Below are 230,686 nucleotides of genomic sequence, written 5' to 3'. Positions count from 1 at the left end.
ACAAAAAAGCAGAAAGCAAGCTGCTTAGCATGATGGCCAGATCATGCTAAGAACAAGGCAGCCTGCCGGTATGCTCTCTTATCTCTTAGAAAAGAATAGAATTCCAGTATAATGGACTTCCTTTGTTTCCGCAACTGCATGAATTCTACCGATTATCGTCTGAATTTTCAGTGATTAAAAGGAGGAAACCATGAATAAAAAAATCATGCTGCTGACTGCAGCCATGTTCTTGACCATGATTTTGTCTGCTTGCGGTAATAACAGCTCATCTGAAGCAAATGGAAAGGTCACCTTGACGCTATTTTCAACGATGAGCAACAGCGGGGAAAGAAAAGCGTTTGAAGAAGTCATTCGCGAGTTTGAGAAGGAGCATCAAAAGATTCGAATCGATGCTAATTTCCCAGGCAACAGCTATGAAGATATGATCCGCGTCAAAATGGGAGCAAACGATATGCCAGACCTGTTTGATACACATGGCTGGGCCAAACTGCGCTATAGCGAGTATGTGGCTGATTTAAAAGAGATGGATTGGGTCAAACAGCTTGATCCTTCACTCGACCAGATTTTAAAAGACCAAGATGGGAAAGTGTACGCTTATCCGCTGAATCAAGCAAAAGACGGGCTTAGCTTTAATGCCAATCTATTAAAGGAATATGGCATAGAAGTGCCTAGAACACTTGATGAATTAAAATCTGCTTTGCTGACAGTGAAAGAAAAGAGCAAAGGAGATGTTGTGCCGCTCTGGATACCAGGAGGAGATAACTCAAATATTGCCCAAGTCTTTGATGAGCTGGCGACGCCTTTATTAATCACCGATCAAAAGCATCAATACGGAAAAGAACTTGAAAACGGATCATTTGATTGGTCTCTCTATACCCCGCTTGCACAATTCATGAAAGATCTGAAGGATCAAGACCTTTTAAACAAGGATGTCCTGACAGCGAAACTATCTCAAGCGCCTGAACTCATGGCGCAAAACAAAATCGCCTTCACCTTTGTCGGAGGATCCTTAGGACCTGAAGCAACAGAGCTGAATTCATCGATCAAAGTAGGCACGATGCCTGTTCCAGCCATTCATAAAGGAGATGAACAAAGCTGGATTGGCGGAGAACGTTTTACTGTTGCTGCTTGGAAAGGCTCTAAGCATCTAAAAGAAGCAAAACAATTCATCGATTTTTTAGCAAAACCTGAAAACGCAAAAAAAATCGCAGAGGGCACATCCTCTGAAACAGCTCTAAAACAAGTGAAAGCGAAAAACTATTACTCTACATTTTACGATCAATACGAACAGGTAAAGATTGAACCGTATTTCGATCGAAAATACTTACCAAGCGGAATGTGGGCGGTCATGGCAACAACCGGTCAAGAATTATTAGCAGGCTCGATCACACCAGAACAGTTATCAAAGAAAATGGAAGAGGAATATAAGCGTTTGAAAAAACAATAGCTGATGGATGCTGAAAACAGGAGTGAAGCCAATGAATGACATCACAAAAGCAAAGCAGCCAGCCGTATTCACCTCTTTACCAAAACAAAAGATGCAAAAACGCCGGAATTCCTCACTTTGGTGGATGTACATGCCAGCTGTTCTCGTCGTCAGTACCTTTATCATTTATCCTTTTTTGAACGGCATTCAGCTTTCTTTTACGAATTGGAACGGTTTCTCACAAACTTATCAATGGATTGGTCTTGAGCAATATCAAAGGCTGCTTCAGGATCAAGCGACATGGCTTGTTGTCAAAAACACGCTTCTCTATGGAATTGGGAGCACCATCTTGCAAAATATCATCGGACTTGGATATGCTCTTTTATTAAATCAAAGTTTAAAGATGAAAGCCATCACAAGAACGGTCATCTATTTACCTGTCATGATCAGCCCGATTGCGATGGGCTATATTTGGTATTTTGTGTTTGCTTACCAAGGCGGTGCCTTAAATGATGTGGTGACGCTTTTTGGATTCGATCAAATAAATGCGCTCGGCAATCCGGAATTAAACACATGGATCATTGTGCTTGTCAACACATATCAATTTGTGGGGATTGCAATGATCATTTATCTAGCAGGACTTCAAAGTATTCCTAAGGATTATTATGAAGCGGCTCAATTAGACGGCGCATCGAGCTTCCAGCAATTCAGGCGGATTACATTGCCACTGCTTATGCCGTCGATCACCATTAATGTTGTGCTGAATGTCATTGGCGGGCTCAAGCTCTTTGATGTCATTGTGGCACTCACGGGCGGCGGACCTGGAGATTCCTCGCAATCCATGTCGACCTTTATGTATGATCTGTATTTCAAACGTCAGGATGCAGGCTATGCAGCGACACAAGGGGTGTTCATGGCGGTCATCATCCTTGTCATTAGTGTCGCAGCGCTGATTTATTTCAAACGAAAGGAGACCGAGGTGTGATGGATAACGCCTATAAACGCAAGAAAAGATGGTACTCCGTCCTCGCACTATTGATCACATTGCTGCACCTCATTCCATTTTATATTTTGGTGACAACATCATTAAAGGGGATAGGAGATTTCAGTTCAAAATGGCTGTTTCCGAAAGCACTGCATCTTGAAAACTTCCGCACAGCATGGACAGAGGCTCAGCTTGGCCAGTCCTTTTTGAATACAGTGATCATTACGTTCAGTTCCGCTGTATTGCTCATTATCTTTGGATCTCTTGCAGCCTATCCGCTTGCAAGAAGGAACACAAAGCTGAATAAAGCAGTCTATGTTTTATTTATTGCCATTATGGTCATTCCACCGCTTACAGCCCTTGTCCCGCTCTATAAAATGGTCGTTCAAATCGGGATGATGAATACCTATCAAATTGCTATTTTAAATAATGTGGCTGCTTTTTTGCCGCTGACAATTTTCTTATACGCAGGCTTTATCCGGTCGACAATTCCAAAGGAGCTTGAAGAAGCTGCCCGTATTGATGGAGCAGGGACACTCAGAGTTTTTTTCACAGTCGTTTTTCCGCTTCTGAAGCCCATTACCGCTTCTGTATTAATCATTGCCTGCGTGTATATTTGGAACGACTATCAATTTGCTATCTTCTTTTTGCAAGATAAAGAGATGCATACACTCACAGTCGCCTTATCCCATTTTTTTGGTCAAAATCAGCATCAGCTTCAGCTCGTTGGGGCAGCTGCACTCATTGCGATGCTGCCAATGGTCACGATGTTTTTACTTTTGCAAAAATATTTTATCGCAGGGCTTTCACAAGGCTCTGTCAAAGGCTAGCCCAATATGGATGTAAAAAGGAGAGTCGTCTATGTCTAAAATTACATTTATCGGTGCAGGGAGTACCGTGTTTGCTAAAAATATATTAGGAGATTGTCTGTTTGTTCCCGCCCTTGCAGGGTTTGAATTCGCATTATATGATATCGACCACAACCGGCTGAAAGAATCAGAAACAATGCTGTCGCATTTAAAAGCAAATTACGATGCAAACGTGACCATCCAGTCCTATCACAACCGCAAAGAAGCCTTAAAGGATGCAAAATATGTCATCAATGCCATCCAAGTTGGAGGCTATCGGCCAAGTACTGTCATTGATTTTGAAATACCTAAAAAATACGGATTAAGACAAACGATTGCGGATACGGTAGGGATCGGCGGCATCTTCCGTTCCCTTCGGACGATTCCTGTCATGCTTGACTTTGCAAAGGATATGGAAGAGGTTTGTCCAAATGCTTTATTGTTAAATTACACGAATCCAATGGCCACACTGACTGGTACGATGCTTCGCTATACTCAGATTCAAACGGTTGGTCTCTGTCATAGTGTGCAGGTGTGTACAAAGGACCTATTTGAATCTCTTGAAATGGAACATGAAGGCATTGAGGAAAAAATCGCCGGCATTAACCATATGGCATGGTTATTAGAGGTAAAACGAGACGGAAAAGACTTGTATCCAGAAATCAAAAGACGAGCAAAAGAAAAGCAGCAATCGCGGCATCATGATATGGTTCGTTTTGAACTGATGGATAAATTCGGCTACTATGTCACAGAATCCTCAGAGCACAATGCCGAATACCATCCATATTTCATCAAATCACGGTACCCTGAACTAATCGGTCAGTTTAACATTCCGCTCGATGAATATCCGCGACGCTGCGAGGAACAAATCAACAATTGGAATACAATGAAGCATGACCTTGTGGGAAACACACAGATCACACATACCCGCTCAAAAGAATATGGTTCCCGGATCATTGAAGCGATCGAAACGAACGTTCCCTTTAAATTTGGTGGAAATGTTCTGAACACTGGCGGGCTCATTGACAACCTGCCTGAAAAAGCTTGTGTAGAAGTACCGTGTGTGGCAGATCGAAGCGGCATCATGCCATGCTATGTCGGAGAAATACCTGAACAATTGGCAGGACTCAACCGAACGAATATCAGCTCACAGCTGATGACGATTGAAGCAGCGATGAGCGGTAAAAAAGAACACATTTATCAAGCAGCTCTACTGGATCCACACACAAGCGCTGAACTATCAATTGATGACATCGTGAATCTTTGCGACGACCTTATTGAAGCGCATGGGGATAGACTGCCAGCCTACAAAGGGGCTACACAGTATAGCGCTTCATCACCGTCATCAAATTAATCATGCTAATCAATCTTTTTTAAAAAAATAGTAGTCGGTGAAAATCACAGGAAAAAGAGCCAAATGGATGAATTGAAAGTTTGTTGACGCTTTCATCTGTTTTGCAAATAAAACACACTGTCTTCATAATGAAAGAATCCGAAAAACGAAGGAGTCATTCATTATGAAAACATATGTGAAAAAGTTTATTGAAGAACTAAAAGAATCCATGAAGCATTACGGTGAATCTATCATTAAAATTAAGTCAAATCTATAATAAATGAATAAGGAACAAGACCTGATGTGCAAATGCCATCAGGTTTTTTTATACAAAAAATCACAAATAAATAGAAAAAATTCAGAAAAATAATTGACTGAAAGCGCTTTTAATATTATGATTACCTCAAAATTAACCATGAGTTACTCAATTTATCATCACTATATTGGTTAACTCGTGATAAATTTTGATGAAAATAAAGACGATGAATAAAAGGATGGTGACAAACAACGTGTCTAAAGAAGAAATTTTATGGGGCATCGCGCCTATTGGATGGAGGAACGATGACATTCCAGCACTTGGCGCCGAAAACACACTATCTCATTTATTAAGTGATATTTGTGTCGCTGGCTTTGAAGGAACTGAAGCAGGTGGTTTCTTTCCAGAAGCAGCTGTCTTGAATAAAGAACTAAAACTTCGCAATTTAAAAATAGCTGGAAAATGGTTTAGCAGTTATATGATACGAGATGGTTTAGCGGCTTCAATACAAGCATTCAAAAAGCATTGTCAGTACTTGCAAGACATTCATGCTAGTGTAGCTGTTGTCTCAGAGCAAACGTATTCCATTCAAAAAGAAAACATCAACATCTATCAGCATCAGCCATCTTTCACAGGTGAGGAATGGGCACTGCTTTTAGAAGGTCTCAATGAATTAGGTCAAATAGCAAACAGTTATCATCTCAAACTAGTCTATCATCATCATCTCGGAACAGGGGTACAAACCTTATCAGATGTCACACGTCTTTTAGCTGGAACAGACCCTCGGTATGTTCACCTTCTATATGATACTGGACATATTTACGTATCAGATGGCGATTATTTATCCTTGCTCAAGCTGCATATCGACCGTATCCAGCACGTGCATTTTAAAGATGTGAGAAAAGAAGTGATGGAAAGCTGTCGTCAAAAAGAATTGTCTTTTTCTGAATCTTTCTTAAATGGATTGTTTACAGTACCTGGGGATGGCTGTATCGATTTTAATGAAGTATACCGTTTGTTAATCAGTCATGGCTATAAAGGGTGGATCGTCATAGAAGCTGAACAGAATCCTGCGATTGCCCATCCTTTAGAATATGCATTAAAGGCTCGTCAGTATATCGATGAAAACTTGGCTATTCATTCTTAAAGAGAACAGGAGAAAAGACCATGAACAAAAGTCAACAAACCAATTTAAGATCTATTATCCTAATTTCGACCTTTGGAGGACTTCTTTTTGGTTATGACACTGGTGTATTAAATGGTGCATTACCTTACATGTCTTTACCGAATCAGTTAAATTTAACAGCAGTGATGCAAGGGATTGTAACAAGTGCATTATTATTAGGTGCAGCATTAGGTGCAGTCATATGCGGACGTTTATCAGACAGGTTCGGACGCCGTAAAACTATTTTTTACTTAGCCGCTCTATTCTTTTTTTCTACATTAGGATGTACTGTATCACCAAACGCTGAAGTAATGGTCTTATTCCGATTCTTTTTAGGGCTTGCAGTTGGAGGAGCTTCAGTCATAGTTCCAGCCTTTTTAGCTGAAATCTCTCCAGCAGAAAATCGCGGAAGAATCGTCACACAAAATGAACTGATGATCGTATCCGGTCAATTACTTGCTTTTACCTGTAATGCATTGATTGGAAATTTATTTGGAGAGAACCCGTATGTATGGCGCATCATGCTACCAATTGCGGCGATTCCAGCCATTATTTTATTCTTCGGTATGCTAAAAGTGCCAGAGAGCCCAAGATGGCTTGTAACAAAGGGGAAAAACAAAGAAGCACTTCAAGTACTTCACCGCATTCGCTCAAAAGGAGCGGCGAAAACGGAGTTGCTCGAAATAGAGAACGCTTACAGGGAAGAAGTAAATTTAGATAAAGCGACTTTAAAAGATTTATCCACGCCTTGGATTAGGCGGCTTGTGTTTATCGGCATAGGAATTGCGGTTGTACAGCAGTTCACAGGAGTTAATTCCATCATGTATTACGGAACAGAAATTTTAAAGGATGCAGGTTTCGAAACGAAGGCGGCTCTAATTGGGAATATCGGGAATGGTGTTATCTCTGTCCTTGCTACATTTGTTGGAATTTGGCTGCTTGGCAAAATAGGACGTCGCCCTATGTTAATTTCAGGCTTGATTGGAACAACCTTCACATTACTGTCTATCGGCATTTGCTCTAATTTTTTTGCAGGAACAGCCTTTCTTCCATATTTGATTTTATTTTTGACGATTACATTCCTTGCATTCCAGCAAGGCGCCATCTCTCCTGTCACTTGGCTCATGCTGTCAGAAATTTTTCCTCTTCGGCTGCGGGGGCTTGGTATGGGAGTAAGTGTATTTTGTCTATGGATGGTGAACTTTTTAATTGGTTTGACGTTCCCAATATTACTTGCTCAGATCGGCCTCTCGATGACTTTCTTCGTTTTTGTCGCTTTCGGAGTCCTGTCTATTTTGTTTGTGGTGAAGTGCTTACCGGAAACAAAAGGGCTGACACTTGAAGAACTAGAAATGAATTTCCGTAAGCACGATCAAACATCAATTGACATCACAACAGATCATCAAACACTGTCTTAAATAAAAGGGATGAAAACAAAGATGGTGTCGAACCAATTTGTGAAAATGGAGTTTCAATAGTAAGGAGTGTTCAATAGATGACCGTGATAGATTCAAAGCTCATTTCAATGAAAAGCATACTGCATGAAGCAAAACAAAAACAATATGCAGTAGGACAAATTAATATCAATGGTTTGCAATGGGTGAAAGCCATCTTACTTGCGGCAAAAGAGGAGCGATCTCCTATCATTTTAGCAGCATCTGACCGGCTCATTGATTATTTGGGCGGCTTTCACACGATTGTAGGCATGGTTGAAGGGTTAATGAGAGATTTGGAGATCAGTGTCCCAGTTTCTTTACATTTAGATCATGGCATGACTGTCTCTCGGTGCAAAGCTGCCATTGATGCAGGATTTAGCTCAGTCATGATAGACGGCTCTTCCTATCCTCTTTCACAAAATATTACCATGACAAAAGAAGTTGTTCATTATGCCTCTAAAAGAGGTGTATCTGTCGAAGCTGAAGTTGGCTCTGTTGGAGGAATGGAAGATGGCTTGATTGGAAATATCATCTATGCTGATCCATACGAATGTGTGCGCCTTGTTAGAGAAACAGGAATTGATGCCTTGGCCGCAGCACTCGGTTCAGTGCATGGCTCTTATCAAGGAGAACCGAGGCTAGGATTTGATGAGATGAAGCAAATAGCTGAACTCACAGACGTTCCGCTTGTCTTACACGGCGGTTCAGGCATTCCTGTTGATCAGATTCAAAGGGCTATCTCACTTGGTCATGCAAAAATCAATGTCAACACTGAATGCTTGGAAGCTTGGAATCAAGCTGTCCGAGCTCAACTAACTAAAAACAAAGCAACCAATGATCCACAAACAATTTTAACACCTGGTACAGAAGCCATTAAACAAGTTGTCAAGATGAAAATCCAACAATTTGGATCAAGTCAGCGTGTTTGAGCACATCTAGCAGACACTCCCATAGATAAGACGAAAAGGAAGATTAAGCATGATAAAAACGAAAAGAATCCAGCAAATAAAAGAATATGTGATCCAACATCAGTCTGTCTCGTTAGATGATCTTGTCACAACCTTTGGGGTGTCAAAAAATACGATTAGGCGAGACGTTCAAAAGCTCGTTGAAGAAGGACATATCCAAAAGGTTTATGGGGGAGTAGCAGCCAATCATGCAAGGCTTGAATCATTTCATGACAGACAAACACGAAACCAACTTCAAAAAAGATGGATTGCAAAAGATGCGGCTCGATTAGTAGATGATGGCGATGTCATTTTTATTGACTCTGGTACCACAACATTAGAAATGATTCATTTTATAAAAGAAAAGGAATTAACGGTTGTCACGAACAACTTAGACTTTATTGTACAAGCATTGCCTTACACTCAGCTTCAAGTCATTTCAACTGGCGGCCAATTAGAGCGGAAAACGAAATCATTTTCCAGCATTACTAATACAAATGATGTACTTCAATACAACTTCGATAAAGTGTTTATGGCCTCAACAGGTGTCTCTATTTCAAATGGAGTAACAAATTCATCGCCAGTAGAAACAAGCATGAAGGAAATGGTCGTCAAAAAAGGTAGAGAAGTGATTCTATTAGTCGATCATACAAAATTCAATAAATATGCGATGTTGACATATTGCCAGCTGGATGAAATCGACTACTTAATCACTGACGATTCTCTGGATACCTCCTATACAACCTTTTTCAAAAAGAATCATATCAAATGGATCGTTGCTCCTTCACAAGATGAAAGTCAGCAGACTTTAACATGAAGGAACATGTCAAAAATATTTTCAGATAAGGCAGGGGAAAAAATGGACACAATCAGATTAACGGTGAGTCAAGCATTGGTCAAATTTTTAAATGCCCAGTACGTTGAATATGACGGTGAAAAAAAGCCTTTTATCAAAGGAATCTTTACTATTTTCGGTCACGGAAATGTGTTGGGGCTCGGTCAAGCCCTTCAAGAAAACCCTGGAAGGCTCGAGGTATATCAAGGAAGAAATGAACAAGGGATGGCACATGCTGCAACGGCTTTCGCAAAACAAAAGCAACGTAAACAAGTAATGGCCTGCACCTCATCCGTTGGGCCTGGCTCTGCCAATATGATCACAGCTGCTGCAACGGCAACAGCGAATCAAATTCCACTTTTGCTTTTCCCAAGTGATGTCTTTGCCACACGACAGCCAGATCCAGCACTTCAGCAGATTGAACAAACATACGACTTGAGTTTATCGACGAATGATGCCTTTCGGGCTGTGAGTAAATACTGGGACCGGGTTTCAAGACCAGAACAGCTCATGTCCGCACTGATTAACGCCATGCGTGTTTTAACAAATCAAGCAGATACTGGTGCGGTCACAATTTCGCTTCCTCAAGATGTTCAAGGAGAAGCATGGGATTACCCGCTGTCTTTTTTTCAAGAGCGGACGCATTTTTTAGACAGATATGCACCTTCAGCAAGAAGTATTCAAGAAGCAGCGGCACTCATTCGTAAGAAAAAGAAGCCTTTCTTGATTTTAGGCGGAGGGGTGCGTTACTCAGAGGCGGCTGACGAGTTTGTCCAATTTGCTGAAACTTTTCATATACCCTTTAGTGAAACACAAGCTGGTAAAAGCTGTGTTGAAAGCAGCCACCCATTAAATGTAGGCGGACTTGGTGTCACTGGCAATAGCGCTGCCAATGAACTCGCTCAGAAGGCTGACCTTATTATTGGCGTCGGCACTAGATTTACAGACTTTACAACATCATCTAAACGGCTATACGCAGACAGTGATGTTTTAACGATCAATCTATCCGATTATCATGCATCTAAATTAGATGCAACAACAGTCATTTCTGATGCGAAGATGGCACTCCTTGCATTAAAGGATGAACTGGCAAACTATCAAACAGGTTATCAAAATGAAATCAAAGAAGCAAAGCAGCGCTGGGCACAAGAATTACACCGGCTTCGTCATATTCAATACACTGAAACAGGCTTTACACCTGAAATCAAAAGCCACTTTGCTCATGAATTAGATGAATATAAGGAAAAACTTCATACAACGCTACCACAAACGACTGTACTTGGCTGTTTAAACGAATGGATTCCATCTGACTCCATTATTACATGTGCTGCAGGCAGTCTCCCAGGAGATTTACAGAGAATGTGGGTGACAAAAGAGCGAAACACATATCACCTTGAATATGGATACTCTTGTATGGGCTACGAAATTGCTTCTGCACTTGGAGTAAAAATGGCTGAACCAACCAAAGAAGTGTATGCCTTAACAGGTGATGGCAGTTATTTAATGCTGCATAGTGAACTTGTCACAAGCATTCAAGAGGGCTATAAGATTAATATCATTCTTTTTGACAACTCCGGTTTTGGCTGTATTAATAATTTGCAAATGGGCCATGGAATGGACAGTTTTGCGACTGAATTTCGAAAAAGAAACAAGAAAACAGGACAGCTTGATGGAGAGATTATGAGAATCAATTTTGCACAATCAGCAAAAGGTTATGGAGCAAAAACATATGAAGTTCATACACTCGATGAACTGAAATCTGCGGTTGAAGATGCTAAAAAGCAGACAGTCAGTACCCTGATTGATGTGAAGGTACTTCCAAAAACTATGACAGCAGGTTACGGTGACTCATGGTGGAACGTAGGTATCTCAGAAATCTCTGATAAAGAACAGATCAAAAAAGAATATGAAGAAAAACAGCAAAAATTAAAACAAGCAAGACAATATTAAGAAAAGCTACATGAAAGGTGTGTGCATAATGGCTGATTTAATTGTACCGAAACAAAAAAGAGACAAAGAGGGAAAGGTGCTGAGCATTACACCTCAATCAGCAGGTTGGACCTATATTGGCTTTGAGGTGTACACATTGGCAAAAGGTGAAAACCTTCGTAAAAAAACAGGTGAAAATGAGGTGTGCATTGTCATTCTCTCAGGTAAACTTCATCTCCAAACGAAAGAACAGACATGGAAAGAAATTGGCGAACGAATGAATGTTTTTGAGAAAACACCTCCTTTCTCCATTTATATACCAAACGATGATCATTACGAAATTGAAGCCATAACAGATATTGAGATCGCCGTTTGTAGTGCACCTGGAAAAGGCACATATCCAGCTCGTCTCATACTTCCTGAACAAGTAGAGGTTGAACATAGAGGCGCAGGTAATATTGCAAGACAGGTTCACAACATTTTACCCGAACATGAACCAGCTGACCACCTGCTTGTTGTGGAAGTATTTACACCGGAAGGAAACTGGTCGAGCTATCCGCCGCATAAACATGATCAAGATAATTTACCGCACGAATCTTATTTAGAAGAAACGTATTATCACAAAGTAAACCCAGAACAAGGTTTTGTTTTACAAAGAGTATATACAGATGATCTTTCACTAGATGAGACAATGGCTGTAAGAGATAGTTCCGCCGTTCTTGTACCAAAAGGATATCACCCTGTGTCAGCACCACCAGGCTATGAAATCTATTATTTGAATGTCATGGCAGGTCCAGTGAGAACTTGGAAGTTTCATAACAATGCTGAACATGAATGGGTGATGAAAAACAAATTGAGTATGAAAAGGGAGGGGCGCTGATGCTAGACTTAACATTTAAACAAGATCGGCAGCTTGATGTTATTGCAATGGGTAGATTATGTATTGATTTAAATGCGAACGAACTGAATCGGCCGATGGAAGAGACGATGACTTTCACAAAATACGTCGGGGGGTCTCCAGCCAACATTGCCATTGGTTTAGCAAGGCTCGGTATGAAATCTGGATTCATTGGAAAAGTCGCTAACGATCAGATGGGACGTTTTGCAACAAGCTACTTGGAAAAGAACAACATCAATACAGACGGCATTGTCATAGATCAATCTGGTGCTGTCACGGGTCTTGCTTTTACTGAGATTAAGAGTCCCGAAGAATGCAGTATTTTAATGTACCGAGACAATGTAGCAGATTTAAAAATCGATGTCCAAGAAGTATCTGAACAATATATCAAAAAGGCGAAAGCCTTACTCATCTCAGGCACTGCACTAGCAAAAAGTCCATCAAGAGAAGCAGTATTTGTGGCACTTGATTATGCACGTAAGCATCACGTAACTGTCTTCTTTGACCTGGATTATCGTCCATACACTTGGCAAACCGAGCAAGAAACAGCGATTTATTACAATTTAGCTGCTGAAAAATCAGACGTGATCATCGGCACAAGAGAAGAGTTTGATATGATGGAAAAACTCATAGCAGATGGACCGTCAAATGATGAATCAACCGCCAAAAAATGGTTTTCACACCATGCCAAAATCGTTGTTATTAAACATGGGGGTGATGGTTCCATCGCTTATACACAGGATGGACAGTCATATCGAGGCGGCATCTTTAAAACAAAGGTCCTCAAAACATTCGGAGCGGGAGATTCATATGCTTCTGCCTTTATTTATGGACTGATGAACAACATGTCCATTGAAGAAGCTATGCGTTTTGGAAGCGCTTCTGCCTCCATCGTAATTTCTAAGCATAGTTCATCAGATGCCATGCCCACAGTTAAAGAAATCAAAGACTTTATGATCGAAACAAAAGTTGAACAATCACAACCAATTTAATCGTAGAGGAGAGAATACCATGGCTAAAACAACTGTCAAAACATTAAAAAATTATATTGGAGGAGAATGGGTAAATGCTGAAACAAGTCAAACTGAACCCGTTTATAATCCAGCAACAGGAAAAATCATTGCAGAAGTTCCCCTATCAACAAAAGGAGATGTAGAACGAGCAGTTCAAGCAGCAAAAGAAGCGTTTTCCAGCTGGTCTAAAACCCCTGTACCAAGACGTGCACGTATTCTCTTTAAATATCAGCAATTATTAGTCGAAAAATGGGAAGAATTAGCCGAACTGGTTACGCTCGAAAATGGAAAAAGCTTAACTGAAGCACGCGGAGAAGTACAGCGAGGCATTGAATGCGTCGAATTCGCAGCCGGTGCCCCAACTTTAATGATGGGAAAACAGCTGCCAGATATTGCGACTGGACTTGAATCAGGCATGTACCGCTATCCTATTGGCGTCATTGGCGGCATTACGCCATTTAACTTTCCAATGATGGTTCCTTGCTGGATGTTCCCGCTTGCCATTGCCTGCGGAAATACGTTTGTCTTAAAACCTTCAGAACGTACGCCTGTTCTTGCGGCACGGTTAGCAGAGCTGTTTGAAGAAGCGGGTCTTCCAAAAGGTGTTCTTAACATAGTCAATGGGGCTCACGATGTCGTTAACGGCCTGCTTGAACATCAAAAGGTCAAAGCTATTTCATTTGTCGGCTCTCAGCCAGTCGCAGAATATGTCTATAAAAAAGGAACAGAGCATGGCAAACGTGTCCAAGCACTTGCAGGGGCTAAAAATCACTCCATTGTCCTAAAAGACGCAGATATAGATGCAGCCGTCAAACAAATTGTTGGTGCTGCCTTTGGCTCTGCTGGAGAAAGATGTATGGCTGCAGCTGTTGTCACAGTAGAAGAAGATATCGCTGACGAGCTCATTCAAAAATTAATCGCTGAATCCAATCAGATGGTCATTGGAAATGGTATGAATGAAGATGTTTTCCTCGGCCCGGTCATTCGGGAAAGTCACAAAGAACGAACGCTTCAATATATTCAATCAGGTATTGAAGAAGGAGCGAGTCTCATTCGTGATGGCCGCAAAGATCGTGAAACAGAGGGAGAAGGATACTTTATCGGACCGACTATTTTTGATCATGTAACAAAAGAAATGAAAATTTGGCAGGACGAAATTTTCGCTCCCGTTTTATCCATTGTTCGCGTTTCATCGCTTGCTGATGCTATTGAAATTGCCAATGAGTCTAAATTTGCAAATGGTGCCTGCCTTTACACTGATAGTGCATCAAGTGTGAGGGAATTCCGCGAGAATATTGATGCAGGCATGTTAGGTATTAATGTTGGCGTTCCAGCACCAATGGCATTTTTCCCATTCTCAGGTTGGAAAGATTCATTCTATGGCGACCTGCACGCAAATGGCACGGACGGTGTTGAATTTTATACTAGAAAGAAAATGGTCACCGCTCGTTATATGTAATACAACATACTCCTATCAACTTCAAAACAGCTGTGCGAAAAAGCACAATAACAGGAGGTAACACGATGGAATTAAAGATTGGTGTTATTGGTATAGGTGCCATTGGTCAAGATCATATGAAGCGAATTACAAATACGCTGTCTAAAGGAAGAGTGGTGGCTGTTACTGATGTGAACAGACAGCAGGCAAAAGCCATCGTAGATGCATTCAGCCTTGATGCACGTATTTATGAGGATGGCCATCAACTCATTCAATCAGATGAGGTAGATGCCGTTATCGTCACATCATGGGGGCCGACACATGAAGAATATGTGTTAGCTGCTATTGAAGCTAATAAACCTGTTTTTTGTGAAAAACCACTTGCAACCACAGCAGAAGGCTGCATTCGTATAGTCGAGGCTGAAATGAAGAAAGGGAAATTACTCGTACAGGTTGGATATATGCGCCGGTACGATTCGGGATATCGCGCTTTAAAACAAGTACTGGATGAAGGACAAGTAGGTGAACCATTAATAATTCATGCTGCACATAGAAACCAAACCGTCCCTGACACATATACAGGAGATATGTCAATTGTCGATACATTCATTCATGAAATCGATGTCCACCGCTGGTTACTAAATGATGAATACGTATCCGTACAAGTCATTGCACCTAAAAAAACGCAGCAAGCTGCTGAGCACTTACAAGATCCTTTAATAGTGATCATGAAGACGCAACAAGGAACCATCATCAATGGCGAAATATTCGTTCATTGTCAGTACGGCTATGACATTCAGTGTCAAATTGTCGGTGAAAAAGGGATTGCAAGTCTGCCTGATCCTGCCAGTGTCGTTTTGCATAGTCAGGCAACACGATCTACAAATATCTTAACAGACTGGCAGCATCGATTTAAAGCAGCCTATGACGAGGAATTGCAGGATTGGATCAATTCCTCCTTAAAAGGAGAAGTAAATGGACCTACTGCTTGGGATGGATATGTAGCTGCCGTAACAGCAGATGCTTGTCTTAAAGCAAAGGCAACTGGTGAGACAACACCAATCCATCTCCAAGAACGTCCAGCCTTTTATCATCAATCATTTGTTCCTGAAAAAGTATAATCAATTCAAAAGAAGAGGCTGCTGAAAGCAGTCTCTTTTTCATTCCAAAAAAGAAAAAATGCAGCTCCATCATGGGAGACTGCATTTTTTGTTGTCTTCTAGTCAAAAAGTAAGGGTTTTCATCGTGATTCCAGCAAGGATTTGCACTAGAAATCATTCTTTCTATTCATTCTTCATCAGTATCTATCAACATATTTTGAAATTGGGCCTAAACCCCAATATTAGGAAGATGAAAACAGGAGGAAATGTAACGATGAGGACGAGGATGAAGTGCGGCGTTGGTTTATTGATTTTTGCTTTGGTACTGAGCTTTTTACCGGTATATGATGCGAGTGCGGCAAGCACAACAATTGCAAAACGTGTAGGAAATGCAAACCCGCTCATAGACCACCACTTGGGCGCTGATCCGTTTGCGCTCACCTATAACGGAAGAGTGTACATTTATATGTCAAGTGATGACTATGAATATCACAGCAACGGAACGATTAAGGATAATTCTTTTGCCAATTTGAATAGGGTCTTCGTCATCTCTTCAGCAGATATGGTGAACTGGACAGATCATGGCGCGATTCCAGTAGCCGGTGCAAATGGAGCAAATGGCGGCAAAGGGATCGCTAAATGGGCAGGTGCTTCCTGGGCTCCATCAGCAGCGGTGAAAAAAATCAATGGGAAAGATAAATTTTTCCTTTATTTCGCCAACAGCGGCGGAGGAATTGGTGTTCTGACAGCAGACTCCCCAATCGGTCCATGGACAGATCCTATCGGAAAAGCGCTCGTTACACCAAATACACCAGGAATGTCTGGGGTTGTATGGCTGTTTGATCCAGCCGTTTTTGTAGATGATGACGGCACTGGTTATCTATATGCCGGCGGAGGTGTACCAGGCGGTTCTAATCCAACGCAGGGCCAATGGGCCAATCCGAAAACAGCAAGAGTCTTAAAACTAGGGCCTGATATGACAAGTGTTGTGGGCAGCGCCTCGACCATTGATGCTCCTTTTATGTTTGAAGACTCAGGGATGCATAAGTATAACGGAACCTATTACTATTCCTATTGCATCAACTTTGGCGGCTCCCACCCAGCAGATAAACCACCTGGTGAGATCGGTTATATGACGAGCTCAAGTCCGATGGGTCCCTTTACGTATAGAGGGCACTTCCTGAAAAATCCGGGTGCATTTTTCGGTGGAGGCGGTAACAACCATCATGCTGTGTTCAATTTTAAAAACGAGTGGTATGTCGTGTATCATACCCAAACGGTCAGCTCTGCCTTATACGGGGCAGGAAAAGGTTACAGATCTCCACATATAAATAAGCTTGTGCATAATGCTGACGGCTCCCTTCGAGAGGTTGCAGCCAATTTTGAAGGGGTCAAACAGCTTTCCAACCTGAATCCTTATCAGCGGGTAGAAGCTGAAACATTCGCATGGAATGGACGCATTTTGACAGAGGCCTCTTCAGCTCCAGGCGGACCGGTCAATAACCAGCATGTCACAAACATCCAAAACGGAGATTGGGTGGCTGCCAGTAACGTCGATTTCGGATCAAACGGCGCAAGAACATTTAAAGCGAATGTAGCATCAAATGCAGGCGGAAAAATAGAAGTACGCCTCGGAAGCCCTGACGGCAGACTCGTTGGGACACTAAATGTCCCTTCTACAGGCGGAACAAACAATTGGCGAGAAGTAGAAACGACAGTAAACGGAGCAGCTGGCGTGCACAACGTATTTTTTGTCTTTACTGGAACAGGTTCAAACCTATTTCAGTTAGATTCCTGGCGGTTTACTCAATAACAAAGGATGACAAAATGATAGGAGAGTGGAAAAATTTGATGTCAATGATCAAAAAAACAATCTGTACTTTATTGATCTGCTTCACCATGTTGTCTGTCATGTTCATCGGACCTGGCGTCACTGAAGTTTCAGCAGCAGATGCCAATATTAATATCAATGCAGAAAGACAAGTGATTCGCGGCTTTGGCGGAATGAACCACCCGGCTTGGATTGGTGATTTGACCGCACCTCAAAGGGAAACCGCTTTTGGCAATGGACAGAATCAATTAGGGTTTTCCATTCTAAGAATTTTTGTAGATGAGAACAGAAATAATTGGCACAGAGAGGTCGCCACAGCTAAAAGAGCAATAGAGCATGGAGCTTTAGTGATCGCTTCACCTTGGAATCCTCCAAGCCACATGGTCGAGACTTTCAACCGTAATGGTACAACTGCAAAGCGGCTGAGATACAATCAATACGCTGCATATGCTCAGCATCTGAACGATTTTGTGACGTATATGAAAAATAATGGCGTCAATCTCTATGCGATATCAGTACAAAACGAGCCCGATTATGCACATGAATGGACATGGTGGACTCCTCAGGAAATCCTGCGTTTCATGAGAGAAAATGCCGGATCCATTAATGCCCGCGTGATTGCACCAGAATCCTTTCAATACCTTAAAAATATATCAGATCCTATCTTAAATGATCCGCAGGCGCTAGGAAATATGGACATTCTCGGAGCCCATTTGTACGGAACCCAAATCAGCCAGCTTCCGTATCCTCTGTTCAAACAAAAAGGAGGGGGGAAGGAGCTTTGGATGACAGAGGTCTACTACCCGAACAGCGATAACAATTCAGCGGACCGCTGGCCTGAGGCATTAGGGGTTTCAGAGCATATTCACCATTCGATGGTAGAAGGGGACTTTCAGGCATATGTTTGGTGGTACATCCGCAGATCCTACGGCCCTATGAAGGAAGATGGCCTGATCAGTAAACGCGGTTACAACATGGCGCATTTCTCCAAGTTTGTACGCCCGGGATACGTCAGAATTGATGCAACGAAAAGTCCTGAACCAAATGTTTTCGTATCTGCCTACAAAGGAAACAATCAGGTCGTCATTGTCGCGATTAACAAAAACAATACAGGAGTCAATCAGCACTTTGTGATGCAAAATGGAACTGCTTCGCAAGCATCAAGATGGATTACGAGCAGCAACAGCAACCTTCAGCCGGGTACAGACTTAAATATATCAGGTAATCAATTTTGGGCTCATCTCCCGGCTCAAAGTGTGACAACATTTGTAGTCAAACGCTAAAAATTAATTGAATCACCAAAAGCCAATTTTCTTATTTCAAAAGAAAATTGGCTTTTTTTATGCAAATAGGAAGTTGATTTTTTCACTATGTTCTTACATTGGGTATAATAATGGCAATGACTTCAGGAGAGTGATCAATGTATGCCAAAGCATCAAAGCAAAGTATTAATGATCGATGACGAAAAAGAAATTTTGGAATTAATCAACACAGTATTAACAAGAGAAGGCATTGATCGTGTCATAACAGCTTCAACTGCCCGTGAGGGGCTCACGAAATTTCATCAAGAACAGCCTGATCTTGTCATACTTGATATTATGCTGCCAGACGGTGAAGGCTATGATATTTGCAGACAAATCAGAGAGACCTCCCATGTTCCGATTATCTTTTTATCAGCAAAGGGAGAGGAATCAGACAAAATTGTAGGACTTGCCATTGGCGGGGATGACTACATTACAAAACCATTCAGCCCAAAGGAAGTCGCCTACCGGGTGAAAGCGCAGCTGAGACGGCTCTCATACTTGCAGTCATCTCAAGCCGATCCCGTGATCAAAAAAGGGCCGTTTGAATTAAACGAGCAGCAAGCAGAACTGACGAAAAACGGCACGGTCATTGAGCTCACGCCGAAAGAGCTTCTGCTGATGACCTACTTCTTGCAGCATCCGAACCGCATCATCAGTAAAGAAACGCTTTATCAAACTGTTTGGGGGGAAGACTTCTTCGGTTCTGACAATACGGTGATGGTTCATATCCGAAGACTTCGGGAAAAAATAGAAAATTCCCCGTCAACACCTGAGTTTCTCGTCACAGTCAAAGGGCTTGGCTATAAATTTGTTGTAAAGGATGCGTAAAGATGAAATGGCGATTAACAGGCAGATATATGGTCTCTGTCATTATCGTGACCATAATCACGGTCTTTATCAACTTATTCGTATTTATGATTTGGCTCGTACTTCAGGCAAACAGCCAGCATAACGAGGAAAATACGCCTGAAACCTTTACAAGATCATTTGAACAATACGTCTCTTTTTCTGATCAAGGGATAACCGTAAACAAAGAAGGGCAGAAAGCCTTAAAACAACAGAATGCATGGATTCAAATTTTAGACGAAAATGGACAGGACGTGTATCATGCGCAGGCACCTAAAGGATTAAAGAACAAATATACTCCGATTGAAATCGTGAACTTACATAAATATAAAGATAAGCAATTATTATCGACCATTTATGCTGGCGGAAAAAAAGTAAAGGGCAAAGAATACAGTTACTTTATCGGATTTAAAGATCCTTCCATTGGAAAATACCTATTCTCGTTTGACACGAAGGATTTAGTAACAAGATTCAATATCGGGACGATGATTTTATTATCAATTGATGCCATCATAGCGTTACTCATTGGTTACTTATTCAGCCGGCAGCTCACAAAACCGCTCGGCCGTGCCATTCATAGCATCCAGCGGCTGGCAAACGGAGATTACACGACAAATCTGCCTGCTAAAGGAATTTATAAAGATGTCTTCTATAATGTCAATCACTTATCAGAACAGCTCGCTTCAAGCAAAAAAGAAAAAGACAAACTAGAGCAAATGCGTGAAGAATGGATCAGCCATATTTCTCATGATATTAAAACGCCGCTCGCTTCTATTCAAGGCTATGCAGAAATCATGAAAGACCCAAAGTATCCTCTTTCAAAGCAAGACATCAGACATTACGCGGGCATCATTGAGAATAAATCATTGTATATCAAAGATGTTATGGAGGATCTAAATTTAACGACAAGGCTGAAAAATAACGGCGTCATGCTCAATAAAGAGCTGGTCAACATCGTGTCACTGCTGCGGGAAACGTTAATTGATATTTTAAACGATTCAAGATATGCAGATCAGACGATTGAGCTTCAAACGAATGAAGACAAGCTCATGCTGAATATTGATAAAATCCTCATGCGAAGAGCGGTTACCAATCTGATTTTAAATGCCCTCGTTCACAATGATCCTGATGTGACGATCATTGTACAGCTTGAACAAAAAGAAAAAACCCATATCACGATTAAAGACAACGGCAGAGGAATAGAAGAGGCAGAGCTGGAAAAAGTGTTTGACCGCTATTACAGGGGGACGAATACAGGAGTTTCACATGCTGGCTCTGGTCTTGGGATGGCCATTGCAAAGGATATTATCGTCAAGCACGGCGGAGACATCACGATCCGCAGCAGTGTAGGAAAAGGAACAACAATTGATATCCAACTACCAGCATAAAAATAGACAAAAAAAACGGTTCTGATCAACAACAGAACCGTTTTTTCACCTAATTATTTATTCTGAAAATACTTTGATGCCTTTCACAATGTTCCAAATGAAGAAGTAGATGGCAACAAGGAATGTCACTGCATATGTCGCAATTAAGAAAGGCCCCGCATGGCTGATATCTTTCATACCAAGTAAACCTGAACCAAGGATGCCAATACCAAAAATCAAATAAGGTATGACATGCGTCCATAATGATTTTTTCGCATGATATTTCACTTCGTCCTGACCTAAGAAATAGACGATAATTGGGAACAAAAATGGTGCGAAAAAGATACTGAAGTAACATAATGATGACAAGACTTTATTTTCTCTCAAAACGTTTCACCTCTATGATTTATTCACTACATACACATTGTACTACCTCAACCTTAATCCGTATTAATCTGAACCTTACAGCAACCTTAAAAATGTTTACCTTTTAAAATAATTTATAAACGACATACTATAATATAGGTATTTAAATCTATTTTACCGAAAAAAATAGTTGACTTTGGTTTATCCTGTGTTTACAATAAAGTCGTAACCGATGCAGGAGTGTTACTGATATCATCAGGCACCACCAAGTCAGGTAAACATGTTGTACATTTGTACGTTGTTTGCTGAGATTTTGGTGTTTTTTTATGCTTTTTTAGCAGTTTTAGGTAAGGTGGGATGAACATGTTCACCGTCGTTAAAGTTTTAAACAATAATATCGTATTAGCTCTAACAGACACTCAAAATGAAGTAGTTGTTTTTGGTACAGGAATAGGCTTTAAGAAGAAAAAGGGTGATACACTTGATGAGAGCGCTGTCAGTAAGACATTTTATTCTGATCAGACGTCTCCATTAGAATCTCAACTTGCCGCTATCCCAACTGATATCCTTTTATTAACTGAAAAAATCATTCATATGGGCGAAGAGATGTTGAATAAAAAATTAGGTTCTAGCATGCTGTTTTCGCTATCTGATCATCTTACCTTTTCTATTCAAAGGCATCAAGAAAAAATGGAATATGAAAACCCAATTGTATGGGAAATTCCACATCTATATTTTCAAGAATATCAAATTGGGAAAAAAGCACTTAAAATTATTCAAAAAATGATGGGGATTACTTTTCATGATACAGAGGCTTCACTCATTGCCCTTCATTTTGTAAACGCTCAAATAGATGGTCAGTCTATGGGAGATACGATCAAAATGACCCATCTCACGAAGGAAATCGTTAAGATTATTCAAAACATTTTCGAGATGGTGTTAGATAAATCATCAATAGATTATTCGAGGTTTATCACTCATTTGAGATATTTTATTGTCAGACAAGAAACAAATCAACCGCCGCAGCAAATGGATGATTCATTAAAAGAATTAATTCAGGATCGTTATATGAAGAGCTATGCATGCGGTTTAATTATTAAAGAAATGTTAAAGCGGGAATTCAATTGGAATGTCACGGAAGACGAACTTGTTTTTCTAGTCATTCATATTGAAAGAATTACAAAGAAACATCAACAGAATAAATGATTTCTTTTAGGCGTGTTATGAAAAAGCATTAACCTAAACAAATCTCCATTTAGAAGTCTTTCTAATGGTGGATTTTGTTTAGGTTTTTTTTTGTGAAAATGAAGGGGTGAAGACATGGGAAACAAAGAATTGGCGCAAGAAATTATTAAATTAATCGGTGGAACCGGCAATATATCTCAAAGCTGGCATTGTATTACGAGGCTGAGATTTAATATCAACGATGAAAAACAGGTGAAAGTAGATGAACTGAAAACAGTAGACGGTGTGCTGGGAGCGCAATTCCAAAGCGGACAATTCCAAGTCATTATTGGAGCAAAGGTTGCAGAAGTCTATGAGGAAATCGACCATCTGATTGGAGAGGGCAGCAATGATTCTACTCCTGCTAAAAATACGTCAAAAATGAATCCAATCGAAGTCGTATTCGATGTCATTAGCGGGATTTTCACACCGATTTTGCCGGCGATTGTTGGTAGTGGATTGATAAAAGGGATCATGGCTTTGTTCGTTAGTTTAGGCTGGATGACGGAAAAAAGCTCTACCTATGCTGTACTTCAAATCTTTTCAAATGCTGTCTTTTACTTTTTACCTTTCCTCATTGCGTATTCTGCAGCGAAGAAATTTAAAACACGAGAATCTCTTGCGATGGCACTCGCTGGGATTTTATTGTACCCAACGATGGTGGAAGGTGCAGCAAAAGGGGCAGATCCACTTAGTTTTTTAGGATTGAGTATTCCATTAAATAATTATACTTCTTCTGTCTTACCGATTATTTTAGGAGTGCTGCTCCTTAGCTTTATTGATAAGTGGATAACGAAAGTGATTCCAAAATCCTTAAGCATCGTGTTTACACCGGTACTGAGCTTAATGATCACGGCGCCTCTTACACTAGCTTTCATAGCGCCTATTGGAAACGTTTTCGGTCAGTATTTAGAGATCTTTTTCACTTCTTTATTCCATTTTGCTGGGCCGATTGCAGGTTTATTAATGGGAGGCCTCATGCCTTTAATTGTGCTAACTGGGATGCATTACGCATTCTTCCCAAGCACGTTTGCCAGCTTTGAAAAAGTTGGCTACGATATCATGCTGCTTCCGATGAACTTTATTGCCAATATGGCACAAGCAGGTGCCGTTTTAGGGGTCATCATTCGCACAAAACGAGTAGAAACAAGGTCTTTGGCGTTATCAACATTGCTTCCGAGTTTCTTTGGAATTACAGAACCGGCCATTTATGGAGTAACACTGAGATTGAAAAAACCTTTCTATGCTTCATTAATAGGCGGCGCAGTTGGCGGATGTTTTTATGGTTTATTCTCAGTCAAAACGACAGCATTTTCAATTCCAGGTATTACATCTCTGCCAACCTATATTATGAAAGGCACAAATAATTTCCAGCTGGCTTTAATTGGAATAGCGCTGAGCTTTTTGGTCTCACTGCTTGCCACTATGTTTCTTGGCTTCAATGAACCTGCCACAAAGGATGAAGGGCAGCCGGAAAAACAGGAAAAGCCATCTAAAAATCCAGTCAATCAACAAGCTGCCAGACAAGTAAATCCTTATGAAGTACAAGCACCTATAACTGGTAAAGTCGTTCCTTTATCTGACGTAAATGATGCCGTCTTTTCAAGCGAAATGATGGGCAAGGGAGTAGCGATTATACCTGATAAGGGGGTGGTACAAGCGCCGTTTGCCGGAAAAGTAGTGACCGTTACACCTACTAAACATGCAATAGGTTTGGTTTCAGATGATGGGGTTGAATTATTAATACATGTAGGGATTGATACCGTCAGCCTAAATGGTCAATTCTTTGAGGTATTGGTGGAAGAAGGAGATGAAATCAACATCGGGGATCATTTATTATCATTTGATATAGAAGGAATTCAATCAAAAGGATTAGATGTCGTGACACCAATCATCGTCACTAATTCCTCGAAGTACCTGGATGTTATCTATACAGGTGACTCTTATGTCAACGCAGTAGAAAATAAACTCTTAATGCTCATTCATTAATCAAAATAGAAGGGATGATTGAAATGAAAGAATTAAAAAAAGGATTTTCAGATAATTTTCTATGGGGTGGCGCAACCGCTGCCAATCAAATAGAGGGTGCATATTTAGAAGGCGGAAAAGGGCTGTCAACTTCAGACTTCGCTGCATATAAAGATCCTTACGCACAAGGAAAAGTGAACAACTTTACATTCGATGTGAGTTCAGCTGAACTAAACAAGTACAAGGAAAATCCTGATGCATTTGATTTCCCAAAAAGACGCGGAATAGATTTTTATCATCGTTATGAAGAAGATATTGCACTGTTTGCAGAAATGGGATTTAAAGTATTTCGTTTGTCTATCTCATGGGCAAGAATCTTTCCAACAGGCTTAGAGGACAAGCCGAATGAAGAAGGATTGGCTTTTTACGATAAAGTATTTGATGAATGTGCGAAATATGGAATTGAACCGCTAGTAACGATGTCTCATTATGAAATGCCGATTACTTTAACAGAAAAATATAATGGGTGGATGAGTAGAGAGCTTGTCCCATTGTTCGAAAAATACGCACGTGCGATTTTAGAAAGATATAAAAACAAAGTGAAATATTGGATTACGTTTAATGAAATGAATATGAACCTCAATAGCCTTTATACAGGTGCTGGAATTTTAGAGGATCTAGTAGACCATAAATTACAAGCTGCTTACCAAGCATCTCATCATCAATTTGTGGCAAGTGCCTTAACAGTGAAGGCTGCGAAGGAAATCATTCCAGATGTCCAAATTGGCTGTATGATTAACCAGATTGAAGCCTATGCAAAAACAACAAAACCAGAGGATCAGCTGCAGGCAGTCAAATCGAATCAATTGAATATGTTCTATCCTGATGTTCAAGCTAGAGGCGAATATCCAACATACATGGTGAAATACTTTGCTGATAATCAAATCAAGCTGGATATTAAAGAGCAGGATGAACAAATTTTAAAAGAAGGCACTGTTGATTTTGTTGCGATCAGCTACTATATGTCCCATGTAGCAGAAGCACGTGAAGATGCAGCTGAGCTAGCGGGTACGTTTGACAGTCCGATTAAAAATGAACACTTGGAATTATCACAATGGGATTGGCCGATCGATCCAATGGGTCTGCGCATTTCATTAATTAAACTGTATGACAGATACCAAAAGCCTTTATTTGTTTGTGAAAATGGACTTGGTGCAAGGGATACATTGACACAAGACGGAAAAATACACGATGATTATCGAATTGATTATTTGAAAAAACATATTGAACAGATGAAAGAAGCCGTAAAAGAAGGTGTTGACTTAATGGGGTACACACCTTGGGGCTGCATTGACTTAATCAGCTGCGGAACATCTCAAATGACTAAACGCTATGGTTTGATCTATGTGGATCAAGACGACCTAGGAAATGGTACACTGAATCGTTACCGCAAAGACTCATTCTTCTGGTACAAAAATGTAATCGCATCAAATGGAGAAGACCTATAAAAGCAAATTGAATGATGTAAAACACCATCTCAGGGCGCCTTAACCGGCTGCATGCGATGGTGTTTTGTTTTTTAAGAAAACGTATCTTGACCTTGAAGTATAGTTCAACCTTTATAATGTAAATATAGAAAGACAAAATCACGAAAAAGGAGTAACGACGGAGTTGATGACTAGAGGAGAACTTGCCAAACAAACAGGAATAAGCCCTGCCGCAATTCGTTACTATGAAGAACACAACATTTTACCTGTCCCGAGACGCCGTTCGAACGGTTATAGACGATACACAGAAGATTATATTGTGAAAATTCAATTGATCAAAGATGCCAAATCATTGGGTTATTCACTAAAGGAAATAAAAGAAATATTGGAAATGCTGAGTCAAGACATAGAACTTGATACTTTAAAAAGAATTGTACATCAAAAACATGAAGAAATTGAAAAGAAAATTAAAAGCCTGCGTCTTATACAAGACCTTTTATCTAACTTATTAAAGACTCCTGAGAAAGAAGTACAAGTGTACCTCAAATCATTTCGTGTGATAAATCAGGATGACGAATAAACATATCTGCTTAAAGGAGAGAAAACAAAATGAGTATCGACATTTTTAATGGAGAACGTTCTGAAGAAAGTATTCAATTTGAAACATTATTCACGTCCCAAAGTAATAAAGAGAGTTTTGCTAGTGTCGAAAAAACCAAAAATCTTCTGTCTCAAATAGAAAATATAAAGCCTTATGCAATCGGAGACGGTGTGAAATTAAAGAGTGAGATAAAGGAGCAGACTTTCGAAGGAATGCAGGTTTTCACATTGAATGACCAAATGTCGCAAAAACAAAAGGTGATTTTATATATACATGGTGGTGCCTGGGTAAACCAGCCTCTCGATTTCCATTGGTGGTACATGGATAAAATGGCTAGGTCCCTTAACGCCAAAGTCATCGCTCCTATTTACCCTAAATTACCTCATTACAGCTACCAAGATACCTATCCAAAAATTCTAAATCTATATAAAGAAATACTAAAAACGGTTGCGAGTACCGATCAATTAACGATCATGGGTGATTCAGCGGGCGGAAATATCTCTCTTGGCCTTGCGCACCTCTTAAAGATGGAAGGTCTGCCGCAGCCGAAGGATATCATTTTATTATCTGCATGTGTTGATATGAGTTTAAGCAATCCTCTTATATTTGAATATGCCGATAAAGATCCCATTCTAGCGCCAGAAGGAATAGATGTCATTACAAAAATGTGGGCAGCAGATAAAAAGGTAACTGACCCATTAATCAGTCCAATTCACGGTGACTTTAACGGTCTTGCGAAGATCACTCATTTTATTGGAACACATGATATTTTATATCCAGATGCACTAAAACTTGATGAAAAGCTAGCAGAACAAGGAATTGACATGAAAACCTTTGTTTATCCAGAAATGCTGCATGTATTTGTCGTCATGCCAATCCCTGAGGCACAAAACGCTCAGGAAAAAATCATTCAGGTGATAAATAGTTAGATTCTCTTTTCACATATCAAAATGCTCCGGCTTGAATATTTGAAAGCTTAGCGAAATGGGCTGCTTACTGAAAGCAGTCTTTTTCCATTCAACATGACATAACATTCGGAATGTCAATTCACCTCAGATTAAATATTCCTTAAATTCCAATTTTTGTTTACAATGTGCGGATTTCCTATTAATATGATACATATTCGGTTCTTCACCGGTTCATAAAGGAGAGTGACATGATGAGTGTTTTCTTTCTTCATCCCATGGCGCTGATCTTATTTACACTGCCTTTGTTATCTTTGATATGGGGGATTGTTGGCTACTGCATCTTTAAGCGAGTTTACATCGTTCTTATCATCACATTTGCAGTCTCCACTATTTTCATATTTGCCTATACTGGGTTTGACATGTCAAATATGTATTGGGTCGTGGTCATGACCTTTTTATGCATGTGTACCTCTGTCATCACAAAAATCATTCGATATATGTATGCCCGCTATAAAAGAGCATAACGAAAAAGCTGATGGTCACAAAAATCAGCTTTTTTGTATCCATTCTTCATCTAGCGGAACCGCCCATTATCTGAAGTTTGGTATAATAGATCAGTATATTCAAAACAAGCATAGAAGGGCGAAGGGAACACAATGCACACATTTGATCTTACTCCAAAAGATGTAGAGTTAATAGACGAAGCAAAAAAGAAGATTACGAGCCTTTATGAAGAGGATAAACACCATGTAGGAGCCGCTATCCGCATGAAAACAGGAGAAATGATCTCGGCTGTCCATATAGAAGCGTATATCGGAAGGGTAACGGTTTGTGCAGAAGCCATTGCAATTGGCAGTGCTTTATCGAATGGATATAAAGATTTTGATACAATTGTTGCCGTTCGACATCCATATTCAGATGAAGAGGATAGAAGATTGAGGGTCGTAAGCCCTTGCGGCATCTGCAGAGAGCTCATTTCAGATTTCGGACCAGAATGTTTTGTCATCATAGAAATAGATGGCGAACTAGTCAAAGTGAAAATTGGAGAACTCATTCCACTCAAATATACTAGAAGTTGATATACAGCCTAGACTTAGCAGCTTCAAGCGTTCTCTTTGTTACATTCCAGATAACTGAAAAATCGCTCCACAAAATCAGCCCCATGTATGTTCTCCATATGCGCAGTATTAAAAATATATTGTTCCATATGCTCAAGCTTGCGCAGGCTGCGTACCAGTACTTTGCGATCCTCGTCAGAAAGATGAGGGTCATGATTTATCTTCAGCAATGCCTGTTTGACACGCGCGGAGACCTTTTCAACATATAGATGGTTTTTGGAAGCTGGCGGAATACATTGCGACAGGTCACAGCCTGTAAAGCGAACACCGTCAAGAATACAGTTTTCAAAATTGGCAATCAGCTTTTGTTTACCATTTCCCTCAAACGTTATATCCACCAGCTTACCGGTAAAGGTACAATTTACGATATTCGCTGCTTGTAAAACGCGGTCATTAAACCTGCATTGATAAAATGTACAGTTGATAAACACAGCATTTTCCAATGTCATTCCTCTCATATCACAGGAGGAAAATTCGCAATTCGTAAAAACAGCCTCGTCTCTAGCAATTCCAACAGAACGCAAATCGGAACGAATAAACGTACAATGATCAATTGTACTACCTGCAAAGAATCTCGCATTCGTCAGAACACACGTATTAAATACAAGATGACGCAGCTGACAGCTCCAAAATATAGGTGAATGAACATTCGAGTTATTGATGGTCGTTCCGCTTATCGTTTCATGTTCATACCTGACAATATCAGAAAATATTTCGTTGTCTACTGACATTCCAGACTCAAGCCTTCTCATTGTGATCACCTATCATTTCTTCAGAATCTTTTCCAATGATGAATACCTTCCAGCAAGTTCATTTCGGTTTCACTAAGCGGTTGGCACTGACAAGTTATTATATCATAAAGCTAGAAACATAAAGAGAGTGGTCATCGTTTTGAAAAGCGCTTATATCAAAATGTGTATTTCACATTCATTTTTTGATCATTACATTCTGCAAAAGCCTGTACATGTGGAAAGTCTGTCATACGATGGCGTGGACTTGATTAAGAAAACGAGCAGAAAGTGATGACCTGATGGTCTCATGTCTATTGCATGGCTGACAGGTGCTATCATGGAGAAACTAAGAAGGATGATTTTTTATTTGTTTCTATTTCTGTTCCCCAGAATAGATATCCGCAACGATTTTTAAAAAAGCATTCAAAGCACGTGTCTTATATCGATCTTTCTTCACGACAATGCCAATTTTCCAGGGAATATATTGACTGCTAATTGGTTTTACACAAATGTCCTCTCTGTACATATCCGTTAAAGGACTTGGAAGGATCGCCACTCCAAGTTCATCACGAACTAATGTCAAAAGCAAATCCCATTGTGTTGTGCTGTAAGCGATGTTGGGAACAAAATGTTCCTTACGGCAGCTTTCTAAAATCACTTGACTCAACGCAAATGAAGAATCAAACAATATCCAGTTATCCTCTTTAAGCTGTTCGAGTGAGAGCTGTTGTTCATCTTTTAAAGCGTGATTTTTTGGTACACAAGCTACAAATGGCGCTTCAAAAATGAGTTGTTCTTCTAATTCATGACTTTGCGCAGGTATGACAACAAAGGCAACATCTACTTCGCCTTTCTCAACGAGTTTTTCTACATGCAAGCCGCCCTCTTCAATCATTTCGAGCGTCACATCTGGATGCTTTTTAGTAAAAGCCTTTGCCACTTTGGAAAAGAAAAAGGTACCAATTATTTGTGGCAGACCGATCTTTAAATGGCCGCGAATATGCGTGTCGGTATCACCCAGCTCCATTTGCAGCTCATTCATTTGCTGAAGCACCGCAATCGCTTTTTCATATACAAGCTCTCCTTCATCCGTTAACCTAAAAATTCGATTTGACCGATCGAAAAGAATGACACCCAGTTTTTTCTCTAATTTTTGAATGGTTTTAGAAAGGGAAGGCTGGGCGATAAAAAGCTTTTCACTTGCTCTTGAAAAACTTCCACAATCCGCAATCGTTTTAAATATTTCAAAGTCCCGTATGTTCATTTTATCCTCCCATTATTCCAATAAGGCATACTCATTATGATGATGATATATTGTACATGATAAACGTTTATTTTTACACTGAGAATAAGGAGGGGGTAAGATGTCAACATGTAGAGTTGCTGTTGTGCAAGCTGCTTCTGTCATTATGGATAGAGAAGCATGTACTGAAAAAGCCATTTCGTTAACACTTGAGGCTGGAGAAAAAGGAGCCAATATTGTTGTATTTCCTGAAGCTTTTATACCTGCTTATCCAAGAGGACTAGCATTTGGCGCCACTGTAGGAAGCCGTTCTCCAGAAGGAAGAAAGGACTGGCTTCGTTACTTAGAAAATTCAGTTCCAGTTCCTAGTCAAACAACAGACAGATTAGGAGAAGCAGCCCGCAAAGCTGGTGTCTACCTCGTCATCGGTGTCATTGAAAGAGATGATGAATCAAGCCGCGGGACTTTATATTGTTCCGTATTGTTTTTCGGACCAGATGGAACCTTACTTGGAAAGCACCGTAAACTAAAGCCGACAGGCTCTGAACGACTCATATGGGGAGAGGGGGATGGCAGCACACTGCCGGTTTTCGATACACCGTATGGTAAAATAGGCGCTTTAATTTGCTGGGAAAACTATATGCCATTAGCTAGAGCAGCGATGTATGCAAAAGGCGTCCAAATCTATATAGCCCCTACAGCAGATTCCAGGGAGCTATGGCAATCAACGATTCGCCATATTGCCGCAGAAGGCCGCTGCTTCGTTCTATCTTGTAATCAATATGTGAATAAAGAGATGTATCCTAAAGATTTAGCCTGCTATGATGAATTAGCATCTTCTCCTGATGAAATGTGCCGAGGGGGAAGTGCAATCGTCGGTCCGTTAGGCGAATATATAAAAGAACCTGTCTATGGTCAAGAAGAGATACTGCTGGCAGATCTTGATTTGCGTGATATTTCTTCTAGTCAATTTGACTTCGATGTCGTAGGACATTATTCAAGACCTGATGTCTTCCAGCTCGTCGTCAATGAAGAGAAAAAAGAAAATGTAAAGTGGATGAATCGATGAAATCACACGAAAAAAAGAGCAGCCATCCAGCCGCTCTTTTTTCGTGTGTCAACCTTGATGAGTTTTTAATGGACCTTTTGTGATATGAGTAAGATGAGCATTCACGTTAAAGATTTTAGCGTTGATGTCTGTTATTCCAAAGCTGGTTATTCTTTTAGAATGCATATCGAGATAGTTTTCAGCAGCTTCTTTTGTTTCGAATAAGTAGATTCCGCCAGCCTCATTCTTCTCGGGATTCTCCGTCCATATTTTCCATATGAATCCGTCTTCCTCATTTATACTTTTCGCTAAATCAGAAAACTCTTTTGCCATTTCATCACCGAAAGGGCCCTTCATCTTAAAATCCACCTGTAATAAATGTGCCATCGTCATTCTCCTTATGTCGAAGTTGTAAAATACAGTTCTCCCAGCACTTCTTTCATTTGATACTGCTGCTGCGGAAGTTCTTTCTTCATAAAAGACCGTACATCTGATTGGTCAACATCGTACATCACTTCAATTTCTTTAGAAAATAAAAGCTTTTCTTTTTCGAGCAGGATAGAAACAGCTGGGCGCTTTTTCGGTTCAAGTTCTTCAGTGTTTAAAGCTTGCTTTAATCCTTCAACATAGACTTCAAATGAGCGGCCACCCGTGATTTTGACTCCTTTATTTTCTTCGTTGACGAAGATAATCGTTGGGAAACCTCTAGCACCAAGGTCTCGAACAAGAGTAAAATCTTGATCTAATAATTCCTGGCCGCTAGGCAGCTCCGCTTCATGGACAATCACATCTCCGTTAAGTCCAAGGTCGTTGACGATATCAATTAACACCGTGATATCCGATATATTTTGATTGAAGGCAAATAGCGCTTCTCTTGCACGGCGTAAAAAAGTATAGGCTAGTGCATCATCATGATGTTTTTGAATCACTTTGAACACGCGAGAGGGCGGGTAGGAGGATTGAACAGGATTGTCAATCATTAAGGAACCATCAATTGGCATGCGAGAATGTTCTCCAACCTCTCTCCAGTGACCAGCAACATCAGCAGGCTTATAAATTCCGTTTGCAGGATCAATTGGACCACCATGCCATTTCTCTAACAGTCCACCCAACACAGTCTGGAAATGAAAATAATGTCCATATTGCTCTTTAAATCGACGCAGGACAGGTTCAATTGCCCAGCAATGCGAACAAATCGGATCTGTTACATAATAGAGCGTTATTGTTTTTTTAGGCTGTTGAAAATCAATCACCTGGATATCCTCTTCTTCACCTACACCACATACACCTGTTTCTATATCACAAAACATCTCATTGTTTTTCAATTTCATTTACCTCCTCAAATTATGCAGGAAACGCTATTCCCTATGTTTGTTTGAATCAATCATTTGCATTACAATTAGATCTTAAGACACAATGAGTAAGACCAACACCAATAATTTCTTCAATTTGTTGTTTATCCAACAGATTAATAGATGTGTTGAAAAAAGAGGAGGGATAAGATGACGCAGCCAAAGACAGACCCTCGGGTTCTGAGAACGCGTAAGTTAATCATGGAGTCTTTTATGAAACTTTCATCGAAAAAGGAATTTAAGGATATTACGATCAAAGATGTCACGGCAGAAGCCATGATCAACCGAGCGACGTTTTATTATCATTTTGAGGATAAATACGATTTGCTGGATAAAACGCTGTCAGAAGTATTATCGATTAATTTAGAAAGTATTCATTTCAATCATCGTAAACTAGATGAAGATACGATCATCAATATTTTTAAAGCATTAACGAATTTTCAACAATCTCTGCATAACCGCTGCCAAGTAGAATATGAAACTGAACTTGCTCCTATTGTGAGGGAACAGCTTGAAATTATTTTTTATCAATTGTTAATCAATCAATATACAAATGTCGAAAAGCAAATTCTGAAGGTCACAGCTGTTTTTTTAAGCTGGGGAATTCACGGAGCTTCTGTTGAGTGGAGAAAAAATAGTTCGCACATATCATCAGAGGAGTTTATCAAATCAGCAGTGCCATATATTTTGTCAGGGATTGATTTTAAACAAGCAGATAGTTGATTTGACAATTTTCAAAGGCTTCACTAATATAAATGCTATAGCATATAAATTTCATAGAGGGTGTTTTACATGGAGTTACAAGATTTAATAGGCTATCTCGTTCATCGTACCGATCTCAAAATGACAAATTATTTTACAAACAGGTTAAAGCCTTACGGGGTCACTCCTGAACAATGGAGTATTATCAGTATTCTGAGCAGTGAAAAGGGGACTACTCAAAAAGAATTAGCAGAAGGAATTGATAAAAATCAAACCACTGTCGTCAGAATGATCCAATCAATGGAACGAAAAGGGCTTGTCAAAAAAATCTATAACGAACAAGACCGGCGCTCACATCACCTGCTTTTAACAAAAAAAGGGCACGAGGTCAAAAAGGCCATTCTTCCTGTCGTCATGGATGCACACCAAACGGTAACAAAGCAATTAAGCGATGAAGAGATTCAACAATTAAAATTACTTTTGAACAAATTATTTCATTCACACTATGAATCTTGAAACGTCTAATCTGTAACAAACGATTTATATCTAATATATGCTATGACATATAATTTTCACCAGCTGAAAATTTGTCCATTTGGACTGAGTGTTTCAGTCAAATAACTTAGAAAGATGTGATCACGATTTTCATACTTATTCTGCAAATGATATTGGCTGCTTTCTTTTTTGTAACAGGATCGAAAATTATATCAGGGAAAATGGCAGAAGAGTTCAAACGATTTGGTTTACCTGCTTTTTTTAATGTTTTAACCGGAGCCTTTGAGCTCATAGGCGCTGCTGGAATGCTGATCGGCATATGGATGCCAACAATAGCAATATTATCAGGCTTACTGTTAGGAGGCACGATGCTTGCAGCTGCCTTTACTCTGATCGTATTAGCCAAAGATCCCTTTAAAAAAGCACTCCCTGCACTTGTGTTATTCGCTCTCAGTATCGGGGTCAGCTTGTACCACATTCTTTAAGTTGATATCAGAATAAAACACAAAACCTAAACAACTCTCCATTGTTCTAATGGCGGATTGTGTTTAGGTTTTTTAGCGATTGAATTGTTTTCGAAGAACTAGGCATGAGACAGCGAATACTGCGAAAGCGCCCGCTGATCCAGCAGCAAACACCAGCTCAAATTGTTCTGGTTTGGACTTGAATAACAAAGGGACAGAAAGAATGAGAGCCGCACCACTAAAGCTCAATCCTAATATGAACGTTGCCAATAATTTATTCATAGAAACACCTCTTACACTCAGAATTAGAACAATGGAAACGACTGATTCAAGAATCATTGTGATGATTCGACATCCTTTCACATTCCTAGTTGGAGTGTATCATATGGTGGCGGGCGATTGTAAAATACACAATTGTGAAATAAACTTTTTAAACGAACACTGTTCTTTACGAACGGTGTTCGTTATAATATAAATGTGATGTGGCTTTAAACGATTTCCATAAAGAAGAGGAGATGCATACGATGACGGCATTATCTAAGAAACAAAAGCAGATCGCTATTATTGGAGGAGGACCTGGGGGGCTAACACTCGCCTTAATTCTGCAAAATTACGGTATACAAACTACTATCTATGAGCGAGAGATGCATGACAAGAGTCTTGAAAGAGGGGGCTCACTGGATATTCATGAAGAAACAGGTCAAAAAGCTTTAAAAGAAGCAGGGGTTTATGAGGAATTTCAAAGGAACGCCCGCTATGAAGGAGAAGATTTCCGTTTACTTGATAAATCAGGAAGAATTTATTTAGATGAAGAAACGGAATCAGATCAAAAAGGCACCCGCCCAGAAATTGATCGTGGTCTTTTGTGCGAACTGCTGTTAGATCAAATTGATGCTGAAAACATCAAATATGGATATAAACTAGAAAGTTGCATTTCACTAGAAAGCGGCATGACGGAGCTTCATTTTGAAAACGGAGTTGTTGAGACAGTTGATCTTGTAATCGGGGCAGATGGTGCTTTTTCTCGTGTGCGTCCTCTCTTAACAGATATTGATATTGAATACGCCGGACTCACGATGCTGGAACTGAATATCCTCAACGTAGAGATGAACCACCCTGATTTAGCTGCATTTAATAAACGTGGTAAGATGTTTGCTTTAGCAGACCACAAAGGACTGATTGGTCAGTTAAACGGAGATGGACGAATCAAAGTGTATGCAAGCCTTATGGTAGAGCGTAACTGGATTGAGACTTGTGGTATTCCGTTTCATCAAGCGAAAGAAGCAAAAGAACAATTATTAGCGTTATTTAGTGATTGGGACGATCAGCTGAAAAATTATATTCGTTATGCTGAAGATGCCATCATTCCAAGACGGATTTATACGCTTCCTGTCGGTTTTAAATGGAACCGCCATAAAGGAGTAACGCTTATCGGTGATGCCGCTCATGTCATGTCGCCATTCGCAGGGGAGGGTGTAAACATGGCGATGTTTGATGCAATGGAGCTTGCACTTGCGATTGTTCGAAATCCTCATCATATTGAAAAGGCTATTGAAGAATACGAAGACAGGATGTACGAATATTCATCGGAGAAAGCTCATGAATCGGAAAAAAGTTTAAAGCTGTGTTTTTCAAAAGATGCTGCAATCAAGCTTGCTGAAATGATGAATTCTTTTCAAGAAAACGGTGATTGATGCTCAATTTACTATTTGACTTTGACATGTTATAAAGAGATTATGAACAATTCAAATCGTCGTATTATAAGTCGTCGGTCTCGGCCGGCTAAAGAGCCCTTAAGCCGTGAACTCATTGTGAAAACTGCCTATGAGCTTCTAAAGGAACAAGGGTTAGAGGGCATGAGTATGCGTAAGGTGGCTAAAGCACTCGATACGGGACCTGCATCCTTGTATGTCTACGTGAACAATTTTCAAGAACTAAGTGCTTACGTATTGGATTATGGTCTCGGCCAAATGGTTTATCCAGATTCAGTGAATGGCACATGGAAAGAACAGTTATTTGACATATTGCATACTTATTTCCTACTGTTATTCGAAAAACCTGGTCTTGCTGAAATTTCTCTTTCCACCATCCCACAAGGAACGAACTTTTTACAGTTGACCGAACATATTCTCGCTGCATTGCATGAAGGCGGGATTAAATCTACATCTGCTGCATGGGGAGTAGACCTGTTACTGTTATACGTATCTTCCGTAGCATACGAAAAGGTCTCTTGGAAGAAACATGGCTCTTCGCAGATTTCAGATACAAAAAAAGCATTTCATGATGCAGACAAAACGCGGTTTCCTTTCATCCATAGCCTAAAAGAAGAAATGTTTGCAGGTGATACCGTATCAATGGAACGGTTCAGGTGGGGAATTGAAGTCATTTTGTATGGAATCCAGCAAGAAATCAATTAGAAAGGAGCACAAGCAAAAAGCAGTCAATGGCTGCTTTTTTTTATATTTTCTTAACTTTTTCAACATATATAAAAAAATCTATATATTGTTTTTATATATAAAAAATTATATAATCTAGTGGAATAAACAAATGAGGTGCTTAGGCATGGAAAATATAAAGAATTTATTAGAGAGCTATATTCCTTTAGCAAAATCTACGGCAAAAATGTTTGGACCAAATTGTGAAGTCGTTATTCATGATTTAACGAACCCTCAAGCATCTGTCATGTTTACAGTCAATCATCATGTGACGGGAAGAAAAATCGGTCAATCATTTGATCATTTGGTAAAGACTGTTTTACAATCAGAAAATTTTAAAGAAGATTATCTTGCTGGGTATACATTTAAAACAGAAGACAACCGTACCATTCGTTCTTCGACTTCATTAATTCGTGATTCGAAGAAAAAGGTGATCGGGGCATTCTGTATCAATTTTGATGTTGAAGCATTGAATCAAATGCAGCAATTTATGGATACTTTTCTTTCTACAAAAGTTGAAGTTCAAGAGAATGAAACAACATCAAATGATGATCTTGAAAATGTGGAAGGAATCGTAGATCAATTGATTCAACAGATCATTCAAAACAGTGTTCACCCAGTTATGAAACGTCATGAAAAAATTGAATTAATAAGGTTCATGGATGAAAAGGGAATCTTTTTAATGAAAGGTTCAGTTGAGAAAGTCGCATCTATGTTAGGAATTTCTAAAGTCACCGTCTATAGCTATTTGGATGAAATCAAACATAAATCGAATGAAGGGGAAACGAAATGAAAAACATCCTTGAGGTAGGAAATCTAAAATCCAACGGACACTATGCATTCGCAACCATTCATCAAAACACGGTCTATGTTTCAGGACAATTTGCCATCAATCCCGAAACGAGAGAAAAAGAATTCGGCCCCATTGAAGAAGAGACATTACAAGCGCTTAAGAATGTGGAGATGATTGTAGAAGCAGCCGGAAGTAAAAAAGAAAAGATTTTGCGTATGACATTATACATTTCTGATATTGAACTATGGGATAAAGTAGATGCGGTTTACACTGAATTTTTCGGTGAACATCAACCAGCACGTACTGTTGTACCAACGAATGAATTACATTTTGGTTTCAAAATTGAAATTGATGCTATTTCTTATATTTAGAATATTTTTTTGCCCATGATATATAAAAAAGTATATTTTATATAAAAAATTATCTGAAGGGGTTGATGATTGATGAATCAATTGATTTGTAACCATTGCGGTAAAAAGTATGAGATGACACCAACTTTATGGAAATGTGATTGTAACGGCGTATTAAACCTGGTGAAAGATACCCCTCAAATAGATATTGCTGCTTGGAATCACTACCCAAACTCATTATGGCGTTATGTTGAAACCATGCCATTTTCAAAAGGGTCAAAGACTTGGGAATCTGTGACAATGGGTGAAGGTCAAACTCCGTTAATCGTTTTAGATCCTCATGAGCCAAACACTTATGTAAAAGTTGATTATATGATGCCTACGCTATCCTTTAAAGATCGAGGAGCTGCTGTTTTAATGACAAAGGCAAAGGAATTAGGGGTAGCAAAAGTCATTGCGGATAGCAGCGGGAATGCAGGAACGGCGATTGCCGCTTATGCAGCTCGTTGCGAGATTGCATGTGACATCTATCTAAGCGATGAAACTTCACCTAAAAAGATCGCTCAAATAAAAGCCCATGGAGCAACGGTTAAAGAAATTCGCGGTACACGAGAGGATATTGCAGCCGCGGCGCAAAAAGCAGTAGACGCCGAAAACGTTTTTTATGCAAGCCATGTGTATAATCCTTATTTTTTTGAAGGAACAAAAACATACGCCTATGAAATTTATGAACAAATAAAAGGAGCACCTGATGCATTAATCATTCCGGTTGGAAATGGTACTCTCCTCCTAGGTGCATATTACGGTTTTAAAGAGTTATTTGAAAATGGTTTAATTCATAAAATACCGAAAATCATTGCCATACAAGCGAAAAACTGTGCTCCTCTCGTGAAAGCTTATCAAAATGCGAAAGATTCAGCATCGCCTGTTACGAATACAGGAACTTTGGCAGAAGGTATAGCCATTGCTGCCCCGGCGCGCTCCAAACAAATTCTAGAAGCTGTACAAGATACCAATGGTACATTTATAGATATTGAAGAGGATGAGATATTGAATGCACGCTCTAAACTAAGTGAGAAAGGATTTTATGTGGAAGTGACATCTGCAGTCAATTTTGCTGGCTACATGAAATATAAAAAGGAAGCAAAAGAAACAATCGTCATACCTCTTTGTGGTGCAGGAATTAAATCAAAATAACCAGATATGACTAATAAACTGATCCGGAATTGGCCAAATGATGATATAGATAAAATGAACGCTCTCTATAAATAGAAGGGTATCTCAAAAGAGATGCTCTTTTTCTTGCCTAAATGTACAATCCCTTTTGCCCAAAAGTACAATTTCAATCAACTATTTCATTACGTAGAATAAAGAGGTGAATATCATGAATTCGATGAAAAAGGAGTAAGTGAATGGCTAAATTTTTATATAACTTAGGAAACTTTGCTTTTACTAAGCCTAAACGAATGTTAATCGGTTGGTTACTTATTTTAGTAGCTGTAGTTGCAGCAACAATAGGGACAGGCGTTTCATTTAATGGAGATATGTCGATTCCAGGAACAAAATCTGAAAAAGCGATGGATCTCTTGGAAAAGAAGTTCCCAGCAGGTGATGATGAGGGAACGATTCGTCTAATATTTAAAGCACCTAAAGATGAAACTTTGGAAGCAAAGAAAGTGAAACATAAAATTAATGAGACGATAAAAGAAATTAAAAAGGATAAAGCAGTTAAGCAGGTGACCGATTTATATGAGACCTTTACGATAAGTAAAGATAAGAAAATAGGATATGCGGATATTACGTATCGAGTGAAAGCGGACAAGGTAAAGGAATCCTCAAAAGAGAAAGTATTAAATAGCATAAAGATTTCAAAAGATGCGGGCATCCAAACGGAATTAGGCGGCTCCGTGACATTCTCTGAAATTGAAGTAGGTGGCATTTCTGAAATCATAGGGATTATCTTCGCCTTCTTGATTTTAGCCTTTACATTTGCTTCACTTTTGGTCGCAGGATTACCAATATTGACGGCTGTGATTGGGTTAGTAATAGGTGTGATGGTCATTTTAATCACCTCAAACTTTGTAGACATGTCTGCATTTAGTCTCACATTAGCGGTGATGATTGGTCTTGCAGTAGGAATTGATTATGCGCTGTTTATCATTTCAAGATATCGACAGCTGTTAGCAGAAGGCTACAATTTGAATGAGGCTGCTGCTAGAGCTGTGGGTACCGCAGGAAGTGCTGTATTATTTGCGGGCGTCACTGTCATTGTTGCATTATGTGGACTTGTATTAGTTGACATACCGTTTCTAGGTATCATGGGCCTTGTGGGAGCCTTTATGGTACTATCTGTTATGCTTGTTTCCCTCACGATTGTTCCAGCTATACTAGGGCTTCTTGGAGATAAGGTGAGTCCTTCTAGGAAAAATAAGTTATTTTCTAAATTACAGCCAAAAAAAGAGAAAAAAACAATGGGCTGGGGAAGATTTATTCAAAAGCATCCGGGTAAAATAATGCTAGGTGTCATTTTATTGACAGGATTGATAAGCTGGCCAGCACTTCATATGGAGCTTGGTCTTCCGGATAACGGTATGAAAGGCAAAGAAACAACTGAACGTAAAGGATACGATCTTTTAGCAGAAGGTTTTGGCAAGGGGTTTAATGGACCACTTGTTGTCATCATAGATGCCTCTCAAGCAGATAAAACGATGAAGTCCAAGTCCATCGAGAAATCATCAAAATTGTTAGAAAAAATGGATGGTATCAAACAAATCACGCCGGCGATCCCTGATCCATCGGGTGAGTACGCAATGTTAACAATCTTACCTAGAAGTGGTCCGGAGGATAAAGAAACGAAGCAATTAGTGAAAGACATTCGAAATGTATCGAGTGTGACTGACACAAAGTTTCTTGTGACTGGTTCTACTGCCGTGAATATAGATATTTCAGATAGACTCAGTGAAGCATTGCCAAAATTTGCAGGAGTCATTATTGGATTTGCTTTTGTGTTAATGATTCTTGTATTTAGATCATTCCTTGTTCCATTAAAGGCTGTACTAGGGTTTTTAATGACATTAACTGCTACATTAGGTTTTGCTGTCTTTGTTTTACAGGATGGACACCTTGCCCCATTGTTTGGAATACCTGCAGCAGGACCGTTGTTAAACTTTATGCCTGTACTAGTGACAGGAATATTATTTGGTCTTGCAATGGATTATGAAGTATTTTTAGTTAGTAGAATGAGGGAAGAATTCCTTCTATCTCATGATGCAAAGAAATCTGTTATTTCTGGATTACAGCATAGTGGCAGGGTTGTAACTGCAGCAGGCTTAATTATGATTTTCGTTTTCGCAAGCTTTATTTTTGCTCAAGACTTGATTATTAAAACAATGGGATTAACATTGGCATTTGGGGTTTTATTCGATGCATTTGTCATTAGAATGACCTTTATCCCTGCTTGTATGATGCTATTAGGGCGGGCAAATTGGTATTTACCAAAATGGCTCGCACGATTGCTTCCGCATATTGATATTGAAGGAGAGTCAATTGCCCAAAAAGAAAAGAAGATTATATAATGTATTCTTTTTAAAATGTTAAAATCCTAATACCGCCATTGCCTCTTTAAAAGGCGGGCGGTATTTTTCGTGTTATGATGGGGTTTGGAAGGTGAGAGTTTATGGTTAAGAAACGGATAGACCCATTTAATGAAATGATCTATTCCCGAATTCCCACGTTATTATGGGGCGTTCTTGTGTATGCTGCAGCGATGATTTTTCAGTTTTTAACAGCATCTTTATCGCTTTCAAGTTTGTTTTTTTCTGGCCTTATCGCGATCCATCTCATTTTGCACTGGTGGTCATTTTATTGGTTCAAGAAGAAGCCTTGGATTTATTTCTTCATACAAGGAATCGTTATTCTACTTTGTGTTTTAGCTATGCAAGCTGCCTCTCCTGTTATTTTAATTGGTCTTTTACCGTTATTAATTGCTCAAAGCATCGGTGTATACTATCATACATTAAAGATTATTTTGACAGGACTTTGTTTTTATGTGCTTTTTTTTCTAGCTCTTATTTTGGTTAATGATACAGATGATCTGACTGTCTACATTCCGATTTTATTTCTTATCCTTATTGTGGTCGTTGCATACTCTATCTTATTTTTTAGACAAGTAAAGGCTAGAATACGAACTCAAACGTTTCTAAAGGAACTCGAACTCGCACATCAGCAGGTGGAGGAGTTAACCCTTGCTAATGAGCGTCAAAGAATGGCGAGAGATTTACATGATACCCTTGCACAAGGGCTTGCAGGCATTATTATGCAATTGGAAGCTGTTCAAGCACATTTAGAGAATCAAAATACCCAGCGTGCTCAAAGCATTATCAAGGGCTCAATGAGCCAAGCGCGAAAAACATTAGGTGAGGCACGAATGGTGATTGATGATCTTCGGAAGGATCGTCATGATCAATACGATTTAACTGAAACAGTGAAAAATGAAGTAAATCGATTTACGACAGCAACGAATATTCCAATTCGTACAAAGATATCTGTACCTCAGAATATGTCACCTTTTTTTATTGAACATACTGTTTACATGATAAAAGAATGCTTAACGAATGTTTCAAAACATGCCAAAGCAAGCCATGTCGAGTTAGTGATGGTACAACAAGGTGATCACATCCATTTGAAAATAGCAGACAATGGAGTGGGATTTGATGAGAAAAAACGAGAATCCACTTTTGGACATTACGGCATCATTGGTATGTCAGAACGTGTTCGGCTGCTTGGTGGAGAGATCCATTTGAAAAGTAAAAAAAATGAAGGTACACAAGTAATAGTGAACATACCTTTGAAAAAGGAGTAAATACAGTGTCTTATCGAATTGTGATTGTTGATGATCATTATGTTGTGAGAGAAGGATTAAAATTAATTCTTGAAACAGACGAAAGATTTGAAGTAGTTGGAGAAGCAGAAGATGGAGGAAAGGGGATAGATGTCATAAAAGAAAAATCCCCAGACCTTGTATTACTTGACCTCAACATGCCTATGATGAGCGGGCTTGATATGCTTAAAGAAATGCAGACTCTTCAAATAAAAGTTCCCGTACTCATTTTGACTACTTATAATGAAGAAAAATTAATGATCCAAGGGTTACAGCTTGGTGCAAAAGGCTACCTCTTAAAGGATGCCAGCAGAGAAAACTTATTTAATACAATTGAAGCGGCCATCAGAGGAGACATTTTACTTCAATCAAATGTGGCCTCAAAGGTATTTGAATCAACCGTACACAAAGAACCTCAAGAAAAATTGAAAACAGACAACCACTTGCTTACCGAAAAAGAAATGCTCGTTTTGCAAGCAGTAGCTAGAGGGTTTCGGAGTAAGGAAATTGCATTTGATATGGGAATTTCCGAGAGAACTGTAAAAGCACATTTAACAAACATTTATCAAAAACTAAATGTGACATCAAGAGCTGAAGCCATTAAAACATCAATAGAATTAGGGATCATTCATTTTTAGATAATTGAACAAACAGGAGTCAAAGCCATTCTTACAGAAAGCACTTTTGTACAAACCTATGAGCTTGGGAAATAATAAAGAGACTACTTCAGGTAGTCTCTTTTTAAAAAGCATGGAGTTAGACTCTATAAAAGAAAGAAGGTATGTGGGCTTTGGTTGAAGAAGTCTAATAAACAATGAAGTAAGATTATAAACAAAGGAGAAACCTATGCAACATGATCTTCTCAATCAATTATTAAAGATAACAGATGAAGAGGAACTGATTCTACAAAACAGAAAAGAGATAAATAAAGACATTTATACCAATCAGTCTAATTTTATTATAGAAAGTCAAAAATTTCTCAATCAAGAGAGTATGATTACGGTTCGAAAACATACACGCTTTGTGGATTTTCCTAAACATAAACACGACTACATTGAGATTAATTATGTTTACAATGGAGAGTATAACCAAAAAGTAGGGAATCAAAGAATAAAATTGCAACAAGGGGAGCTGTTATTTTTAAACCAGCATATTGAGCATGAAACTCAAGCTTGTGCAGAAGAAGACATTATTATTAATTTTATCATTTTACCTCATTTTTTTGATTTTATCTTTTCGTTTTTAACGACTGAAAACAGAATTAGTAATTTCTTAATTAACAGTTTATATAACAGTACTCAAAATGGACAATTCCTTTACTTTAAAGTTTCAGATGTAGAAAGCATTCAAGAATTAATAAAAAAAATTATTATTGAAATTATGTCTCCTGCTTTTATGTCTGAATCCACCATTAAATTGTATATGGGGCTTTTAATGGTGGAGTTAATTAAACACGCTGATAAGGCCGAACATACAGAAGACAATCCTGTACAACATTATTTAATTGTTGAATCATTAAAGTATATTGATGAACATTTCCAGAGTGCATCACTGAATGAATTAGCCACAAAATTAAGCCAGCCCGCTTATGCTTTAAGTAAAGAGATTAAAAAGGCTACCAACTATACATTTAAAGAATTACTTCAAGAAAAACGTTTAAATAAAGCGAAAGAGTTACTGGAAAGTACAGATATGCCAATTGCCTCTGTTATAGATCAAGTTGGATATGATAATGTAAGTTATTTCTATCGGATTTTTAAAAACAAATATCATCAGACCCCAAAGCAATTCAGAGAACACTTAGCAAAAAGATAAGATGCTGCTAAATGTTCTTTTTTATTTTAAACAATTGCAAATAAGGACAATAAATAAATCATTTTAGACATTATTTTCTCCTTTTAGCTGGCTTAATATAAAGACATAAGCAAACGCTTTCATGCAAAGGGTGATTAAAATGAAGAAATGTTGTTTAGCAGTTGATATTGGTGCTTCTAGTGGAAGATTAATAGCGGGTCATCTTGAAGATGGACTTTTAAATCTAAAAGAAATCCACCGTTTCGAGAATAAAATGGTCCAAAAAAATGGCCAGTTTTGCTGGGAGCTTGATCGATTATTTGAAGAAATAAAAAAGGGAATCCATCAATGTAGTGAAATGGGATTATCTCCAGAAAGTATCGGTATTGATACATGGGCAGTAGACTTTGTTTTACTAGATGAATGGAACAAACCTTTAACAGATTTTGTTGCCTATCGCGATTCGAGAACAGACGGGATGATGGATGAGGTTTTTAAAACATTCATGAAGGAACGTCTGTATCTAGAGACAGGAATTCAATTTCAAAAATTTAATACGATTTATCAACTTTATTCAATCAAACAAAATCATCCGGAGATTTTAGAAAATGCAAAATCTTTTCTAATGGTTCCTGACTATTTTCATTATTTATTAACAGGAAAAAAGGCAAACGAATACACAAATGCCACTTCAACTCAGCTGGTTAATGCTTTCACAAAGAAATGGGATCATGAGATATTAGATCAACTAGGCATGAACAAAGAAATGTTCAAAGATATTCATCCCCCAAAAACAGTGTTGGGTACATTGACTGAAGATTTAATAGAGGAATTCGGCTTTAATATGAAGGTTATTCTCCCAGCCACTCACGATACTGGTTCAGCTGTCATTTCGGTTCCTGAGCAGGAAGAAACAATCTATATTAGTTCAGGAACGTGGTCTTTAGTTGGTGTAGAAAATCATTTTCCAATATGTATTACAAAAGCTTTAGATTACAATTTCACCAATGAGGGCGGCATTGATTATCGCTATAGATTTTTAAAGAATATTATGGGGCTTTGGATGATACAAGAAGTGAAAAGAAATTATAAAAATCAATTTTCTTTTGCAGAGTTGGTCGTCTTAGCTAATCAGGCTCAAACATTTAAATCCATCGTTAATGTAGATGATCCACGGTTTTTAAAGCCAGAAAATATGATTCAAGAGATTCAAAGTTATTGTCAAGAAACAAACCAGCCAATTCCATCTAGACCTGGAGAAGTAGCAAAATGTGTGTTTGACAGTTTAGTATGCAGCTACCAGCAAGCCATTAATCAAATTGAAGAAATTTTTGAAAGAACATTCAATCAAATTAATGTGATCGGAGGGGGTTGCCAAAATGAACTGTTAAATCAACTAATTGCTGACGCAACAAAAAAAGAAGTATACGCTGGTCCAGTTGAAGCAACCGCCATTGGAAATATTGTAGCGCAGTTAATGGCAGTTGGCGAAATTGAAGATATAAAAGAAGCAAGAACAATCATTAAGAACTCTTTTAAGGTTAAAAAATACACACCTTTAACAGTAACGACACCGTAAAAAAGAAAGGAAGAATATCACATGACAATAAGAGAAAATTATGAGATTGCGAAAAAAGAATATGAAAAATGGGGAATCAATGTTGATGAAGTATTGGAACAATTAAAACATGTACCGATTTCCATTCATTGCTGGCAGGGAGATGACATTGCTGGATTTGAAGTAAATAAAGGAGAATTGTCAGGTGGAATTGATGTAACGGGAAATTATCCTGGTAAAGCAACCACACCTCAACAACTAAGAGCAGATTTAGAGAAAGCGTTGTCTTTAATTCCTGGAAAACATCGTGTGAACTTACATGCCATTTATGCGGAAACAAATAGAGAAGTCGTTGAAAGGGATCAATTAGAGCCAAGACACTTTGAAAACTGGGTGAAATGGGCTAAAGATCAAGGTGTAGGCTTAGATTTCAATCCAACATTATTCTCACATGAAAAAGCAGCAGATGGGCTAACGTTGTCTCATCCTGATGAACATATCAGAAATTTTTGGATCAATCATTGTATCGCCAGCCGCAAAATTGGTGAGTATTTTGGTAAAGAATTAGGAACAGCATCCTTAACAAATATTTGGATTCCAGATGGTTATAAAGATATTCCAAGTGATCGACTAACGCCTCGTCAACGGTTAAAAGATTCGTTAGATAAGATTTTTGAAGAGGAGATCAATGAAAACTATAATCTTGATGCCGTTGAAAGTAAGTTATTCGGTATTGGTTCTGAATCTTATGTGGTTGGATCGCATGAATTTTATCTTGGATACGCATTAAAGAATAATAAACTATGTTTATTAGATACAGGACATTTCCATCCGACTGAAATGGTATCAAACAAAATTTCATCTATGCTGCTTTACAGTGACAAGCTTGCCCTTCATGTTTCTCGTCCTGTTCGCTGGGACAGTGATCATGTTGTGACGCTGGATGATGAGTTACGTGAAATTGGTCTCGAAATTGTTCGAAATCAAGCATTGGATAAAGTGATGATTGGCCTTGATTTCTTTGATGCAAGTATTAACCGAGTTGCAGCATGGACAATTGGAACAAGAAACATGATTAAATCGTTACTATATGCAATGTTAGTACCAAATGAACATTTAAAAGAGTTACAGGAAGATGGAAACTTTACAGAAAGATTAGCATTAATAGAGGAATTCAAAACGTATCCTTTCGGTGCAATCTGGGATTACTATTGTGAAAAAATGGGCGTGCCTGTAAAAGAAACATGGCTGGAAGAAGTGAAACAATATGAGCAAGATGTATTAACAAAAAGAAACTCTGTTTTAGCCTAAAAAATCATGAAAGGCTAACTAGTAAATTTACAAAGAGATACAGTCAGGGGAAGGGTCTAATAGATCAATTCCCTTGTTTATATTACAAGGATTCCTTTTTAGATGAATAGGTTACAACTCAATGTTTTTTCCACTCTACGCGTGCTAATTGAAGGGAATCATATTCATCTCACATGGAGAATACACAATAAAAATACTTATGAGAGAAGGGGCCTGCTTTTACTTTTCAGTCATCAGCCGACCAGGTAAATCTAAATATTCGTTAAGAGGAGGTTTTAAAATTGAAAGTGAGCTTATTTATTACATGTTTAATTGATACTTTCCAGCCGAATGTCGGTAAGGCAACAGTTGAGATACTTGAACACCTTGGTTGTGAAGTATCATTTCCTACATCACAAGTATGTTGTGGCCAGCCCGCCTATAATAGTGGCTATGTTGCCGAAGCCAAGCAAGCAGCGAAAAATATGATCCAAACCTTTGAAGATGCAGAGTATATAGTAACTCCCTCTGGTTCTTGTGCAGCAATGTTCCACGAATATCCACATATATTCAAAGGAGATTTTCAATGGGAGGAGCGAGCAAGGCGTCTTGCTGAGAAAACGTATGAACTAACTCAATTTATCGTAGAGGTGTTAAAGGTTACAGATGTAGGGGCACGTTTAAAAGGGAAAGCGACCTATCATACATCTTGTCATATGACACGTTTGCTAGGTGTGAAGGAAGCACCTTTTACGCTGCTTTCTAATGTAAAAGAATTAGAGGTTGAGCACCTTCCCAACGCCCAAAATTGCTGTGGATTTGGTGGAACTTTTTCTGTGAAAATGATGCCAATATCTGAACAAATGGTAGACGAAAAAGTGGAAAGTGTTGAACAGACAGGTGCGGACTATTTAATTAGTGCAGATTGTGGATGTTTAATGAATATTGGAGGACGAATAGAACGTTTAGGAAAATCTGCGCGGGTACTGCATATTGCAGAGGTATTAAATAGCCGTTAATTCAAGGGGGGGGAACACGACATGAGCATGAAAATTAGTGATAAAAAATTTAATGAACGTATTGATAAAGGAATCCAAGATTCTACGATGCGTGAAGCTGTGTCTACAGCTCAAGAACGCCTGTATACACGTCGTTTGGCAGCTAGTGAAGAGCTTGGGAACTGGGAAGAATGGCGTGATTTAGGGGAGCAAATCCGTCAACACACGCTGGAGAATTTAGATTATTACTTAATGCAATTAAGTGAAAATGTTACAAAACGCGGGGGACATGTCTTTTTTGCGAAAACAAAAGAAGACGCCGCTCAATACATAAAGGAAGTTGCAGAAAAAAAACAAGCCAAGAAAGTCGTGAAATCCAAATCAATGGTAACCGAAGAAATCGAAATGAATAAAACTTTAGAAGACATAGGTTGTGAAGTGGTAGAAAGTGACCTTGGCGAATACATTTTGCAAGTTGATGATCATGAACCACCTTCCCACATCGTAGCGCCGGCTCTTCATATGAAAAAAGAACAAATTCGTGATGTATTTCAAGAAAAACTAGGTTATGGAAAGTCGGAAGATCCTTACGAGATGACAAAATTTGTTCGTAAAATCCTGCGCGAAAAATTTCTTGAAGCAGAAATCGGTGTCACCGGTTGCAACTTTGCCGTTGCAAATACAGGATCAATCTGTTTAGTGACCAATGAAGGAAATGCGGATCTTGTAACTGCTATTCCAAAAACGCAAATCGCTGTAATGGGAATGGAACGTCTTGTACCAACAATGGAGGAGCTGGATGTACTCGTTGGATTGCTTTGCAGAAGTGCAGTAGGGCAAAAGCTAACGAGTTACATTACAACAGTAGGGCCTAAATATGAAGAAGAGGCAGATGGTCCAGAAGAATTTCACCTTGTTGTCGTTGATAACGGCCGTTCTGAAATCTTAGGGTCTGAGTTCCAACAAGTATTACAATGCATCCGTTGTGCAGCATGTATTAATGTATGTCCAGTATATCGTCATGTCGGAGGACATTCTTATGGCTCTATCTATCCGGGGCCAATTGGTGCAGTATTAAGTCCACTTTTAGGTGGATATGACGATTATAAAGAACTGCCATATGCATCAACTCTTTGTGCAGCATGTACTGATGCTTGTCCAGTTAAAATTCCGCTACACGAACTACTTTTAAAACATCGTCAAGTAATTGTTGAAAAAGAAGGACGTGCTCCTCTCGGTGAGAAACTAGCGATGAAAATGTTTGGAATGGGAGCATCATCTGCTGCTCTATACAAACTAGGTACAAAAATGGCACCTACAGCTATGAAGCCCATTGTATCAGGTGATCGAGTCTCCAAAGGAATTGGCCCATTAAAAAATTGGACTGAAATTCGAGAATTCCCAGCTCCAAGTAAAGAACGTTTTCGAGACTGGTTTGACAATCATAAAAAAGGTGGTGGAAAATAATGAGAGGAACAGCTCAAAATCAGGAAGTTTTTTTAAATCATGTGGCTAAACAACTGGGACGGGAAAGACGAATAAGTGGTGTTGTACGACCAGAGTGGAAGAATAACGTAAACTGGGATGTAATGAAAGGTTATACAGAAAAGGAGTTAATCGCTACGTTCACAGAGCACTGCAGCAAAATTCATACCACTGTTTTTGAAACAACAAAAGATCACTTAGCTGAAGCTTTAAAGAAAATTGTTGCTGAACATGGCGGGGGGCCCGTAATGACAGCCCAAGATTCACGTTTCAAAGAATATGGCTTAACAGATTTACTTGAAAAAGAATGGCCGGAAGAAAATATAGAGGTACATGTATGGGATTCAAAAAGAGGACGTGAAGCGAATCATTCCCTCGCCGAAAAAGCCAATATTGGTATTACATTCAGTGACTATGCACTTGCCGAGTCAGGAACAATCGTTGTAAAAACTCATGAGGGACAAGGGCGGGCACTTCACTTTTTGCCGACTGTCTATGTCACGATTATCCCGCGTGAAACGATTGTGGCACGTATTACACAGGCTGTTTCTGACCTAAACCAACGTGTGGAAAAGGGAGAAGCTGTTGCTTCTTGTATTCACTTTATTTCGGGACCAAGTAATTCTGCAGATATCGAAATGAATTTGGTCGTGGGTGTGCATGGACCTTTAAAAGCTTTTTATTTCATTGTGTAAGGTTGGTTGATATAAAAAATAGAGTTTCCATTTGGAATCTCTATTTTTTATTGTAGTAAGGAGAGCAGGGGGAGGCAGAAAAATAACCAAGCTTCTCAAAGAAAGCTTGGCTATTTTTTTAAGCGCTGTATCGTTCTTTTTCAATTTCTTTTAATGATTTTCCTCTTGTTTCTGGCGCCATGACTAATCCAATAATTGCAGCAATTACAAGAAACCCAATCATAATAGAACCTGATATTTTAAATCCTAATGTAGAAATCATCGTTGGAATCACAAGTGATATAAGGCCAACGGCTACACGCGCTGTACAAAAAAGGAATCCTTGTGCCTTTGCACGGTATTTTGTATGAAATAACTCACTTGACCAAAGACCATAAAATGCTTGAGCACCAAAACCAGCTGCAATTCCCCATAATATTACAAATATAAGCAGTTCAGTCATGCCCATTCCGCCATACGTAAGAGTAGCCCAAGCAGCAATCCCCATTGCCGCTCCTATGCCATACAATACACGTCTGTTCACTTTATCACCTAGTTTAATAAAGACAAAGTACGTTCCTAAAACGGTCAAAATCCATAAAAACGCTTGTAATAAATTTGCTTGTGATGATGAAAGCCCTCCAACGGTCTGATAAATATACGGCATGAAGTATCCCATTACACCAGCTACTAAGTTCCAAAAGCAATAGATCCCTAGTAATAAAATAATGGCATGACGGTTTGCTTTGATTGTGAATAATTCTTTGACTGGACTTTTTAATTTTTCACCATTTGCTTTTTGATTCTCTTCTTTTTGTTTTTCTTCTTCCCATATTTTTGATTCACTAATTTGTTGTTGCATAATCCAAGTAATTAAAGCGATTACAAATAATTGACCAAAAATAATTCGGCTTCCTAAAAGACCTAATGGGGCCAAGGCGACAGAGAGGAGTAACGAAATAGCTGGACCAACCGACCACGCTAACTGTCCCCATCCTACACGAGATGCACGTTCATTTTCAGGCGCTTCTTCTGCTATATACGTCCAAGCAGCTGGAATGGCAGCTCCTACGGCTACTCCAGTAATAATGTATCCAGCTAACAACATGGGGAAGTTAAAAGACAACATCGTTAATAAGACACCAAACATATAGACCAATAAATCGTATTTATAAATTAACTTTCGCCCATATTTATCAACCAGAACGCCTCCTATGAGGGCTCCTGCAGCTGAAGCAAATCCATTAGCACTCAGCGCTCCTAATAATCCCAGTTTAAAATCATTTAAATTTAAATATTCCATCCAGAGTGTCAGGCCGCCAGCAGCAGCTACGATGGATGCTGCCTCCAAATAATTTGACATTGCTACAGTAATAGTAGACTTTAATCCGCCTTTTGCATTACCAGCCATATTTAAATCCCCTCTCAAGTACCTTCAAACGATACATCCGTTTGAATGCCTGTATTTTTGCTGTCTTTGTTTTCCTAAAAAATTATGCTAAGTAAAACAATTCATTTAAATCTACAGAGCGCGGACTGTTATCTGAATTTGTCTCCATGATAGGTGCCATGTAATCCCACCATTTTTTACAAATATCACTTTTAGCCATCTGGTTCCATCTATCTTCATTTTCGATTTCCAAATAAGCAAACAATTGACCACTTTCTTTTTCTAAGAAAATAGAATAGTTATGAGCTCCATGCTGTTTTAATGCCTCAACCATTTCCGGCCATATTTCATCATGTCGACGTTTGTATTCATCAAATTGATCCTTGTGTACAAACATAATACTGGCTTTTCTTATCATCTCTCTCGCTCCTTGTACTGTAGAATAAATGAAAAAATAAAGAAAGCGTTTGCAAAAAAAGCAATTTAATCTTCACAATAAAGGGATTTTTTCCCCTGATTTCTGCAAAATCTTTATTTTTCTTTGTTTATATGGTCATATTATTATAAAAACAAAAATAAAACAACATTTTTTTATTATTGGTTTTTGTTAATGTTGATTACGAGAGGGGTTCATCATAAATAAGGCAAGATAAAATTGTGGATATAGAAAAAGACAAACCTATATAGGTTTGTCTTGAACACGTATATACACAGAAAAGGAGAGACCTTAATCTTCTATTTGGATTTGACTATGAAGGAGATTCACTCATCAAGGCTACAGAAGTAACATTAATATTTTTATCACGTAAAATGGCATGTGCATCATTGCTTAGTTTATCGTCAACAATAATGCGGCTAATATCACTTAATGAAGAGATATGAGAAAATTCACGGTATCCAAACTTACTAGAGTCGACCATTAAAATGGTCTCATGTGACCGTTCAATCATTTTTCTTTTTAAGAGAGCCTGCCACTCATTTGAATCACTTAAGCCGCTATTTAAGTCAATACCCTTACAGGATAAGAACCCTTTATTCACATGATAATTTTCCAGTGAGCGCTCTGCTAGAGGTCCTACGTAGGACAACGATTTAGGAAGGAGGAGACCTCCTGTTGAGATCACCTGAATTTTTTCTTTCTTACTTAATTCTATGGCCACCTTAATGGAGTTGGTGATAACAGTCAAAGGAATATTCGGAAGGATTTTTGACATGTACCATGCAGTGGTACTTGCGTCAAGGATAATACGGTCACCTTCTTCAACTTGCTTCACAGCTTCACGTGCAATCACTTTCTTTTCTAATACATTCGTAATTTCCCGCTCTGAAAAATCAACTTCTGATTCTTTTTCCTCAATACTAACTGCTCCGCCGTGGCTTCGCCGCAACTTATTTTCTTTCTCTAATTTTTCAAGATCCCGGCGAATCGTTTCATCTGTCACAGAAAAAATTTCGCTTAATTCTGAAACACGAATGCTGGATCGTAAATTAACTAAATCTACTATTTTTTGATGCCTTTCAGCTAATAACATGTGTAACTTCCTTTCGCTTTTAAATATGAATAAAAGAAAAACAGCATAAAATTGCCTATAAGGTTGTTGTTTTGTTTTTATTTTTGTTTGTTTTCATCATAACATACTTATAACTTCAAAAAAATGATCTTAAACAGCAGCAAGGTTTAGTATTTAACGCGAATGAAACAGCATTGTATCAATCATATAATAACCACTTATATCACAATCAAAACAAACATAAACAAAGATAAAATGTTTGTTTATGTTGACTTAATGTGTTTCTCAAAGTAATATGAGGATGTAAACGCTTTTGTATTAATTTATCAAAAGAATAATTTTTATTTAGAAAGATATATATCAATGAAAACAAGGGAGAAGATGGAGTTGAAAGACCTTATGACAAAGAAAGATATACTAAAAGCACCTTTCCTTCAAGAAATGACAAAAACGACAGCAAACCTATATCGCTTAGGTTGGGATGAACGAAATGGCGGGAATATTAGTTATTTATTAAAAGAGGACGAAGTAGCAGAGTACCTTGACGTTCATGATGTGAAACGAACGGTGCCGATGATTTTTGATGGTGCTGAGTTAGCAGGGAAATATTTTATTGTGACGGGTTCGGGGAAATATTTTAAAAATGTAATAGATGATCCAGCCGCTAACCTTGGTATTATTCGTATAACTGAAGATGGCAAATCGCTTGATATTTTATGGGGGTTAGAAGAGGGAGGCGTTCCAACAAGTGAGCTTCCATCACATTTAATGAGCCATATTGAAAGATTAAAAGCAGATCCAAACCATCGTGTGATCATGCACTGTCATGCAACAAACCTTATTGGTATGACATTCACACACAGCTTGGATGAAGTAGCATTTACAAAAACTTTATGGCAGATGTGTACCGAATGCATTGTTGTATTCCCAGAAGGAATTGGTATTATTCCATGGATGGTTCCAGGAACTGATTCAATTGGAGAAGCTACAGCTGCAAAAATGAAAGATGTTCGTTCAGTTATTTGGCCACACCACGGAATTTTTGGTGCTGGAACTACAATGGATGAGACATTTGGGTTAATTGAAACAGCTGAAAAAGCTGCGGAAGTATACACAGTTGTATGTGCACAAGGAAGCGTCAAACAAACCATTACAGATCAACAGCTTCAAGACTTGGCAGATGCTTTTGGTGTTGTGCCAAGACAAGGAGTTTTAAATCTATAAAAATAGTCTTTCCTACAATCCAATATTAGGAGGTTTCAGTAAATGAACTCACAAACCAATGTTAAACAATTTCAAATGTACATTAATGGAGAATTTGTAAATGCTAGCTCTGGCGAAGTGATACAGGTGTTAAATCCGGCAACTGAAAAAGTGATTTCAGAAGTGCCAAGTTGTTCTAAAGAAGAGGTTCAAGAAGCGATTGAGTTTGCAGAAGCTGCACAAAAAGAATGGAAAAAGAAACCGGCTGCTGAGCGTGCAAAGTATTTAACACGTTTAGCTGAAGAAATTCGAAAAAATAGAGATTTTCTTGCACGCGTCATTTCAGAAGAACAAGGAAAAGTACTTGCTCTCTCTACTACAGAAGTTGATTTTACTGCTGAGTACATTGATTATATGGCAGGTTCAGCAAGGACGTACGAAGGGGAAATTCTTCAAAGTGACAGACCAAATGAAAATATAATGATCTTTAAAGAGCCAATCGGGGTTGTAGCTGGCTTTTTACCATGGAATTTCCCATTCTTCCTTGTAGCGAGAAAGGCTGCGCCTGCATTGGTAACAGGGAATACCATTGTCATTAAACCTAGTAGTGATACGCCAAATAATGCAATAGAATTTGCAAAATTAGTAGATAAAGTGGGTATTCCAAAAGGGGTATTCAATCTTGTAACAGGGCGCGGAGATACAGTGGGAGACGAACTTGCTTCAAATGAAAAGATTGGTTTAGTCAGTTTAACAGGGAGCGTGGATGCAGGTGTAAGTGTCATGAAAGCTGCAGCTCAAAATGTAACAAAAGTCAGTCTAGAGCTTGGCGGTAAAGCACCAGCTATTGTAGCTGAAGATGCAGACATTGATTTAGCCGTGAAAGCAATTGTCGACTCACGTATCATTAATACGGGACAAGTATGTAACTGTGCTGAACGCGTGTATGTTCATGAAAGTATCGCCGATCCATTTATCAAAAAAATTGTCACATCAATGAAAAATGTGAAATATGGCAATCCTCTCGAAGATGAAGGTTTAGATATGGGACCACTTACAAATAAGCAAGCAATAGAATCAATTGAAGCGATGGTAAACCGAGCTGTTGAAGAAGGGGCCCAAGTGTTAACTGGTGGAAAACGTGCAGATGTGACACCTGGATATTACTATGAACCAACAGTCCTCGTGAATGTAAAACAAGATTCAGAAATTGTACAGGAAGAAGTATTTGGACCGGTTCTCCCGATTATGACGTTTAAAGATTTAGATGAAGCAATTGAGCTTGCGAATGATTGCCAATATGGATTAACATCATCTATCTTTACACAGAATTTAGATACAGCGATGCGTGCTGCAAATGAGTTACTATTTGGAGAAACGTACATTAACCGTGAAAACTTTGAAGCCATTCAGGGATTCCACGCAGGTCGTAAGAAATCTGGAATTGGCGGAGCAGATGGTAAACATGGTTTAGAAGAATTTTTACAAACTCATGTTGTTTATTTGCAGCATAACTCAAACAAAAAATAAGAGAAAGACAACTTAATATTCCATGAGATGTATCAATGTTCTAAGAGTATCTCAAGAGAGATGCTCTTTTTTTGACTGAATGTACACCCTTTTGCCTAAAAGTACAATTTCACTCAACGTCTAACTATTTTTTCATTTGTTCTTCACCCCAATAGCAAATCGCATCTAATACAGGGATCAATGATAATCCCTTTTCCGATAAACTATATTCTACTTTTGGAGGCACTTGAGGATATTCTTTACGATTAATTAACTGATCTGCTTCAAGTTCTTTTAGTGTATTGGTTAATGTTTTAAAAGAGATTGCCCCAAGCATTCGTTTCAACTGATTATAGCGAATAGGCGCATTGTTTGCATATAAAGCATACAGTACCGTCATCTTATATTTCCCACCAATTAATGATAAAGTGTACCCAAATCCAGTTTCTTTTAGATCAGCATGAGCTGTAAAGGATTCTTTGGTCATTTCACACTCTCCTTTAGGTTAGTATCGCACTTTAATTACCGTACTTGTAGTACGTTATAGCATACAATAAAATGAATGTACATCAAAATATGATGAAAATAACAAAAAAGGGTGAATGAATCATGAAAACAATTGTCTATGCACATCCTTGGGATGGAAGCTATAATCATGCCATTTTGACTTCCATTACAGAAAATCTAGAAACAAAGAGAGAACCATTTCAAGTGATTGATTTATATAAAGATGGGTTCAATCCCGTTTTTTCAGCTGAGGAATTGAAGTATTTTCATAAAGGAGAAACGCCTGATCAATTAGTTAAGGATTATCAAAAGAAATTAAGTCAGTCAACTGAATTAATTTTTATATTTCCTGTCTGGTGGTGGGATTTACCTGCAATTTTAAAAGGATTTATTGATAAAGTCATGTTAAGAGGTTTCGCATTCTTAGAAGATCAAAACACTGGGGCTTTAAAAGGTTTGTTGACATATATTAAAAAAACAACCGTGATCTCAACATCTACAACAGATAAGGATTATATAGAATCTGAAGGTGGGAATGCGATTCAAAGCGTTTTTATTAACCGAACTCTTGCTGACTTGGGACTTAAAAATGAAGACACCAAATGGATTCATTTTTCGAGAGTTAATTTAACAACAGATGAAAAGAGAAAAATATTTTTAAACGAAATATCCCAAAGTATTTAATTTACTGTAGCAGCCAATAAGGAAAGGCACAACCTTTACGACCGATCTAATTTATTGAGAAGGTGGTAGAGGTTGTGAAATTAAATATCGACACTCAAATATGTATTCTCATTTCTTAGTTTACATAATATATATTCTAGGAAGTTAAACAAACAATGAATTTCTCTTGTCTCAAAATTAAGTATACTCATCTTATTGAGACAAAATAGAAAAAATCAAAATCCAACGTTATTCGCCAGATTTTGATTCATCAAGATATTTAATGATTTTCGCAGGATTTCCGCCAACCACCACATTTGCTGGAACATTTTTTGTCACAACGGCACCAGACGCAATGACAGCATTATCGCCAATTGTGACACCTGGATTAATAATAGCACCGCCGCCAATCCATACATGGTTTCCAATGGTGACTGGTTTGCCGAATTCAATGCCTTTTGCACGTTCTATCGGGTCAAGCGGGTGTCCAGCCGTATAAATATGTACATTCGGACCTAATAAACAGTGATGTCCAATGGTAATTTTGCACACGTCTAATAACACTGCATCAAAATTTGCAAAAAAATGCTCACCAATCTCGATATTGTATCCGTAATCGCACTGCAGTCTTCCTTCAAAAACGACATCATTTCCGCAAGCGCCTAATAATTCCTTTAAAATGGATGTTCTTTTTTCTTGCTGATTGGTTTGCTGATATGCGTATGTCAATTGTCTCGCTCTTTCACGATCTGCGATCAGTGTTTGGTCACTAGATACATAATGTTCTCCTTGGATCATTTTTTCCTTTTCACTTTTCATGTTGATCTCCTCCTCCCTTCTATTTATACCGATGCGATATGATTACATCCTACCGCCCCCTTTATGTTTATTTTACCTTCTCATCATAAGAATTGGGAAGGAATGATTAGAATTGACCTTGTTCCTCCAGCAAGTTATTTACGAATCAGCAAGTCTCATTTATAATCGAGTAGATTTGTTCAATAACATATATATCTTTAAATGTGAGGGATTAGATGGAATTAAAGTGGTATAAAGCAATTATTGTGATCTTTACGATGTCTGGGATCTCCATTTCTACATGGTTTTCTCGGACACCAGAAGTGAGAGATTTATTACAAGCAAACACAGGAACAATGGGACTTATTTTACTCGGTTTATCCGTTGGTTCAATTGTTGGGCTTGTTCTTTCAAATGTATTCGTCCGCAAAAAAGGCGGCCGAGTGGCGATTGTGATCAGTGCTTTTTTGATGTTCCTTGGATTTACTACTCTTGCCATTGGTTCAACACTCTCTTCTATCTTTGTCGTCACTTCTGGTCTTTTTCTTTTTGGAGCAGGCTCTGGCATGTGCAATGTAGCGATGAACTTAGAAGGAACAGAGATTGAATACAGCATCAAGAAAACCATTCTGCCTATATTGCACGCTTCCTTTAGTATTGGGACTTTAATTGGAGCAGGTGCTGGTATTCTTTTTATCCATCTAGGCATCTCTGTATTGATACACCTTCTCGCTATTGCCCTTCTGCTGTTCCTCAGCATATTGATTTGTACACGGTTTATCCCGCATGGGACAGGAAAGGATCAGCATGAGAAACAGTCCGATACAGTTGAGCCTACTCAAACGGCATGGCTGAACAAACGAACGATATCTCTTGCGATGATCGCCTTATGTCTTGCGTTTGTCGAAGGCTCCGCCAATGATTGGATTCCACTTGCAATGGTGGATGGCTACCAAGTTTCACATTCCATGAGTACGGTCATCTATGCTTTGTTTTTGTGCGGCATGATTAGCGGCAGACTGATCAGCGGACGTTTGATCGATCGCTTTGGCAGAGTATTATTGCTAAGAGTTGCGATTTTATCAGCAGCTGCCGGCCTATTCTTAGTCATTTTGAAGATTTCACTTGTTGTATGTATGATATCAATCTTTTTATGGGGACTTGGCGCATCTTTAGGCTTTCCGCTAACTATTTCTGCAGCTGGCGATGATAGCCGGTACGCTGTCAAACGCGTTAGTATTGTGACCTTATCTGGTTACACAGCCTCCCTTTCCGGTCCTCCTATTTTAGGGTTGCTTGCCAATCAGGTTGGACTGCTTCATGCCTTTATCTTTGTTCTAATTGCCATATGTATTGCAGGAATCTTTACTAAAGCTGTAGCAAAACCACATTCATTACAAGCGACTAAAAGTGTCTGATCCTTGATCATGGCACTTTTTTTAAATTTAAAAAATAAAATTGAAACCTTTCATGAAGTGAAACAGTCCTATAGATGTCGTGATGTTTATCGCTTTTTTAAAGAGGGAAAGTAAAAAAATAAGACTTTTCAAATAACTGAAAACGTGGTAAGATCATGAAAATAACCAGGAAGGGGTGAGAAAAATGAAAAAAAATATGCTATTAAAATTAGGTGTTTTATGCATAGCACTTGCAAGTTTTCATTTGTTCTCAATGCCTCATTCCGTTCAGGTATACCATCATGCTAAGGTGGTTGCCGATCAAGAATCACATGAAATGAAAATCGTCCAGACAATGGGCGATGAAAAGAAACAAAAACATGTGAACGCAGTATTTGCCGCATTTACAGCACTGCTGATTATTGGCAGTATGACAGCTGGATTTGCACGCATCACTCATACTGATCGATTTGACCGGAAAAAGAAGCATTTACTTGCAGTGTTCTATCAATCTTCTTATTTCCGACAAGCTCGTGTTTAACCCAACCATCTAAATCAAAACAAAAATTGGGAGGTTTTACACGATGTTATTTTTCTTAAGAATTTTCATTCTAGGTCTTTTCTCTGTCACTTCACTTTCTCTTTTCGTCTACCAAGGAATTGAAGTAGTGCACGCCATTACAAGCATGTTTGGCAACCACGAGAGCTAAATGACCCGTATATAAAAGAACCCCCCTGCCAGTCGCAGGGGGTTTTCGTTTGCTTATTTATTGTCATCTGGTGCAGGTTCAGGTGTCAGAAGGACATGAGTCACTTCTCCCTGCTCTTCCTCATCTATAATAAATGATCCATTGCTATAGCGGTCATTTGCTCTTAAAGTAGAAATATCAAGTGGAATCGTTGTACCTTTTTCGGTATCTATCTCAAGTGTATCGTGCAGCGCTGCAGCGATCACAGCCACAATACGGTGCGGGTTTTTCTTTAATTCTCTCAGCATAAGAACTCCGCGTTTCGCTCTTGATGTTTTATCAAATTCAGAGAGGTTCATTCGCTTTACAGCCCCTCTTTGTGTCGTGAGCACAAGGACATCGTTTTTCGGATCAATGATCTGGCCAGAGACTACCTCGTCCCCTTCCTTCAAGTTGATTCCTTTGACGCCGGCCGCTCTCGGTCCAACAACACTTACTTCTTCTTCATCAAACCACAAACCGTAACCATTTTTCGTTGCAATAAACAATTCCTGCTGTCCTGTTGTGACATGAACATCGACGAGTTCATCGTCACCTTTTAGGTTCAAGGCAACAAGCGGTTTCGAATAACGCTGCGCCTTATATTGAAGAAGCTCCGTTTTCTTCACCATTCCGCCTTTCGTAAAGAATAAAAGATATGACGTTTCATCAAATTCTTTTATTGGAATGGCTTTTTGGATTGATTCCTCGCGATCAATCGAAATGATATTCGTAATATGCTGCCCCATGTCTTTCCAGCGTATATCTGGCAGCTGGTGAACAGGACAATAAATGTAGCTTCCTTTATTCGTAAACAGCAGAAGAACATCCGTTGTATTCATTTCAAACTGATGAATCAACCGGTCAGTATCCTTCATGCCAAAGTCCTTACCGTTAGAGGCAGCATAGGAGCGCTGGCTTGTCCGTTTGATGTAACCATCCTTTGTGACTGTGACGTATACATCCTCTGATGCGATCATCACTTCAAGGTTAATCTTAATTTCTTCGATTTTTTCCTCAATAACGGATCTTCTCTCATCAGCATATGTCTTTTTGAGCTTTTTCAGGCTGTTTGTAATGACCTTCAGCAGCTTTTTCTCGTTCGCTAAAATGTCTTCAAGCTCTGCTATGCGCACATCTAGCTCTCTTGCTTCGTCTCTTAATTGCGTAATATCTGTATTCGTTAAACGATATAACTGGAGTGAAACAATCGCTTCTGATTGTGCTTCTGTAAAGTCATATTTGGCCATCAAGTTGTTCTTTGCATCACGCTTATCATTAGAGGAGCGGATTGTGGCAATAACTTCATCTAAGATGGAAAGTGCCTTAATTAATCCGTCTACAATATGGTGGCGTTCCTTCGCTTTTCGAAGCTCGTACGCTGAGCGGTTCGTCACCACTTCTTTTTGATGGGCAATATATGCATCTAGTACAGTGGTGAGCGTCATTAAGGTCGGTCTTCGATTATGTATCGCTACCATATTAAAGTTATATGGGATTTGCAGATCTGAGTTTTTATATAAGAAATTCAGCACACCATTTGCATCTGCTTCTTTTTTCAGCTCTACTACGATTCGAAGCCCAGTACGGTCTGTCTCATCTCGGACCTCTGAAATGCCTTCTACTTTTCTTTCAATTCGGAACTCGTCCATCTTTTTGACAAGATTGGCTTTATTCACTTCGTAAGGAATTTCTGTGATGACGATTTGCTGGCGTCCGCCGCGGATGGTTTCAATCTCCGCTTTGCCTCGAATCATAATCTTTCCTTTTCCTGTTTCATACGCCTTCTTAATACCGTCTACACCTTGAATGATACCGCCTGTTGGGAAATCTGGCCCTTTGATGACCGTCATTAAATCCTCAACCGTACAATGCGGCTGTTCGATTCGTTTAATAACGCCATCAATGACTTCTCCCAAGTGATGCGGAGGGATATCTGTGGCATACCCGGCTGAAATTCCTGTTGATCCGTTCACGAGAAGGTTTGGGAACATCGCTGGTAATACAACGGGCTCTTTGCTTGTATCATCAAAGTTTGCGACAAATTCGACCGTTTCCTTGTCTAAGTCCTTTAAAAGCTCTGAAGCAATAGCAGACAGCCTTGCTTCCGTATAACGCATGGCAGCAGGCGGATCACCATCGATACTCCCGTTATTCCCATGCATCTCAATCAGTACATTTCGTACTTTCCACTCCTGACTCATTCTTACCATCGCTTCATAAACAGATGAGTCTCCGTGCGGGTGATAGTTACCAATCACGTTACCGACTGTTTTAGCGGCTTTACGGAAGTTTTTATCCTGCGTATTTCCTTCTGCATACATCGCATATAAAATTCTTCGTTGTACAGGTTTTAGTCCATCACGTGCATCTGGAAGCGCACGGTCTTGGATAATATATTTACTATAGCGGCCAAATCGGTCGCCGATTACTTCTTCTAATGGTAAATCATGAAATCGTTCTTGTTGTGCCATGTTTAAACCTCCTCAGCTAGCGACAAGTTTTCATTTTCAAGAATGTTGCTTTCCTCATCAAGTCCAAAGGCGACATTCTTTTCAATCCATTTACGGCGTGGTTCTACTTTGTCACCCATTAGAGTTGTGACGCGGCGTTCCACACGTGCAGCATCATCAATTTTGACCCTGACAAGTGTTCTCGATTCTGGATTCATTGTCGTTTCCCATAGCTGGTCGGCATTCATTTCACCTAACCCTTTGTAGCGCTGAATCGTGTACCCTTTTCCAACTTTCTTCAAAACGTCATCCATTTCTTCATCAGACCATGCGTACTCAATGATTTCTTTTTTCCCTGAGCCTTTGCTGACTTTATATAAAGGCGGGAGTGCAATAAACACTTTGCCATGCTCAATCAGCGGCTTCATATAGCGGTAGAAGAATGTTAAGAGAAGCACTTGAATATGCGCTCCATCCGTATCCGCATCTGTCATGATCACGATTTTGTCATAATTGATGTCTTCTACATTAAAATCGACACCGACGCCTCCACCAATTGCATGAATAATGGTGTTGATTTCTTCGTTTTTGAAAATATCAGCAAGCTTTGCTTTTTCTGTATTGATGACCTTTCCGCGCAGCGGCAGCACTGCCTGGAATTTACGGTCGCGCCCCTGTTTTGCTGACCCGCCCGCTGAGTCACCCTCTACTAGGTATAGTTCGTTTCTTGCTGGGTTTCTAGATTGGGCAGGTGTTAATTTTCCGCTCAGCGTGGCTTCAGACTTTTTCCTTTTCTTGCCGCTCCTTGCCTCTTCACGGGCTTTTCTAGCAGCCTCTCTTGCCTGCTGCGCTTTAATCGCTTTTTTCACGAGAAGAGTGGCTGTTTCCCGGTTTTCTTCAAGGAAATACGCAAGTTTTTCAGAAATAACAGCATCAACAGCTGAACGTGCCTCACTTGTCCCAAGCTTTCCTTTTGTCTGCCCTTCAAATTGAAGCAGCTCTTCAGGAATTCTGACAGAAATAATAGCAGACAGTCCTTCGCGAATATCAGTGCCTTCTAAATTTTTGTCTTTTTCTTTTAAAAGAGCGACTTTGCGAGCATATTCGTTAAAGGCTCTCGTCATGGCCGTTTTGGCACCAGACTCATGTGTTCCGCCATCTTTTGTTCTGACGTTATTAACGAAAGAAAGGATATTTTCCGAATAGCCATCATTAAATTGAAAAGCAAAATCTACTTCAATGGACTGATGCTCTCCTTCAAATGAGACGACTTCACTCAGAACATCTTTTTCTTCATTTAAATAAGCAACAAAGGCTTCAATGCCTGTCTCATAATAAAACGTTTCTTGTACATCATGCCGTTCATCGATCAGCTCTATTTTTAACCCTTTTAATAAAAAGGCAGATTCTCTTAAACGCTCTGATAATGTATCGAAATTATAGGTCGTCACACTGAACATGGTAGGGTCCGGCTTAAAATGAATCAGTGTCCCCGTTTTTTTCGATTTTCCGATTTTTTCGAGTGATGTGACAGGTTTACCGCCGTTTTCAAACCGCTGATGATAAATAAATCCGTCACGTTCAATTGTGACAGTGAGCCATTCTGACAGCGCGTTCACAACAGATGCCCCAACTCCGTGAAGTCCACCACTTGTTTTATATCCGCCTTGACCAAATTTTCCGCCAGCGTGCAGGACCGTTAAAATGATCTCAGGTGTCGGTTTTCCAAGCTTATGCATACCAGTAGGCATTCCACGCCCTTTATCTTGGACGGAAATGCTGTTATCTTTATGTATTTTGACAATGATATGATCTCCATGGCCAGCGAGCACTTCATCGACAGAGTTGTCTACAATCTCATAGACAAGGTGATGAAGACCGCGCGAATCCGTAGATCCAATATACATCCCTGGACGTTTACGGACCGCTTCAAGCCCCTCTAGCACCTGAATAGAATCATCGTTATAATCTACTTGCTGCTTTTTAACCAAATGCTTAATCCCCTTTCACTAACAAACATAACCGGCTAATCATCAAATGATCTCTCTAGATTTTAATGATGATCATGCTGCTCATTACTGTCCACTTTAATAAGCTGCATCATCATCATGCATGTGTCATTCACCAATACATGCTCTTTTGCACAGCTATGAGAATCATTCTACATTCTGCAATCAGAACTAGAAGTCCATTATAAACAAGACTGTTTCATAAGCCAAATGCAATCATATGATGGTTTTAGCAAAACAGAACAAATGTTCTATATTTATCTTATCGCTCTTTTTCTCGATATGCAAGGCCGCCGATATGTCCCTGTCGCCTTATTTTATCGCTTTCTTTCAGAATCGCAAATATATTTCTGCAACAAAAAAGCAAAAATCCTTGAAAAACCAAGGATTTTTGACGATTTAATGAGTTTTTGTCATCGCATGAGCCACCTTGATACATAAATCCATGATGGCGACCTTGCCATTTTCCTCAATCAGCCTTTTCGCTTCTTCGTGATATATGCCTTGCTGCGCCCAAAAAACAGGTGCGTCTATTTCGAGAAACTCTTCTGCCACCTCTGGTAAAAACTCTGAACGTCTAAAGACATTGACGATATCAACAGGCTCTTTTATATCTTTTAAAGAAGCGACTGCTTTCACACCGAGTGCTTCATCGATCGTTGGATTCACTGGGATCACCTCATACCCGGCATCCTGCATCGCCTTAGACACCATATAAGACGTCCGGTGCGGCTGATCTGATAATCCAACAACAGCAATTCGTTTACTGCTTTTTAATATACGGCCGATTTCTTCTTTCGTAGGATTGTTCATCAAGACACTCCTTTTCCTCCATTTTAGCGAATTTCTGCTTAAAAACAAAGCCGAATCCATCTGCTTTCGATTTTTTCAAAAAAAGTTCCCCATGTTTTTCACAAGATCATGTTAAAATGTAAGACAAGAGGGAGAATATAAAGGAGTTATGCAGATGTTAATTGCTTTGATGTTTATTTTGGCTTATCTTCTCGGCAGTATTCCATCCGGTCTCATTGTCGGGAAAGCTGCAAAGGGTATCGATATCCGTGAACATGGCAGCGGAAACCTAGGTGCGACGAATGCATTTCGTACACTTGGCGTAAAAGCAGGGTCTATTGTGATTACTGCTGATATCCTAAAAGGGACGCTTGCTTCAGCTTTACCGTTTTTCATGCAGCTGGACATCCATCCCTTATTAGCAGGAGTTGCTGCTGTTATCGGTCACAGCTTTCCTGTCTTTGCAAAATTTAAAGGGGGAAAGGCAGTCGCTACATCAGGCGGTGTGCTGCTATTTTATGCCCCATTCCTATTTATCACGATGATCGCTGCTTTTTTCTTATTTTTATACATTAGTAAATATGTTTCACTATCATCTATGCTGACCGGGATCTATACATTCATTTACAGCATATTCACCAAAGACCTATTCTTAATCATTGTTGTTGCCGTTCTTGCTGGCTTTGTGATCTACAGACACATCGCCAACCTCAAACGAATTCTCAACAAAACTGAACCGAAAATCAAATGGCTCTAGCCGTTTCATCCATTTAAATATGTGGTAAAAGTAAAGAAAAGCTGTTTTTGCATCCTGCATTTTAAAACAGCATGACTTCAAAAAGGGGCGATCACATTGAAATTAACGATAAAAGAAGATGCACTCAATTGGTACAAGGATGAATTAGATTTAGAAAAAGGTGATCAAGTTCGCTTTTTTGTGAGATATGGCGGGTGCAGTAATGTACAAAAAGGCTTTTCTCTCGGCGTCGCAAAAGATGAACCTCAAAATGCCGGCGCAACCGCTGAAATAGAAGGTATTACTTTCTTTATTGAGGAAAGTGATATTTGGTACTTTGACAACCATGATCTGCATATTGATTATAACGAGTCCGTGAAAGAACCAGAATTTCATTATGAATAAACAAAAAAAGATACCTCATCCCTCGGGTATCTTTTTTGTTTTACACTTCAATATACAGCCCATACTCCTGAATGTTCCCTAAAGATCGTTCCTTTTGCAGAATTCTTTTTTGCGGCTCACCGATCAAGTCAAAATGAGGAAACCCTTCGCGGTCATGAATCCATTCTTTTTTTAGTCCATGTCTTTCTCCCCACTCAACTAACCGCTTCATATCCTGACAGGCTGCTTTTGTGACAGTATTGGCATTTGGAAAACGGTCATCGAGCCAGTAGTGTGTTAAAAAAGCAACTTTTCCTTGCTGGACAGCTGATTTCCAAGCGTTTAAATCGCTTCGTTTAATACCAAAAGCCATAAATTAAACCTGCTTCTTCGACTGTTCATATACTTTATGCCAGGCAGGAAAGGCTTTTCTAAATTGAATAGGTCTAAAGGTGTCTTTATCCACACATATATGTGAGGTTGTCCCTGTAATCGCTGTTTGTCCATCAGGTTTTTGAATTTCATAGCCATACACCGTTTTGACACCATTATATTCTTCAATCCATGTATGAACGGTTGCTGTTTCACCGTACAGCAATGGTTTTTTATATTGAACCTGCAAGTCTATAACAGGTGCAAGAGCACCATCTGCTTCTAGCTGCGCATAGGAAAACCCTAATTCTTTAATCAATGCTGTTCTGCCGACTTCCATCCAAATTAAATAATTGGCATGATAAACGATGCCCATTTGATCTGTTTCTGCATAACGGACTTCTATTTCTTTTTTGGATACATACACGTTTTCATCGCTCTCCTATCAAAACCTAAGGTCTGTCTCTGCCATTTTACCACATTCCAAATGGTTCTTCTAAAAAGAGGCAATAAAATAAACCAGGAATCCCTGGTTTATTCGGTATAGCCATTCTTTCTTGCCGCTTCTTCGTCCTTGATCTCAGAACGCATCGCGTCAATACTCATTTTGCGGTTTTCGTTTTTTTGTTTGATCATTTGCTTTTCTGTCTCTGTCGAAACGGACATCGCTGCTTCAGATTCATCGATATTGTCAAGTGTGTTCTCGATCATATCTTGCAGCTTTTCAACATTATCAGAACGATCATCTGGATTGGATTGATATGACTCGTTATTCATGATGATTCCCCTCCTTATTCGCCCTTCGTCTGTATCACATCAGGCTGTTCATTTGATTTATTATGCATCTTTTTACCTTTATTCCGTTTGTATGCTACAGGTTTTGTCCCTAAATGGTCTGGTGTAAACTGCGCTTGTTTATCATGCTCTCTACCCATTATTCATCCCTCCCTCTTCTTTAGGATGAACGAAAACGGATAATTCATAACTTATTTCTGTCTAAATCGCTCTTCCAACTTTTCTTCAAGCTGGTTTAAAAATTCCTCATTGCTTAATAATTCTTTTTTATTTTCAAGCACAAGCTCTTCAAATGTGCGTCGTTTTCTTCTTCTCATTCCACTCACCTCCATATATGTATGATTACATTTTCGCCAAAACATTTAGAAAATAAGCAAAAGAGCTGAATCATTATAGATCCAGCTCTTTTTCAATTTCTTTTTTTGTCAGCATTTGATGCTTCACAGACATGATGCGTCCTTTTTCATCTAATATGTATGTCGTTGGGTATGAAAGCACCTGATATCTTGCTTGAATGCCTTTTTGGTCCAATAAAACAGGAAAGCTCACCTTTAATTCTTTTGTGAATGCTGCCACATGATCCACACTCTTTTCAGTGGTCGTTAAATTCACTGCTAGTACTTCAACTTGGTCATTTTCGCTCCTAATCGCGTCTAGATCCGGCATTTCCGTCCTGCACGGCTTACACCATGTCGCCCAGAAATTGACGAGCACCTTTTTCCCTCGGTAATCAGATAACGAGGCGGTTTTGCCATCAAGGGTTTTCAGTTCAAAATCAGGGGCTTGATCACCTTTTTCAAGACCGATTGCGGGCTCTTTTGGCCCAAATAAATTCCACGCAAGTAAACCAATCAACACAAGTAAAACAGCGCTTGCCATTCCTTTTTTCCACATGATTGATCCTCCACTATTTTAAAAAAGAAGAGAAAGCTGTTGGATCGCCTTCTCTTCTTTGCTGTATTAGTTGCTTGCCAATTTTTCGCGAAGTACCATTTGAAGGATACCGCCATGACGATAGTAGTCAATTTCGACTTCACTGTCAAAGCGAACCACCACTTCAAACGTTTTCTCGTTTCCATCTGTGTCAATTGCTTTCACAGTGACGAGATCACGTGGACGAACTGTTTCGTCAACATGAACTTCAAATGTTTCTGTTCCTGTTAGACCATGAGTTTCTGCACTTTCTCCATCTTTAAACTGCAGAGGAAGTACGCCCATGAAGACAAGGTTACTTCTGTGGATACGCTCAAAGCTTTCAGCTAGAACAAATTTAATTCCAAGAAGGTTTGTTCCTTTAGCAGCCCAGTCACGTGAAGAACCCATTCCGTAATCTTTACCTGCTAAGATCGCAAGACCTGTTCCATCCTCTTTATAACGCATGCATGCATCATAAATCGATGTCACTTCACCAGTTGGCCAGTAAGTTGTATAACCGCCTTCTGTTCCTGGTGCAATTTGGTTCTTAATACGGATGTTTGCAAAAGTACCTCTCATCATGACATGGTGGTTACCACGGCGAGATCCATATGAGTTAAAGTCTCTAGGCGATACGCCTCTTTCTTGCAAGTATTTGCCCGCCGGTGTGTCCTTACCAATCGCTCCAGCAGGAGAAATATGGTCAGTTGTGACAGAGTCACCGAACTTCGCAACGACGCGCAAGCCTTTAAGCGGTTCAACTTTACCAGGTTCAACTGATAGGTTTTCAAAGAATGGCGGGTTATCAATGTATGTGGAATTTTCATCCCATTTATACAATGCATCATCCGTCGTTTTAATTTCATTCCAGCGGTCATTGTTGTCAAAAACAGTTTCATACTCTGAACGGAATAGCTCAGGTGTGACAGTGCTTTTAACGACGCTGTTGATTTCATCCATTGATGGCCAAATGTCATTGAAATAAACGTTCTCGCCATTTTTATCGACACCGATAGGATCTTTTGTTAAATCAATATTCACCGTACCAGCAAGTGCGTAAGCCACAACTAATGGTGGAGATGCAAGGTAGTTCCCTTTCACAAGCGGATGAATACGACCTTCAAAGTTACGGTTACCTGATAAAACAGAAGTGATCAGCAGATCATTTTCAGAGACTGCATCTTCAATTTCTTTCTCAAGCGGTCCGGAGTTTCCGATACATGTTGTACAGCCATATCCAACAATGTTAAATCCGAGGTCTTTTAAATATGGAAGAAGTCCCGAATTCACAAGGTACCCTGTTACAACTTTAGAACCCGGCGCTAGTGACGTTTTCACGTAGTTCGGCACTTTCATACCGAGCTCACTTGCTTTCTTCGCAACAAGACCTGCTCCGATTAACACGTATGGGTTCGATGTATTCGTACAGCTCGTAATCGCTGCAATCGCAATCGCACCTGTCTTCATCACAGCTTTTTCACCGTTTGCAAGATCAAATTCGATTTGTTTATCAAGCTCTGATTTATCTAAGCCAAACCCTTGGTTACCAGCTGGGCTTTCGATGTGTTTATGGAACGTCTCTTTCATTTGAGAAAGTGGAATCAAATCTTGTGGACGTTTAGGACCAGATAAGTTTGACTCAATTTTAGAAAGATCAATTTCCACAACATCAGTAAAAATTGGTTCTTCTGCATCTGGCGTATAGAATAAGCCATTTGCACGAGAATATTCTTCAACGATATTAATTTGCTCTTCATCACGTCCAGTAAGGCGCAGGTAAGCAAGCGCTTCTTCATCTACTGGGAAGAATCCGCAAGTAGCACCGTATTCTGGCGCCATGTTCGCAATGGTTGCACGATCTGCTAACGGCAATTGTGCAACACCCGGGCCGAAGAACTCAACGAACTTGTTCACTACGCCTTTTTCACGAAGGACTTGTGTAACTTTTAATGCAAGGTCAGTTGCAGTTGTTCCGTTTGGAAGCTCTCCAACTAATTTAGCACCAATCACTTCTGGTACTGGGAAGTATGAAGGCTGACCAAGCATACCAGCTTCCGCTTCGATACCGCCAACGCCCCATCCAAGTACACCGATACCGTTAATCATCGTTGTATGAGAGTCAGTTCCAACTAATGTATCTGGGTAAGTGATGATCTCGCCATCTTCTTCAATCGCATGAACAACACTTGCAAGATACTCTAAGTTCACTTGGTGAACAATTCCTGTTGCAGGTGGGACAGCTTGATAGTTATTAAACGCTTTCTTTGCCCAGCTAAGGAAGTTATAACGCTCTGCGTTACGTTCGAACTCTAAATCCATGTTAATGTTTAATGCATCTTCAGTTCCAGCTTTATCAACTTGTACTGAGTGGTCAATCACAAGGTCAACTGGAATTTCAGGGTTGATTTTATCCGGGTCCCCGCCTACATCTGCCATTGCTTTTCTTAAAGAAGCAAGGTCAACGACAGCTGGTACACCCGTGAAGTCTTGTAAAATAACACGAGAAGGTTTAAACGGAACATCAATTTCTTTTACCTCGGCAGTTCCCCATTTTGCCAAGTTTTCAACGTGTTCCTTCTTGATCACTCTACCGTCTACTTGGCGAAGCACTGATTCTAAAAGTACCTTAATGGAATAAGGCAGCTTAGAAACATTTCCGATTCCTTGTTTCTCTAGTGCTTCTAACGAATAATAGTGATACGTTTTCCCATTTGTCGAAAACGTTTTTCTAGATTGAAAAGCGTCTTGTTTAGCGACTTGCTGCTGTTTCGACATGTCCAAAATCCCCCTTTTGATGATCAAGATCAATTTCAATTCTCAGAAAAATCGTCGTATTTCACCACAATTTTCTCACAATTTCATCTTAAAACAAATTCATACATAAGTAAATAACAATGCTTTTATTAAATTCAATAAGTTTAACTTATCATTAGGAAATGATTACTCTTCATAAACGAAGCGGGGCGGGCTCATACTACAAATGAGGTGATAGAACATGACAAAACGCAAAGCTAATCATGTCATGAATGGCATGAACGCAGCCAAAAGCCAGGGTAATGGCGCAGGCTATACGGAAGATGATCAGCTCGTTTTAACAGAAGAACAAAGGCAAAACAATAAAAAACGTAAAAAGAATCAATAAGAAGGAGCCAAACATCATGACGAATAAAAACACAGGGAAAGACATCCGTCAAAACTCTCCTAAGGAGCATCAAGGCGGTCAGCCTGAGCCGTTATCAGGCAGTAAAAAAGTGAAAAACCGCAACCATACAAGACAAAAGCACAATTCTCATCATGATATGTAATTATTCCCCTCTCATCCCGTGACCACACGGGATGTTTTAGGTCTTTCACACATTTCCATTTTCATCATATGATTTATTATGAGATGTGATGGAGGAGTGTTTATGGAGAATGAAAAGCAATCGAATTCCTCTGATTTTATTGAAATAGATGATTGGCTCAATGTTTTAATGGATGATCCATTTGCCTGGTATGATGAACACCTCCCAATTGATCTTTATGAAACAAGCCGTGATTATATTATCGAAATCGATGTCTCCACCTTATCGATCACTGATGTAAAGCTGACCTTCGCTGGACATGAGCTGACGTTGACTTACACAGTACAGCATCCAAATGGTGAAGGCGAACAGCCAATTGAAAAAAGCGTGATGCTCCCTTTTTATTTAAACGACAAAGACATTGAAACAGATTATGAAAACCGAATCATATCGATAAAAATTAAAAAATGTTCCGACCATCCAAACGGTGCATTTTCCTTTCAAATCCCGCACTTCAAACATTAAGAGCCCACCTTTATATAGGTGGGCTCTCTTCCCGTTCGTTTCAAGTCAATACCTTTTGCGAACCACCATGGCCAAATAGTAGAGTCGCTATATGATAAAGTATTCTTTTTCTACTAATTGGTTTGGGTCATTCTAGTAAATGGGCGGCTATCAATGAAAAAGGGCGTTTATAGAGAAAATAGACATACATTTTTGTTATTTTCTTCTATCCTCTCTTCATGTAATATAAAATAGAGAGATAAGGGGTATAAGGAGTGAGAACATGTTAAGCGGCTGGTTTTTGTGGTTCATTTTATTTTGGGGTACAGTGATGATCGGATTACTCGCAATCGGTGGCTTTTTTATGTTTCGTAAATTTTTAAAACGATTGCCAAAGGAAGATGGGAAATCAGAGCTTGATTGGCAGGATGAATATATTCAAAAGAGCCTTCACCTATGGCGGGATGAGGACAAACAGCTGTTAAATGAACTCGTATTACCTGTGCCAGAGCTGTTTAGAGATGTTGCCAAAGAAAAAATAGCGGGTAAAATTGGTGAGCTGGCATTAAAAGAACAGGCTGCCAGCATTAATTTAGACTTAATCATTCGCGGCTACATTATGGCCACACCAAAGCGGGATCATAAGTTTTTACTGAAGCGCCTTCAAGAAAAAAACATTGATCACTCGCCATATGAATCGTTATTAAAATAACCTCCTTTAAAAAGGAGGTTTAATTCATTTGAATCTGCTGCGGATCTAATTGTTTAGACAGCTTTCTAAACGATAAATACATGGCAACCCGCCAAGGCACGATCATGCCAAAGGCAAGAATCCAAAACATCCCGCTTAATGAACCATAATCAATAGAAGAACTTAGGATGGTCTTCATCCCGATACGAAGGACAAGAAGTCCAATGAGAATGAACACAAATGCTTTTGACCGTTTTAAGTAGATGTCATTGCCTCTAATTTCAAACTTCGATGTTTTGATTAAAAATATGGAGAAAAACATCCCCACTGTGATCGCTTCTAGAAATTCAGCTCCAGTTACCCGAAACATAGGAACAAAAAACATCAGTGCGCCAGTGCTCATGAAAATAGGAGGTAAAATAATTTTTTTCGCAGTTGCAGGTTTTGCAGATGACTTAATGCGAATAAACATGACGGCCACCGCCATACATACCGCAATTATAGAAGAGATCAAGATCATCATATCAAATCATTCCTTTATTCTTTAAGGTCAGCCTATGTATAATATACTCCAATTGACGAAAAAAAACCATTCGCCGCGACTGTGGAAAACGATTTCAAAAGCCTGTAAAGCCGCCAAACAATGATGAGAACATGATGATAATCCATGTCAGAAGATCAAAGAACAGCAAAATCCCTACCACAATCATAATGATCCCGCCAATTCGCATGATAAGCTGCTGACGCTTTCTGATCCACCCCATTTTCGTAATGAAAAAGGAGAGAATAAAAAACGGGACGGCAAATCCAAATATATACGCAATCATATACATGACCGCCGACTCAGGATTGTTACTCGCCAGTGTGATGACAGCGGATAAAATAGGTCCTGTACAAGGTGTCCATCCAGCGGCAAAGCCCATTCCGATGAGAATGGATCCAAAAAAACCAGCAGGACGATTTTTGAACTGGATTCTCTTTTCGCCCATGAGGAAAGAGGGCTTAAATACGCCAAGAGTCATAAAACCAAAGAAAATAATGAGGATGGCTCCAATTTGACGAATCGCTTGATGATAATCATTAAAAAACTTCCCGACAAACGATGTCCCAAAGCCAATCGCAATAAATATAATAGAGAACCCAACTAAAAAAAATAAAGTATGAAGCAGACTTCTTCTTCTCAGCATCACCTTCTCGGATTTCACTTCATCTATACTAACGCCCGTAATATACGATAAAAATGCTGGATAAAGCGGCAGACAGCACGGTGAAATAAAAGAAAGAAATCCTGCTCCAAATGCTAAAAAGTAATTCAAATCTGTCAAAAGAACACCCCCTTCTTACAATATACAATAAGAGATGACAAAATCATTTCATTTTTTTTACATCACCTCAATAAAGATGGTCTATTCTCTTAAAACCTTATATAATTTAATTTGACATCAAGATAATGAATCCTTTAAATTTGAAAATAAACCTTAAAATGGATATAATAGAATCGATTCTTTTTATCAAGATTTGCATGAAAGGAACATGACTTTGGTAAAAACATCATTATTAACTCAAATCGAAGAAAAAAGAGAAGAGCTGATGAAAGTTGTCTTGCATAATGGGATGACATCAACAGTGACCATCGAACATAGCCAGCAGCTAGATCATCTCCTCTTACAATATCAACGACACTTACACTCAAACTCAGCCAACTAATCATACTTCATGATATCAAACATGCCGTACCATTTTTAGAACAGTTGATATGTGTGACCATAAACGAAACAAAAACCTCTGACATAGGGGTTTTTTGTTTTTCACATGCTCTTGACGCCATAATAAAAACCACCTTCCCTGCTTCATTCATGCAAGTACAGTGGTTTTAAGCGTCTGATGAAGGTGAATTGAATAAAGAAAGGACAACGCTTGTCCATTCTTTAAAACCATGTTCCATCTATGATCATAATATCGTACGTATTATTTCGCTTGGTTGTTCATGGCTTTCATCATTTGATTGATTTTCTTCTGGGACGGTTTCATGCCCATTTGCATCATCATCATTCGAAGCATTTGTTCATTAATCGGTGGATTCTTTTTCAAATAGCTCATCATATACTTACGAGCAATAAAGAATCCGAGTGCAACTCCTGCAAGCAGTGCAACAACGCCTACAAGGATGACAACCCATAAATCCATAATTCTTCCTCCTTCATGTTGTCTCGTATAAAGTGTACTAAACAAAAGGCTATTATACAACATTTCACGTTCAATTTTATTTTTTTAAACAAAATTCCTCACTTTTACTGGATTGAGCCATCCGTGTTTCTTTGAACTAAAGTCCATCGCAAGAAAACAAGGGCTGATTTTTCTCAGCACTTCAAAAAACACCGCTTCTGCCTCATAACTGCCAGTGGCAGACATTTGAATATACCGGTCTTTAATAATAAATGCTGCAGTTCCTTTTCCATCTGGTAAAGAAGCGCTGTAAATCGAGCCTATTTGTGTATAGTGAATGTTCGTTAAGTTATTCATTAGACGCTGGTGCATATGAAAAGCAGGGATACGTTTCGTCACATAATCCACTTGCTTCACAAGCATAACCAACTCATCGTCAGTGCGGTTCGTCCAATGTAACGACTCAAACAAATGAAACAAAATCGATTCTCTGCCAAAATAGTGATGCGCAAATTCATCCTCAATCCAATAAATATAATAATGACGTTCCATGTCTATCCCTTCCTTTCACATTTCGTCAATCTCGTTTATTGCTTGTATTATACAAAAATGTGAAAGAAAGAATTGTCTATATATGAAGCAAGAAGAAACTAGTTTTGTCAAAAAAACAAGAAAAAAGAAAAAAGTTTGCAGAGCGGATGAAAATGCTCTGCAAACAGATAGCAAAAAAGCATGATGCTTGGAGTTCGTTTATTTATTCAGCTTCGCTTTCACACGGCTGACTACATTGCTGACAGTAAAGCCGTATTTCTCGATAATGGTTTCACCTGGAGCAGAAGCACCAAATTTATCAATTGCAATTATGTCACCATCAAGGCCAGTGTAACGCTCCCAGCCAAGTGAAGCACCCATTTCAATCGCAATACGTGCACGCACTGCTTTAGGAAGAACGGATTCTTTGTATTCGTCTGACTGCTGATCGAAGCGATCCCATGCAGGAAGGCTGACAACAGATGCGCGGATACCTTCTTTTTCAAGTGCCTTTTGTGCTTCAATGGCTAAACCAACCTCAGATCCTGAAGCGAGTAGAAGTGCTTCTGGCTGTGCATCAGCTGCTTCAACTACAACGTATCCACCTTTTTCTACTCCCTCATATGCCTTCTCTGGTGCCTGGTCAATCGTTGGAAGGTTTTGACGAGTAAGAACTAGTGCTGTCGGTTTATCCGTTGAAGATACAGCTAGTTTCCACGCTGCAGCTGTTTCATTTCCATCTGCTGGGCGGATAACGGAAAGGTTAGGCATCGCACGCAGTGAAGCAAGCTGTTCAACCGGTTCATGCGTCGGGCCATCTTCACCAACAGCGATACTATCATGAGTAAAGACGTAAGTGACTGGAAGTCCCATTAAGGCAGCAAGACGAATCGCTGGTCTTAAGTAATCTGAGAAAACAAAGAACGTTCCGCCGAATACACGAAGACCGCCGTGAAGTGCCATACCATTGAGCGCTGCACCCATTGCAAACTCTCTGACACCGAACCAAATGTTTTTGCCGGCATAATTATTTTTACCGAAATCATCTGTGTTTTTAATCGTTGTTTTATTTGATCCAGCAAGGTCAGCAGACCCGCCAATAAAGAAAGGTACTTGCTTTGCAATGCCATTTAACACTTCACCTGAAGATGCGCGGGAGGCAAGGCTTGAACCTGCTTCATAAACAGGAACCTCTTGATCCCAATTTTCAGGAAGCTTTCCTTCAATCGCAAGCTTCAGCTGTGCTGCCAGCTCTGGATATTCTTTTTCGTATTGCGCAAACAATTCATTCCACGCTGCTTCTTTTTTCTGTCCAGCGTCTTTGACAGCTTCTTTGAAATGATCGTACACTTCAGAAGGTACATGGAAATCTTCTTCAAACGTCCAAGAGTAAGCTTCCTTCGTCAGCTTTGCTTCCTCACTGCCAAGCGGTGCACCATGCACACCAGACGTTCCCGCACGGTTTGGCGATCCGAAACCGATCGTTGTTTTCACTTCGATTAATGTAGGTCTGTCTGTGCTTTGCTTCGCCTTTTCAATAGCAGCTGTTACTTCTTCGATGTTGTTGCCGTCTTTCACGTAAAGAACTTCCCAGTTCATCGCTTCAAAACGATTCTTCACATTTTCAGAGAATGAACGATCTAAGTCGCCATCTAAAGAAATGTCATTTGAATCGTAAAGAACGATTAAACGGCCTAAGCCTAAATGACCAGCAAGTGAAGCTGCTTCAGAGGAAATTCCCTCCATTAAGTCTCCATCTCCGCAAATGCTGTATGTATAGTGGTCTACAACATGAAAGTTGTCTTTGTTATACGTTTCCGCAAGATGTCTTTCTGCAAGTGCCATTCCTACTGCCATAGCAATTCCCTGGCCTAGTGGACCCGTTGTCGCGTCTACGCCTTCTGTGTGTCCAAATTCAGGATGTCCAGGTGTTTTGCTTCCCCATTGGCGGAATTGTTTTAAATCATCAATGCTCAGATTGTATCCGCTTAAATGAAGCATGCTGTATAGAAGCATAGAACCATGGCCCGCAGATAAAACAAAGCGGTCTCTGTTAAACCAATTTGGATTTTGCGGACTTACGTTTAAGTGATTCGTCCATAAAGCGTACGCCATTGGTGCAGCACCCATCGGCATTCCTGGGTGACCGGAATTCGCTTTTTCAATTGCGTCTATGGAGAGAGTACGTATTGTTGCAATAGATTTCAATTCAATCGTTTCCATATAAATCCCCTTCCGTATCTTGTGTACACCATTATCATAAATCTACTGTCCTTTTTTCACAACTATTTCACGCTGAAAAAGAAGGATTTTGTCACATTTAGTTTATCGATCACCTAAAAAGTTATGCAAATATGAAAAAAGACGAGAATATTCTTCCCATCTTTTCAAAATTCAAGAAATCACAGCCTTAATGAAGGTTCTGATCTTTTTCTCTTTTTAATTTTTCTGGTGTAACATCGTTTCCTTCAGGGTCAACGATTTTAACAGTTTTAAGTGTATTTTTCATAGAAGAACGAAAAGCTTTCAAATACTCTTCTCTCAACTGCTTTTGTTCTGTTTTTTCAGCGTCTGATAAACCGGTCTCTTTCGATTTTTTTGAAAGCTCATTTATTCTTGCAAGCTGTTCTTTAGAAATCATGACAAACTCCTTTAAAGCATTTTCTCTACATACTACTAAATATCAATCATTTTGACAACAAATTACGCTTTAGGTGGTAAAGCCTTTTTCATATTCTTGATACCTTCTATGCACCGTTGCTTTTGAAATGTCAAAACCTAATGCCTGAAGAGTTGCGGCAATTTCGGCGAACGTCATGTTATTTTTTCTTAATCGAACAATTTCTGAAATCGGCACTTCAATACGCTCACGGCCAGGTGCATGGTTCTGCTGCCTTAAATTCAGTTCAGGCTGATATCCGCGCTCAACAGCCCTTTTCATCCCCCGCTTGATTTTCAGGTTATGAATTTTCCGTTGGTACTCTTCGACGACTCCTACAATCTCGATGACCATTTCATCTGCTTCTGAAAGCTCAAGCTCTCCTCTATGAAACACGCTGTATACCTTTACGTTCTCTTTAAATAGACAATGAAGAAGCGCAATTTTTGCTTGTCCTCTTCCAAGACGTGTTTCATCTTGGATAAGAACGGCATCGATCGACTCTTCCTTCAGTGCAGCAAGCATTTCAAACACGCCATCACGATCTAGCTCATATCCACTTGCTTTTTCTTTGATGACTTTGACCACATTCATCTTGTGCATGGCAGCTAAAGCCAGCAGTTCTTCTTCTTGTCTTTTCAGCGAGGTTTCCTGCTCTTCTTTCACAGTGCTTACTCTCGCATAAATGATTGCGTTCATGTCTTCAATCGACCTTTCTACTGTACTGTTGCAAGCTGATATACGACTGGATGCTCTTTTTTCACGGGTATGACAAGAATGTCTCCAGGCTTGATTTCTGTTGAAGCAAGATCATTGTGTTCTGTTACCCAGTCAATAAATGCATTTTTGTCGATTGATTTGCTGTCATTTACTTGATCAGCTAACCCCCACAGAGTATCTCCTGATTGAACCTCTATTTTAACATATTGATTTGAATCATTATGGCTTGTGACTGCAATAAGTGAGAGAAATATGCCAACGATGAATGAGAATACCCCAATAAAAATAATAGATTCTTTTAACCTCATAATGTCATCTCTCCTAATAGAATATGTGTTCGCTCTTTCTGTCTCTCATTATAAATACGAACAAACGTTTCTGTCAAACGTTTTTTTCGAACCTATGTTTGTACTGTTAGGAAAAACATGCTATAATTTCTTTAAAATTGACGTTTTGAGGTGCAAAAGATGACGAAGCTATCAAAAAGACAACTCGATATCCTGAAATTCATCAAAGATGAAGTAAAAAGCAAGGGTTATCCCCCATCCGTCCGTGAAATTGGAGAAGCTGTCGGTCTAGCATCCAGTTCAACGGTCCATGGACATTTAGCTAGACTAGAAACAAAGGGCTTAATTAGAAGAGACCCGACAAAACCTAGAGCGATCGAAGTACTAGATGAAGAGGAAATGAATATTCCAAAGAGTGCTGTAATGAACGTTCCAGTCATCGGAAAAGTAACGGCAGGCCTTCCTATCACAGCTGTTGAGAATGTAGAAGAATACTTCCCTCTTCCAGAGACATTTGCTGCACCAGACGAACAAGTGTTTATGCTTGAAATTATGGGAGAAAGTATGATTGATGCAGGTATTTTGGACAAGGACTATGTCATTGTGCGTCAGCAAAGCACTGCTAACAATGGAGATATTGTGGTCGCCATGACAGAGGAAGATGAAGCGACAGTGAAACGTTTTTATAAAGAAGATACACACTTTAGATTACAGCCAGAAAATCCATCAATGGAACCGATTATTTTACAGAATGTGAGTATACTAGGTAAAGTGATTGGCGTTTTTCGAAATATTCATTAAAAAAAGCCGGTATTCATCAGCTGCTGATGAGAACCGGCTTTTTCTTATGCACAAGAATAGGCAAGAATACTTGAGCTTGGGAAGGAACCAAATGTAAAGTTCGGCCATATAAAGCCAGTTGTTCGGCCAAAAGGCTGTGAGGAAAGAACGAACATTAAAAATACTTGGCCGTTTCTCAAAAGCACAATCGTCCATCTTCTATTACATCCCGCTGCAAATTGTACAGCTTGATGGCCTCCCCCTGCACCATGCCCAAATAGAAATGACTGCATACTTTGAGGCTGAGAGAGTGCTTGCTGATACTGGGAAATGATATGCTGCGGCGGTGCTGGCGGTGCTGAGTGTCCGCCTGAACCTTGCCCTGGTAAAGTACCTCCTCCAATCGGAAACCCAGGAAAACCTCCAATTTGAGGAATAGAAATCGATGGCAATCCCTGCATCTGCCTATCATATGAGTAACCATTCCCCATACCTTCATACGGATGATACATATTAAACACCACTTTCTTTAGACATTCATCACGACAGTATATGTCTTAAATAAAAAAGAGTGTTAAACGTCTAAATAGAAATTTTTCCAAAAGACGTTTCGTTCTTCTTTAGAACGGTTAAATAATGATTAAGAAGAAAAATAAAAAAAATGAAAACTTTTTGTCTCCCTCAAACGTTATATAATTAGAAACAAAAGAAATAAAAAAACATTTAGATTTAATACTTGTAATATCGATGTAATTATTGTAACATTTGTAACATAAGAAGTTTTCATTGAGAAAAGGAGGCAATCGCCTTGAAAAAATTATTTGTTTTATTAACTGCTATTATGCTTATGATCTCATTACAAACAACAACATTGGCCGCTTCCAAGAAATCAGCCGCTTTGACAAATAAAGAAGCGTTACATATTGCCCTTGATGCAAGAGAACATTTTTGGAGTGCAATGTCAGGCTACAAAATTAAAGACCATTCTAATGTCAAATTAAAATCATTTACCTATAAAGATATGACGTACAACTATCTTTCTAAAACATTTGATACAAAGAAAAAATTAAACAGCTACCTATCTCAAGTTTTCACTCCAGATGCCATCAAACATGGTTTAAAAGATTATCAGTTCATTGTTCATAAAGGCAAAATGGCTGTTCCAGTCGGTGATGGAGACAACATGCTCAATTGGGAAAAAGCCACACCTAAACTTGTTTCTAAAAAACAAACGGTCCGCACATATGAATTTACTGTCCCAACACTTGATGGACGCAAAGTAAAACGAACTGTTACGTACGAAAAAGTACAAAAAAATTGGAAAGTCACACAAATTGACGCTGTCATCTAAATAAAAAACCAGGCCTTTCATCGGCCTGGTTTTTATATTGAAGAAAATTCAGTCATTCGGTCCAGCGCGTGAGCAAGTGATGATGCCGTGCGAAATTCATTAAAAGGAAGCCCAAGCTGCACTGCTGTTTGGGCAATTTCTGGTCTAATCCCTGAAATGGTCGTCTCTACTCCAATTAACCGAAGTGACGTGACAAGATCAAAGATTTGATGAGCAACCATTGTATCAATCATGACCACACCCGATAGATCAATACATAAATGCTGAACACCTTTTTGCGAGCACTGATTTAGCGTATTTTCTAAAATAATCTTTGCTCTCGCTGTGTCAATGTCACCTACTAAAGGCAATAACGCAATCTGGCTTTTTAAGACAATTACCGGTGAGCTCAATTCGTAAATCATATCTCTTTGAGCCACGAGTTTTTCGGTTGTATTTTTCACATATTGCTGGATAAACACATGGATTGAAATATTAAACGCTTCGGAAATTAAATCATACCAATAAAAGATGCGGTCAATATCAATTTCATCTTGACGCTGTTTGATAAATTCTTTTAAGTAATGCAGAACCACTCTTTGATTGGACATGTATTCTCTCACGACATAATCTAATGGTGTATTTAAATGCTTTGGGTCACTGGCTAAATCCTCAGACCATTTTTTAAATTCAGTATGTAAATACGTCTTATCTTCAATAATAGCTCGTATAAAATGCTGGTAATAATCTTGATTCTGCCGTTTTAGCTCTGCTATGATGCTGGAATCTGTTGAACGATATATGGATTCTGGATCATCGTCCTCAATTGATTCATACCATGTTTCAGTCAGCTTCTCTGCATGCTGCATAAAAAAATCGTATAATGCACGGTTCTTATCCATAAGCAAATGTCCCTTCACATTTTCTTCTTGTCAGTCTTTGTACCTTATAGATTGATTGTACCACTGAATCTTTTGACCCTGCTAGCTCGAATAGGCTCTGATGATAAACAAAAGAGCCCCCACTCAAGGGAGACTCTTTCCGATTTATTTCACAATGAATAATATTCTTTTCCCATCAGGAAATCCGCTGATTTGATGCCCGACCCATGAGCCTGCTCCCCTATTATCAGATGGACTGACATATTGAACGCTTGCGCCTTTTCCTCCCTCAAGACAAACCGCCATTGGCCATTCATCCCGGTCAAAGCCCGGTTTTGTCGGAATTCCTTTTAATGATTCTTGCCTGCGGGCATCTGCTCCATTTCGGTCAATGGTACACACATCTGAATGCCCTTTTCGAATGGCTTCTTGAATATGACTGCCTGTTTCAGGGTACCTTTCCTTTGGAAATTGAACGACATGATCATATCGATCAGCCCCTTTTGCTGCCTGCTTCTCTCCAAATCCACCAAACAACGTGCCCATCCATATCACAAAACATAAGGCGACAGCAGCGACCCAGCCTCTTTTCATCTTCAAAAGCGCGTGACCTCCTCACCATCTTCAGCATCATCTTGACTTAAAGGAAATGTGTCATTTTAATGTATGAGTGGTGCGCAGATGACATGAGAAAAAATGATGAGGCTCTCAATCTCAAATCTCTCAGGTTAGAAATATGAATCCTATCAAATCGATTCATACAAAAAAGCTTGTCCCCTATGAAGGAAACAAGCTCTATTTTTTATTGCGCTTTCGCATAGTTTATAAACTCAACAAAGGCAGCTGTCGCTTTCGGCCCGCCATTTATCGTTCCGTTTGAATACCCAGCGTTATGAACTCCAACGATTTGCTGGTTCTGATCCAGCATGGCAGAACCTGAATTTCCGCTGAATGTATCAATCGTATAGTATGCTAGATTCGTATCTTCTCTCGTCACAGGACCCGACATCTCCCATTGTGACACCTTGCCAGTCGATCTCATTTTATCACCAGGATATCCTGAGATTTTAATGGTTGTCCCAGTCAAGTTTGTCACCTGGCGGATGGATCGGTAGCCGACCGTATTGCCAATGTTCGTATCGGTTTTAATCACGGCAAAGTCATATTGGCTTGCACCAGTATTAATATACCCGCTTGGCACATAGAACTCAGTCATTTTTGCTGAACCGTTCACCGCAGTACTATCATTCATACCAGGATATACAGTCCCTTTCTCACTATAGCTTCTCGATGCCGTATTGTACACACAGTGTCCGTTTGTCAAAATTTTGTTAGGAGCAATGAGTGTTCCCGTACAGCTTGAGCCGCCAAATGTAATATAAGCAATCGAATTGTATGGTGCCACTCTTGTATTTGCTACTTTGGTTCTACCATCGTCTCCAATGACGACTTTCGTTTGAAAATCTTTTAAATATTTTGATAGTGGTTTTACTTTTTCGCCAACAGTAGAAGAAAGATCATCCACTTTGTCAAAGGATGAGGGGGCTTTCGTATCATTGTGGAAATCACTTGAAGAAATCACTTTACCATCAGAAGTCACCATGTCATAATCAGACGTTAGTACTGAATCCGATGCGGCATGGGCAAAACTAGGCACACTTAAAGCACCAAAAACGAGAAGAGAAGGGAGTAACATTTTCACCTTTTTCATCATATTCCTCCTTTATGTCCTATATCAAAAATCATACGATTGTTTCATATTGGAGTAAATGAGAGAATATTCTTATTTTTTACAAAATATTTCATTTCCAAATTAGGTGTTTTGTATCTTCCCAACCTTCATTCTATCGATCTCTTTCTATGAGAATAGAAAAAACCGCCTAATAGGCGGTCTTTCCTCTTTGTCAGCTCCACACATCTTTTACATATCTATTGTCATTTGCGAGGGTTGTCAGCCAATTTTCAGCTGTTTCTCTCGAGCATTGTTTCTCGTTTTGATAAAGATCGATCAGTGTAGCCTCTACATCTGGGGCCATGGCTTTTCCGTCTCCGCACACATACAGATAAGCACCTTGATCAAGCAATTCGATCAGCATGCCGCCGTCTTCTTTCAACAAATGCTGAACATATACTTTTTGCTCATCGTAACGAGAATAAGCACGATGGATATGGACAATGCCGTTTTGCGCTGCAAGCTTCATTTCATCAAAATACAGATCATCTTCCTGAGGGTGACGGCAGCCAAAATATAGGTGGGCTTCGCCTAGCTGCTTCCCTTCTTTCTGCCACACTTCTCTTGCCTGAACAAATCCTCTAAATGGAGCGATTCCTGTACCTGGTCCAATCATAATCATCGGTATGTCTGATGAAGGGGGCAGCTGGAATCCATCTTGTGCTTCATGCAGGAAGCACGCTACTTCTTCTCCTTCTTTCAGACCACATAAATAGGTTGATGCGACTCCGGCATATTCTCCGCTGCCGCTCCATGCTTTACCTTTGACAACTGCCACTGTGATACTGACTTTTTCTTCATCTACCTTTGGCGAGCTAGAGATCGAATAATAACGCGGCTTCAAAGCTGGTAAAAGCGCCAAAAAGTGTACAAATGGCAGCTCGCATGCTTCATATTGATCTAATAAATCCAGCATGGTTACTCGTTTCTTTAAGATGGCTTCTTGATATGCTTCACCAGCCATTTGTTCAAGTTCCACGCGGTGAGGCGGACATACCGTATGTGCTGCAAGCTCTCTTAGCTGTGTACGTGTCGCAGGTTCTTGAAGCTCAACATGCGAGGCGAGTAATTCTTTGATTGGAATCGGCTGATCTAATGGTAAATGACTTGCCTCTTTATCAGATGAAAGCTTAATGTGCTGCTCTGGATCTAGTTTAAAGCGGCGGGTCACACGCTCAACGAGTGCATCACTATTTTTCGGCACAATCCCGATATGATCCCCTTCTTTGTATGCTTTGCCAGCAGGCAATTTCAGTTCAATATGTCTTGTCTGCCGCGTGCTTGTTTCTGATTGTAATTCTTCATTTTTCAATACAACAGCTGAAAAGGCATCATATATTTTAGCTACAGGACGCTCCACTAGATCATTCGTATAAGAAACTGATAGGTTTGGTTTTTCCTTCCCCTTTTCTTGGAAGGTGAGCTTAAATTCTTTTGCAAGCTGTTCGAAGACTGTTTTCTGGAAGATTTCTTTATCCTCATCCATATCACCGCCTGCATCCCCTTCTCCTAAATCAGCTACACGTTTGGCTCCTTTTCTTTCTAGAGCTTCATCAATTAGACGGGGGATCCGCTGGTACGTACTCGCCCAATTTCGATCTCCGCATCCAAAGACAGCAAATGTCACGTTTGATAAATCCTGCTCTTCATCCTGCGCCAGCCAATCCACAAATTGCTTCGCATTGTCAGGCGGATGTCCGTTGTATGAAGCGGTCACGATGAAGACAGCACCTGTGTCTGGCAATTGGCGTGTAAAGTCATCAAGCGGCGCAGTGGTTACATCAAATCCTTTTGCTTTCCCGTCTTCAGCCAGTTCGTTCGCTATTTGCTTTGCCGTACCAAGATTTGATCCGTATAAAACTAGCAGCGGTGTACCGTGACTCGCCACTTTTGACTCACTAGATTTGGTGCTTTTCTTCGATTCTTCTTTCGGCGGTGCCATAAAGAATTGCTGCTTTCTTGGCCGCACTTTGATTTTAAAATCGTTAGGTTTAATTGTGAGAGATTCTTTTAAATCAAGCTCATAAGATGTGTGATCAATTAACTCTAAATTGTGCAGAACCATCGCGAGAACCATCGTAGCTTCATGCAGGGCGAACTGCATACCGATACATGCACGCTGTCCATTCCCAAAAGGCTTGTAGGCATGTTGCGGGATTTTCTCAGGATGTGTAAACCGCTCTGGTTTAAATTCTTCAGCATCCTCGCCCCATACCGCTGGATCACGGTGTAATTTAGGGAGCAGAACAGAGACACTTTGATTTTTTTGAATCGGATATTTTCCCCCGATTACTGTGTCCTCTTTCGCATAAAGAGAGAACGTAGGCGCAGTTGGCCAGAGGCGGAGAGCTTCATTTAACACCATACGAGTGTAGCTTAGCTTTTGCACCTGTTTAAATGCCGGAAGCTCGCCCTGCAGCACCTCATCTGCTTCCTGAACGGCTTTCTTTAATTTCTCTGGATTCTTCAGTAAGAAATAAATCGCAAATGATAGCAGCCCGCTTGTTGTTTCGTGGCCTGCAATTAAGAAGGTGATGATTTGATAACGGATATTTTCATCGGATAAACGTTCACCTGTTTCAGGGTCCTCTGCATGCAGCATAAGAGACAGTAAATCATCGCCCGCTTTATCTTGTTTTCTTCGTTCCTGAATAATGTCATCTACTAATTGCTTCATAAAATCGACATGCTGGTCAAATTCTTTTCTTCTTTTGATCATAAGTTTATCTGCAATTGGCAATCGACTCGACTGCTCCATTGCTTCATTTAAGCCTTTCAGCATGCTGTCGATGAACGGATGTTGATTTTCTTTATAAAAGCTGTTAAAGCGAAAATCAAAACCGCAAAGGCCGATCGTATCTAAAGTCAGCTTTGTCATATCCTCAGCTACTTCAATTTCTTCATCGCGGCCTGTTCTTTGCCATTTTTGAACAAGCTGTGTGGCAATATCGAGCATCATCTCATGATAGCCCTTCATGGCCTGCTGGCTGAATGCAGGCATCAAAATTTGATGAGCCTTTCTCCAGTTCGGTTCTTCTGTCCAGCTTGTAAATAGTCCGTCCCCTGCAAATGCTCTTACTTTACTCAGACTAGTTCCAATAAATTTATCAAAACGACTTTCGTCGCAAACTTCTTTGACAAGTTCATGGCTGGAAACAAAAATACTTGTTGCATTTGAAAATTCAAACTGAAAGATCGGTCCTAATTCATCTGCCAGCCGCCAAAAGGTTTGAGCAAGCTCTCCCTTTTTTATATGGGGAATATTTTTTAAAGGTCCGTATGTTTTTGGTTTTGGAATGATTGATGTTTGCTTCATATGCCCACTCCCTTTATTTCTTTAAGATGCAATGCTAATGGCGCGCCATAAACATTGCTCAATATCCTCTAAAAATTCAATCGTTGGCTCTATTTCTTCTGCAAGAATTTGTTTATGCAGCTGCACGAAGGCACCAAATACAATGGATAAAATGGTTCTGCCTGAGAGGTTTGGATGAATGCCATCCTTTTTCCCTTCTTCAAAGATAAGGAAAAGCTCATGTAACAGTTGCTGCATTTTCTCTTTGCTCGTCTCGTCTAAGTAATGAGATCGTTTATCAATCTCTAAGAAATACAGCCCGCTTGGATTCTCCTTTGTAAATAAAACTAAGCAATAAAATACATGCTTAAAGTACGCCCGAATACTTAACTTTGGATCTGGACTGTTTGTGTTCATTTTTTCGATAAATGCTGAGAGGCTGCGCTGGTACAAAATATTGACGAGCGCCTCCTTGCTGTCAAAATAACGGTAAATGGTGCCCGCTCCGACGTTTGCTCTTTTTGAAATCATCGGCATTGTGGTGCCATCAAAGCCTCGTTCAATAAATAGTTCCAGCGAAGCTTTCATGATCTGTTCTTGTTTATCAGTCACTGCTGGCATTTCATCCCCTCCTTTTAAAACGTAGGAATGAACGTTCATTCCGATTGATATATTATATTAATATTTTAATTTCATCTATTTATACTTAAACATACTTATTTTACTCCGTCACTACATTTTCTGAAAATAATAATAATTGAGAAATGATACCTAGTCATATGACATCCAAAGGACTTATAAAGATTGTCAAATGTGTGTCATGCAGGTGTCATCAGCACTACACATTCATTCCTGATCGATTGGGGAATGAATATGGTCGTCATATGTATCAATATATAAGCTTCCATTACTTGAACGGACAGCATAAACAATGTCCTTTAAGGACAGCTGCCTTTTTTTCAGCTCTTCTTCTATCCATTGCTCTGTTAATTGATTTTCTTGTATGTTTTTTTGGATGAGTTTCCCGTCCATGATGACTTCAATCGGCATGTAACGCTCTGCCTCCATGAATAAATGAAGGTCCTTCCGCGTGACTTTTTCAAACGAAGGGTATTTTTTCACTGACATATGCCCATCTGTTTCAATCATTGCAAATTCAACTTCGCTAATATCAAAGATGTCTTTTTCTCTCAGCTGCTGATTTAAATAATCAAGGGTATATCTCATCCCTTTCATATTTCCTTCAAGAATTTTTCCATTTTGTATGACAAGTGTTGGTTTACCCGCCATCAACCCTCTCATCTTCCGGCTTCTTAATGCAAGCAGGGAAATCACATAAATAATCATGACAAGTGACACAAAGGAAATCGTTGTGTGCTGAAGCGGGAGCGTTGTATTAAACGCCAGGTTCGCTGCAATTGAACCTAAGCTGATGGCTGCTATAAAATCAAAAATATTCATTTGCGCAATGGTTTGTTTCCCTAAAAGACGTGCTCCTCCAAATAAAATCGCAAAAGCAAACATCGTCCGAAGAATGACTTCAATATGGCCAGGCATGCAAGTGTCCACCTTTCAATTGCATCAAAAAAAGCCTTTTCCTTAGAAAAGACTCTTTGTTAGACTATGCATTTATTTCATCATTATTCAATTGGACAGTACCGCTTTGTTCAAATTGTGATCGCAGTTCAATAATTGAGCTATTCCTCACATGATCTGCTTCTTGCTCAAGAAGCCATGTATAAAATCTTGCTTGCTCCGCTGTCTGCAAAGCCTGCATATATTTTTGCGAGGTACGCTTCTCTGCAACGCGCTGCTTCATCCCGCGCATCTGCTTCCAGAATTGATAATAAGGGAGCTTAAGTTTGGTCATAAAGCCTTGATCATCCTCAATGACATACCCCTCTTCTTTAATTGTATTATCATGAGAGACAGCCTGATACCATTTATAAAAAGACGTCCAATCATGGAAAACAGCCACTTCCTGCTTGCAGGATATTCCAAGCTGTTCACTTAATCTTTTCACTTCAGCGAATGGTGCTTTTTCATAGCTTAACTGCCGCTTCACAATATCAAGTAAAATGAGTTGATCTTGTTCATATGTGATAATATGCGGATCTTTTTTTGGCAAAATGACTTCAAACACAAGAGATACATGGTGGTCACGCACATATGATTTAATGTAATCAGCCTGCACGTCACTGAAGGTCTTATTAAATAGCTCTTCGACCCATGAAGCATGCTGATTTTGTTTCACATGTGATGTATAGGATTTGGATGTAAACACCAATTCATCTTCCATTTCATTATACCCAACAGTTCCTAAGTATCCATTTGCTTTATCATATACGGTGACAGGGAATTGAAGATGGTTCACTAAATGCTGCATTCTTGTCTCCGGACGCTCATCAATGTTAAAAAATTTATTGTAGCTTCTAGACACAATCTGCTTAGAAGCCATATTAACAAACAAACCTCTTGCTTTCACATTCACATCATCCCACTGCCGTTCACTAAAAGCCTTTTTCGTAAAATTAAAAGATGAAATATGGTGCGGAAGCTTTAATTCCTGTACGTATTCATGCTGATCTAAATGAGCTAAAAAATCATCCAGTGAAATATCTGGCTGAACAGCAGCCGATTGTTTTTTCTCAGACGCTCTGTAGACTGGATTGTCAATTTCATGAGTCTCAATCCCGTCAGCTGTGATTTTCAACACCCGCAGCTGCCCCCCAAATTCAACCTGACCTTCTAGGTTATAAGACCTTTCCGCTGCGTGAATAGGCAGTCTGTATAAATTGCGATGCCCGTGAATTTGGATGATATCCAGCCCAGCCGTATTTTGAACAAATAAGTGATCAATATCATCTGAATATTCTCCTACGCCGTGAATGAGCTGCTGTGTTGAGACATGCAGAAGTTCTTCTGGCAAATGAGCAAGCCCGCCATGTGTAACAAGAAATGTCTGATCATGGTACGTAAAATAAGTAAGCTGATGAAAGGTTCTGACAAACTTTCGTACTTCCTTCAAATCAAAGTTTGCTGCTTCGATTTCAGGCACAGTATGACGATTAAACATATTGCTTCTAACTTTTTCACCATGTGCAAACCGGTATAAATGCTGATCATGATTGCCTTCAATGACGATGACATTCCGGCATTCCCTATGGGCGAGCATCCATTCTAATACTTCTTTGTTTTCTATTCCTCTATCAAGCAAGTCACCTGCAAAGATATAAAGCTCGTTTTCTTTGATGTCTCCTTGCAAATAGGTGGTAAGTGCGGTGTAACAACCGTGAATATCTCCGAAAACATGAATGGCCTCATATTGATCAAAGGATCGAGGCTGATAAGTCATCACTTGCGGATAATCCTCCGGCTGCAAAACAGTCACCCATGACGGGACCTTTTCTGTTTTTAACCGCTCGTTCATTTGATACAAAACAGATTCCCGCACCACTTTGTGAGGTTCACGTGAGCGATTTTGCAAAAGAGCTGTTTCAAGGGAGACCTGCGTGAAATCGACGACATACACCCTGTAACGATAAGATGTCGCTAAAGACTTATATTGAGAAATCGATTTACTTGAAATATGTGTCGCATCAATCACAGTAAAGTCTCCGCGCTCCATACGGGCTGTGAGTAGATCGAATAATAAAGACCAAACTTTGTGGTCATGCTTGCTTGAAATGTCTAGTTTCCCATTGACTGATAGCTGCGGCGGCTGAGTTAACAGCCGGATTTGATCCGCTGATAAAGTGTAAGGCTCTAAGCCTTGTTCTTTGATCCATGTTGATTTACCTACGCCTGGGAGACCTCGTAAAAGGACTAAAGTTCTCATATTGGTTCTCCTTTAATGAGTGATATTTTACCTATTATAGATAAATTATGGATAAATCTCAATCTTTTATTGATTATGGTAATATATAGATAGAAAAGGAGGTTTTACGTATGTTTAATGGAGAGAATATGGCATTCAACATGGGAGATCTTCTATTTCAAGTGTTCTCTCTTCTATTCATTGCCTTTATTGTGACAATCATTGTCATCGCGTTTCGCATGATCAGAAGAAAACGAATGGAATTGAAAAAAATCGAGGCAAGATTAAACAAAGTGATTGAAAAAAACGATTTAAAAGAGTAAAAAATCCGGGAGTTAACCGGATTTTTTTGTTTTCATCACGATTCCTTGACGCTGCTGCATCAAAAAGAAGAAGACGCCTAAAAGAACAAGCAGACCGCCAAGCATTTGAAGCAGCGTGACTTTCTCTCCAAGCAGCCATACAGCAAGGATCGTTGCCCCAACAGGTTCACCTAGAATACTCATTGAAATGGTAGTCGCATTAACATAGGTTAATAGCCAATTATTAATGACATGAGACATCGTGGGAATAATGGCGAGCAATAAAAAGATTCCCCACTCTTTAACCGGATAGCCTATAAAAGGAGTTTGCTGAAGCAGGTTGAATAAAATTAAAAAAAGACCGGCAAAGCCAAATACACAAAAACTATAAATCCAATGAGATATTTTTCTAACAGCCTGTTGGCCTATTAACAAATAACAAACAACAGCGATCACACTCAAAAAGGATAAAATATCTCCTAAGATGGCTTCCTTGCTATGACCAATATCTCCCCAGCCTATCATGAGGGCACCAACAATCGCCCCACACATCGTTAATATTGCAGACATTGTTGTTCGTTCACGGAAAATGAGGAATCCTCCTAATAAGGACACCATCGGCTGAAGGGCGATAATAATGGTAGAGCTTGCCACTGTCGTCAGCTTCAGTGAGCCAAACCATAACACAAAGTGAAGCCCTAAAAAGAAGCCTGAGGTACATAAGAAAAACCAGTCTCTGCGCTTTATCGAGAGAAATTCTTTTTTTCTTGGCAAGATAAACGGCAGCATGAGAGCCGCCGCAAAAATCATTCGATACATACTTAAAATAGCAGCAGGTGCATTTGACCATTTCACAATGATTGCAGAAAACGAAATAGCAATAATTGAAATCACAAGCGGCAGTGCAATTGATTTCGTTTGAGCAGTTGTCTTCATTTCCATTAGCAGCTTCCTTTACATCAGCAGTAGATGAGCAGTTCATCTTGTATGTCGTCATCTTACTATGTCCATTCACTTAGTGGCAAGATGATTTTTTAAAACTGGCGTGAGCTTTTTGGATGGAAAAAAACGCCCTTTTCATAGGGCGTTTTTGTTGTTTATTCTGAAATCAATTCACGAATTCTTTCTTCAATAGGTGTTAACGGCCGGCCTAGTAATGTTTCGAAATCTTGACTTTCGACAGCTAAAGCACCATCGCGTATGCCGCTTTGAATGGCTTTGACAAATGGCACTGCTTCTTTTGGTACACCATTTGAAGCTAAAAAGTCTCCAAATGTGTCTACATCTATTTTTTCTACTTTGATTTCTTTTCCACTCACCTTACTAACAATTTGTGCAAGTTCACTATGCGTCCGAAGAGGTCCTGACAGTTCATATATCTCCTGATCATGTACGGGAAGTGTTAACGCATTTGCTGCCGCTTCTGCGTAGTCATTTCTTGTTGCCCAGCCAACCTTGCCCTCTCCAATTGGACTTAAAAATGGTGCGCCGCTGACTGACGCCAGAATCGTATCTTTTTCGTTTTCAACATACCAGTTGTTTCTTAAAAATACATGAGGAATGCCAGAGGCCAAAATGGCTTCTTCTGTTTTGGCATGGTCATTTGCAAGGACAAGCTGACTCTCTCTTGCATTGACAACACTTGTATAAGCAATAAACCTCACATTTGCTGCTTTCGCCGCTTCAATTGCTGCTTTATGCTGCTCGACGCGGTCACCATCCGCTGTTGAAATGATCAACAGACGATCAATGCCCTTAAATGCTGATGTCAGGGTATCTGGCTGAGTAAAATCTCCACGGCGTACATCCACCCCAGCATCCTTCAAATGTGCTGCTTTTTGCGGATTTCGAACACTGACTGCAATTTGTTCAGCCGGTACTTTTGCGAGCAAATGCTTGACGACGAGCGATCCAAGTTGTCCTGTTGCACCTGTTACTAATAATTTCATTTGTTTGACCTCCTCATTTTTCGTTTAACGGTGATGTGCATACGTTATAATCAAAATGGTTACAACAAAGGTGTAAAAAAAGCTCCAAAGTACGAGCTTTTTTATTCCGCCTTTGTCAATAATTGCTGAATTGTCACTTGCTTTAGGTGATTCTCAAGTGCAGCTTGTGCTTCTTTTAGTTCATGCCGAAGTCTCGTGTCCATCGCTTGACCAATCGGGCATGCGATGACGGGCTGATGAAAGTTAAATAATTCCTCATCCTCGCTTACATCCACAGCACGGTACACATCTAACAGCGTGATGTCCTCAGCCGGTCTTTTTAAATAAGCACCGCCCACACCGCGGCGAATCTCAATGAGACCCGCCCGTTTGAGCATTGCCATCATTTTTCGAACAATGGCTGGATTTGAATTCACGCTCTCTGCAATAAAATCACTAGTACACTCTTTTGGAACACCTGCAATAAATGACACAATATGAACAGCAATCGGATACCTGCTGCTAATTTGTTTCACAATCTTTCACCACCGTTGTAATCAATATAGTTACAATGAGTGATTTTGTCAATCAATAAACGGATTTTTCTTTTGATCCCAGTCCTCATATGTCATGATATCGTAGTCTTCTGCTGTATCAAGTTCAAGCGGCGCAATGCATTCTAGCAGATTCTCATCTGGGTCAAGAAAATAGATCGCTGCATGAAATTGCGGCGGATTATCGAGAACTAAAGGCTGCTTTTCTTCTGAAAAACCAAACATTGGGTGAATACTGATGCCTCTTTCAATCAGCCAAGTCTTAATCTGTTCGATACTGGACGTTGTAATTTGAAAGGCAACGTGACGAGTCGAAGGATGGTATGGATAGGCATTTATATCTACTTTCCACAGTCCAAGCCAGCTCTTTCCTTTCTCAATCCATAAAAAAGCAACTCTTTCATTTTCATGAGCAAGTGTCAATTCCAATTTTTCATAAAACGCAATAGATGTCTTCAAGTCACTCACAGGTAAATGTGCTTCATACAAACCTTTCATCATCATCAAAATCACTCCTTTTCTATCTTCTATTCTGCGTGAATGAATGATATTCTGCCTCAGCAAAACGATGTATTTTATCCCTAACATTAGTTTGAGAGACATTGTATGTTTGATTTATTGCAGATGGGGGAAGGTGTTCAAATAAAATAACAGAAAGGAGCGGTCCATATGCCTTGGACGATGAACGATTATCCAGCTTCATTTAAATCATTAGACAACGTCATTCGAAAAAAAGCGCTTGAGATTGCCAATAAAATGATTCAGGAAGGCTATGAGGAAAATAGAGCCATTCCAATTGCAATCAGTCAAGCGAAAGAGTGGAAAAAGAACGCAGCGGAGAAAGAGGTAGAGAATTTTTCATCTCATGGTTCTGTCAAACCTTCAGAGAGCAGCAGCTCCGCAAGACCAGAGCTCATGGATCATGCGCAGCATGTAGTGAAACACGAGGAAGGCTGGGCGATTCAAACAGAGAAAGCGAAACGAGCAAGTGAGGTCAAAGAAACAAAACAAGAAGCAATTGACCGGGCAAAGGAGATTTCAGCTAATAAAGGAACTTCCGTTGTCATTCATCGAAAAGACGGGACGATTCAGGACGTGTTAAAACCGCAATAAGACCGCTCGTCAGCGGTCTTAGCGTGTAGACAAACCCTCGCATTCGGTGTCAGTCCTGCGTGCCGGTGCTCACGAATGTTAAATTCGCTCCGCTCCGGTACTCGTCCTTCCTAGGGCTGCAAAGGTTTTCTATCACGCTGAAGGAAAAAAAAGGCTAAAATAAAGATCATTTTAGTCTTTTGTCAACAATTTAAGACCGCTTGTTAGCGGTCTTGTTTTATGCATTCTTTTCTTTTTTCGCTGGAGTTTTTCTTTTCTTAGGGGCTGCTTTTTTCGCTTTGGCTGGTTTTGATCGGTCGATCGAAGCCTGTAGTGCGGCCATTAAATCTGTCACATTGGCTGCAGGATCTTTTTTGCCTGTCGTTTCTGGCTGAACGGTATGTTCTCCAGATATTTTATCGCCAATTAAATTCATCAGCTGTTCTCTGTATTCATCTTGATATGCCGCTGGATCGAACGTTGTGGTCAGCTGCTCGATTAAAAGGAGCGCTGTATCTAACTCTTTCTTTACAATGTTCTCCTCTTGGGGGATATTCGGCACATCTGATACTTGTCTAATTTCGTCAGGGAAATGAATGGTTTCCATCAGCAAAATATGTTCATAGCACCTAACGATCGCTAATTGCTCCTTTGAGCGAATCATAATCTTAGCGACACCAATTTTCCCCGATTCCTCTAAAGCTTTTCTTAATAATGAATAAGCCTTCGCTCCGCCGGTATCCGGTGATAAGAAGTAACTTCTTTCGTAATAGATTGGATCAATCTCCTCAATCTTTACAAAATCAATGATTTCAACGGCTTTTTCTTCATTTTCTTTTCGCAGTTTTTCCAGCTCTTCATCGTCCAATTCAATAAATTTATTTTTCGCATATTCATACGCCTTCACGATTTGTTCCGGCGCTACTTCTTCACCGCAATTGGCACATACTTTTTTGTAGTTAATGGGCGTGTGACACTCTTTATGCAGCTGTCTTAATTTAATGTCTTTGTTCTCTGTAGCGGTAAACAGTTTGACTGGAATATTGACCAATCCGAAACTAATGCCGCCTTTCCATACTGTATGCATCGCGCTTCCTCCGTTCTTTTCTCCTTACTATGTAATGTTTTCATCAGACTTATGTATGTGATTGAAAATTTCATCCCACTCTAAGAACACACGATATAAGGAAGTGACATGCACAATGAAACCTATGCGATTAACACCTGCACATGATATACCTGCCGGTGCAGACTGGGTGTATGAATTAAAATATGATGGCTTTCGGGCTATTCTTGTCTGGGAAGAAGACGAGATTCGTTTAGAAAGCAGGACCGGAAAACGGCTAAATAAGCAATTTCCTGAAGTGATGGAGCAGTGCGAGCAATTAAGAGACCAATTTGCTCCCTTTTTACCGCTGGCACTTGACGGAGAATTGGTCTTTTTACTGAGTGAACAGCAAAGCGAGTTTGCGAAGGTTCAGCAAAGAGGCAGGCTGAAAAACAAAGAAGCCATACAACGACAGGCTGAACGATTTCCGTGTCATTTCATTGCATTCGATCTATTAAGCTGCAAAGGGAAACCTCTCGTTGATTTACAGCTGATGGAAAGAAAAAATCAGCTGCAGCAATTATTCCAAGAAGTAAAGCTCCCCTCCTCAGTTGAGCTTGAGCACCCTTCCCTTTTGCAGGTCATTCATACAGACCCAGACGCTGAATACATGAAAAACGTGATGACGACGTATTTAGCAGAAGGACTAGTAGCGAAAAAAAAGGTGAGTAAGTGGCATGACAATACTCGTTCAAAAGAATGGCTGAAAATGAAAAACTGGCGGTATGTTTCTGTCATTGTCACCCGTTTTGACAAAGAAAATGGCTATTTTCAAGGTTCCATTTATCAAGATTCGGCTCTCATCGAGGTTGTCCAATTCAAGCATGGTTTTTCTAAAGAAGAAGAACAAACGCTGCGTACACTATTTCAGACAAAAGGCCAGTTAACAGGAGGATCTTTATACGAAATCCCTCCTTCTATCGTTGCCAGCATTGCTTGTATATCCTTTGATGGATCGGCGTTAAGAGAGCCGCGTTTTTCTTCCTTTTTACTAGATGTTGATCCAGCAGCATGTACATTTCAGCACATGCTCAAACAGCTGTATCCACTCCCTGCTGCTATAGACGTCACTCACCCAGAAAAACCGATTGTCCCGGCTCTTCAACTAAACAAGGCAGATTACTTACTTTATTTAAGACAAGCGGCTCCCTACCTTTTGCCCTTTTTACGTGAAAGGCGTCTTACTTTAATTCGGTATCCGCATGGCACTGGAGACAAATTCTTTTATCAAAAGTCGACACCTGATTATGCGCCGGATTTTGTTTTAACAGATGAAGTTGATGATATTTCTTATACGGTCTGTAATGATCCTCGTACGCTTCTTTGGCTTGGCAACCAGCTGGCGATGGAATTTCATATCCCTTTTGAGACAAGAGATACGGATCGGCCGACAGAAATCGTCTTTGATCTAGACCCGCCATCTGTAAATGAGTTTCATCTAGCCATAGAAGCGGCTAAACGAATCAAAGCGCTTTTAGACGGGCTTTTTCTCACAGCCTTTATTAAAACAAGCGGAGGTAAAGGGCTTCAAGTCTATATTCCTTTAAAGAAAAACGCCTTCACATACGAAGAAACAAGACAATTCACCGCATTTATATGCCAATTTTTATGTGAGCAAGCACCGGATCTTTTTACTCTGGAACGCCTTAAGAAAAAACGCGGCAATCGCTTGTATTTAGACTACATTCAGCACGATGCTGGGAAAACAATCATCGCTCCGTATTCTCCAAGAGGAAATGAGCTTGGACTTGTTGCGACACCGCTTGAATGGGACGAACTCTATCATGATGAGCTTCATCCTTCTCTTTTTACGATGCCGGCTGTTATAGAGCGTTTAAAGGAAAAGGGCGATCCGTTCCGCCGCATGAGGCACCTTGTGAATGATGATGCTTTTAGACAAGTCTTACATCAGCTTGCACAAATGTGACCATCTCATCAGATGGACATTTGCGGTCATGAAGCGTTACACTTATTCATTAGAGAGGAAGAAAGGGATGACTATTTTGACCGCACATTCATTTCGAAATACAGCTTTGATTTTCTTATGTCTTTCCGCAGGAATTGTGGATGTGATTGGCTATTTAAGCCTTGGGCATGTGTTTACAGCCAATATGACAGGTAATATTGTGCTGCTTGGCATTGCAGCAGGAAGCTCCTTGCAGCTAACAGCCCTTCATTCCATCATTGCTCTAAGTGGATTCATTTTAGGGGTTTTACTTGCAGTGGTGATAGGCGGAAATCACGAGAAAACGTTTTGGCCAAAAGCCGTAACCCGCATTTTTATCATCGAATTGATGATTTTGCTTCTATTTGCTCTCATGACCATTTTCCCTTATACACAAGGTGCTTACTTTATGCTGATCATTCTTTTAAGTATGGCTATGGGCATGCAAACGGCGGCCGCACGTAAATTGAATGTTGCTGGCATTTCCACAACCGTTCTCACAAGTACACTTGCTAACCTATTTGAAGATGCAGCCCAGCGCATATCATACCGGGAAAAAAGAAAGGCTCCTATCCAGCTTGTAAGCTTGATGCGAATAGGCTCTATTGTCTTCTACTGCCTAGGTGCAGCTATTGCTGCATACACAGATCGTTACGATCCGTTTATCATCATATGGCTGCCGATCATCATTCTAGGCATCATTGTGATAACTGCTGGATTGAAGCACTTTCACCAATTGAAATAGCCTCTCTTTAGACGGCTATTTCAATTATTGTGATCTTACACTAATAACTCCTGACATAAAAACCAGGAGGGCGTCCCATGATGAACGTTGAACCATATGGATATCCAGAAAATGTCCCGAATCCTCCGTACCCGGGAAAACCGCCTAAGCCAGAGAATACACCAGGACTCAAATAATACCCGCCAAAGCCGATATGGGAACCAACCGGCCCAATATGTGCTCCGCCTCCGCTAAAACCGCCTCCATGAAAACCACCATAAACCCGTGGATACATACAATCACCTGCCTTCAAATCAGACCTTATCTCATCATATGCATGACAAATGGGGCGGTGCTCCTGCTTTTTCTTTCCTTCTATGTACATTAGACCAATTTGATAAAATTTGAATGAAAAGTCCTGCAAAAAATTAAATTAAGCAAAGAAAAGTGACCTTTTTAACTTGTTGCTCTGCCCTATGTTTATTTAGAATAATGGAGCAGGTAATAAATTTGCACACCCCCTTTGTTGCGAATTCTTCTTATTAAACGTTCTTGGAGCGTTTAATAAGAAGAGCCTATTAAAGACGCAAAAAACCCTTGCTGACGATCATCAACAAGGGCGAGAGATAAAGGTATTAACCACCAATGATTTTTTCTGCAACTTCGAATGAACCCGCAACGTCTTGCGATAGAACAGTCGCAGCGACCGCTAAACCGACAACGAATAATACTTTTAATCCTGTTTTCATCTTAAATCAACCCCATTCTTTTCATATGTAAATCCGCTTCTAAACTTTTGTTCAAGTAAAAAACAGACTGCTCATAAAGTGCTTGCTTTTCACAATATTTTGCTGCAAATTGTGATAGCTCTTTTACTTCATGATATTCATTCTTCTCTTCTAACTTTCTTAATTTCTCATCAATTTGCTGAAATCTTTGTGGCGCATGCGTTAAGTAAAGATCATGTACGATGCCTATTTTTAGCTGAAACACTTCATGAGAAGCATCTTTTATTCTGGCATATGCAGCCTCTATATATTGGCTTGCACGCTGCTTTTCACCAATCACACAGAGTTCCCGGCTGATCAGATACGTAGAATGGAAAAAGAAATCTGAATCATAATACTCTTGATGGGACAGTGCTTTTTCAAGATGACGTATCGATTCCTTCGGTTTATTCCAAAATGAATATAAAATGGCCACATTGTGATGGTGCTGAGCCAGCATAAAATCATCCTGCTCGCTTGTCAAAACTTCTTCCGCCAGACGATAATTCTCAAGCGCCTCTTCATACCGGCCGATCTCCGTTAGATTCGCTGCTATAAGAGAGTATGATAGGGCCGTTCTTCTTTCATACTGCTTGTGTCGCTTATAAACGTGGAGCGCTCTGCGGATATAGCTTAATGAGAGCATGATATGACTGAGCCGGTAATAAAGCCATGCCACTTTAAAATCGAAATCAGCACGTTCGATCTCACTTGGAATTTTATCTAAGAGCTTTTCAGCACTTTGATACATTTGCAATGCAACCTCATAATTACCTTGATGCTGCTCATACACACCCTCATAAAAATCAAAATAATAGGCAAGACGGTTAGACAGGTCATCTTCTTTTTTTCCATAATGACCCTCTATGCTTTTCGTTGAAACATTGCCCTTTTGCCCTCTTAAATTGTACATAAGAATGTGATGCCTCTTCTCAAGAAGAGAATAGTATATGAGGATATCCGCATCGTCAATTTCCTCTACCGCTTGTTTCGCTTTGGCAAATAACCGTTCTGCCTCATCTGCATGATCTTTTTTGATTTCCATGTTCCAGTCATTTAATAGTGATGCCAATTCCGCAACAGGAACTTTGCTCATTCTACACCCCCAATCACCTTCAGCTAAAACACATGAATTCACTAAATATGGAACTTCTATTAGCAATTGCTAATTAGTCCATTTGACATCATTTTAATATGAATCACCTGAATCTTCAACAACCGTTTCCATTGAAAGTGCGTTTCTTTCTCCTAGTCAACGATATTTGCGAAAAAATTCCGCCTTTTTTTAAAATAAACATCTCGAGATGAAATGAAAAAAGCCCAATGTCGAGGCTTTCTAATCTTATGATGGTTCATAGCAGCTTTTCATTTATCCAGTTTCTTTATATAATATGATCAATCACTTACACGCCTCAGTAGCTCTAGAAGGGAAGAGCGCCGTAAAACAAATTGTGTAGCTGGCGGGTCGCAAGGCAAGGGTTTCAGAAGCACCGAAAAGCACATGAGCTGAGACAGGTGAAATTCCTGTCGGTGAAATTCCGTAGGGAAGCGTGTTGCCCCTAGCCTATGCTTACGAAAGGAGTGCGGGTTCGAATCCCGTCTGAGGCTTATGAGGTAGATGAATTGGGAGGATAAAATATCATGCATGTGTTTGAAGAATATATCAGCAAAATCGGTAACCCCGAGCTGAAGCAGCGCACTCAAGACATCTTACAATGGGTAGAAGACACATTCCCTCAATTAGAGCCAAGAATTGCTTGGAATCAGCCCATGTTCACAGATCACGGCACATTTATTATTGGGTTTAGCGTGGCAAAACATCACATTTCTGTCGCACCAGAAGCAAAAGGAATTGATCAATTTTCAGCTGACATTGTACAAGCTGGGTACGATCATGGAAAAAATCTGTTTCGCATGAAAGAAAGCTTGCCAGTTGATTATCCTCTCCTAAAAAAAATCATCGCATTTAATATCGAAGACAAAGCGGATTGTTCAACGTTTTGGCGAAAATAAACAGTACCCCGATCTCAGCGTTAGCAGATCGGGGTATTTTGCTGCAACAATATTATTTTGTTCTCTTCCCTACCAATTTTTGTTCAAGCCATTCATAACATGACAAAAGGGCATCAACGCTCCTTTGGCATATCGGCAAATATACAACGGCGACGGCTGTTAAACACGCTATAGCAGCTCCTGCTAAGACATCAAATGGATAATGAACACCTACCCAAATCCTTGAAAAACCAACAGCACACGCAATGATCAGCCAATACATATGGCGTTTGTGAAACAGCCAAAAGATCACGCAAATCGAAAAAATAAAGATGGTATGATCACTCGGAAACGAGTTATTCACTTCCTTTTGAATCAAAAGATTGACGCGGCTCATTTCTGCAAAGGGCTGCTGATTAAAATAAAACCCCCCAGCGATTTTCCCAAGTAACTCGGCGAGTACGAAGGTCAGTCCGGCAGAAACGACCATCGCCCTATTGTACCTGCTGCGATTTTGAAACCATACGAACAGACACACGAGCGCTGCCAGCAGCACTGTATATTCAGCTAGTCCAATAAATATGGGATTCAAGTAACCATGATCGATACTGAGTTCATTCACCCACCTAAATAAATCTTCATTAAGTCCCCGCATCTCATTTCATCCCTTTTTACTTGATTTACGATAAGGATAATTGTAATGAGATGTCTGCCTCCATCGATCGAACGAACAAACCATGGAATCATATGACATGTTTGTCACTTTGCTGTCACCTGAACTCATGTACTAACTAAAAACTCATCAAAAGCTATTAAATCACAGGAACAAAACTGTTATAATAGAACATAAGTTTGCATTTTATCAAAAAGGGGTTACTGCATATGATCAAAACGGTAGACGGCAATATATTAGAGGCAAGCGAAGACATCATTTGTCACCAGGTGAACTGTAAAGGAGTCATGGGAGCTGGATTAGCGAAACAGATCAAAAGCAAATATCCGAATGTGTACAAAGATTATAAACAGTTATGTACAGAACAAGGAGATGACTTGTTAAGCTCCGTTCAACTCATCACAACAAAAGACGGAAAAACAATGGCCAACTTATTTGCCCAAGCTGGATACGGAAGAACAAGACAGCAAACAGACTACGATGCCTTACGCAACTGCTTTCAACACCTAAAGGATACAGTGACACAATCACCTGAAGAGAAAAACCCAACGTCCATCGCCATTCCATACGGGATCGGCTGCGGATTAGCAGGCGGCGATTGGACGATTGTGGAAGAGATGATTGAAGAGGTGCTGGGTGATTGTGAAGTGACGGTTTATCGGTTTAGATAATGGAAATGAGATTTTATGAAACATATATGAGAAATACCCTCCTTAAATTGGAGGGTATTGTGCGTTAGTTATCGTCTTTATTTTTTATATAATTTAATACGGCTTCTTTATCTTCCTCATCTTCAGGGAGATATCCCAAATTTTCATATTCCCAAATAGCCATTCGTTGATAGGTATTGTAATGAGAGTTCAATACATCATCATAATTAAAATCAATGGTAAATCGATTCCTATTCTTGATTTTCAGCGTTAAATTTGTCCAAGTTTTTTGCTCATTAATTTTAAATTCATCTCTGAGTTTCTTAAAAGAATCCTGTAAATTAATTAATAAGTCATCATATATATTTTCACTGACCTCAAATATATCAGGAATATCATGAGAATAAATATATTCTTGTTGTTTGTTTGTATTAAAGAAAAAATAAACTTCACGAGAGTCATCCAGAATTTCCGCATATAGCAAAACATTCTCCCAATCAACAGGTATTATTTCATTTATTGTATTCAAAATTTCTTGATAAACTTCATTCGATGGTTCCATTTCCATTGAATTAACCTCCTGGCTTATTTTCAATCGATACCTTTTTAACTCTCCTAGCTCCAATTTTATACTTAATTTTAAATAAAGTTGGTCGCATAGAATCTCCTTCATATCTAATGCTTTCTATGGAAACTGATACTGTCTGAGGTGGATCTTTCCTCAAGGCTGCCAACCATTCCTGCTCCAACTGATACCATTTCCCACCACTACGATTAATCTGTGAACTCATCGGAACAAGGTTATCAATATCCCCGGAACCTTTAAAAATAGACGCTATCAAATGACCTCCATCATCATCCATTAATCGATCCGGCTTCCCTGAATTGGATTGGGCATATTGGTTTCTTTTAACCTCTCCGTATTTTAAATCACTTGCTTCGACTTTGACAATACGTCCGTAGTGGTCGGTTGTGTAGGTGTAGCCTTGCTTTGTTGAATAAACAACATTTGGTTTTAACACTTTTTTACGTTTCCATCTCACATAGTGATCTCCGTAACTGACAACGGTTGGTGGTGATTTTGGTGCTGGTAAGCGTCTGCCTGTCTTAGAGATGCCGTATCCTGAATTGTTGTCTAGACGCTTCGCCATAGAGAGGAGTTTATTTTTGAGATTTTCTCCGTCAAACACGTTATACGGCAGCTTCGGGCCGCCAGCCATTTGAAACTTTGGTGAGTATGGCAATAGATTCGGAATAGAGACATTGTCTAATGATTTTGCTCCTTGTTCAAGGCCTTTCTTCACCGTTGTTTTTGCCGCTGTTGTCCCCGTTTTTGTAATGGCACCTGCCCCTTTAGAACCAAAGACGATTTCTGCTAGAGAACCAGTTGCATAGGCGAACCAGTGTGATCGAGAATATGCATCACCATCGATGACTTCTTTTTGGAATGAGTCTGAAATCGACTTTCCAATCGCTTTCGATGTTTCAATTGGATGTGAAACAGCCGTTACGACCGATTCAACGGCACCTCCAGGATCTGTCACAAGATCGTAGATGCCAACTACTGTATCTTTGGCCACATCATATAGACCAACTGCTGCACCTTTTACAACATCAATAAACCCCTCTGATGCTTCTTCCTGCGCTTTGATCTGGAGAAGCTGGCTGTAATACATTTTTTGATCGTAAGAAAGATTCTCATATCCAATTTCGTTTACAATCTCAAAGTATTTCTCTTCTGATATACACGAAGGATCGTTGAGTTTTTCTTTCAATTCTTTGATTCTTCGTTTCTCTTTTTCTTCTTTTTTCAATTTTAAATATGCTTTCACCTGTGCATCGATTTTATCATGATTCTTGTACACATCTGTCTCATGAAATGCTTTTGCATCGTAATACATTGGCTGCGCATTTTTCCCTTTTCCTGTAGCAGCCATCATTTTTGTATAAAAGGTTGTAAGATGTTTCTCAATCGCTTCTGATTTTGCGTATTCTGTTTTTAGGGCATGATCTAATTTATGTACAGCATCAATTGCCTCTTTTCTTTTTTTATTCGCATCGTCTAAATGTTCATTGACCTCTTTACTTGAAAATACATTCAGTTCTATGAGATCACTGATGTCATCAAAAATAGTGGATAGGGCTTCTTTTTGTTCCTTGACCATATCTTTATTATTCTGAATCCCTTGTTTCAGTTGAGCGTCTAAGAAATGCTCATCAATAAATGTACTCCCGCCTAACGATTCATCATCAAGCTTTCCTTTTACCCCATCTAAAAAAGCTTTTTGCATATCAATAAAATCAAGATAAGTGTCCGTGTAAAGCGCAAGATCCTCATAAAAGGCTTTGATATTGTCTGCACCTTTTCCAGTAAATTCATCACCTAATCCCGACACACTTTTTAATGCTATTTTCACATGCTGCATTTCGTCTCGAAGCTCCTGATAGACTTTTGATCTTTGTTCGACAGCTGACAGTAAAGATGGAGCATCTAATATTTTCATATAAAAAAGACTCCTTTTATGGAATATTCTTTTACTAGAATACCATAAGGAGTCTTACACTTTAATCCACTTTATCGTTTTTTAACCAATTATCCTCCAGAGCTCCTTCTTGATGCGACGGTTTGGACATCATCATGTTGAGGTTGAATGAAACCACTTTTTATTTTATAAAAAGAGTGCTCTGAGTTTCTTTAAACTGTTTTTCGTTTAGATAGAACCTTGTCAAGAACTGTGACTCCGACAGCAATAGCAAGAGTAAAAGCCCCAATCCAAGGAAGATAATTCAACAAACCATTTTTGACAGCAATACCGCCGATACCAGCTCCACCTGCCATTCCAAGTTGTCCCAAAGCACTGTGCAAACTAAGCACAATGCTTGCCGCAGCAGGGGCAAGGCTTATTAACTGAAATTGTATTGGCGAGCCGGAAGACCAAGCTGCAAGCGCCCAGAAAATAAGTAATACATAGAAAAGAAAAGCAAACTGACCGATAAACGGGAAGAGCAATAGTGCAATAGCATGGAGTAACATTCCTCCAGTTAATGTACGAAATGCCCCCCACTTATCTGTACTAAAGCCTCCTAATTGAGCTCCAATAGCACTAGCAATCCCAAAAATAAAGAGTGCTGTCGTTACCCCATGATTGCTCATGCCGAATATATCTAGGAAATATGGTGAAATATACGTAAATACAACGGAATATGCACCTAACCATAGAAAAGTTATAAGCAAGTATGCTGCGATACGTGGTCTCATAAAAAATTTAAACTGCTCACGTAAAGGTACGGGTTTTTCAGCAACTGTTTTTGGTATAGCAAACAAAGTTAAGACAGAGAAAAGTAATCCTACTGCCCCAATTCCAATGAATATGACATTCCAATCATAATGTGAAGCCACAACTCTTCCTATAGGTACACCTGCAACCAAAGCAGAACTTTGTCCCATAATAACTGTAGCAATCGCACCTCCTTGCTTTCCTGGAGCTGCTAAAACTGCAGCAAGGGTTAGAACTGTGACTTGCATAACACCAGCACTAAGGGCAGAGATTATTCTAGCTGACATTAGCATTTCATACCCTGTTATTATCGCAATAAGAATATTAATGACAGAGAAAACGGTTAAAGCATAGACAAGAAGTTTTTTTCGGTCCATTCGAGCAAACATAGCAATTAGAAAGGGTGTCCCTGCACCAAAAGCTACTGAAAACACAGTGATTAACTGTCCTGCAGATGAAACTGAAATGTGATTAGCCTCAGCAATTTTGTCTAAGATTCCCGCAATAACATATTCTGATGTACCATTAAGAAAACTAATGGCAGCTAATAAATAAATTTTCCACATATTTGACAAAATAATTCACACCTATTTGTTTTATATTTCGATATTTCTAGAAATACAGATTTATTTTCATAAATTAACCGAGCGCTTGAAAAATTAACTGTAAAGAGCTTAAAGTGTTACGCTTCTTATACTTTTGGAGAACTTGCTTTGACAGCCGTTGTTATACTGGCTTTTACAATGTAGACAGGAACAAGTTCCAATTCAGTTACAGGTTCTGAAAAAGCAGTGGTAGTTGAAAATGTAACTCTCAAACAAGATAAGTAAAAGCTATGGGCGCCTTCCTCGGTAGAGAAAAGCCACTTTTTTGCAGATTTTTACTTGTTCTTAAGATACAGTCCATCCTCAAAAGCATCCCCTGCTTTTTCTCCTATTTTATGGTAATTCCTACTTCCCCTATCAAATACAAGTGGGCTGAATTTATCCAGATTGATTTTACCTTTCTCATCTAGTATATCCTCCTCAACACTGATGTTCACGATTTCAGCAATCATGCGCCATTCTTTTTCATTATAACTTTTCACTTTACACTCTAACGCAAATGGAAGTTCCTCAATCAGTGGTGCATCAACAAAGTCCGCCTTAACTGCATGAAATCCAGCTCTTGCAAATTTATCTGGAACCTCATTTCCAGTTTCATTTCCAAGATAATCACATGCCTCAAGAAAAGACGCATCTGACATGCTTACGGTAAATGCACCATGCAGCATAATATTCTTTAACGTCTTTCGTTCTGAACTAATGCAGATTGAAATTTCATTTTCATTACTAATACCGCCCCATGTAGAAGCCATGGCATTCGGAATTCCATTTTCGTCATACGCTGCAATAATAAAAACTGGTTGTGGTAACACGTAAGATTTTGCTCCAATATTTTTTCTCATTATCTTTCTCCTTTTGGTTTTATTTCGGTATTTCTAGAAATTTAGATTTAATTTCATAAATTAACCGAACGTTTGAAAAATTAGCTGTAAAGAGCTGATTTTTGCATGTAGAAAAAGTGATCTTTACAGTTTCTTTAAAAATGTTTTATAAAGGTGACACCCTTGAATTTAACGCACTTATGATAAAGATAGATGGTTCGCTTTAGCTTTTTTATATAAAGTACTAGTAATGGATCTACTCAAAATTTAGATGAGGATACCTATCGAGTAATTTAGCCATAATCCGGACAAGAAAAATCATACCTCTTATTTCTATATTTCCTTAAGTATAGAAATAAGAAAAATTACTCCATCACATATGGAGCATACTTTCCAATCAACTCACGGTCTAGGCTGTAGTATATATATGTGCCTTCTTTATAAGTACTCATTAGCCCGCAATCAGTTAATTGTTTTAAGTGATGGGATAAAGTTGATCCAGCAATTGATTCAAGTTTTATTCCTATATCTGAACAACATAAATTTGCTTCATTAGCAAGCAAACGAGCAATTTTTAATCGGGTTGGTTCACCGAGTGCTTTATATATTTTTGTCGCCTGCTGTAACTTCGAGTTATTCTCCATCATTATCACCCCCTTTCCTGAATAAATACTTCAAATGAGTACTAGCTAACCTTACAGTTATAAGAATAGATTTATTTCACAGATAACCCCTCTTCATTAGCATGAGCTGACTTAGTGATTTTCCATCCCAATAACATAACAATGAAACCTAAAAGTATAAGAAGATATAATGTTGGAACGAAACTGCCTAGAAAATCATGGAGAAAACCGATGATAAACGGGCCCGTTGCACCAATCATGTATCCAATTGCTTGAGTCATTGCTGACCAAGTACTTGCTTCCATAGGGGACGATGCCTTATCTATCGGTAATAATAAAGTGAGTGAGACAAGACCGCCACTGCCAATCCCTAGACATATACTTGAAACAATAGGTGTCACGTTTGTAAAACATAAAAGAGATAATCCAGTCATTACACTAAGGGTAAAGACTAAAATCCAAAGTCTTCTACTTGGCAGCTTCTTCAAGAGACTAGGCAATAAAAGAGTAGCTGGCAATTGTGCAATCATAGCTATTGTACCTACAAGACCACCAAATGCTGACGTCCATCCTTTTTCCTCTACGATGGCTGGTAGCCAAGCTGCAAAACAATAAAACATAAGAGTGACAAGCCCTACAAAAGAGGTTAATAACCACGCCTTTTTATTTTTTAATGGCAAGGAGGCACTTCTCTTTTGTGATGCTGTATGTGTATGAGAATGTTTAATGACCATAAGCCAAAGTGGAACAGCCATTAGAGCAAGAATACTCCAGAACGCTAATCCGTTTTTCCATGAATTATTGAGCCAGTGTTGAAGTGGTGTCGTCAGCCCAATAGAAATGGATGCTCCAACTACCATTGAAGTAGAATATACGCCTATCATGGAGGCTGCCTTCTCCGGAAAGTAACTTTTGATGAAACCAGAGAGCAAAGGACTTACAATCCCAATTCCCGCACCAATGAATAAAGCCGTTATCAATAGATAGATAGACGAATTTGTAAAGACACGCGAAAGCGTTACAATACCTATAAAAGCGATAAAAAATGTGATGGTTTTCTCTGATTGATAGCGATTTGCTAAACGACCAGCGAATAACGAGCAAAAGCCAAAACATAATAAAGGAATAGATGTAAGTAGACTAGCTGAAGCAGAACTCATGCCTAATTCATTTGATATTCCGTGCAAAACTGGACTAACTGAAGTTATACCAGGCCTAAGATTAAATGCAGCTAATATAAGTGCAAATAGAAATAATATATGACGACTGATCAAATTTGTTACCTCCGATACTTTTCTTGATGTGTAATCCTATTTAATGGTACATGAAGCCACAACATAAATAAAATGCATATTAATCATGCAACACATAAACAAATTGATATGACATTTTTAGTATAAAAGCAAAAAGCTGAAGCCTCCACCGCTGGGAGTCATCAGCTTTTTTGCTTTAATTAGGGCAAAGGATCTATCCTATCTTATAAATCTGGCATCGATAAGATTTTAATGGTTCGGAACCTGATATGGGGTCAATCTCATCGGTACCTATTAATTGATTGACATTTGCACCTTCTACTGAAAATGGATCAAATCCAGCTAATTCAAGTTCATCACACTCATCCCACCAGCCCGCTTGAGTATATATTGTCCCCACGGGTATACTTTCTGTCAGTCGAGCGACTGCCTTCATCCTGCCGAAAGGAGAGGCTAAATAAATCCATTCACCTTCATTTAGCCTATACATTTGAGCTGTTTGGGGATGGATTTCAGCAAAAGGATCGGGATGCAGTTTTCTTAGTCTAGCAATATTACGATGCTGGCTATGACAAAAACTTTTTAATTTAAAAGAAGAAAGAACTAACGGAAAATCATTCGATTGATTCTGATATTGCGGAACAGTTAATGGTTTTTCAAATTGAGGCAGTGGAGCATATCCATGCTCTAACAAAAACTCGGAATAAATCTCCAGCTTTCTTGTCGGAGTAGAAAAACCTTTGACTCTTTCATTCATTTTTTCTCTATATTTACAATATTTTATTTTTAAGGGCACAGACAGACCTTCAGGGTGAGATCGAAGTTGGTCTAATGTGACATTCACTGGTTTAAGATAGTCATTAAACGCTTTCTCAATATTTCCATTCCAAAACTCTTCTTGATAACCCATTTCAACCGCTATTTCCATGATTATTTGTAGATCAGGACGAGCTTCCCCAGGAGCCTTTGACATTGCAGGTTTGTATTGAATATGTTGATCCGTTTGTAAATTCCCTTCAAAGCCTGCCAACAAACTTGGGGACTCCCATGCATGTGCAGCTGGTAATACAATGTCTGCAAACTTCGTCATTGGACTATGAAACATGTCAACGTGTACATGAAATTCTAATTTTTTCAAGGCTTCTATCATATTCTTGGTTCCAGGGTTTTGAGTGACCATATTACCCCCAAAACTTAACAAGCCTCTCATATAATACGGAGATTCGTTTAATACAGCATGAACAAAATCATACCCTGAAGCAGATATTTTGGGAGCACCTAAAGGTCTCTGATCTAATCCTAAACGCTTCTGCTCTTGTGAAGTTGGCAGTAAATCTTGACCTTTTATTAAGTTTACTGGTAAAGACGGGAGGATAATATTCCCCCCTTGCTTATCAAAACAACCGGTCAGACTATAAAGGATACATAATGCTCGATTGGTAGATGAACTATTTACATGCTGTTCTAATCCATTCCATGAATAATAGGTTATCGGATTTTCTTGGCTTAATAATTCCCCAAGTTCCGTTAATTTCTCAGCTGGAATACCCGTTATTTTTTCCACATGTTCCATTCTAAATGAAGATACTTGTTTCAATAATTGAGAAAAAACGGTTTCTGAAGAAACGTCCTCATTTTCGTATTCGCCTGAAAGTAAAATATGTTCTGACCATGTCTCAGGATCTGCCCGAGTATCGATTTTAAATGGCTTCTGTTTTTGATCAAGAACTAAAAATTCATATGGCTGATGATGTGCTGGTCGAAGGAATTTTCCTGTTCGCTTATCCACTAAGAAAGGGGCATTGGTCCATTGGAGAAGAAATTGCTCATCATACGAATGGTTCTCAATCAAAAATTGAAGACACCCTAATATTAAAGCGATATCAGTTCCATGATTCGGAGAAATCCATAAATCTGCTGCGGCAGCTGTCGTTGTTCGGCGTGGATCGATGACTACTAGTTTACTGCCTCTTTTTCTAGCTGCCATGAGCCTTTTCCAAGTCTGAAGATTCGTATCTGCTGGATTGTGCCCCCATATCAATATCAAGCTAGCACGTTCAAAGTCGGGTTGAGGCAATCCAACACCATATGTGTATTTTGATCCCTCGTCCCTTGTCCACTGGCAGACATTGGTATGAGAAATATAGTTGGGGGTGCCGTATAGATTCATCAAGCGCTGTAAATATGGCCCCCAGCTAAAACTTCCGCTTGCACCAACTGTTGGAAAAGTGTAAGAAACTGTTTCTGCCCCTGTTTCAGAACGAATCTGTTTTAGTTTACTTGCAATGGTTTGGATGGCTTCTTCCCATGTGATTTTCTCCCATAGTGGATCTTGCCCCTTTGGGTTAGTTCTCTTTAAAGGAAAAACGATGCGATCAGGATGATTGACGATTTGAGGTGCTGCTGCTCCTTTTGGACAGATTCCCCCATTCGGATGATTTTTATCCGGGAGCACCTTTACTAACTGATCATTTTGTGTAACGGATATCACTCCACATTTTGAAACGCATTGCGAACAAAATCCCGCTCTTCTTTTTTCACTAGTACTCATCATCCTTCTCTCCTTTTTAAGATTGAAGTCATTGGTCAAAAACTAGGAATTTTTTCGGGTGAATGGTGAAGCATACATCTCAAATACGGATTTCTGTCATTTTAAGATAAAGAAAATATCTCTTCTAAATGCTGATCCGTCTTTTCAAATACTTTCTCCATGTCAGGCTTGAGCGCCGAATGATTTGAGAGTGTTTTTAATGGTTTCATCCCTATGAATTGCTGTGCTTTGTGCATTGCAACTAGGACCTCGTCTACTTCCTTCCCCTCAAAGAAAGGCTGCTCTATCGGATTATCGAACACCCATTCACCTGCACCCCAAGTAACAGAAAGCATGTAATGACGTCCTTCTAATAAACCTCCTTCACCATAAATATCTGTCCCTCTATAAAAAATTCCGTGCTCATATACAGTATCCATGTACTTCTTAAATGCAGCAGGATAGTGATACCAATAAACTGGTGTTTGAATAATCACAAAATCAGCCCATTTGAATTTTTCCTGTTCTTCTTTTACATCATAGTGATTTGCAACAATTGTGGTTTTAACATGATAAAGTGGGCTTAGCTTGTCTACCATTCTTTCTACTAATGTCTGGTTTAATTGGCCTTTGGCCATCTCATGGTACTCATGTGCGTTAATGATTAAAATATTTTTCACGTTAATCCTCCTATAAAATTCAAACCCAAAATGATAAGGTTATGATGATCATCACCTTAATGAGTATGATTAGCCTCACTTATTGTCTCGGATTATATCTTGAAGTTCTATTTTCTTTTATGGTACATTAAGTTCCAATATAAATGAAATGCATATTAATCATACAGGAGATAACAAAAACGCTATGAATAGATCGCAAATTCAACTAATTGTCCAAATTTCTGAAACAGGAAGTTTTACAAAAGCCGGTGAGGAATTACATATGACACAGCCGGCTGTAAGTCGAGCCGTAGCTACAATTGAATCGCAACTAGGAACAAAGTTAATTGAAAGAGATAAGAAAAATGGCTTATTTTTCACAGATATAGGAGAACGTATATTAGTTATTTTCAGGAAGGTTCTAAGTGAATTACAAAAAGTAGATGAATTAGTTGCAGCTGAACAAGGGTTAGAGATTGGGAAGATACATATAGGAGCTTACCGAACTGCTTGTACTAGATTTATTCCTAAAATCATACGTGCAATGGAGAATCAATATCCAGGCCTAGAAATCAAACTTTCAGAAGGGAGTGTAGATCAAGTTAAAGAGTGGTTACGTTCTAAATACATTGATGTGGGCATTATTATTCCTCCTGATAAAGATTTTGATACCGTACATTTAATGAAAGATCAACTGATTGTACTGATGCATTCAAGCCATCCTTTATATCAGAAAGAAATAATAAGTATTCCCGACTTACAAGGTGAAGATATACTATTGGGGAAAGGGGGTTATGAGGTACAAGTTCATGATTTATTTAAAAAGTATAACGTAACTCCTCACGTTCGGTTTGAAATGGAGTATATAGAGACAGGATTAAGTATGATACAAGAAGGTTTAGGAATAACCATTACAACTAAAAAAAATATTTGGTCACTGCCAGACCAAGTCGTTTTTCGTGAATTAACACCAGATACGTTCAGAGATATCAATATTGCAGTGCTTGATATGAAAGATATATCCAAAGCAACAGATGCCTTTATTCAAACAGCTCTTAGGCTTTTTGCTACCGAAGATGGTTAACTGTCTCTGGATAATTTTTAGTATTGCAGCATACCAGAAAGTTGATGATTCGACTTTTCGATTTTATCAACGAAGTCTGCAATAGATAAAGACCGCTGCTGTGAGGATTTTATATTAACAAGCATAAGCTGATGGCGGAAGCAAATTAATTGATAGTAGATCAGTAAATCCTGGTCTTCTTCTATTTATTCAATCTTTTGTTCTACCTCAGCTTTCAAAATCTCTGCGTCTGGAACACTGAATTGCCGGATCATTTTATACCATTCATTTATTTTCACACCAACATGTGAAAGAACTGTCTCCATGCCTCACTCTCCTTCCACCAAATCTCCTTATGTGACATTTATTATGACTTGCAGAAATTTACAAATCATCGAACAGAAACCGCAAAAAGGCTCCAGTAAAAGAGCTTTTTTGCGGTTATGGATTTAATATGAAGCTTGTTTATAAAAATACATCATTGAAAATTATTTATAATTGTATTCAATGCTTTCTTTAGCACAACCTTATCATGTTTTGACAAGTTTTGAAGCGCTGTTTTGTTCAGCTCAATTGTTGCTGCTTCAACTTTATCTCTAATGACTAAAGATTTTTGAGTAGCATCTACTAAAATATTTCTTCGATTTTTTGGATCTATTGTGCGTTCAATTAAGTCAGCTTTTTGCATTTTATCTAAAATTCCAGAAACTGTTGAGGCTTCTAAATACACAAGTTCTCCAATTTGTTTGGGAGATAGCTGGCCCTCTCTCCACAAACAGTTCAACACACCATATTGAGCGGGTGTCAAATCACATTCCTCTAAAAGCTTACTAAAGTACTTAAACACTTTATTTTGACTAACACTTAGTAAAAAATTTATGCACTCTGATAATTCCATCGTATCTCCCCCACATTGACTTTACCTATAATATCATGGTAGTTTTTTAATTGAAATACTTTTGCACCGGAAATGTTTTGTCATAATATATTTTTAGAGAGGAAGATAAATAATGGATTCATTTAAAGCGATTCTAGTTACAGAAAAAAATGATCAAGTTAGTTACGATCTTCAAAATGTAAGTGTTAATGATTTATCTGAGGGAGAAGTATTAATTAAAGTTGCATATTCTTCAATCAATTATAAAGATATGCTGGCCGTTCAAAAAAATGGAGGTGTTATTCGTAACTATCCAATGATTCCCGGAATTGATCTAAGTGGAACTATCGTTCATACAACAGATAATCGTTTCGTAGAGGGTCAACAAGTTATTGTCACAGGTTTCGCATTGGGCATGAGCCACACTGGAGGTTTTTCAGAATATGCTAGAGTACCTGCGGATTGGATTGTTCCTTTGCCAAATAACTTGACTTTAAAAGAAGCAATGATTTTTGGAACAGCAGGCTTTACTGCTGCTCTTTCGATCATGGCTTTACAGGAAAATGGTATGAATACAAAAAATCAACCTAATATACTCGTTACGGGCTCAACTGGTGGAGTTGGTAGCATCTCTAATTATTATCTAAAATTGGGTACAAAAATATCTTTGCTTTAGTGCGTAAAGATAATCAAGTTGACATAGCAAAATCTTTAGGAGCAAATGATGTCATTTTTGCAAACCAGTTAGGAGAGTTAAAAAAACCATTAAACAAGCAAAAATTTGACTTCGTATTAGATACTGTTGGAGGAGATGTAGCTTCTGTATTAATCCCTCAAATTTCTTACGGTGGAAGCATGAGCATGTGCGGAAATGCAGGTGGAATTAAATTAACAACAACTGTGTTACCTTTTATTTTAAGAGGGATCAACCTTCTGGGGATCGATTCTGTAAATGTGCCAATCAATAAACGCAAAGTAATTTGGAACGAGATAGCAAACGAATGGAATATCTCCCAAACGACTCTAGTCAATGAGATTACTCTCGATACGTTACCTGAAAAAATTGAAGCCATTAAAAATGGCCAACATTTAGGAAGAACAATTATTAAATATTAAAATAAAACAAACTTTATTACACAAGACAAAAATTGAATTTATTGATACAGCTACCCCATCCGGTTCAAGATGGGGTACATTTGTTTTAATATCCCGGATAGAAGTATACAGCAACCAGAGTCTTTTACTGATAATTAAAACTCTTGATTTTAGAGCAAAAAATCAAATGATCTATTGAGACCCAAAACCTTTACATCAATACGGCTCATAACATGACGCTAGACTCGTTCTTAATGACGTTTACCTGTATGAGTTGAATTTAGTAACTCTAATTGAAAGATGGATATCCCCTACCGAAATCATTTTTATTCAATGCATATGAACGTATGCTTAAACAAGCAGCCACACCGAAAATGCTCATCTATGCCCTTCGTTATACCCCAAAAAACAAAAACCCCCTGAAGCCAGGGACTGACCCCCGTTTTTGAGACAGGGATCAAAACACCTTTATAAAACAGCCAGTTGCCGAAACTCTTTTGGTGACTGGCTGTTTAATTTCAATTGAATTCGGATATTGTTATAATAATCAATATACTCCCTGACCGTTTTTTCTACAATGGCTGTTGTAGTGTTTGTCAGGTGGTGGAGATAGAATCCTTCTGTTTTTAAACTGGAGTGGAAGGATTCTATGGGGGCATTATCAGCGGGCATTCCCTTCCGGGACATGCTCATGGTAATGCTTTTTTCCTTTATCTCCTTTTGATAAGCATAAGAAGTGTAGACCGAACCTTGATCACTATGAAGTACGCAGCCTTTAGGTAATGTCTGTAACTGCTTCAATGTATCTAAAACAAGAGAAACATCCTGTTTATCACCAATCGTATAAGCCACAATCTCACTAGTATACAAATCCTTTATGCTGGATAGATAAAGTGGTTTTTGACCAAATGGCAAATACGTTATATCTGTCACCAGTTTTTCAAGTGGCTTTGTCGCAGTAAAATCCTGTTTTAAGTGATTTTCTGCAATATAGTAAGGTTGACCAGTCTGTTTACGCTTTTTTATTTTCACACGACACTGTAAACCGTAGGTTTGCATAATGCGTTGTACTGTCTTATGATTTATTCTCCTTTCTTTTCGCAGTAGGGCCGTTATTTTACGATAACCGTACGTATATTGGTGTGACTCACAAAGCGACGATATGAGGTCAATTAACACTTGCTGTTTTGGCAGGAGATCTTGTTTTTTCCAACGATAAAATGTTGATCTTGCGAGCTCAAACATCTGACAGAATGCACTTACACTTACTGTGTCTTTTACCGCATCATAAATCGACACGAATGCTTCTTTTTTCACTTCCTTTCCCATTCTATATACTTTTTTAATAGGTCAATTTGTTGCTTTAAATAAAGATTTTCTGTTTTCAACTTCTCGTTCTCATTTTGATATTCTGGTCCTTTCCCGTAGGTATACTGCTTTCCAACTGGTTGATGAAATCGATGGATTTCACCCTCGCGATACCATTTCATCCACGTTTTCACTTGTGTTCTATTCTTAATTCCTAACTTGTCCATGATTTCTTTTGTCGGGATTCCAGCTAACCTCATTTGAACGGCCTCTTCTTTTACACTAATCGGATAACTAACTCTTTTTCCCATACAAAAAACACCTCCAAATTGTTTTCAGATATGCTATACCCGATTTTTCAATTTAAAGGTGTTTTTATTTGTCTCACTTTATGGGGTCAGTCCCGCCAATGGCTCCAAGGGGTTTTTTATTAATACTGAGACATATACTGATCGCGTTCCCATGGGTGTACTTGGGTGCGGAACATATCCCATTCGATTTCTTTTGATTCGATGAAGTGCTCGAATAGGTGATCGCCTAGTGCGTTAATCATGACTTCGTTTGATTTCAGCAGCTCGAGTGCTTCTGCAAGTGTTGCAGGAAGGTCAGAGATGCCGTTTTCAAGACGCTCTTCTTTGTCCATGACATAGATGTTTCTGTCGATTGGTGCTGGTGCTTCTAGTTTGTTTTTGATTCCGTCAAGACCTGCTGCAAGTAATACGCTTAGTGCAAGGTATGGGTTTGCAGATGGGTCTACGCTGCGTACTTCTACGCGTGTGCTGATGCCGCGTGATGCCGGGATACGGATCAATGGGCTGCGGTTTTGTGCACTCCATGCCACATAGCAAGGTGCTTCATAGCCAGGTACAAGACGCTTGTAAGAGTTAACCGTTGGGTTTGTGACCGCTGTAAAGCTTGTTGCGTGCTTGACGATACCTGCGATAAAGTGTCTAGCAGTCTCGCTTAATTGTAAATCTGCTTTTTCATCAAAGAATGCGTTTTTACCATTTTTGAATAATGATAGGTTACAGTGCATACCAGATCCGTTTACACCGAACAATGGTTTTGGCATGAATGTCGCATGAAGACCATGCTTTCTCGCAATGGTTTTGACAACGAGTTTGAATGTTTGAATGTCATCACAAGAACGGATCGCGCCTGCATATTTGAAATCAATTTCATGCTGTCCAGGTGCTACTTCGTGGTGAGATGCTTCAATTTCAAAGCCCATTTCTTCAAGCTCTAGCACGATATCACGGCGGCAGTTTTCGCCTAGATCTGTTGGTGCAAGGTCAAAGTATCCGCCTTTATCGTTTAGTTCAAGCGTTGGCTCGCCTTTTTCATCTAATTTAAATAAGAAAAATTCTGGCTCAGGTCCAAGGTTGAAATCACTAAATCCTAGTTCTTCCATTTCCTTCAAGATACGCTTTAAGTTGTTACGCGGGTCTCCATCAAATGGTGTCCCGTCTGGCTTATAAATGTCACAAATAAAGCGTGCAACTTTACCTTTTTCTGCTGTCCAAGGGAAAATAACAAATGTGTTTAGATCTGGGTATAGGTACATATCTGATTCTTCAATACGTACGAATCCTTCAATAGATGAACCGTCAAACATACATTTGTTATCGAGAGCTTTTTCTAACTGGCTCACAGGAATCTCAACATTTTTAATCGTTCCGAGAATGTCTGTAAATTGCAGACGGATGTACTTTACGTTTTCCTCATTTACTAATTTTACGATATCTTCTCTTGTGTACTTTGCCATTTCGTAAAACTCCTCCCCTACAAAAGGTAAAATGTGTATAGCAATGCTTTTGCTAATTGGTTAACGGAAGAACCTTGACATATCCCCCTGCCTAAAGGTCGTTCCTTGTTGGAAACGTCCAGCCTGAATGAGTTCCTTCTTCAGTAGCTTCCTGAGTTCATCATCTGTCAAGTTGTGCTTAGCTGTAGCTTTTTCATCCGTCTTTGTATCAGACGATGGATTTTCTGCCTCAGCTTTGGCAAAAAGCTTTTTGATTCCTGCCATGTTTACACCTTGTTCGATGAGGTTTTTAATTTCTAGTAATTTATCAACATCATGAAAAGAAAATAATCGGCGATTTCCATCACTTCTTGCTGGAAATACTAAACCATTTTCCTCATAATAGCGAATTTGTCTTGCAGATAATTCTGTTAGCTGCATGACAATCCCAATTGGGAATAAAGGCATTGAGCGGCGAATGTTATCACTCATCTCAACTGTCTCCTCCTCTTTGCTTAAATTTATTATATGTCATGTTATATTATGTGTCAACAAGATGTTAGGAATATTAACATGGATTTTTTTATTGAGCAGGTACTTCAATAAAACCTTGTTCCAATAAGGCATCGACAGCACTGCAAATCGCATTTTTCACATGGGCATACGTGAGTCCGCCTTGAACATAGGCAGTATAAGGCGGTCTGATCGGACCATCGGCTGATAATTCGATACTGGCCCCTTGTACAAAGGTGCCCGCTGCCATAATGACATCGTCCTCGTAGCCCGGCATATAGCTTGCATGTGGTGTGACGTGACTATTAATCGGAGATGCATACTGGATTGCCTGACAGAACGCAATCATTTTTTTAGGATCTCCAAATTCGACTGATTGAATCAAATCCGTTCTTTTCGCATTCCACGCTGGGTTTGTTTGGAATCCGAGCTTCTCAAGAAAACGAGCCGTAAACACTGCGCCTTTTAAGCTTTGAGCGACAACATGCGGCGCCAAGAAAAAGCCTTGATACATTTCTTGGAGCGCATACAGCGATGCACCCGCTTCACTGCCGATGCCTGGAGATGTCATTCGATAAGAGCAGGCTTCTACCCATTTTTCTTTTCCAACGATGTAGCCGCCTGTTTTGGCAAGGCCACCGCCTGGGTTTTTAATGAGTGAACCGGCCATGAGGTCAGCTCCGACATGACACGGCTCTTTTAATTCAGTAAATTCACCATAACAGTTATCTACAAACACAATGATTTCTTCATTCATCTCTTTCACAAATGAAATCATTTGCTTAATTTCTTCTATAGTAAAGGATGGTCTTGATGCATAGCCTTTCGAACGCTGAATGCCGATGACTTTTGTTTTAGAGGAAATCGACTCTTTTACTTTCTCATAATCGACGGATCCATCTTGTCGTAAATCAATGGCTTTGTAGTCAATCTGGAAGTCTTTTAATGAGCCTGTCCCTTCTTTCCCGCGAATCCCGACAATTTCTTCTAGCGTATCGTATGGTTTTCCCGTCATATAGATCAATTCATCGCCAGGTCTCAGCACACCAAATAAGGCAATAGAAATTGCGTGTGTACCGGAAATAATTTGCGGACGCACAAGCCCGCTTTCTCCTCCGAAGACATCCGCATAAATCTTTTCTAATGTGTCTCTCCCCATATCATCGTAGCCATATCCAGTCGTCGGATTAAAGTGAGAGTCACTGACTTTGTGCTTTCGATAGCTTTCAAGCACCCGCCACTCATTTTGTTCGCTCTTTTGATCAATTTGCTGATGCACGTGTAAAATCTCTTGTTCTGTTTCTGCTGCTGCTTTTTCTAAAATACTGCCGTGTTTTAATGTGTGAAACATCTTGATTTAATTCCTTTCCAACATATACTTCTTGATTTGGCCTAAAATGGTCTGATCCTCACCACTAAATCCGGTGATATCATAAATCTCTGCTTCTTTTTGAAATTCTAGTGATTCCACAAGCGTTTCTGATTTTAATGCGGAGATGAGCTTGCCTTCATGCGCTGGAATCTTTACATGATATGGCTTTAAAAAGGCTTTTTTCAGCTCAGCCATAATATCCGCTTTTAACCTTTTTACATCTTCTTTGTGCTTAGCACTGATTAAGATGTGGCGATGCTTTGAAGATGGGATGAAATCTGGTCTAATTTGATCTTCCTTGTTATAAACAGTCAGCATCGGAATACGGTCCGCTTCTAATTCTTCTAAAAGCTCATGAACCGTTCGTTCGTGCCCTTCATAATCCTCATTAGAAGAGTCGATGACATGAAGCAAATAATCGGCTTCCTTCACTTCTTCAAGGGTGGAACGAAATGCGGCAATCAGTGTGGTCGGAAGGTCTTGGATAAAGCCAACTGTATCTGAAATCAGCACACTGTAGCCAGATTCTAATGTCATCTTACGTGTCATTGGATCAAGTGTCGCAAACAGCAGGTCCTCTTCATGACTATCCGCTTCTGTTAATTGGTTAAACAAAGTTGATTTTCCGGCATTCGTATACCCGACAATGGCAATTTGGAACACACCATTTTTCTTTCGGCGCTCTCGGTATCTTGTGCGGTGTTCTTTGACTGCAGATAACTGCCCGTTAATTTCGTGAATGCGGTTTCGAATATGGCGTCTGTCTGTTTCAAGTTTTGTTTCACCTGGACCTCTTGCGCCAATTCCGCCCCCTTGTCTTGAAAGGCTGATCCCTTGTCCACTTAGTCTCGGCAAGGCATACTGAAGCTGGGCAAGCTCTATTTGCAGCTTCCCCTCTCTTGTACGGGCTCTTTTTGCAAAGATATCTAAAATCAATTGCGTACGATCAATAATTTTCACATCTAAAGCAGTCGCCAAAGCTTTTAGCTGGCTTGGAGAAAGCTCGTCGTTAAAAATAATGACATCACATTCGAGTTCCTCGCAAAGCACTTCAAGTTCTTCTACTTTCCCTTTACCGATATACGTTGCGCTGTCTTGTCTATTTCTTTTCTGCGTCATCACGCTGACAGCTTCACCGCCAGCCGTTTTAGTTAAGGAAGCTAATTCTTCCATTGAGTATTGAAAGCGTTCATCCGTTACATGCGGCAATTGGCAGCCGACAAGGATCGCTTTTTCAGTCATTTCATGTTCATTCAACGTTAGTTGTTTCCTTTCTGTACTTAAGTTTTCAGTAGTACCATCATACCAAACACATCACACGTATACCACTATTCGGATGGTTTATTTTAGTGACTCTTTATAAAAAGGATACGCCATTTCAAGAAGGCGTATCCTCTTTCATTTGAAGATCGTGACTTTTAATGGTCAGCAGATCTTTTTTATCATAATGATCCACAAGAAGCAGTCTCATCGCCTGGGTTCGTATGGCTTTTTCAATGGTATTTCGCACAAACCGGCCGTTGCTGAATTTTGCCGGGCTTGTGGTACTTTTAATGTGCATTAAATAATCCCGCAGCTTCCATTCGGCTTCTTGTGTAAATACATATTCTCTGTCTGCCATCATTCGTTTTGCAATATCCATGAGCTGATCGACTGTATAATCAGGAAAGCTGATGTTGATTGGAAATCTTGATTGTAGGCCGGGGTTTAAAGAAAGAAAATGATCCATTTCCTTGGAGTAGCCAGCAAGAATGAGAATGAATTCGTGCTGTTTGTCCTCCATATGTTTTACAAGGGTATCAATCGCCTCTTTTCCAAAATCCTTTTCTCCTCCGCGTGCAAGAGAATAGGCTTCGTCAATGAACAAAATACCACCTAGTGATTTTTTAATTAAATCCCTTGTTTTTTGCGCTGTATGACCAATGTACTCTCCAACAAGATCACCGCGTTCTGCTTCAATTAAGTGACCCTTTGAGAGCACATTCATTTCAAAGAAAAGCTTCCCGACAAGTCTTGCAACTGTGGTTTTTCCTGTGCCAGGATTTCCTTTGAACATCATATGAAGCGCCTGCTTTCCTACCTTTAACCCTTGTTCCTGCCGCTTTTGATTAACAAAAATCCAAGCATAAATCTCTTTTATGTTTCGTTTCATTTCATCCATACCGACAAGGCTGTTCATTTCACGCTCTATTTCCCGTAAGATGCTGTGTTTTGCCTCATTTTTCTGCAAGGCTTCCAGGTATTCAGCCTCTGAGTCTGCATCAACCAATACTTGCTTTTGTCCGTTAAGTATAATATTGATTTGGCCGTTGTTTTTATATGTGACAGCTCGCTCCAACGTATTCACCTCTCGCTCTTCTCTCTTTATTCTATTCGGGTGGAGCTGTAATCGTGACAATCGCCCGCTTAAGCCCAAGTTTGCTGTCAAAATGACCCGAGATACCGAATATTGTAGGGATTTCTGCGGTTTCCCAGGAAATGATGTGCTATTTCCATTGTATTCATCCCGTTTGGGCGGACAAACCAACAATTTGCTTTTTCTTAGAAAAATGTAGCTTTTTGATCACAAATGATGCAGAAAAGAGTCTCAATGATTTCCGCATTTTGTACAGGCAATTCTTCTATTTTCTCATAAAATAAAGACGAGGTGATGAATAGATGGTGAAAATTTTTATTGATCCTGGCCACGGAGGAACAGATTCTGGAGCTAGTGCTAATGGGCTTTTGGAGAAAAATATAACACTTCAAATCGCGCTTTTATTGAGAGACATTTTGATTAGTGAATATGATGGGGTTTCCGTCCGCTTAAGTCGTTCAACTGACCAATCCGTCACTTTGTCCCAGCGTACAAATGCGGCAAACAGCTGGGGAGCTGACTATTTCGTGTCTATTCATATTAATGCTGGCGGGGGCACAGGGTTTGAAAGCTATGTGTATCCTGGCGTTTCAGCACCGACCACCACGTATCGCAATGCCCTTCATGATGAAATTGTCCGCTCGGTTGATTTTGCGAACCGCGGCAAGAAAACTGCGAACTTCCACGTTCTTCGAGAAACTTCTATGCCCGCTATTTTAACAGAGAATGGTTTCATCGATACGGCAGCTGATGCTAATAAGCTCCGCAACGCAACCTTCCTTCAAGGCATCGCTCGCGCTCATGCGACTGGTCTAGAAGAAGCCTTTCAATTGAAAAAAAAAGCAAGTAATCTTTATAAAGTGCAGGCAGGAGCTTTCAAAGTGAAAGCCAATGCAGATGAATTAGCAGCAACACTTAAATCCAAAGGCTTTGACGCGTTTGTTGTATTAGACGGCGGCATGTTCCGAGTGCAAGCCGGGGCTTTCCGTACAAAGCAAAATGCAGATGATCTCGTCGCAAGATTGAAGCAGGCCGGTCACGACGCATTCGTTTTCCAATAAGCTGAAGCTGTTGTAACGAAACAAACCGGCTCAAGTCTTCTGCTGAGCCGGTTTGTTGTGTATTCATTTACGCTAAGATGTTAACGACAAATTGAGACCATGTTTCAAGACGATCGAAGTATTCAGGCTTTTTCAAATCGGCTGCTTTCATCCATTTTCCTGAGATTTGATCTGTTTCTTTTACTTCCACATGAGCACCCGGAGATAGCTCAAGCGCTGATAACAGTCCGATGTGCACACGGCCGACACTGTTGTCATCGTCATTGATTAAACCAAGGGTTTTCATTTCAAGTTTGTCTTCTTCTCGAATTGAAAGTTCTTCGTCCAGCTCACGATCTGTATTTTCTTTTAGAATCTCAGCAAAGTTTTTTCCTTCGATGAAATTCATATGCCCCCCAAAGCCAAGAGATAACTTATGATGTAAGCGAGTCTCTCCTCCGCCTTGAAGTCTTTCGTATACATACACTTCGTCCTCACGCTTAATCACGACATAAGGAATCGGCTGCTTGAAGTCAGGATTTTCTTCTGCATCGCCTCTTCGCATTTGCTCGAAGTGCTCTTCGATTTCTTTCATAATGGTGCTGATTGTTTTCTCTTCACTGTTCACACCATTAAACGCAAGTGTTTCGTTTTGAAACACGCGTGCGCGTGGTGCTACTAAAATGATTTCGTCCATTTTTCCCATGTTCGGTAACCTCCAGTATGTAACTATCACATTGTTAGAAATGGCAAAAAGCCAAAACGAGTGATGCGTTTTGACTTTTACGCTTTCCTTATGATTCATCTCCAAAGAAGAAATCGTCATCTTTTAACGGCTCAACTGTTGCTTTTTTGTAGCCGTTCCCTTTCATTGAGAAGAAGTCATGCGACTTTGTTTTTGTATTGAGTCCATTCAATACAATAGGGTTGATCTCTTCTTCTTCAAAGTAAGGGGCAAATCCAAGGTTCATTAACGCTTTATTGGCATTGTAACGAATGAACTTTTTCACATCATGCGATAAATTGACTTGGTCATAAATATCTTCAGTGTAATGAAGTTCATTTTCATAAAGCTCGTTTAAAAGGTCAATAGAGAAATCATACAGCTCTTTTTGCACGTCAGGTGTTTGTTTGTTGTAAATTTCTTGTGCTAATAATCCAACGTACACACCATGAATCGCTTCATCACGCAAAATTAAGTTGATGATTTCACCGCTTTGCATGAGCTTTCCTTGCCCATAGAAATATAGCGGGTAGTAAAAACCACTATAAAATAGGAAGCTTTCTAAATAAACAGAAGCAACCATTGCTTTAAAGAGAGAAATAGGATCGTCCTTTTGAATCGAACGGTATAAACTGACAATCATATCTGCTTTCTTTTGCAGGAATTTATTCTTCTTGACCCATTCAAACACTTCACTGATCGTTTCAGTTGGTGCGAGTGTCATGAAGATATTTGAGTATGATTTCGCATGCACCGCATTTTCCATCATTGCCATAAAGTTGAGTACAGCTTTACGCTGATGGCCGTCCACATGTTCAGCAACAATCGGCATCCCTGTATTTCCTTGTTCTGTATCAAGTAAAGTCAGTCCAGCAAGTACCTTCATATACGTATCTCGCTCTTTTTCACCTAAATATTTCCATGTTAAGAGATCTCCGTTTAAGGAAATCTCTTCTGGAAGCCAGAACTGCTTTACATTTTGGTTGTAAAACATTTGTGTAAAATCGTCTTCGTGTTTTGACCAGTTGGCTGCATCATAAATTTTTGTCACGTTAAACTCTCCTTTAATCAAACAACACAAGAAAGACAGCCTTCCTGCCCTGTATCCTTCGTTCTTGCATAATAAAGTGTCTTAATGCCTTTATGGTGTGCATAAAGATCGATGCGGTTTAAATCACGCGTTGTCATCGTATCTTTTAAGAATAGTGTAAAGCTGATTCCTTGATCGACGTGCTGCTGAATCGTTGCGATCATATCGACCACTTTAAACATGTCCATATCGTACGCTTCTTTATAGAAGAACCAGTTTTGTGCTGAAAGACCTGGCATTGGGTAATAGGTTTTGCTGTTGCCGTATGTTCTTTCTTCGATACGTTCCATAATTGGCATCACAGAAGCTGTTGCCGATTGAACATAAGAAATGGAACCTGTTGGTGCAATACATAAACGATAGCTGTGATACATGCCATGTTCCGCTACAAATTCTTTGAGTGCGGCCCAATCTTCTTTTGTTGGAATGTGCATACCTTCAAATAGTGCTGCTGCTTTTTCTGTTTTTGGTGTGAAATCATTCTCCACGTATTTATTGAAGTACTCACCAGTTGCATAGCCAGAGCCTTCATAACGATGGAATGTTTCTCCTTTTTCTTTCGCAAGCTCACTTGAGCGTTTAATTGAATAATAGTTCACCATCATAAAGAACGTATTTGCGAAATCTCTTGCTTCTTCACTTTCATAAGCAATTTGGTTTTGAGCTAAATACCCATGAAGGTTCATCGCACCAAGTCCGATTGACTTCATCGCTTTGTTCGCTTTTCGAACAGCTGGTGCATTGCGAATGTCTGTTGTTTCAGACACAAGCGTTAGTGAGTCTGTTGCAAGCTTAACCGTTTTTTCAATCGATTTGTTTTTCATGACATTCATGATATTTAATGAACCAAGGTTACAAGAAATATCAAGGCCGATTTCATCTTCTTGATCATAGTCCGTGTAAGAAGAAACCTCTGAAGCCTGAAGCACTTCTGAGCAAAGGTTTGAGAATTTCACTCGTGAAATATGGTTCAAGGCATGCTCTCTGTTTACATTATCTTGGAACATGATATATGGATAGCCTGATTCTGAGCGTAGAACAGCCAATTTTTCAAGAAGCTTTCTCGGATTGACTTTTTCTTTTTTAACTTTTGGGTTTTCTACAAGCTCGTCATACATTTCTTCCATGTCCATCTCATCAAGGTGCTGTCCATATTCTTTATAGACTGTATGCGGATAGAAAGTGTAAGCTGTTTTATCTTCTCTAGCAAGCTCGATAAATTTATCCGGGATGACAACTCCAATGGATAGAGTTTTCACGCGAACATCTTCATCGGCAGAGATTTTTTTCGTATCTAAGAAATCATTGATATCTCTGTGGAAAATATTCAGGTAGGCACTGCCTGATCCTTGTCTTTGCCCCATTTGATCTGCATATCTGAATGCATTATCAAGAAGCTTCATCACACCGACGACACCTTTTGTCGCGTTTTCGACATCTTTGATTGCTTCGCCTTTTGCACGAAGTTTTGACAGGTTCAAACTGACGCCGCCACCTAGTTTTGACAACTGCATGGAAATATCAATCGCTCTTGAAATATCGTTTAGTGAGTCATTCACTTCAAGCAAGAAGCAGCTCACAAGCTCACCGCGTCTTTTACGTCCAGCGTTCAAGAAGGTTGGTGTACTTGGCTGGTACTCTTGATTGATCATCAGTTCTACAAACTCAAGTGCTTTTTCTTTATCCCCGCCCGCAAAGAAAAGTGCTACAACTGAAATGCGGTCTTCATAGCGTTCAAGGATTTTCTTTTTATCATTTGTTTTCAGTGCATAGTCATTGTAAAACTTAAATGCACTCATAAATGATGGGAATCTAAATTTTTTGGCATATGCAGCTTCAAAGACTTCTTTAATATCTGCCATGCTGTATTGTCTTAAAAATTCTTCCTCATAGTAGTCGTTTTCTATTAAGTAATCAATCTTCTCTTCTAGATTGTGAAAAAAGACCGTGTTTTGATTAATGTAATCTACGAAATAACTATGTACAGCTTCTTTGTCCTTATCGAACTGAAACTTTCCTTCTTTTTGAATCATAATTTCGTTATTTAATTGTATCCACTTTGGAACCTGATTTTGTGACAATTCTTTCTACCTCCTGTGTAAACAATTCAACATCCCTTTTTGTTCCGCTTAGTTCAAAGGTGTGCAAAATAGGAACTTGATATTGTTTAGAAATCGTATCGGCGCTTTTTGCAAAATTATCTCCCCACACTTTGTTGCCACTCACCGCAACACCTAGTAAAAGGTGAGCATTTTTCTCTAAAAAGGACTGAGTGGTACTAGGGACTTGTCCAAATCCTGTCGTAAAGGTGACGAGAATAAACGGCGTATCCAAAAACTCTTCTCCAGTCAATTTTCGTTTGTCTGTAAAAGGGGTCTTGTCCAAAAAGCGTTGAACATTTCCTGTTTTTGAATCAAATACGATTTGAATCAATTCCATCACGACCTAGTTTTTAGTATTGTTGATCATTTCGCTATTCACTATATATAGTATACTATGTTTTTTCAAAACACAACATATAGATGTTCGAAACGAAAAAAATCAACCAACCCGGCCGAACCTTCATAGCCGAACTCGTACGTTCAAATAAATAGAGCAGAACAGGATCTAAAAATAGACTGCTCTACTCCCTATTCAACTGAAACCGAAATCTATCATAACACGAAAAAAAATCGCTTAGTAGACTAGACTTTTTGTTTTATTTTTTGTAGGCATCGCACTGTAAATCTTCTGACACTTCTGTAATTTCCACTTCAACACCTAATTCTTTTAGCACCGCTTCAAGCGCAGAAACGATTGAAGCTTCTCTCACTAATTCTTTCCCATTTACAGAAACACTCGTTCCATATTCGAAACAGGAATCGTCTTCACAAGTTTGTTCCCAATGATTAATTTTAATTTTATGTGTCATGAACTCATCCTTTTCTGTCTAGATGTCTGATGCATGATTATAGTGTAGCGGCTTCACATTCATTTGTAAATTTACGTGCTTACTCTTCTTCATCAGAGCCATCATCATATTCTTCGTCGTCCCATTCATCTATGTATTTCGTTGTAACGAGAGTCAGCTCTCCTTCTTTTTCATCAAATCGGTACACATGTACTTGATCATCTTTCACAACAGCAAAATGATTATTTTTTAGTGCAGCAGATGATGGTAAAACTCCATCTGCATTTTCATGAGAATGGTTATTCCAACTTTCTTGTCTCGTTTCAATGTTTGAGATAGCGCACGATCCAAACAAGACAACAATTCCAATCAAAAGGAGGATCACTCTAATCCTTCTTAATTCAAGCTCTGCATTTTCCATATGAATCCCCTCACCCTTCTAATATCCAATAAGGAATGATACGGAAAATTGGCAGAAAAGTTTCATTGCATGCAAAATAGCCCCTCTGCACTGACAAAAAACGTAGCGGGTTCCGGCCGGTTTATTCGCAGAGGCATGGGGCTATTTTAAATACAACATATCCTATTCTATTCTAATTCTAGATTTACATTCTTTTGAGGTGCAAATGTAGAAATAGCGTGTTTATAAATAAGCTGCTGCTTCCCTTCTGTTTCAAGCAGCACCGTGAAATTGTCAAACCCTTTCACTTGACCGCGAAGCTGAAAGCCATTCAGCAAGAATACTGTGACAAATGTATTGTCTTTGCGGATCTGATTCAAAAACTGCTCCTGAATATTAATCGGTTTCATGTTTCGTCCTCCTTGATTCTGATAACTACAGTTTCGCTTTAAGTCCAAGCTTTCCTGCTATATATGCGAAAATTTCCTCTTTTTTGTCTGAAAAGTGGCAAGGCGGTGTCATATCAAACCAAGTGACCGCCATTTTATTACGGAACCACGTGAACTGACGCTTCGCATATCTACGGGAATTTTGCTTTAATTGCTGGATGGCTTCATCAAGTGAGCAGTCACCTTGAAAATAGGCATACAGCTCTTTATAACCAATGGCTTGAACAGACTGACAATCCTTCAAGCCAGATTGATAAAGTGCTCTCACTTCTTCAATTAAGCCTTCATCTATCATCATATCAATTCTTTGATGAATGCGCTCGTACAAAACCTCTCGATCCATTTTCAGCCCAATGAAGGCTGTATCATAAAGAGGAACTTCTTGATGCCCGTTTTGCATCTCCGACATTTTCTGACCTGTTGTATGAATCACTTCCAGCGCCCGGATCACGCGGCGGACGTTATTTGGATGAATAGCGTTTGCCGCATCAGGATCTACTGCCTTTAGCTTTTCGTGCAGCAAAAGCGCGCCGTGCTGCTGTTCAAAGAGCGTCATTTCCTCTCTAAAAGCAGGATCACTTTTCTCATCCGTAAATGTGTAATCATATAAAACAGATTGGATATAGAGGCCTGTTCCGCCGACAATCATTGGCGTTTTCCCTCTAGCGGCAATCTCTTTGATTTTCGCACGAACCAGCTGCTGAAATTCAGCTGTCGAAAAAGATTCTTCCGGCTGTTTAATATCAATTAAATGATGCGGGATGCCATTCATTTCTTCGGGAGTGATTTTAGCTGTTCCGATATCCATCCCTTTATAAATCTGCATAGAATCCCCGCTGATAATCTCTCCATTAAATGCTTTGGCTATATCAATGCTCAATTTGGTTTTGCCGACAGCCGTCGGCCCTACTAATACGATTACTGGCTGCTTCGCTTTATTCATAACATCACTCACTTTTACAAAACTGCCTACAGTATAGCATAACTTTTCTTACTCTCCTATCTCCTGCCCATTACCAGCCAAGCGGTTCATTTCCAACCACTTCATATGTTTTTCCTTTTAAACGATGCTTATGTGTTGGCTGATTCTCATCTGGACTATAGACGACACCTCCATATGGGATGGGAACAGAATCGATGTAGGCAGGATAGGTGACTTCCTCAATCTCGTGATAATGTGTTCCATCCACTCTTGGAATTGCCGGCCCTGTGACCCCGTAGTACCTGTGAAAATGCCCTCTTTCAAAGGAGGTGATCCCGCGATAAAAATGAGTATGCCGGTCGGTACTGCTTCCATTTACAGGCTGAGAAATACCTTCTATTAAATGATAATGCCCCTCCGTTACATCTGTACGTGCTTTATATGCATGAGCATGCGGCGGACACTTTGCCCAATCAGATGGATACAGGCCCATTTCTAACATTCCTCCTTATATTAGGCGTTCACCCAAACATCTGTAGGCTGCTGGAATACACTGATGTCAGTTACAGTGATTTTATGAGAAAGGAGCCTTTTATTATGAATTATTTTGACGCACCTCCGTTTATTCAAGAAGACATGAGAAGACCTTTTGGATTTGGGTTTGGCCGACCTGGTTTTGGATTTGGGAGACCTGGTTTCGGATTTGGCCGCCCAGGCTTTGGCTTTGGAAGACCTGGATTCTTTGGACCTCCATTTTTAGGTGGTTTTGCTGGCGGCCTGCTTGCTGGATCTTTGCTTGCTCCAGGATTTGGATATCCTTATCCGCCATTCCCGCCATATGGACCATACCCTTGGTATTAAATATGACGTTTAAGTGAAAACATCCGTTCATAAAATGAATCGATTGACACACTCTTTTTTCATGGGTTAACATTTACTTTACCGACTGTTCAGTAAAGTAGGTGTTTTTTTTATGTCTAAAACCAAAAAAAGCAAATTTTTGATGCAGCTGCCAGTACGATTTTAAAAGAAAGGTTAAGCCAGCTCACCCTTCAGCAGGTGGCAGAGCATGCAAATATGACCAAAGCCGGTCTGTTTTATCATTTTTCAAGCAAGGAAGAGCTCATCCAACAAATGAATGAGCATGCGATTCTTTGCTTTCGTCAGCAGCTCGAGACGTATTACGAAACATACAAACACGAAAAAGCGCCTTATGTACGCGCATATCTATTGGCCACATGACATGATTTAAATATGCAGCATACGACCCAGCTATGTACAAGTATGCTGGCTACCATGTCATTTGATGATGCGCTGCTGCACCCTTGGCGTGCTTTTTATGCGGAGTTCAAAGAAAAAGCAGCTGAGGAAATAAGCGATCCTGTACTGAGTCAGCTGATCCGCCTTGCATGTGAGGGGATATGGTTTTCAGAAATGTTTCAGCTAGAACCGCTGAAAAGAGAGGAAAAAAACCTTTTACTTCATCGGATTTTACACCTATTAGAGGAGGGATGATCATGATCCTCGGATATCTTTTTTTGGCTGTGGCCATTTTTTCAGAAGCCATTGGCGCCGCGATGTTAAAATTATCTCATGGCTTTACGCGCTGGAAGCCTAGCGCGGTTGTTGTGGCTGGCTATACACTTGCTTTTTATATGCTGTCATTGACGCTCAATATCATTCCGCTAAGCATGTCTTACGCAACATGGTCTGGGGTTGGTACGGTCCTCACGGCTATTTTTGGCGTGCTCTTTTTCAAAGAAACCTTGAACCAAAAAGCAGTCATTGGCATGGCGATGCTTGTCTCAGGGGTCGTACTATTAAATATGTCATAAAGGATGTGAGAGATGATGAAAGGAATACTCTACTTAACAGGAGCCATTTTGACGGAGGTTTTTGGCAGTACAATGCTGAAGCTTTCTCAAGGCTTTTCGCAGCTGCTGCCGAGTATCGGGGTACTGATCGGATTTGGATGTGCCTTTACTTTCCTGAGCTTGGCACTTAAAACCATCGAGCTCTCGTCTGCCTATGCAACCTGGTCTGGCGTTGGAACAGCTCTCACTGCTCTTGTAGGACTTGTGCTGTTTAACGAAACGATCAGCACGAAAGGCTACATCGGCCTTGCACTTGTCATCTGCGGCGTGATTGTCTTAAATCAATCCAAGAAGCAAAAGAACGAAACCAAAGCACAACTCGATCAAACCGAATGGACGTCATAAAAAAAGTCATTTTCTCCATATTTCTAGAGAAAATGACTTTTTTGTTTTAACGGCCGACTTGAATGGTTTCTTCTAAGGAAATATTCACATTCCCCTGAACAGCTCTTGAAATCATACATGAGCTTTCGGCTTTATGCGCAAGCTTTCGGGCCAGCTCAATATCATGTGCGGAAGCGGACTCTTTGAGGGTGATGACAGGCCGATGAATGATTTCCTCATAAGTAAACACGCCATTTGTCACATCTACGACGGCTTCAGAGCTCATCGATAGATCCTCTTTCTCTAATTGACTCCGCTCCATCATGGCTGCAAGTGTAATGATATAACACGTAGCCGCTGCACCTAAGAGCATCTCATCTGGATTGGTTCCAATACCTGGACCGTCCATTTCCTTTGGAATCGAAATCTTTGTTTTTAATTGTTCACATGCGATTGTACCCACATCGTTACGCAGACCGGGCCAGCTTGCCTGAAGATGAAAATGATGACGCGCCATATCCGTCTCTCCTTTTGTTATCACTGTTCATAGTGTAACAAGAATTCCACTCCTTGTCTTAACATGTGCACAGCCCTTACGTATATTCTTCATCCAGCACTGTCCGAATCGCCCTGACATAACGATAGAATGTCTCGTTTTTTGTACTTGATCGCCTCCGAAAATCGAAACTATCAAATAAAGCTTCACGCTGACTTCTACTAATCTCAAGCTGCACACTTTGCCCTGTTTTTGTAAGATTATTAATATTATGATTGCTTGTCCCGCTCAGGGTTGCGTGTGCGACAGCTAGTTCAGCAGAAAATCCGTTCCGCTCTAATGAGCTCACAATTTTCTCTGCACGATCGTAATCTGTTCCGCCGACGAGAGTATGGTCAATTCCTTCCTCGCCTTTGTATCCATGCACTGCTAAGATGTAATCATGTGCTTTTGCCTGCGCGACGCCGATTGGCTCATCAAAGTTTGTACTTGTAATATGAAGTTCTGATGCATTCTCTCTTAGACCTTCAAATAAATACGTCGAAAAATCGTTGTCAAAAAAATGGACGATCTCGCTCACGCCGCCTTCGATCCTCCCGCCATGAGGTGACATCACAAGAAGGCGGCTGCCAGGCACTGGGTTGGCTGTAATGTTATAGCTGCTTGTTGATTCGTTTTCTTCAAGTTCTTTAAAATTTCGATAAATATCATTTGAACCGCTTTCGTCTTCCCCACCTGATGACACTGGCTCATCATGTTCCTGTGCTTGCATAGTATAATAAACGCCCCATCCGATCGCAAGCAGGAGAAGCAAAGCAAAAAACTTCTTCATTCCCGTTCTCCTTTAACAGATTTCTAAGCCGTTTCTATGATTTATATTGAATCATCATTTCTTATCATTTTTTCCACATTTTCTCTTCACGTTTGATCATAACACTCTAGATCATGAGATTCCTCAAAAATAAGATAATTGCATTTATATACACAGAAACGCCTCTCCTCTTTGAAAACAGAGTTAGAATAGTATGACAAAAAAATGACGTTATGTTTAATATGACCTAGTCCTATCCAGTCTGTTTTCTTTAATTCGGCTTTTTTTGATAAGGATTTGATGTTTTCCATCTGTCACGCATCACATTTATATGAGCATTGACCCTGTCCACAGCCCTCCTTTTTCTGCAAAATCCTTTGTTTCACTGGTTCTCTCAGAAGAACTCTCCCACCTATCATCGGCAGATTCTACGTGAATTCCACCTTTTTCTATTATTTTACAAAATGTAAGCGCTTTTCTTTTTTGAAAGACATAAGCAAGCCGCCAATATAAAGAAAAGGAGGGACAAGAATCCGAACCAAGCAGTTCTCATTCTCATAACGTATGAGTGTACGAGAATGGATAGCTGGAATGGAGGGCATCACATGTTTGGATTTTCTATGGTGCAGATGGTCAGAACACATGCTAGTAAACTAGATCAGCCTTTAAGAGAGACCGTTCTTCACCTTTATAAACCTTTTAAATGGACGCCATGCTTTCTTCATCGTTTTTTCGAAGGCAGACTGAAGAAGAAAAAGAAGCTTCGTGTGATCATTGAATTTAAGGAAGGTGCAGCCGAGGCAGGGATTCAAAGCACAAAGCGGCTCATGAAAAAAAGCAGAAAAACAAATATAAAACGGCATTTTTCACATATCGACTGCTGTGCTGCTGATTTAACGCCTGCTGCTTTAGAGGAGCTATTAGCAAACGGTGAGCATATTCGTAAAATTTATTTAGACCGGAAAGTTCATGCGCTGCTGGATGTAGCCACACAAGCAAGCCATGCTGAAGAAGTCATCCGAAACGGGACAACTTTAACAGGAGAAGGCATTACGGTCGCTGTCATTGACACGGGAATTTATCCACATGAAGATTTAGATGGAAGAATTCGAGATTTTGTGGATTTAGTCAAACAAAAAACAAAGCCTTATGATGATAATGGCCACGGTACTCACTGCGCGGGAGATGTCGCTGGAGATGGAGCCGCCTCAGACGGCTTATACAAAGGACCTGCCCCAAAAGCAAATCTGATTGGCGTGAAAGTGTTAAATAAACAAGGGGCTGGATCACTTTCTACTATTATAGAAGGTGTTGAATGGTGCATACAATTCAACGAAGACAACCCCGATGATCCGATTCATATTATCAGTATGTCGCTGGGCGGAGCTGCGCAGCGTTATGATGACGAACAGGACGATCCAATGGTGCGTGCTGTCAATGCGGCTTGGGATCAAGGGATTGTTGTATGCGTCGCTGCCGGAAACTCTGGCCCTAACAGCCAGACGATTGCAAGCCCTGCTGTCAGTCAAAAAGTCATTACGGTCGGAGCCTACGATGACAGGAATACACCAGAATCAAGTGACGATGTCGTGGCACCGTTTTCAAGCAGAGGACCGACGGTTTACGGGGAGGCAAAGCCTGATATCCTCGCACCAGGAGTAAACATCGTTTCTCTCAGATCACCACGATCCTTTTTGGATAAACTTGATAAATCAAGCAGAGTTGATCATGATTATACAACGTTATCTGGCACATCGATGGCAACACCGATTTGTGCTGGTATTTGCGCTCTACTACTAGAGCATTCACCAAATTTAACACCGAATGAAGTCAAAACCCTGTTAAAAGAAAATACAAGCAAGTGGTCTGGGGATGACCCGATGGTTTATGGAGCAGGTGCAATTGACGCAGAAAAAGCAATCAAAGAATAAAGAAAAAAGCCCTTTACGTTTTGCGTAAAGGGTGTTGTTTGTCTCATTTTTAAGTGTGAAGTCTTTCATCTACTTGAGCAGCTGACATGTTATGCTTCGTTCTCATACATCTCATCTCCTTTTTGAATGTGCGTACGCGCTTCGATCACAATCTCAAAAAAAGTGGAGGATTCCTTGTACATGTCGCGTTCCTTATAATAATTAGCCGCATCAAGTGCTAATTCCTCTAAATCAGCAAACATTTTTTTATTTCTTAGACCAAAAAGGGCCGACCTCAATTGCTCACAGCCGTCTTTCTCTATATAGAGCGCCTGCAAAAATTGGAATTTCAACTGATAAATTTCATCTTCCAATACACAAGCCTCTTTCATTCCTGTAGATATGGCCTCGCCTGCCCGCTTGATATCTCCGAGTTTAAAACAAGTAAGGGCAAGTGAAAACAACGATTTGATCATCGTGGATGCTTGATCTTTCTGATAAAGTGAAATGGCTTGTTCAAAAAAGACAGTCGCTGTATGGTACGTTCCCATACTATAATGACAAGTGCCTAAGTTATTAAGCGCCATTGCTTTAAAGTAAGATGTGCATTCTTTTTGTTCCATCGCTTCACAGACCTTTAACGCTTTTTCTAAATAAGGAAGCGCTTTTTGATACTGATTAACATCAATCCAATTACCTGCCATGACAAAATCACATTGAATGCTTCTTTTTCCATAAAGCTGATGTTTCTTGTAGATGTCTCTTGCCTTTTTAGCGTAGTGCATGGAGAAATAGGTTTGTTTCATATGATAGTATACTTCTGCAATTTTATAGTAAAATTCTGCTTTTTCGATCTCATCTGTCACTAAAATCAGTTGATGTTCCGCATGCTTGTAATATGAAATGGCCTCGATATACCGGCGCTGGATAAACGCATACATTCCATGAAAAAAATGAAAATAATAGCCGAGTAAGCCTGTCATTTCATCTTCTGCATCGTCAATTTCTTTAGGAAAGGACACTGCTTGAAGCGTTTCACTCCCTGCATGGACTGGCGCTAAGTGCTGAAGCATCATTTGATGGCGAAAATCCATTAGAGAATAGTATAGGAGTAAATCTTGATCCTCTTCCATATCATGAATTTCTTCTTCAACAAGGCGCTTCATGCCGTTTGCCTGTTCAACTTCAAATTTGCAAATATGCGTGTACCATTGATTGATCTTTACACCTACTTCGGAAGATGGTATTTTGTGTGCCATCCACTTCAGCCCCATTCTATCATATCAAACTGATAACTATTATTTTACATAATTTATGTTTTCAAGGCAAATTGTAAGTTATTACATATTTTATGTTCAAATCGCATATTCCTATCTTTTTTACCAAGTTTAAATAGAGTACTTTTGCCCATCAAACTTTTTTACGCAGACGGATCGAATTCTCTTAGTACTTCTTTTAATGCATTAATATAGCGTCTAAATGCTTTTTTCTTTCCTTTTCTCGTCTCAAAATTATCAAAAAAAGCTTCTCTTTGCGCTGTACTAATTTCGAGCTGAACACTTTCACCACTCGCATTTCGATTATTTATATTTTTGGGATCTGTACCAGAAAGCCGTTCGCCTTTTTGTACCATTTCTGCGGAAAATCCCCGATCTTTTAGTTCTCGTACAACTGCTCTTTGCATTTTTTCATTTGTGCCGCCAACGAGCGTGTGTCTTTTATCACTTTTATAGCCGTGGATGGAAATTGAAAAAGGATACGTTTTAATCATTTGAACCAAAATGGGTTCATCAAAATTGGTACTCGTGATATGCAGGTCCCGGTTATTGTCTTGCTTTGTACCTTCAAACAAATACGTAGAGTAGCTTTCTTGAAAGGCTTCTACAATTTCACTTGTTCCTGGTTCAATGTCACCTCCATGAGGAGAAAATACAAGTAAATCACTTCCGCCCTTTTCGTGAAATTCTATCTCATAACCGTCTCTTTCATATCGCATGAGCTGTTTAAAGCTTTCATATTGATCGCCTTGTTTTCGCTCTTTTCGATACTTTTCTACCTCTTGATGATGCTGCTTTTGCTCTTTTTTTTCTTGAACAGAATGGCTGCATTTCACCATTAAAAGAGTACACAGAATAAGAAAGATGAATCCACATATTAGTAACCTTTTCATTTCACCGCTCCTTTTTTCTCTTAGGTGTCATCTTACCGCAATATTTTACTATCAATGGCTTAGAAAATTCAAAGGTTGTCCGGCTCATTTGAATGAATCAGGAGAAGTTACCTGTTTTTCATATGATCTAGGTATTTCAGAGGTCTTTAAATTTTTGTTGTGAACGTAAAAACTAAATCGTATGACCTCATTTCAATTTTAGTTAAAACCACCTACAAAAATGGCAATATTACTCTTTTTTTCAAACAAAAAAGCTGTAAACAAAAGAAGTAGTCCCCTTCAGTTTACAGCTAGTCTCTGTATATCATCATTACATTCTTAATTCATTCTCTAAAGCTGTCATCACTTCATCTTGCGTCAGTCCCTGTGCAAGTGAAATCTCACTCACTAACATGCCTCTTGCATCTTCAAGCATCTTCTTTTCACTTGAATTTAACGCTTTCTTCTGATTTCGTCTCATTAGATCTTTGACAACGTCTGCACCATCTTCGATCGCACCTGTTTTTAGCTTTTTCAGATTTTCATCATATCTTTGCTTCCAAGTAAGCGTGTCGTCGTTTGTTTCTTCTGCAAAATTGTTCATCACAACTTTCAGCGTTGCTTGATCTGCTACCGGACGTATACCTAGTTGATTGATTCTGCCTTTTGGGACCATCATCTGCATATTCGGCATTTGAATCAGGAAATATTCCTGTGTCTTACCTAAAATCTCTTTTTCTTCCATTCCTTCAATCACACCGGCTCCATGCATTGGATAAACAATTTTATCACCTATTTGAAACAAATCCGCCACCTCCGAAAGTATTCACAATATCATTATAACACATTTCATCAGAGGATAAAAATTTATATTTTATCATGTTAATTTAGCACTAGTCAATTCTTTTTATTTGAGTTTTTCAGAAAAAGCCTTTTTTTATAAAAGAGTCATGAGCATCCAGTCCTCATGACTCTTTCTTGCATATACTAGCATTGAGTCACATTTAGGAGGGATGACAATGTGCAAATGCAAGTGCAAACATTCCCACTCACACTGCCATAAAAAGCATGACGATCATTGCCATGAGGATCCATGTAAAGAAAAAAAGTTTTGTCATAAAAAAGATAAATGGTTTGAGAGCGATTTTTGGGATACCTCTCGAAGCTACGATCCCTGTTATTTTCCTAAAAGTGTCTGCAGCAGATGTAAAAAGCGTCGCAGAAGAAGACACAGCTATACAATTTAACGCTTGACGCTTTACCTGCTTTTCCTTTTCCCGGCTGAAAAGCCGGTTTTTTTCTTTCATATGGATAGGCTCATGAAGCAGATCTGTCTCATAGGATATGGCAACCTGACATAAAGGATGAGATATACATGAACGATATGAACAGCCAAATGAATCATTATCACCAAGAAAATCCCTATCACACATTTGAAAATGTGTATACAGCCAATCATGAGCATATGGTCGCGCCAAACATGCATGATCATATGAATATGCCAAACCATTATCATAGCGGCAAAAAAGATATGTATAACGCGCACCATCCACATCATCATTCAGTTTATTCACCGTTCCCAAACCAGCATGATACCTTTTCAAAGCATGTTCCAATGAAGGATCACCATCATCTAGGCCATTATGGTGGATATGGAATGATGCCACACCATCCATATGGTTATCAAGATATGCATATGATGATGCCAACAAACCAGCAAATGCCAGGCCATTATTACGGAATGAATCAACCAAATGCGCTTTTTCCCCGCTATTACTAAAGAATGACAAAATAAGGGTATAATATCCCATTTAACACCATATGGTAATATGGTAACATTATAGGTAAATAATGGGTGTAATCATCTATTATTTACCTATATTCAACAAGGGGGAAGGAAAAAATGAAAAAAACGTGGACGATTCTTATGATGGGGATGCTCACATTGGTTATGGCGCTGTCAGTACCGCTTTCTGCATCTGCTGAGGAAGCCGGCAAAGCAACAACCAATGCAAAACCAGCTGCACTTTACGCAAAAATTACAGGAGCAAGTAAGCAGGAATGGTCTTTTTCTGACATTGAGCTGACGTACAGCCCAAATTCTGTTCTAAGTCTTGGTGCGGTTGAGTTCACTCTACCAAAGGGTTTCCAAGCAACAACTAAAGACATTATGAACGGCAAAGCATTAAAAGACAGCTATATTTTGAACAACGGACAAACCGTTCGTATTCCGCTCAGACTGGATTTACTTGGAATTTCCAAATATACATTAAAGCTTTCACATAAAGTACTTCCTGCTGCAGGTACATACACGTTCCGTGCAGAAAATCGAGCCATCAGCATCGGTTCCACATTTTATGCAGAAGATACGATTGATATTAATACACGACCAGTTGTGGTCACACCGCCAGATCCTTGCGGATGCTAAATAAAAAAAGCGCTCTTTTAAGAGCGCTTTTTTTATATCACATCACCCGTTTAAACATTTTCTCCATCTCATATGTCGAGTGATGAATGATGATCGGCCGGCCGTGCGGACAGGTGAATGGGTCCTTCGTTTGCCGAAGTTCATCTAATAAGGCTTTGATTTCATCATGACGCAAATGACGATTTGCTTTGATTGAGCCTTTACAGCTCATCATAATCGCCGCTTCTTCTCTTAGTTTCTTGATATCAACACGTTTTTCATCAAGCACTTGCTCTATAATCTCTTCGATCAATTCAGCCTCTTCACCTTTTGGAAACCACTGCGGATGCGACCGAACGATGTAGCTACCTGAACCAAAGGGCTCTAAGAAGACCCCCACTTTCGCGAGAATATCCTTATGCTCTTCAATAATCAGCATATCGTTTTTAGAGTAGTGAAATGTTAAGGGGACGAGCATTTCTTGCACTTCCTGTTCGATCTCTCCTACCTTCTCACGATAATACTCATACTTGATTCGCTCTTGAGCCGCATGCTGGTCGATGATATAAAGCCCTCGTTCATTTTGAGCCAAAATATATGTGCCATGCATTTGCCCAATTGGATACATCACAGGGACGCGTTCGTTTTCAGGAAGCGTTTCTGTCACATCTTCATGCAGTACCGTCTCTTCATATTCAAGTGAAGCGGCGGATTCCTCTAAATGAACACGCTCAGATGAGGCTTCTTCATAAAATACTGGTGATGATGCTCCTGCCTTCTCTTGTTTAGGCATTCCGTATGCATCGGTATGACTTGTCTCGTATACGACCGACTCGTGCGGCTCCGGCTGATAGGTTAGCGGTGTTTCCGCTGGGCTTGCGTTCCTTTGTTTCGCATCAAAGGTTAAGGATTGCTGCTCATTTTTCACAGCTTGCATTGGTGCTTTTTTTGGTACTGAAGCACTTGGAATGAGCTGCTGCTTTTGAAATACTTCCTTAATTCCTTGTTTAATCAGATCATGAAGTTCCTGTTCTTTACTTAGCCTCACTTCTAGCTTCGATGGATGAACGTTCACGTCCACTAGAATGGGATCCATCTTCATCTCAATGAATGTAATTGGATGACGGCCAATCGGAAGCAGCGTGTGATACCCTTCATGGATCGCTTTCACGAGCGGAAAATGTTTGACATATCGGCCGTTTACAACAGAAGACATATAATTCCGTGATGCCCTCGTCACTTCAGGTAACGAAATATATCCTTTCACTTCAAAATCAAGTGATTGTACGTGAAGCGGCAGCATTTTTTTAGCCACAGCTGTCCCGTAAATGGCCGCAAGTACATGACGTACATCTCCGTTTCCATTCGTCTGTAGCAGGACTTTCCCTTGATGACGCAAACGGATCGATACTTCGGGATGAGCTAGCGCAATTCGATTGACAACATCCGATATATTGCCAAGTTCCGTATGAACGGTTTTCATGTATTTTAGGCGGGCTGGCGTATTGTAAAATAAATTGGTGACCACAATCTCGGTGCCGCGGCGGCCAGAGGTTTTTTTCTCTGAAATAATCTTCCCGCCTTGCAAAGCTAAGTGTGTCCCAGCTCCTTCACCAGTACTTGTTTTCATTTCTAGGTGAGAGACGGATGCAATACTTGGCAACGCCTCTCCTCTGAATCCGAGCGTTCTAACACGAAACAGATCATTTTCATCTTTGATTTTACTCGTTGCATGGCGCTGGAAGGCGAGCTTACAATCTTCAGCATCGATTCCAACACCATTATCAATAATCCTGATAGAAGAAAGACCTGCTTCTTCTACATCGATTTCAATGACTGTACTTTTTGCATCGATCGCATTTTCCACAAGCTCCTTTACAACAGAAGCCGGACGCTCGACCACTTCACCTGCAGCAATTTTATTGGATAGGTCATCGGATAACTGAATAATCTTTGCCATTTCTGCTCACCTCACCTTACATTATAATTTCTTTTGCAATTCATACAGCTTTGTCATTGCTTCAAGCGGCGTCATATCCATTAGGTTGTAAGACTTTAATTCGTCGATGACCGCTTGATCCTTCTGTTTTAGCGCAGCTTTCGGCTGCGGTTTTTCTTCTACTTCAAAGAAAGAAAGCTGCTGTTTTTCTCCAGTCTTTTCTGCTTTTGGTGCCGCAGATACGGTTGGAGTCACGTCATGTGATCCGCTCTCAAGCTCCGTTAAAATAGTCTGGGCTCTATTAATGATGGCATCAGGCAATTCAGCAAGCTGCGCTACATGAATACCATAGCTTTTATCAGCTGCACCTTCTTTGATTTGATGTAAGAAAACGACCGTGCCTTCATGCTCTTCAGCTCGCACATGAACATTTTTCAGCTCGCTTAATTGGGATTCAAGGACAGTGAGCTCATGGTAATGTGTAGAAAATAGGGTTTTGGCCCCAATATGATCATGAACAAATTCAATGATCGCCTGCGCAAGAGCCATTCCATCATAGGTGCTTGTCCCGCGTCCAATTTCATCAAATAAAATCAAGCTGTTTTTCGTTGCATGCACCATCGCATTTTTTGCTTCGAGCATCTCTACCATAAAAGTACTTTGACCAGAAATCAAATCATCTGCTGCACCAATACGTGTAAAGATTTGATCGAAGATTGGAAGCGTCGCCTTTGACGCAGGAACGAAGCAGCCAATTTGCGCAAGAATCGAGATGAGCGCCATTTGTCTCATATACGTACTTTTCCCTGACATATTCGGTCCAGTGATGAGTAAGGTTTGTCTGCCTTTTCCCATATGGCAGTCATTCGGTACATATTCCTGGTGATCCAGCACTTTTTCAACGACAGGGTGACGGCCATCTTTGACATCCACGTCATCCTCTGTGAATTCCGGCCGGATATAACGGCGCTTTTCACTGACAGTCGCAAAGCATTGAAGCGCATCAAGCTCGCTCATTTGTTTTGCAAGCAGCTGTAATCTAGGAATATAGCCTTTTACTTGCTCCCTGAGAGCTGTAAATAGTTCATATTCCAATTCGTTAATATTTGATTCTGCTTCAAGAATCAGTGCTTCTTTTTCTTTTAATTCAGGTGTGATATACCGCTCTGCATTGGCAAGCGTTTGTTTTCTTTCGTAACGCCCTTCCTCCAGCAGATGTGTATTTGCGCGTGTCACTTCGATATAATAACCAAACACTTTATTAAACCCGACTTTTAAGGAGCGAATGCCGGTATATTCTCTTTCCTGCTGTTCAAGCCGTGCAATCCAGTCCTTTCCGTTTCGGCTGGCATCACGGTATTCATCTAATTTTGCATTGTAGCCATCTTTAATCAAATTGCCTTCTTTTATCGTCATCGGCGGATTTTCATGAAGTGCATCTTCTAATAAATCAAGCAAATCACCACAAGGATCAATCTCATTCGCTCTTGATTTTGCCATTTCTTCTGGTAATGAATGAACGAGTTGTTTAATATCCGGTACTTGTTTTAAGGATTCTTTGAGCTGGATGAGATCACGGGCATTCACGTTGCCAAATGCTACGCGGCCCGCTAAACGCTCAAGATCATATACTTGCTTTAATCTTTCGCGCAGATCCTCTCGCTCAAAGAAATGATCCATCAGAATTTGCACCATTTTCTGACGCTCATTAATTTGCGAAAGGCGAATAAGCGGCCGGTCGATCCATTGCTTGAGCAGTCTGCCGCCCATCGCTGTTTTTGTTTCATCTAACAGCCATAATAAAGAGCCTTTTTTGCTTTTTGAACGAATCGTTTCTGTTAATTCTAGGTTTCGTTTTGAGTAAAGATCGATTTTCATCGTTTGTTCAAGTTCAAACACTTGAACTTTCTGAAGATGATCCAAGCTTCTCTTTTGCGTTCTTCTTAAATAGGCATATAGTGTTAAAAATGACGTTTTTAACTTTTCGTCTAGATGGGAAACGAGCCGCTCAGCTTCATCTAATAATTGATCACTATCTTCGTATGAAATAGTTGCTTGGCAGCGTTCTTTAAGGGTTTTGATTGTTTCCTCATCCAGTTGTTTTGACACCACAATTTCTTTTGCACCGACAGAATAAATTTCTGATACGACTTCATCTAATCGATCGATGAAAGCTGCCATGTTTTCACCTGTTGATAAATCAGACAGCGCAAGACCGTACCCATTTTGAAAGCTGGTAACAGACGCAATAAAGTTGTTCTCGTTTTCACTTAATCCTTTACCATCCATGACGGTTCCTGGTGTAATCAGTTGAACGACTTCCCTTTTGACTACACCTTTTGCTGTTTTAGGGTCTTCCACCTGCTCACAAATGGCGACCTTGTAGCCTTTTGAAATCAACTGTTCTATGTATGCAGAAGCAGAATGATAAGGAACGCCGCACATTGGAATTGTGCCGCCGTCTCTGCTTGTTAACGTAATTTCTAGTTCTTGCGCGGCTTCCTTTGCATCATCAAAAAACATCTCATAAAAATCGCCTAGGCGAAAAAATAAAAAGGCATCTTGATAATCTGCCTTGATCTTTAAATATTGCTGTATCATGGGCGTATAACTTGCCATATTTCTAATCCCTCACTATATTACTTTCGAATTCATACCATCTCTAATTATAGCATAAAAAATCACCTTTTTTCTCCTAGATCAGGCACAAAAAAACTAGGGGGATATGCGCCCTAGTCATTCCTTACTCTTCTGTCTCACCTGCTAGGAATTCTGGATGAATATCCTCTAACTCCTCATCCACTTCTTCTTCCCACTCGTGATCATCTTTTTCTTTCCAGCTTGAATCGACCTCTACGACAATTTTTGTTTCACCGACTACCTCAGCAATGAATTCACGCTCTGCCTGAACGATAATTTTATTGCCATTTGGAGAAATGGTCACTTCTAAGCAATTGGGCTGCTGCAATACTTTCGCAATTACTTCGTGCTCATCATCAAGGAAATTTTTATCTTTATATCTCAGTTTAATGATGTCTACATACTTCACACGCTCTGTGACGACTTCTGTTTTCGTGTTGTCGGCGTAAGAGTACCATACGTTAATATCAAATGTTCCTTCGATCTCAACGGTTTTACCGACCTTTTCAGCATCATACTTATGATTAATGATCCAACCACCTAGGATGCTGGTTGGTTTTTGCGATGGAGAAATGGTGTGTGTGCTTTGGGTGAATTTCCTCCCTTTTGCAACCACCGCTTTTGTAATAATTTCTCTGTATTCAGACATTCCGGCATGCCTCCTTGTTCTTGATCGTTTTATCTTATGCTGGGCATTCGTCTAGTGTGTCACGATTTTGAACTTCATGTTCAATTAAATTCATTTCTGTTTCAGTGTATGCATGGTCGCCCATAAACTTGCCTTGAAAATTGGAAAAGTTGGAGAGTGAGAGGTTTGGAGGCGATGAAGCATGAAAAAGAATGGGTAGTGCTTTTCAAAAAATGTTAATAGGAAAGCAAAAAACCCCGCATCTGCGGGGTTTTCTCATTTAATGGAGCAACTTGGTGATGAGTTTTTCACTTTTGAACCGGTTTCTCCTAATAAGAGATCACCGCCGGTTGAAAGAATGATTTCATCTGTTACTTGATTCGAAATCGTGTGCGCTACAAGTTGAAGCAGAGAATTGACTTCCATTTGTGATTCTTTGAATTCTTGAATCACTGGGATGTCATCCAGTTCTTCTTGCAGGGCATCGATTTTTTCTTCGACTTGTTTTAAGGCTTCATGTTTGCCGTAATGCTTTAAGTTCACAGCTTGTTTTTGAAGCGCCTTAATTTGATTAATAATCGTTGAAATTTTTGTATTTTCATTGATTTGCGCTTCTGCTTTTTTGAAGAAATCAACTTCTTCCGTTTCAGAAATCATTTTAGCGAGCTCTCTTGCGCGTTCGACAATCTCTTTCTTTGAATAAAGTGTCATTTTAATTCACCTCAATAGCTTCTCCAACCATTTCTCCGTCAAGAGACCAAGTTTTGGCTTGTGTGATTTTCACTTTGACGATGTTGCCAATCGCTTCTTTTGGTGCTTTAAAATTCACAAGCTTGCTTTTACTTGTATATCCGGCTAGGATCTCAGGGTTGTTTTTACTTTCACCCTCTACTAATACTTCGACAATCTGCCCTTCATATTCCTTCATTTTTTTCGCAGAAATTTCATTCACAAGTGCATTTAGGCGCTGCAGACGTTCTTTTTTCACACGCATTGGCACGTTGTCTTTCATTTTCGCTGCAGGCGTTCCTTCTCTTGGAGAATAAATGAATGTATAAGCAGCATCAAACTCAACCTCACGATAGAGGGAAAGTGTTTCTTCAAACTGCTCATCTGTTTCATTTGGGAACCCAACAATAATGTCCGTTGTTAATGAAGCATTCGGCATAGCTTCTTTGATTTTGCGCACAAGATCAAGGTAACGCTCACGGTCATATTTTCTCGCCATAAGTTTCAGCACAGAAGAACTTCCGGATTGAACTGGCAGGTGAATATGATCGAGAAGGTTTCCGCCCTTGGCAAGCACTTCAATTAAGTGATCATCAAAATCACGCGGGTGGCTTGTTGTAAAACGGATACGCGGAATATCAATTTTTCGCAGCTCATCCATCAGGTGGCCAAGACCATATTCCATATCTTCAAAATCTTTTCCATATGCATTCACGTTTTGACCAAGAAGGGTAATTTCCTTATATCCTTCTGCCGCTAAACGTCTGACCTCTTGAATAATTTCATCTGGGCGGCGGCTTCTTTCTTTTCCGCGCGTGTAAGGCACGATACAGTATGTACAGAATTTATCACAGCCGTACATAATGTTCACCCAGCCCTTGATTTTACCTTGACGGGCTCTTGGAAGGTTCTCAATCACGTCGCCTTCTTTTGACCAAACCTCAATGACCATTTCTTTTGAAAGGTAGCATTCAGATAACAGCTCTGGCAGGCGGTGAATGTTGTGCGTGCCAAAAATCAAGTCAACAAATGGGTGTTTTTTCAAAATACGGTTCACGACAGATTCTTCTTGTGACATACATCCGCAGACACCTAAAATTAAATCTGGCTTTTCACGTTTTAATGCTTTTAAATGTCCAAGCTCTCCAAACACTTTATTTTCTGCATTCTCACGAATCGCACAAGTGTTTAATAAGATGACATTCGCATCTTCCGTTGAGTTTGTTGGTTCATAGCCAAGCGCCATAAAAATACCAGCCATCACTTCTGTGTCATGCTCATTCATTTGACAGCCATATGTGCGAATATAAAACTTGCGGCCGTTTCCTAACCCTTGAAACTGCTCGTCAATTTGAAATTGATTGTATTCGACTTCTTCTTTACCCCGTTTTTTTGCATCTTTTAAGGAAGGCGGAATGTACACAGCTTCAAAATATTTGCTGTAGTCCTTCTCGGATTTTTTGTCCGATGAACTTACTTGTCCGCTCGCTTTTCTCTGCTCTTCATTCATGAATTTGTACTCCTTTCAAACCAAGTTCCACCCTACAGTATAGACTATTTTGTGATGAATTGAAAATAAATCATATACGGTTCTTCTATGAAAATTGCCTATTAGTCATAACCATTTTTCACAAAAAGAAAAAAGAGAGCCTGCGCTCTCTCAATCAAGTATGTTTAGTTTTTTTGCTTCTTCTTCAATGATTGTCAGTGCCCGGTCTAGTTCTTCTTTTGTGTGCTCGGCTGTGATGATGGCTCTAATTCTTGCCTTGCCTTTTGCTACAGTTGGGAAAGCGATGCCTTGGGCAAACACGCCTCGTTCTATTAAAGCCTTTGAGAATCGAAAAGTAAGTGCTTCGTCTCCAATCATGATTGGGATAATCGGTGTCTCTGTTGGGGCGACTTGAAATCCTAGGCTGATGACCTTTTCTTTAAAATAAGTGGCGTTCTCCCAAAGTGTATCGATTCGCTCCGGTTCATCTAACAGCACTTCAATCGCTTCTTCACACGCTCTAGTTACAGCTGGCGGATGAGAGGTGCTGAATAAAAACGGTCTTGCTTTATGCTTTAAATAATCAATTAAAACCGCTGAACCAGCCACATAGCCGCCGAGCACTCCGACAGCCTTACTAAGTGTCCCGACCTGAATGTGCACTCTGCCGTCGAGTTTAAAATGGTTGACCGTCCCGCGGCCATTCTCTCCAAGCACGCCCGAGGCATGCGCATCGTCTACCATCACAAATGCATCATATGCCTCTGCGAGCCTGACGATCTCAGGAAGTGGCGCGATATCTCCATCCATCGAGAATACACCGTCTGTAACGATGAGGCGGACGCGGTAATTCATTGATTTTTTCAAAATCTTCTCCAGCTCTTCCATATTGGAATGACCGTATACCTTTTTATCTGCTTTTGTTAATCGGATGCCATCAATAATTGAGGCATGATTCAGTTCATCTGAAATGACAATATCATCTTTTGTCAAGATACTGGATAAGACCCCTTGATTGGTCGTAAAGCCTGATTGGAATACAAGTGCTGCTTCTGTCTTTTTAAATGCAGCAAGCTTTTTTTCAAGACGTTCATGCATCGTCATTGTGCCGGCGATGGTACGTACAGATCCTGTACCCGCACCGAATTCATCGATTGCCTCTTTTGCTACTTTCATCAGCCTAGGGTGTGAGGTGAGCCCTAAGTAGTTATTTGAGGAGAGTTGTATGACAGATTGTTCATTTAATGTCACAGTGGATGATTGTTTTGAGTCGATCTCTTTCAAAGTTTGGTGGGTGCCTTGTTGCTTCATTGTTTCCAATTCATCTTGTAAATACGTGAATTCTTTCATCATTTCTTCCCCCTTTGATATGATGGCATCATCAGTACGACTTTCCCGCACGTACCGCTTTGCATAAGTTCAAATCCCTTTTCGAACTCTTCAAATGGCAGTGTATGAGTGACAACTGGCTTTACATCAATGGTATTCGTTCTTAATAGCTCAGATACTTGACGCCACGTCTCAAACATTTTTCTCCCCGTGATCCCTTGCACGGTTAATCCCCTAAAAACAATTTGATTCGTAATATCAATTGTTACTGGCCGTTCTGGCAAGCTTAGTATATTGACTTTCCCTCCATTTGCACAAGCTTCGAGTGCTTGATTAATGGCAGCTGGATGACCTGACATCTCACACATCACATCTGCCCCTTCCATCCGCGTGAGCTGCTTAATTATCGCGACTGGATCACCTTTTCCAATATCCACGATATGATCTGCTCCCATTTTCCGGGCAAGATCGAGCCTGTATTCATTTTTATCAACAGCGAACACTTGAACAGCCCCGGAGGCTTTTGCAACAGCGATTGCCATTAAACCGATTGGTCCGCAGCCAAAAATCGCCACTGACTTACCTGAAACAGGTGTGTGCAGTACAGTATGAACAGCATTTCCTAGCGGCTCTTGTATAGAGGCAAGCTCGATCGGCATTTGAGCTGGATTGTGCCACACATTTTGTTCAGGTACTTTGACATATTCAGCAAAACAGCCATCAATGTCTACCCCTAAAATTTTCGTTTCACTGCACAAATGCTGCTGCCCTGTTAAGCACATATAACATTGATTACATACAACATGCGTCTCAGCTGATACAGAGTCCCCTACCTTTGCTCGTGAGACCTGCTTCCCCACTTTAACAACTTCCCCTGTAAATTCATGTCCAAAAATGTAAGGCGCTTTGACTCTTCCCTTAGCCCAGTCATCCCAATTATAAATATGCACGTCTGTTCCGCATATCGAAGTGGCTTTCACTTGGATCAAAACTTCATGATCTTTGATTTCTGGAATCGGCATCTTCATCATCACCGCTCCGTAAGCGCTTTCTTTTTTAACAATTGCTTTCATCGTTCCACACATGACGTACAACCCCTTTGTTAAAAAACTTCTCCCAATCAGATTTTAACACGACTTATTTTAGTCGTAAATACCACTGTCTACTAGAAAAAGACAAATGAACACCCCACATATTTTTTTGGATATTTTTCTAAAAAAAAAGCAAATCTCCTTACGATCGGAGATTTGCTTTCATCGTCAGCGTTTCTTTGAAACGGCAACATATAGTGCTGGCACAATGAATAAGGTCAGTATTGTTGAGAAAAAGACACCCGATACAATACAGATGGCCAGCGGCTTAAAGAGTGGATCATGACTTAATGCAACAGGCATTAGTGCAACAAGTGCCGTAAATGCTGTTAAGAGAATCGGTCTAATCCTTGCTCTTCCTGCTTCAATGACAGCTGTCTGTTGATCAAATCCTTGCTTGCGCCGCTGTTCAATAAATTCAAATAGGACGACCGCATTTCGGACGACAATACCAGCCAATGAGACAATCCCCATTGTTGCCATAAAGCTGAATGGTGTTTGTGTGACAAACAGCCCGATAATGGCTCCTGATACGGCTAAGTAAACCGTTCCTAGAACTAACAGCGGAAGCATCAATGAATTGAACTGGAATGCGATGGTCACGTAAATGAGCAGCAAGACTACTGCAAATAAGAGACTAATTTCAATAAAGAACTGGGTCTGATTTTCATTTTCTCCACCCTGTGAGATGGTCAAATCCTTCGCTGTAGCGCTTTTCCCCACTTGATTGACGACTTCTTTCATATCGTCTTTAAACGAATCTGATGCGCCGGGATACGCCTTCAGCGTAATGGTCGGAACTCCATTTTCATGTGGAATGCTTTCGTACTGCTCTGTTTCTTTTTCTTTTACATATCGGCTAAGCGGCTCAAGTTGAGGCATACCGCCCTCATTTGTCTTCACAGGCACTTTCATTTCTTTTAGCTTTAAACCATTTTGATGTGTGCCTATATCCTGTTTCACTACTAAATCGATATCATTTGTTCCTTGTTGAAAGGTACCTAATGGCATACCTTCTGTCACAAGACCAAGCTGTCTGCTGACAAATTGAGCACTGAGCCCATCCTCTGCCATCCGCTCGCGGTTTAATTCAAAGGAGATCGTTTTCACCGGCTGATTGACATCGTCCGTAATCAAGCTTGCCCCTTTGTCTTTCATTTCATTTGTCAGTGTTTCTTTGACATCAATGAGCTTTGAAAAAGAGTCACCCGCAACCGTTACTGTCACTGGCGCTCCAGTTGGCGGTCCTTGTACAATGGTTTTCATAAAGATTTCAGCCTCTTTGAATGTCTCTCGCAAAGGCTCGGTCATACGATCTATTAATGCCTTACTTGTCATCTGATCATTGTCTACTCTCACGACAACCTGACCCGTGTGGTCACTTGCATTTGAAATACTTTCATTAAACAGGTTCGGCACACCGCCGCCTGCAAAAATCGCCGTTTCTTCAATGCCTTTTTGCTGTTTGATCTCTTGTTCTATTTTCTTTAGTGTTTCATTTGTTTTGTCTAATGTTGTTTCACTTGGAAGCGTGACAGTGACCACCACTTCTTTCTTATTCGCCGCAGGGAAAAATTCAAATGGTGTGACGAAAATAAGTAAAAAGGCAAGCGTTGCAACGAGCAAACCACTTAGTCCAATAACGAGCGGCCGCTTCACAATGTTTGTCAGCACACGGTCTGCATAGAAATCAGCCAGCCTTTTTAATGGTTTCCCTAGGAATCCCGGCTCTTTTTGACTGTTTTTGTTCTTTCTTTTCCGGTTCACAGTATATTGATAGACCGGTACAAGTGTCAGAGAAATCACCATGGACGCAAGCACAGTCGTCACTAGAACAGACGGTAATGCCCGAATAAATGAACCATTTGCACCTGATAGGAATACAAGCGGCAGGAAGGCAAACACAACAGCCAGTGTTGATGTCAAAATGGACCCTGCGACTTCTTTCACCCCTGCAATTGTTCCTTTAAGCGGACTTTCGTATTTTTTCATTTGTCTTAAAATATTATCATTGACGACAATGGCATCATCGACAAGTATCCCTAAAGCAATGATAAAGCCGATGATCGAAATTTGATTGAGGTCCACTTGTAAAAATGGCAGCGGAATCGTTCCAATTGTAATGGATAGCGGAATGGCGAGTGAAACGATAAACGCCCCGCCAATCGTGAGTCCAAGTGTGGTAACAATTATGACAGCAATGACCGCAACAATGGCTTCTTTTATTAAATCATTGAAAATGGTATCCACTTCACTTTTTTGTGAATAGTAGTCTACCCACTCCACCCCATTTGGCAGCTGCTTTTCTTTCTCAAGGACATCACTGACTTTGTCATACATTTTAGGAATATCAAGCCCTTGTTTAATATTCACAGTAAATGAATAAGCGGGCTTTCCGTTATACGACACAATATCACTTTTCTGTTTTTCTACTTCTTTTAAACTGCCAAGCTGACTAATTGTGACCGGCTCTCTTTTCGTTTTTGAGAAAAGCTCAATTTTTTTAACTTGATCTAAGCGGTCATATGTATCGATGGACAGCTTCACCTTCTCTTTGCCTGCCCGAATATCGCCTAGTGGAGATGTGTCAAATTCCTGATTGAAGGCATCTGTGACATCAGTTACATTGAGCCCTTCACCCTCCAGCTTGTTTGAATCTAAGTTTAATAGCGCTTGTTTGTCATTGAAGCCTTTGATAATGACACTGTCTACCCCTTTGATGTCCTCTACTTTTTCCTTCAATGCACGCAGCGATTGCTGACTCTTTGCTAAGTCCGATGATTCACTCGACACAATCATATAAGAGCCAACCGGCACGCTGCCGAATTCATCCTTTACTTCCGGCTCCTTCACCCCGTCAGGAAAAGACGACGCAGCACTTGTGGTTTCATTCTTAATTTGACTTGCCACCTTTTGAAAGTCGGCTTGGTCCTCAATTTCAAGCACAATATTTGAGAAACCAATGGCAGAAACCGAGCTCGTTTTCTCTACACCATTGATATCTGATAGTGCTGATTCCAGTTTATTGGTGACATCTCTTTCCACCTGTTTTGCATCTGCACCAGGAAAAACGGTAGAAATCGTGACGAGATTCGCCTCGAATTCTGGCAGTTCTCGTTTAGGAAGCTGCGCGAATAAATAGCCGCCAGCAATGAGAACGATAAAAAATAAAATAAAAACAAGCTTTCCTCTTTTCAAAAAAGCTTCAAACATTATTTCACCTACTTAAATATTTATTTTTAATGAATTAAATTCAACTTAATCTTAATTTATCATCACGGTGAAAAAATGCAAGCTCTAATATGTCATTTTTATCTATTTCACGAACTGAATATGTTATATAAGAAATGTATAGCGGTAAACAAAAACAACCTGCTTACATGATGTAAGCAGGTTGAAAATAATAAAATTAGAATTATCGTGGTTCAACAATCAATTTGATGGCTGTTCTTTCTTCTCCATCGATCAGAATGTCAGTAAAGGCTGGAATGCATATCAAATCCACTCCGCTTGGCGCGACAAATCCCCTTGCAATGGCGACAGCCTTAACCGCCTGATTCAGTGCTCCAGCGCCGATTGCTTGTATTTCCGCTGCACCGCGTTCACGTAAAACGCCGGCTAATGCTCCTGCTACTGAATTCGGATTTGACTTTGCTGAAACTTTTAAAATTTCCATTTCTGCTCCCCCTTAAATTTACAATGGATAAGTGAGTGTTCATTAGAACAATCTTTGTTAGATGATGCTATTTTTTTGAAAATCCATCCCCAAAATGTTTTTCAAAAATAGCAGGCTACCTACCATTTTTACTATATTCACGATAGAGGGCGCATATTCCTTCTTTCTGATTAATATTTTTCTGAAATAAATATGTGAACATTTATTCAAAGAAAATATGGTCATCATTTATCAAAATTCGATCAATTTTGACAGCTTTTTTCGACTGTTCGTCAATTTCTACGATTACTGCACTTAACGTCGTGCGGCCTTCTGCAATTTCAAACCGGACTGGGAGACTTGTTTTGAATCGTTTAATGATCGTTTCTCGGTCAACACCTAAAATGCCGTCATAAGGTCCTGTCATCCCGACATCTGAAATATACGCAGTTCCTTTTGGCAATACGCGGTTATCTGCTGTTTGAACATGTGTATGCGTGCCAACGACACATGATGCACGGCCGTCTGTATACCAGCCCATCGCCTGCTTTTCACTTGTGGCTTCAGCATGAAAATCAATAAAAATAAACGGTGTTCGTTTGGATGCTTCCGCAATTAATTCATCTACTTTTTGAAATGGGCAGTCAATTGGCGGTAAAAACGTACGCCCTTGCAGGTTGATGACAGCCAATTCTTTTCCTTGTTTTTTAATAAACGTGAGACCTTTTCCAGGTGTGCCTTCTGGGAAGTTAGCAGGGCGGACCATATTAGCTGCATCATCGATGAAATCGAAAATGTCTCTTTTATCCCATGTATGGTTGCCCATTGTGAGCACATCAGCTCCTGCTTGCAGCAGCTCATGATAGATTTTTTCAGTCAGACCTTTCCCGTGAGCAGCATTTTCTCCGTTGACAATGGTAAAGTGCGGCTGATATTTTTTCTTTAGCTTTGGCAAATATTCTTTCAGTGTGTCTCTGCCAGGTGAACCGACAATATCTCCAACAAATAATATTTTCATGCGCTTTTGAACCCTTTCTCTTTTAAATTGATCTTCTTATCAGTGTTGCATATTTACACAAAAAAATAAAGCGGCGCTAAGCGCACCGCTCTATTTTGCATACTCTACTGCGCGAGTTTCTCGAATGACTGTCACTTTAATGTGACCAGGGTAATCGAGCTCGTCCTCAATTCGCTTACGAATATCCCTTGCTAGACGGTGAGCTTCAAGATCATTAATTGAATCTGGCTTCACCATAATACGTACTTCACGTCCAGCCTGTATCGCAAACGATTTTTCAACACCTTCATAAGATTCAGAGATATCTTCTAATTTCTCAAGTCTCCGAATGTAATTTTCAAGCGTCTCACTTCTTGCACCAGGGCGTGCTGCAGATAATGCATCAGCTGCCGCAACAAGAACAGCGATAATAGATGTCGGTTCTTGGTCACCGTGGTGAGAGGCAATACTGTTGATGACAACAGGATGCTCTTTATATTTCGTCGCAAGCTCAACGCCAATTTCTACGTGGCTTCCTTCTACTTCGTGATCAATGGCTTTTCCAATGTCATGCAGAAGACCTGCTCGTTTTGCAAGCTTTGCATCTTCTCCAAGCTCTGAAGCCATGAGACCTGCAAGATGTGCAACCTCAATTGAATGCTTCAGGACATTTTGTCCATAACTTGTACGGAATTTTAAGCGGCCGAGAATTTTGATCAGATCCGGATGCAGACCGTGAACTCCGACTTCGAATGTCGTTTGCTCACCCATCTCGCGGATATAATCATCGACTTCACGGCGTGATTTTTCCACCATTTCTTCAATTCGTGCAGGATGAATGCGGCCATCCTGGACTAGCTTGTCCAGAGCTATCCTCGCTGTTTCACGTCTAATCGGATCAAAGCCCGATAGTATAACAGCTTCAGGTGTATCATCTATGATCAAGTCAATACCTGTTAACGTTTCTAACGTACGGATATTTCGTCCTTCACGTCCGATAATACGACCTTTCATCTCATCATTTGGAAGATTGACTACAGATACCGTTGTTTCAGCCACATGATCAGCTGCACAACGCTGTAACGCAAGTGAAAGAATATTTTTCGCCTTTTTGTCAGCCTCTTCTTTCGCTCGGTTTTCAGATTCTTTCGTCATGACTGCAATGTCGTGGGAAAGCTCATTTTCAACTTGATCCAGAATGATTTGTTTCGCTTCATCTCGAGTTAGACTTGAAATACGTTCCAACTCGGCTTTCTGCAAACGAATCATATCATCCACTTTGCTTTCCATCTCTTCAATATGTTGTTGTCGTTCATTCAGAGAATGATCTCTCTTCTCCAACAGGGACTCCCGTTTATCTAAAGATTCGTCTTTGCGATCAAGATTTTCCTCTTTTTGAAGTAAACGGTTTTCTTGTCTTTGAAGCTCATTTCGTCTTTCACGAACTTCTTGCTCCGCCTCTACACGAAACGAATGAATTTCATCTTTCGCTTCCAAGAGCGCTTCTTTCTTCAATGCTTCCGCATCACGCTTTGCATCCTCAACAATTTGTTCGGCCATGTTTCTTGCGCCGGATATTTTTGCTTCTGCAATGGTTTTACGAACAAAGTAGCCAACAACTAAACAGATTAGGCTCAGCAAAATGGAGATGATCGTAAACATCGTAGGCGACATATTTTCACCTCCTCTTGCTATGAACTTGGTTTTACAAATAAAGTGTCGGCATGTACATTGTTTTGTGTCTCAACATACAGGGCCTTCACAGGGAATGAGATCCTCACTGCCCTTGTCAAGTTTAAATTAGTTATCAATCATGTTAAGAAAAACAAGTGATACATTCCCATTGTAATTGTGTCGGAAATACTTGTCAAGCTAGCCATCTTAGCGTTTGCAAAAGCAGATCAGAATTATTCTTGATTCAGCAGCTGATATACTTTATTGTTTACTTGGCCCAGTTTAGTGTTATTTTGTATATTTGAAAACAAAACAACGATGGTTTGCCCAGATTTGCTAAAGCTGTTCAAAATGTTGAAGCCCGGCATGACACCATGGTTTGAATAGCTACCGGGAGCAACATAAAATCCCATTCCGTATGTGGAGCTGCTTCCTGGCGTAAACATCTTTTTATAGCTCTTCTGCGAATACAGTTTGCCGTCTATCAGGGCTTGGTCAAATTTGTACATATCTATAGCACTCATATAAATATCTCCAGCACCGTAAAGCTGAGATAGATCGGGCATATACGGTGTAACCGCTTTGCTGCCTTTCAGCTTATACCCAACAGCAGGATAAGGTTCTTTTTCATATGTTTTGTAAAAGCCTGCATGCGTCATTCCCGCCGGTTTAAAAATATGATTCGTTATATATTGTTCATAGGACTCACCGCTCACTTCAGCCACAATATAAGCAAGAATAGAATAGTTGGAATCCTTATAGCTCCATACGCCCGGCTGACGATTAATTCCCTGACGTTCTATGTCTTTTATTAATTCGTCCGGAGTAATTACACCATTTCCTTCAATATGTCCGTTTATTCCCGATGTATGTGTCAGCAGATTTTTCAAAGTAATCGTTTGTCCGTTAGGGAAATGAGGTAAATACGTGCTTACCGGAGCACTTGTCTGAAGTTTTCCCTTTTCCTCAAGCTGCAAAATAGCGGTTGCAATCAGCGCTTTTTGTGACGAGCCGACATAAAAAGATGTCAAAGGATTATTTCGAACTTTTTGTTTACGGTCTGCATAACCAAAACCTTTATTTGTTACGATTTCTCCATTTCTAACAATCATGGCTGTTCCGCTGAAACCGATCCCATTTAAATAACTGCTGATTTTGTGATTACGGTCCACTGTTTTGATTTGTTTCTCTGATATTTTAGCGGTTTTCCTTTTAACTTCTTTATTCTGGCTGTTTTCTAAAGCTACTGCAGTTTTTTGAAAAGGGTTCTTCTCTTCACTATTTCGATGAAGCACATTCCACATCGTTAAGCAAATCATCGCTGATAAAAAAACAAGCACAAGTTTTCCCCTCTGACTCGGTTTTCTCCGTCTGCGTTTGGCAGTTCTTCTGCGGGTCGGGCTTGTCATTATTTTTTCCTCCCAAAATAAATTCCATTTTGTACACTTTAGACGGATGAAGTACTGAAAAAGTTGTCGAAAGTTTTTTGCAAAAATAAAAAAGACTGAGTTTTTTCACCCAGCCTTTTTTATCATTTCATACTGATTTTAATTTTATTCTAATTCTAATTGTTCTAGCGCCTCTTCAGATTCCTGCTGCACTGTTCCGTTATTATCCAAACCGTAATGTTCGCGAATTTGCTCCTGGATCATCAGCATGATATCTTTATTTTCTTTTAGGAATTGTTTCGCATTTTCACGGCCTTGTCCAAGACGTTCCTCTTGGTAAGAATACCAAGCACCGCTCTTTTGTACGATATCTAGCTCGCTTCCAAGGTCGATGATTTCTCCCTCTTTTGAGATCCCTTCACCGTACATAATGTCTACTTCGGCAATACGGAATGGCGGTGCTACTTTGTTTTTGACCACTTTAATTCTCGTTTTATTCCCCATAATGTCATTGCCTTGTTTCAGCTGTTCAGCACGGCGCACTTCTAAACGAACAGACGAATAGAACTTCAGCGCACGTCCACCTGGCGTTGTTTCAGGGTTACCGAACATGACCCCAACTTTTTCACGAATTTGGTTAATAAAGATGGCAATTGTTTTTGATTTATTGATAGCACCTGATAGTTTACGAAGTGCTTGGGACATCAAACGTGCTTGAAGACCAACATGTGAATCACCCATATCTCCTTCAATCTCTGCTTTTGGTACAAGAGCAGCTACAGAGTCAATAACAACAATATCAACTGCCCCGCTGCGGACAAGAGCTTCTGCAATTTCAAGTGCTTGCTCTCCTGTATCCGGCTGAGAAAGTAACAGTTCATCAATGTTGACACCTAGTTTTTGAGCGTAAACTGGATCGAGTGCATGCTCTGCATCAATAAATGCAGCTTGTCCTCCCTGCTGCTGAACTTCAGCAATGGCATGAAGGGCTACTGTCGTTTTACCAGAACTCTCTGGACCATATACTTCGATAATACGGCCTCGGGGATATCCGCCTATTCCAAGCGCAGTATCAAGTGCTAACGAACCACTAGGTACTGTTGAAATACGTGTATCTGTTTGCTCTCCTAGTTTCATAATAGAGCCTTTACCAAACTGTTTTTCTATTTGTTTAAGAGCCATATCTAATGCTGCTTGACGATCACTCATTCTATTGTTTCCTCCTTTATCAATTCCACTATCTATACTATACCTTGTTTTACGTCATTTGCCAAGAAAAAAACGAACACATATTCGATTTTTTCTTGGCAGATTTTTAAGAAAAGAGTATTTTCTATTAGAAAAAATGCTCTTTTATAAAGGAGTAAACCTAACAAAAAACAAAATTAACTCTCTTTTAATAAGTTGAGTAAGTGATGCAGACCATATTTCACAGCGCGCTTTCGAATGCCTGACCGGCTGCCTGTAAACATCCATTCAAACACGTCTGTCTGGTCTTTCGTAGATAGTCCAATGAACACTTTTCCAACAGGCTGACCCTCTTGGGTATCAGGTCCTGCTACACCCGTAAAGCTAATGCCAATATCACTTCCGGTCAGCTTTCTAACCCCTTCAGCAAGCTCTAAAGCACACTCTTTGCTGACAGCACCATGAGAAGACAATGTTTCTTCCCGGCAGCCAAGTACCTGCTGCTTGACTTGGTTTGTATAACAAACCACACTTCCGTTCAAAATGGATGATGCTCCTTCGAGATCTGTCAGCCATTCGGAGAACATTCCGCCAGTCAGGCTTTCTGCTGCTGCTACTGTTTTCCCGTGCTCGTGCAAGGCTTTGGACGCTTCGCGGACAAGTGATGTATCCCCATATCCGTAGAAGTACTCTCCTACCCGCGCTAAAATTTGCGCTTCTGTTTCTTTTAACAGACGCTCTGTTTCTTTTTCATCCTCATGCTTAGCAGTCAGCCTTAGCGTCACTTCACCGTCAGATGCGAGTGGTGCAATCGTCGGGTTGGTTTGAGCATCAATTAAATCTTCTAGGTCTGTTTCAAGCTGCGATTCACCGACTCCGAAGAAGCGCAGAACAACAGACACGATCTTTTCCTTTAAGCCAAGTTTCTCAGAAATCAGCGGCTTTGCCTCGTTTTCAAACATCGGGTGCAGTTCACTTGGCGGTCCAGGAAGAAGCATATAAAACGTATCGTCTTCTTGAACAAACATACCCGGGGCCATCCCGAAACGGTTCACGAGCACATCAGACCCTTCTAGAACGAGTGCCTGCTTACGGTTGTTCGGTGACATAACGCGTCCGGTCTTTAGAAAGTAGTCTTGAATTGATTCAAATGCTTCTTCATTTAGTACAAGCTCTTTGCCAAGCGTACTCGCAATGGTTTCTTTTGTTAAGTCATCTTTGGTTGGTCCAAGACCACCTGAGAAGATAATAAAATTAGATCTTTCCTGCGCCACCTGAATGGCCTGTTTTAAACGCTCTGGATTGTCACCAACTGCTGTGTGGTAATAAACATTCACACCAATTTCAGCTAGTTGTTTGCTGATGAATTGTGCATTCGTATTCGTAATTTGCCCTAGCAATAGTTCGGAACCGACTGCAATAATTTCTGCTTTTCTCTCTGACTTCAAAGCGTACACGTCCTTTTTAGTTAGAATTCTTTAAAGCTTCCCAGTTTTTTGCAAAGTAATCCCAGCCTGAGACAACAGTGAAGAACACCGCTACCCACATCGCTAGATCACCAAACGGGAATGACACAAGTTCAAACGGCAGGTTATGCAGTAAAAGTGCTGAAATCGCAATGATCTGCGCCCATGTCTTCACTTTTCCAAGCATATTCGCTGCCACTACTTCACCGCCTCCGGCTAGTACAAGCCTTAGACCTGTTACAGCAAATTCACGGCTGATGATCACAATCGCCATCCATGCCGGTGTGAGGTTGTATTGAACAAGTATAATTAAAGCAGCTGAAACAAGCAATTTATCTGCAAGCGGATCTAAAAATTTACCAAAGTTCGTCACTAAATTAAGCTTACGTGCGTAGTATCCATCAATCCAGTCAGTTGTTGAAGCGACAATAAACAGGATCGCTCCAACAAGGTGCGTCACATCGATGCTGACGTCGCCAAAGCGCGCAACACCCCAATCTAGCGGTGCAAGCATAATAATCATAAAAACAGGGATCAAGGCGATCCTAGAAAGGGTTATTTTATTCGGTAAGTTAAACATGAAATCCAATCCTCCAATAATGCAATTTTATTATGTATATAATAGTAGGAACAAAAGAAAAGTCATCTACTTGCTTAAGATGACTTTTCCTTTCCTTTATTCACAATCACAATGTTTTGTGTCATGGTGTCCTTAGGGTCTAATTCGTACTTAAGTGTCTCGTCATTTACCTTGATATCAATTCCAGACGCATTGCCTAGACGGATATCGACCTGAGAAAGATCAGACAGGTCTGTTTTAAACGATTCGCCATCTTTTAGTTCACCCATCTTCAGCACTTTTCCAGATTCGTCTCTTACACGCAGCCATGAAGCTTGCGACGCAGAAATTTTTAACTCCATTTCGTCTGCACCTGATACTTCATACGTTGTTGTCGAGCCTTCTGTATTCGTCGCCTTTAAAGATACAGTTTCATCGTCTTTTGATGAATCATCTTTTTTAGATGATTTTTCTTTATCATCTGACGAAGCTTTTTCTTTTTTCTTTTGATCTTTTGCAAGAGATGAACCCTCAGATACTTCATATTTAGATTCTGATTGCTGAGGGGCCGCCTGATTATTCTTCTGTCCGCTATCATGATTGACCGCCTGCACGATCACATAAATGATGGCGATGACCACAATGATGCCTCCAATAATTAAAATTGTCGGCAATAGTTCAAGCACTTTCGAAGCAGGCTTTGGCAGCTCTCTTTGCGGTTTAATATTTGATAATTTATCAGATACTTCATCGTTATACGTGCTTGGAACATCTTTACGAAATTCTTCGAACAATTGTTCAGGATTCAGTCCAACGGCTTCGGCATATTGTTTAATAAACGCTCTGACGTAAAATTTACCTGGAATAATATCATAGTTTCCTTGTTCGATTGCTAGCAAATAGCGCTTTTGGATCTTGGTCACCGTCTGAAGATCCTCCAGCGACATCCCTTTTTCCTCTCTGGCCTCAACGAGCCGTTTTCCCAATTCAGTCAAAACAAACACCTACCATTACCATATTAAAAATCGAAGCCGGAAAAACCAGAATGATCAAACACTTGTGGTTCTTCAGCGTGTTCATATGTAATCTCTTCGTCTGCGCTATTACGCAATTCAATGATATAGTCGAAATCATCCATTGTATATTCTGAATTTTGAATAAAGATGTCTGGATGCTCGACCACCTTCGTTGCCGGCAGTCTCATAATTTCCCTTAAAAGCTGCAAGTGCTTCTCAGAACCTCTTCTTGTCGACACAATCCCATCAATAATAAAGACGTTATCTGGGCTGTATTCATCTGCGATCAGCTGACTTCGAATCGTCTGTTTCAAAAGAGTTGATGATACAAACAGCCATCTCTTGCTTGCACAAACACTTGAAGCCACAATTGATTCTGTTTTTCCGACACGCGGCATTCCGCGAATCCCAATCAATTTATGTCCTTCTTTTTTAAAGAGTTCAGCCATAAAATCAACAAGAAGACCGAGCTCGTCTCTTTCAAAACGGAACGTCTTTTTGTCATCCGCATCACGCTGTATGTATCTTCCATGACGAACAGCTAAGCGGTCACGAAGCTTCGGCTGTCTTAATTTCGTTACTTTTATCGTTTCCATTGTATTTAAAATTGATTCAAGCCGCTTAATTTGATCTGTTTGGTCACAGCGTAAAAGCATTCCGCGTCTTGATACATCAACACCATTAATTGTCACAATATTAATTGAAAGCATCCCCATTAGAGAAGAAATGTCTCCTAAAAGTCCGGGACGGTTTACCTGTATCTCATATTCAAAATACCATTCGAGCTTTGCCAAATGATATTACCCCCTTCATTGTGGCAAATTTTTACCTTCCTTTATCATAAAGCATTTTCACATTTTTAGAAAGCACAATGTTGTGAAACGGTTAAAATAAAAAGAGAGGCACAAACGACCTCTCTTTTTGTTTAGTGCGAGCTATTATTTTCAACCAGCTTGACCATCATATTTGCAATGGCACGCTGCTCATCTTCTGATGCAACGCTCCAAAGGTCAGCAAGTACTCTTTCCTGCTCGTTCTTTGCCTCAACTTCGTTAGCTAGATATCCGCCAATTTCATACGCAAGGTTATTGATGGTCTCATCTTCTAAACCTTTATCCTGCGCATGATTTAAGCGATCACCTAAAAAGTTTTTCCAATGGTCCCAGTTCTCAAGTACAGACATGTCGATTCCTCCATTCGAAAAGATGAATTACAGCCATAGCTTTTGTCATGGAGAGCCGAATTATACACGTTTTTTAACAGTACCAGCCGCCATTGACAGATAAAATTTGACCTGTGATATAACTTGACTGTTTTGAGGCGAGAAACCAAATGACATCTGCAACCTCCTCAGGCGATGCAAGCCGGCCAAGCGGAATTTCTTCTTCCAGCATTGCGATGTCTTCCTGCGTAAAACGATTCATCATGTCTGTTTTGACAGCACCTGGCGAGACAGCATTTGCTCTAATTCCACTTGGAGCAAGCTCTTTTGCTAATCCTTTGATAAACGCATTTTGCGCACCTTTGACCATGCTGTACAGCACTTCACATGATGCTCCCGTTTCTCCCCATATCGAGCTGACCGCAATGATATGGCCTGCTTTCTTTCGAATCATGGCGGGTAAAAGGGATTGGGTAAGCTCATATGGACTTGTGACATGAAGCTGCACCATACTGGCTAATACGTCTTTTTCTGTGTCTGTCACCAATCCGACATGGCTTCTGCCGCTGTTTAAAACAAGAATATCTGGACAGAGCGGCAGACGGCTGACAAGCTCATCTGCTCCGCCCGTTTTAGATAAATCGGCTTGAACGACGTGCGTTTGAATGGAATATGCCTCATCCAAATGAGCGGCGAGGCGCACAGCTGCCTGTTCATTTTTATGATAATGGAGCATCACATGGCAGCCTTCTTGGGCAAGCTTTTTCGCTGCTGCCTGCCCAATCCCGCCACTGGCACCTGTTATCAGCGCCCAACGACTCATCACATTGATTCCTTCTTTCTATATAGAATACCTATTCTTTTCGTTTAAATGGGAACCAGTTGGCTGATCCGAACAATTTCACCATTACAGGTACGAACAATGGTAGCACAACGAGTGCGTACAGTAAAAGTCCTGTGAGGACAAGTGTTGCAATCTGCAGGAGAGACAGCACACCTGATGGAAGCATGGCGGCAAATGTTCCTGCCAAAATAACAGCAGCAGACATAATGACAGACCCCATATTTTTCATTGATTCAGTCATGGCAAACTGGATGTCTTTTGTTTTGTATTCATTGAACCGCTCCATTAAGAAAATCGAATAATCGACTCCGAGCGCCATTAAAATCACAAATCCAAAGAATGGTACAGCCCAGTTAATGCCAGGATATCCGAAGAAATGGGTGAAAATAAATTCTGTTACACCGATTGCTGTAAAGTAAGTCAATATGAGTGAACCTACCAAGTAAAGCGGCATGACAAGCGAACGGAACAAGATCACCAAAATAAGGAAAATACCAATCATCATGTAAAGCACTGTCTTATTGAAATCTTGGTCTGACAGTTGTTTTAGATCAGCGTTCATACTTGATACACCTGAGACGCCAAATGATGCATCTTTTAGGTTTGTTTCAGGAAGTGCCCGCTCGACAGAAGCTTCCACTTGTTTAATCGTCGACAAGGCGTCATTTCCATATGGATTTTTCTCTAAAATGACATCAATCTTTGTCATCTTGCGATCATCTGACATGTATGAATCAAATACTTGCTTGAATGCTTTATTTTTCAAGACGTCTTTTGGAATAAACCAGCCGGCCATGTCTTGATCTGGTGCATTTTTCAGTTCGTCTAAGTAGTCACCTGCACCCATTAAGCCGCTCGAAATTTTCTCCAGTCCATTTACACTTTTGTTCAGGCCGTCTGTCAGCTTGGTCAGGTTATCCCCAAAGCCGCCAATCTTTTCTTTCATTTGCTTTTGGCCATTAATGATGTCCCCCGCTCCATTTGCAAGCTTTGGCATATTTTCGGCTAATTGTCCTTGACCTTTAGACGTTTGATCCAGTCCATTTTCAACTGCATCTAAGCCAGCAATGAGTTCATCGATTTGATTTGTCAAGACTTTTTGCTGCTCAGAAGCTTTTGCGATAAAGGCATCAGCTGCTTCAAGCTGCTTTCTAGCTTCTTTCGCTTGTTTGGCATAGCTGTCTGCCTGTTTCGCCCCTTCTTGCAAGGTCGCAGAAAGTTCATTGTACGAACCTTTAATCGCTTGATACGATTGATTTTCTTTTACTTGCGGGATTTGCTTTTCAAGGGTACTAAATTGTGTATTTGCTTGTTTGATTAACGCTTTTACATCTGCTGCGGCAGAGGATGACGTATCCACTTGCGCTAATGCTGCCTTTAATTCTTTGGAAATACTTTTATATAGTGAAACTTGCTGATCCACTTGTGCGACTTGAGCCATTAATTCCTTTTTTGCACCTTTGATTTCATTTTTAATGGCTGCTACACCTTTTTTATTTTGGTCGATGCCGTTTTGCAATTTTCTTAAGGATTTTTCAACATTTTGAATCCCTGTTTGCACAGATTCTGTACCAGAAATCAATTTGTTAATGCCTTTTCCTGATGATTTGATTTGCGGTGTTTGATCCTCAATGGATTGACTCATTGTCGTCAGTGCATCTTGGATGTTTTTCAAGCCTTCATTGCTTTTATCAAGTCCTGTGTTCAGTTCTTTGGCTTGTGATTTCACGTACAGATCACTCAGCCCTTTACCGACAGGACGGGTGGCACTTCTCACTTTACTGACCCCATCTGTTTGTTCAATTGCACGGCTGAGTTTTTCGACGGCAATTAGCCCTTCATTGTTGTCTAAAAGGTCAGATGATTTCACGACGACTGTTGCCGGAAGTGCTTCACCCGGTCCAAACTTATCAGAAATGGTATTGAATGCGTTAACCGATTCGTATTTATTACCAATTTCATCTAAGCTGTTATAAGAAAGAGTTCCTTTATACATGAGAATTGGCGGAAGCGTAATGATTCCTACAATTAATAAGCTGAAAAGCGGTTTCTTAAATGAAAAACGGCCTGCTGTTTCCCACATTTTTGACTGCGGATGGGCCATATCGCCTTTAATCGGCCAAAATAACACCTTTCCTAAAACTGCCATAAAGAACGGCACAATCGTGAGAAGAGCCACAATGAGCACAGCAACCCCAACTGCTACTGCAACAGCTGATTTATAAAGCTGGAATTGTGCCAGACCAATACATGTAAAGCCGATCAGCACTGCAATTCCGCTGAATAAGACGGTCTTTCCTGCTGTTTTATACGTAATTAGAATCGCTTCAATTTTATCTTTACCGTGTGCGATCTCTTCCTTAAAGCGGCTGAGAAGCAGTATGCAGTAGTCCGTTCCAATTCCAAACATGATCGCGACCATAAAGATCTGAGTAAAGGTCGAGAGCGGAAAGTCTACATATTTTACTAAATAAGCCACGATTGATTGACTCACCAAATAAGACAGTGCCACTGCGACTAACGGAACGAAAGGCGCCACAGCTGACCTAAAAACAAGAATAAGGACAACGAGAATAAACCCAATCGTAATGAATTCTGTTTTCTTCAGGCCTTCCTGCGAACTTGTGATAACATCATCATCAATTAACGGCTGCCCTGTCATTTCAAATTTCAGGTTTAAGCTTTTCAGCTTTTCATTGACTCTTTCTTTAAAATCGGACGCTTTGATTTTGTTTGAGTCGTATGTAACTGGCACAAGGAGTGTCGTTTGATCTTTAGAGAGCATTTGTTTTTTGATATCTTTATTGGCTTCAAAGTAAGAAGTGATGTCCTCTATGTGGAGATCTTGATCCTTTTCTAAAATATCCATTGCCTTTTTTAAAGATGTTTCTCTTTCTTTCACAATGTTCTTTTCTTGAAAGACAATGACAATTGATTTTTCTGTATCGCCGTTTTCAGACATTTTCTTTAATAACTGATTTGCATATGAGGACGGATAGCCGTCTGGTACAGAAATTTGTCCCTTTTCCTTTGTTAATTGCGCCATATTAGGAGCGGTGATGAGTAACACTGCCGCTAATACGATCCACAGAATCGTGATCAGCCATTTACCCTTTATGATTGCTCTCATTAGTACTTTGTGCCTCCTCTTCGATGATCACTTGATAGATTTTTTCATATGTTTGAATAAATGATTCCATTTCTTTTTCTTCAAGCTTTTCAAAATAAGACCGAACCAGGTCTTGAAGCTGCTTTTCCATTCGGCTGACCACTTCTTTGCCCTCTGGCGTGACGTACAGGTGAACATTCCTTCTATCAGCTTGATCATGTTCACGAAAAATATAGTTTTTCGTAAAAAGACGATTAGTCATGGATGTTACAGCACTTTTGTTTACATTACATACATAAGCCAGGTCCGTTGATGTACATCCTGGATGTAGATTGATGTATCGAAGCGAGTAATATTGATCAAGCGTCAGCTCTTTATCAAGCTTTTCGGTGATCATACTCGATACTTTTTTCTCCAACATGAGATAGACATCTGTATACCTCTGGATAAGCTGGGCAATTTTATTTTGTTCCATACGCTGCTCCTTTTTAGTTTAAGTGTTTAACTATTAAAGAGTTTAACTAATGACCAAAACAATTGTCAATCAATATCCTCGTAAATATAGCGGCTTTTTCAATGAACATAAAAAAGACAAACTCTGCCGATATGAGTTTGTCTTTTTAAATTTATTTTGTTTTTGGGACGACTTTGAAAACAGACATCCGTTCTTCATCAATTTCTTCTTCCAAAATTTGCTGAATATCAGCTAATTGAATTTGTTCCAGCATTGTGACGACATCAAATAAGCTCATGTCTAAGAATGCATATCGAGTAAATTGGTTCGCAATATATTCTGGAGAATTCATGGCTTTTAAAAAGCTGCCGATTTTTTTCTTGCGCGCGAGTTCAATTTTCTCTTCTGTCATGAGGCTTTTTGCTTGAAGAAGGGTTTCTTTTAATACCTTTGCGAGTTGATCAGGATCATTTGTATCCCCGCCAACTGAAGTGAAGCCAAAGCCGCCCTCTTCTGTATAATCGTAGCTGAATGTTTCATCAATTAAGCCTTTTTCATACATCTGTTCATATTGTAAGGAGCTTTTGCCAAACAGCGTCTCTAAAATGAGGTTCATCCCAAGCTCATGCTTTAGCAGCTGATTTCCTTTTTTATGCGGGTTCTTTGTTTTCAAACCGAACATACATTTAGAGCCTTGTACGTTCATTGGAAGTTCGTATTCTTTCCGGTACACACCTTCTGGCTCATTGATGTCTTTTCGTTTGATCTCCGGCTGGTCTGTAAATGGCTTTTTCGCCTGATTCGCTCTGACTTGATCTAAAATTTGCTTCGGATCAACAGGCCCGACGACGAATAGAAGCATATTGCTCGGGTGATAGAACGTTTCATAACATTCATACAAATGATCTTTTGTAATAGGGGCAATGCTCTCTACTGTTCCAGCAATATCTATTCTCACAGGATGCTCTTGATATAAATTTTCAATCAGACCAAAGAATAAACGCCAGTCCGGATTGTCATCATACATGTTAATTTCTTGACCAATGATGCCCTTTTCTTTTTCGACTGTTTTTTCAGTAAAATAAGGCTCTTGAACAAAATCAATGAGTGTCTCAAGGTTTTGTTCGACATTTGAGGTGCTTGAAAATAAATAAGCCGTTCTCGTAAACGTTGTAAAAGCGTTTGCGGATGCTCCCTGTTTACTAAAAGTATGAAACACGTCTCCATCTTCTTTTTCAAACAGCTTATGCTCTAAGAAATGGGCAATTCCGTCAGGCACTCGAATCATGTCTTCTTTTCCAAGCGGCACAAATTCGTTATCGACAGAGCCATATTTTGTTGTAAAGGTCGCATAGGTTTTGTTAAACCCTTGCTTTGGCAGCACATAGACGTCAAGTCCGCTTTCCATTTTTTCGTGATAGACCGTTTCTTGCAGCTGATCGAATTGAATTGTTTTCACTGTCATGAAGCACCCTCCGTTCCTTTAAGAAAATAGGTCGTATCCCATTCGATTTTCTGACCCACTTTGATGATGTCCTCTTTTGTCACTCGGTCTAATGCTTCTAAAAAGGAATCAAGGGTTTCCCCAGTTGGAACAACGGCATGCTGATACAAATATTCTGCTGTTCCATAAGACGTATCGATCGTTTCAAGCAGCTGGTTTTTGACGACTGCTTTTGTTTGATCAATTGCTTCATCTGAAAAATCACCTTTTTGCATCGCTTCAAATTGTTCTTTGATGATGTCTACTGCCTGCTGGTAGTTGCCGACTTCAATTCCTGACATGACCATCATCAAGCCTTTAAAGCTCTCAAGTCTAGACACAGCATAGTACGCAAGACTTGCCTTTTCACGAACATTGATGAATAGCTTAGAATGCGAGAAACCGCCGAATATGCCATTAAACAAATGCAGGGCTGGATAATCTTTATCTGCAATTGTTGTATGTGTACGAAAGCCGATATTCAGCTTGCCTTGTTTCACGTCCTCTTCATCAATGACTTCTTTTGGTTCATTTTGAGGCCTTGCTGATTCAGCCTGCTGTTTGACTGGTTCTCTTTCACTTGTTTTAAAGTATTGGGAGACCATGCGGCTGATGTCTTGTTCGTCAACATCTCCGACAACATAAAGATCAAGCTGGTTTGATTGAAGCGCATGCTCATAAGCTTCAAAGAGCGAGTGAGGTGTGATTGCGTCGATGTCTTCCATTTCACCATTGACGTGCAGCGCATATGGTTCACCTTTACACATTTCCTGCACGAGTCTTAAGTTCGAATAACGCATTTTGTCATCATAAACTGCCTGAATTCGCTGTTTTAATGTGCGTTTTTCTTGGTCTACATATAATTGACTAAACACTCCTTCTTCAACATACGGGTTGAATAATAGGTCAGATAGTAAGGCAATCCCTTTTTCTAGTAAAGGGGTTTGATCCTTTAAATATTTTTCATTCGCCATTTCTAGGCGAAAGGTAATGATGTGATTCTCACCTTTTTTCGCCATGTCAGCGGAAACGGTTGCGCCATAGAGCTCATCAAAATAGGCACGCAGTGCGCCTGTTTTCGGCATCTTTTCTGTTCCTCTTAACAGCACATGCGGGAAAAGAGAACGCATGGTGACGTCATCTTTGGATAGCGGTGCAAGCATTTTAAAAAGGATTGTCACGGTTTTAAATTTTTCTGTTTTGACAATATGAGTATGAAGACCCGGTGTGTCCAGTGTCTTCTCTTGTAAGTACGTCATGAGAAACCTCCTTTGTTCATCCTATTTATTATGTATTAGAACATAGCTGATATATACGTGAAACAGCCATTTAATAGACATTATATCAATCAGAGGAAAGGATAGGAAATAAAAACGCCTCTGCTCAGAGCAGAGACGCCAGTCGTTATTTCATTCTAAACGGCCACCAATTCCATTTACCAAAAATACGAACCATGACCGGAATAAAGAGGGGCAATACAACAAAAGCATATAATAAAAGTCCAATGAGTACGACTGTTGCAATTTCAACAAGCGATAATACTCCTGATGGCAGCATAGCAGCGAACGTACCTGCTAAAATGGCCACTGCAGAAATAATAACAGAACCCATATTTCTCATCGCTGATATCATCGATGCTTGTACATGCTCTCCCTTCCATTCATTAAAACGATCCATGAGGAAGATGGAATAATCGATCCCGAGCGTCACAAGAATGACAAAGCTGAAAAATGGAACAGCCCAGCTGACACCATCGTAGCCAAAAAATGTTTTAAAGATCCATTCTGTTAACCCGATTGATGTAAAATACGTTAAAATCAGTGAAAGTGTTAAGTATATCGGCATGACGATTGACCGTAATAAAATAATTAAAATAATAAAAATACCAATTAACATGAAGATAACAGTTCGAATAAAGTCACCGTCAGACGTTTCTTTTAAGTCCACATTTAAGCTTGAGATACCAGATACACCGTATTTGGCATTTTTGAGTCCACTTACAGGTAAATATTGATCAAGGGTTTCCTCAATTTTCGCGACACCTTTCATCGCTTCATTACTGTATGGATTCACATTTAAGATGACTTCAAAAGTCGTTAATTTACGATCTGGAGACATATACGTATGAAAGATTTGCTTAAATTCTTGGCGTTTCAGCACTTCTTCTGGAATAAACCAGCCCGTTATTTCTTCATCTGGCGCTTGCTGAAGCTGCTTTAAGTAGCCGTCAGCCTCGGTGAAGCCGCTTTTGACCTGCTCAAGCCCTTCAATACTTTCACCTAATCCATCTGTTAACAACGTAAGTTTTGATGAAAGCTGGCTAAATCCTTTTTTGATGGCTTTTTGGCCGTCTGTCAGCTGATCTGCTCCATCTTCGATTTTAGGCATTTCTTTAATCAATTGTTTTTGGCCCTCATTTGTTTGGTCAAGGCCGTCATAAATTTGATCAAGCCCATCCATGAGCGCTTGCACTTGGCGTTTTACTTCTTTTTGCTTGCTTGATAAGGTTTGAATCACTTGATCTGCCTGCTTGATCTTTTGCTTAAAGTGAGCGGCTTCCTCTTCATATACACTCATTTGATCCCCTGCTTGATCAAGCATTCCTTTTGTTTCTTTGAATACCTTCTTGATTTCTTTATATTCATCCATGTCTTTTACTTCTGGAAGACGATTTTCTAGTGCTTCAAATGATAGATTTTCATAGGATGCCCTTACTTTCTTAATGGTTGTCATCAGCTGCTGATTCGATTTCGCATGGCGTTCAAGTGTATTCACCACTCGCTCTAGCTCTTGAATCATCGTTTCGCTGCTGCGATATTCTTGCTCTAATTCTTTTTTCGCTTTTTTGATTTTACTTCGAATGGTGCCGACGCCTTCCTTACTGCGTCTCACCCCATCTTCTAAAGAGATTAAGGATTCCCTGACTTCTCCGATACCGCTTTTGATTGCTTTTGTTCCATCAATCAGCTGGTCAATGCCTTGAGCGGATTCTTCAATTTTTGGTTTTTGTTTGAGAAGAGCGAGATTTGTTTCGGTCAAGCCATCTGAAATTTTCCCGATTCCTTCATGGCCTTTGCCAAGTTCTCCTCCCAGCTCTTTCGCTTGAGAGGTGACATAAAGCTGGCTCAGCCCGTCCCCAACAGGCCGCGTGACACTGCGGACTGTTTTGACTTCGTCAATGTCATTTAATTTACGAGTCAGTTTTTCAATCATGACAATCTTTTCTTGATTATCCAGCTTATGATCATTTTCGACAAGCACATTCAGCGGCAGCGCTTCACCAAAGCCAAATTGCTCTGATATCGTATTAAATGCTGACACCGACTCATACTTATTCCCAATTTCATTTAAACTGTTATAAGATAGGGTGCCGTCGTACATCAGAATAGGAGGTACCGTAATAAGAGCGACTAACCCTAAGCTGATCAGCGGTCTTTTAAATGAAAAACGCCCAGCCCATTCCCACATTTTACTTTGCGGGTGCCGAATGTTTTCTCTTTTAGATGGCCAGAATAGAGATTTTCCGAAAACAGACATAAAAAAGGGAACGATGGTGACAAGGGCAATCAGCAGAATGCCTACTCCAACGGCAACACTAACGGCTGATTGATACAATTGGAATTTAGCAAATCCAATACTTGAGAAGCCGACTAACACGGCTAAGCCGCTGAAAAATACCGTTTTCCCTGCACATTGATACGTGACGATAATCGACTCTTTGACATCACGGCCTTGACCGATCTCCTCTTTAAAACGGCTTAACAGCAGGATGCAATAATCCGTTCCGATACCGAACATAATGGCTACCATAAAAATCTGAGTAAAATTAGATAGAGGAAATTGTGTATATTCTACGAGAAAAGCCACAATACACCGGCTGACAGCGTAAGAAATGCCTATCGTAATGAGCGGAACAACAGGTGCCAATATCGATCTGAAAACAATAATTAAAATAAAGAAAATAAAAATCATCGTGATAAGTTCAGTTTTCTTCAGACCTTGTTGAGAGCTTTGAATGACATCTGAATCCACAAACTTTTGACCCGTTATTTCATATGAGACATGATAGGGCTTTAAAACTTCCTCAATTTGTTCTTTAATCTTCACAGCTTTTGTTTCGTAGTGGTCGAATTTGAATGGAACAAGAAGTGTACTTTTATCCTTTGATAAAAGTTGTTTTTGAATGTCCGGATCTACATGAAAATACGAAGTAATTCCGTCAATGTGGAGTTCTGGGGCATTTGACATGAGTGCAGCTAAAGCCTTTTTTAATTCCTGCTCTTTCGCAGGGAACAGATGTTGTTCGGAGAATACAAGCACACCTGTATCTTTCTTCCCGTTCTTATCTGACAGCTTATCCAATAGGTGAAGTGCCTCAGCTGTTGGTGTCCCCTCCGGAACCTTTAATTGCCCTTTTTCTCTTGTTAATTCCTCTAAATCGGGCGCAGTAATAAACAGAATCACAGCTGTTATCATCCACACCACTAATACAATCCATCTTGCTTTAATTATTTGCAACATAGCTGCTTCAAGCTCCTTCTACTTCTTCAATCAATTTGCTGTATTTGAGCGTGTCTGAAGTGCTGACTGCGTCTCCTTCAAATGGCAGGATGACCTATTCAATTGTCCTTTCGTGTTGAAGAAGCATATCTCCATCATCAGCACGCGAGCTCAATTTCTGCCTAAAGAAAGACAGAAAATGAATGTTTTTGAACACCTCCAATTTGGGATAATTTAAAAGATATTACTATACATTAGTTTAACTATCAAAATTTTACATGTCAATTTATAAAAAAGAAAAAAGATGGCAAAATACCATCTTTTTTCTATATTTAAACCGTTTTTAATTGTTCACTCTCATCCTCTTCATCTGGCTGGATGAAAAAGAGGACCAAAAATAGTGAAATGAGACTGCAAATGGTCGAGAGAATAAAGACTATGGAGTCCCCTTTATCCATTAGATAGGCAAAAATCGGAGGTCCTAAAGCAACACCGATAAAACGCATACTGCTATAAAATGACGTAATGGTACCGCACTGCTCTTTTTCAATTCCTTCTGTAATCAGCGCATCAAGTGCAGGCAGCACAATACCGATGCCCACTCCGCCAATGCTTAAACAGATAAACAATACGAAAAAGCTGTGATTCCACCATAAAAAAATATAAGAAAGTGATAACAAAGCCATCCCTACGATTAAAAAGATTCTCATTTTTCCTTTTTCTTTTCCAATCGTTTTTCCAGCAATGTAGGAACTGATTGATAGAAAAAGGAGCGGAATACTCAGCAGGAGTCCTTTTTTAACGCCTTTTATTTGATAAGCTGCCTCGAGGTTATCGGATAAGTAAAAAAGCACACCAAAAAGAAGAAACATAATAAAACCGCCAATAGCAAAAATGGCATAAAGCCAGCGTCCCTCATGCTTAAAAATGGTCTTTGTTGATTTTAAAAATTCTTTAAATGTAGGCGGATCCTCCTCTTTTTTCGCCGACTCTACCATGAACAGTACCATGAGAAAGCTGATGATCGAAAAGAACGGAATGAACCAAAACGGCACAAACCAAAACCATGAAGCAAGAAGTGCCCCAATAATAGGGCTTAGTACCTTACCTGCTGTATTAGAGGTTTCAATGGCGCCAAGTCCGGCACTGACCTCTTCATCATCATGAAACAAATCTCCAATAAACGGCATAACGACAGGTGCGGCTCCAGCTGAACCAATCCCTTGAAGGACCCTGCCAAACAAAATCCACATATACGGTTCTTTCATGATCGTTGAGGCGACTGCTGCCACAGCCCCTCCAAGTCCGGCGATTAAAAGACACGGCAGCAGTACCTTTTTTCGCCCAATCCGGTCTGATAAGTAACCAGCAATTGGAATACATAAGATGGCTACAACCGAATATACCGTAATAATGAGAGAGACTTGAAAGGAAGTAATCGAGAGTTTCTTTTCTATCTCTGGCAATACAGGTATTAACATCGAGTTCCCAAGTGTCATGATTAGAGGCACTGATGATAATGCAATGATATTCTTTTTACTGACTGTTTTCTCGCCCAACATCATTCACCCAATTCTATATACTGTTACGTATTAGTGTGGCAAGTTTGACGGGTTTTATGTATGGGCAAACAAAAAGCAGCCGCATATGGAAGCGACTGCTTATTAAAATCGTTTGCGTATAACATGAAAGCTGAATTTATCCGCTCGAAAATAATTGAGGGAGTATAAGACCGGCTGATCATCCTGATCATAGTGCATTTGTTTTAGTAATAATAACGCCGTTTCAGGGTCACAATCTAGAATTGGTGAGATCTGATCGTGGTAGCCAATTGGTTCGATGTCAGCAACTGCATATTTAATCCCGTTGTGCGGTTCTCTTCCAAACAGCTCAAAAAGAGACTCTTCTTCATGTGTAAAAGAAGCGGGAAGATGTTTGACTGGAATTTTATCTAAACAATAAACAACTGGCTGTCCATCTGCCGTTCGAACACGTTCCATTGAAAAAATCTCATCAGATTCATCACATTGAAAACGAATGATATCATTCTCTGTTGGCTCCCCTTCTTGCGAGGATAAAAAGATGGTACCAGGCGTCATATTGACTTGCTCAATCATTTTCGTGACACTTGTCAGCTGTTCTATGCCCGTCGAAAAAAGTGGTCTTGAATTGACGAAAGTTCCCACACCATGCCTTCTAATTAAATACTTCTCTTCTTCTAGTATACGAAGGGCTTCACGCAGTGTCGCTCTGCTCACACCTAAAAGCTTTGAGAGCTCAAACTCAGAAGGCAGCTTTTCTTTTTCGGTATATACACCTGTTTGAATATCTTCTTTAATACGGTCAATCACTTTCAAATATAAATGGCGATTGTCTGTTTTGGTCGACATGTTTTCCCTCCGTCTAATCAATGCAAATGATAAGATGAGAAATCTCTATTCCGAGATAAGTTGAACATAACTATATCATGTTTTTGCAAATAAATAAATAGTCTGACATCCAGTTAACATAATCATACTATTGTTTACTATTTTTCAGGAAAGCTCTCTTCAGCTTACGAAGAGAGCTCGTCATATTGTTCTTTTGAGAGGAGAACCTCTCTCGGTTTACTTCCTTCATATGGGCCTACAACGCCTCGCTCTTCCATTGCGTCAATGAGACGTGCCGCCCGGGTATAACCGATGCGAAATCTTCTTTGCAGCATAGAAACAGAAGCCGTCTGCATGCCAATGATCAATTCCACTGCTTCATCATACAGATCATCTTCCACAGCCGCAAGCTGATCCTGCGTTTCTTCGCTCGGAATCATTTCCTCTTGGTATTGTGCTTTTTGCTGTGTAATCACGTGATCCACAACATGTTCCACTTCTTCATCTGATAAAAAGGCGCCTTGCACACGAACCGGCTTGTTTGCACCAACAGGTAAAAACAGCATGTCCCCTCTGCCCAGCAGCTTTTCTGCGCCTCCCATATCAAGGATCGTCCTTGAATCTGTTTGAGAGGATACGCTAAAGGCAATGCGGGACGGGATGTTGGCTTTAATGACACCTGTAATGACATCGACAGAAGGTCTTTGTGTGGCGATAATCAAATGAATTCCCGCAGCACGTGCCATTTGAGAAAGTCTTGTAATGGAATCTTCCACATCAGAGGAAGCGACCATCATTAAATCTGCAAGCTCGTCTACAATGACAACAATATAAGGAAGCTCTGGCTGTTTAGCATCTTCTGTTTGATTCATACGTTTAATGTAATCATTGTATCCTTCAATATTTCTTGTCCCCGTATGCGAAAACAATTCATATCGGCGTTCCATTTCGCTGACTACTTTTTTTAGTGCCTGCGAGGCTTTCTTAGGGTCAGTTACGACAGGAGCCAAAAGGTGCGGAATACCGTTATACACATTTAATTCAACCATTTTCGGATCAATCATCATCATTTTCACTTCATGAGGCTTCGCTCTCATGAGAATGCTTGTGATAATACCATTGATACACACACTTTTTCCGCTTCCAGTCGAACCTGCTACAAGCAAATGCGGCATTTTGTTCATTTCAGCAAGCACAGCTTCACCCGAGATATTACGGCCGAGTCCAATGAGGAGCTTGGCATTTGGACGGTCATTTTGCTTCGATTCTAATACCTCTTTTAGTGAAACCATAGCAATTTCTGCATTCGGAACTTCAATGCCGATGGCTGATTTACCAGGAATCGGCGCCTCAATTCGAATGTCCTTTGCTGCGAGCGCGAGGGCTAAATCATCACTTAGATTGACGATTTTGCTGACCTTCACGCCGACATCTGGATATACTTCATATTTGGTCACAGCTGGACCTAAATGAACCTGTGTGACTTTTGCTTTCACACCAAAGCTTTGAAATGTTTTTTCAAGCTTTCTGGCATTTTCATAAATATTTTTCTTATCTGTTTGCTGACCTGAATGCTGGGGCTCTGCCAAAATATCAAGTGACGGCAATTCGTAATCTTTGTTTTCAAGTTCTGTAAATGTCATCGGCGGTGCCTCTTTTGGTTCATCGGCTGTATCTGATTGAACTGGTGCACTTTGCACAGAGTCCTGAAGAGGCGATGTCTCTTTTGCCGCCTGCTTTTTTTGAACCGTCGTTTGAACCGTCGGGGTGAGAATGTCATCTCTGTCTGCAAAGCTTGAAATAATCGGCTGGCTATTATCAGAAGACGGGGTTTCCTCTTCGATCAAGATCAGATCATCATCGTCTTCTTCTTCTTGGATGCGTGAACGTTTTTTCTTTTCACCTGTTTTCTGAGAGGACGCGCTCTTTTTCGCCTGCCTGATTCCTTTCATATCTTCAACAAACGCTTTCCACTGCTTCACCATAAATTGTGATAGAGGAATCGTCACTTTTTTCACCATTTCCTGAAGGGATCGGTTTGTAATCAGGACAATTCCAATCAGCATCAGAACAATCGCCATGATTTGCGAACCTGCTTGCGCAAATAAGAAATAAGAAGCAGCAAACAATACGGCACCGATCATGCCGCCTCCTAAATCAGGCGATCCTGTTTCACCTTTCATATCCATCAAGAAAAGCTCAAATGTATTTCTAATCACACTTTGAGAGCCAATGACGCCAGCAGATGAAAGATGCTGAAAGAGCTTCACATGTGACAAAAGCAAGATACTCGCAATGATGCAGTAGAGACCTGCTTTTCTTCTTGTTAAAATATCTGGGATTTGTTTTTTCCAGAAAATCGTCACACCAAAAAGAAATAATCCGATAAGGCAGAGAATGAACCATTCACCTGCAAAGAATCGGAAAAGATGTACAAAGGTTTGTCCAACAACGCCCAGCTGTAAGATGGCAATGATCGCTATGGCAATACAGACTAACCCATTTAATTCATATTTCAGTTTTAGCTGTTTATTTTGTTTTTTTCTTGTTTTCCGTTTTCTCTTTTTAGCCATACTCATCACCTTACTACGAAAGAAAATATAACCTACCGAAAGATCAGAAAGAAAGCAGCCTGGTTTTGGCTGCATCTTGTTGTAAGTTTTCCCTTTATTATAGCATAGAATCATTCATATGAGTCGGTTTGATTGGTGCCTAAATGTAACTTCAATCGCTTGCCTGGTGCAAGCTCTTGATTGAGAAAATCCATTGGATTGGTACTCATGACTTGAACGATTTCTGCTTCATCTTCTTTCATTTCTACCATCACTGGTACACCCTGAATGTTTACCTGCTGGAGCTTGCGTTCTCCCTGTTCCTCAGCGTAAATGGCTTCATATGGCATAGGCGTATATAAAATCATTGGATCAGCCCCTCGTTTTGAGATGCCCTGTCTCCGATAAGTTCATTCAACTTTTTAATCGCTTGTCCTACACCGCCCACTTCATTCATGAGTCCGTATTCTGCTGCCTCATGACCAACGACATTTGTTCCGATGTCCCTTGTCAAATTGCCTTTTGAGAACATGAGCTCTTTAAACTTCTCTTCTGTAATGTTGGAATGGCTTGTGACAAAATTTATGACTCTTTCCTGCATTTTATCTAAGTATTCAAAGGTTTGCGGAACGCCAATCACAAGACCTGTTAATCGCACAGGATGAATGGTCATCGTAGCTGTTTCTGCAATATACGAATAGTCACACGATACAGCAATCGGGACACCTATCGAGTGGCCGCCGCCAAGCACAATCGAGACAGTTGGCTTTGATAAAGAAGCAAGCATTTCTGCAATCGCAAGTCCCGCTTCAACATCTCCTCCTACTGTATTTAAGATGATCAAAAGACCTTCTATTTTAGGGTTTTGTTCAACGGCTACAATTTGTGGAATAACATGTTCGTATTTGGTTGTTTTATTTTGCGGTGGAAGCTGCATATGGCCTTCAATTTGTCCAATAATGGTGAGGCAATGGATATTTGTATCTTGCGGCAGCTGCGGAACGGCTGTTTCACCAAGCTGCTGTATTTTGCTCATAATGCTGTCTTTTTCTTCTGGCTTTCGCTCAGGCTGCTGTTCATTTTTTTCGTCCATTTGTCTCCATCCTTTCCTCAAACTCTTCTCCTATTATGAACAAGTAGGCCATATTCCATCCGCATTCCTCATGCCACATCAAAAAAGCCCAAAGAGCTTATGCTCCTTGGGCTTTATCATCATCACACTTCCATAATAATTGGAATGATCATCGGCTTACGTTTTGTTTTTTCATATAGGAATTGATTTAGCACATCGCGCATGGATTGTTTCAATGTTGACCATTCAACAATTGAGTTTTCCGTTTGCTCTTTGACAATCCCTTTGACCATTTCTGTTGCTTTCACAATCAGCTCTTCGGATTCTCTTACATAGACAAATCCTCTTGTGATGATTTCAGGTCCAGAAATTAATTGTTTCTTTTGTTTATCGAGCGTAATGACAACAATCAGGATGCCGTCTTGAGACAATAGACGTCTATCGCGTAACACGATGTTTCCGATATCACCAACGCCAAGACCATCGATCAAAATGTTTCCTTGGTGAACTTTTTCACCGATTTTGACATTCTGTCCTCTAAACTCAACAACATCTCCTTTATCAATCAAGAAAATGTCACTGCGTTTCATGCCTACTTCTTCAGCAATACGAGAATGTGCTTTTTGCATACGATATTCGCCATTCACCGGAATTAAATACTTCGGTTTTAGTAAGTTCAGCATTAGCTTTAACTCTTCTTGGCAGCCATGTCCAGATACATGTACACGTTTTTGCGCAAAAATGACTTGTGCTCCGCTTCTTGTAAGGAAATCCACTGTTTTAGAATATGTGAGTTCTTGTCCAGGAAGAGGTGTAGATGCAATCACAACTGTATCATCTTTTTCAATATGAAGCTGTTTGTGATTTTGCTTCGCCATTTTTGTTAAAGCAGCAAGCGGCTCTCCGTGGCTTCCAGCAGTCAGAATAACTACGTCGTTTTTCGCCATTTTCTTCACTTCTTGAACGGGTACAAATAATTCTTCGTCTGCTGTAACATAACCAAGCTTGATCGCCAGCTGAAGGGTTGTCATCATATTTTTCCCTGCAACTGCAAGCTTACGGCCATTTTGATTTGTTGCATTAATGATTTGCTGCACGCGGTTAATATTAGATGAAGACACAGCAACAATCACACGATTTTCAGCATTGTACATCGCATTTGAGATTTCGTCTTGGACGAGCGCCTCAGAAGGTGTATAGCCTGGTTTTTCAGCATTTGCACTGTCTGAAAGTAGTGCTAAAACGCCGTTGTTCCCAATTTTCGCAATCTCTCCGATGTCACAGGCTTGGTTAAGCGCTGGGGTTTGATCAAATTTAAAATCACCTGTGCATACGATTGAACCAAGAGAGGTTTTGAAGCTGATCCCAACTGAATCAGGAATACTGTGATTCGTTCTAAAGAACGATACTTTTGTTGTTTCAAAAGTAATGACTGATTTTGCATGTACCTCACGCAAATCAGCTTTTTGATTGAAGCCATACTGCTTTAATTTTTCTCGAAGTAACGCAAGGGTCAGCTTCGTTCCGTAGACTGGTACAGACAATTTGCTCAAGCAATGGAATACGCCTCCGATTGCTTCATCATGTCCGTGGGTAAGAAAAATTGCTTTCACCCGATCAGCACGCTCTGTTAAATAAGAGATATCAGGAATGACGACGTCAATGCCCAGCATTTCATTTTCTGGATGCATTAAACCTGCATCTACTACATATATGTCCGAATCAATCTCAATGACATATAGGTTTTTTCCGATTTCTCCAACGCCTCCGAGTGCAATAATTCTTACGTTCTCTGTATTTTTCTTTTTCAAAATTCTTATCCTCCTAGTCTCAAGCCCGTCCATCATCGCTTAATGCTATTATAACTGAATCTAATTTTAGAAAACAAGATGAAGTCACATTTTAAGAAAGTGTTTATGTATAAAAAACGGTCATACTCAGGGACATCTGAGAATGACCGCTTACGAAATCTTTTGTTTTGATCAGCTGTTTAAAACGCTGCTTAAATCCAGTCTCTCTTCTTCTGACAAAGGCAAAAGCGGAAGACGAACAGATCCGACGTCTAGTCCTTTCAGCTGAAGGGCTGTTTTGACAGGCGTTGGATTTGGTGCTGAGAAAAGCTGTTTCATGATTGGAAGCAGCTTTTGATGGATCAATGCTGCATTCGCTGTTTGGCCTGAAGCATAGCTTTTCAGCATTTGCTGCATATCCAGTCCTACGATATGAGACGCAACCGAGACAACTCCTTTTGCACCAACAGATACAGCTGGAAGTGTTAAGCTGTCGTCCCCTGAATATACGTCGAAATCTTCTGGCGTCTCTGCAATGATTTTTGTCATAGCATCAAGATCGCCGCTTGCTTCTTTAATGGCAACAATGTTAGGTATTTGCGCAAGCTTAATCGTTGTTTCTGGTGCTAATGAAGCTGCCGTTCTTCCTGGTACATTGTAAAGCATGACAGGAAGAGATGTAGACTCGGCAATGGCTTTAAAGTGTGCATACATGCCTTCCTGTGATGGCTTGTTGTAATAAGGTACGACAAGCATCACTGCATCAACGCCCGCTTCTTCTGCTTTTTTCGTTAGTTTGATAGACGCATTTGTATTATTACTGCCTGTTCCTGCAATGATTTTACAACGACCATTTGCTAATTTGACCGATTGCTGAAAAAGAGCGACTTTTTCTTCATTCGATAAAGTTGGCGATTCGCCTGTTGTCCCTGCAACGACTAAGGAGTCACTGCCGTTTTTTAACAAGTAATCAATGAGAATTGATAGCTTTTGGAAATCGATGTTGCCCTTTTTATCAAAAGGTGTAATCATAGCTGTTGCGATATTTCCGAAATTCATTTTTTTCACCTCATCATGATTCAATCACATTTATCTTGAAAGTTCAAACACTTCATGCAGGGCATTGACAGCCGCTCTCATGTTTTTTTCGTTCACTAACACCCAAATGGTCGTATGACTGTCAGCCGATTGTAAAATCGGAATGTTTTGCTCGGATAGAGCCGTTACAATTTTCGATGTGACACCTGGTACACCCATAATGCCTGCGCCAACAGCTGATACTTTCGCACAATTTGTTGTCACAATTGGTGTATAGCCAAGTTCTTTTAGGATCGACGTTGCCTTTTCAGTCATTGCACCTGTCACTGTATACACAATTTCACTCGGTGTGATGTTGAAGAAGTCGACACTGATTTGTGCGTTTGCCATTGCTTTGAAGACCTCTGTTTGTACGCTGTACTGACCTTCTTTTGCAGGGACTTTGATTTGTGTGACATCATTGACATGTGCAATACCCGTAATGAGGCGGTCGTACACATCATGGCTCATTTTATCGGAGTAGTGTGATGTAACGAGTGTGCCCTCATCATCAGAGTATGTTGAACGGACCCTCATTGGTACTTTTGCCTGCATCGCAATTTCGACAGCTCGCGGGTGAATGACTTTTGCCCCTTGATATGCGAGGTTGCAAATTTCCGTATATGTCACGACTCTCAGCGGTTTTGCATTTTCAACAATGCGGGGATCTGCTGTCATAACGCCTTCTACATCTGTAAAAATATCAATAAAGTCTGCCTGCAATGCAGCGCCTAAAGCAGCAGCGGACGTATCACTGCCACCTCGTCCGATTGTTGTCACGTCTCCATTTTTCGCGGCTCCCTGGAACCCAGCGACAACGACCACATCATGTTCAGACAGTGCTGCCTCCAGACGTTCGCACTTCATGTCAATAATTTTCGCACTTGTATGCTCCTTATCTGTCACAAAGCCCGCCTGAGCTCCAGTCATCGCTACAGCCTTTAGCCCGTTTTCATTCAGCATACTTGAAAACACAACAGCTGAGATATTCTCTCCGCAGGAAACAATCAAGTCTTTTTCTCGATTTGTCATATGCTGCGCGCTGCCGTAAAGCAGACCAAGCAGCGTATCTGTCGCATAGGGATCGCCTTTTCGTCCCATTGCAGAAACGACAACAACCGACTTATAGCCTTTCTCTTTTGCAGATAAGATATGTGCAAGTGCCCTTTTTCTACCTTGATCATCTTTGACAGATGTACCGCCAAATTTTTGGACAATTATTTTCACTGTTTTCACTCCAAGTTCATTCTGACGTAACAGAAGAGAGCAGGCGAAAGATGCCTAACTCTCTTCTGTTCGTCCTCATCATCCATTGAATGTTAAACTAATTTTAATGCTTTTAAGCTTTCTGCAATTTGAACTGAGTTCCATGCAGCGCCTTTAAGCAGGTTATCAGATACAATCCACATATGGAACCCGTTTGGACGGTCCAAATCTTTCCGAATGCGGCCGACAAATACGTCGTTTTTCCCAACAGCATCTGCAGGCATTGGATAAATTTGCTGAGACGGATCATCTTGCAGCGTAATTCCTGGTGCATCTTTTAGAATTGATTTGAGGTCTTCCACTGTTGCATCATTTGATTCTAGTTCGACGTAGACAGATTCTGAATGACCTGTTTCAATTGGAAGCCTTACGCATGTTGCCGCTACTTCCAGCTCAGGCATATGCATGATTTTTTTCGTTTCATTGATCATTTTCATTTCTTCGAATGTATAACCGTTGTCTTGGAATTTATCAATTTGCGGGATCGCATTAAATGCAATTTGATAAGGCATGACTTCTGGTGTTACATCCTCTTTATTTAAAATGGCTTGTGATTGGCTGTATAGTTCGTCAATGGCTTCATGTCCCGCACCTGATACTGCTTGATACGTAGAGACAATGACTTTTTTCATTCCATATGCCTGACGAAGCGGTTCTAATGCCGCTACCATTTGAATCGTTGAACAGTTAGGGTTTGCAATGATCCCTTGATGATCATGCAAATCTTTTTCGTTTACCTCTGGTACGACAAGAGGGATGTTTTCGTCCATACGAAAAGCACTTGTGTTGTCAACAACAATCGCACCTCGTTTGACTGCTTCAGGAGCCAGCGCTTTAGAAACATTTCCTCCAGCACTGAATAATGCGATGTTCACTCCTTCAAAGCTTTCAGGTGTTGCTTCCTGAACAGTGTACTCTTGACCTCTGAATGTCACTTTTGTTCCAGCAGAACGTTTTGAGGATAGTAGAGTAAGTTTATCCATTTCAAAATCTCTGTCAGCTAGTGTTTTTAACATTTGTTGACCGACAGCTCCAGTCGCTCCAACTACAGCTACATGCAATCCTCTTCCCATCAGTAAAACTCCTTCCGACCCATCCATGATTCTTTTCTTTCGGATGGCCATCCTATGACTTTTTACATTTTATTTTACCATAGAAAAGCAAGGCTTGAAGCATCTTTTTTGAATCTTTCATGATTTTCTAGTGAATCTATTATTCGTTTGGTCCAATTAAAATTGGTTGAATTTGTCTATGCTGGAGTGCCTCTTCTACTGTTTGAGATAGCAGATCCATGTTCGCGACCATAGAGGTCGGTTTTTTGAATGGATCATCCTGACCAAACGGAATAAAGAAAATATTTTTTGTTGACATGAGCCTCATCAGATTTGTACCATTTAAACCTAACGCATCATTTGTTGAGATACCTAAAACGACAGGTCGATGATTCCGTATGGTTGCTTTTGCAGCCATTAAAACAGGACTGTCTGTCATGGCATTTGCAAATTTCGCCATCGAGTTACCAGTTAGAGGAGCAATGACCATACAATCAAGCGGCAGCTTAGGCCCGAGCGGCTCTGCTTTCACGATTGAGTCAATCGCTTGAAACCCAGTCAGCTTCTCAATCCGCTCGATCCACTCGGCTCCATCTCCAAATCTCGTATTCGTGCTCTGCACCGTGTACGACACCACTGGACGCACCTCTGCCCCTTCATCTACAAGCGCTTCGATTTGCGGAAAAACAGCTTCATACGTACAGTGGGAACCTGTTAAACCAAAGCCGATTCTTTTCCCTTTTAATGTTGTCATGATTCCATCCCCCTTTTTTCCTCCGCAAGTTCACATAAAAGCCCGGAAAGCACTTTTGCAATGATTTGTCCTGCTGTTTTTGGTGCAACAATCCCCGGGAGTCCTGGTGCAAGAAGTGCCTTCACTCCGTGCTTTTGTGCAAAGTCAAAGTCTGTTCCGCCTGGGCGTGAGGCGATATCCAAAATGAGTGTCTTTGGTGTCATGCTGACGATGACAGATGAATCTAATACAAGACTTGGAATGGTATTGATGATAATATCAACATCCGTTACTTCCTCTTTTAACTGGTCCATTGAAAATGGATTAAGCCCCATCTCAAATGCCCGCGCTAAATGTGCTGTGTCTGCCGCCCCTACTTTTACGTCTGCCCCTAGTGCCCGAAATGTGCGGGCAATGGTGAGTCCTGTTCTTCCAAGTCCGAGAACAGCGACATGAGACCCGTGAATCGTATAGTCCGTTTGCTGAATGGCCATCATGATAATTCCTTCAACTGTTGGAATAGAGTTATATATGGCAATATCATCTCGCTCAAACAGCTTCACAAGCTTCCGGTTCACCTGCTTTGCCAGATTATCTAAGTACGTATTTGAAATACCTGAGTACAAGATACAATGGGCAGGGGTTCTTTCTAAATATTTAGCTTCCAGCAAGACCTGCTCGTTTGAAAAAACGGTAGCAACAGCGCCTTCATCCGTTGTCCCAGATACTGGCAGGATCATACTGTCTACTTGTTCGAATGGAAGTTCAGACATTTTCAGCTTTTCAGCACCGATAAATCCATGATCCAGCTGGTCAAATCCAACCAAAAATACTTTGGCATGCTGCTGTGACAACTTGCGAATAATTTCAAGCTGCCTTGCATCTCCCCCGATCACCGCAACCGTTAAACCGCTCAACATACTGACCGTTCACCTTCTTTATTTAAAAAAGTCTGTAATATTTTCTGAATCTCCCTTTCAGCATATGAGGAGAGGATTCAGCCTGTGAACGAATCAGAGAGAGAAAAGAAAAAGAGCACCCATTATTGCGGGTGCTCTTTTTCTCCGTGCGGCTGAAGTTCTTCAGGCACATCGAGAATGATCATATCTGATCCTATTTTTTGAATGTGATTCCACGGTACGCGGATGTCATTTCCTTGTTTTCGAAAGCCAAACCACTTCACGGAAGGTATAATGAGTGCTGTAATTTGACCGTCCTGTTCATTGATTTCAAGGTCGGTTTGTCCAAGCACGCCAAGCCGCTCCGCTCTTTTAATATCGACGATCTCTTTTCCTGACAGTTCACTCAGCCTCAAAATCGCATCACTTCCCTTCCGTATCATATATGCAGCAAAAGGAAGAAATAGACCGTCCTGCTCTTTTCAAGTTATGTATGATGTGAGTTGGTATACCAAACAGGCTTAAGTTGATGAAAGCAATTATGATCTTTTAGCATTCTCTCCACTCGTTTCACCATGTCTTTTACATGTCCCGGATCATAGGAAAGCGTCCAGATGATAGATGAAAAGCAGCTCATTGCTGTATAGATGGAAAAAAGAAGCCAAAAATCGTTTGTAGACTGCGTACTCACGTATTGATCCAGTTGTCCAGCTGAGAACGGAATGCTGCTTTCTCGACTAAATAAGGACAATTTATAAAAGTCATGAACCGGGTCGCCCCAGTCGGATTGATCGAAATCAATCACACCGGCATATTGATTACCTTGTATGATGATATTCCCTAAATGAAAATCATCATGCTGGAACTGGTTAGGCCTCTCTTTTACCGCATCAACATTCGACTTGATAAAATCTAATACAAACTGATCATTGGAAAACGTCACGCCACTTGATTGATAGGCATGTACATACCGTTCATGTTTTGCCATGACTTTCTCATCCCACGGACGAACATGAGAAGGTGCACGGCATGTATGCATCAAACTTAGCTCTCTCGCTGCCCGCCTCCCGATTTCATACTGCTCTTCATTTGTAAGTAGATGGATGGAGTCTCTAGCATTCTCGCCTTCGATAAAGGAGAAAATACGATAGGTACAGTTTAGTTCAGCACTCATTCCAATCTCAATCACTTCAGAACAAAGAATCCCTCGATCTTTTAACTTCCGCTGAAATGATGCTTTTCTTTTATAACGCGAATACGTTTGAATGTCTGATAACTTAAGCACCAGCTTTTCACTAGATGATATTGTAACCAAAAAGGTACGATCTCCCGAAAAACCAGATGTCATGGCTTGGAAAGAAGCTTGTGTCAGAAGTGGAGAGAGCTGTTTCAGCTTTTCATGTTCCATAAAAAGCAGAACCCCTTTCTTCTTTACCTACAATAAAACGGCAGACTTTTTTGAGTCTGCCGTGTTGTTTACATTATGATGGCTGATCACCCGTCGGACTAATAAGCGAGAGCGCATAATCTTCTGTAAAGATGCGTTTAGATAAGTTATTCACGCCGTCTAATGTGACGCTGTTGATTTCATCAATAATTTCATCGAGTGTCCGATGTTTGCCAAGGAGCAGTTCATTTTTACCGTTTCGGCTCATTTTGCTGTTTGTGCTTTCAAGGCTGAGCATAAGGTTTCCTTTCATTTGCTCCTTAGAGTTCTCTAGTTCTTTCTGCGTGATTCCCTCACGCTTTAAGACGTCTAATGTTTGTAAGATGGTCTCAGAGAGCAGGTTTAGCTGCTTCGCTCCAGTCCCGCCGTAAATCGTCAGCATTCCATTATCTGCAAATGAACTGTGATAGCTGAAGACGGAATAAGCAAGTCCTTTGTCCTCTCTTACATCTTGGAATAATCGGCTGCTCATGCTTCCGCCAAGAACATTATTTAAGACGATTAAGTCATAGATGCCCTTATCTCCAGCTGGAAGGCCATTAAAGCCCAGGCATAGGTGCGCTTGTTCCGTTTCCTTTTTGCGTGTGAGCTTGTCATAATGAAATGCTGGAGCTTCTACAGGCTGCTTTTTCCCTTTTCCTTCATAAGAACCGAACAGCTTTTCAACCTCACGAATAAAGGTCTCATCTACGTTCCCTGCAACAGAGATCACGACGCGGTCCGGCGTATAGAATTCATCCATATATTTTCTAAGCGAATCTCCGTTAAAGGTAGAGAGTGTTTCCTCAGTTCCTAAAATCGGATATCCTAATGAATGATCCCCATAAATGGCTTTGCTTAATAAATCATGAACGATGTCATCAGGAGTATCCTCATACATTTTAATTTCTTCGTACACCACATTTTTTTCTTTTTTCAGCTCTTCTTCATCAAAAGCTGAGTGAAAGAACATGTCGCTTAATACATCGAGGGCATAGCCAGCATGTGAATCAAGCACCTTCGCATAGTAGCAAGTGTATTCTTTTGATGTAAAGGCATTCACCTGACCACCAATGCGGTCAAAGGATTCTGCGATATCACGTGCAGATCTTGTCTTTGTCCCTTTAAAGAACATATGCTCTAAAAAGTGTGAGATCCCATTAATTTCAGGTGTCTCATGTCTAGAGCCTGTTCCAATCCAGACGCCAATTGCGACAGACCTTACAGTGGGATTGTTTTCGAGTACAATTCTTACTCCATTTTGGCATGTATACGTTTTGACCAAGTTTTGCTCCTCCTATTCAACAAACAGATCGCATCACGGATGTCTTTTTTCACTTAGGAGGTCAGAAACCGTCCCTAATTCATATCCTCTTTCCTTGATTTGAGTGATAAGTGCGTCAAGACTTTTCGCTGTTGCATCTGTTGGATGCATTAATATCATCGCCCCATTGTGAATTTTCCCAAGCACCCGCTTTTGTAAAATAGCCGGGGATGGTTTTTGCCAGTCGATGGTGTCTACTGTCCACATAATGGTTTCCATGCCTTCTTGTTTGGCAAGCTTGACTGTTTCTTCTTTAAAGCTGCCGCTTGGAGGCGCAAACCATTTTGGTTTCTTCCCAAGGGATTCTTCAATTTGGCGATTTGTTTTCGTTATCTGCTCTAATGCTCGTTCTCTTGTCAGTGTGCGCATATCTGGGTGATTGTATGAATGATTTCCAATTTCATGACCATCTGCCACGATTTTTTTAGCAAGCTCTGTGCTTTTTTTCACCCATTTGCCTTCTAAGAAAAAGGTCGCCTTGACTTGATGCTTTTCCAGCGTCTTTAACATGTTGATTAAATGCTCGTCACCCCAAGCCACATTGATCAGGAATGCATTCATTTTTTTATCTGGATGTCCCTTATAAATGGGCTCTGGACCAAGCTCATGTAAATGAATAGATGGTTTTGTTTCATTAAAAACAAGCAGCTTTTCATCGAATGACCCCTGTTTCTTCATTTTTTCATAAGAGGCATCGATATCAACCGTCTGTCCATTTAAGCCAGGCATCTTTTTCCACACTTTATCAATCTTAGCATTTTGAGCCTTTACTTCATAGTCAGAAGACTTCGATTCAATTTCCTGAAATAAAATATCTTTTGAAACAGATGCAACCTCGGCATGCTCTTTCATTGATTCAATATATGTAACAGCAGCCGGCTGCTTCATCGTTTGATATGACACGAGCAGTAAAAATACAAACACAATGAATGGTAACGTTTTTTTCAATGGTTGTCCCTCCCCTTTACCACAAATTATGACGGGGAGAAACAAGCTAGAACTATTGTTAGCGCAAGAAAAGAAAGAAGCCTGGCACGGATACCTGGCTTCTAACACATTTTATTTGATCTCATTAAGACTGCTTTTCTTCTTTTTCCTTTTCTTCACGTAAAACAGCTTTCCGAGAAAGGTTCACACGGCCTTGTTTATCGATTTCAGTGACTTTGACAAGTAATTCATCGCCAAGTTTCACGACATCTTCTACTTTGCCCACACGCTCAAGCGCAAGCTCAGAAATATGAACAAGTCCATCTTTTCCGCTGAAGATTTCAAGGAAGGCACCGAATTTTTCAATGCGTTTGACTTTACCTAAGTAAAGCTGTCCTACTTCAACTTCTCTCACAAGATCTTCAATGATTTTCTTCGCTTTTTGGTTCATATCTTCTTCTGTAGAAGAAATAAAGATTGTACCATCTTGTTCAATATCGATTTTCACACCGGTATCTTCAATGATTTTATTGATTTGTTTACCGCTTGGTCCAATGACATCGCGAATTTTATCTGGATTGATTGTCATCGTTAAGATTTTAGGTGCATAACGAGACAATTCTCCTCTAGAAGCAGGAATCGTTGACAGCATGCTGTCTAAGATTTCCATTCTTCCTTTTTTCGCTTGTTGAAGAGCCTCTTCTAAGATGTCTTTTGACAAGCCATCGATTTTGATGTCCATTTGAAGGGCTGTGACACCTTTTGATGTACCTGCCACTTTAAAGTCCATATCTCCAAGTGCATCTTCCATTCCTTGAATGTCTGTCAGCACTGTGTAGTATTCCCCAGATTTCACAAGTCCCATTGCAATCCCTGCAACTGGTGCTTTAATTGGAACACCCGCATCCATCATCGCAAGTGTGCTCGCGCAAATACTTGCTTGTGAAGTAGATCCGTTAGATTCTAATACCTCTGAAACGAGGCGAACCGTATAAGGGAAATCTTTTTCGGATGGAATGACTGGTTCTAGTGCACGTTCACCTAGTGCACCATGTCCGATCTCACGACGGCCTGGACCGCGCATTGGACCTGTCTCACCAACACTGAATTGCGGGAAGTTGTAATGGTGCATGAAGCGTTTTGATTCTTCAACACCTAGACCATCAAGAATTTGCACATCGCCAAGTGCACCTAATGTACAAATACTGAGCGCCTGTGTTTGTCCTCTTGTAAATAGGCCTGAACCGTGCGTTCTTGGCAGAAGTCCTACTTCTGAAGAAAGTGGACGGATTTGATCTACGCCGCGTCCATCTGGACGTACTTTCTCTTCAGTGATCAGACGGCGAACTTCGTTTTTGACAAGCTTGTTTAATACATCTTTCGCTTGTTTAATCGTTGCTTCGTCACGTTCTTCTGCTTCAAACTTCTCAACTACAGCTTTTTTCACAGCACTGATCGCATCCTCACGCGCATGCTTCTCATGTACTTGAATCGCTTTCAGCAGGTCAGCTTCAGCAAGTGCTTTTACTTCGTCTGCTAACGTTTGATCTACTTCATATAAAGGAATATCGATTTTTTCTTTACCGACTGCCTTCACAATTTCTTCTTGGAATTCAATTAAGCGTTTGATCTCTTGGTGACCGTACATGATCGCTTCAAGCATTGTCTCTTCCGGTACTTCATCAGCACCAGCTTCTACCATGTTGATCGCATCTTTTGTTCCGGCAACCACAAGATTGATGTCACTTTGTTCAAGCTGCTCCACATTTGGGTTAATGATCAGCTTTCCATCCACTCGTCCTACTGTAACGCCGGCGATTGGTCCCTCAAATGGAATGTCAGACACACATAAAGCTAAAGATGAGCCAAACATTGCAGCCATTTCAGATGAACAATCTTGATCCACACTCATGACGATACTAATGACTTGTACTTCGTTTCTAAATCCATCTGCAAACAGCGGACGAATTGGTCTGTCAATTAAGCGGCTCGCAAGGATCGCCTTTTCACTTGGACGGCCTTCTCTTTTAATGAAGCCGCCAGGAATTTTACCTACTGCGTATAGTCTTTCTTCGTAGTTCACAGTGAGCGGGAAGAAATCAAGTGGTTTTGGTTCTTTAGAAGCTGTTGCTGAGCTAAGCACAGCCGTATCTCCGTAGCGTACGAGGACCGCTCCGTTTGCTTGCTTTGCAAGCTGGCCAGTTTCAACTGTCAGTTGACGTCCAGCCCAGTCTATGGTGAAGACATGTTTCTCTTGTCCCATTCTGAGATAAACTCCTCTCTTATCGTAAAATTTTAGTTAGTTCTTATTATGAACAAAATGATTTTCACATATCAATGTGAAAGCTGTATGTAGAAGGGTATTTGCCATTCTTTCAACATTTTAACCATAAAATATTAGTGATTATACGATAAAAAAGCGGGAATCCTCCCGCTTTTTACGATTATCGACGTAAGCCTAGTTTGTTAATTAACTCACGGTAACGAGTTACGTCTTTATTACGTAGATACGTAAGAAGATTACGACGTCTACCTACCATTTTCAAAAGACCGCGACGTGAGTGGTGATCTTTCTTATGAGTACGTAAATGCTCGTTCAAGTTGTTAATTGATTCTGTTAGGACAGCGATCTGAACTTCTGGAGATCCAGTATCAGATTCGTGTGTTTTGAACTCATTAATTAATTGCGTTTTACGCTCTTGAGTAATTGCCATCCTGTTTCACCTCCAAATCATGTTAGCCCCATCTACCTCGCAGCCGTCGGTGAAGTCGGCCTGCCAAGTAAGTGGTTTTAAAGCTACAGGAATAATCATACTAAAAATATGCTGAATTTGCAAATGGTAGAGCAGTTTTTCTATGATTTTTTTGTTTGCTTATGCTGATCTTGAAAAAACTGAATCGCTTCTTCTTTATCTTGACTGATTTGAGCCGTCAGCTCCTGGATTCCGTTAAATTTTCGTTCACTTCGAATGCGCTTGAACCATTGTAATTTAATCGGCTGGCCATATATTTCTTCGTTAAAATCAAAGAGGTTTACTTCAATGGCAGGCTGATCAGGACGTTTTTCATAAAATGTTGGTTTATAGCCAACGTTACAAACACCGTCATATACTTTACCTTTTACTTCTGCTCTTACAGCATATACCCCTGTTGGCGGAATAATGTATTCAGCAGATAAGCCGACATTAGCTGTCGGAAACCCGATCGTCCGTCCGCGTTTGTCTCCATGGATGACAATGCCGCGAAGCTGATAAGGTTTTCCTAAAAGCTCGCTCACATATTCAACATCCCCATTTTTTAATGCGGAACGGATGAGAGTGGAGCTGACTTTTCTGTCTTGATTGGACAGCTTAGGTACGATGGTTGCATTGATACGGCCTTTTCCGTATTCGTCGAACGTTTCCATTGTGCCTGCACCAAAACGGCCAAACGTAAAATCAAACCCCGCTACTGCGTGCTTCACATTCAATTCATCCAAATATTGATCCACAAATTCTTGAGGAGATAGAGCTGCAAAGCTCTCGCTGAATTGTACGATGTATAAATAGTCAGCGCCCAGCTGTTCGATAAAATCAATTTTATCCTCAAGCGGTGTAATTAAGTCTTTTGGTTCCCGTGCCTTTTGCAAAACATGTGATGGATGCGGATGAAAGGTCATGACTGCTAAGGCCAATCCTTCTTTTTCCGCAATGCTTTTCGCTTCGTCAATGACTTTTTGATGCCCGAGGTGAACACCGTCAAAGTACCCTAAAGCCATAACAGACGGGACTTGATCCTTTTGATTCAATGTATGTGGGTGTGAAATATGTATAGTCTTCACGAGATGTCACCTTTTCTTTAAGATTGCTTGTCCTGAGATAAGATCTTCGCCGGCTTCATCAGGTTCTGTTTGGTCGGGTGCTTCATATATATCGCCAGACAACGGCCTGAAGGAGCAAAAACAGCGACACGATCCGCCTCTGCGAAATGAGCAAATTCATCAGGCATTGGCAGGACTGCACCGTTTTCCACTTTACTTGCTAATGTATCATTTATCTCCCATTTCGGCAAATGATTGAGCGCACGCTCGATCGGGACAAGGTGCTCATCTACAGTTCCTTCCTCGCTTATATCTCGCAGCTCATCCAGCGTGATACATTCATCAAGTGTAAAATCACCAGACCCTGTACGAATGAGATGTGACATGTGGGCTGGGAACCCTAGTTTCTTCCCGATATCAACCGCTAATGTCCTCACATACGTTCCCTTTGAGCATAGAACGGTAAACCTAAATGACACGCTACCATCCTCATATGTGACAGGTGTAGTCCGCTCGATACGGTGAATAGTAATTTCTCGGCTCGGCCGCTCAATTTCAATGCCTTCTCTTGCATATTCATAGAGCTTTTTCCCGCCAATTTTCACAGCAGAAAACATGGGAGGAATTTGTTCTATGGTTCCTTCAAACTGCTTCAGCGCCTCATCAATTTCTTTTTCTGAGATCGGTTTTTCCACTTTTTTTTCTTCTACGATCTCACCTGTTTGGTCTTCTGTTGTTGTAGAAAAGCCAATCGTGATCTCCGCATCATACGTTTTCGATTTATCTGTTAAGTATTCTACAATCTTCGTTGCTCTTCCGATACAAATAGGAAGAACACCTGAAACCTCTGGGTCGAGGGTGCCTGTATGGCCGACTTTTTTTGTGTGCAAAATTTTTCTTACTTTAAACACACAGTCGTGTGAGGTCATGCCTCTTTCTTTATGTAATAAAAGAACACCATTTATCATCTGCGTTCTCTCCTTTCATAAACGATGAAAAAGGACAGACGATCATCGCCTATCCTTATTTCAACGTCTTATTCGTGATCTTTTGTGTTTAATTCAGCAATCAGGCTTTCAATTCGATTTCCGTAATCTACAGATTCGTCGAATTCAAAGTGCAGTTCTGGTGTTTTGCGAAGTCTGATTCGATTGCCAATTTCAGAGCGGATGTACCCTTTAGCCTTTGCAAGACCTTTTAAGGTTTCCTCTCTTTTCTTCTCGTCGCCAAGAACAGAAATGTAGACTTTGGCAATTTGCAAATCACCGGATACTTCGACATCAGTTACAGTCAAAAAGCCGATTCTTGGATCTTTTAGCTTTCTGCCTAAGATGTCGCCCAATTCTTTTTTCATTTGCTCACCCACACGGGTTGCTCTCATACTCATGATCTTATCACCTCTAATTAAAACCACTCAGTTTTCGTGATCGTTCGTTCAATTTCAGGAAAAGAATCGATAAAGCTTAATACACGCTGAAGCTCCTTTTCCACTTGAACCCGAGATGAGGAAATCACGGCGATTCCGATTGATGTACGCTGCCATGTATCCTGGTAATCCATTTCAGCAATGGTTACATTGAATTTATGACGCGTTCTTGTCAATATTCGCTGAAGAACCGCACGTTTTTCCTTCAGTGAGGATGCATCATAGATCATGCACTCACATTCGGTATAACCGATCATTTTCTTTCGATTTCTTGCATAACGAATGATTCCATGACATCACCTTCACGGATATCATTGTATTTCTTAATGGTAATACCACATTCATAGCCTTGTGAAACTTCTTTCACATCATCTTTAAATCGTTTTAACACGTCAACTTCGCCTTCAAAAATAACGACGCCGTCACGGATTAAGCGGATTCCGCTATCTCTTGTAATCGTTCCTTCAGTTACATAGCCGCCAGCAATTGTACCGATTTTAGATACTTTGAACGTTTGACGAACTTCAACTTGACCGATGACTTTTTCTTCATATTCAGGGTCAAGCATTCCTTTCATCGCAGCTTCAATTTCATCGATGACTTTATAGATAATGCGGTGCAAGCGGATATCTACGTTCTCTGTTTCAGCTGTGCTCTTCGCATTTCCATCAGGACGTACGTTAAAGCCAATCACGATAGCATTAGAAGCACTTGCTAAAATGATGTCTGATTCTGTAATCGCTCCAACACCCGTATGGATGATTTTCACTTTTACGCCTTCGACTTCAATTTTTTGAAGAGCTGCTGTTAATGCTTCAGCAGAGCCTTGTACGTCTGCTTTCACGATCAAGTTGATATCTTTTACGTCACCTTGTTTGATTTGCTCAAATAGGTCGTCTAGAGATAATTTTGCTTTATCTGAACGCTGTTCGTCCAGCTGTTTAGAAGCACGCGCCTCACCGACTTGACGAGCTGTCTTTTCATCTTTGAATACAAGGAACTGATCCCCTGCATTCGGTACATCGTTTAAACCAGTGATTTCAACAGGTGTAGATGGTCCTGCTGTTTTCACGCGGCGGCCGATGTCATTGACCATTGCACGTACACGGCCAAATGTATTTCCGACAACGATTGGGTCACCTACATGAAGTGTACCTGTTTGAACAAGAAGGGTTGCAACAGAACCTCTTCCTTTATCAAGCTCAGCCTCGATGACAGTCCCTTTTGCCGCACGATTAGGGTTGGCTTTCAGTTCTGCTACTTCGCTGACAAGAAGGATCATTTCGATCAATTCGTCAATGCCTTCACCTGTTTTCGCAGATAGTGGAACGAAAATGGTTTCGCCGCCCCAAGCTTCTGGTACAAGACCATGCTCAGTTAATTCCTGCATCACGCGGTCAGGGTTCGCTGTTGGTTTGTCAATTTTGTTAACAGCGACAATGATTGGCACTTCTGCCGCTTTCGCATGGTTAATCGCTTCAATTGTTTGAGGCATGACACCATCATCTGCTGCAACGACTAGAATTGTCGTATCCGTTACTTCGGCACCACGTGCACGCATCGTTGTAAATGCTGCGTGTCCAGGTGTATCAAGGAACGTAATTTTTTTGCCGTTTTCTTCAATTTGGTATGCACCGATATGCTGCGTGATTCCACCTGCTTCGCCTTCGACGACTTTTGTCTTACGAATACTGTCAAGAAGAGTTGTTTTCCCGTGGTCAACGTGTCCCATGATCGTTACAACTGGAGGGCGTACTTGCATATCTTCTTCTTTATCTTCAACTTCATACTTTTCAAGTTCAGTTTCTTCTAAAATAATGACTTCCTCTACTGAAACACCATATTCAGAAGCGATTAATTCAACTGTATCTTTATCAAGTTCTTGGTTGATCGTTGCCATGACACCAAGCATCATCAGCTTTTTGATGATTTCAGCTGTTTCTTTTCCAAGCTCATCAGCCAGCTGGCCGACGGTCATTGAATTTGTAAATTCAATTTTTTCAGGAAGCTCTTTTTTAGGCTTCACAGGTCTAGCTTGCTGATGCTGCGGTTTGTTATTTCCACCGCGTTTATTTTTGTTTTTATTTTGGTTGTTGTTTTTTTTGTTTTTATTAAATTGATTATTCTGCACGTCATTCTTCTTTCTATCATTGTTTTTGTTAGATGATTGTTTTTTTTGTTCTGCGGGTTTCTCGTTAGCTGTCTCTTTTGCTTTGGCTTTTTTATAGATAGCGTCTAGCTTTTTCACAGTGTCGTCTTCAAGCGTCGCCATGTGGTTGTTCACTTCCACGTTCATATCCTTAAGCGCTGCTATAATATCTTTACTTGAAACATCTATGGCTTTTGCGTATTCATATACTCTCACTTTAGCCATTCGTTCACCCCCAAATAAATTAATCGAGCAAGCTTATGAGCTTCTTAGCGAAGCCTTGGTCAGTGACAGCGACAACTACGCGAGCTTCTTTCCCAATAGAACGTCCGAGAACGGAACGGTCTTCAACTTTTCTAACCGGAACATTATAAAATTTGCATTTGTCAGATACCTTTTTCTCTGTGTTAGATGAGGCATCTGCTGCAAGAAGAACCAGCTTAGCACGCGCATGTCTAATTTCTTTGATCACCAGATCTTCTCCTGACACGACTTTACGAGCTCGATTTGCTAGACCAAGCAAAGGATACCATTCAGATTCATTCATTAGGTTTTTTCACCTTTTCAGCTAGTTCTAGTAATTCTTCAAATATGTGTTCGTCAATCTGTGTCTGAAATTGCTGCTGTAAACTGCGTTTGTTCTTTGCCGCAAGAATGGTTTCTTTATCGAGAGAAAGGTAAGCTCCGCGTCCGTTCATTTTTCCGGTAGCGTCAACAGACACTTCTCCTTCTTTAGAACGAACAACACGGATCAGTTCTTTCTTTGGTTTCATTTCTCCCGTCACGACGCATTTTCTAAGCGGGATTTTTTTTCGGCTTTTCACCTTTAATATCACCTCTTATTCGTCAGATTCCTCAGCTACTGGTTCAGCCTCTAAGAAAAGAGATTCAGAGTCTTCAGTTCTTGGGAAAATACCGAGTTCCCTTGCATCTGTTTCGCTTTTAATGTCGATTTTCCAGCTAGTCAGCTTCGCTGCAAGGCGGGCATTTTGACCTCTTTTACCAATCGCTAATGACAGCTGATAATCAGGGACAATGACTGTTGTCGCCTTGTCTTCTTCATTCACAATGACATCAAGTACTTTTGATGGACTGAGCGCATTGGCAACAAATTCAACCGGGTCATTAGACCAATGGACAATGTCAATTTTTTCGCCTTTTAGCTCATTGACAATTGCTTGTACACGCTGGCCTTTTGGTCCAACACAGGAGCCAACTGGATCAACATCAGGATCATCTGTACGAACAGATATTTTAGAACGGTCCCCAGCTTCTCTAGCAACCGATTTAAGCTCTACAGTACCATCATAAATTTCTGGTACTTCAATTTCAAATAAACGCTTTAAAAGACCTGGATGTGTTCTAGACACATAAATTTGTGGTCCTTTTGTTGTTTTTTCTACTTTTGTAATGAACACTTTAATGCGGTCATGTGGTTTGTATTCTTCATTTGGCATTTGTTCATTGACAGGAAGAAGGGCTTCGATTTTGCCAAGTGACACGTAAATAAATTTACTGTCAATCCGCTGAACGATTCCCGTCATAATGTCTTCCTCGCGGTCGATGAACTCAGTGTAGATCACACCACGCTCTGCTTCTCTCACTCGCTGCGTCACAACTTGTTTCGCTGTCTGAGCTGCAATGCGTCCGAAGTCTTTTGGTGTGACTTCAATCTCAACGACGTCACCAACCATGTAATTCGGGTTAATATTGGCTGCATCATCTACTGAGATTTCAAGGCGAGAATCATACACTTCATCTACAACATCTTTTCTTGCGAACACGCGAATTGTTCCCGTTTCGCGGTTTAAATCAACACGAACATTTTGTGCTTGATTAAAATTACGCTTATATGCAGAAATGAGTGCAGCTTCTATCGCTTCAATTATAATTTCTTTACTAATACCCTTCTCTTTCTCAAGAACAGTCAGGGCATCTAACAACTCACTACTCATTTTTATGGTTCCCCCTTATATCAATGAAAAGGTTAATTGAACGAAACTGCTAATCTTGCGTTAGCAATTTTTTCGTATGGAATATTGATCTCTTTCTTTCTTGTCTTGATCTTCACTGTCACTGTTGCAATCTCACCATCAAAGCTTGTAAGCTCACCTTCAAATGCTTTTTCACCATCAATTGGTTCATATGTTTTCATGAAAACATTTTTTCCAAGTGCTTTTTCAAAATCAGCTTTTTTCTTTAATGGGCGCTCCGCTCCAGGAGAGGACACTTCAAGAAAGTAGTTTTGGCTAATCGGATCTGCCTCATCAAGCTTTTCGCTCAAGGCTTCGCTCACTTTGGCACACTCTTCGATATCGACACCTTTATCAGAGTCAATAAACACGCGAAGGAACCAGTTTTGACCCTCTTTGACAAATTCAACATCAACGAGTTCAAGCTGTAAGCCATCTAAAATTGGCTGCACCATTTCGCTTACGACATCCACTACTTTTTTGCTCATTCTCTTCCTCCTTGTGCTTTCGATAAACGCTCTTATCAATCATTCTGCATAAAAACCCTGCTTTATGTGAGCAGGGGGAGCAGAAAACGGATGAATAATGTCGAGACAAAAATTGCCTGTTCAATACAAAAGAGCGGGTTTCCCCACTCTTGTCTCGGTAATCGTTAGCATTTCCATAAAAACTATACCATATCCAATTTTTTTATGCAAATGAAGTTCCTCCTTATAATAGGTACTTGCTCAACGATTACTGCAGCATGTTCAGTACCATTAATACCTCTCTCTTCCTTTATATATAAACGGAAAGCCACTATGAATAGAGCGGACTGGTAATAATGCACCTGAATGCAATGAGCGAAGAACAGAGCTCCCCTATGAAAGAAAGTAACATCTACACTAAGCCATCTCTATTTCCAAAAAACATTTTGTATGACACAGTATGGTTATTTATATAGAAGCAAAGAGTGTATCAGTAAACAGCCTTCACTTTCAAATTTTTCATCCCCCCTAATGGATAAGTACTTTAACGTTAAAGAAATAAGCACTTTGCCTTTGTCACTCACTTCAGAGAACCGCGTTCTAATTTTTAGGGAATAGCAATGTAAAGATCATTCATATTGAACTCCCCGAAGAGCAGGCGGAGACTGAACGGATAACCTTCATATTATACATAGAGAAAGAACCATGTTTATATGGAATGAATTTATCCAGACTGTTTAATCAGCCATGCATGTAAAAGTAAAGGTGTCTTCTGTGCTGAATTGCTATATTCATCTGGAACCTGCCTTAACGTTTGTTGTAAATTTTCATTTCCTATTAACGATAAAAATTCCATACTAAATGGGCTAAACCCTCCAATTATAGAAGTACCAATCTTATACATCATATCTTTTCTAGTTTTGGTCATATAGGTGAGTAACTGCTCGAACTCAGATAATGTCAATGAGGCGTGATATTGATCATATAAATACAGTTCTTCTTCTTTGTTCTCAACTGAACTCAATCCACTTTCTATACTATCTCGATTTAAATCAACTATATAAATAATAGATTCATTTGATAAATAAGGAAGTAACTGTTCTAATAATGCTAAAGGATCTTCAAATAGCCCAAAACACAGATGTATTAAAATCGCATCATAACTTTTCGCATGTGATGAAAAATTTTTGATATCTGTACAAATAAAATTAGCTTTTAAATTCAATTGATTTGCACAATGTATGGCTTCTTCAGATGAATCAATTCCAGTCAAATCAGCTTGAGGTAATTGCTTAGATAAATACTCAAGCATCTGCCCTTGTCCACATCCTATATCTAAAATAGAGGCAGGGGTTTTTTTGAATGTTAGTTGATAATAAGAAATGAAAGTTTCAGCTGATAGACATCGAGTAAATGGCGTTTCTCGATTATCATAATTTGAACTTATTTTTCTTTTTTCTGAATCCAAAAACCATGACTGCGCCAGAGCTCTTTTCCCTTTAAGCTCTTTCATCTTTTCTTGTATTATCACAGGGTTTACCACCTTTATAAAAAGTCTCACCAATCAGTTTCAGATAATACGGGAGGTTTCGTTTTGAAGTTCTTTATTTTGCGAGGTTGAAAAAAATGAATGAACAGATTATGTGAAATATGAAATGCTATCGCTGCTAGAATACCAAATGTTAAGTATGAAATAACTGTGATTAATGTAAAAAGCGACATATAAGCAATAGACTTAACACCGCCTATTGGTATATGCAGCAATATAAATCCTATTGAACTGATACAGATCGCTACCGCTACAGACTCCACAGAATTCGTTAGTAATAATAACGGAAGAAAGAACCGCCAAATCAATTCTTCTGATAGAGCCGTTAATGGAAGAAAAAAGATTGAATCAACATTGACAACATATCTGCCTCTAAATGCAACAACTTTGTTTTTTAATTTCCATAGAACTGACGGTAATAGGACACCTAATAAAAAGAAGAATAAAACACCATACACATTTTTATTATTAGAAATTTCAACTAAGAGCTCTTGAGAAAATGCTCCACAGCATATAGAAGCTCCGATAATCGTGAATCCATCATAGCTCCTCTGAGGAGTGATATATGTTATTAACTTTCGATCGGATATTGGTTTATCTCTCTTGATTTTGATCACCATTTTAGAGCTTAAGGGACCCAAAAAGTGAATGAGGATCCCTAAAGCTGCTACCATTGAAATCATCTATTTAAGTACCCGCAATCAATGTATAAATTGGGGCATCATCTACTCCATTAAATCCACCGATCAGTTCCATTAACTCATCATCGATAAACCCTCCGAATGGTCGGCTATTAATCTTCTGTGCAGTAGATAGCAAAATCATATTTTGCATGACATGTCCTGCCTCCATAAAAACGAAGCGATAAGAACGATGTCCATACTTAAATCGAGAACGCCAAAAATTAGCTGAAATGACTACAGCAAATGCAAAATCTTGAACGGATTCTTCTTGTAACATTATTTTCTCAAATTCTTTTTCAGAGTAATCACCCATTTTGGTCAATCCTTTTCTATACGGATCGAAATGATAAATACCTTTGTCTAAAGAATCCACTTTGTTGGCTACAATAAATAGATCTAGAGGATAAAGTGCCCCGCCAGATGGTATAGGGCGTCTAGGTCCTTCTTTACGCTCTACCAATCCATAACTCTTCTGTAAAACTGTTGAGAGTTGTTCTAATGAAACACTCCCCCCGCTAAAATAATCTGCACTTCTTCGTTCCTTAATGACATCATCTAAAGTTATATTTGTATTTAATGGTTTAGGCAGTAAAATTAAAGGTAGGTCATCAAATCTTTTACTTGCATGTGTAGCAATCTTTTGCAAAGTTTGAGATCGCAGAAGCCCTGCAACACCAGGTGCGTCCCATGCCATTGAACCCCTATAGATTTTTGTTGCCTCAAACCAATTTTCAGAAGGATCATCAAACCGTAATGCTTCGTTTCCATACACAACATCAGCCAAATTAGTAGCATGTCTTTCAATACTATTCATATATTTAATCACCTTTCTACGATATTAAGGAAATGGATGCGGAATTGGATTCAGTTCTTCTAACTTAAAAGGTTTATCTACTAAACCTAAATGATAAGAATGTTTTAAAATTCGTTCTCCGCCCAACATTCTACCTCTATAAAGAACGTCAATCGGTTTATATCCAGGAATAATTGATTTTACGACATAGGCACCAGCATCTTTTATATCAGGGCTGGTTAAGTCAAAAGTTGCCACATGATATCCTTGTTTTGATAAATGACTGACAAGGTTAGTCCATAAAATGTCTGGAGAACGATCATCAAACGGTGCATAGTCTTTAACGTCCACTAATTTCTCACTCGCTGTTAAAAAATCAGCTTCTTTCACAATAGCTGTTCCCGCATAGAGTTTAATATGATCTTCAAAACTGTTAATATCTCGATGATAATCTACATCCACTAAGGCGTTCCCTAATCGTTGTTCTGTTTTTACCCAAGTTCTTGTATACATTCCCTCTATTGCAGCTTTCTCACATGCTCTTTCAATTGAATGAGCAGAGGCCGCGCCAATAGCAAATGGAGCTAAATCTGTATGAGGATTTCTTATCACTGCCAAAATAGTAGGAACACCAGAAAAAATGCTCATGTCTACTAAATGCAAATCAAGAGAAGTAGGTTTAATATATCTTTCATAGAAGTGTTTTAATCTAGGTGAGGTATTAATATCGATCTGCGGTAAACTTAACTTATTGTACCAAGTAAGCATAAATGCATCTCTTTCAATTGTTTCAAATAAACCTGAGATTGCAGCTTCTTGATATGTAATACCACAAGCTAGTCCATTACTAGTTGCATGACCAATATTGGGGTCTCCTGGCCACTCAGTATAGTTTGCAATATGAATTAATTGAGCAGGCGTCCAAACTTCTTCATTATTTTCAGCAATATGACCTTTTCTCCACCATAATTTTGTATCTTCATTCCATCTATCATGAGGAAAATTCGGGTCTTCATATTGAGTGACAGCATACATCTCCCACTTATCAAAGCCAATTACTGATTTGCCTTCATTGATTAAGTCCTTTTGAGTACCAAAACATACAACATCAGAGTTTAAAGGTAAATAAGCGGCACTATATCTTTCCACCGTTTCACCTATAGCTGCTAATCTGGCTGCAGCTGGATTAGCAGATCCTCCCCCATTATATGAATTAGATGGTACTCCAAATAAAATATTGCTGTCTGTACCATGCGCTCCATATGAATGACCCCATATATCATCAACGTCTCTGAGTTTTCTATACTCTCTACGGACTATCCCAACATAAGGATCTGCCAATTGGTCGAGTATTTCCCATGACTCTTCTAATGTTGTCCATTTATTAGCCATAATTAATTATTCACCTCACCATGAAACCAAACTTGAGGAAAACCTGTATCTGCAGTTGGGGAACACTTTGGGCATCTAGGAACTCGATAAACACGATGATGATTACATGAGACACCTTTATCATCTAAATTAATTGTTGTAAATCCACCTGGTGTTGCACTTGGTGCGTAATCTTTTAGTGTGAGCCATTCTAAAATTAAATTACTTGCAATTCCGATTTGAACTAAATTAATCGGCATATGATAAACCGGTTTCTTTTCAGGATTTATAGGTTTTATTTTCATTAAGTCTGATCGCAATACTTCGTCAGAAAAATTTGCTGATTTTCGAAGGTTATAGCAATGTAAACAAGCTGATTGATGTGGCAAGAAAAATGGACCTACCCAAGATGTCTGTCCATCATATGGCACAATGCTTAACCAAGGGGTGTGGTCTTCTAATGCCAGATCATTTATTTCTTCAAAAATCGGATCTAAATGAGAGTTGCCGATAGCAACCCTGATATCTGGCTGCTTATTTAATTCTCCTTTAAGCACTACATGTAGACCTGCCTCTTGCAAATGACGAATAAATTCAGCAGCAACTGGGTTATGATCTCGCGTAATAACTTCAACAATCCCTGTTTTTAAACGATCTAGTATATCTTCAACCAATACTTGTCCACCGGCTCTTTCATAAGACAAAAGCGCAGTTAAATCAAAGGTCATATCCGTCTTAACACACATTCCGTTCGCAACTAAAAATTCGAGGACATGTTTTAATTGATCACTCTCTACTTCGAAATTCTCCTCCAGCTCTTTAATGGAAACCCCATTATCTTCCGTAAGATAATCAGAAATTTCTTGAATAAATTCAATAATTCCGTCACCTTCAATTTTGGTGACAGTTTGCGCTTTTAAACCAATCAAACTGTCTTCTAGTTTACCTAGCGTAATGTGTGGTGCTAATTTATACCTCGTCATTTCTTGGTCTTTGACAAACATATATTATTCCTCCTTAAGAATAATTAATTTGTATTTTAGATAATTGTGCCCGATTTGGGGGGTGACCAATTATTTGTTCCAGCGTGTTCGTAAATGGCTGTAAATGTTTTGAAGAAGAAGCTTCTTGAAATTCGGCTAACCATTCTAATACGTCTAAAGGCATATTGTTCTGGGACAAAATTGATATGACCTCTTCTTTACTTTTACAATACAATTCAATTTTCATGTTTAAATCCTCTTCAAAAGTATCCTTCAGCCTACTCATACTTACTAACTCTGGTCCTGTTAAATCATATGCCTTTCCAGCGCGATTCCTAACATCCTGTTTAGGGATCAAACATGCCTTTACAACATCTTTTGTATTGATCCAATTAACTCCCTCGGGAGAAAATGCAGTTATTAATTTACCAGTAGCACCTGCCCATCCTCTATAAAGTTCTATATTAATATCAAGCGGTGAAGTCCTATAAAGTATGCTATTCTGATAGATTTTCAATAATTCACTTTCAAGAGAACCTAGTTCATCCTCGACAGTATGCCTTCTATTAGATAAAATAATCGTTTCCGTTTGAAAATCAGTATTATTTATAAAGAATTCTTTGTCATAACTAACAGCCCCGCCCAAATCAATTATTTGAACAGGATAGTCTTCATACTCAACTTTCATCTTCTCTAAATAGGCTTTTATTGGTTCTCTAATCCCGACATAATGAATACTCATAAAGATCCCCTCCCTCTTTTCTCTTTCCTGATTATCAGTGAATGGTGAAAATCTAAATTAATCAAACTTATAATAGAAATAGTAATCTTCTATTTGAGTTCTTCATAACATAGTAACCTCAACTTTTTTCATACATTTAATTAACTTAATATCTAAATACCCAAAATATTTGATTCAAATTAACACCAACCTTTAATCCAAAAATAACATAAAGACCATATAAAACCTCAAAATACATTAAATTTTAAATATAGTATTATTTTCCATAGTCATATTAAACCACATTTTTTCAGTGGTATCAACGGACTTTTCAGAAAATATAAAACTTTCACACTCACATATTGACAAATAAAGACTTATGAACCATCATATGTAATATATCAACTACATATCTATGTTGATAAATTTTAACTAAGGAGGTCTTAAAGATGACTAAAATTACAATCCCAACTGCTTTGGCTGCTAAGGTACATGGGGAAGGTCAACATTTATTCGAACCAATGGCTGCGCGCTGCACTTGCACAACAATCATCTCAAGTTCTTCAACTTTCTAATCAACTTTAGTTTTTTCGACATATCATTGAAAAGATCGCTCGCCCACCTAGCGAAGCAGACTTAGCTAGGTGGGTGGGCATTTTTTATTTGAAAATAGAAGTTTCCACGTTTATTTTGCTTAACGAAAACCTTGCATCCAGTTAATGGGACAGCAAGAGATAGTGAATAAAACAAAAAAGGCTATTGAGATTTTTCTCAATAGCCCCCACTGTATTAAATATCGATTACTTCCACACCGCTTAAATCTGCCCCTTCTCCTTCTAAAATATGATAAGTCATTTTATCCATTGTCACTCCAATAAAGTTTAATTTTTTAATCGTACATGATTTAAAATTAACATTGATTAATTTAGAATTCTCAAAAGTAATGTTTTTAAAATAACAATTTTCAAATAAAACATTTATTAAAGATGATTCATCAATACTAATGTTGGGTAAATGACAGCCATATAAGGATGAATTCGTTATCTCACAATGTTCAAAATGAGATTGAGTCAAATCACTCTTTTCAAAGGTAGATGAGGAAATTTTAGAATGGCTAATATTAACTTTTCTCAGATAGCACCCATTAAAATCTGAATGGCTCATTACTTTTTGTACAATCGATAGCCCCTTAAAATCGCATAACTTATATTTAACATTTATAAACGTTAACCAATCTAAATCAGCATTAACAAATATTTTTTTCACATGCTCTACGCGGTTATGATCATCAATTACTAATGTATGATTATCAATGCTTATTTCGCCTGATTTCAGCTTTTCAATAAGCATATCCTGAACCTCTGCATCTTTTAATCCATCATTTTCGAGTTTTAATTTAACATTTCCAAGCAGCTCTAATAATTCTTTTTTCTTTTCTTCATATGTTTTGTCTTTTTTATATGGCCGAAAACAACTTTCAACATACAGTTCTAACTCTTCACTTAACATTGACTCACTCCTTTTTTTCAGACAGCATACAAGCATTGATTTTGCGGTGCATAACATTTAGCTGAAATTTTTAGAGACTAGCCTCTTGCTCGCTTTATATATTTTTTATAGCCAACCAACGAAAGAATAAACCCTAACAGTGTATAGCCTATAAGGACTGCTGTTACTAAGATCAAATTCTCTCCCCCTGGTAGTGTTGATACTGATTGCACTAAACCTTGATGTGCCCAATACTGCGGGAAGAGCATACCAATTATTTTGAGATAACTAGGTAATTGATCAAATGGAGTCCATAAGCCACAAGCAACTGCTGTCCCTAAAGCAATCATGTTTGTCATCACTAGGCCTGTATTCTCAGTTTTAGCAAATGCGGCGATGGCAACTCCCCATGAAGTCACTTGCATTGATAATAGAACAACTACTAAGAAATACGAGCTGTATTGTGTTATTTCAATACCATATAAATAAACCCCTAAAATGGTTAACAACAAAACTTGAAATAAGATAATGATAAAAAATGGAACGCACTTTCCCAGAAAAAAATGATGCGGCTGTAAAGGAGTGCTTGCTAGCCTTGCCACAATTCCTTTCTCACGATCTTTTACAAAACTAATGACAATTGAAATAATGACAAATGTGGAGAAAAACACGCTCATCCCTGTCACTGATTGAGAAGCAACTAATGTTTTTTGTGCTTGAGAACTACCTGATGTAAATAATTCTATTAAAAGAATAATTGAAGCAACTGGTAATAAAATGGTCCAGAACAACAATGATCGATCTTTCACCTGTTTTATAGATTCGATGCGGACTAATGGCCACATAAAAATCACTCCCGTTATATTAATTTGATTCCCTTCTATATAACTCTTAAATAATCACATTTTTTATTTATTTTACCATTTGTGGATGTGACGAATTAGAATTAGTCACATAATGTTGACTAATTACGTATGATTTTAAATCACGGTACACACAAATTAATTCTGTTCGTTAAATTTATGCTCTTTCTACATCAGTTACTCTTTTAAGTTATTTTAATTGAAAATACGAGAGTGCTTTTCATTCATAAAGACATTTTATTGTAATTGATCACGTAAATCTGTTCCTGTTAATTGAAAAAAGACATCTTCAAGTCTCGGTCTGTATAAAGATAATTGTTGGGGAACGAGTGATTCCTTTTTACTCAGTTTAGCCAAATCTTCTAAAGTATCTAATGGTTTTGTAGTTTTAATTAACACTCCACCTTGATGAGTAACAAAATCATACCCGAGACTAGTTAATGTTTTATTAGGAATCATAGATTCAAAAAAGACAGATGTTTCTGCGTAACGATTCAAAAGCTCATCTATTTTGCCTTCTTCAACAATGTTCCCTTTATCAATGAAAGCCACATAATCACATAAACTCTCTATTTCCTCCATATAATGACTAACATAGATAATAGTTCTTCCCTCTTCCTTCAATTTGTTAATGATGTCGAAAATATAGCGTCTTGATTGAGGATCTACCCCCACTGTCGGTTCATCTAAAAGAATTAACTTAGGAGCATGCATTAGAGCGCAGCCAATATTCAAACGACGTTTCATTCCTCCTGAAAAGCTTTCAACTATATCATTTGCTCTTTCCCACAATCCTACATCTTTTAGTGTTTTTTCTACTCTTTCTTCTAATGTTTTCCCTTTCAAACCATAAATTTGTCCAAAAAACTCCATATTTACTTTAGCTGTTAATTTTTCCTCTAAGCTGATGTCTTGCGGGATGTAGCCGAGCGCACTCTTAGACTCACCAACATGCTCAACTCTGCCTTCATAAGATTTAATGATGTGAGATATAATTTTCATCAAGGTTGATTTACCAGAACCATTTGGACCTATTAATCCATAACAAACTCCTTCTGGAATCGTTAATGTAATACTTTTTAACGCTTGGGTAGTCCCGTATTTTTTACTGACGTTTTCTATTTTCAACATTCGGCACCCTTTCCTTCCATCTCATTTGTTTTTTAAAATGGCTTCAATAACACTCAAATATTCTTTGTAGGCGTGCTCTCCTAAATCTGTTATACTAACGATTGTTTTTGGTTTTTTATCCACAAATGTCTTTGTAATTAGCACATAGCCTGCATCCTCTAATTTTTTTAAATGCGAGCCCAAATTACCGTCTGTTACAGATAAAGAGGCTTTTAAGAAGCTAAAATCACATTTTTCATAAATCATTAATAAACTCATAATCCCTAACCGAACTTTTGGATGGATTAAATCATTTAAACTATTGACATTACTCATTTCCTTGTCCTTTTCTTTTTAAAATCACACCAGTTAATAACAAACTTCCTCCACCAATAAAAGCGAAGATAATGTTCATTAAACTAGGAAATAATAAAAATGTAGTTACACCTAAAACACTTAGCCAGAACCCCATAATAAAGATCTCTTTAGCCAGAACAATACCTAAGAGTAAATACATGATAGAAACCAATAAAACAACATAAAAGGGTAAATTATTTAATGTATATGGTAATAAACCAACACATATTAAAAAAATAAAGATACCTAAAATAATTCCAAGACCAAGCCATGTGTATTGTAATTGAGTTCTTAAAAACAAGGGCATTGGAATCATTTTCTTTTGTTTAAAATATGTAGTTAAAGTGATAACCCAGCCCGCAATGCCTAAAATAAGCCAAAAGACACCTGCAGTTATTGAATTAGCAAAAAGTAAAGGTATTGAATATCCCATTATCCAAATGAGGCCCCAAATGATAAAATAAATACTGGTTTGTTTGCAATACTCTGTTTTATAGTTTGTAATCGTCTTGATATGAGATAAATTCTCTAATATTTCTGAATTATTGAATTTTTCATTAGACATAAATAAACTCCTCTTTCACAAAGAACTCTGTACTACAGAGTATAGAATTAAATTTCCATTTAGTCAAGTTATTGGAAATACCTTTTTTATAAATTAAAATAAAAAATAGATATAACCACCTCCTTCCTAACGAATCTCCAAATACCTTCTGCTTCTTGATCGTTTCTGAAAACCTCAATGGTTGGTCTCATAAACGCTTCTTTTTTAAGAAATTTAAATATAGAAAAGATGATAAACAAGCATTTTAAATTTTCTATTTGGAAAGTAAGAACTACTAATTGGAGTGAGCTATATAAACAGTTCCTTATTCAGCAGGCATTCGTCATCATTTCTTTTCATTCATTCTTTTCGCATGTTCACTAATAAGTGCTGCCTCCCTGCTTCCTTTTATAATGCGGAAACCGTCATAATCCGGATAGAGCGAGTCATCGTCCTGAATGCTTGTTAAAATCCAAAATTGACTGCCAGCCCCTCCGAGCCGCTCTACCGCTGACAGCCAGCTCTGATATACGTCAGGACGAGCTGATTGATTTTGATAGCCAAACTCTTCTAGCACAACTGGCTTTCCGATTGACTTCCCGCGGGTGATATGGTCTTCGATCCATTTCACTCCCCAGGCAGCAGACTTGCTCCAGTGATCTGGGTACAGATGATAGGTTCCATAATCGATATTAGGAAGAGATGTTAAACGGTCCCAATCGACGCCTTCTCCTCCTCCGTAAAACCAATCTTCATGTCCTGGTATGCGAAAGAATCCTTCATCTCCTACTGCAACAAGATGGTGACGATCCAGCGATTTGATCCATGTACTCATTTCATCTGCCCATTTGACTAGTACATTTCCCGTTGGATCTGACTGCATCCGCGGCTCGTTGGCTAATTCCCAAGTCATAATAGCTGGATCGTCTTTATATTGAACACCTGTATACGTATTGGTTCTTTCTAATACATAGCGCACATAATTTTTGTAAGCTTTTTGAATACGAGGATCTGTATAGAAGGCATCATGCGATCCTGCCCCGAACCACTTCACATATTGATTCATACCGCCAAAGTCATCCCAATTGTTCACTAGTGGGATCACAAGCTTTATTCCTTCCTGTCCTGCTTTATAAATCGCATAATCTAGTTTTTGAAAACCAGATTCTTCATAGACGCCTGGACTAGATTGTAAGACTGAGTTTTCTTGAGGAGTCCCGTCGTGAAAGCCCCAAATCCGTATGACCTTTAAATTCATTGCTTTCATATCATCGAACACAGCATCTACCATTTTTTTAGATTTGTAATGGAAATAGTAATTATTTGTGCCGGCGAAGTAAAATGGTTGATTGTTCAGCGTAAATTGTGTACCAGACGTCTGCACATAAGCGGCTGCCTTCATCGTAAGCGAAAACCAGCCAGACCATATAGCGGCTATAAGTATGAAGCAAGACACTCTTTGAGCCCACTTTTTCATTTACATTCTCCTCACAATCTATCTCTATCCTTCTTGAGGCAGGATTACGTCTAGTTGAAACGGTGTTTGTTCATTTGAATCAAGTTCAATCGTCTGCTGTTTGAGCATTTTATTTTCTTTACCGATTTGAATCTCATATGTTCCGTGAAATGCTGGACATTTCACATGGCCATTAGCATCGGTTTTTTCAACTCTTTGGGTCGTCCACTCATTTAGAAGCTTTTCATAACGTCGTCCTGCTTCATTTAAAGACCAATCATAATTCACGATGGCTGCATGTTCACCTCTCCAATGGGCACCTGCCCAAAATCCCCACATCAGCACTCCTTTTACGGCTGGATGACTAAATGCGACGCGATATAAAGCTTCCAGGTTATCCGCTCTTCTATTAGGGTCAGGGTGAACAGAATCGTACTCTGTGACCCATATTGGAAGACCAAGCTCAGCCAGCACATCGAGCCTCTCTTTGACAATGACTGGATCGACCCGTTCTTCAAAATGGCCTTGAACCCCAATCGCCTCAATAGGTGCGCCTAACTGACGCAGTTCATTGATATGCGCTTTATAGGCATGGTGTTCACCATAAGAGATCACATTATAATCATTCACAAACAATAGTGCTTGAGGGTCAATTTTTTTCGTTTCTTCATACATCCACTTCCAAATATTTTTCCCAAAGCGATCTTTAAAAAATGAACCATGCATCATTTCATTGTTTACATCCCAATGACGGAACCTTCCCTTAAAGTGATTGCCCGCATGCTCAAGCCGGTTTTTCATGGCTTCATATACTTCGTGATTTGGCAGTGACCTTAGCCAGCTTGGATTCGCATCCTCTACCTCCCAAAATAAAGCGTGCCCCCTCACTGGAAGCTGATGTCGATCTGCAAAATTCAGCATCGCATCTGCTTTTTCGTAGGTGATTTTCCCTCTTTCTGGCTCATTCGCATACCATTTTGCTTCATTTTCAAAAACAGCCCAATTAAAATGCTTCACGAAAAAATCAGCATATTGTTGATTAAATAACACTTGATCATTCATCGCTGAACCAAAGGCGAATTCATGTCTGATTTGCTTTATTTCAACCTCTATTCCTGCTATTGGCTTTTTTTCGCCGTTTGTCACGTTGATCACAAGATCTCTTTGTCTATGCTCTGAGATTCGATCATCCGCCTCTTTTTTCCACATCAGATTTCCCTGCCCGTTTTCGCCCCTATTGAATGAATGATGAAGAAAGCTTCTTTCTTTGACCATGTGAAATCACCCTTATCTTCATTGGATTCATATTACCTATTCAAACTGCCGGCTAGAAGCCGGCAGCTTGCTTTTAACCTCTTAGTTGATCAGACGATGGTATTCAGCATAGGCAGTGGCCATATCCACTTGAGACCAGAAGCGGTGATAAGTGAAAACTGGTGCGCCATTCTCCCATTTGCCTGTAGCTTCATTAAATGAAGACTGATATTTACTTTCGAGTGAAGACCATGCTGGATCTTGTTTAATCTTCGGACGAAGATCAGCAAAACTCGTATAGACCCCATTCCCTCCTCGTTGCGGGTCAGAAGGAATGGTGCTGGCTCCAGGAATCTGATTTCCTTGACCAAATGTCCCGTTCCATCCATTTGGGAAATACACTTCTTTTCTAAAGAAACGGTCATAGTCTTCTCTATCTTCCTCTGTCACTATGCCGACGCCATCATTGTAATTCCATGCAACCTCTAGGAGCTGCGCGGCTGCATCTTTCGCTCTTGCACCAAGCGCTGTATAATCACCTGTTTCCTGCTTTGTGGCTGCAGCAAAGAATATCAAAGCTTTGGCTAGACTTCCTAATACGCCCGTATCCTGAGTCGGATCTTTAGTTACAGCTGTTAAATTTGGATTTCCTGTTGCAGACTGGAACCCATTCCAAGTATCAGGCTGTCCGCTCCAAGCAATATTTCCAGGAAGCCAAAACTCTCCAGGCGCACTTGTTGTAGCAACCGAAACATTCGTTCCTCCTAGAATTCTCTGTCCTTGTTCATCTAAGAAATAACCCTCTTCATCTGACACAGGACGGCTGCCGATAAAAATGTAATCTAAGGCATAGCTGACCCATTTTGTTATGACAGATTTGGCCATTTGGACATTTTCAGATGTTTTGTCGCCATCTTTTACAAAAATATAATAAAGCTCTGCTACGCGCTCCATTGGCCACGCCTGCATTCCAAACCAGTTATTTGAAGGCGGGTCAAGGTAAACAGGTGCATCTTCATATGCCATATCATAAAAAGTACTTCTTCCTGCTGGATAAGCGCTATAGTCTCCATTCCAGCTATTGGTTGCGCCTCCTGCTATGGCTCCTTCTTTCGATTGAAGCCATACGTAAAATTCAAGCTGTCTCTTTAGTGTTTTTTCCCAATCGCTTGCTCCTGTTGCTGAAGATGGCTTTAAGCCTCCTTTATCTGAGGATAAAGCATAAGCAGCGACAGGATTTTGATATCCTTGATGACAATGGCTCGCTCCGATACGCCATGACCAGTTTGCATACTCCCCAAGTCCTCCGCCCCAAGAGGTATACCATGCCATTAAGTAATGACAGGCACCCTTTCCGTTTCCAGGATACGGATTCCCCTGCTTCCCGCTTCCAATCGTTTGAAAATATTTATCGTACATACCGTAACGGAGGAAATCCCCCATTTTTTTCGCTTTATCAAGATAAGCTGACCGATTATAGCCGAGCTCCTTTGCCCAATACATCGCTTGTATCGCGCGCGCATCAGCATCCGTCGCATTCGTATAGCGCCACTGGGCAGCTGGAGCTTGATTTTCTTTTGTGAACAAACTCATAAAGCCTTCATTCGGCTTACCAAAAGATTTATCGTCCTGTGATGGATGAGGGATGGACTCCCACACAGATTCTTGCGGACCACGCTGGAATGTGTTCACATAGGCGGCTGTATGTGATGGGTTGAGCAAGTTGCCATAGCCATACCAGTTATCTACGTCAAGGAGCCAGTGCATTAAATACGTTTCATTCGTCCCATAGGTTGATTTCAATTCACTATCAATTGGATCTTGACCAGCAGGACGAGCACCGGTCAACTGGCTTGGGTATTGATCCGGAAATGGTTTCTCTGCTGCGTATGTGGCTGGGCTGGACGGATTGTAAGCATTCATATGCGGCTGCTCATCATTTCCATCTTCATTGACTGGGATGATGTACTTCTCCATATTGTCCCAAGCTGCCTCTAATTTGCTCCAGTCCCCTGTGTAATGTCCGTACAGCACCTCAAGCCACAGCCAATAGCTATATGCTTCTGAAGTTGTCATATGCCCGTAATCAGGTGCTTCACAAATGAGTGTCTCGATTGAATGATACGGAATTCCTTCTGGTGAAAAATATCCATTCGCATCGCTTTTGATTTGATGATAAAGCGTTAAAAACCGTTCTTTGTTTGACAAGTCCTTCACCCTTTCAATAAAATCGTTGATTTTTATTTGTCTGGAAGTGTGCCAAATACTAAAACACCATCGTCAAAGACGGGAATCTTTGTTGTTTTTTGCATATTGGATGTTAATCCTTGATAGGAATAATCATTTGAGGCATCCCATATATTCGACCCATTTGAAGCAGATAATCGAAATTGTATTTCCTTCTTATGCTCAGATTCTCCTCTAGGAGAAATAGCTACGCCCGTAAAATCGATTTCTGCAAAATAGACGCGGCTTGATGCGTCATATACTTTTAAAGGCGATAAGGAAGCGCCTTCATTGTAGGCTGCTGTCACTTGAATATCCTTTTCAGTGAATCCCTTTGCAAAGACCTCGCTCAGATTGACGTAATATCTAAAAGATAGTGTTTGACTGCTTCTTGCCGGCCAGCCGGACCTGTTGTACAACACTGCTTTCACTTGAGTAGATGTTGTATCGTTATGCATCACAGCTGCCTCTACAAAAAACTCATCCTCCACTTGTTCTTTAGGCGGGAAATTTGGCAGCTTTGATTGCCCTTCACCAAACAGTTGCACCATTTTGGCGATATTTCCAGTAAAGGCGGCATTATAATCGGTCGCCACCTCGTTAGATATATAATCAGAGATGTCATCATCATATTGATCCTGTGCATTAGGACCCCCTACAAGCGCTCCATAAAGAGTGTGCCGGTGAGATGGAGGATTTGTCAGCTGGTTAGACCATGAGCCATGTGCAGTACGGTGGTGCGGGTGCTTCGGCGGATTCTGGCCAAACCCAACGACGTAGCTTCTATTCCGCGGATTATCACCTAACATATAGTGAGTTTGCTTAATCGCAAACGATTGGTATCGATTTTTCTTTTCTTGATCAGATACCCAATCAGCATAGACAAAGGCTAAAAATGCTGCATTGGCGGCATAACGAAGTGAACCCCATTGATCCAGCCATGCCAAGCCGCCAGGCGTATAGGTGATTCTTTCTACTTTTCCATTTTGAACAAGACCTGTGGTCCAGTAATCAAGATTGCGCTCTGTCGATTCTATAAATCTGTTTTCTTTCGTGATTCTTGCTAGTAAGATTTGTGAAGCAAAAAAAGTATTGTCCCATGACATGGTAAACGTATAATCCCAATCCTTCGGCCATTCCTCTACCGCTTTTAATGCTTTGTTTAAATAGGTTTCTTCATTTGTCGCCAAGTACAGCCAGATTCCACCCCAAATAAGTTCGTCAACATAGCCGCTCCAGGAGTTGTAAAATGGCTGCGCATTGGTGACACAATCAGTATATTTGCCGCGATACTTGTCAGCAAATGCATATAGCTGTTTGGCGTGTGTTAAAAGCTTTGCTGCATAGGACGCATCTGTTTCTTTAAAAATGATAGAACCTGCTGCTAAAGCCGCCGCAGTTTGTGCAGCTACTTCTGTGCCAGGACAATGTTCATCAATTTTAAAAGCTGGCCGGTTCATCGGCATCACTTCTGCTGGCCCCCACCAAGCATGATCGGCGTTTCCATCACCTACTTGCGCCCAAAATTCATTCGGTCCTGTATGTGCTTTCAAAAAATAATCTGTTGCCCACTTGATTTGATCTAAGATCTCATCAAGCAATTCTGCTTTTTCATAAGCTTCCCGGTATTCATATACTGTCCATGCAAGCACGGCTGCTGAGTAAGCCATCGGAAGTCCAAATTTCACATGATCTCCTGCATCATACCAGCCGCCAGTTAAGTCATGCCCAACATCCTTCCCGTCCTCTAGTCCAGAATCTCCCCGCCAGTTAAGACGATTGCTTTCCGGAAGCCGGCCTGACCGCTGCGCTTCATAAAACAGCATGGATTTTTGTAAAACCTCTACATAGTTGTAAGATGCCATTTCTCTATTGCTCACCCCTTCTTTTTAGTGAAAAATTGATCAATAGACGCAACCGCCTCCTTTCTATCCTTCGTTTCGTGATCTGTACAGTTTTGAAAAGAATCAAATATGTTTCAAAAATAAGCATAGTAAACAGCAATCAGCTTTACGCTCATCGAAGGTTTTCTCTTGATTCTCCTTCTGACTGTACCCAGAATGATCATATGTCGCTTGAGAACATTTCAGACGGCGAAATTCTCTTTTGAGCTCTATTTGGGTAGAAAGAATGACATACAATCTCTTCTCTTAAAACATCACGCTAAATCAAGATATATGAAGGAATAAGAAAATAATTCCAATTGATAAGAAATCTTTATTAGTTAACATAATAAAATTATTGTATATAAAGAAAAGAACGCCCTTTTAGGGCGCTCTTATTTATCACATTAAAATAAAGAAAGCTGGTTTTGATCAGGAAGTGCTTCTAAACAGCCTTGACGATCTAAATATTCAAGGATGGTCTTCGACACTTTTCCGCGTTTTTGTAAATCTTCTTTTGAGAGGAATTCCCCATCTTGCCGCGCGCGGACAATATTTAACGCAACGTTTGTACCGAGGCCGGGGATGGAGTTGAATGGCGGTATTAATCCGTCTCCATCAATGATAAACTCTGTTGCACTTGAGCGGTAAAGGTCAACTTTTTTGAAGTGGTAGCCTCTTTCACACATTTCAAGGGCAAGCTCTAGTACAGTTAATAGGTTCTTTTCTTTCGGTGATGCATCTAAACCTTTTGAATTAATATCGTCCATTACGGCTCGAATCGCATTCGATCCTTTTGTCATCGTTTCAATATCAAAGTCATCCGCACGAACGGTAAAGTAAGCCGCATAGTACAGGAGTGCATGATGCACCTTGAAATAAGCAATACGAACAGCCATTAACACATAAGCAGCCGCGTGGGCTTTAGGGAACATGTATTTGATTTTTTTACAAGAATCAATATACCAGTTTGGTACATTATTATTCTTCATTTCTTCTTCCCATTCAGGAGGAAGTCCTTTTCCTTTACGAACAGATTCCATGATTTTAAAGGCAAGTGACGGCTCTAAGCCTTGATAGATGAGATAGACCATAATATCATCACGGCACCCAATTACTTCACTTAGTTCACACGTTTTATTGTGAATGAGCTCTTGCGCATTTCCGAGCCAAACATCCGTACCGTGTGATAGTCCAGAAATCTGAACAAGCTCTGAGAAAGTCGTTGGTTTTGTATCCTCTAGCATTTGCCGAACAAATCTTGTCCCAAATTCCGGGATACCGAGTGTGCCTGTTTTACAGCCAATTTGCTCTTCTGTGACACCTAGTGGCTCTGTCCCTTGGAAAATCTTCATGACTTCAGGGTCATCTGTTGGAATCGTTTTTGGATCAATTCCGCTTAAATCTTGAAGCATACGAATGACCGTTGGATCATCGTGCCCAAGAATATCCAGCTTCAACAAGTTATCATGGATCGAATGGAAATCAAAATGTGTCGTCTTCCAATCGGAACCTGTCGCATCTGCTGGGTATTGAATAGGTGAGAAATCGTAAATGTCCATATAATCAGGCACAACGATAATCCCGCCTGGATGCTGGCCTGTTGTCCGTTTTACTCCTGTACAGCCTTGTACAAGCCGGTCGATTTCAGCGCCTCTCATATGAAGGTTATGATCCCCTGCATAGCCTTTTACGTAACCATATGCTGTTTTTTCTGCAACGGTACCAATCGTACCTGCTCGGTATACATAATCTTCACCGAACAACTCTTTCGTATAGTTATGTGCGATCGGCTGATATTCGCCTGAGAAGTTCAAGTCAATATCAGGGACTTTGTCTCCTTTAAAACCTAAGAACGTTTCAAACGGAATATCATGGCCATCTTTTTTATACGGCGCTCCACATTCTGGACAGTCCTTATCAGGAAGGTCAAAGCCTGAACCAACAGATCCGTCATTAAAGAACTCAGAGTGCTTACAGCTTGGGCATACATAATGAGGTGCAAGTGGATTCACTTCAGTAATCTCTGTTAATGTCGCAACAAGAGATGAGCCGACAGATCCCCTTGAACCAACGAGATATCCATCATCAAGTGATTTTTTTACGAGCTTATGAGAGATTAAGTAAATAACGGCGAAGCCATGACCGATAATACTTTTTAATTCTTTCTCGATGCGGTCTTCTACGATTTTCGGCAAATCATCTCCGTAGATGCTGCGCGCCATTTGATAGCTCATTTCCCGTATTTCTTCATCTGCACCTTCAATTTTTGGTGTGTAAAGATCATCTTTAATAGGTTTAATGCTTTCGACCATCTCAGATACTTTTTGCGTATTTGTTACGACGATCTCTTTCGCTTTTTCGTCTCCTAGGAAGGAGAAGGCTTCGAGCATTTCATCTGTCGTTCTAAAATGAACTTTTGGCAGTTCATGGCGGTTCAGCGGATTCGCTCCACCCTGTGATGAAATTAAGATTTTACGATAAATTTTGTCCTCTGGATGCAGGTAATGTACATTTCCTGTCGCCACAACTGGTTTATTCAGCTTTTCGCCAAGCTTGACAATATTTGTGATGATTTCTTTTAACGCACGTTCATCTCGAACAAGCTCAAGCTGCAGCAGGTGCTGATACACTTCTGGCGGATGTACTTCTAAATAGTCATAAAATGCTGCAATGTCTTCCACCTCATCAGGTGACTTTTGCATCATTCCTTCAAATACCTCACCCTTATCACAAGCAGACCCAACAATTAAACCTTCTCGATATTTCTCAAGCTGAGAGCGCGGAATACGCGGGACCCGGTAGAAATAATGAATATGAGAAAGTGAAACAAGCTTAAATAAATTCTTAAGACCTGTCTCATTTTGAGCAATCAAAGTCGCATGGTAAGGACGTGAGCGCTGGAAAGCATTCGACTGCCCCATGTTTTCATTCAATTGATCGTGATAGGCAATTTCTTTTTCAGCCGCATCTTTTAGCATTTTCAGCATGAGATAGCCTGTCGCCTCTGCATCATAAATCGCCCGGTGATGCTGCGTCAGTTCAATATCAAACTTTTTACAAAGGGTGTTCAGCCGGTGATTTTTAAATTCTGGGTAAAGGAACCGGCCAAGTTCAAGTGTATCAATGACAGGGTTTGACGCTTTATCTGTTTTTAACAGGCGTTTATACGCTGCATTTAAAAAGCCCATATCAAAGCTCGCATTGTGCGCAACAAGGATATCTTGTCCAATCCATTCTTTGAAATCCCGTACGACGTCGACGACATCTGGTGCATCTCTCACCATATCATCGGTGATACCTGTTAATTCGATGGTGGTCGCTGATAACGGGTGATGGGGATTTGCAAATGCCTCAAAGCGGTCAATAATTTCCCCGCCTTTTATTTTCACTGCTGCAAGCTCAATGATCGTGTCATAAACAGCTGAAAGTCCAGTTGTCTCGACGTCGAATACGACATACGTCGCATCCTCTAACAAGCGGTGCTCTGGGTTATATGCAATCGGTACCCCGTCGTCTACTAAGTTGATTTCCACACCGTACATCATTTTGATACCATGCTTTTTACTTGCTGCATACGCATCTGGGAAGGATTGTACAACGGCATGATCTGTCAGGGCAATTGCTTCATGTCCCCATTTTTTTGCTTGTTCAACAAGTCTGCCAATGCCAGTGACAGCATCCATTTGGCTCATAGGGGAATGTAAATGAAGCTCCACACGTTTTTCACCCTCAGGTGCTGTATCTTCTTTCAACTGCGGTTTCATTTCATTGACATCATTAGCGATCATGACAAGATCTCTGACAAACGTATCATTTTGAATGCTTCCTCTTGCTTTCACCCACATGCCTTTTTTCAATGATTTCATCAGCTGTGCATCTTCTTTTTCTCTTGCAAACATTTTGATCAAAATACTGTTTGTATAATCTGTGATCTTAAAGATACAAAGCGTTCTCCCGCTTTTCAGCTCACGCGTTTCTGCATCGAATACGTAGCCTTGAACGGTAATTCTTCTTTCCTCGTCCATGATACTATCAAGCGTACGAATTTCTTCATTGTCTTTGATTTGATAGCCAATCATCAGAGGGCCTGACGGAGCTTCATTCTGCTCCTCACTTTCTTTCTTCTCCATCTCAGTGAGGGCTTGCATGGCTCTTTCTTGATCTTCAGCAAGCTTTTGTTCTCTGAACTTCTGAATCTCTTGATCTGATACAAAAATTTCTGTATCGAATTGCAGCTCTGGAAAGCCCACTTGTTTAAATGCGGCCTGGAGCATTGGGCTGTACTTCTTCTTAATAGCGAGTGCCTCTGTTTCGCTTTTCGTTTTAATGATGATTTTATGTCCAGACAGCGATGGTTTTTGCTGCTGAAGCAAGCTGATGATTGGGGGAGAAATTCCTTGAAGTTCTTCCACACAATGTGACCAGTACGATTGCACGAGTTCTTCAGATATGTGCGGATCACTCACTTCAATCGTACAAGTGATTTGTGCAATATGTGAAAATGCATTTGTCAGCCTGCTGAGAAACATGGCGTATACTTTGTAAGGCAAAAGCGCCTTAAATTTAAAAAGGAAATGCCAAGTTTTCGTCGCCTTATGCACCGTCAATTTGACGATTTCTCCTTCTTCAAAGTAACGACTGAGGTCATCATCTGTCATTTGAATCTGATTGAGTAATATATGAAATTGCCGCCGTGTGATCGGTAATTGTTCATCCAAGACAGGACCCTCCTTTTGTCAATCAGAAAGGTACCTCTTTTCTACAGGAGGTACCTTCATTTTTTTGTTCGTTTTATGCTTGGCGTATAAATGAAATCAGATCATCAACAGATACTTCATGTGATTCACCTGATTTTCTAAACTTCACTTCTACTATACCTTCTTCTGAACGTTTTCCGCAGCTAATACGAATTGGCAGTCCAATTAAATCACTGTCTGCAAATTTTACTCCTGCACGCTCCTGACGGTCATCGAAAAGTACGTCGAAACCTTCATCTTCTAATCGCTCGTACAACGTTTCAGCCAGTTCTTTCTGCGCATCGTTTTTCATATTTAATGCAAGGAGGTGAAGGTCATATGGTGCCACTGTTTCCGGCCAAATGATTCCTTTCTCATCGTGATGCTGTTCAACAATCGCTGACAGTGTTCTAGAGATGCCGATGCCATAGCAGCCCATAATCATTGGCTGCGCACGACCATTCTCATCGAGGTACGTTGCATCCATCGACTCAGAATAACGAGTGCCCAGTTTAAAGACTTGTCCTACTTCAATCCCTTTTGCAAACTGGATTGTGCCTTCCCCATCTGGAGAAACATCTCCTTCTTGAATCAAGCGAAGATCTGTGAATTCTTTTACTGACACGTCACGTGCAGGATTGACATTGACATAATGATAATCCGCTTCGTTTGCACCAGCGACAGCATTTGTCATTCCCTTCACAGCAAGGTCCGCATAAATATCGACTTCTGCTTCTAGTTTAACAGGTCCAACAAATCCAGGCTCAGTTCCAATGACTTCTAGCACTTCTTCGTGTGAAGCAAGCTCGACAAGCTGTGCTCCTACCAAGTTCTTCACTTTCACATCATTTACTTCATGATCACCTCTAGTAAGGATCAGAACATACGCATCATCTGCTTTAAACAAAACAGATTTAATGCAAGCAGAAGGGTCAACTTCTAAAAATCCAGCCACATCTTGAATGGTTTTCACTTGCGGTGTGTGGACTTTTTCAAGTTCTTTGAAGTCCGCAGGATTTGCTTCTTCTCCGTGATATACAGCCTCAGCCATTTCAATGTTTGCAGCATATGAGGAAGTATCAGAATAAGCGATGGTATCCTCTCCGACTTCTGAAAGCGCCATGAACTCATGCGTATCTTTTCCTCCCATTGCCCCAGAATCTGCAATGACTGGTCTAAAATTGAGACCCACTTTTGAGAACACATTAGAGTAAGCCGTAAACATTTTGTTGTATGTCTCATCAAGGCTTTCTGGTGAAGAATGGAATGAGTATGCATCCTTCATGATAAATTCACGTCCGCGCAGCAGTCCAAAGCGTGGTCTCTGTTCATCACGGAATTTTGATTGAATTTGATATAAAGTTAAAGGAAGCTTCTTATACGATTTCACTTCGCTGCGTACTAGTGATGTGATCACTTCTTCGTGGGTTGGGCCAAGCGCAAATTCGCGGCCATGGCGATCCTTCATACGCATCAGTTCTGGACCGTATGTATACCATCTTCCTGACTCTTGCCACATTTCTGCCTGCTGCAGCACTGGCATTAACAGCTCAGCTGCGCCTGCCTTTTCCATTTCCTTGCGGACGATCGATTGAATATGCTGAATGACTTTATGCGCAAGCGGCAGATAATGATAGATTCCACTTGTATTTTGTCTAATAAACCCAGCTCTTACTAAGAGTTGATGGCTTTTTGCCTCAGCATCTGCCGGCACCTCTCGAAGAGTTGGAATGAAAGTCAGGGATTGTCTCATGTCGTTACACCTCATTTATGAAATAGGACTTCTCACAAAAACTCTTGTTTCCCGGAATGAGAAACAAGAGAGAATGGTTTTTATAAAAATAACCGCTGAATGTCATTCCACGTTACCACTAACATTAACAGCATGAGGAAAGCAACACCGATAAAGACAACAAGTGCTTCCTTCTCACGATTAATTGGTTTACCGCGAATGGCTTCAACAAATAAGAATAGTAAACGTCCTCCGTCTAATGCAGGAATCGGTAACAAATTCACGATGCCTAGGTTGATACTGAGGAACGCCGCAAACTGCATTAATGTTAACACACCTTGTTTGGCTACTTCTCCTGTCATGTCATAAATTCCAACAGGACCTGCTAACATGTCTAGTGAAAATTGTCCTGTGACAATTTTTTGCAAATTCGTTAAGATCAGACCTGCCGTTGAAATGACAGTTGTTCCAGAAGATGAAATAACTTTCAAAAATCCATTTTCCGTTGGCGGATATGATCCGAAACGGCCAATGCTTTTCCCATCTGCTTTTACAGCTTCTGGTACAACCTGCACAGTGCTTTCTTTGCCGTCTCGGTCAATGACGACATTCATTTTTTTCTCAGGGTTCTTTTGAACAGTTTGAACGACGTCTGTCCAAGAATTCATTTTCTCGCCGTTAATGGACACGATGTGATCTCCCTGCATGAGTCCAGCCTCAGCCGCCCGGCCGTCTTTCGTCAGCTTACCGAGTACAGGATCATCAACGGTTACCCCTTGAATAAAACCTAAAGCAACCAAAATCACATACGCCAGGATAAAGTTCATAATCGGTCCAGCTGCGATGGCTTTAATTCGCTGCCAAACTGTTTTTGAACCAAATTGACGATTGTATGGTGCGATTTGAATTTCTTCACCATCTGCAATATAGAAGCTTGTTTGACTGACATTGTAGCCAGTCAGAATATCTTCATTTCCAGCTTCATATCCCGAGATTCTCATAGCATGATCTAAATCAATCTGCTCAACTTCGATGACAAGTGCATCAGGATATTTTTCTTTATCATTTAAAATGATCTTTTCTACTTCATTTTGCTCATTGAATAAGAGCCCCACTGTATGACCTGGTTTAATTTCGATAACTTCAGGGTCCTCTCCAGCCATTTTAACAAATCCGCCAATAGGGAGAAGTCTAATGGTATAAACGGTTTCTTTTCGTTTAAAGGAGAAAATCTTCGGCCCAAAACCAATTGCGAACTCGCGGCATAAAATCCCCGCGCGCTGCGCCATAATTAAATGGCCAAGCTCGTGGAAAAAAACGAGCGTTCCAAAAATAATAATAAACGCAATCACTGTATTCACGAACATACCACCTTATGTGAGGATTGATTGAACAAAGTCTCGTGTATCTTTGTCCACTTCATGGATATCTTGCAAACTAGGCGTTGAAATCACATGATGTCTGATTAGTGCCTTTTCAATCAATTCTTCAATTTGCAGGAACGTTACTTTGCCTTTCAGAAATGCATCGACTGCCATTTCATTTGCTGCATTAAGTACAGCAGGCATTGTCCCTCCTATTTTACCTGATTCATAAGCAAAATGTAAGCAGCGATACCTGTCAAAATCCGCTTTTTGGAAATTCAATTGTCCAATCTCCCAAAGGTTCAATGATTTCGCTTCTTGTAACGGCGCCCTGTCAGGGTATGTGAGTGCATATTGAATAGGCACTCTCATGTCAGGTGTCCCTAACTGAGCCATGACGCTTTTGTCGTGAAATTCCACCATCGAATGGATAATGCTCTCTTTATGTAGCAGCACATCAATTTGTTCATAAGGGATATCAAACAACCAATGTGCCTCGATCACCTCGAGCCCTTTATTCATCATCGTCGCTGAATCAATGGTGATTTTCGCTCCCATCGACCAGTTCGGGTGGTTCAGCGCTTCTTCAACCGTAACACCTTCAAGTTCAGTTCGTTTTTTATCTCGGAAACTACCACCTGAAGCTGTCACGATTAAACGTTCAATATTTTTAGCTTGTTCACCTTGCAGGCATTGAAAAATAGCGGAATGCTCACTATCGACAGGAAGTAAAGGTACATCATATGTTTTAGCGTACTCTTTTACTATATGACCAGCTGTCACAAGTGTTTCCTTATTTGCGAGAGCAATCGTCTTTTTTTGTTCAATGGCCTTTAATGTTGGAACAAGTCCAACACTTCCTACAAGTGCATTGACCACTACGTCCACTGCATCATAGGTCGCTGCCTCGATGTTGGCTTCATCACCAGCAGCCAGCTTCACATCGTATGCAAATGAATGATTTTTTAGCATGTGATAGGTTTCTTCGTCTACACAGCCGACGAATTCAGGCTGAAAGTGCTCAATGATCGGAATCGCCTTTGCTATATTTCTGCCAAATGTCATGGCTTTCAGCTTAAACTTGTCCGGGTGCTGACTGATCACATCTAACGTTTGTTCTCCAATTGATCCTGTTGCGCCTAATAGCGAAATATATTTCAAATTGCCACTCCTTCTCTCGTTCAATAAGTTTCTATGAGGTTAGCTGGCAAACGTTGCGAGCAGTAAGTATAAAAACGGCAGAACGAATAAAAAGCTGTCAAACCTGTCCAAAATCCCGCCATGGCCAGGGAGAATTGTCCCTGAATCCTTCACGTGATAATGACGCTTTAAAGCAGATTCAACAAGGTCGCCTAGCTGTCCAAAGATACTGAGTAAAAGAGTAATAAACATCACAAGCAGATATGATGGCAAAAATCCTGTAACCGCCTGAAACACAAGTGACAACACGACCGCTGTGACGATTCCGCCGATAAATCCTTCTACTGTTTTGTTTGGGCTGATTTCTGGCCAAAGCTTTCGTTTCCCCATAGATTTTCCAATAAAATAGGCTCCTGAGTCAGTAGACCAAATAATCACTGCTGCGAAGAAGATCGCACTCATGCCATATAAGCCTCTAATTTGGATAAAATAATAGAAACTAACGCCAATATATAATGTGGCTAATACAACAAAAGCAACCTCATCGAAAGTGAAAGAGTTTTTGCTCAAAACTGTATAAGTTAAAAGTATTAAGACTGCAAATAAAGCAATCTGCATTTTTGATGCGTCCACGTTTGGGAAGAAGCTGTTGTCTCCGCCCATTAAAAGCCAAAGCAATATTAAGCTGACAATACCAGGAAAGCTGAAAATCGAGATCTTTTTCATTCTTAAAAGCTCAAAGAGAGCGACACTTCCCATTAAATAAATCAGCAGGGTAAATGGCATCTGTCCATATATAACTGCAAGCAAAAAGACTGCAGCTGCCAAAACACCCGTCAAAATTCTTTGTTTCATCTGCACCACCCTCTAAATTCCACCGAACCTCCGGCCGCGGCGCTGGTACTCTCCGATAGCGCCTATAAGGTGCTCATCAGAAAAGTCAGGCCAAAGCACATCCGTAAAGACAAACTCGCTGTACGCAATTTGCCAAAGCATAAAGTTGCTTAATCTAATTTCTCCACTCGTGCGAATGAGCAAATCCGGATCTTGAAGAGATTCTGTCATTAAATAAGCTGAAAACATCTCTTCTGTGATGTCTTCTGCTCGAAGCTTACCTTCTTTGACCTTTTCAGAAATTTGTCTGCATGCGGAGACGATTTCTGTGCGCCCTCCATAGTTGAGCGCAAAGTTTAAAACGAGCCCGTCGTTATTCGCCGTACTCTTTACTGCGTTCTCTACCGCTTTTTTCGTATGCTGCGGGAGGCCGTCTGGATCACCTGTTAAACGCACACGGACATTCTCCTCGATGAGTTCAGGCAGGTAGATGTTTAAAAATTCTTCAGGAAGTTTCATTAAAAAGTCTACTTCTAGTTTTGGACGTTTCCAATTTTCCGTAGAGAAAGCATACAAAGTCAGCACTTTGACATTCAGCTCATTTGCAAGCTTTGTCATGCGCTTGACGACTTTCATTCCTTCATGATGACCTGCTACCCGTGGAAGAGCACGTTTTTTCGCCCATCTTCCGTTCCCATCCATGATAATGGCGATATGTTCAGGAATTTCTCCATTTAATATGTCTTCTTTTGTCAGGCTTTCTAAGTTGGAAGCTGCTGTTTGCTGATTCTTCCAATTTTTGAGTATATTGAGCATGAGATTCCTCCATCACCCAAAAAGGTTGCGTTCCCGCTAAATAATATAGTCATCAACAGTATTAACAAAAAAACCCCCTGTAAACATGAAGAGGGTCTTTTCACTATTATCTATTGTACATAGTTTTTTCTTAAACTTCCATGATTTCTTTTTCTTTATCTTTCGTCACGTCATCAATTTTAGCGACATATTCATCTGTCAATTTTTGAACATCCTCTGTCGATGATCTTAATTCATCTTCAGTGATCTCCCCATTTTTCTCAAGCTTTTTCAAATCATCGTTTGCATCACGACGCACGTTACGAACAGCTACTTTTGCTTCTTCTGAGTATTTTTTTACTACTTTTACAAGCTCTTTACGTCTTTCTTCAGTTAGCGCAGGAATCGCAATACGGATCACATTTCCGTCACTTGTTGGCGTGATGCCAAGATCAGACTTTTGAATCGCTTTTTCGATATCACCGATTGCTGTTTTATCGTAAGGTGTGATAATCAGCATACGTGCTTCTGGCACTGTGATCGACGCAATTTGGTTAAGCGGTGTTTGTGCACCGTAATAATCCACTGTCACTTTATCAAGCAGTGAAGCATTCGCACGGCCTGCACGAACAGTTGCAAGCTCACGTCCGTACGCTTGTACGGCTTTTTCCATTTTTTCTTTCGTTTGGTTCAACACTTCTTTTGACACGTTATTTCCCCCTCACGATCGTTCCGATTGATTCGCCGTTTACGGCACGTTTAATATTTCCTTCTTCCATAATGGAGAAGACGATTAATGGAATGTCATTGTCCATACATAATGAGGACGCAGTAGAATCCATTACAGCAAGCCCTTCTTTAAGTACATCAAGATATGAAAGCTTATCATATTTTACTGCATCCGCATCTGTACGAGGATCAGCACTGTAGACACCATCTACATTATTTTTCGCCATTAAAATGACATCTGCTTCAATTTCTGCTGCTCGAAGTGCTGCTGTAGTATCTGTAGAAAAATAAGGATTCCCTGTTCCAGCAGCAAAAATGACGACACGTTTCTTCTCAAGATGACGGATCGCTTTTCTTCTTATGTATGGCTCTGCAACCTGTCTCATTTCAATAGAGGTTTGCACTCTAGACTGAATGCCAAGCGTTTCTAGGCTGTCCTGTAACGCCAGTGAGTTCATCACTGTTGCCAGCATCCCCATGTAGTCTGCTGTTGCACGGTCCATTCCTAGATCACTGCCTGTCTTCCCGCGCCAAAGGTTTCCTCCGCCTACAACGACTGCAACTTCAACATCAAGCTCTGCAATTTCTTTTACTTGCTTTGCAATTGATTGAATGACAGTTGGGTTAATTCCATTTCCAGCATCACCCGCTAGTGCTTCGCCACTTAGCTTCAGTACAATGCGATTATATTTCGGTTTGCTCATGATAACCTCCAAGTGTATACTATACCGTCTCTTATTATGCGTAAGAAACTGCCTTTTGTAAATCAATATCCTCTAAAAAATAGGGAACACAGTGCTTGTGCTCCCTAAAAAAGCCCCAGAGAGCTTTTCAAACATTATTTTTTCACTTGGCTCATAACTTCTTCAGCAAAGTTGTCTTGACGTTTTTCGATACCTTCGCCCACTTCATAGCGAACATAAGTTTGAACAGTTGCGTTTTTCGCAGCTACAACTTGTTTCACTTTTTCATCTGGGTTTTTAACGAACGCTTGGTCAAGTAAGCAAATTTCTTCGAAGAATTTGTTTAGACGGCCTTCTACCATTTTAGCTACGATGTTTTCAGGCTTTCCTTCTTGAAGCGCTTGCTGTGTTAATACTTCACGCTCACGGTTTGCTTCTTCTTCTGACACTTGGTCACGAGAAATGTATTTAGGGTTTACAGCTGCAACGTGCATTGCGATGTCTCTTGCAAGCTCTTCGTCAGTTGTTCCGTTAAGAACAGCTAACACACCGATACGTCCGCCCATGTGCAGGTAAGAACCGAATGCAGCATTATCTTCTTTTGTGATGACAGAGAAACGGCGTAGAGTGATTTTCTCTCCGATTTTCGCAATTGCAGATGTGATATGCTC

The 230,686-nt window shown here is 40.0% G+C and carries 224 protein-coding genes and 3 pseudogenes (1 of these 227 only partly in view); 76 read left to right on the top strand and 151 right to left on the bottom strand.

From position 1 onward, the window contains the following. Window positions 1-190 precede the first annotated feature (190 nt). From MHH61_RS18385 to MHH61_RS18305, 17 genes are all read left to right on the top strand, one after another. A complete protein-coding gene (locus MHH61_RS18385) occupies window positions 191-1,447 on the top strand; it encodes an ABC transporter substrate-binding protein (protein ID WP_125587401.1) in 1,257 nt (418 codons plus the stop codon). Between the two features lie 31 nt (window positions 1,448-1,478). Further along, complete coding sequence (locus MHH61_RS18380) at window positions 1,479-2,411, top strand: carbohydrate ABC transporter permease (RefSeq protein WP_034622082.1); 933 nt, start codon at window positions 1,479-1,481, stop codon at window positions 2,409-2,411. Then, complete coding sequence (locus tag MHH61_RS18375; RefSeq protein WP_024425187.1) at window positions 2,411-3,241, top strand: carbohydrate ABC transporter permease; 831 nt, start codon at window positions 2,411-2,413, stop codon at window positions 3,239-3,241. The genes MHH61_RS18380 and MHH61_RS18375 overlap by 1 nt, the downstream gene beginning before the upstream one ends. Before the next feature lie 31 nt (window positions 3,242-3,272). Then, on the top strand, window positions 3,273-4,613 hold the full coding sequence (locus MHH61_RS18370; RefSeq protein WP_125587400.1) for an alpha-glucosidase/alpha-galactosidase: 1,341 nt from the start codon (window positions 3,273-3,275) through the stop codon (window positions 4,611-4,613). Window positions 4,614-5,101: 488 nt separating this feature from the next. Next, complete coding sequence (gene iolE, locus MHH61_RS18365) at window positions 5,102-5,995, top strand: myo-inosose-2 dehydratase (protein WP_103132509.1); 894 nt, start codon at window positions 5,102-5,104, stop codon at window positions 5,993-5,995. A 20-nt stretch (window positions 5,996-6,015) separates the two neighbouring features. Next, on the top strand, window positions 6,016-7,431 hold the full coding sequence (locus MHH61_RS18360) for a sugar porter family MFS transporter (protein ID WP_125587399.1): 1,416 nt from the start codon (window positions 6,016-6,018) through the stop codon (window positions 7,429-7,431). 77 nt (window positions 7,432-7,508) lie between these two features. After that, complete coding sequence (gene fba, locus MHH61_RS18355) at window positions 7,509-8,378, top strand: class II fructose-1,6-bisphosphate aldolase (RefSeq protein WP_125587398.1); 870 nt, start codon at window positions 7,509-7,511, stop codon at window positions 8,376-8,378. A gap of 49 nt (window positions 8,379-8,427) precedes the next feature. Further along, window positions 8,428-9,213 (top strand): DeoR/GlpR family DNA-binding transcription regulator, encoded by a 786-nt coding sequence (locus tag MHH61_RS18350; RefSeq protein WP_044334545.1) that lies wholly within the window; start codon window positions 8,428-8,430, stop codon window positions 9,211-9,213. A gap of 42 nt (window positions 9,214-9,255) precedes the next feature. Further along, window positions 9,256-11,181, top strand: a complete 1,926-nt coding sequence (gene iolD, locus MHH61_RS18345; protein WP_125587397.1) for a 3D-(3,5/4)-trihydroxycyclohexane-1,2-dione acylhydrolase (decyclizing) — start codon at window positions 9,256-9,258, stop codon at window positions 11,179-11,181. A gap of 28 nt (window positions 11,182-11,209) precedes the next feature. Then, window positions 11,210-12,040, top strand: coding sequence for a 5-deoxy-glucuronate isomerase (gene iolB, locus MHH61_RS18340; protein WP_125587396.1), 831 nt, complete (start codon window positions 11,210-11,212; stop codon window positions 12,038-12,040). Then, window positions 12,040-13,050: a 5-dehydro-2-deoxygluconokinase gene (gene iolC / locus MHH61_RS18335; protein ID WP_125587395.1), complete on the top strand. Its 1,011-nt coding sequence runs from the start codon at window positions 12,040-12,042 to the stop codon at window positions 13,048-13,050. Before iolB ends, iolC begins: the two co-directional genes overlap by 1 nt. 19 nt (window positions 13,051-13,069) lie before the next feature. Beyond that, window positions 13,070-14,530, top strand: a complete 1,461-nt coding sequence (locus MHH61_RS18330) for a CoA-acylating methylmalonate-semialdehyde dehydrogenase (RefSeq protein WP_076839757.1) — start codon at window positions 13,070-13,072, stop codon at window positions 14,528-14,530. A 65-nt stretch (window positions 14,531-14,595) separates the two neighbouring features. Then, window positions 14,596-15,630, top strand: a complete 1,035-nt coding sequence (locus MHH61_RS18325) for a Gfo/Idh/MocA family protein (RefSeq protein ID WP_025093209.1) — start codon at window positions 14,596-14,598, stop codon at window positions 15,628-15,630. Between the two features lie 253 nt (window positions 15,631-15,883). Next, window positions 15,884-17,422, top strand: coding sequence for a glycoside hydrolase family 43 protein (locus MHH61_RS18320; RefSeq protein ID WP_125587394.1), 1,539 nt, complete (start codon window positions 15,884-15,886; stop codon window positions 17,420-17,422). 35 nt (window positions 17,423-17,457) lie between these two features. Beyond that, entirely contained in the window at window positions 17,458-18,723 is a 1,266-nt protein-coding gene (locus MHH61_RS18315; protein ID WP_125587393.1) for a glucuronoxylanase, read from the top strand. Between the two features lie 141 nt (window positions 18,724-18,864). Continuing rightward, window positions 18,865-19,572 carry a response regulator transcription factor gene (locus MHH61_RS18310; protein WP_024427125.1) on the top strand — a complete coding sequence of 236 codons (708 nt, stop codon included), beginning with the start codon at window positions 18,865-18,867 and terminating at the stop codon, window positions 19,570-19,572. 2 nt (window positions 19,573-19,574) lie between these two features. Continuing rightward, window positions 19,575-20,978, top strand: coding sequence for a sensor histidine kinase KdpD (locus MHH61_RS18305; RefSeq protein ID WP_125587392.1), 1,404 nt, complete (start codon window positions 19,575-19,577; stop codon window positions 20,976-20,978). 57 nt (window positions 20,979-21,035) lie between these two features. Here MHH61_RS18305 and MHH61_RS18300 read toward each other — a convergent pair whose 3' ends face one another. Next, window positions 21,036-21,344: a DUF4870 domain-containing protein gene (locus tag MHH61_RS18300; protein WP_025093214.1), complete on the bottom strand. Its 309-nt coding sequence runs from the start codon at window positions 21,342-21,344 to the stop codon at window positions 21,036-21,038. Between the two features lie 342 nt (window positions 21,345-21,686). Between MHH61_RS18300 and MHH61_RS18295 the strand changes: the two genes are divergently transcribed. The 7 genes from MHH61_RS18295 to MHH61_RS18265 all read left to right on the top strand — a co-directional run bounded on the left by MHH61_RS18295 (window position 21,687) and on the right by MHH61_RS18265 (window position 28,590). Next, window positions 21,687-22,529, top strand: a complete 843-nt coding sequence (locus MHH61_RS18295) for a PRD domain-containing protein (RefSeq protein ID WP_073205807.1) — start codon at window positions 21,687-21,689, stop codon at window positions 22,527-22,529. Window positions 22,530-22,643: 114 nt separating this feature from the next. After that, window positions 22,644-24,536, top strand: coding sequence for a beta-glucoside-specific PTS transporter subunit IIABC (locus MHH61_RS18290; RefSeq protein ID WP_125587391.1), 1,893 nt, complete (start codon window positions 22,644-22,646; stop codon window positions 24,534-24,536). Window positions 24,537-24,559: 23 nt separating this feature from the next. Beyond that, the gene (locus MHH61_RS18285) at window positions 24,560-26,023 is read left to right on the top strand and encodes a glycoside hydrolase family 1 protein (RefSeq protein WP_025093217.1); all 1,464 of its coding nucleotides are present in this window, start codon (window positions 24,560-24,562) and stop codon (window positions 26,021-26,023) included. 166 nt (window positions 26,024-26,189) lie between these two features. Then, entirely contained in the window at window positions 26,190-26,582 is a 393-nt protein-coding gene (locus tag MHH61_RS18280; protein WP_025093218.1) for a MerR family transcriptional regulator, read from the top strand. Between the two features lie 29 nt (window positions 26,583-26,611). Then, entirely contained in the window at window positions 26,612-27,532 is a 921-nt protein-coding gene (locus MHH61_RS18275; protein ID WP_025093219.1) for an alpha/beta hydrolase fold domain-containing protein, read from the top strand. A gap of 230 nt (window positions 27,533-27,762) precedes the next feature. Continuing rightward, window positions 27,763-28,035: a DUF2651 family protein gene (locus tag MHH61_RS18270; protein ID WP_025093220.1), complete on the top strand. Its 273-nt coding sequence runs from the start codon at window positions 27,763-27,765 to the stop codon at window positions 28,033-28,035. 132 nt (window positions 28,036-28,167) lie between these two features. Further along, on the top strand, window positions 28,168-28,590 hold the full coding sequence (locus MHH61_RS18265) for a cytidine deaminase (RefSeq protein ID WP_044334523.1): 423 nt from the start codon (window positions 28,168-28,170) through the stop codon (window positions 28,588-28,590). Between the two features lie 23 nt (window positions 28,591-28,613). Here MHH61_RS18265 and MHH61_RS18260 read toward each other — a convergent pair whose 3' ends face one another. Both MHH61_RS18260 and MHH61_RS18255 read right to left on the bottom strand, forming a co-directional pair. Further along, on the bottom strand, window positions 28,614-29,381 hold the full coding sequence (locus MHH61_RS18260; RefSeq protein WP_125587390.1) for a pentapeptide repeat-containing protein: 768 nt from the start codon (window positions 29,379-29,381) through the stop codon (window positions 28,614-28,616). 352 nt (window positions 29,382-29,733) lie between these two features. After that, a complete protein-coding gene (locus MHH61_RS18255; RefSeq protein WP_125587389.1) occupies window positions 29,734-30,624 on the bottom strand; it encodes a LysR family transcriptional regulator in 891 nt (296 codons plus the stop codon). A 100-nt stretch (window positions 30,625-30,724) separates the two neighbouring features. Here MHH61_RS18255 and MHH61_RS18250 point away from each other — a divergent pair, with 100 nt between their 5' ends. Continuing rightward, the gene (locus MHH61_RS18250) at window positions 30,725-31,672 is read left to right on the top strand and encodes a carbon-nitrogen hydrolase family protein (protein ID WP_024425171.1); all 948 of its coding nucleotides are present in this window, start codon (window positions 30,725-30,727) and stop codon (window positions 31,670-31,672) included. A gap of 48 nt (window positions 31,673-31,720) precedes the next feature. Here MHH61_RS18250 and MHH61_RS18245 read toward each other — a convergent pair whose 3' ends face one another. Together MHH61_RS18245 and MHH61_RS18240 are read right to left on the bottom strand one after the other, a co-directional pair. Continuing rightward, window positions 31,721-32,038, bottom strand: coding sequence for a monooxygenase (locus MHH61_RS18245; protein ID WP_125587388.1), 318 nt, complete (start codon window positions 32,036-32,038; stop codon window positions 31,721-31,723). 11 nt (window positions 32,039-32,049) lie between these two features. After that, on the bottom strand, window positions 32,050-32,976 hold the full coding sequence (locus MHH61_RS18240) for a DsbA family protein (RefSeq protein ID WP_125587387.1): 927 nt from the start codon (window positions 32,974-32,976) through the stop codon (window positions 32,050-32,052). Between the two features lie 177 nt (window positions 32,977-33,153). Here MHH61_RS18240 and MHH61_RS18235 point away from each other — a divergent pair, with 177 nt between their 5' ends. The 3 genes from MHH61_RS18235 to MHH61_RS18225 all read left to right on the top strand — a co-directional run bounded on the left by MHH61_RS18235 (window position 33,154) and on the right by MHH61_RS18225 (window position 34,685). Continuing rightward, complete coding sequence (locus MHH61_RS18235; RefSeq protein WP_025093225.1) at window positions 33,154-33,726, top strand: TetR/AcrR family transcriptional regulator; 573 nt, start codon at window positions 33,154-33,156, stop codon at window positions 33,724-33,726. Window positions 33,727-33,795: 69 nt separating this feature from the next. Next, window positions 33,796-34,221, top strand: coding sequence for a MarR family winged helix-turn-helix transcriptional regulator (locus MHH61_RS18230; RefSeq protein WP_125587386.1), 426 nt, complete (start codon window positions 33,796-33,798; stop codon window positions 34,219-34,221). Window positions 34,222-34,367: 146 nt separating this feature from the next. After that, entirely contained in the window at window positions 34,368-34,685 is a 318-nt protein-coding gene (locus tag MHH61_RS18225; RefSeq protein ID WP_029706817.1) for a DoxX family protein, read from the top strand. 72 nt (window positions 34,686-34,757) lie between these two features. Here the strand turns inward: MHH61_RS18225 and MHH61_RS18220 are convergent, their stop codons facing one another. Next, window positions 34,758-34,946 (bottom strand): hypothetical protein, encoded by a 189-nt coding sequence (locus MHH61_RS18220; RefSeq protein WP_025093227.1) that lies wholly within the window; start codon window positions 34,944-34,946, stop codon window positions 34,758-34,760. A 242-nt stretch (window positions 34,947-35,188) separates the two neighbouring features. Between MHH61_RS18220 and MHH61_RS18215 the strand changes: the two genes are divergently transcribed. The 14 genes from MHH61_RS18215 (at window position 35,189) to MHH61_RS18150 (ending at window position 50,941) form a co-directional block, all read left to right on the top strand. Next, window positions 35,189-36,358, top strand: a complete 1,170-nt coding sequence (locus MHH61_RS18215; protein ID WP_025093228.1) for an NAD(P)/FAD-dependent oxidoreductase — start codon at window positions 35,189-35,191, stop codon at window positions 36,356-36,358. Between the two features lie 42 nt (window positions 36,359-36,400). After that, window positions 36,401-37,081 (top strand): TetR/AcrR family transcriptional regulator, encoded by a 681-nt coding sequence (locus MHH61_RS18210; protein ID WP_169510854.1) that lies wholly within the window; start codon window positions 36,401-36,403, stop codon window positions 37,079-37,081. Window positions 37,082-37,226: 145 nt separating this feature from the next. Next, window positions 37,227-37,892, top strand: coding sequence for a transcriptional regulator (locus tag MHH61_RS18205; protein WP_034622007.1), 666 nt, complete (start codon window positions 37,227-37,229; stop codon window positions 37,890-37,892). Next, complete coding sequence (locus MHH61_RS18200; protein ID WP_034622005.1) at window positions 37,889-38,263, top strand: RidA family protein; 375 nt, start codon at window positions 37,889-37,891, stop codon at window positions 38,261-38,263. Before MHH61_RS18205 ends, MHH61_RS18200 begins: the two co-directional genes overlap by 4 nt. 72 nt (window positions 38,264-38,335) lie before the next feature. Next, window positions 38,336-39,439, top strand: coding sequence for a threonine synthase (locus MHH61_RS18195; protein WP_125587385.1), 1,104 nt, complete (start codon window positions 38,336-38,338; stop codon window positions 39,437-39,439). Between the two features lie 215 nt (window positions 39,440-39,654). Next, on the top strand, window positions 39,655-41,817 hold the full coding sequence (locus MHH61_RS18190) for an MMPL family transporter (RefSeq protein ID WP_024425160.1): 2,163 nt from the start codon (window positions 39,655-39,657) through the stop codon (window positions 41,815-41,817). Between the two features lie 101 nt (window positions 41,818-41,918). Then, window positions 41,919-43,103 (top strand): sensor histidine kinase, encoded by a 1,185-nt coding sequence (locus MHH61_RS18185; RefSeq protein WP_125587384.1) that lies wholly within the window; start codon window positions 41,919-41,921, stop codon window positions 43,101-43,103. 5 nt (window positions 43,104-43,108) lie between these two features. Next, window positions 43,109-43,759: a response regulator transcription factor gene (locus MHH61_RS18180; protein ID WP_034621996.1), complete on the top strand. Its 651-nt coding sequence runs from the start codon at window positions 43,109-43,111 to the stop codon at window positions 43,757-43,759. A 208-nt stretch (window positions 43,760-43,967) separates the two neighbouring features. Further along, a complete protein-coding gene (locus MHH61_RS18175; RefSeq protein WP_125587383.1) occupies window positions 43,968-44,936 on the top strand; it encodes an AraC family transcriptional regulator in 969 nt (322 codons plus the stop codon). Window positions 44,937-45,075: 139 nt separating this feature from the next. Beyond that, window positions 45,076-46,494, top strand: coding sequence for a rhamnulokinase (gene rhaB / locus MHH61_RS18170; protein ID WP_125587382.1), 1,419 nt, complete (start codon window positions 45,076-45,078; stop codon window positions 46,492-46,494). 21 nt (window positions 46,495-46,515) lie between these two features. Further along, entirely contained in the window at window positions 46,516-47,784 is a 1,269-nt protein-coding gene (gene rhaA, locus MHH61_RS18165) for an L-rhamnose isomerase (RefSeq protein ID WP_125587381.1), read from the top strand. Window positions 47,785-48,065: 281 nt separating this feature from the next. Then, window positions 48,066-48,782, top strand: a complete 717-nt coding sequence (locus tag MHH61_RS18160; protein ID WP_111927442.1) for a (Fe-S)-binding protein — start codon at window positions 48,066-48,068, stop codon at window positions 48,780-48,782. 21 nt (window positions 48,783-48,803) lie between these two features. After that, the gene (locus MHH61_RS18155; protein WP_125587380.1) at window positions 48,804-50,228 is read left to right on the top strand and encodes a LutB/LldF family L-lactate oxidation iron-sulfur protein; all 1,425 of its coding nucleotides are present in this window, start codon (window positions 48,804-48,806) and stop codon (window positions 50,226-50,228) included. Then, a complete protein-coding gene (locus MHH61_RS18150) occupies window positions 50,228-50,941 on the top strand; it encodes a lactate utilization protein C (RefSeq protein WP_044335346.1) in 714 nt (237 codons plus the stop codon). Before MHH61_RS18155 ends, MHH61_RS18150 begins: the two co-directional genes overlap by 1 nt. Window positions 50,942-51,059: 118 nt before the next feature. Here MHH61_RS18150 and MHH61_RS18145 read toward each other — a convergent pair whose 3' ends face one another. The 3 genes from MHH61_RS18145 to MHH61_RS18135 form a co-directional block, all read right to left on the bottom strand. Next, window positions 51,060-52,331, bottom strand: a complete 1,272-nt coding sequence (locus tag MHH61_RS18145) for an MFS transporter (protein ID WP_125587379.1) — start codon at window positions 52,329-52,331, stop codon at window positions 51,060-51,062. Between the two features lie 82 nt (window positions 52,332-52,413). Continuing rightward, window positions 52,414-52,728: an L-rhamnose mutarotase gene (gene rhaM / locus MHH61_RS18140; RefSeq protein WP_056766886.1), complete on the bottom strand. Its 315-nt coding sequence runs from the start codon at window positions 52,726-52,728 to the stop codon at window positions 52,414-52,416. Between the two features lie 331 nt (window positions 52,729-53,059). Next, entirely contained in the window at window positions 53,060-53,842 is a 783-nt protein-coding gene (locus MHH61_RS18135; RefSeq protein WP_125587378.1) for a DeoR/GlpR family DNA-binding transcription regulator, read from the bottom strand. A gap of 378 nt (window positions 53,843-54,220) precedes the next feature. Between MHH61_RS18135 and rhaD the strand changes: the two genes are divergently transcribed. Both rhaD and aldA read left to right on the top strand, forming a co-directional pair. Next, window positions 54,221-55,045, top strand: a complete 825-nt coding sequence (gene rhaD, locus MHH61_RS18130; protein ID WP_169510853.1) for a rhamnulose-1-phosphate aldolase — start codon at window positions 54,221-54,223, stop codon at window positions 55,043-55,045. Between the two features lie 42 nt (window positions 55,046-55,087). Next, window positions 55,088-56,554, top strand: coding sequence for an aldehyde dehydrogenase (aldA, locus tag MHH61_RS18125; RefSeq protein ID WP_125587377.1), 1,467 nt, complete (start codon window positions 55,088-55,090; stop codon window positions 56,552-56,554). 124 nt (window positions 56,555-56,678) lie between these two features. Here the strand turns inward: aldA and MHH61_RS18120 are convergent, their stop codons facing one another. Next, complete coding sequence (locus MHH61_RS18120; protein WP_024425154.1) at window positions 56,679-57,020, bottom strand: helix-turn-helix domain-containing protein; 342 nt, start codon at window positions 57,018-57,020, stop codon at window positions 56,679-56,681. 122 nt (window positions 57,021-57,142) lie between these two features. Here MHH61_RS18120 and MHH61_RS18115 point away from each other — a divergent pair, with 122 nt between their 5' ends. Continuing rightward, window positions 57,143-57,724 carry an NAD(P)H-dependent oxidoreductase gene (locus MHH61_RS18115; RefSeq protein ID WP_125587376.1) on the top strand — a complete coding sequence of 194 codons (582 nt, stop codon included), beginning with the start codon at window positions 57,143-57,145 and terminating at the stop codon, window positions 57,722-57,724. Window positions 57,725-57,952: 228 nt separating this feature from the next. Here MHH61_RS18115 and MHH61_RS18110 read toward each other — a convergent pair whose 3' ends face one another. Further along, window positions 57,953-58,522 carry a sugar O-acetyltransferase gene (locus MHH61_RS18110; protein ID WP_024427095.1) on the bottom strand — a complete coding sequence of 190 codons (570 nt, stop codon included), beginning with the start codon at window positions 58,520-58,522 and terminating at the stop codon, window positions 57,953-57,955. Window positions 58,523-58,737: 215 nt separating this feature from the next. Between MHH61_RS18110 and MHH61_RS18105 the strand changes: the two genes are divergently transcribed. The 3 genes from MHH61_RS18105 (at window position 58,738) to MHH61_RS18095 (ending at window position 60,608) form a co-directional block, all read left to right on the top strand. Beyond that, window positions 58,738-59,919, top strand: a complete 1,182-nt coding sequence (locus MHH61_RS18105) for an MFS transporter (RefSeq protein ID WP_125587375.1) — start codon at window positions 58,738-58,740, stop codon at window positions 59,917-59,919. A gap of 184 nt (window positions 59,920-60,103) precedes the next feature. Then, window positions 60,104-60,439, top strand: a complete 336-nt coding sequence (locus tag MHH61_RS18100) for a hypothetical protein (RefSeq protein ID WP_024425150.1) — start codon at window positions 60,104-60,106, stop codon at window positions 60,437-60,439. 43 nt (window positions 60,440-60,482) lie between these two features. Next, on the top strand, window positions 60,483-60,608 hold the full coding sequence (locus MHH61_RS18095; protein WP_254966705.1) for a hypothetical protein: 126 nt from the start codon (window positions 60,483-60,485) through the stop codon (window positions 60,606-60,608). Between the two features lie 53 nt (window positions 60,609-60,661). Here MHH61_RS18095 and parC read toward each other — a convergent pair whose 3' ends face one another. From parC to MHH61_RS18075, 4 genes are all read right to left on the bottom strand, one after another. Continuing rightward, window positions 60,662-63,100 (bottom strand): DNA topoisomerase IV subunit A, encoded by a 2,439-nt coding sequence (gene parC, locus MHH61_RS18090; RefSeq protein ID WP_073205734.1) that lies wholly within the window; start codon window positions 63,098-63,100, stop codon window positions 60,662-60,664. A gap of 2 nt (window positions 63,101-63,102) precedes the next feature. Then, window positions 63,103-65,070: a DNA topoisomerase IV subunit B gene (gene parE / locus MHH61_RS18085; RefSeq protein ID WP_024425148.1), complete on the bottom strand. Its 1,968-nt coding sequence runs from the start codon at window positions 65,068-65,070 to the stop codon at window positions 63,103-63,105. A 417-nt stretch (window positions 65,071-65,487) separates the two neighbouring features. Then, a complete protein-coding gene (locus MHH61_RS18080) occupies window positions 65,488-65,901 on the bottom strand; it encodes a CoA-binding protein (RefSeq protein WP_025093244.1) in 414 nt (137 codons plus the stop codon). Then, window positions 65,852-65,980 carry a hypothetical protein gene (locus MHH61_RS18075; RefSeq protein WP_254966706.1) on the bottom strand — a complete coding sequence of 43 codons (129 nt, stop codon included), beginning with the start codon at window positions 65,978-65,980 and terminating at the stop codon, window positions 65,852-65,854. Before MHH61_RS18075 ends, MHH61_RS18080 begins: the two co-directional genes overlap by 50 nt. Window positions 65,981-66,055: 75 nt before the next feature. Between MHH61_RS18075 and plsY the strand changes: the two genes are divergently transcribed. Both plsY and MHH61_RS18065 read left to right on the top strand, forming a co-directional pair. Then, complete coding sequence (gene plsY / locus MHH61_RS18070) at window positions 66,056-66,637, top strand: glycerol-3-phosphate 1-O-acyltransferase PlsY (RefSeq protein ID WP_024425146.1); 582 nt, start codon at window positions 66,056-66,058, stop codon at window positions 66,635-66,637. A 96-nt stretch (window positions 66,638-66,733) separates the two neighbouring features. After that, on the top strand, window positions 66,734-67,021 hold the full coding sequence (locus MHH61_RS18065; protein ID WP_024425145.1) for a HesB/YadR/YfhF family protein: 288 nt from the start codon (window positions 66,734-66,736) through the stop codon (window positions 67,019-67,021). Between the two features lie 40 nt (window positions 67,022-67,061). On the opposite strand, the gene MHH61_RS18060 is transcribed toward MHH61_RS18065, so the two are convergent. The 7 genes from MHH61_RS18060 to acnA all read right to left on the bottom strand — a co-directional run bounded on the left by MHH61_RS18060 (window position 67,062) and on the right by acnA (window position 71,857). After that, complete coding sequence (locus tag MHH61_RS18060) at window positions 67,062-67,373, bottom strand: hypothetical protein (RefSeq protein WP_041117529.1); 312 nt, start codon at window positions 67,371-67,373, stop codon at window positions 67,062-67,064. Between the two features lie 3 nt (window positions 67,374-67,376). Beyond that, window positions 67,377-67,799: a thioesterase family protein gene (locus MHH61_RS18055; protein ID WP_024425143.1), complete on the bottom strand. Its 423-nt coding sequence runs from the start codon at window positions 67,797-67,799 to the stop codon at window positions 67,377-67,379. 107 nt (window positions 67,800-67,906) lie between these two features. Next, window positions 67,907-68,149 (bottom strand): small acid-soluble spore protein Tlp, encoded by a 243-nt coding sequence (gene tlp, locus MHH61_RS18050; protein ID WP_024427090.1) that lies wholly within the window; start codon window positions 68,147-68,149, stop codon window positions 67,907-67,909. A gap of 14 nt (window positions 68,150-68,163) precedes the next feature. Further along, window positions 68,164-68,307 (bottom strand): acid-soluble spore protein N, encoded by a 144-nt coding sequence (locus tag MHH61_RS18045; protein ID WP_008357830.1) that lies wholly within the window; start codon window positions 68,305-68,307, stop codon window positions 68,164-68,166. 51 nt (window positions 68,308-68,358) lie between these two features. Then, window positions 68,359-68,484: an FbpB family small basic protein gene (locus tag MHH61_RS18040; protein ID WP_003211002.1), complete on the bottom strand. Its 126-nt coding sequence runs from the start codon at window positions 68,482-68,484 to the stop codon at window positions 68,359-68,361. Window positions 68,485-68,557: 73 nt separating this feature from the next. Beyond that, entirely contained in the window at window positions 68,558-69,061 is a 504-nt protein-coding gene (locus tag MHH61_RS18035; RefSeq protein ID WP_024425141.1) for a TlpA disulfide reductase family protein, read from the bottom strand. Between the two features lie 66 nt (window positions 69,062-69,127). Beyond that, on the bottom strand, window positions 69,128-71,857 hold the full coding sequence (acnA, locus tag MHH61_RS18030) for an aconitate hydratase AcnA (RefSeq protein ID WP_024427088.1): 2,730 nt from the start codon (window positions 71,855-71,857) through the stop codon (window positions 69,128-69,130). 220 nt (window positions 71,858-72,077) lie between these two features. On the opposite strand from acnA, the gene sspO reads away from it, so the two are divergent. The 4 genes from sspO to MHH61_RS18010 all read left to right on the top strand — a co-directional run bounded on the left by sspO (window position 72,078) and on the right by MHH61_RS18010 (window position 73,582). Continuing rightward, window positions 72,078-72,224, top strand: coding sequence for a small acid-soluble spore protein O (sspO, locus tag MHH61_RS18025; protein WP_024425139.1), 147 nt, complete (start codon window positions 72,078-72,080; stop codon window positions 72,222-72,224). 16 nt (window positions 72,225-72,240) lie between these two features. Continuing rightward, on the top strand, window positions 72,241-72,387 hold the full coding sequence (locus MHH61_RS18020) for a small acid-soluble spore protein P (RefSeq protein ID WP_003211331.1): 147 nt from the start codon (window positions 72,241-72,243) through the stop codon (window positions 72,385-72,387). 102 nt (window positions 72,388-72,489) lie between these two features. After that, window positions 72,490-72,891, top strand: a complete 402-nt coding sequence (locus MHH61_RS18015; protein ID WP_024425138.1) for an Hsp20/alpha crystallin family protein — start codon at window positions 72,490-72,492, stop codon at window positions 72,889-72,891. A 262-nt stretch (window positions 72,892-73,153) separates the two neighbouring features. After that, complete coding sequence (locus tag MHH61_RS18010; RefSeq protein ID WP_024427086.1) at window positions 73,154-73,582, top strand: DUF2621 domain-containing protein; 429 nt, start codon at window positions 73,154-73,156, stop codon at window positions 73,580-73,582. A gap of 19 nt (window positions 73,583-73,601) precedes the next feature. Here the strand turns inward: MHH61_RS18010 and MHH61_RS18005 are convergent, their stop codons facing one another. Next, window positions 73,602-74,084, bottom strand: coding sequence for a CcdC family protein (locus MHH61_RS18005; RefSeq protein WP_024425136.1), 483 nt, complete (start codon window positions 74,082-74,084; stop codon window positions 73,602-73,604). A gap of 94 nt (window positions 74,085-74,178) precedes the next feature. After that, the gene (locus MHH61_RS18000; protein ID WP_064498509.1) at window positions 74,179-74,886 is read right to left on the bottom strand and encodes a cytochrome c biogenesis CcdA family protein; all 708 of its coding nucleotides are present in this window, start codon (window positions 74,884-74,886) and stop codon (window positions 74,179-74,181) included. 214 nt (window positions 74,887-75,100) lie between these two features. Here MHH61_RS18000 and MHH61_RS17995 point away from each other — a divergent pair, with 214 nt between their 5' ends. Further along, entirely contained in the window at window positions 75,101-75,268 is a 168-nt protein-coding gene (locus MHH61_RS17995) for an aspartyl-phosphate phosphatase Spo0E family protein (protein ID WP_008343814.1), read from the top strand. 261 nt (window positions 75,269-75,529) lie between these two features. Here MHH61_RS17995 and MHH61_RS17990 read toward each other — a convergent pair whose 3' ends face one another. From MHH61_RS17990 to yneA, 6 genes are all read right to left on the bottom strand, one after another. After that, window positions 75,530-75,748, bottom strand: coding sequence for a YneF family protein (locus MHH61_RS17990; RefSeq protein ID WP_003212379.1), 219 nt, complete (start codon window positions 75,746-75,748; stop codon window positions 75,530-75,532). An 84-nt stretch (window positions 75,749-75,832) separates the two neighbouring features. After that, window positions 75,833-76,279 carry a sporulation inhibitor of replication protein SirA gene (gene sirA / locus MHH61_RS17985; protein WP_024425134.1) on the bottom strand — a complete coding sequence of 149 codons (447 nt, stop codon included), beginning with the start codon at window positions 76,277-76,279 and terminating at the stop codon, window positions 75,833-75,835. A 198-nt stretch (window positions 76,280-76,477) separates the two neighbouring features. Next, the gene (tkt, locus tag MHH61_RS17980) at window positions 76,478-78,481 is read right to left on the bottom strand and encodes a transketolase (protein ID WP_125587374.1); all 2,004 of its coding nucleotides are present in this window, start codon (window positions 78,479-78,481) and stop codon (window positions 76,478-76,480) included. Between the two features lie 187 nt (window positions 78,482-78,668). Continuing rightward, the gene (locus MHH61_RS17975) at window positions 78,669-78,899 is read right to left on the bottom strand and encodes a DUF896 domain-containing protein (RefSeq protein WP_024425132.1); all 231 of its coding nucleotides are present in this window, start codon (window positions 78,897-78,899) and stop codon (window positions 78,669-78,671) included. Between the two features lie 69 nt (window positions 78,900-78,968). Beyond that, entirely contained in the window at window positions 78,969-79,616 is a 648-nt protein-coding gene (locus MHH61_RS17970; RefSeq protein WP_025093247.1) for a recombinase family protein, read from the bottom strand. A gap of 17 nt (window positions 79,617-79,633) precedes the next feature. Then, window positions 79,634-79,945, bottom strand: a complete 312-nt coding sequence (yneA, locus tag MHH61_RS17965) for a cell division suppressor protein YneA (protein ID WP_041117521.1) — start codon at window positions 79,943-79,945, stop codon at window positions 79,634-79,636. Between the two features lie 159 nt (window positions 79,946-80,104). Between yneA and lexA the strand changes: the two genes are divergently transcribed. Continuing rightward, entirely contained in the window at window positions 80,105-80,725 is a 621-nt protein-coding gene (gene lexA, locus MHH61_RS17960) for a transcriptional repressor LexA (protein ID WP_024425129.1), read from the top strand. A 44-nt stretch (window positions 80,726-80,769) separates the two neighbouring features. On the opposite strand, the gene MHH61_RS17955 is transcribed toward lexA, so the two are convergent. Next, complete coding sequence (locus MHH61_RS17955; RefSeq protein ID WP_125587373.1) at window positions 80,770-81,216, bottom strand: hypothetical protein; 447 nt, start codon at window positions 81,214-81,216, stop codon at window positions 80,770-80,772. Between the two features lie 296 nt (window positions 81,217-81,512). Here MHH61_RS17955 and MHH61_RS17950 point away from each other — a divergent pair, with 296 nt between their 5' ends. Beyond that, window positions 81,513-82,055 carry an IseA DL-endopeptidase inhibitor family protein gene (locus MHH61_RS17950; protein WP_024425127.1) on the top strand — a complete coding sequence of 181 codons (543 nt, stop codon included), beginning with the start codon at window positions 81,513-81,515 and terminating at the stop codon, window positions 82,053-82,055. A gap of 32 nt (window positions 82,056-82,087) precedes the next feature. On the opposite strand, the gene MHH61_RS17945 is transcribed toward MHH61_RS17950, so the two are convergent. The 7 genes from MHH61_RS17945 to MHH61_RS17915 all read right to left on the bottom strand — a co-directional run bounded on the left by MHH61_RS17945 (window position 82,088) and on the right by MHH61_RS17915 (window position 91,780). Then, window positions 82,088-82,936 (bottom strand): STAS domain-containing protein, encoded by an 849-nt coding sequence (locus MHH61_RS17945; protein ID WP_024427077.1) that lies wholly within the window; start codon window positions 82,934-82,936, stop codon window positions 82,088-82,090. 144 nt (window positions 82,937-83,080) lie between these two features. Further along, window positions 83,081-83,461 (bottom strand): NucA/NucB deoxyribonuclease domain-containing protein, encoded by a 381-nt coding sequence (locus MHH61_RS17940; RefSeq protein WP_051149980.1) that lies wholly within the window; start codon window positions 83,459-83,461, stop codon window positions 83,081-83,083. A gap of 256 nt (window positions 83,462-83,717) precedes the next feature. Next, entirely contained in the window at window positions 83,718-84,626 is a 909-nt protein-coding gene (locus MHH61_RS17935) for a serine protease (protein ID WP_024425124.1), read from the bottom strand. A gap of 193 nt (window positions 84,627-84,819) precedes the next feature. Further along, a complete protein-coding gene (locus MHH61_RS17930; RefSeq protein WP_125587372.1) occupies window positions 84,820-87,963 on the bottom strand; it encodes a bifunctional cytochrome P450/NADPH--P450 reductase in 3,144 nt (1,047 codons plus the stop codon). A 21-nt stretch (window positions 87,964-87,984) separates the two neighbouring features. Then, a complete protein-coding gene (locus MHH61_RS17925) occupies window positions 87,985-88,563 on the bottom strand; it encodes a TetR/AcrR family transcriptional regulator (protein WP_025093252.1) in 579 nt (192 codons plus the stop codon). Between the two features lie 225 nt (window positions 88,564-88,788). After that, complete coding sequence (locus MHH61_RS17920) at window positions 88,789-89,499, bottom strand: DUF421 domain-containing protein (protein WP_025093253.1); 711 nt, start codon at window positions 89,497-89,499, stop codon at window positions 88,789-88,791. 64 nt (window positions 89,500-89,563) lie between these two features. After that, entirely contained in the window at window positions 89,564-91,780 is a 2,217-nt protein-coding gene (locus MHH61_RS17915; protein WP_125587371.1) for an RNA ligase, read from the bottom strand. A gap of 110 nt (window positions 91,781-91,890) precedes the next feature. Between MHH61_RS17915 and MHH61_RS17910 the strand changes: the two genes are divergently transcribed. After that, window positions 91,891-92,082 carry a hypothetical protein gene (locus MHH61_RS17910; RefSeq protein ID WP_041085125.1) on the top strand — a complete coding sequence of 64 codons (192 nt, stop codon included), beginning with the start codon at window positions 91,891-91,893 and terminating at the stop codon, window positions 92,080-92,082. Window positions 92,083-92,094: 12 nt separating this feature from the next. On the opposite strand, the gene MHH61_RS17905 is transcribed toward MHH61_RS17910, so the two are convergent. From MHH61_RS17905 to MHH61_RS17890, 4 genes are all read right to left on the bottom strand, one after another. Continuing rightward, on the bottom strand, window positions 92,095-93,003 hold the full coding sequence (locus MHH61_RS17905; protein WP_024425118.1) for a DMT family transporter: 909 nt from the start codon (window positions 93,001-93,003) through the stop codon (window positions 92,095-92,097). 155 nt (window positions 93,004-93,158) lie between these two features. After that, window positions 93,159-94,010, bottom strand: a complete 852-nt coding sequence (locus MHH61_RS17900) for an SDR family oxidoreductase (RefSeq protein WP_125587370.1) — start codon at window positions 94,008-94,010, stop codon at window positions 93,159-93,161. Between the two features lie 101 nt (window positions 94,011-94,111). Next, entirely contained in the window at window positions 94,112-94,525 is a 414-nt protein-coding gene (locus tag MHH61_RS17895; protein ID WP_125587369.1) for an Rrf2 family transcriptional regulator, read from the bottom strand. A 48-nt stretch (window positions 94,526-94,573) separates the two neighbouring features. Continuing rightward, window positions 94,574-95,047: a VOC family protein gene (locus MHH61_RS17890; protein ID WP_125587368.1), complete on the bottom strand. Its 474-nt coding sequence runs from the start codon at window positions 95,045-95,047 to the stop codon at window positions 94,574-94,576. 165 nt (window positions 95,048-95,212) lie between these two features. On the opposite strand from MHH61_RS17890, the gene MHH61_RS17885 reads away from it, so the two are divergent. Then, the gene (locus tag MHH61_RS17885) at window positions 95,213-95,656 is read left to right on the top strand and encodes a DUF2188 domain-containing protein (RefSeq protein ID WP_125587367.1); all 444 of its coding nucleotides are present in this window, start codon (window positions 95,213-95,215) and stop codon (window positions 95,654-95,656) included. Window positions 95,657-95,873: 217 nt separating this feature from the next. Here the strand turns inward: MHH61_RS17885 and MHH61_RS17880 are convergent, their stop codons facing one another. Then, window positions 95,874-96,722, bottom strand: coding sequence for a Ku protein (locus MHH61_RS17880; protein ID WP_024425113.1), 849 nt, complete (start codon window positions 96,720-96,722; stop codon window positions 95,874-95,876). Between the two features lie 115 nt (window positions 96,723-96,837). Between MHH61_RS17880 and MHH61_RS17875 the strand changes: the two genes are divergently transcribed. Then, window positions 96,838-98,670 (top strand): DNA ligase D, encoded by a 1,833-nt coding sequence (locus tag MHH61_RS17875; protein ID WP_125587366.1) that lies wholly within the window; start codon window positions 96,838-96,840, stop codon window positions 98,668-98,670. 67 nt (window positions 98,671-98,737) lie between these two features. Continuing rightward, the gene (locus MHH61_RS17870; protein WP_024427061.1) at window positions 98,738-99,433 is read left to right on the top strand and encodes a YoaK family protein; all 696 of its coding nucleotides are present in this window, start codon (window positions 98,738-98,740) and stop codon (window positions 99,431-99,433) included. Between the two features lie 40 nt (window positions 99,434-99,473). Here the strand turns inward: MHH61_RS17870 and MHH61_RS17865 are convergent, their stop codons facing one another. Together MHH61_RS17865 and MHH61_RS17860 are read right to left on the bottom strand one after the other, a co-directional pair. Further along, a complete protein-coding gene (locus MHH61_RS17865) occupies window positions 99,474-99,707 on the bottom strand; it encodes a hypothetical protein (RefSeq protein ID WP_024425111.1) in 234 nt (77 codons plus the stop codon). 455 nt (window positions 99,708-100,162) lie between these two features. After that, window positions 100,163-101,275 (bottom strand): tetratricopeptide repeat protein, encoded by a 1,113-nt coding sequence (locus tag MHH61_RS17860; RefSeq protein WP_041109178.1) that lies wholly within the window; start codon window positions 101,273-101,275, stop codon window positions 100,163-100,165. 545 nt (window positions 101,276-101,820) lie between these two features. Between MHH61_RS17860 and MHH61_RS17855 the strand changes: the two genes are divergently transcribed. After that, window positions 101,821-102,192, top strand: a complete 372-nt coding sequence (locus tag MHH61_RS17855) for an iron chaperone (RefSeq protein WP_087975393.1) — start codon at window positions 101,821-101,823, stop codon at window positions 102,190-102,192. A gap of 52 nt (window positions 102,193-102,244) precedes the next feature. Here the strand turns inward: MHH61_RS17855 and MHH61_RS17850 are convergent, their stop codons facing one another. Continuing rightward, window positions 102,245-102,826, bottom strand: coding sequence for an undecaprenyl-diphosphatase (locus MHH61_RS17850; protein ID WP_125587365.1), 582 nt, complete (start codon window positions 102,824-102,826; stop codon window positions 102,245-102,247). A 227-nt stretch (window positions 102,827-103,053) separates the two neighbouring features. Between MHH61_RS17850 and MHH61_RS17845 the strand changes: the two genes are divergently transcribed. Continuing rightward, complete coding sequence (locus tag MHH61_RS17845) at window positions 103,054-103,515, top strand: macro domain-containing protein (RefSeq protein ID WP_024427058.1); 462 nt, start codon at window positions 103,054-103,056, stop codon at window positions 103,513-103,515. A gap of 64 nt (window positions 103,516-103,579) precedes the next feature. Here MHH61_RS17845 and MHH61_RS17840 read toward each other — a convergent pair whose 3' ends face one another. The 8 genes from MHH61_RS17840 to MHH61_RS17805 all read right to left on the bottom strand — a co-directional run bounded on the left by MHH61_RS17840 (window position 103,580) and on the right by MHH61_RS17805 (window position 113,284). Continuing rightward, complete coding sequence (locus MHH61_RS17840; protein WP_024427057.1) at window positions 103,580-104,062, bottom strand: antitoxin YezG family protein; 483 nt, start codon at window positions 104,060-104,062, stop codon at window positions 103,580-103,582. Window positions 104,063-104,066: 4 nt separating this feature from the next. Beyond that, window positions 104,067-105,998 (bottom strand): T7SS effector LXG polymorphic toxin, encoded by a 1,932-nt coding sequence (locus MHH61_RS17835; RefSeq protein ID WP_125587364.1) that lies wholly within the window; start codon window positions 105,996-105,998, stop codon window positions 104,067-104,069. Window positions 105,999-106,189: 191 nt separating this feature from the next. Then, window positions 106,190-107,338 (bottom strand): MFS transporter, encoded by a 1,149-nt coding sequence (locus tag MHH61_RS17830; RefSeq protein WP_051149977.1) that lies wholly within the window; start codon window positions 107,336-107,338, stop codon window positions 106,190-106,192. 314 nt (window positions 107,339-107,652) lie between these two features. After that, window positions 107,653-108,219, bottom strand: coding sequence for a flavin reductase family protein (locus MHH61_RS17825; RefSeq protein WP_024427054.1), 567 nt, complete (start codon window positions 108,217-108,219; stop codon window positions 107,653-107,655). A 344-nt stretch (window positions 108,220-108,563) separates the two neighbouring features. Beyond that, window positions 108,564-108,845 carry a helix-turn-helix transcriptional regulator gene (locus tag MHH61_RS17820; protein WP_024427053.1) on the bottom strand — a complete coding sequence of 94 codons (282 nt, stop codon included), beginning with the start codon at window positions 108,843-108,845 and terminating at the stop codon, window positions 108,564-108,566. Between the two features lie 68 nt (window positions 108,846-108,913). Continuing rightward, a complete protein-coding gene (locus MHH61_RS17815) occupies window positions 108,914-110,095 on the bottom strand; it encodes a CynX/NimT family MFS transporter (protein ID WP_051149976.1) in 1,182 nt (393 codons plus the stop codon). 193 nt (window positions 110,096-110,288) lie between these two features. Continuing rightward, complete coding sequence (locus MHH61_RS17810) at window positions 110,289-112,625, bottom strand: molybdopterin-dependent oxidoreductase (RefSeq protein ID WP_024427051.1); 2,337 nt, start codon at window positions 112,623-112,625, stop codon at window positions 110,289-110,291. A 101-nt stretch (window positions 112,626-112,726) separates the two neighbouring features. Then, complete coding sequence (locus MHH61_RS17805) at window positions 112,727-113,284, bottom strand: NAD(P)H-dependent oxidoreductase (RefSeq protein WP_024427050.1); 558 nt, start codon at window positions 113,282-113,284, stop codon at window positions 112,727-112,729. Window positions 113,285-113,468: 184 nt separating this feature from the next. Here MHH61_RS17805 and MHH61_RS17800 point away from each other — a divergent pair, with 184 nt between their 5' ends. Continuing rightward, the gene (locus MHH61_RS17800; RefSeq protein WP_024427049.1) at window positions 113,469-114,347 is read left to right on the top strand and encodes a LysR family transcriptional regulator; all 879 of its coding nucleotides are present in this window, start codon (window positions 113,469-113,471) and stop codon (window positions 114,345-114,347) included. Between the two features lie 20 nt (window positions 114,348-114,367). Here the strand turns inward: MHH61_RS17800 and MHH61_RS17795 are convergent. Both MHH61_RS17795 and MHH61_RS17790 read right to left on the bottom strand, forming a co-directional pair. After that, a pseudogene (locus tag MHH61_RS17795) lies at window positions 114,368-114,652 on the bottom strand (aspartate phosphatase); the annotation flags it as partial. Between the two features lie 152 nt (window positions 114,653-114,804). Further along, window positions 114,805-115,224, bottom strand: coding sequence for a MarR family winged helix-turn-helix transcriptional regulator (locus tag MHH61_RS17790; protein WP_024427048.1), 420 nt, complete (start codon window positions 115,222-115,224; stop codon window positions 114,805-114,807). A gap of 112 nt (window positions 115,225-115,336) precedes the next feature. Here MHH61_RS17790 and MHH61_RS17785 point away from each other — a divergent pair. Continuing rightward, window positions 115,337-116,319 (top strand): annotated as a pseudogene (locus MHH61_RS17785) (YhdH/YhfP family quinone oxidoreductase). 447 nt (window positions 116,320-116,766) lie between these two features. Here the strand turns inward: MHH61_RS17785 and MHH61_RS17780 are convergent. The 6 genes from MHH61_RS17780 to spoVK all read right to left on the bottom strand — a co-directional run bounded on the left by MHH61_RS17780 (window position 116,767) and on the right by spoVK (window position 123,573). Beyond that, a protein-coding gene (locus MHH61_RS17780) for an IS3 family transposase (protein ID WP_125587610.1) occupies window positions 116,767-117,917 on the bottom strand; the annotation gives its coding sequence in 2 pieces (ribosomal slippage) (window positions 116,767-117,647 and window positions 117,647-117,917; 1,152 coding nt in all). A 119-nt stretch (window positions 117,918-118,036) separates the two neighbouring features. Then, window positions 118,037-119,371 carry a type I glutamate--ammonia ligase gene (glnA, locus tag MHH61_RS17775; protein WP_024427046.1) on the bottom strand — a complete coding sequence of 445 codons (1,335 nt, stop codon included), beginning with the start codon at window positions 119,369-119,371 and terminating at the stop codon, window positions 118,037-118,039. Window positions 119,372-119,431: 60 nt separating this feature from the next. Continuing rightward, complete coding sequence (locus MHH61_RS17770; protein ID WP_041109160.1) at window positions 119,432-119,842, bottom strand: MerR family transcriptional regulator; 411 nt, start codon at window positions 119,840-119,842, stop codon at window positions 119,432-119,434. Window positions 119,843-119,933: 91 nt separating this feature from the next. Then, complete coding sequence (locus MHH61_RS17765) at window positions 119,934-121,214, bottom strand: aminotransferase class I/II-fold pyridoxal phosphate-dependent enzyme (RefSeq protein ID WP_125586728.1); 1,281 nt, start codon at window positions 121,212-121,214, stop codon at window positions 119,934-119,936. A gap of 6 nt (window positions 121,215-121,220) precedes the next feature. Next, window positions 121,221-122,492 (bottom strand): GTPase HflX, encoded by a 1,272-nt coding sequence (hflX, locus tag MHH61_RS17760; protein WP_041109155.1) that lies wholly within the window; start codon window positions 122,490-122,492, stop codon window positions 121,221-121,223. A 121-nt stretch (window positions 122,493-122,613) separates the two neighbouring features. Continuing rightward, complete coding sequence (gene spoVK / locus MHH61_RS17755) at window positions 122,614-123,573, bottom strand: stage V sporulation protein K (RefSeq protein ID WP_024424083.1); 960 nt, start codon at window positions 123,571-123,573, stop codon at window positions 122,614-122,616. Window positions 123,574-123,893: 320 nt separating this feature from the next. On the opposite strand from spoVK, the gene MHH61_RS17750 reads away from it, so the two are divergent. Then, a complete protein-coding gene (locus tag MHH61_RS17750; protein WP_024427042.1) occupies window positions 123,894-124,652 on the top strand; it encodes an N-acetylmuramoyl-L-alanine amidase in 759 nt (252 codons plus the stop codon). Between the two features lie 67 nt (window positions 124,653-124,719). Here MHH61_RS17750 and MHH61_RS17745 read toward each other — a convergent pair whose 3' ends face one another. From MHH61_RS17745 to MHH61_RS17705, 9 genes are all read right to left on the bottom strand, one after another. Further along, window positions 124,720-125,337 carry a hypothetical protein gene (locus MHH61_RS17745; RefSeq protein ID WP_125586732.1) on the bottom strand — a complete coding sequence of 206 codons (618 nt, stop codon included), beginning with the start codon at window positions 125,335-125,337 and terminating at the stop codon, window positions 124,720-124,722. A gap of 88 nt (window positions 125,338-125,425) precedes the next feature. Continuing rightward, window positions 125,426-126,406, bottom strand: coding sequence for a class 1b ribonucleoside-diphosphate reductase subunit beta (gene nrdF / locus MHH61_RS17740; RefSeq protein WP_024424085.1), 981 nt, complete (start codon window positions 126,404-126,406; stop codon window positions 125,426-125,428). Between the two features lie 17 nt (window positions 126,407-126,423). Further along, window positions 126,424-128,526 carry a class 1b ribonucleoside-diphosphate reductase subunit alpha gene (gene nrdE, locus MHH61_RS17735; RefSeq protein WP_024424086.1) on the bottom strand — a complete coding sequence of 701 codons (2,103 nt, stop codon included), beginning with the start codon at window positions 128,524-128,526 and terminating at the stop codon, window positions 126,424-126,426. Further along, window positions 128,486-128,878 (bottom strand): class Ib ribonucleoside-diphosphate reductase assembly flavoprotein NrdI, encoded by a 393-nt coding sequence (gene nrdI / locus MHH61_RS17730; protein ID WP_008360380.1) that lies wholly within the window; start codon window positions 128,876-128,878, stop codon window positions 128,486-128,488. The genes nrdE and nrdI overlap by 41 nt, the downstream gene beginning before the upstream one ends. Before the next feature lie 265 nt (window positions 128,879-129,143). Continuing rightward, window positions 129,144-129,356 carry a hypothetical protein gene (locus MHH61_RS17725; protein ID WP_003212415.1) on the bottom strand — a complete coding sequence of 71 codons (213 nt, stop codon included), beginning with the start codon at window positions 129,354-129,356 and terminating at the stop codon, window positions 129,144-129,146. 79 nt (window positions 129,357-129,435) lie between these two features. Further along, window positions 129,436-129,756, bottom strand: coding sequence for a YmzC family protein (locus MHH61_RS17720; protein ID WP_024427040.1), 321 nt, complete (start codon window positions 129,754-129,756; stop codon window positions 129,436-129,438). A 167-nt stretch (window positions 129,757-129,923) separates the two neighbouring features. Continuing rightward, window positions 129,924-130,145 carry an RNA chaperone Hfq gene (gene hfq, locus MHH61_RS17715; protein WP_024424088.1) on the bottom strand — a complete coding sequence of 74 codons (222 nt, stop codon included), beginning with the start codon at window positions 130,143-130,145 and terminating at the stop codon, window positions 129,924-129,926. A 25-nt stretch (window positions 130,146-130,170) separates the two neighbouring features. After that, the gene (gene miaA, locus MHH61_RS17710; protein ID WP_098676901.1) at window positions 130,171-131,127 is read right to left on the bottom strand and encodes a tRNA (adenosine(37)-N6)-dimethylallyltransferase MiaA; all 957 of its coding nucleotides are present in this window, start codon (window positions 131,125-131,127) and stop codon (window positions 130,171-130,173) included. Between the two features lie 70 nt (window positions 131,128-131,197). After that, the gene (locus MHH61_RS17705) at window positions 131,198-131,599 is read right to left on the bottom strand and encodes a YmaF family protein (RefSeq protein ID WP_125586734.1); all 402 of its coding nucleotides are present in this window, start codon (window positions 131,597-131,599) and stop codon (window positions 131,198-131,200) included. A 104-nt stretch (window positions 131,600-131,703) separates the two neighbouring features. On the opposite strand from MHH61_RS17705, the gene MHH61_RS17700 reads away from it, so the two are divergent. From MHH61_RS17700 to MHH61_RS17675, 6 genes and pseudogenes are all read left to right on the top strand, one after another. Continuing rightward, on the top strand, window positions 131,704-131,967 hold the full coding sequence (locus MHH61_RS17700) for a hypothetical protein (protein ID WP_025093279.1): 264 nt from the start codon (window positions 131,704-131,706) through the stop codon (window positions 131,965-131,967). Window positions 131,968-132,102: 135 nt separating this feature from the next. Further along, window positions 132,103-132,180 (top strand): annotated as a pseudogene (locus MHH61_RS17695) (TetR/AcrR family transcriptional regulator); the annotation flags it as partial. A 3-nt stretch (window positions 132,181-132,183) separates the two neighbouring features. After that, entirely contained in the window at window positions 132,184-132,348 is a 165-nt protein-coding gene (locus MHH61_RS17690) for a hypothetical protein (RefSeq protein ID WP_241218565.1), read from the top strand. A gap of 12 nt (window positions 132,349-132,360) precedes the next feature. Beyond that, complete coding sequence (locus tag MHH61_RS17685; protein WP_224426513.1) at window positions 132,361-132,621, top strand: hypothetical protein; 261 nt, start codon at window positions 132,361-132,363, stop codon at window positions 132,619-132,621. 2 nt (window positions 132,622-132,623) lie between these two features. Next, the gene (locus MHH61_RS17680) at window positions 132,624-132,941 is read left to right on the top strand and encodes a multidrug efflux SMR transporter (protein ID WP_024424092.1); all 318 of its coding nucleotides are present in this window, start codon (window positions 132,624-132,626) and stop codon (window positions 132,939-132,941) included. A 15-nt stretch (window positions 132,942-132,956) separates the two neighbouring features. Continuing rightward, the gene (locus tag MHH61_RS17675; protein WP_024424093.1) at window positions 132,957-133,325 is read left to right on the top strand and encodes a multidrug efflux SMR transporter; all 369 of its coding nucleotides are present in this window, start codon (window positions 132,957-132,959) and stop codon (window positions 133,323-133,325) included. Between the two features lie 46 nt (window positions 133,326-133,371). Here the strand turns inward: MHH61_RS17675 and MHH61_RS17670 are convergent, their stop codons facing one another. After that, entirely contained in the window at window positions 133,372-133,821 is a 450-nt protein-coding gene (locus MHH61_RS17670) for an OsmC family protein (RefSeq protein ID WP_024427036.1), read from the bottom strand. A 76-nt stretch (window positions 133,822-133,897) separates the two neighbouring features. Beyond that, window positions 133,898-134,632 carry a poly-gamma-glutamate hydrolase family protein gene (locus MHH61_RS17665; RefSeq protein WP_025093280.1) on the bottom strand — a complete coding sequence of 245 codons (735 nt, stop codon included), beginning with the start codon at window positions 134,630-134,632 and terminating at the stop codon, window positions 133,898-133,900. 584 nt (window positions 134,633-135,216) lie between these two features. Here MHH61_RS17665 and MHH61_RS17660 point away from each other — a divergent pair. Then, complete coding sequence (locus MHH61_RS17660) at window positions 135,217-136,542, top strand: S8 family peptidase (protein WP_125586736.1); 1,326 nt, start codon at window positions 135,217-135,219, stop codon at window positions 136,540-136,542. A gap of 89 nt (window positions 136,543-136,631) precedes the next feature. On the opposite strand, the gene MHH61_RS17655 is transcribed toward MHH61_RS17660, so the two are convergent. The 4 genes from MHH61_RS17655 to MHH61_RS17640 all read right to left on the bottom strand — a co-directional run bounded on the left by MHH61_RS17655 (window position 136,632) and on the right by MHH61_RS17640 (window position 139,977). Then, window positions 136,632-137,780, bottom strand: coding sequence for a Rap family tetratricopeptide repeat protein (locus MHH61_RS17655; RefSeq protein ID WP_024427032.1), 1,149 nt, complete (start codon window positions 137,778-137,780; stop codon window positions 136,632-136,634). 161 nt (window positions 137,781-137,941) lie between these two features. Beyond that, window positions 137,942-138,691: a poly-gamma-glutamate hydrolase family protein gene (locus MHH61_RS17650; protein ID WP_024424098.1), complete on the bottom strand. Its 750-nt coding sequence runs from the start codon at window positions 138,689-138,691 to the stop codon at window positions 137,942-137,944. 310 nt (window positions 138,692-139,001) lie between these two features. Continuing rightward, entirely contained in the window at window positions 139,002-139,475 is a 474-nt protein-coding gene (locus tag MHH61_RS17645; RefSeq protein ID WP_024424099.1) for a CarD family transcriptional regulator, read from the bottom strand. Between the two features lie 244 nt (window positions 139,476-139,719). Further along, a complete protein-coding gene (locus MHH61_RS17640) occupies window positions 139,720-139,977 on the bottom strand; it encodes a hypothetical protein (protein ID WP_024427031.1) in 258 nt (85 codons plus the stop codon). A 68-nt stretch (window positions 139,978-140,045) separates the two neighbouring features. Between MHH61_RS17640 and MHH61_RS17635 the strand changes: the two genes are divergently transcribed. Both MHH61_RS17635 and bslA read left to right on the top strand, forming a co-directional pair. Further along, entirely contained in the window at window positions 140,046-140,450 is a 405-nt protein-coding gene (locus MHH61_RS17635) for a hypothetical protein (protein WP_024427030.1), read from the top strand. Window positions 140,451-140,573: 123 nt separating this feature from the next. After that, complete coding sequence (gene bslA / locus MHH61_RS17630; RefSeq protein ID WP_024424102.1) at window positions 140,574-141,098, top strand: biofilm surface layer hydrophobin BslA; 525 nt, start codon at window positions 140,574-140,576, stop codon at window positions 141,096-141,098. 37 nt (window positions 141,099-141,135) lie between these two features. Here bslA and mutL read toward each other — a convergent pair whose 3' ends face one another. From mutL to MHH61_RS17350, 56 genes are all read right to left on the bottom strand, one after another. After that, entirely contained in the window at window positions 141,136-143,037 is a 1,902-nt protein-coding gene (gene mutL / locus MHH61_RS17625; protein ID WP_125586738.1) for a DNA mismatch repair endonuclease MutL, read from the bottom strand. Between the two features lie 21 nt (window positions 143,038-143,058). After that, a complete protein-coding gene (gene mutS / locus MHH61_RS17620; RefSeq protein ID WP_125586740.1) occupies window positions 143,059-145,635 on the bottom strand; it encodes a DNA mismatch repair protein MutS in 2,577 nt (858 codons plus the stop codon). 124 nt (window positions 145,636-145,759) lie between these two features. Next, window positions 145,760-146,305 (bottom strand): outer spore coat protein CotE, encoded by a 546-nt coding sequence (cotE, locus tag MHH61_RS17615; RefSeq protein WP_024424105.1) that lies wholly within the window; start codon window positions 146,303-146,305, stop codon window positions 145,760-145,762. A 255-nt stretch (window positions 146,306-146,560) separates the two neighbouring features. After that, a complete protein-coding gene (locus tag MHH61_RS17610; protein WP_008358013.1) occupies window positions 146,561-146,995 on the bottom strand; it encodes a RicAFT regulatory complex protein RicA family protein in 435 nt (144 codons plus the stop codon). Window position 146,996: 1 nt separating this feature from the next. Then, window positions 146,997-148,523 carry a tRNA (N6-isopentenyl adenosine(37)-C2)-methylthiotransferase MiaB gene (gene miaB / locus MHH61_RS17605; RefSeq protein ID WP_024427027.1) on the bottom strand — a complete coding sequence of 509 codons (1,527 nt, stop codon included), beginning with the start codon at window positions 148,521-148,523 and terminating at the stop codon, window positions 146,997-146,999. Between the two features lie 150 nt (window positions 148,524-148,673). Then, entirely contained in the window at window positions 148,674-149,852 is a 1,179-nt protein-coding gene (locus MHH61_RS17600; RefSeq protein ID WP_125586741.1) for a glycine C-acetyltransferase, read from the bottom strand. Beyond that, on the bottom strand, window positions 149,852-150,916 hold the full coding sequence (gene tdh, locus MHH61_RS17595; protein ID WP_125586743.1) for an L-threonine 3-dehydrogenase: 1,065 nt from the start codon (window positions 150,914-150,916) through the stop codon (window positions 149,852-149,854). The genes MHH61_RS17600 and tdh overlap by 1 nt, the downstream gene beginning before the upstream one ends. Before the next feature lie 174 nt (window positions 150,917-151,090). Beyond that, window positions 151,091-154,135: an efflux RND transporter permease subunit gene (locus tag MHH61_RS17590; protein WP_125586745.1), complete on the bottom strand. Its 3,045-nt coding sequence runs from the start codon at window positions 154,133-154,135 to the stop codon at window positions 151,091-151,093. 202 nt (window positions 154,136-154,337) lie between these two features. After that, entirely contained in the window at window positions 154,338-154,598 is a 261-nt protein-coding gene (spoVS, locus tag MHH61_RS17585; RefSeq protein WP_003211281.1) for a stage V sporulation protein SpoVS, read from the bottom strand. Between the two features lie 202 nt (window positions 154,599-154,800). Continuing rightward, entirely contained in the window at window positions 154,801-155,595 is a 795-nt protein-coding gene (locus MHH61_RS17580) for a TIGR00282 family metallophosphoesterase (RefSeq protein ID WP_125586747.1), read from the bottom strand. A gap of 90 nt (window positions 155,596-155,685) precedes the next feature. After that, the gene (gene rny, locus MHH61_RS17575; protein ID WP_003211958.1) at window positions 155,686-157,248 is read right to left on the bottom strand and encodes a ribonuclease Y; all 1,563 of its coding nucleotides are present in this window, start codon (window positions 157,246-157,248) and stop codon (window positions 155,686-155,688) included. 233 nt (window positions 157,249-157,481) lie between these two features. Next, window positions 157,482-158,657 carry a serine hydrolase gene (locus MHH61_RS17570; RefSeq protein ID WP_125586749.1) on the bottom strand — a complete coding sequence of 392 codons (1,176 nt, stop codon included), beginning with the start codon at window positions 158,655-158,657 and terminating at the stop codon, window positions 157,482-157,484. Between the two features lie 144 nt (window positions 158,658-158,801). Next, on the bottom strand, window positions 158,802-159,845 hold the full coding sequence (gene recA, locus MHH61_RS17565) for a recombinase RecA (RefSeq protein WP_024424111.1): 1,044 nt from the start codon (window positions 159,843-159,845) through the stop codon (window positions 158,802-158,804). Between the two features lie 176 nt (window positions 159,846-160,021). Then, the gene (locus tag MHH61_RS17560) at window positions 160,022-161,272 is read right to left on the bottom strand and encodes a competence/damage-inducible protein A (RefSeq protein ID WP_125586751.1); all 1,251 of its coding nucleotides are present in this window, start codon (window positions 161,270-161,272) and stop codon (window positions 160,022-160,024) included. Window positions 161,273-161,288: 16 nt separating this feature from the next. After that, the gene (gene pgsA, locus MHH61_RS17555) at window positions 161,289-161,870 is read right to left on the bottom strand and encodes a CDP-diacylglycerol--glycerol-3-phosphate 3-phosphatidyltransferase (RefSeq protein WP_125586753.1); all 582 of its coding nucleotides are present in this window, start codon (window positions 161,868-161,870) and stop codon (window positions 161,289-161,291) included. Between the two features lie 74 nt (window positions 161,871-161,944). Next, window positions 161,945-162,844, bottom strand: a complete 900-nt coding sequence (locus MHH61_RS17550) for a helix-turn-helix domain-containing protein (protein WP_025092608.1) — start codon at window positions 162,842-162,844, stop codon at window positions 161,945-161,947. 23 nt (window positions 162,845-162,867) lie between these two features. After that, on the bottom strand, window positions 162,868-163,659 hold the full coding sequence (locus tag MHH61_RS17545; protein ID WP_125586755.1) for a DUF3388 domain-containing protein: 792 nt from the start codon (window positions 163,657-163,659) through the stop codon (window positions 162,868-162,870). 131 nt (window positions 163,660-163,790) lie between these two features. Continuing rightward, window positions 163,791-164,048: a DUF3243 domain-containing protein gene (locus MHH61_RS17540; RefSeq protein WP_024424114.1), complete on the bottom strand. Its 258-nt coding sequence runs from the start codon at window positions 164,046-164,048 to the stop codon at window positions 163,791-163,793. Between the two features lie 73 nt (window positions 164,049-164,121). Then, entirely contained in the window at window positions 164,122-164,850 is a 729-nt protein-coding gene (locus MHH61_RS17535; RefSeq protein WP_024427021.1) for an SDR family oxidoreductase, read from the bottom strand. A 31-nt stretch (window positions 164,851-164,881) separates the two neighbouring features. Beyond that, window positions 164,882-168,001, bottom strand: coding sequence for an MMPL family transporter (locus MHH61_RS17530; protein ID WP_125586757.1), 3,120 nt, complete (start codon window positions 167,999-168,001; stop codon window positions 164,882-164,884). After that, window positions 167,979-168,455 carry a MarR family winged helix-turn-helix transcriptional regulator gene (locus MHH61_RS17525; protein ID WP_024427019.1) on the bottom strand — a complete coding sequence of 159 codons (477 nt, stop codon included), beginning with the start codon at window positions 168,453-168,455 and terminating at the stop codon, window positions 167,979-167,981. The genes MHH61_RS17530 and MHH61_RS17525 overlap by 23 nt, the downstream gene beginning before the upstream one ends. Before the next feature lie 151 nt (window positions 168,456-168,606). After that, window positions 168,607-169,899, bottom strand: a complete 1,293-nt coding sequence (locus MHH61_RS17520) for a pitrilysin family protein (protein ID WP_125586759.1) — start codon at window positions 169,897-169,899, stop codon at window positions 168,607-168,609. Further along, window positions 169,896-171,176: a pitrilysin family protein gene (locus MHH61_RS17515; RefSeq protein ID WP_024427017.1), complete on the bottom strand. Its 1,281-nt coding sequence runs from the start codon at window positions 171,174-171,176 to the stop codon at window positions 169,896-169,898. Before MHH61_RS17515 ends, MHH61_RS17520 begins: the two co-directional genes overlap by 4 nt. A gap of 145 nt (window positions 171,177-171,321) precedes the next feature. After that, window positions 171,322-174,438 carry an MMPL family transporter gene (locus tag MHH61_RS17510; RefSeq protein ID WP_125586761.1) on the bottom strand — a complete coding sequence of 1,039 codons (3,117 nt, stop codon included), beginning with the start codon at window positions 174,436-174,438 and terminating at the stop codon, window positions 171,322-171,324. 311 nt (window positions 174,439-174,749) lie between these two features. Further along, entirely contained in the window at window positions 174,750-175,982 is a 1,233-nt protein-coding gene (locus MHH61_RS17505) for an MFS transporter (protein WP_169510834.1), read from the bottom strand. A 99-nt stretch (window positions 175,983-176,081) separates the two neighbouring features. Then, a complete protein-coding gene (locus MHH61_RS17500; RefSeq protein WP_048239805.1) occupies window positions 176,082-176,807 on the bottom strand; it encodes a GntR family transcriptional regulator in 726 nt (241 codons plus the stop codon). 164 nt (window positions 176,808-176,971) lie between these two features. Next, window positions 176,972-179,359: a DNA translocase FtsK gene (locus MHH61_RS17495; RefSeq protein WP_125586763.1), complete on the bottom strand. Its 2,388-nt coding sequence runs from the start codon at window positions 179,357-179,359 to the stop codon at window positions 176,972-176,974. Window positions 179,360-179,469: 110 nt separating this feature from the next. Next, window positions 179,470-179,706, bottom strand: coding sequence for a YlzJ-like family protein (locus MHH61_RS17490; RefSeq protein WP_008344712.1), 237 nt, complete (start codon window positions 179,704-179,706; stop codon window positions 179,470-179,472). Next, the gene (locus tag MHH61_RS17485) at window positions 179,703-180,431 is read right to left on the bottom strand and encodes a ClpP family protease (RefSeq protein ID WP_024424124.1); all 729 of its coding nucleotides are present in this window, start codon (window positions 180,429-180,431) and stop codon (window positions 179,703-179,705) included. The genes MHH61_RS17490 and MHH61_RS17485 overlap by 4 nt, the downstream gene beginning before the upstream one ends. 122 nt (window positions 180,432-180,553) lie before the next feature. Next, a complete protein-coding gene (gene rnjB, locus MHH61_RS17480; RefSeq protein WP_012010007.1) occupies window positions 180,554-182,221 on the bottom strand; it encodes a ribonuclease J2 in 1,668 nt (555 codons plus the stop codon). Window positions 182,222-182,392: 171 nt separating this feature from the next. After that, window positions 182,393-183,259 (bottom strand): 4-hydroxy-tetrahydrodipicolinate synthase, encoded by an 867-nt coding sequence (gene dapA, locus MHH61_RS17475; RefSeq protein ID WP_024427012.1) that lies wholly within the window; start codon window positions 183,257-183,259, stop codon window positions 182,393-182,395. 30 nt (window positions 183,260-183,289) lie between these two features. Further along, window positions 183,290-184,504, bottom strand: coding sequence for an aspartate kinase (gene dapG / locus MHH61_RS17470; RefSeq protein ID WP_125586765.1), 1,215 nt, complete (start codon window positions 184,502-184,504; stop codon window positions 183,290-183,292). A gap of 92 nt (window positions 184,505-184,596) precedes the next feature. After that, entirely contained in the window at window positions 184,597-185,616 is a 1,020-nt protein-coding gene (gene asd / locus MHH61_RS17465) for an aspartate-semialdehyde dehydrogenase (RefSeq protein ID WP_125586767.1), read from the bottom strand. A 139-nt stretch (window positions 185,617-185,755) separates the two neighbouring features. Further along, window positions 185,756-186,349: a dipicolinate synthase subunit B gene (dpaB, locus tag MHH61_RS17460; RefSeq protein WP_125586769.1), complete on the bottom strand. Its 594-nt coding sequence runs from the start codon at window positions 186,347-186,349 to the stop codon at window positions 185,756-185,758. Then, on the bottom strand, window positions 186,346-187,248 hold the full coding sequence (dpaA, locus tag MHH61_RS17455; protein WP_024424129.1) for a dipicolinic acid synthetase subunit A: 903 nt from the start codon (window positions 187,246-187,248) through the stop codon (window positions 186,346-186,348). Before dpaA ends, dpaB begins: the two co-directional genes overlap by 4 nt. Before the next feature lie 122 nt (window positions 187,249-187,370). Beyond that, window positions 187,371-187,643 carry a YlmC/YmxH family sporulation protein gene (locus tag MHH61_RS17450; RefSeq protein ID WP_024424130.1) on the bottom strand — a complete coding sequence of 91 codons (273 nt, stop codon included), beginning with the start codon at window positions 187,641-187,643 and terminating at the stop codon, window positions 187,371-187,373. A gap of 71 nt (window positions 187,644-187,714) precedes the next feature. Further along, window positions 187,715-188,635: an aminoglycoside phosphotransferase family protein gene (locus MHH61_RS17445; protein ID WP_034623581.1), complete on the bottom strand. Its 921-nt coding sequence runs from the start codon at window positions 188,633-188,635 to the stop codon at window positions 187,715-187,717. Between the two features lie 73 nt (window positions 188,636-188,708). Then, window positions 188,709-189,938, bottom strand: coding sequence for a pitrilysin family protein (locus MHH61_RS17440; RefSeq protein WP_025092599.1), 1,230 nt, complete (start codon window positions 189,936-189,938; stop codon window positions 188,709-188,711). A gap of 33 nt (window positions 189,939-189,971) precedes the next feature. Continuing rightward, on the bottom strand, window positions 189,972-190,925 hold the full coding sequence (locus MHH61_RS17435) for a polysaccharide deacetylase family protein (protein WP_024424133.1): 954 nt from the start codon (window positions 190,923-190,925) through the stop codon (window positions 189,972-189,974). Window positions 190,926-191,049: 124 nt separating this feature from the next. Continuing rightward, window positions 191,050-193,167: a polyribonucleotide nucleotidyltransferase gene (pnp, locus tag MHH61_RS17430; RefSeq protein ID WP_024424134.1), complete on the bottom strand. Its 2,118-nt coding sequence runs from the start codon at window positions 193,165-193,167 to the stop codon at window positions 191,050-191,052. 181 nt (window positions 193,168-193,348) lie between these two features. Then, complete coding sequence (gene rpsO / locus MHH61_RS17425; protein ID WP_008354438.1) at window positions 193,349-193,618, bottom strand: 30S ribosomal protein S15; 270 nt, start codon at window positions 193,616-193,618, stop codon at window positions 193,349-193,351. 140 nt (window positions 193,619-193,758) lie between these two features. Continuing rightward, on the bottom strand, window positions 193,759-194,724 hold the full coding sequence (ribF, locus tag MHH61_RS17420; protein ID WP_034623584.1) for a bifunctional riboflavin kinase/FAD synthetase: 966 nt from the start codon (window positions 194,722-194,724) through the stop codon (window positions 193,759-193,761). Window positions 194,725-194,741: 17 nt separating this feature from the next. Continuing rightward, window positions 194,742-195,671 (bottom strand): tRNA pseudouridine(55) synthase TruB, encoded by a 930-nt coding sequence (truB, locus tag MHH61_RS17415; RefSeq protein ID WP_024427004.1) that lies wholly within the window; start codon window positions 195,669-195,671, stop codon window positions 194,742-194,744. A gap of 68 nt (window positions 195,672-195,739) precedes the next feature. Beyond that, window positions 195,740-196,090 carry a 30S ribosome-binding factor RbfA gene (gene rbfA, locus MHH61_RS17410; RefSeq protein ID WP_007499525.1) on the bottom strand — a complete coding sequence of 117 codons (351 nt, stop codon included), beginning with the start codon at window positions 196,088-196,090 and terminating at the stop codon, window positions 195,740-195,742. A 17-nt stretch (window positions 196,091-196,107) separates the two neighbouring features. Beyond that, the gene (locus MHH61_RS17405; protein ID WP_024424137.1) at window positions 196,108-196,386 is read right to left on the bottom strand and encodes a DUF503 domain-containing protein; all 279 of its coding nucleotides are present in this window, start codon (window positions 196,384-196,386) and stop codon (window positions 196,108-196,110) included. Beyond that, complete coding sequence (infB, locus tag MHH61_RS17400; protein ID WP_024427003.1) at window positions 196,383-198,503, bottom strand: translation initiation factor IF-2; 2,121 nt, start codon at window positions 198,501-198,503, stop codon at window positions 196,383-196,385. The genes MHH61_RS17405 and infB overlap by 4 nt, the downstream gene beginning before the upstream one ends. A 19-nt stretch (window positions 198,504-198,522) precedes the next feature. Then, on the bottom strand, window positions 198,523-198,825 hold the full coding sequence (locus tag MHH61_RS17395) for a YlxQ family RNA-binding protein (protein ID WP_024424138.1): 303 nt from the start codon (window positions 198,823-198,825) through the stop codon (window positions 198,523-198,525). Further along, window positions 198,818-199,102: a YlxR family protein gene (locus MHH61_RS17390; protein WP_024424139.1), complete on the bottom strand. Its 285-nt coding sequence runs from the start codon at window positions 199,100-199,102 to the stop codon at window positions 198,818-198,820. Before MHH61_RS17390 ends, MHH61_RS17395 begins: the two co-directional genes overlap by 8 nt. Window positions 199,103-199,117: 15 nt before the next feature. Then, window positions 199,118-200,233, bottom strand: coding sequence for a transcription termination factor NusA (gene nusA / locus MHH61_RS17385; RefSeq protein WP_024424140.1), 1,116 nt, complete (start codon window positions 200,231-200,233; stop codon window positions 199,118-199,120). Between the two features lie 32 nt (window positions 200,234-200,265). Beyond that, a complete protein-coding gene (gene rimP / locus MHH61_RS17380; protein ID WP_003211398.1) occupies window positions 200,266-200,739 on the bottom strand; it encodes a ribosome maturation factor RimP in 474 nt (157 codons plus the stop codon). A gap of 703 nt (window positions 200,740-201,442) precedes the next feature. Continuing rightward, on the bottom strand, window positions 201,443-202,249 hold the full coding sequence (locus tag MHH61_RS17375; protein ID WP_034623589.1) for a trans-aconitate 2-methyltransferase: 807 nt from the start codon (window positions 202,247-202,249) through the stop codon (window positions 201,443-201,445). Between the two features lie 26 nt (window positions 202,250-202,275). Further along, entirely contained in the window at window positions 202,276-202,950 is a 675-nt protein-coding gene (locus MHH61_RS17370) for a CPBP family intramembrane glutamic endopeptidase (RefSeq protein ID WP_268423158.1), read from the bottom strand. 4 nt (window positions 202,951-202,954) lie between these two features. Next, complete coding sequence (locus MHH61_RS17365) at window positions 202,955-203,764, bottom strand: SagB/ThcOx family dehydrogenase (protein ID WP_111927386.1); 810 nt, start codon at window positions 203,762-203,764, stop codon at window positions 202,955-202,957. 24 nt (window positions 203,765-203,788) lie between these two features. Then, on the bottom strand, window positions 203,789-205,135 hold the full coding sequence (locus MHH61_RS17360; protein WP_034623592.1) for a YcaO-like family protein: 1,347 nt from the start codon (window positions 205,133-205,135) through the stop codon (window positions 203,789-203,791). A 2-nt stretch (window positions 205,136-205,137) separates the two neighbouring features. Beyond that, a complete protein-coding gene (locus MHH61_RS17355; protein WP_125586771.1) occupies window positions 205,138-206,118 on the bottom strand; it encodes a TOMM precursor leader peptide-binding protein in 981 nt (326 codons plus the stop codon). A 13-nt stretch (window positions 206,119-206,131) separates the two neighbouring features. Continuing rightward, on the bottom strand, window positions 206,132-206,839 hold the full coding sequence (locus MHH61_RS17350) for a hypothetical protein (RefSeq protein ID WP_125586773.1): 708 nt from the start codon (window positions 206,837-206,839) through the stop codon (window positions 206,132-206,134). Window positions 206,840-207,267: 428 nt separating this feature from the next. Here MHH61_RS17350 and MHH61_RS17345 point away from each other — a divergent pair, with 428 nt between their 5' ends. Then, window positions 207,268-207,393: a plantazolicin family TOMM peptide gene (locus MHH61_RS17345; protein WP_080701195.1), complete on the top strand. Its 126-nt coding sequence runs from the start codon at window positions 207,268-207,270 to the stop codon at window positions 207,391-207,393. Window positions 207,394-207,607: 214 nt separating this feature from the next. On the opposite strand, the gene MHH61_RS17340 is transcribed toward MHH61_RS17345, so the two are convergent. From MHH61_RS17340 to tsf, 18 genes are all read right to left on the bottom strand, one after another. Then, window positions 207,608-208,327 (bottom strand): pentapeptide repeat-containing protein, encoded by a 720-nt coding sequence (locus MHH61_RS17340; protein WP_164512170.1) that lies wholly within the window; start codon window positions 208,325-208,327, stop codon window positions 207,608-207,610. A gap of 77 nt (window positions 208,328-208,404) precedes the next feature. Further along, window positions 208,405-209,151, bottom strand: coding sequence for an ABC transporter permease (locus tag MHH61_RS17335; RefSeq protein ID WP_024427002.1), 747 nt, complete (start codon window positions 209,149-209,151; stop codon window positions 208,405-208,407). Window positions 209,152-209,406: 255 nt separating this feature from the next. Continuing rightward, on the bottom strand, window positions 209,407-210,300 hold the full coding sequence (locus MHH61_RS17330) for an ABC transporter ATP-binding protein (protein WP_034623602.1): 894 nt from the start codon (window positions 210,298-210,300) through the stop codon (window positions 209,407-209,409). A 21-nt stretch (window positions 210,301-210,321) separates the two neighbouring features. Then, window positions 210,322-210,615: a transcriptional regulator gene (locus MHH61_RS17325; RefSeq protein ID WP_056766457.1), complete on the bottom strand. Its 294-nt coding sequence runs from the start codon at window positions 210,613-210,615 to the stop codon at window positions 210,322-210,324. Further along, the gene (locus MHH61_RS17320; protein ID WP_034623607.1) at window positions 210,608-211,201 is read right to left on the bottom strand and encodes a hypothetical protein; all 594 of its coding nucleotides are present in this window, start codon (window positions 211,199-211,201) and stop codon (window positions 210,608-210,610) included. The genes MHH61_RS17325 and MHH61_RS17320 overlap by 8 nt, the downstream gene beginning before the upstream one ends. A 325-nt stretch (window positions 211,202-211,526) precedes the next feature. After that, a complete protein-coding gene (locus MHH61_RS17315; protein WP_125586775.1) occupies window positions 211,527-212,657 on the bottom strand; it encodes a cellulase family glycosylhydrolase in 1,131 nt (376 codons plus the stop codon). Between the two features lie 24 nt (window positions 212,658-212,681). Beyond that, on the bottom strand, window positions 212,682-213,911 hold the full coding sequence (locus MHH61_RS17310; RefSeq protein ID WP_125586777.1) for an endo-1,4-beta-xylanase: 1,230 nt from the start codon (window positions 213,909-213,911) through the stop codon (window positions 212,682-212,684). An 81-nt stretch (window positions 213,912-213,992) separates the two neighbouring features. Next, a complete protein-coding gene (locus MHH61_RS17305) occupies window positions 213,993-216,098 on the bottom strand; it encodes a glycoside hydrolase family 48 protein (RefSeq protein ID WP_073205200.1) in 2,106 nt (701 codons plus the stop codon). A 32-nt stretch (window positions 216,099-216,130) separates the two neighbouring features. Then, on the bottom strand, window positions 216,131-217,981 hold the full coding sequence (locus MHH61_RS17300) for a glycoside hydrolase family 9 protein (RefSeq protein WP_024426995.1): 1,851 nt from the start codon (window positions 217,979-217,981) through the stop codon (window positions 216,131-216,133). Window positions 217,982-218,406: 425 nt separating this feature from the next. Further along, window positions 218,407-222,660, bottom strand: a complete 4,254-nt coding sequence (locus MHH61_RS17295; RefSeq protein ID WP_235046683.1) for a PolC-type DNA polymerase III — start codon at window positions 222,658-222,660, stop codon at window positions 218,407-218,409. Window positions 222,661-222,793: 133 nt separating this feature from the next. Further along, on the bottom strand, window positions 222,794-224,491 hold the full coding sequence (locus MHH61_RS17290; protein WP_125586779.1) for a proline--tRNA ligase: 1,698 nt from the start codon (window positions 224,489-224,491) through the stop codon (window positions 222,794-222,796). An 80-nt stretch (window positions 224,492-224,571) separates the two neighbouring features. Further along, on the bottom strand, window positions 224,572-225,837 hold the full coding sequence (gene rseP, locus MHH61_RS17285; RefSeq protein WP_087975441.1) for an RIP metalloprotease RseP: 1,266 nt from the start codon (window positions 225,835-225,837) through the stop codon (window positions 224,572-224,574). A gap of 6 nt (window positions 225,838-225,843) precedes the next feature. Next, the gene (dxr, locus tag MHH61_RS17280) at window positions 225,844-226,995 is read right to left on the bottom strand and encodes a 1-deoxy-D-xylulose-5-phosphate reductoisomerase (RefSeq protein ID WP_024426992.1); all 1,152 of its coding nucleotides are present in this window, start codon (window positions 226,993-226,995) and stop codon (window positions 225,844-225,846) included. 39 nt (window positions 226,996-227,034) lie between these two features. Further along, on the bottom strand, window positions 227,035-227,829 hold the full coding sequence (locus tag MHH61_RS17275) for a phosphatidate cytidylyltransferase (RefSeq protein ID WP_024424148.1): 795 nt from the start codon (window positions 227,827-227,829) through the stop codon (window positions 227,035-227,037). Between the two features lie 12 nt (window positions 227,830-227,841). After that, entirely contained in the window at window positions 227,842-228,624 is a 783-nt protein-coding gene (locus MHH61_RS17270; protein ID WP_024424149.1) for an isoprenyl transferase, read from the bottom strand. Between the two features lie 130 nt (window positions 228,625-228,754). After that, window positions 228,755-229,312 (bottom strand): ribosome recycling factor, encoded by a 558-nt coding sequence (gene frr, locus MHH61_RS17265; protein ID WP_024424150.1) that lies wholly within the window; start codon window positions 229,310-229,312, stop codon window positions 228,755-228,757. A gap of 1 nt (window position 229,313) precedes the next feature. Continuing rightward, a complete protein-coding gene (gene pyrH, locus MHH61_RS17260; protein ID WP_008344767.1) occupies window positions 229,314-230,036 on the bottom strand; it encodes a UMP kinase in 723 nt (240 codons plus the stop codon). A gap of 134 nt (window positions 230,037-230,170) precedes the next feature. After that, window positions 230,171-230,686 carry the 3' portion of a translation elongation factor Ts gene (tsf, locus tag MHH61_RS17255; RefSeq protein ID WP_024424151.1) on the bottom strand. The gene runs 366 nt beyond the window's last position, so the window shows 516 of its 882 coding nt (coding positions 367-882); its start codon lies beyond the right edge, outside the window; its stop codon occupies window positions 230,171-230,173.

The sequence above is a fragment of the Bacillus sp. FSL K6-3154 genome, from assembly GCF_040869395.1.
In the GTDB taxonomy this organism is placed as follows: Bacteria; Bacillota; Bacilli; order Bacillales; family Bacillaceae; genus Bacillus; species Bacillus safensis.
The sequence above is the reverse complement of the archived record's forward strand: the minus strand, read 5'-3'. Positions and strand labels throughout refer to the sequence as shown.

Excerpts from the sequence above, each read along its gene's own strand:
- dpaB (WP_125586769.1), bottom strand. The coding sequence starts at position 186,349 with ATGACAACATTAAAAGGGAAAAGAATCGGCTTTGGTTTAACAGGTTCC.
- MHH61_RS17900 (WP_125587370.1), bottom strand. The coding sequence starts at position 94,010 with ATGAAATTATTAGTAACAGGTGCAACAGGACAACTTGGATCGCTCGTC.
- MHH61_RS18115 (WP_125587376.1), top strand. The coding sequence starts at position 57,143 with ATGAAAACAATTGTCTATGCACATCCTTGGGATGGAAGCTATAATCAT.
- rhaD (WP_169510853.1), top strand. The coding sequence starts at position 54,221 with ATGACAAAGAAAGATATACTAAAAGCACCTTTCCTTCAAGAAATGACA.
- yneA (WP_041117521.1), bottom strand. The coding sequence starts at position 79,945 with ATGAGGTTAAAAGAATCTATTATTTTTATTGGGGTATTCTCATTCATC.
- MHH61_RS18225 (WP_029706817.1), top strand. The coding sequence starts at position 34,368 with ATGATATTGGCTGCTTTCTTTTTTGTAACAGGATCGAAAATTATATCA.
- MHH61_RS17750 (WP_024427042.1), top strand. The coding sequence starts at position 123,894 with ATGGTGAAAATTTTTATTGATCCTGGCCACGGAGGAACAGATTCTGGA.
- MHH61_RS17355 (WP_125586771.1), bottom strand. The coding sequence starts at position 206,118 with ATGTTTGTCAAAGACCAAGAAATGACGAGGTATAAATTAGCACCACAC.
- MHH61_RS17315 (WP_125586775.1), bottom strand. The coding sequence starts at position 212,657 with ATGAAAAAGTGGGCTCAAAGAGTGTCTTGCTTCATACTTATAGCCGCT.
- MHH61_RS18380 (WP_034622082.1), top strand. The coding sequence starts at position 1,479 with ATGAATGACATCACAAAAGCAAAGCAGCCAGCCGTATTCACCTCTTTA.
- MHH61_RS18215 (WP_025093228.1), top strand. The coding sequence starts at position 35,189 with ATGACGGCATTATCTAAGAAACAAAAGCAGATCGCTATTATTGGAGGA.
- MHH61_RS17520 (WP_125586759.1), bottom strand. The coding sequence starts at position 169,899 with ATGACAGTGAAAACAATTCAATTCGATCAGCTGCAAGAAACGGTCTAT.
- MHH61_RS18020 (WP_003211331.1), top strand. The coding sequence starts at position 72,241 with ATGACGAATAAAAACACAGGGAAAGACATCCGTCAAAACTCTCCTAAG.
- MHH61_RS17875 (WP_125587366.1), top strand. The coding sequence starts at position 96,838 with ATGAAACCTATGCGATTAACACCTGCACATGATATACCTGCCGGTGCA.
- MHH61_RS18155 (WP_125587380.1), top strand. The coding sequence starts at position 48,804 with ATGAGCATGAAAATTAGTGATAAAAAATTTAATGAACGTATTGATAAA.
- MHH61_RS18150 (WP_044335346.1), top strand. The coding sequence starts at position 50,228 with ATGAGAGGAACAGCTCAAAATCAGGAAGTTTTTTTAAATCATGTGGCT.
- fba (WP_125587398.1), top strand. The coding sequence starts at position 7,509 with ATGACCGTGATAGATTCAAAGCTCATTTCAATGAAAAGCATACTGCAT.
- spoVS (WP_003211281.1), bottom strand. The coding sequence starts at position 154,598 with ATGGAAATTTTAAAAGTTTCAGCAAAGTCAAATCCGAATTCAGTAGCA.
- parC (WP_073205734.1), bottom strand. The coding sequence starts at position 63,100 with ATGGCACAACAAGAACGATTTCATGATTTACCATTAGAAGAAGTAATC.
- MHH61_RS17325 (WP_056766457.1), bottom strand. The coding sequence starts at position 210,615 with ATGAGTAATGTCAATAGTTTAAATGATTTAATCCATCCAAAAGTTCGG.
- plsY (WP_024425146.1), top strand. The coding sequence starts at position 66,056 with ATGTTAATTGCTTTGATGTTTATTTTGGCTTATCTTCTCGGCAGTATT.
- MHH61_RS17310 (WP_125586777.1), bottom strand. The coding sequence starts at position 213,911 with ATGGTCAAAGAAAGAAGCTTTCTTCATCATTCATTCAATAGGGGCGAA.
- MHH61_RS17515 (WP_024427017.1), bottom strand. The coding sequence starts at position 171,176 with ATGACGTACTTACAAGAGAAGACACTGGACACACCGGGTCTTCATACT.
- MHH61_RS18275 (WP_025093219.1), top strand. The coding sequence starts at position 26,612 with ATGAGTATCGACATTTTTAATGGAGAACGTTCTGAAGAAAGTATTCAA.
- MHH61_RS17685 (WP_224426513.1), top strand. The coding sequence starts at position 132,361 with ATGCAGCATACGACCCAGCTATGTACAAGTATGCTGGCTACCATGTCA.
- truB (WP_024427004.1), bottom strand. The coding sequence starts at position 195,671 with ATGATAAATGGTGTTCTTTTATTACATAAAGAAAGAGGCATGACCTCA.
- rhaB (WP_125587382.1), top strand. The coding sequence starts at position 45,076 with ATGAAGAAATGTTGTTTAGCAGTTGATATTGGTGCTTCTAGTGGAAGA.
- MHH61_RS17680 (WP_024424092.1), top strand. The coding sequence starts at position 132,624 with ATGATCCTCGGATATCTTTTTTTGGCTGTGGCCATTTTTTCAGAAGCC.
- MHH61_RS18110 (WP_024427095.1), bottom strand. The coding sequence starts at position 58,522 with ATGAAAAGTGAAAAGGAAAAAATGATCCAAGGAGAACATTATGTATCT.
- rpsO (WP_008354438.1), bottom strand. The coding sequence starts at position 193,618 with ATGGCAATTACTCAAGAGCGTAAAACGCAATTAATTAATGAGTTCAAA.
- sspO (WP_024425139.1), top strand. The coding sequence starts at position 72,078 with ATGACAAAACGCAAAGCTAATCATGTCATGAATGGCATGAACGCAGCC.
- MHH61_RS17770 (WP_041109160.1), bottom strand. The coding sequence starts at position 119,842 with ATGAGTGATAACATTCGCCGCTCAATGCCTTTATTCCCAATTGGGATT.
- hfq (WP_024424088.1), bottom strand. The coding sequence starts at position 130,145 with ATGAAACCGATTAATATTCAGGAGCAGTTTTTGAATCAGATCCGCAAA.
- tdh (WP_125586743.1), bottom strand. The coding sequence starts at position 150,916 with ATGTGTGGAACGATGAAAGCAATTGTTAAAAAAGAAAGCGCTTACGGA.
- MHH61_RS18245 (WP_125587388.1), bottom strand. The coding sequence starts at position 32,038 with ATGGCACATTTATTACAGGTGGATTTTAAGATGAAGGGCCCTTTCGGT.
- rseP (WP_087975441.1), bottom strand. The coding sequence starts at position 225,837 with ATGTTCGTGAATACAGTGATTGCGTTTATTATTATTTTTGGAACGCTC.
- MHH61_RS17640 (WP_024427031.1), bottom strand. The coding sequence starts at position 139,977 with ATGAAAGAAAAAAACCGGCTTTTCAGCCGGGAAAAGGAAAAGCAGGTA.
- MHH61_RS18205 (WP_034622007.1), top strand. The coding sequence starts at position 37,227 with ATGGAAAATATAAAGAATTTATTAGAGAGCTATATTCCTTTAGCAAAA.
- MHH61_RS17915 (WP_125587371.1), bottom strand. The coding sequence starts at position 91,780 with ATGAGAACTTTAGTCCTTTTACGAGGTCTCCCAGGCGTAGGTAAATCA.
- MHH61_RS18310 (WP_024427125.1), top strand. The coding sequence starts at position 18,865 with ATGCCAAAGCATCAAAGCAAAGTATTAATGATCGATGACGAAAAAGAA.
- MHH61_RS17890 (WP_125587368.1), bottom strand. The coding sequence starts at position 95,047 with ATGATGATGAAAGGTTTGTATGAAGCACATTTACCTGTGAGTGACTTG.
- MHH61_RS17350 (WP_125586773.1), bottom strand. The coding sequence starts at position 206,839 with ATGAGTATTCATTATGTCGGGATTAGAGAACCAATAAAAGCCTATTTA.
- MHH61_RS17365 (WP_111927386.1), bottom strand. The coding sequence starts at position 203,764 with ATGAATAGTATTGAAAGACATGCTACTAATTTGGCTGATGTTGTGTAT.
- MHH61_RS17650 (WP_024424098.1), bottom strand. The coding sequence starts at position 138,691 with ATGAAAAGGTTACTAATATGTGGATTCATCTTTCTTATTCTGTGTACT.
- MHH61_RS17975 (WP_024425132.1), bottom strand. The coding sequence starts at position 78,899 with ATGATTTCTAAAGAACAGCTTGCAAGAATAAATGAGCTTTCAAAAAAA.
- MHH61_RS18210 (WP_169510854.1), top strand. The coding sequence starts at position 36,401 with ATGAACAATTCAAATCGTCGTATTATAAGTCGTCGGTCTCGGCCGGCT.
- MHH61_RS17830 (WP_051149977.1), bottom strand. The coding sequence starts at position 107,338 with ATGTGGAAAATTTATTTATTAGCTGCCATTAGTTTTCTTAATGGTACA.
- MHH61_RS17330 (WP_034623602.1), bottom strand. The coding sequence starts at position 210,300 with ATGTTGAAAATAGAAAACGTCAGTAAAAAATACGGGACTACCCAAGCG.
- pyrH (WP_008344767.1), bottom strand. The coding sequence starts at position 230,036 with ATGAGCAAACCGAAATATAATCGCATTGTACTGAAGCTAAGTGGCGAA.
- MHH61_RS18285 (WP_025093217.1), top strand. The coding sequence starts at position 24,560 with ATGAAAGAATTAAAAAAAGGATTTTCAGATAATTTTCTATGGGGTGGC.
- tkt (WP_125587374.1), bottom strand. The coding sequence starts at position 78,481 with ATGGAAACGATTGAATTGAAATCTATTGCAACAATACGTACTCTCTCC.
- MHH61_RS18235 (WP_025093225.1), top strand. The coding sequence starts at position 33,154 with ATGACGCAGCCAAAGACAGACCCTCGGGTTCTGAGAACGCGTAAGTTA.
- MHH61_RS17345 (WP_080701195.1), top strand. The coding sequence starts at position 207,268 with ATGACTAAAATTACAATCCCAACTGCTTTGGCTGCTAAGGTACATGGG.
- MHH61_RS17535 (WP_024427021.1), bottom strand. The coding sequence starts at position 164,850 with ATGAGTCGTTGGGCGCTGATAACAGGTGCCAGTGGCGGGATTGGGCAG.
- MHH61_RS17855 (WP_087975393.1), top strand. The coding sequence starts at position 101,821 with ATGCATGTGTTTGAAGAATATATCAGCAAAATCGGTAACCCCGAGCTG.
- MHH61_RS17725 (WP_003212415.1), bottom strand. The coding sequence starts at position 129,356 with ATGACACATAAAATTAAAATTAATCATTGGGAACAAACTTGTGAAGAC.
- MHH61_RS17765 (WP_125586728.1), bottom strand. The coding sequence starts at position 121,214 with ATGTTTCACACATTAAAACACGGCAGTATTTTAGAAAAAGCAGCAGCA.
- MHH61_RS17825 (WP_024427054.1), bottom strand. The coding sequence starts at position 108,219 with ATGAGAAAAAATATTGGAGCAAAATCTTACGTGTTACCACAACCAGTT.
- MHH61_RS17790 (WP_024427048.1), bottom strand. The coding sequence starts at position 115,224 with ATGGAATTATCAGAGTGCATAAATTTTTTACTAAGTGTTAGTCAAAAT.
- MHH61_RS17275 (WP_024424148.1), bottom strand. The coding sequence starts at position 227,829 with ATGAAACAAAGAATTTTGACGGGTGTTTTGGCAGCTGCAGTCTTTTTG.
- MHH61_RS17675 (WP_024424093.1), top strand. The coding sequence starts at position 132,957 with ATGAAAGGAATACTCTACTTAACAGGAGCCATTTTGACGGAGGTTTTT.
- asd (WP_125586767.1), bottom strand. The coding sequence starts at position 185,616 with ATGGGAAGAGGATTGCATGTAGCTGTAGTTGGAGCGACTGGAGCTGTC.
- MHH61_RS17880 (WP_024425113.1), bottom strand. The coding sequence starts at position 96,722 with ATGCATACAGTATGGAAAGGCGGCATTAGTTTCGGATTGGTCAATATT.
- MHH61_RS17335 (WP_024427002.1), bottom strand. The coding sequence starts at position 209,151 with ATGTGGCCATTAGTCCGCATCGAATCTATAAAACAGGTGAAAGATCGA.
- MHH61_RS18325 (WP_025093209.1), top strand. The coding sequence starts at position 14,596 with ATGGAATTAAAGATTGGTGTTATTGGTATAGGTGCCATTGGTCAAGAT.
- MHH61_RS18135 (WP_125587378.1), bottom strand. The coding sequence starts at position 53,842 with ATGTTATTAGCTGAAAGGCATCAAAAAATAGTAGATTTAGTTAATTTA.
- MHH61_RS18080 (WP_025093244.1), bottom strand. The coding sequence starts at position 65,901 with ATGAACAATCCTACGAAAGAAGAAATCGGCCGTATATTAAAAAGCAGT.
- MHH61_RS17810 (WP_024427051.1), bottom strand. The coding sequence starts at position 112,625 with ATGAGTACTAGTGAAAAAAGAAGAGCGGGATTTTGTTCGCAATGCGTT.
- MHH61_RS17580 (WP_125586747.1), bottom strand. The coding sequence starts at position 155,595 with ATGAAAATATTATTTGTTGGAGATATTGTCGGTTCACCTGGCAGAGAC.
- MHH61_RS18120 (WP_024425154.1), bottom strand. The coding sequence starts at position 57,020 with ATGACCAAAGAATCCTTTACAGCTCATGCTGATCTAAAAGAAACTGGA.
- MHH61_RS17705 (WP_125586734.1), bottom strand. The coding sequence starts at position 131,599 with ATGGGCCTGTATCCATCTGATTGGGCAAAGTGTCCGCCGCATGCTCAT.
- sirA (WP_024425134.1), bottom strand. The coding sequence starts at position 76,279 with ATGGAACGTCATTATTATATTTATTGGATTGAGGATGAATTTGCGCAT.
- MHH61_RS18370 (WP_125587400.1), top strand. The coding sequence starts at position 3,273 with ATGTCTAAAATTACATTTATCGGTGCAGGGAGTACCGTGTTTGCTAAA.
- MHH61_RS17320 (WP_034623607.1), bottom strand. The coding sequence starts at position 211,201 with ATGTCTAATGAAAAATTCAATAATTCAGAAATATTAGAGAATTTATCT.
- MHH61_RS17590 (WP_125586745.1), bottom strand. The coding sequence starts at position 154,135 with ATGTTTGAAGCTTTTTTGAAAAGAGGAAAGCTTGTTTTTATTTTATTT.
- MHH61_RS18095 (WP_254966705.1), top strand. The coding sequence starts at position 60,483 with ATGTTATTTTTCTTAAGAATTTTCATTCTAGGTCTTTTCTCTGTCACT.
- MHH61_RS18280 (WP_025093218.1), top strand. The coding sequence starts at position 26,190 with ATGACTAGAGGAGAACTTGCCAAACAAACAGGAATAAGCCCTGCCGCA.
- MHH61_RS17660 (WP_125586736.1), top strand. The coding sequence starts at position 135,217 with ATGTTTGGATTTTCTATGGTGCAGATGGTCAGAACACATGCTAGTAAA.
- MHH61_RS17670 (WP_024427036.1), bottom strand. The coding sequence starts at position 133,821 with ATGGCGCGTCATCATTTTCATCTTCAGGCAAGCTGGCCCGGTCTGCGT.
- MHH61_RS18295 (WP_073205807.1), top strand. The coding sequence starts at position 21,687 with ATGTTCACCGTCGTTAAAGTTTTAAACAATAATATCGTATTAGCTCTA.
- MHH61_RS17850 (WP_125587365.1), bottom strand. The coding sequence starts at position 102,826 with ATGCGGGGACTTAATGAAGATTTATTTAGGTGGGTGAATGAACTCAGT.
- MHH61_RS18015 (WP_024425138.1), top strand. The coding sequence starts at position 72,490 with ATGGAGAATGAAAAGCAATCGAATTCCTCTGATTTTATTGAAATAGAT.
- MHH61_RS17505 (WP_169510834.1), bottom strand. The coding sequence starts at position 175,982 with ATGATGTTGGGCGAGAAAACAGTCAGTAAAAAGAATATCATTGCATTA.
- nusA (WP_024424140.1), bottom strand. The coding sequence starts at position 200,233 with ATGAGTAGTGAGTTGTTAGATGCCCTGACTGTTCTTGAGAAAGAGAAG.
- iolB (WP_125587396.1), top strand. The coding sequence starts at position 11,210 with ATGGCTGATTTAATTGTACCGAAACAAAAAAGAGACAAAGAGGGAAAG.
- MHH61_RS17990 (WP_003212379.1), bottom strand. The coding sequence starts at position 75,748 with ATGGATTTATGGGTTGTCATCCTTGTAGGCGTTGTTGCACTGCTTGCA.
- MHH61_RS18320 (WP_125587394.1), top strand. The coding sequence starts at position 15,884 with ATGAGGACGAGGATGAAGTGCGGCGTTGGTTTATTGATTTTTGCTTTG.
- MHH61_RS17940 (WP_051149980.1), bottom strand. The coding sequence starts at position 83,461 with ATGGGCACGTTGTTTGGTGGATTTGGAGAGAAGCAGGCAGCAAAAGGG.
- MHH61_RS17840 (WP_024427057.1), bottom strand. The coding sequence starts at position 104,062 with ATGGAAATGGAACCATCGAATGAAGTTTATCAAGAAATTTTGAATACA.
- MHH61_RS17610 (WP_008358013.1), bottom strand. The coding sequence starts at position 146,995 with ATGACACTTTATTCAAAGAAAGAGATTGTCGAACGCGCAAGAGAGCTC.
- MHH61_RS18100 (WP_024425150.1), top strand. The coding sequence starts at position 60,104 with ATGAAAAAAAATATGCTATTAAAATTAGGTGTTTTATGCATAGCACTT.
- MHH61_RS17835 (WP_125587364.1), bottom strand. The coding sequence starts at position 105,998 with ATGAAAATATTAGATGCTCCATCTTTACTGTCAGCTGTCGAACAAAGA.
- MHH61_RS18145 (WP_125587379.1), bottom strand. The coding sequence starts at position 52,331 with ATGGCTGGTAATGCAAAAGGCGGATTAAAGTCTACTATTACTGTAGCA.
- rny (WP_003211958.1), bottom strand. The coding sequence starts at position 157,248 with ATGTCGCCTACGATGTTTACGATCATCTCCATTTTGCTGAGCCTAATC.
- MHH61_RS17955 (WP_125587373.1), bottom strand. The coding sequence starts at position 81,216 with ATGTATCATCCGTATGAAGGTATGGGGAATGGTTACTCATATGATAGG.
- rbfA (WP_007499525.1), bottom strand. The coding sequence starts at position 196,090 with ATGAGTATGAGAGCAACCCGTGTGGGTGAGCAAATGAAAAAAGAATTG.
- MHH61_RS18270 (WP_025093220.1), top strand. The coding sequence starts at position 27,763 with ATGAGTGTTTTCTTTCTTCATCCCATGGCGCTGATCTTATTTACACTG.
- MHH61_RS17665 (WP_025093280.1), bottom strand. The coding sequence starts at position 134,632 with ATGAAGAAGTTTTTTGCTTTGCTTCTCCTGCTTGCGATCGGATGGGGC.
- MHH61_RS17570 (WP_125586749.1), bottom strand. The coding sequence starts at position 158,657 with ATGACAAGCCCGACCCGCAGAAGAACTGCCAAACGCAGACGGAGAAAA.
- MHH61_RS18375 (WP_024425187.1), top strand. The coding sequence starts at position 2,411 with ATGGATAACGCCTATAAACGCAAGAAAAGATGGTACTCCGTCCTCGCA.
- MHH61_RS17945 (WP_024427077.1), bottom strand. The coding sequence starts at position 82,936 with ATGGATAAGAACCGTGCATTATACGATTTTTTTATGCAGCATGCAGAG.
- MHH61_RS18230 (WP_125587386.1), top strand. The coding sequence starts at position 33,796 with ATGGAGTTACAAGATTTAATAGGCTATCTCGTTCATCGTACCGATCTC.
- pnp (WP_024424134.1), bottom strand. The coding sequence starts at position 193,167 with ATGGGACAAGAGAAACATGTCTTCACCATAGACTGGGCTGGACGTCAA.
- MHH61_RS18260 (WP_125587390.1), bottom strand. The coding sequence starts at position 29,381 with ATGAGAAGGCTTGAGTCTGGAATGTCAGTAGACAACGAAATATTTTCT.
- MHH61_RS17270 (WP_024424149.1), bottom strand. The coding sequence starts at position 228,624 with ATGCTCAATATACTCAAAAATTGGAAGAATCAGCAAACAGCAGCTTCC.
- miaB (WP_024427027.1), bottom strand. The coding sequence starts at position 148,523 with ATGAATGAAGAGCAGAGAAAAGCGAGCGGACAAGTAAGTTCATCGGAC.
- iolC (WP_125587395.1), top strand. The coding sequence starts at position 12,040 with ATGCTAGACTTAACATTTAAACAAGATCGGCAGCTTGATGTTATTGCA.
- MHH61_RS18290 (WP_125587391.1), top strand. The coding sequence starts at position 22,644 with ATGGGAAACAAAGAATTGGCGCAAGAAATTATTAAATTAATCGGTGGA.
- MHH61_RS17340 (WP_164512170.1), bottom strand. The coding sequence starts at position 208,327 with ATGTTAAGTGAAGAGTTAGAACTGTATGTTGAAAGTTGTTTTCGGCCA.
- MHH61_RS18220 (WP_025093227.1), bottom strand. The coding sequence starts at position 34,946 with ATGAATAAATTATTGGCAACGTTCATATTAGGATTGAGCTTTAGTGGT.
- infB (WP_024427003.1), bottom strand. The coding sequence starts at position 198,503 with ATGGCTAAAGTGAGAGTATATGAATACGCAAAAGCCATAGATGTTTCA.
- MHH61_RS17745 (WP_125586732.1), bottom strand. The coding sequence starts at position 125,337 with ATGGGAAAAATGGACGAAATCATTTTAGTAGCACCACGCGCACGCGTG.
- MHH61_RS18250 (WP_024425171.1), top strand. The coding sequence starts at position 30,725 with ATGTCAACATGTAGAGTTGCTGTTGTGCAAGCTGCTTCTGTCATTATG.
- MHH61_RS18190 (WP_024425160.1), top strand. The coding sequence starts at position 39,655 with ATGGCTAAATTTTTATATAACTTAGGAAACTTTGCTTTTACTAAGCCT.
- MHH61_RS18185 (WP_125587384.1), top strand. The coding sequence starts at position 41,919 with ATGGTTAAGAAACGGATAGACCCATTTAATGAAATGATCTATTCCCGA.
- MHH61_RS18265 (WP_044334523.1), top strand. The coding sequence starts at position 28,168 with ATGCACACATTTGATCTTACTCCAAAAGATGTAGAGTTAATAGACGAA.
- MHH61_RS17930 (WP_125587372.1), bottom strand. The coding sequence starts at position 87,963 with ATGAAGCAAACATCAATCATTCCAAAACCAAAAACATACGGACCTTTA.
- MHH61_RS18035 (WP_024425141.1), bottom strand. The coding sequence starts at position 69,061 with ATGTGGAAAAAAGGAATGGCAAGCGCTGTTTTACTTGTGTTGATTGGT.
- MHH61_RS17700 (WP_025093279.1), top strand. The coding sequence starts at position 131,704 with ATGAATTATTTTGACGCACCTCCGTTTATTCAAGAAGACATGAGAAGA.
- MHH61_RS18105 (WP_125587375.1), top strand. The coding sequence starts at position 58,738 with ATGGAATTAAAGTGGTATAAAGCAATTATTGTGATCTTTACGATGTCT.
- MHH61_RS17655 (WP_024427032.1), bottom strand. The coding sequence starts at position 137,780 with ATGGCACACAAAATACCATCTTCCGAAGTAGGTGTAAAGATCAATCAA.
- MHH61_RS17525 (WP_024427019.1), bottom strand. The coding sequence starts at position 168,455 with ATGGAACAAAATAAAATTGCCCAGCTTATCCAGAGGTATACAGATGTC.
- MHH61_RS18255 (WP_125587389.1), bottom strand. The coding sequence starts at position 30,624 with ATGAACATACGGGACTTTGAAATATTTAAAACGATTGCGGATTGTGGA.
- MHH61_RS17970 (WP_025093247.1), bottom strand. The coding sequence starts at position 79,616 with ATGAACGCAATCATTTATGCGAGAGTAAGCACTGTGAAAGAAGAGCAG.
- MHH61_RS18385 (WP_125587401.1), top strand. The coding sequence starts at position 191 with ATGAATAAAAAAATCATGCTGCTGACTGCAGCCATGTTCTTGACCATG.
- tlp (WP_024427090.1), bottom strand. The coding sequence starts at position 68,149 with ATGAATAACGAGTCATATCAATCCAATCCAGATGATCGTTCTGATAAT.
- MHH61_RS17870 (WP_024427061.1), top strand. The coding sequence starts at position 98,738 with ATGACTATTTTGACCGCACATTCATTTCGAAATACAGCTTTGATTTTC.
- MHH61_RS17690 (WP_241218565.1), top strand. The coding sequence starts at position 132,184 with ATGACCAAAGCCGGTCTGTTTTATCATTTTTCAAGCAAGGAAGAGCTC.
- MHH61_RS17860 (WP_041109178.1), bottom strand. The coding sequence starts at position 101,275 with ATGAGCAAAGTTCCTGTTGCGGAATTGGCATCACTATTAAATGACTGG.
- cotE (WP_024424105.1), bottom strand. The coding sequence starts at position 146,305 with ATGTCTGAATACAGAGAAATTATTACAAAAGCGGTGGTTGCAAAAGGG.
- MHH61_RS17370 (WP_268423158.1), bottom strand. The coding sequence starts at position 202,950 with ATGATTTCAATGGTAGCAGCTTTAGGGATCCTCATTCACTTTTTGGGT.
- MHH61_RS17445 (WP_034623581.1), bottom strand. The coding sequence starts at position 188,635 with ATGGAACATGAAAAGCTGAAACAGCTCTCTCCACTTCTGACACAAGCT.
- MHH61_RS18005 (WP_024425136.1), bottom strand. The coding sequence starts at position 74,084 with ATGATGATCTTGATCTCTTCTATAATTGCGGTATGTATGGCGGTGGCC.
- MHH61_RS17490 (WP_008344712.1), bottom strand. The coding sequence starts at position 179,706 with ATGATTTTATATACGCCTATGCCATATGAAGCCATTTACGCTGAGGAA.
- MHH61_RS17540 (WP_024424114.1), bottom strand. The coding sequence starts at position 164,048 with ATGTCTGTACTTGAGAACTGGGACCATTGGAAAAACTTTTTAGGTGAT.
- MHH61_RS18200 (WP_034622005.1), top strand. The coding sequence starts at position 37,889 with ATGAAAAACATCCTTGAGGTAGGAAATCTAAAATCCAACGGACACTAT.
- MHH61_RS17845 (WP_024427058.1), top strand. The coding sequence starts at position 103,054 with ATGATCAAAACGGTAGACGGCAATATATTAGAGGCAAGCGAAGACATC.
- MHH61_RS18175 (WP_125587383.1), top strand. The coding sequence starts at position 43,968 with ATGCAACATGATCTTCTCAATCAATTATTAAAGATAACAGATGAAGAG.
- MHH61_RS17600 (WP_125586741.1), bottom strand. The coding sequence starts at position 149,852 with ATGAAAGAATTCACGTATTTACAAGATGAATTGGAAACAATGAAGCAA.
- MHH61_RS17920 (WP_025093253.1), bottom strand. The coding sequence starts at position 89,499 with ATGCCTGGCCATATTGAAGTCATTCTTCGGACGATGTTTGCTTTTGCG.
- MHH61_RS17720 (WP_024427040.1), bottom strand. The coding sequence starts at position 129,756 with ATGGAAAATGCAGAGCTTGAATTAAGAAGGATTAGAGTGATCCTCCTT.
- MHH61_RS17865 (WP_024425111.1), bottom strand. The coding sequence starts at position 99,707 with ATGTATCCACGGGTTTATGGTGGTTTTCATGGAGGCGGTTTTAGCGGA.
- MHH61_RS18330 (WP_076839757.1), top strand. The coding sequence starts at position 13,070 with ATGGCTAAAACAACTGTCAAAACATTAAAAAATTATATTGGAGGAGAA.
- MHH61_RS18010 (WP_024427086.1), top strand. The coding sequence starts at position 73,154 with ATGTTAAGCGGCTGGTTTTTGTGGTTCATTTTATTTTGGGGTACAGTG.
- MHH61_RS18350 (WP_044334545.1), top strand. The coding sequence starts at position 8,428 with ATGATAAAAACGAAAAGAATCCAGCAAATAAAAGAATATGTGATCCAA.
- MHH61_RS17925 (WP_025093252.1), bottom strand. The coding sequence starts at position 88,563 with ATGCCAGCAGTGACTGATAAACAAGAACAGATCATGAAAGCTTCGCTG.
- MHH61_RS17800 (WP_024427049.1), top strand. The coding sequence starts at position 113,469 with ATGAATAGATCGCAAATTCAACTAATTGTCCAAATTTCTGAAACAGGA.
- MHH61_RS18060 (WP_041117529.1), bottom strand. The coding sequence starts at position 67,373 with ATGGCTTTTGGTATTAAACGAAGCGATTTAAACGCTTGGAAATCAGCT.
- dpaA (WP_024424129.1), bottom strand. The coding sequence starts at position 187,248 with ATGTTGAGCGGTTTAACGGTTGCGGTGATCGGGGGAGATGCAAGGCAG.
- mutS (WP_125586740.1), bottom strand. The coding sequence starts at position 145,635 with ATGGCAAGTTATACGCCCATGATACAGCAATATTTAAAGATCAAGGCA.
- bslA (WP_024424102.1), top strand. The coding sequence starts at position 140,574 with ATGAAAAAAACGTGGACGATTCTTATGATGGGGATGCTCACATTGGTT.
- MHH61_RS17295 (WP_235046683.1), bottom strand. The coding sequence starts at position 222,660 with ATGACAGATGATGACCTCAGTCGTTACTTTGAAGAAGGAGAAATCGTC.
- MHH61_RS18360 (WP_125587399.1), top strand. The coding sequence starts at position 6,016 with ATGAACAAAAGTCAACAAACCAATTTAAGATCTATTATCCTAATTTCG.
- MHH61_RS17885 (WP_125587367.1), top strand. The coding sequence starts at position 95,213 with ATGCCTTGGACGATGAACGATTATCCAGCTTCATTTAAATCATTAGAC.
- mutL (WP_125586738.1), bottom strand. The coding sequence starts at position 143,037 with ATGGCAAAGATTATTCAGTTATCCGATGACCTATCCAATAAAATTGCT.
- MHH61_RS17395 (WP_024424138.1), bottom strand. The coding sequence starts at position 198,825 with ATGAATGAATCTGAATGGTATCCTTTGCTTGGTCTAGCAAATCGAGCT.
- aldA (WP_125587377.1), top strand. The coding sequence starts at position 55,088 with ATGAACTCACAAACCAATGTTAAACAATTTCAAATGTACATTAATGGA.
- MHH61_RS18040 (WP_003211002.1), bottom strand. The coding sequence starts at position 68,484 with ATGAGAAGAAGAAAACGACGCACATTTGAAGAGCTTGTGCTTGAAAAT.
- MHH61_RS17300 (WP_024426995.1), bottom strand. The coding sequence starts at position 217,981 with ATGGCATCTTACAACTATGTAGAGGTTTTACAAAAATCCATGCTGTTT.
- lexA (WP_024425129.1), top strand. The coding sequence starts at position 80,105 with ATGACGAAGCTATCAAAAAGACAACTCGATATCCTGAAATTCATCAAA.
- dapA (WP_024427012.1), bottom strand. The coding sequence starts at position 183,259 with ATGAATTTCGGAAATATCGCAACAGCTATGATTACACCTTTTGATAAA.
- glnA (WP_024427046.1), bottom strand. The coding sequence starts at position 119,371 with ATGGCAAAGTACACAAGAGAAGATATCGTAAAATTAGTAAATGAGGAA.
- MHH61_RS17905 (WP_024425118.1), bottom strand. The coding sequence starts at position 93,003 with ATGGAAATGAAGACAACTGCTCAAACGAAATCAATTGCACTGCCGCTT.
- MHH61_RS17935 (WP_024425124.1), bottom strand. The coding sequence starts at position 84,626 with ATGAAAAAGGTGAAAATGTTACTCCCTTCTCTTCTCGTTTTTGGTGCT.
- recA (WP_024424111.1), bottom strand. The coding sequence starts at position 159,845 with ATGAGTGATCGTCAAGCAGCATTAGATATGGCTCTTAAACAAATAGAA.
- MHH61_RS17910 (WP_041085125.1), top strand. The coding sequence starts at position 91,891 with ATGTTTAATGGAGAGAATATGGCATTCAACATGGGAGATCTTCTATTT.
- MHH61_RS17495 (WP_125586763.1), bottom strand. The coding sequence starts at position 179,359 with ATGGCTAAAAAGAGAAAACGGAAAACAAGAAAAAAACAAAATAAACAG.
- MHH61_RS17405 (WP_024424137.1), bottom strand. The coding sequence starts at position 196,386 with ATGATCGGTTATACCGAATGTGAGTGCATGATCTATGATGCATCCTCA.
- rhaA (WP_125587381.1), top strand. The coding sequence starts at position 46,516 with ATGACAATAAGAGAAAATTATGAGATTGCGAAAAAAGAATATGAAAAA.
- MHH61_RS17510 (WP_125586761.1), bottom strand. The coding sequence starts at position 174,438 with ATGTTGCAAATAATTAAAGCAAGATGGATTGTATTAGTGGTGTGGATG.
- MHH61_RS18045 (WP_008357830.1), bottom strand. The coding sequence starts at position 68,307 with ATGGGTAGAGAGCATGATAAACAAGCGCAGTTTACACCAGACCATTTA.
- iolD (WP_125587397.1), top strand. The coding sequence starts at position 9,256 with ATGGACACAATCAGATTAACGGTGAGTCAAGCATTGGTCAAATTTTTA.
- MHH61_RS18305 (WP_125587392.1), top strand. The coding sequence starts at position 19,575 with ATGAAATGGCGATTAACAGGCAGATATATGGTCTCTGTCATTATCGTG.
- MHH61_RS17530 (WP_125586757.1), bottom strand. The coding sequence starts at position 168,001 with ATGAGAGCAATCATAAAGGGTAAATGGCTGATCACGATTCTGTGGATC.
- MHH61_RS17635 (WP_024427030.1), top strand. The coding sequence starts at position 140,046 with ATGAACGATATGAACAGCCAAATGAATCATTATCACCAAGAAAATCCC.
- pgsA (WP_125586753.1), bottom strand. The coding sequence starts at position 161,870 with ATGTTTAACTTACCGAATAAAATAACCCTTTCTAGGATCGCCTTGATC.
- MHH61_RS17485 (WP_024424124.1), bottom strand. The coding sequence starts at position 180,431 with ATGGACGAAAAAAATGAACAGCAGCCTGAGCGAAAGCCAGAAGAAAAA.
- acnA (WP_024427088.1), bottom strand. The coding sequence starts at position 71,857 with ATGTCGAAACAGCAGCAAGTCGCTAAACAAGACGCTTTTCAATCTAGA.
- miaA (WP_098676901.1), bottom strand. The coding sequence starts at position 131,127 with ATGAATAAAGCGAAGCAGCCAGTAATCGTATTAGTAGGGCCGACGGCT.
- rhaM (WP_056766886.1), bottom strand. The coding sequence starts at position 52,728 with ATGATAAGAAAAGCCAGTATTATGTTTGTACACAAGGATCAATTTGAT.
- MHH61_RS17500 (WP_048239805.1), bottom strand. The coding sequence starts at position 176,807 with ATGTCGACCAAAACAGACAATCGCCATTTATATTTGAAAGTGATTGAC.
- MHH61_RS17820 (WP_024427053.1), bottom strand. The coding sequence starts at position 108,845 with ATGATGGAGAATAACTCGAAGTTACAGCAGGCGACAAAAATATATAAA.
- rimP (WP_003211398.1), bottom strand. The coding sequence starts at position 200,739 with ATGAGCAAAAAAGTAGTGGATGTCGTAAGCGAAATGGTGCAGCCAATT.
- MHH61_RS17290 (WP_125586779.1), bottom strand. The coding sequence starts at position 224,491 with ATGAGACAATCCCTGACTTTCATTCCAACTCTTCGAGAGGTGCCGGCA.
- MHH61_RS18195 (WP_125587385.1), top strand. The coding sequence starts at position 38,336 with ATGAATCAATTGATTTGTAACCATTGCGGTAAAAAGTATGAGATGACA.
- MHH61_RS17360 (WP_034623592.1), bottom strand. The coding sequence starts at position 205,135 with ATGGCTAATAAATGGACAACATTAGAAGAGTCATGGGAAATACTCGAC.